Below are 230686 nucleotides of genomic sequence, written 5' to 3'. Positions count from 1 at the left end.
ATTTCCCCTTCTGGCGCACTCATGTCCCCGTGGAAGTCAGCCGCGCCTTCATGATGGCCGTCTCCTGCACCAAAGCGATGTTGGTGATCATGTTCTTCATGCATCTCAAATGGGAAGCCAACTGGAAATGGGTGCTTACTGTGCCTGCCAGCATTATGTCACTCTTGTTGATCTTGGCCTTAATACCTGACGTTGGCTTACGTTTTCGTCATGCTTCGCACCAGCGGATGATCCATGCAGCCGAAAGACCCGCCAAAGAAGCTTCCGAACATGCTGTTGACCATGCACCAGCAGAGCCTCACACCGAGCAACCCGACACGAAGAAACCGGCGGCGTAGCTTCAACCCAACCCCTTCCGACTGACCGAGCGGACTGCCGTCCGCACTGGTTTATGTAATGGCTGCCGACTCTGCGATTGAGATTTCCGCCTGTACCCATCGTTACGGTACGCGGGTCGCGGTCGATCAGCTCTCGCTTTCCATCGCGCAGGGCGAGGTATTTGTCTTTCTGGGTCCCAATGGCAGCGGAAAGACGACTCTCTTTCGTGTGCTTTCGACGCTGATTCCGTTGCAAGAGGGTGAAATTACTATCCTGGACAATGATCTGCGCCGATCGGCCAACGCAATTCGCAGCAAACTGGGGGTCGTATTCCAGGCACCGAGCCTCGATAAAAAACTTTCAGTCGCCGAGAATCTCCACCACCAGGGAAAACTCTATGGACTCGGCGGCAAAGAACTCAAATCACGCATCGATCAGATGCTCACCGCTGTAGGAATCGCCGATCGTGCAGGGGATCTCACCGAAACACTTTCAGGAGGAATGCGCCGCCGCGTTGAACTTGCCAAAGGCTTATTGCATCGCCCGCAACTGTTGCTCCTAGATGAACCCTCCACCGGTCTCGACCCGGGAGCCCGTAGCGACTTGTGGAAATATCTGCATCAGATTCGTGAGTCCGATGGCGTAACAATTGTCCTCACGACACATCTTCTGGAAGAAGCCGAACGAGCCGACCGAATTGCGATCATGCACACCGGCAAATTGGCCGCATTGGACACCCCCGCTGCTTTACAAGCCTCGGTTGGTGGCGATGCGATCACCATCCGCACGCCGAGGCCCACTGAACTCGCCGATGCCATTCGGGTAAAATTCAATTGTGACGCCACCGTACTCGATGGCAGCGTGCGACTCGAACAACCTGAAGGGCACCAATGGATAGCCCGCTTGGTCGAAGCGTTCCCCGAGGATATCGAAGCCATCACCCTTGGCAAACCGACACTCGAAGATGTGTTCATTGATCGCACGGGCCATAGGTTTTGGAACGAAAGTCAGGAGTAGATTGTTATCTCGTTTGCAGTAAGAAATAGAACGCAGATGAACACGGATTTGGCAGATGAACGCAGATCAAAGTGATTGGTTTATTTTTCATCTGCGTCAATCAGCTGAATCTGCGTTTGTCCGCGTCCCATTTTTTTTGCATGAACTGACGCTAAAGGGGCAATATGAATATCACTCAGGAAGCAACACCAGTACCCGCACTCCCCGTGGTCCTCACCTTGGCGCAGCGCGAACTCGTGCGCTTCTTCCGCCAGCGTAACCGTGTGATCGGTGCGCTCGTGCAGCCGATCATGTTCTGGGCATTGTTCAGTTTGGGCCTACGCGGCAATGACCTAGGTTTCGAGTTTTTCTTTCCCGGCACAATTGCGATGATCCTCTTGTTCACAGCCATCTTCGCGACGATTTCAATCATCGAAGATCGCCGGGAAGGATTCTTGCAATCGGTCCTCGTGGCGCCCGCTCCGCGCTGGGCGATGGTCTTTGGAAAAATAGTCGGTGGGGCAGCCATTGCACTCTTGCAAGCCCTGATGTTTCTGGCACTAGGCTGCGTGACACTTGGATTGCCCGGTTCACCGCTCGACATCGTGATGTCGGTCTTTCTCATGGCCGTTCTTGCTATCGCACTCACCGGCTTGGGATTCTTTCTTGCCTGGCGGATGGAATCAACTCAGGGATTCCATGCCATCATGAGCGTGTTCCTGTTTCCCATGTGGTTGCTCTCGGGGGCTTTATTTCCTGATGATCCAGAAAGCTGGATCACGCTTATCTCACGTTTTAATCCTCTCACCTACGGCGTGGCAGGTTTGCGCCACTATCTCCACTTCGGCGATGAGAGTATGGTTAATGTATTGCCCAGCTTGCCGGTTTGTTGGGCAGTCTCGCTAGCGTTTGCCACACTCATGGTAGTGCTTTCCTGGCGTATCGCCGCGACCCGCACGACAGGAGATTTGCTGTGAAAAGTAGTATGCTCCCCTATTGGTTATCGCTCATGGTGCTCTTCGTTGGCAGCTATGGCATTTGGACCTGGTACAAAGTGCATCAAATTGAAGCGGAGCGTTCCGTGGGGGGAATTCAATTCGATGGCCCACCTCTGGAGGAATTTGAACTCACCGAGCGCAGCGGCGAACCCTTTCGTTCAGAAGCCATGAAGGGCAAGGTTTGGGTTACTACGTTTTTCTTCGCCAGTTGCCCCGGCCAATGCCCCCGACTCAACGCCAATATCAAGTTTCTGCACGATAAGCCTGAACTGGAGGACGTCACTTGGGTAAGCATCACGGTCGATCCCGACAATGACACGCTCGAAGTACTCAGTGAATACGCCGACCGATATAAAGCAGATCCCGAACGCTGGCTCTTTTGCACGGGTGATTTCGATTACATCAAGCGCGTTGGCGAAGACATCATGAAGATGCCCGTCTCCTGGCGAGGACACAAGGACTACGCCGTGGTGATCGACCGCGCGGGCAAGGTCCGCGGCATGTACGACGCCACCAGCATCAGCCAATCGGAAAAACTGCGCAAGTTGCTCTTGGAATGTTTAGCGGAGGATCCACCTTCTGAGACTTTCTCCAACGAAATCGCTTCGGCAAAGAACCGTGGCCTCCCGGCCACGGCTAGTAAGTGAGTAGTAGTCGCTAGCTGTCATCCCGATGGGAGCTCCGCGACCAGAGGGATCTGGGTTGCAGTACGGAGAGACATCGATAGCGAGTAATTGTTCCAACTAGATTCCTCAGGTCGTACAACTCCCCTCGGAATGACAGTTCGCCTTTCAATTCTATGAATCCACTATTCTCACTTGCCGTCAATCCCCTGGTGCATCTCAACGCGGTTCTCAATTCGATTGCCACTGTCTTGTTGGTCTTGGGATTTGTTCTTATCAAGCGTGGCCACCGACAGGCGCATGGCTGGGTGATGCTTTCCGCGTTTCTGGTCTCCTGCCTGTTCCTGGTGAGCTACCTGACCTATCACTATTCCGCCGGCAGTGTGCGATTCACGCATCCCGGATTCGTCAAAGTCGTCTACTTGGTGATCCTTGTTACTCACGTCGTGCTGGCCATGACCGTTCCGTTTCTCGCCGCAGCGACGATTGCCTACGCCTTGCTGGGCACGGGTTTCAAGAAAGCGAGCGAACTGCCAGCAGAGGACCGCAGCCGCTATCTGGCCAAGCATCGCAAAATAGCCCGCTGGACGCTGCCGATTTGGCTCTATGTGTCGATAACCGGCGTGGTCGTCTACGTAATGCTCTACCACCTCTGGCCACCCGCCGATCTCTGATCTAAAATAGAGGCACAGGATAATGAATATGCCTTCCAATATGCCGCAATCAAGACACTGGTTTCATATAGCGATGTTCGCATTTGTCTGCATGGCTATCGCGCTCCTCACCTCCGACGCAATTGCCTGTCCCACCTGCAAGGACGTGTTGGCCGACGACGATCCTCTCTCCCAGGCACGAGCCGCCGGCTACTTCTACAGCATCCTGTTCATGATGGCGATGCCCTTCGTCTTGATCGGCACTTTCGGCGGTGCAGCCTACCTCTCGATCCGCCGCGCCCGCCAACGCGAACTCGAATCGAACGTATAGCCGCGACCCCGCAGGAGGGCGCGTCATGCCTGCTCCACAAAGTAAACATTGGTGCATCTTCTTCGTTGCCGTCGTCGGCTTACTTCTCATTGTGGTAGGGCTCTATTTCGCCGCGATGAGCAATCCTCAGCGGTATTCTTTGAACGTCGAAGAGGATAGGAAAATCAATCTCTTCGGCGGCTTAGGATTGGGTTGTACACTCACTGGTCTGGCCGTGCTGATGACAGCCGTAGGATACAACACGAGAACGATCCCCTCTCAGTATAGAACGAACACAAATAGAGGTCTGGGTGTAGGCGTCCTGCTTCAGTTAATTGGGTTGCTACTTTCATTGACTGGAGAAGTGAGTGTCCTGATTGCAGTTGCTTTTGTCATCGCTAGTTTGCCGGCAATGGTTTGGGGCTGTATGAATTACGCGCAAGGCAAGGGATTTTCAAGCAACGTGAGATGGCTCGGTATTCTTGGAATGGTCGGCTTGATCCTGCTCATGGTATTGCCGAACAAAAATTCGATACCAATTGACGAATAACCTTTTTCGTCAAATGGTGTTTGCACTCTTTACATGGGAAATCATGCCTGAAACAGCAAATGAAATCGATCCACCCCCCTCGACGCACCCCAGCCTCTTCACCGAACTACGCACCTCCGAAGATTGGTGGGCTGTCTGGTGTGGTGCAATTCTGCTCGCACTCTCGTTCGTCGCCGTCTGGTGGAGCAATGCGCAGCTTCTTTCCGAGTTGCCACTGAGTGGCGATCCGGTCGAACTCTCCAGCCCGTTGGAAGCCTGGCTCGCCAAGCCCAGTTCGTGGCGCAGCAATCCACTCAATGCATTCTCACAATCAGACAGTTCAAGAACTCTACCTATCAGCACCATCCCAGGAATTGTCGGCGCATTTGCAGTGATCGGGGTGCTGTTCGCGCTGGCGATTCGCTTACGTGGCAACTCAGCACGTGATTTTTGGAAGGCGTTTCCCTTAGTTTTCCTGCTGGCCACATTGGCCTACGTCATGGCCGGGCAGAGTGTCATCAAAGCCTACAATTTGGAGTACGCCCTCTGGGCGCTTGCCGTCGGCTTGATCATTTCCAACACGGTCGGAACGCCTGCCCTACTCATGCCGGCTATCCTAACCGAGTTCTACATCAAGACCGGCCTCGTCCTACTTGGCGCCGAAGTGCTCATGAGTCGTCTTCTGGCCCTTGGGCTACCCGGCATCTTCGTCGCCTGGGTCGTCACCCCGATCGTACTGATCAGCACATATATCTTTGGTCAAAAAGTGCTCAAGATCGAGTCGCGATCGCTCAATATAGTTATCTCCGCCGACATGTCCGTCTGCGGGGTCTCCGCCGCAATTGCCACCGCTGCCGCCTGCAAAGCCAAGAAGGAGGAACTCTCGCTGGCCATCGGCATGTCGCTCACATTCACCGTCATCATGATGGTGGTCATGCCCGCGATCATCAAAGCGGTTGGCATGGACGAGATTCTCGGCGGGGCCTGGCTGGGGGGAACGATCGACTCCACCGGTGCCGTCGCCGCCGCTGGTGCCGCGCTGGGGGATCGTGCGTTGGAAGTGGCCGCAACCGTAAAAATGATCCAGAACATCCTCATCGGCGTCGTCGCCTTCGCGGTTGCCATCTACTGGGTGACATGTGTTGAGAAAGACCCCGAGGGGCATCGCCTTGGTGCTATGGAAATCTGGTATCGCTTTCCCAAGTTTGTCATCGGTTTCGTCCTGGCGTCTGCGGTGTTCTCGCTCCTCTACGTAGGACTCAACCACGGCCCCGAACTAGTCGACGCCACGATCCAGGGTTCTACCAAGACTCTGCGCGGCTGGTTGTTCTGTCTTGCCTTCGTTAGCATCGGCTTGGAAACCAATTTCAGAGAACTGACGCCCTATCTTCGCGGCGGCAAACCGCTCGTGTTGTACTTATGTGGCCAGACGTTGAACTTGTGCCTGACCCTATTCATGGCCTGGCTGATGTTCCGCGTAATCTTCGCCGATCACATCAACCAGATGGTTCCCTAGCAGTATGTCAGAAATCTCTTCAAGTCATTCCCGCACAGGCGGGAACCCAGAGTTGAGACGTGACACCTGGATTCCCGCCTGCGCGGGAATGATGGGCTTGCTACGCTTACTAGCAGTCATCTGTTTGATCGCCCTCGGTTGGCTCGCCGTGTTGCCCTGGCTCGCAGAACAACCTCGCATGAAGTCCCACCTCGACTGGCTCGAAGCTGAGAAGATCGACCCCAGCGCGATGTACTATACCGAACTCGAAGCAATGGAAGTAATCCTCCACCGCGATCGCCAACCGTTTAGCCGCATCTCCGTAGGGGAGCGCTCCCCATGCACTGCGCCCTCCGTTAGCCGCGCCTGCCGAGTAAAATGAGGCGGAGCGAAACGCGTCATCAGAAAACCTTTTCAAAACCCGAGGACATGTCTTGACAGCCACCCCGTGGTGTCAATATATTAACACATGTCAATCGATTAACACCTGCGATAGGGACTCAATCGTGCCCAAAAAGAAACCGGCAACACACACTCTGGCAACCCGCGAACAGCAGATCATGGACGTGATCTACCAACTGGAGCGAGCCTCCGTCGCCGACGTGCGCCAGCGCCTGGCCAACCCCCCCAGCTACTCCGCGGTCCGCACCATGATCGGGCACCTCGAGCGCAAAGGCCTGATCCGTCGCGACCGGTCCGACGTGAAGCACTATTATTCACCCGTCCAGTCGCGGCGCTCCGCCAGCCGCTCGGCACTGCGGAGTCTCATACAAACGTTCTTTCCAAACTCGCCCGGAGATGCTTTGGCCGCCCTGATTGATGACTCGGCAAAGCATCTGAAGGAAGAAGACCTGGACCGATTGCAACTGGCCATTCAGAAGGCACGGAAACAAGAGAAGTAACCCAACGAGTTGCCGGATCGTAGCAAAAAGGTTTGAACATGAAGAAACAAAGAAGCAGTGGAAGAAGAAATAGGCCGCAGATAATCGCGGATTTAGCAAATTAACGCGGACGGGTTGTTGTTCGAATGGAATGATCTGCGCACATCCGCCCAATCCGCGAATATCCGCGGTCCTTTTCTTCTCAAGTACCTATAACAGCGATTCAATATCATGAGCCACGATTTGTTCTCCGAATACTTTATGCTCGATATCATTCTGAAGTCGCTTCTCTTGATGTCGATAACTGCGGCTGGAGCTTTCCTTCTTCGATATCGTTCGGCGGCGACCATTCATCGCTGGTGGGTTTTGGGATTTTGCGGGTGCCTCATCATTCCCGTCGTTGCTCTTATTTCTCCAACTTGGAATTTGCCGATCTTACCGACCTTGCCGCTCGCAGAAGAGCCTCGATTCTCTGTCCCCCCGCCGAGAATAGAAAAGCAGGCATTGCCAACTGCAGGCAGTCTGGTGGCACGCGTGCCAGTTCAACAAGTCACGCCTGTCAGCAAAGAAAAGTCACACACCCCGGCGAAGATTCGACAACCAACATCAGAGAATCTGTCTCCAACATCCGGGTCCCCTCGGTTCTCCTGGACACTTCTCCTGGGAGCTTTTTGGTTTGCCGGAACCCTAGCTTGCCTTCTTCGCACAACATGGCAACAAGTATCGCTGATGCGCTTGTTGCGTCGCTGCACCAAGGTTTACGAACAATCATGGAAAATCGCTCTGCAGGAAGCGGCAAGTTCGCTGGGACTGCGCCGCCAAGTAACGCTGCTCAAGCTACTGGAAGCCCAATCGCCTTTGACCGCCGGTCTCGTTCGCCACACCGTGATTCTACCGCGAGATGCTGATCAGTGGTGTCCACAGCGTCGCCGTTTCGTACTGCTCCATGAACTGGCCCATGTGAAACGGCACGACGTACTCGCTCAGTTGATAGCCGGACTTGTATGCGCACTTTACTGGTTCAATCCCCTTTGCTGGGTCGGCCTCTTTCAAATGCGCAAACTGCGAGAACTGGCCTGCGACGATCTGGTGATCGCCTGCGGCCAACCTCAGACCGACTACGCCGACGTGCTGTTAGACGTCGCCCGCTCTTATCGCCATCGCACCCTTTCCACCGTCGTCGGCATGGCCCATAGCTCCAATGTGGAGAATCGTATTATGGCGATTCTCGACAAGGCCCGGTCGCATGTTTCGCTAAGCCGCAAAGCGGCTCGAGTACTGTTGGTGGCGGCAACGGCGCTGGTGCTAGTAATTGGTTCAATGCGACTGGAGTCACAGGCGGAGCCTGTCTCGAACCTACTTGCACAGGAAGCCGGAAACGATAAGACGGCCGAATCGAAGGTGCAAAACGATTTGCTTCGAGAGATGCGCATCCGCATCCTCGACGACGGAGGGAAGCCGCTGGAAGGTGCGATGCTGACCGTTGGGATTTGGTATCCCGAAGGGTACGAAGGCCCACGCACGGAAAAGATACACACAGCCGACGCTGACGGGACAGTGGTGCTTCAAATACCGAAACGGCTCCACATTCTTCGGCTATGGCCAAAGCAATCGGGATACGTCGGTGAGTTCAAGAATTTTTCGGAGGGAAGCCACCGGGATGGCGAGTTGATTCCCGACGAGATCGAATTTCGGCTAGCAAAGGGGCACAATCTTGGCGGTCGCATTGTCGACTCGGAGGACAATCCCATCGAAGGAGTCCATGTTCGCGTGCAGGTCGAAGACAGCTCTGAATCGATCAGCACTTGGTTGACTGATTCGTTCGGACAGCCAACAGTAAAGACGAATGAAGAAGGGCGGTGGAAACTTAATTCAGCACCGGCGCATCCTGATGGGGGGACCGACTATTCATTTTATCTAAAACTCAGTCACGACGACTATATCAGCGACGTGAACTGGGGTGACGTCCAAAAAGCACAAGGTGTTGGTGCTGCCGAGCTTCGTAGCGGCGAAGCGACGATCATTCTCCAGCGGGGAAAGTCCGTATCTGGAATCGTCACCGACCACGAGGGAAACCCAGTTGAGAAAGGGTGGGTCGTTTGGAGCGATGAGCCGTACTTCTATGACGGTGTATACGAGAAGGAGGTCAATGCGGACGGCACCTTCCGCACACCGCCGCTCTCAGCTGGAAAACACCCGATCACGATAGTAGCCCCCGGTTTTGCAGCACAGCGGCGTATGGTTGAGGTAGGGAATGATTCGAAACAATTACGTTTCGAGCTTCGGCCAGGCAAGCGCATTGAGATCCGCTTCGTAGACACGTCTGGCAATCCAGTCTCCAAGGTTGGGGTGTATCTCGCCAATAGCAGCAATCCGGATACCTGGAACGGTTCGAATGCACTTCACAATCACAAACACCCAAACGTCCCCGACTATGGTGTTCCTCGAAGGGCGGATGAAAACGGTGTCTACGTGTGGGATTGGGCGCCTGAAGAACCCGTCAAGTACAGCGTTGGCGCAAAAGGCTTCGCTCCTCAAGAGATTTCCCTCGTTGCCAAAAGCGATCCCCACATTATCACGTTGGCGGACGCGCGGGTTGTCGTTGGTACGGTGAAAGATGCCACGACTGGTGAGGAAATCGAGAAGTTTCAGGCCATGCCCGTTATTGTCTTCCGCCCCAACTTTTTCAGCACACGCTACTTGGATACAAAGCAGGGGGCCAACGGCCGCTACGAGCTGCCTCTAACGGGTAGTGGCGACCTTGAGGATCGCTATCGCGTTCGTTTCGAAGCAGATGGCTATCGGTCTATTGTAAGTGATCAGTCGTATGGCCCGCTGGATGGACGGGCGATTCACAACGTCCAACTCGAACCGGCAGCTGCTCGTGAGGGTCGAGTTGTCGATGCTACCGGCGCGCCGATTGAGGATGCCATGGTGATCGAGGGGACTCCGACTTGGGTTCCCTCAACGAGCAATGGAGAGCCGGATGCCTATGGAGAGCGAATCGTGCGGACCGACAGTGGCGGTCGCTTCGTTTTGAACGCAACCGCCGAACTAGTACGAGTCCGTGTTCTGCACGACCTTGGCGTCTTTGAAAAACTCTTCGATCCTGAGGAGGACTCGATCGGTGACATGCAACTCCAGCCGTGGGCAAGCATCTCGGGGAGATTACTGCAAGATGGCAAGCCAGTTGCCGGTCAATCCATCTATTTTTCTCCCATGCCGAGCGGACAACTTGGAGAACCACGTTTTCAGGATTCTTATTATGCGCAATCAGACGATCAAGGGAGATTCCAGTTCGATCGCTTACCACCCATCCAAGGTAGCCTCCGCGCCTCCCTCGGCCCTTGGCAAGATTCGCCGCTGACTTCAAGTCCCTCGATGCCACTTGAACTCAAGCCTGGCGAGCAGCGAACCGTAAATCTAGGTGGCGAAGGAACGACGATCACCGGCCAAGTGGTCGAAACTGGTCGCGAAGATACGAAACTCAGCAAGCAATGGTCGCTGAATTACTTGATTTCACGGGATCGAGGAATCGACATACCAGCTCAGTTTGCAAGTTGGAGTTTCGACCCGAGCGATGGTGTTCAACCCTCGTGGTTGCGTAATCCAGGATTTCATGATTGGCTTGGGACTCGCGAAAACTATTTCGTCAAACTATCACCCGAAGGGGACATGCAAATCAACGGCGTCCCACCGGGAACCTATGATCTCGTCCTGCAACTCTACGAACAACCCGCCGGCTGCCTCGTCGAAACCATCGGCTCAAAAGTGGTAGCGGTCGAAGTCACTGAGTCCGACCAAGCCACCGGCACCAAAGACCTCGGCAAGATTGAGGTCCCCTGTCGAGCCGGACCCCGCGTCGGTGAGAGCATGCAGGTATACAAATTTCTCGATCCCAGCGGACAAGAACGCACCATCTTCGATATGAAGGGGCGCTACGTGTTGATGCACGTCTGGGCAAGTTGGTGTGCCTCTTGTCTCGAGCATATGCCCGAGATGAAGGCCACGCTCGATGACCTGTCTGAGCAGCCAGTCACTTTCGTGGGCCTGAACATCGACAAGGACCGCGATCAGGCCAAGCAACTCGCCGAGCGTAACGGCTGGAACTGGTCACAAAATTACCTCGGCGACGACTCCGACATGGCCCGCCAACTGGCCATCAGTTCCGTACCGACGTATTTCCTCATCGGGCCCGACGGCCTGTTGGTCGCTTCGTCGATTGAGTGGTCGGAGATCAAAGAAAAGCTCCGGTCTGCGCTCGAACAGGAATAGTCTCTCGCAGAGGCGTGGAGACTCAGAGAAGAAAAAAACTCTTCTCTGCGACTTTGCGCCTCTGCGAGAGATAATATGTCTTTGTCACTCCTCACATAGCCGTGAGTCGGGTATTCTGCATTCTTTTCCATGTCCATGTTCGAGTCGATCCGGCTCACCATTTTTCATTCCGCAATCCGCTTTCCCCATTCCGCATTCCCCTCCATGCCCTACCTCAGTTTCTTGTTCATCTGTCTGACCTGGGGCACCAGCTTCATCCTCATGGATCGCGCGGCGGTGGCGCTCGGTCCGCTGACCATCGGCATGTGCCGCCTGTTGGGTGGGGCCTTGGTGCTGAGCCTCGTGTGGTGGTGGAGAGGGCCCCGAGTACGAATCGCTCCGAGTGACTGGAAGCATGTACTCTTTGTGGGTGCGCTCGCCAATGCCTGGCCATTTACGGTATTGCCCTACGTGATGACCCAGGCCAACGAGCATGGTTATTTCGGTTTGATGGTCACACTCGTGCCCCTGGTGACAATCCTGGTTTCAATCCCGATGCTGGGAATCTGGCCCACGGCGCGGCAGATGATCGGCGTGATCGGAGGGCTGATTTGTTTGGCGGGAGTTGTACACGATGGCGCGCAGCGGGGCATCTCACCCTGGGTATTGGCGTTGGCACTGACGGTGCCCGTCACTTACGCTGCTGGGAACACGTACATCAAATGGAAACTCGACCACCTGCCGTCGTTACCGCTCACCGTGTTGTTCCTCGCCTGCGGAGGGGCGCTGTTGGTGCCACTGCAGTTCGCAACCCGGTTCCTCGCCGAGACGGGGTTGGGTGGACCGTCAAATCCTCACGGCTGGCCGATGGCAATCATATCGATTGCGCTGCTAGCCGCCTTCAGCACGGGACTGGCTATCTTGTTGTTCATCCAATTGGTAAAACACCAAGGTCCATTATTCGCCGGGATGGTCACGTATGTGATCCCACTGATCGCCATCCTGTGGGGCCAATACGATAGCGAACAACTCACGACACTACAAATCGCGGCGATGGCCGGCACTTTGGCAATGGTCGCCCTGGTGCAATGGGGCGCCGCAAAACCCACGCTACCGCAGCAGGAACCGTTGGCGTAAGATAATACGCTGAACCGGCGACTCGTCGAGTCGCGGCTACCACATTCCCAATTCCGCAATCCGCATTCCGAATTCAGATGTCCCATCCCTGGCTCGCACAACGTACGAACGACTTCGATAGCTCTGGCATCCGCAAGGTGTTCGACTTGGCGGCGAAGATGGCCGACCCGATCAATCTTTCGATTGGCCAGCCCGATTTCCCCGTGCCAGACGCTGTGAAGGACGCGGCAGTCGACGCGATTCGTGGCGACAAGAATGGCTACAGTCTCACGCAAGGGATTCCCCCCTTGCGCGAAGCACTCCAGGCGCGTGTCGATGCCGAGTATGGACATACCGATCAGCGCGTGTTGGTCACTTCCGGCACGAGTGGTTCGCTCGTGATGGCGATGCTGGCGCTGGTTGATCCGGGCGACGAAGTCATCTTCATGGACCCCTACTTCGTGATGTACCCGGCTCTGGTCCGTATGGTAGGCGGCAAGTGCGTGATGATCGACACCTATCCAGATTTCGCGATTGATCCAGACAGGATCGCCGCGGCCATTACGCCGCGAACGAAATTGATTCTAATCAACAGCCCCGCGAATCCTACCGGAGTCGTGGCGAACGAGGAAAGTATGCGGGCGGTCGCCGAGTTGGCCGCCAAGCACAATATTGCTCTGTTGAGTGACGAGATTTATCGCACATTCAGCTATGACGGTGTGCCTCCCAGTCCTGCCAAGTGGAACGATCAAACCTTGGTCGTAGACGGGTTCAGCAAAACCTACGGCGTGACGGGATGGCGGCTCGGCTGGATTCATGGACCGGCGGCGATCATCGATAAGCTCACCATGTTGCAGCAATATACGTTTGTCTGTGCACCGCACCCGCTCCAATGGGCCGGGCTGGCAGCACTGGAAACTGATATGGGCAAGCAAGTTGCCGAGTATCGCAAACGCCGAGATTTTGTCGTAGATGGCTTGAAGGATGCGGGCTACGAAGTAGCGCCCCCCGGAGGAGCTTTCTACGTTTTTCCCAAGGTGCCTACAGCAAAAAAACGCGGGCCCGCAGGGCAGGGGAGTGGCGCCGATTTTGTCATGCGGGCCATCGAGCGGGAACTACTCATTATCCCCGGCAACATCTTCAGCGAGCGCGACACCCATTTTCGCATCTCCTATGCGGCCTCGATGGAGACACTAGAGCGAGGGTTGAAGGTGCTGCGGGAATTAGCGGAGTAGTAACATGTCATTCCGCGGGAGTAACACGACCGAGGAATCTGGGTAGAACCATCACTCGCATTCAAGTACGTGTTGATTTTGCCACCCAGATCCCTCTGGTCGTAGAACTCCCGTCGGGATGACAGAAGAACCTATTCCACTCCGTAGTTCGCGAAGTTCACCGAGTAATTGTCCTCGAACCAAGCCTGGATGTCTGGTTCGACTTCACGATCGTAGTCCGCATCGACATGCAGGATGTTCCCCTGCGGAGTGCTGCGGATCTCTCCTTGCTCGACTACAATTTCGCCCGCTTTGATCACCATGCGTGGGAGTTCAAACATCGTCTCCTGGTTTTCGTTCGGCGTGTAGATCGTGATATCGGCAGCGGCACCTAGTCCTAGGTGGCCCTTGTCGATGAGCCCCAAGATCTTAGCCGGGCCAGCACGGGTGATGATGGCGATTTCGTTGAGCGTGTATTCTCGGTCCAGATCAGCGAGTGATGATCGTTTCACGACATTTGGGTGGCAACTCTTGAGCATGTCGCTGCGATACGTACGATCCATCAAGAGACGAATGATCTGTGGATAGGCAAGAAACGATCCACCGTTGGGGTGATCGGTACTCATCATCACCTGCCAGGGATCCTCGACCATCAGATACCATTCCAGGCCGATGGCCCACTGCAAAGCATGAATGAGGGACTTGTTCTTGTATTCGATCGGAGAGATGCCGCAGCCGGCTTCCATCTCCACGTCGCAGCTAATCCATTTGCGACCGTAGAGATTTGCCAGAAAATGCCCCAAAGGCCCGTCGCCAGTCATGCTCGTGGTTTCACCAAACAGCACCTGCCCCACATCGACGGTCAATTGTGGATGGGTGTTGACGTAGTCCGCCAGTCCGGCGACCTTGCTGGAGAAGGTTCCTTCGTCGGCATCCCCGCCGCCATAGCTGTGGAACTGGATGTGCGTCAGATGTCCTCGACGATCTTCAAGGGCCCGCATGGTTTCGAGGGTCGTCTGCCAATTGCCGGGCATGCCGAGTTGATTGCAGTGAATGTGTACCGGGTGCGGCAAACGTAAGTCCGCAGCCGCCTGAGCGACTTCGCTAATGATTTGCCGTGGCGTTACATCGAAGTGGGGCACAGTATCGTCGAGACCCGTGTTGCGCGAACCGTTGCGTCCTTTCCAGGCTTCGACGCCGCCAGGATTTACCAGCTTCGGCGCGTAGCCTTTGCCTCGCGACAACAGCCAACCAATGAACGCCCGTAGCTTAGCAGGCTCTTTGTCACGGATGCTTTTCATCACGTAGTGGTTGTTACCCATCAACAGGTAGCAACCTTTATCCAGGCATGGCGTGTCCGCAAACTCAGCATGGGCATGAGCCGCCAACAGCGGCGGTACTGCGGCATCGAAGGCGGTTGTGTAACCCAGGGCCGCGTACTTGTAGCCGGTGGCAAACGTGCTTGGTACACTTCCCATGGTACCGCTACGCGTCCTCGCAGTGCGACGGACTGGCTCCGCGTTTCGCCGGTCATCGGGCCGCAGTTTACGTGCTGCGTTCACTTTGGGGCCGGCGATATGACAGTGCATATCGATTCCGCCCGGCATTACGACCAAGCCGCTGGCATCGATTGTGCATGTGGGACGGATTTGCGGATCGCTCGGTGGAGCGACGATCTTGCCTGCTGAGATCCACAGATCACGCACTTCGCCATCGATCCCATTGGCTGGGTCGTAGAGTGTGCCACCGCTGATTTTCGTGAATTCTTTAGACATCGTGAGTCGCATTCTACTTCGATACTGGAATTCTAGCTACCTTCTTCAGGGACTGGTTTCGCTTCCAAACCACGCTCTTGCGAGCGTAGCTGCGAGATTCCGATTCTTGTGAAACGATTGTTGATATTGGATAATGTCGACCATGAACGATGCCGATTCCCAAACAAAACACTCCAACTCTGCCTGGATCCGCTTCGACCGGAACGAGTTGGCAGGAAGTTTTGGAGATATTGGAACCGATCTCCCGCTGATTGTCGCAATGATCCCAGCAGCCGGCCTCAATGGCTCGACCGTTTTTATCGTCTTCGGTCTGTTGCAAATCCTCACAGGGATTCTTTATGGCGTGCCGATGCCGATGCAACCGCTCAAAGCGATGGCGGTGTTAGTCATCACGCAGAAGATCGCCGGTGATGTGCTCTTCGGTGCTGGTTTGGCGATTGCTGTTATTATGCTCGGTCTGAGCCTTACGGGTGCCTTGACTTGGCTCGCGCGGGCGATTCCCCGTTGTGTGGTTCGGGGAATTCAGTTTGGACTTGGTCTAAAACTGGCTTCGATGGCACTCAAGGATTATGTCCCTTCGCTAGGAACGAGCGGCTATGTCTTGGCCATGGTTTGCTTTATTATCGTCGTGCTCCTTTGGGGAAACCGTCGTGTGCCCGCCGCCCTGTTGGTGATTTTGTTGGGACTTCTCTATGCCAGTTTGGCGACCATAGATTGGTCGTCTGTGCACTTGGCACATTCCATCAACTTGCCGACTCTCAATATCCCCACCTGGGACGCCATCTGGACGGGCTTGATCGTGTTGGCCTTGCCCCAGATTCCACTTTCCCTCTCAAACTCGGTGATTGCCACTGAGCAAACGCTCCACGACCTCTTTCCGCAGCGGGCTATCGGGGTACGAAAAATCGGCATCACCTACGCAGTAGCAAACTTCTTTGCGTCGTTGCTAGGAGGAATTCCTGTTTGCCACGGTTGCGGCGGATTGGCGGGACACTATGCATTTGGTGCCAGAACTGGTGGTTCGGTGGTCATTTACGGTACGATGTACCTGTTACTCGGCCTGCTGCTGGGAAGCACTGTCGATGTGCTGGTCGCAGCCTATCCACGACCAGTCTTGGGAGTCATTTTGCTCTTTGAAGCAGTGGTGCTAATGTTGTTGGTACGCGACATGGCTGATGAGAAAAAAAAGTTCACGATTGTCTTGTTGGTCGGTGCGATTGCCTTTGGCATTAAGCAGGGGTTCTTAATAGGACTTTTGATTGGCACCGCAATATGGTACTTCTGGCAGTGGCGAGAACGGAGAGAGAATACTTCCGAAATAACCAGTGAAGGAAACCTATGACATGAAAGCCATATGGTACGAAAAGTTGGGGTCCGCACCGGAGGTGCTGGAATTTGGAGAGATGCCAGATCCTCAACCTGGTCCTGGTGAGGTACGAGTGGCGATTCACGTTTCTGGAGTGAATCCCATCGACGTGAAACGCCGGCTGGGTGGTCGCGGGACCATGGCTGCCCCACGAGTTGTGCCCCACTTCGATGGTGCAGGAGTGATCGATGTTGTTGGCGAAGGAGTTGATCCTGGACGAGTTGGCGAGCGCGTGTGGCTCTACGCCGCCCAGTGGGAACGTGACTTTGGTACTGCAGCGGAATTCGTTTCACTCCCCGCAGATCAAGCCGTACCGCTACCCGAAAATTGCGATTTTGCAGAAGGCGCATGCCTAGGCATCCCCGCACTCACTGCCTACAGCAGCGTCTTCAGCGATGGAGAAGTCGCGGGCAAGACCGTACTCGTCACGGGAGGGGCGGGAGCCGTCGGTCGCTATGCTGTTCAATTCGCGCGCCTCGCGGGTGCCCGTGTCATTACAACCGTCAGCACCGAAGAAAAGGCGGAACTTGCGACCAGCGCTGGTGCCGACCATGTGATTAATTACCGCACGACAGATGTTGCCGATCGAGTGTTGGAAATCACCGACGGCGTGGGTGCCAATCGCGTGGTGGAAGTTGAATTCGGTGGCAATTTGCCGACGAATCTTCGCGCAGTTCGCCCAGGTGGCATCATTGCAACCTACGCCTCGCAAGCAAACCCAGAACCCACTTTGCCGTTCTATGATCTCATGTATCGCAGCATCATCATTCGACCTGTTTTGGTCTTTGGCTCCTCTGCTGAGTTGCTGCAGCAGGCTCTCATTGATATCACTCAATGGCTTGGCGAAGGAAGCCTTACCCACCACCTTGGCGAGCGATTCCCATTGGCCGAAACGATCGCTGCCCACCATGCCGTCGAGAATAGTGCGGTAGGCAAAGTATTGGTCGAATGTACGTAATTATGTAAAAAGTGTCCGGGAATTGCACTCGCTTCATTCAAGGACAAAGCAAACTGTCAACCCGAGGTACTCCGAGGGATCTAGCCAGATTTCTCGGAGTACCTCGTAATGAAAGTAAACGAATTACCGGACACCCTCAGTTATGTTCAAGCACTCCATCTGTGATAATTGTTTGAGTTGCTCTCATTGAAATCCCTAAAACGCCATGACACCGTGCCATGAATCTCCAACTCAGCAAGATTGGTCAGGCCCTTTCGGGGCCCAGCGGCATCGTCGAACTAATGGACGATCTCGGCGCAGCCCTTGCCGGCGGAAATTCGTCGCAGATGCTCATGCTCGGCGGGGGAAATCCCGCGCACATTCCTCAAATGCAAGCACTCTGGAGACAAAGACTCGCGGAGATTGTAGCCGATCAGCCTCTCTGCGATCGGATGCTTTCGAATTACGACGGTCCAGCAGGCAATCCGCGATTTCGCAAGTCCGTTGCCGAGTGTCTTCGCCAAGCCTACGGCTGGGATGTAGGGCCTGAAAATATTGCTGTGACCATGGGGGGGCAAACGGCGTTCTTTTTCTTGTTTGCCCTGCTCGCTGGTGAAATGCCCAGCGGAAACCACCGGCGGATCCTCCTCCCTATCGTGCCAGAGTACATCGGATACGCAGACCAAGGTTTAGGCCCCGGTTTGTTTGCGAGTCAACATCCCCTGATCGATCAGCTCGATGAGCATTCATTTAAGTACCGCATCGATTTCGATTCGCTCGAAGTAGGCGACGATATCGGTGCGATCTGCGTTAGTCGGCCCACGAATCCTACCGGCAACGTGCTTACCGACGACGAGGTTAGCCATCTTGCTCAACTTGCGGCCGAACGAGAAATCCCATTTCTGGTAGACAACGCCTACGGCGAACCATTTCCCGGCGCAGTCTACGAGCCGATCCAGCCCATGTGGAATCCAGGCATGGTAATGACCTTTAGTCTCTCCAAGCTTGGTCTTCCGGGTACTCGTACCGGCATAGTGTTGGCTAGCGAAGAGATCGTCCGCCGCATTCAATCGATGACCTGTATCGTTGGCTTGGCAAATACAAACATAGGGCAAACGATGGTCGAGCCATTGCTAGCCAGCGGCGAAATCCTGCAACTTTCTCGTGAAGTCATTCGCCCTTACTATCAAGCCAAATCGCAAACCGCTCAGGCACTCGTGACCGAGCATTTCGGCAACGGCTTTCCCTATCTCGTTCACCGTAGCGAAGGGGCGTTTTTTCTATGGCTATGGTTCCCAGAGCTGCCTATCACTACCAAAGAACTTTACGAGCGATTGAAGAAACGCGGGGTGTTGATCGTGCCGGGAGAATATTTTTTCTTCGGACTTAATACGAGCGAAAATTGGTCTCATCAGCGGCAATGTATTCGCATGACTTTCTCTCAAGCAGAGGAGACAGTAGCCGAAGGGATTAAGATAATGGCTGACGAATTGCAGCGGATTCACGATTCGGCTCGTTCAACTGGCTAATTATCTGGTTTTGCAACTTGCTTCATAAGGTTACAATCAAGCTAGTAGCAGGCTCCGCCGAAGGACAGGACCATCCTTTCAAATTTTGAACAATTCAAGGAATTCTTTAATGTCTGAGCAATCAAAGAGTGACGCTGAGCTTGTTGAGCAATTGGCCAAGTTCGAAAAACAACTGGAAACCCCGGTAGTCCCAGGGGAGATGTATGGTTGGGCAGAACGGGGGCAACAAGAATTAGAAGCTTTGTCAACGAATTACGCTGCTCACATATCTTCATCGCATGAAGCACAATATAAGGAGATTGTGAAACAAGACGATTCTCAAATTCCCCACATAGAAAAACTACGTAAAGAAGACGAAGCAATTCTGAAAGAGGTCGAAAAACTCAGCGAAGCGTTTGCAAAAACCAAGAAACTGGTAGATGCTGCCGAGAATGCTCCCCAGAGAGATGAAGCAGAGATTGATGGTATAATCCCCTCTCTAATCGGAGAAACAATTGCATTGATCATTCGCATTCGCATGCAGGAAAACGCCATCGACACCTGGTATGTCGAGGCATTTCAACGTGATCGAGGCGTGGCCGACTAGCGAAACAAAAAAATACGCCGCTCAAACTGGGATGGTTCAAGCGGCGCACTTCAGCTTCAAGGTTGCTACCTCCTAGTTGCTGCTGCTCTCTCGTTTACGCGAATTTGATTCACGACGATCAACGGCGATCATGCTCCCATTTGAGTCTTCGACCTCATAAGCAATCAGTACGATTTGATTGCCTGCCTTGACCAACGCTCCGCTTGCCACAAGCTGGTCTCCTTCTGCGAGGTCCCTATCTAATACAGTAGGCGGACCTAGATCAACGATCACGGTATTACCCTCGTCAGTTTCGATCTTCGCCATGTGGCGTTGCTTTCCTCGGACAGTTACTTTCCGTGTCGATTCGATTTCACCTCGAATGGTTTTCTGGGTAGCATCGCTGTGCATCGTACCGCGTCGCCCCAGCTCAATCTTCTCGCCATCTCTTTCGAGTGTGCGAGCAAGAATTACAGGCTTATTGTCCGACGTTTTCACCATGGGACCTCGAACAGTGATCGTGTCACCATTGCGGAGGTGCTCATCAAACTCGCCTGCAGGGCCGAGATCGACCATCAAACGATCGCCATTCCGCGACTTGATCGTTGCCAGCTTGCGGTCATTACCACGCACAGTGACTTCCCGTGTGCTTTGCACTTGGCCCGTTATGCTGCGGGCTGGTCGCTGACTCGAAGCTTGAGTTGTACGACTTTGCCAATCGCTTTGATGTCGGTCTTGCTGATTGCGACTCTTGTGCGATTTTCCAGCAGACTGATCAGTCTTGCATTTCTTACCTTTGCAGTTCACTTCTTGAGCCATGAGGACCACACGGTCATTAACCTTGACCGGTACGGCCGTCACACGGATCTGATCGTCTTGCTCAGGATCGATATCAAGTTGATCTGTCGCTCCCAAGTCAACCAGCATTTTTTTGTCCTTGTCTGCAGAAGCAAGGATAAAAAAGGTATGCTGCTTGCCTCGAATCTTCTTGGTTCGGGTGTCAGCAACCCTTCCTCGGAACTCTTGTCCATCGCGTTGGATCTGCTTGGCACCCTGAGACTGATCTGGCCCTTTGATCTCTTGGGCAATCAGAATCCGGCGATCGCCAGCTTTGGTCATGGGTCCCCGTACTGAGATCTGATCGCCTTCCTGAATGTCCATTTCCTGCAATCTGTTGGCAGGACCTAAGTCGACAAGGCACTTGTTCCCCCCCGATTTCTCTAGCTGAACAATGAGGTGTTTCGTGTCCCGAACCGAGGCCTTCTTGGTCTTAAGGACCTCACCTTGTACCATTTGCCGTTTTGAACTTTCGGGCTCTTGCTGACCACGGCTCTTCCTGTCCTTCTGGTTCTGTTTTGAAGAATTGGCCGAATTGCCTTGGTCATTGCCATTGTCATTGAAGGCATAGTATTCGACGTCATCATAGATTCCGTCGTCATCCCAGTCGTTGTAGGAAAAGTAGGCATCATAGAATCCATCCCCATCGTAGTCGTAGTAGGAATAGGAGGTATCATAGATGCCGTCGTTATCCCAATCATTGTAGTAGGCGTACCCATCATCCCAGTAGTCATAAAACCAATTATCGGGCTCATAGCGGTTATCATAACCATAGGTGTCATAGTAATCGCCATAATAGTTATAACCATAACCATCGTAGTAGCCCGTGTCATAGTCATAATCGTAGTCCGAGTCATATCCCCAGTCGTCGTCGGAATCTGTAGTCCCTGTATACGTGTAATCATTTCCGTCGAACCACTCGGTGACGTCATACCACGCTTCTTCTTCGTAGTATGGCGAGTCTTCCCACCATTCGTCCGCTGTCGCAAAGTAGCCTGGTATTCCGATGGCCATACCGCAGCATGTTAAGGTGGTGACAAGCAAATTTCTAATAGACATCGTACTCTCCTTTCAATATGTGGAGTTGCTACAAAAACTGCGTCTCCAAAGGCACACAGCTACAATAAAATGATTTATCGAACCAGAAGGACTATCTGCTAGCCAACAACAAATCTAGCATGAACGCGTGAAAACCACTGGCTGCAAGTCACTACGTGCGGCAAAACATAGGTCAACCGCATGTCGTTACTTTCGCTTTCGATTTTATCTGAGTGTGACGAATACAACTGTTTAGTCACGCTGATTGATGCCTATGTGTAGACATCGGTGTATCGATGCTTTTCGATTCAGCAGCAAGAGATGTCCCTTCTGAAACATCCCGCAGGACACACCCGCTGGTTGTGAGAAAGTAAATGCAAACTCCATGCCTAGCAAACAGGGCACGCCCTAAGGCGGTGAAGTAAGGTGATTCGAGGCTCGCTTGGTCAAAGTGACTTACTGCAGAGACAAACTGACCGGCAAAAGAATAACCAGTTGGACCTCTGTTTAACCAGCATGTGGGGCCCCACAGCCAGCAAAAGGACGTTATCCCTGGCCGAGGGAAGTCGCTTGCTTCCGTTCGCAACTTCGTCATGCGATTCCGTGTAGATCGCGCGTTCGAATGCGTCCACATTGAACTTCTGGCAGAGTGCCTGGCTTTGTGAGTCGAGCGATCGATGTTCGTCCAGTACCTCCGTGATGACATTTCGCACACTGTAAACAAAGGGGGCGTCTCACTGGGCATTGCAGCCAGCACCGCCCATAGATTGGTCGAGTGTGAGATAGTTATTGTCTCGAAGGTCTTCAGCAGTCGTTATGTGGCTGGGATGATGTTCGACAATTTGATTGATCAACCATCGAATGATATCCATCCCTCTGAAATCTTGGAAATCTCGTTACCATCAACAGTGCGCATGAGACGGTCATGTCGAGCCGAAGCCCATCGGCATGGTATTCATCAAGCCACATCTCATAGGCAAGAGGGCCTACATTGGAATGAGGTTTAGAAAGCGTATAGGTAGCCAGCGATCAATATTGCTTACGAAGGGCTTTGACCAATTGGGACTTGTTCATCTTACTGCGGCCCTCGATATCGCGCTCAGAAGCAAGATTCTTCAATTCTTTGAGGGTCCGATCTTCAAGTGGCGAGCTAGGATTGCCTGTTCCCTGTGTAGATTTGTTAGGGGTGCGTCCAGATTCGCGACGAGTTTTATTGACAGTGCGCGCAGCAATTTCTTCAGCCCTCTCCTCTGATTTACCCCGATCACGAGCGCTCTTCTTGATGTGCTCGTACTGACGTTCGTCTTTGTCACTCCAGGCTTGTGGCATAATACACCTCAAAAAGGAAGCGTTAAACTCTAAACACTGACTCTACGAAATCTATTTGGGCGGAGTCACTTCGTGCCGAATCTTGTTCGCGCAGTTGCAATTGGGGCATTCGCAGCCACGACCCTCCGCACATCCTTGGCAGCAGTAGTGAACGTTGTCCACAGTCACTCCTTGGTCATCTAGAAGGGCGCATTGGCAGGGTTCGTAACCGCACTGAATTTTGAGCATTATATCCTTCGCAAGTTTGGCTGCGGAAATTAGAGACTTCGTCGAATTGATTCAACAAGTGCTTCCCGATCTGTTATTTGGGCAAGATGCGGAACGCCGAAGTGATGGGCGATCTCGCGCAATTCATCGATACTGAATTCATGGGACACGATCTGATTCGAAGCAGTACAAGCATCAACCTCCGAAAAATCGACGGATGTGGACGACGCACTTGTGACGTCGTGTTCCAGGGACATCTCAGAAGAAGGTATTTTCAGTAGTTGGTCAGCACTCATCGAAGTTACTCGCTATTATCCATAGGGCTGATGGCGGAATTTCTGCAATGGATGGTATTGGAGAAGAAGGACGAAGCTTTGTGCATTACAAAGTGCGTCCTTCGCCACACGCTTGGGAGTACAGCCTGTCGTAGAGAGATGCGCTAGAATGAAAACTGCCAGCAAGAGCACGCGAAGGAACTTCATAGCGTCCTGCCAATCATTCAAGAGAACGTCGCAATTCCAAGTCTGCTTCGAGTCAGTTGCCGTCGTTGCTGTACTCTTTCAGCTTGCGTTGTAAAGTACGAACCGATATGCCTAGTATTTTTGCAGATTGTTTTCTGCTACCATCGTTGACTTTCAGTGTTTGTTGAATGGTTTCGCGTTCTAAATCAGCGAGTGAGTGACCCGCTAATGGGAGTTGTGATAAACCATTCTCAATATGGCCGTTGTCAAACATCGTTGAAACAAATGTTTCTGACTTCTCGTGTCCAACGCCCTGAGAAGTCTTTCCATTTGTTCGCAATGGCGAGAGTGGCACCCTTAGGGTCTTTGGGAGATCTTTTGGTGAAGGCTCTGACTCTTCAACCCTGGCAACATGTAGCCGAAAGTTAAGGTCCTCGCGATATTCACTTTGGACACTTCTCTCGCGTCCATCGATCCCATGGGCTAGGGTAGGTAGTTGAGCAGTTGCCATGTTATGTTCCTCAGTTGTCTCCGAGATCCGTGTCCGTACCTTTTGGGGTGCATATTGCGTGCCAGTGCATTCCCGGAACGCGAGAGTGCCTTGAACTATGGGATCCAGAGCCGACAGGGTCATGATCTACCGCGGAAATCCTTGCAAAAAGCGTAGCCAGCCATTCGCTAGCCAATAAGGCCCTATTTGTGGACCGTCAGATGATCTAATGGTGTTCGTTTGGGAACCATCCTGGCTTCTGATCGATCAAGCCCATTTCCAGCGTTCTCGATGATCGGGACTTCTCGATTTATTGCCTGTTGAGGGGGGAATCGTCTAGTTCTGGTATGCCGATTGCTCTTTGCCTACAGTTGAACGAGACGTATGAAATCGCCTAAACCAGGGAAGTCTGCATGTTCGACTTAGAGTTCTACAACATCCTAATGCGCATAGTGGGAGCGGCTGCCTGTGGCGGTATTCTAGGTTGGGAACGTGAGGTAAGTGACAAACCTGCTGGATTGCGCACCAATATGCTTGTAGCAATTGGTGCTGCCACAGCCACACTTGCGGCATTGGAGCTCTATAGCGGAATTGCAGAACTCTATCCGGGCGAAAAAATTACTTCTGACCCGATTCGAATTATTTCAGGAGTCATCGGTGGCCTGGGGTTTCTAGGTGCAGGTGCCATCATACAGTCTCGTGGGCAAGTGCAAGGAATGACGACCGCCGCTACGATTTGGGTCGTGGGGGGCATTGGGGTTGCTTGTGGGTTGGGGAATTACGCACTAGCAATCACTTCTGTTATCATTACCTTTGTGGTGTTGTTCATAATCGGAAAGTTCGAGGTTAGTACCCTAGCACCCAAGAGTGTCCAGGAAAACAATAGCGGATCTGCGGAGTCCAATCCATAAAACTTTGTTTGCAGGGTTCACTTTTCTATGGCATATCTTCAAGTTAAAGACATCCTGGTGCATGCAGAGAAACTTCGTGAATTTCTGCGCGACTTCACTCGGCGGCATGAACTGAAAGCCAACAACGATTTGCTTGCCGGTTTGTTTCAGGAAGTCTCTCAGCACGAGCAGCAGTTCAAAGAGTGTCTGGATGAATACCGAAAAGATACCTCAGCGGAACTTCTTCAGACTTGGATTCAATTTGATGGTGTCGAAGATTTAGAGGAGGCTATGGACGCGCTCTCAGCGGCTGACGAACAGGATACTCAAAGCTTACTAGGGCAGTTGCTTGCTGCAGAAGAAGCTTTGCAAAGGGTATATGAGCTTGTCCAAGAGCAGACCAGTGCCACGAAACTCGAGGAGCTTTTCGGAGAACTTCAGCAGATCCAAGATCACCATCTGCGAAATATTGCTGATTGTGTGTCTGAATATGGCCAGATGCATAGGGATTGAATCCATTCTGACGTTTTCTGGCTTGTAGAGGAGTAACCGTGTCGCGACAGCTTTCACTCTACCTGTTGTTGGCAACGGTCCTCTTGATCGGTGTCCTGTTCTATCAGGTTATTGAGCCTTTTGTCTTTTCGCTGCTATTCGCCACCGTACTGGCAGTCTTGTTTCGACCCATTTATGAGTGGGTTGTCTCACATTTAGGTGGGCATGAACGCCTGGCTGCGATTGTGACGAGCTTAGGTATTCTGTTGTTGATTCTCTTGCCCATTGGTGGCGCACTATTGATGGCAGGAGCCCAGTTAGCGAATGTGGCCGGCCAGATTTCCAGCTTGGAAAAAGAAGGCGAGGACTCCAAGCTAAAAGAAAATCTTGAGGAACTTGAGAAGTCACGTCTCGCCCAAACAGTTGAGAAGTTTTATCAAGATCTTCCCCTTAAGCAGCGGCGCAAAGTCGATGAACTCATCTCAAGGGCAGGGGAGGGTTTTGTCAAAAGGGTCTATGAAAAGACGGCAAGTTTTGCCGGTGATCTTATCGACTTTGCGATCGGGTTCATCGTAACAGGACTTGCCCTCTATTACTTTCTAGCAGACGGTCCTCAGCTTATGAAGCAGTTGCATAGGTTTCTCCCTCTTGAAGCGAAAGAGGAATTTGCCCTGGCCGATCAATTCGGGAAAGTGTGCCGGGGGGTTGTATTAGGAACAGTCGTTGCAGCACTTGCTCAGGCAGTTTTGGCCGGAATCGGCTTTCTTGTAGCGGGAGTTCCCAACATATTATTGTTGATGACAATTACCATGTTCTTTGCATTCATTCCGTTTGTTGGTGGCAGCAGCGTCGTATTTCTCGTCGCTGCCTGGTTAGCCTTAGAAGAACGGTACCTAGCAGCAGGTCTGTTGGCTGTTTATTGTGCACTACTTATCTCCACTTCCGATAATCTTATTCGTGCGTATGTTATCGGCAGCGAAACCAAAATGAATCCCCTCGTGGCCTTTATTACCGTGTTGGGGGCAATCCAATTGATCGGCTTGGTCGGCATCTTCGTCGGCCCTATGATTGCTGCCTTGTTTTACACTCTATTGAAGCTGTTGCGAGATCGTATCGTTAGCGATGAGAAAGAACCCGTAGCTGGATAACCACCATCTGTCGATGTCGTGCATTTCATATCTTCGTAGTTTCAACTATCGTTCAACTTGTAGGTTAAGATGGGTTTATGAGAACTTGGCTAGTAAATCTTTGGGACAATTTCCGTAGTGGGTTCTGGTTTATCCCCTCGTTATTGACGCTCCTTGCATTTGTGCTTGGCTTTACGATGCCCGAAGTGGATCGTTATGTGTCCTCCTCGATTCCTGCGTGGATGCATTCCAGTCCGGAAACAGCGCGCGCCACCTTGACGACGTTGGCAGGGGCTATGATCACGGCAGCAGGGTTGGTGTTTTCAGTGACCATCGTTGCTCTTTCGATCACTTCCTCGCAATTCGGCCCCCGACTATTGCGCAATTTCCTGAGTGACTCGATCACACAGCTTGCCTTGGGAGCATGTCTAGCGACGAGTCTCTACAGCCTCTTACTACTGACGGCTTTTTCCCATTCTGAAGACACCGTGTTTCTTCCCTTTGTATCGATTTATCTCGCACTGCTCTTCGCATTAGTTACACTCTATATATTGATTTACTGCCTCCATCGGGTGGCTAGTGCAACACAGGCGGACAACGTCGTCGCTGAAGTTGCTGAAGACTTAGAAGACTCAATTTCTCGAATCTTTCCGGAAAACATCGGCGAAAAAAGCGACGATCTGGTTGAGAGTGAAAAGAAAGCTGTTGAACTCTTCTCCGAACGATCACCCCAGCCAGCACCGGTTGAAGCAACCAAAGAAGGATATCTGCAGGCAGTCGACTTCGAAGGGATTATCGGTCTGGCGAAAAAGTCTGACCTAGTTATCAAGTTGATTTCCCGCCCTGGAGACTTCCTCATGCAAGGAATTCCTATCGCTGAGGTTCAACCCGGTACCAATCTTGATGAAGAAGTCCAGGAGAAGTTGAACAAAACTTTGATCGTAGGCAATCGGAGAACCACACAACAGGATATGGAGTGTGCCGTCAGCGAACTAGTAGAAGTCGCCGTACGAGCTTTGTCTCCAGGAATCAATGATCCTTTTACCGCTATCCGCTGTGTCGATCGTCTAGGAGCCATGTTGCGGCGGCTTGCCAAACGCGACATGCCGGTTCCCTATCGACTCGATGAAGAAGGGAATTTACGCGTGATCGCCCGAGGATATACATTCCCCAATGTTCTCGATTGTGCATTCGACCAGATCCGCCAGCATAGCTCTGGAACCGTTTCCGTTTCGTTGCGACTTCTTGAATCGCTAGAAAAAATCGCACTGTGCGTTGATGGCGATAAGCAGAAAGCAGCCGTCCTTCGACAAGCGGAGATGATTTATCGTGGTTGTGTAACTGCGATTTCGGAAGAAAATGATCGCGATGACCTTGCGGAACGCTACTGGTTTGTCCTTAAGGCATTGGGAGAGAATCCCGATGATCATGAGCCTTTCAGTCAAGATTGGAAGGGCTTGTCGAGCCAGCAGGAGTAGTGTGTTATTCGCCGCCGGAGTACGCCTACGGGTGTTCCCTTTATTACCTTGGGCTTCCGCCCTCGGCTGGAAAAGAGCTTAGTAGAATCATCGCCATGAGAAATCCATTTGTAAGATATTTGTGTATCGCGAGTGTGAGCTGTCTAGTTTCTGTCGAATGCAATGTTTCTAGTTACTTGCAAGCAGAAGAAAATGCATCGCAACGAAACTATTCTGACTGTCACATCCATCTGCTGAACTTTCTCCAGAGAGGAGAGTTCCTCAATACTGACGAGAAATTCCCCGGATCAAAACGAGGGGAGTTCGATCACCAGCGATATGCCGTCTTGCCCGTGGGAGAGCGCTGGCGTCGTGTAGCAGGCCTTTTGGAAAGCATGGATCGTGGTCACATCGACTCAGCAATGGTATGCGGTTTGCCCGTTTTCAAGAAATGGGCAGTGAACGAAACATACGAGCGTCCGGATGGCTACTTAGATAATGAATCGCATGTGCTGCTAGCTCGTGACTCAGACGCTACTATTGCTGAATCGATCATAGAATATCGATCGAGATTCGCCGACAATAAGAAAAAGATCGCCGAGCTGAATCGTATTGCACCGTTTCTCTGTGCCTTCGATCCGACAGACCTTGGTGCAGTCGATCAGGTCGTGCAGCGCATCCAGGAGTATCCTGGTGTCTGGCAAGGTGTTGGCGAGATTATGTCTCGTCACGATGACCTGACACATTTGCAGCTGGGAGAAAGACCTCGCAGCAATCATCCCGCTATATTGCGAATATGCAAGTTTGCCGGAGAGAACAGTCTTCCCGTGAGCATCCATCACAATATTGCCCCTGTTTCTCGTCCGGGGCTAGAGAGGTCTCCCGTTTATCTAGATGAGTTGATCGAGTTGTTCCGCTATTGCCACGAGGAACCTGGATCCGGTCGTCGTTCCACAGAATTCATCTGGTGCCACGCAGGTACAAGTCGACGAGTACAAGTGGAAAACTTGCCCTACTGGATCGAAGAAGTGCTGAAAGTATTCTCTGAACATGTCTCGATCGATCTTTCCTGGGTCGTATGGGAGAACTATATCAAGAATGATTTGGAGAATTGGGCACAACTTATCGAGAAGTATCCGACGCGTTTCATGTTGGGATCAGACGTAGTAGGAGGAGTAAGCAACGCCCCTAAGGAATTGTCCAAGTTTGAACCACTACTGGAACGGTTGAAACCAGAAACGGCCAAACTAGTAGCTTGCGATAATTTTCAGAACTTGATGAATGAGATGTCTGAGCGACGACGGATGACTAATTTGGCGAATGGAGAAGGAGCCGGCATAGCGCTGAAAGCCGACTATTCATTTCCTGAATATGCCCACATGCCCCGATTGCGAGACGAGGAGTCGTTCGTGAGATCTCGTATCATGCAGGAGTCAGATAACAGCTCGGAGGACTACGAGTAGGGTTCATTCGGTGCGATTCTCTTCACTGCTGCGAAGAAGTTCTTCAAGGAGATCAAGGTCTGTCGGCTTGGTCATATGATGGTGAAATCCGGCTTGCTGCCAGTGGCGAGGGTCATCGCTACGACCATCGCCGGTTAGTGCGTAGAACCTCGTCGTGCTGAGTTGGGGCATTTCTTTCAGGCGGCTCAATATTTCGAAGCCTGACATGTCGGGCAGCGAAATATCCAGGACAATTGCCTGGGGAACGAAACTTTCGGCAACGCTAAGTGCCGAAGCCCCGTCGAATGCCGTCTCAACATCAAATCCGCGCATCATGAGGAGTTCCTGCGTTGCTGTGCAAGCATCCTTTGAGTCGTCCACAATAAGTACGCGTGGTGAAACGACATCTTGCTCATTCTGTTGATTTGTAAAATGGGTGACTACATTGAGCAACTGCTGAGTATCGATTGGTTTGCTCAAATAAGCGTTGCATCCACTTTCGAGGCACTGCTGCATGTCTCCGTGCATTGCATCGGCTGTCAAAGCAATGATCGGCCCTTCAAATCCAATTTCTCGCATTCGAGCCGCGGCCTGATAGCCATCCATCCGTGGCATTTGCATGTCCAAGAGGATCAGGTCCCAAGGCTTTCCCTGGCTTGTCGATTGCTCAAGCATTTCGAGGGCATGAAGCCCATCTTCGGCTTGAGCGATTTCAGCACCCGCATCGGTCAAAATACGCCTAGTTAAGAACCGAACATCCCTTCGATCATCCACCACAAGAACTCGGCATGACAATCGCTGAGGGCTGGCGAGAGGTGATACCTCTTCTAGTTCCTTGTGTTCGGCTGGGGTATCGTGGAAACTCTCTGTTTGGATATTTCCCGTCTGGATCGTACAAGTAAAGGTACTTCCTTCGCCTAGCGTGCTAGTGACATTGATTTCACCACCCATCATATGGGCAAGACGCTGGCTGATCGCTAATCCCAGTCCGGTTCCACCAAAACGCCGTGTTACGGATGCATCACCCTGTGAGAAGGATTCAAATAGAGAGTCAAGCTGCTCTTTCGCGATACCCACTCCAGTGTCAGTAACGTCAAACCGCAAGTGAGGATCTGGCAAGTCGTCCAAATACCGAACGGCCAACCTCACGCTTCCTTTCTCAGTGAACTTGATCGCGTTCCCAACCAAATTAATGAGTATTTGCCTGAGCCGCTTGGGATCGCTTTCGATTTTTGCAGGCAATTTTCCGACGTACTCAACTTTGAATTCTAGTCGCTTTTCTCTAGCTCGGACGTCCATCGTAGAACGTACATCGGCAACCACTTGCTGGGGAGCAAACTTCTCACGAGATACTTCCAGTTTGCCTGCTTCAATCTTTGAGAGATCTAGAATGTCGTTGATAATATCCAATAGGAATATCCCGTTCCTTTTTATTACCTGAAGGAAGTTTGATTTTTCCCGATCGTCCTCCCGAGCAGCCAATAGATCGGCATAACCCAAAATCGCGGTCATTGGTGTGCGGATTTCATGGCTCATGTTGGCCAGAAACTCGCTCTTCGCGATATTTGCTTGGCGTCCTGCTTCATAGAGCTTCGAATTATCAATTGCGGTTGCCGCACGGCGTGCCAATTCCTTAGCAACCTTGAGATCTTTCTCGCCGTATCTACGTCCCGAGTGATCCGTCATTAGCAGAGTCAACGCTCCGGAGGGCTTCCCTCGGGTAACTAGCGGTACCACAAGAAAGGACCTGGGAGCAACCGTGCGAATTACGTTTTTATGCTCCTCATTGTGGGCAGCCTTTTCGAGCATTTCTTCAGTGAAATCAGGAATCACGAAAGCGTCTCCAGCAAATAAGCCTTTGGCGGGAGGATGCTCTAAGGCATCAGGCTTCGCAGGAAATTTGGCAACTCGCTCTGCCAGCTCGTCTAGAGTCGGATCAGCGTGGGAAACCTTGACGCGGCGGACTTCGCCGGTCTCATCAAGCAGGTCGAGGAATGCCCAGTCAGATAGCGCAGGAACACACAACTGCGTAACCTTGGCTAGCGTCTCATCGAGGTCCAAGGAAGAACTCAGGACCGTCGATGCTTCACTGAGAAAATGTTCAACTTCCGTCCTTTGCTTTTCGACTCGCTCAGCCTGTTTACGCTCCGTGATATCCTGGCCCGTTGGCACAATAAAGATCACTTCACCGTCTTCATTCAAAGCAGGTGTTAGCACAAAGTCGGCAATCCTTTGTGTACCATCGCTTAGCCAATAGGGAAGTTCCGAGCGAAAAAAGTTGCCTTTGATGGCTCTTTCGACCGCTCGCTTGATGGTTTCTTGCACATGACTAGATCCAGACCACCAGGGAGTTTGCCAAAACGGACGCCCTAAGACTTCTTCACGTTTGTAACCACACAGTGTGAGTGCCGTGTCATTGATTTCTGTAAGGTTACCTTCGAGATCAAGGATGGCTGCGAAGTAAAAACTCTGATCGAATAAGACCTGAAGTTTCGCATTGGAAGCTGCCGTTTCTTGAAGAATCGAAACTAATTTTTCCTGGTTCTCGAGTAGCCGCTGCTCATTCTCAGCTAATGAGAGCTGCAATTGCTTTTGTTCAGTGATGTCTGTATTCATCCCTACCCAACGCAGAACACTCCCATCGGGCCGCAGTTGGGGCACACCGCGTACCGCCGTCCAACGCCATTCACCACTAACATGCCGTACACGATATTCATAATTCCAAGGCTCCAAGGATTCGGCGCAGGCTTTCCAGGCGGCAAATACCTGTTCGCGTTCGTCGGGATGCAATATGTTAGTCCAACCGTCTTCACGAAACTCTTCAAAGGTCTGTCCAGTAAAAGCACGCCAGGTTGGGGAGTCTTCTACTACTTTGCCTTCAGCGTTAGTAGTCCAAACCATTTGCGATGAAGCAGCGACAAGCGCACTAGCGCGTCCTTCAGAATCTCGTAGAGCGTCTTCTGCTTGTTTGCGTTTGGTTATGTCTCTCAGGTACCCCGTAAAGAATGGCACACCATCCGGAGTGTGCGAAACACTTATCGACAATTCCACTGGAAATTGCGTGTCATCACTGCGCAGCGCTGTGAGCTCGATGCGTTTTCCAAGTACAGCAGTTTCGCCAGTTTCTAAATATCGTTTAAGTCCTTGATGGTAGGCCTCCCGCAGTTCGGGCGGGATAACTACGGTTGCTAGTGGCTGACCGATGACCTTCTCACGGGCGATGTCGAAGATGGTTTCTGCCGCAACGTTGAAATCGATAATCTTTCCTTGGAAATCCATCGTGATAATCGCGTCCAAAGAAGCTTCCAGAATCGCTGACTTGCGAGCTTCCTGGTCGCGGAACTGAGCCTCGATTCGGTTTCGCAGGATAAACTGACCAATCTCATGACCAATTTCCCGCAGCATGTCAAGCTTCGATTGCTCGTGACGTAGTACGCGGTTGGCAAAAATCTCGATGGCACCCTGAAAGCGCCTACCGGACAGTATTGGAATGGCCAATCCAGATAAGATGCCACTCTCGCGCGCTTCAAGACAACGGTGGAACCATTGGTCTTCACTATTAATGTCGAACCAAAGAGCTTCTTTGCTCTCCCAGACACGTCCAGCCAAACCCTCACCACGTTTCAAACGAAGATTGAGTGTGGACTGAATAAAGTTCTCGAGTCGCGGCGTATTGTCCCGACTTGCCAATTCGGTGCAGAACAATGACCCCGTATCTGTATCGATCAACCAAAGAGCACACAAGTCCGAGTCCAGATTGTTTCGGATCGCTTCGAGAATATCAGGTATCACATCCTCGATGGATTCTGCGACTGCCAACAACTGCGTGATGCCGTGCGCGAGAGCCAGCCGAATCTCCGCACGTTTCTGCTCAGAGATGTCAACAAAAGTAAGGATATGACCTGCAGGACGGTCCTCTTGCTTATAAGGCAAGACTCGCCGCAAGTACCAATGATCGTTCTTAGTTTGAAACTCATCTCGTTGTGACTGTTCACTCTCGTGAGGTGATTCACCCGAGGGTAGGGGGGGCATTTGAACGGCAGTGTGGGTGATATCACTCAAGGGGCGACCAATATCGCCTTCCTTGAGGTTGTAAATATCCTGGATTGATGGTGTAAAACTTCGAACGTGCCCCTGCGAATCCAAGAAAATGGTAGCTATCTTGGTGCCATGAAGTAGATTCTCCTGATCGTTTCGAGAGCGAGCCAAAGCCTCTATTCCGGCTTGCACTTCTTCTTTTGAGGTTTTTAGTTCCTCGTTCGCCGAGTGTAGCTCTTCATTGAATGAAATCAATTCCTCATTCGATGACTTAAGTTCCTCGTTGGAGTTGACCAGTTCCCGAATAGAAGTTTCCAAGTCGTGGCGGGTCTGGTCAAGTTCGCGTTCCAATTCGGTAATGGTGTGCTCAGAGTCCGCTTCTTTGGGCGAGGTATCGGATGACGTTGGGCTGCTGAATGTACCATTGTCGTGAAATACGACCATAAACAGCCCTGTTTGTTCTCCTATCTCAGGCATGGGCTGCACAACAATTTTCGCCCTCTGGATAGAGTCTCCCGCTTGAAGCGTCAAATTGCTACGAGAAATTGTGCGCAGCGATTCTTGAGCTTCTCGCAGAGTAGCCCTTAAGCCGCTGCGAAGTCCAGGTTTCGCTAAACGAATAATGTTGTTTTGATAAGATCCCTCAGGGAATTCGAGAAAGCGTTCTAAGCCGGGAGAAGAAGAAACTATTTGAGCCTCTTCATTGACTACTGCATATCTTGGAGCGAATTCGTCCAGAACAATCCGCTGTGCTATTTGATGGAGGTCGGTGTCATTGGATGTACTTGGACGAGTCGAAAATCTACGGACGTTGTCTCTGGATGAAAAGAAAAGTCCTGGTTTTGCAGGCCCCGGTCTGCGTTGCGAAATACGATGCTGTTGGTCAATCGGGTGAAAAATCTCCGTATGTTCGTTCAGGCTTTCAGAGGAGCCTAGCAGCAGATAGCCTCCCGGTCGCAAGGAATAGTGAAGGAGTGGAATCAGTTTCAATTGCAAAGGTTGCCCCAAGTAGATCAAAAGATTTCTGCAGGAGATAAGATCCATTTGAGAGAATGGAGGGTCACTGATCAGGTTGTGCACCGAGAATACACACATATCCCGGATTTCTTTGGTGAGTATAAAATGTTCGCCCTTTCGAGTGAAAAAGCGTTTGAGACGTCGTTCTGATAGTTGTTCAGCAATGGAAAGGGGATAGGTTCCCGAGCGGGCAACATTGAGTGCCCGGGGGTCGATATCCGTGGCGAATATCTGAACTTCCACTTCAGATTCATGGCTGTCGAGAGCTTCACGAAGCAAGATGGCCAGGGTGTACGCTTCCTCACCCGTAGCACAGGCTGGCACCCAGATGCGAATCGATTGATCGTTTTTCGAATGTTCGACCAAATTGGGAATAACTTGATTGGCCAATGTGGCGAATGTATCAGGGTCGCGGAAAAAAGCTGTCACGCTGATAAGCAGGTCAAAAAAAAGTGAGCGAACCTCTTCGCGATCTTCCCGCAACCGATTGAGGTAACCCGTAGCGTCTGTCAACCGAAGTACTCGCATTCTTCGTGCAACACGACGCACCAGAGTATTGGTTTTGTAGTGCCGGAAATCATGTTCTGTCACTTCAAGCAACGCGTCGCAAATACGAGGCAGTTCGGATTCTATTTCCTCGCGCTGAGTCTGCTCGCCGGCAGCACGTCGCATCTTCACAAGGTGACTTACATACTCTTCCAGCAATGCAGGCATTTGCCTTGGCTGTACAACATGATCCGCATGGGCGGTAAGTGCAGCACTGCGTGGCATCTCATCATGCGCTGCGGTATCCGGATCTTGCGCAATCGTCATGCCACCTGCATCGCTGATAGCTTTGAGTCCCAGCGTTCCGTCACTACCCTCGCCCGAAAGTACAATTCCAACGACCGGTGTTTTAGAGCCGTCGGCAAGAGATTGGAACATACTATCGACCACTGCGGCACGGCTGACGGCATCTTCGATTTCAGTCGCAGTAAGCCCATCCTTACCAAGTTCAACCTGGCATTGCTCACCGGCCACGTAGACGTGATCAGGCTCAGGCAACACCGGCTTTGCGTTGAGTTGGCGAACTGGAAGTGGAGAGATCCTGCCAACCAATTCAGCTAGATCGATGCTGCCATCAGTGGCCAGATGCTGAATGATGACTATTGCAAGACCCAAATCGCCAGGCATGGCAGCAAAGAATTGCTCAAGTGCTTCTAAACCTCCCGCCGCCGAACCCATGCCGACCAGAGCTAGTGGTGGAGGCGAATTCGGAGTTGTCTTGGAGGCAGAATATTTCGGCATGACGATTGCTCACAAAAAAGTAACTGTGAGTATATTGTGACGAATTCTAAGCTGGCAGACAAGCAATATCGAAGTGGTAGACCCACTCAACTCTAAGGAGAGACTGTTTTCAAGAAGTTTCTGCCATCTGGGTGTTACATGTCTCTCATTTCGTCGAGTTGTTCCAAGTTGACCATTGAGTAACCAATGCGGTTCGTACGAAACCAAAGAATCGGATCCTGGAGGACAAATCATGCCAAAAGCCTGGAGTGACAAAGACGAGAGGCAGTACAAACATGTCAAGGAAAGTGAGAAGGAACGGGGCCGTTCAGAAGACCGGGCCGAAGAAATTGCAGCACGCACCGTAAACAAGCAGCGGAGCAAAGAAGGTCGCACGAGAGACAAACAGTGACTTTGCGAAATCAATACTATGACGAAGACGACCGCACGAAGATCAGGTGCGTCAGGTTGTTGTGGATTGTCGTAACCTATTGATGGTCCTATTTTCGCATCTTCTAGGATCGGAAGGGACGCCCGAGCAATGCCTTGGGTCGATGACGCAACAAACGCGGTTGTCTTCGTCATTCTTACTTTCTGAGCGAAAGCGAAGGCTCAAGATGCTCAATCCCGACGCGAAGCAAGTCTTACGAGAGAAGTCTCGTGCCGCACGTAGCAAAATTGAGGGACATGCTCCAGATTCTAGATTCGTTGAACGGTATTCCTGGCTCTTTGTAGTGGTAGGACTGGTCGGGAATATGTTGTTTTTCGTAGGCAGTGTGGGGTTTCTCTTTCCCTCGTTCAAAATACTTGCTACGTGGATGTTTATTCTCGGTTCCTGTTTAATGTTGGTTAGTTCTTCGGCTGCGGCTCTTGATGAGTATACAAATCGTGAAGCAAAGTAGCTGGTAAGCGATGTAAACTCTTCCCTCGGACACAAGAAGAGAAATAAACTCGATTGTAAGATTCAGTTTAAGAGCAAGAGATATTAAAGTAGCACAAGCAACTCCGGCTTTTGAAGAGCCGGAGTTGCCTCATGCTCGCGAACCTACTCGAATACTATCAAGAATGCATAGATTATTGTTGGCGTGCCTGTTTGCCAGCAAATTTTTGATCGTCTTCAAATTTCTTGGATAGTCGCTTTGCCTCCGCGAGGTGTTGTTCAACCTTGGATCTTGCCTCGGCGACTATTTGTTGAAACTGTTCGTTACCAACGGAATCCAAGGCTTTCAACTCGGCCAGGCTCCAGGTGTGAGCCCCGATTTGCATCCCCAGGAATGCCATGTCAAAATCCTGTCCTTGATAATTGTTGAGCATCATGATGCTTGAGACTTGGTAGTTGTCGGCAGCCTTTTTTTGAATCGTCAGTAGTTGCTTAAGCGGAAAAGCTGCTGGCTGAGATTGGTTCACGTTGCCAGTATTGTGGGGGCCAGTGGCACTCCCTGTAGCTGGTAGCATCTGTGCCACTTGAGGGGCAAACTCTTTGATTTTCTCATTTAGCTGTCGATGAGCTTCGGCAAGGTTCTCGGCAAATTGAACTACTTCTTCTGTATCGGAGTCTTTCTCCGCTATCTCACTCATCTCGATGATCCCGTTGTTCATGAGAATCAGTGAGCCAGCGTAGAAGTCAGTAACTTCCAATTGGGAATGCTGACCATTCTGGGTGGAAGCACTGTTGTCAAGTTGCTGAGTGTGCACCTCCTGGCCCGTTGCTACAGAATAAAATAGTTGCCCGACGATTACGGCCAAGTGAGTGAAATGTGCATAATGAAAAAGTCTCATGAGAAGGTATCCTTTCTTTTTTGCGTGATGTTACGAGAGTTCCTAGTTCTAGTTGAAGGCTAATCCCAATAGGGATCGACACCATAAACCCCGTGTACTTCCGACTGCCACGTTTGATCGGCCATGTCGGGCCAATGGTTTGGATCGAAGCCATGAGCTTTCTCCAACCGTTCCTTCTCGACGGCTAGCCTGAAGCATTGATCGTCAGCGTCGAGGTCGAGCGCCTTGAATGGCACGGCAAAGAGCTTGTCGCCCATGCCTAGAAACCCCCCGAAGGAAAGGACTGCGTAGGCTACGCGTCCCGAGGCAGTATCAATCATCAGGTCCTTGATCGTTCCCAATTCTTCTCCCTTGGGATTCTTCACAATATCTCCTGAAATCGTGCTAGCAGAAAGAACATTTGTGGCGAAATTAGTAGTCATAGACTGTTTCCCTATTTAAGAATTACGTGAATTCTTGGAGCTATGCACGATCATCATCGATCGTGATGTTTACTAGAAGTCGTTTGTGCGATTCGCTAAGCCGCTCATGGCATTGCCCAATAACACTAGTGATTTGTTCAAAACTCCCTTCAATTGTTGTAGACATCCGTTTCATATCAAAATCAAAACCTTCATCTTCCAAGAGTTGACGTATGGTGGCCATTTCATTCCGCAAATGCGGATCATCAAGGGCCCAGATGCTGAATTGAGCAAGCATAGAGGTTCTCCCTTCTCCTGGTCGTCAAGCGGACTGTTCTGCATGGACCCCTTCGGCAAACTCTTCAATCGCTTTCTTGCAGAATGCGGGTAGGTCGTCAGGATTTCGGCTTGTCACGAGTCCTTGGTCGCATACGTATTCTTCGTCCACCCAGTCGGCACCAGCATTGGTGAGATCTGTTTTTAGGCTAGGCCAGGAAGTCACTTTCCGGCCTTTGACGACATCTGCTTCGATTAAGGTCCAGGGACCATGGCATATTGCGGCAACAGGTTTACCTTGTTTGAAAAAGTCGCGTACAAAATCGACGCACGTGTCGTTCATCCGCAGGGCATCCGGGTTGGCAACCCCGCCAGGAAGCACGAGGCCATCGTAGTTCTCAGCGCTCACAGCGTCGATCGACTTATCAACTGTGAATTTGTCTGCCTTTTCATCGTGATTCATGCCTTGGATGGTGCCTGATTTGGGCGAAACCAACACGACATCAGCTCCTGCCTCCTTAATGGCCTCCCACGGCTTGGTCAATTCAACTTGTTCAAATCCATCAGTGGCAAGAAAAGCAATTGTTTTTCCTGTAAGTTGCTTGTCAGGCATGATTAACTTCTCCTTGTTAAGTTAGATTATTTGCAGGCGACTCAGAGTGGCGGAGTCGGCTCAGGCGGTGGGACATCCGTTGGCTCGGGAACGGGATCGTCGAATGGCGAAGGTGCCGGTACATCGGTCGGCGACGGGGCCGGCACATCTTTTGGCTCTGGTGGCTCCGGGGGAAGTGGATCTGTCGGCAGATTCCCCGGTTTCTTCCGTGGTATGGAAGCGAGAGTCGAACGTGCTCGGTTGAACCAAGTTCGCCGAGAATCTCTAGTGCGGTATTTGGGTTGGCGAACACATGCCATCTTTTGACTCCTCAGTTTCTTTGAGCGAACAGGCTAAACCTTCTTCAAGGGTTCGCCACAACACGAGAGCTCAGGACAGCCTTCTTTGCAATTGCAGTCGGCGGTCACTTTCATCTCCATTCCACATTTCTCACACTTGTAGGTCTCGCCTTGCTTAGGTACGTTCTCTGTTTGAGTAGCCATTTTTGATGCCTCCTTCATTTGTGATATGAAAAGTCAACTTAAAGGAACTTAAAGCAATTCGCGTGCCGTATAACAGGACTACCTAAACACAAGTTCTTCATTTATGTTTGCAGAAGAAGTGGACAGAATGTCCGCCTAGCGAATGGTTTCGGTGCATTCTTTCTGATGGCTTAGCAACCACCATCCTTTTGAGGTCTTATTACATGAGTCAAACAGTCGATAAACAACTCAAGCGATTCATGGCCGGGCTCAAGAAGCGGAACCCCCACGAAAAGGAGTTTCATCAAGCAGTTGAGGAGGTTGCCACCTCTGTGATGCCATGGTATCTCGAGCACGATGCCTATCGGAAGGCCGAGATCCTGGAGCGGGTGACCGAACCGGATCGCATTATCATCTTTCGAGTCACTTGGGAAACAGACGATGGATTGGTGCGCGCGAATCGAGCCTGGCGAGTCCAGTTCAATCACGCCTTGGGACCGTACAAAGGCGGACTCCGCTTTGCGCCGACTGTAACACAAAGCGTTCTGAAGTTTCTAGGATTCGAGCAAATCTTCAAGAATAGTCTCACCGGTCTACCCATGGGCGGAGCCAAAGGAGGAGCAAATTTTAATCCCAAAGGGAAATCCGATCGCGAAGTAATGCGATTTTGTCAGAGTATGATGACCGAGTTGCATCGCCACATTGGCGAGAATACCGATGTCCCAGCAGGAGATATTGGCGTGGGATCACGTGAGATTAGTTATCTATTTGGGCAATACATGCGTTTGGAAAACCTGTGGTCTGGAGCAATGACGGGCAAGGGGAAAGACTATGGCGGGAGCGCGGTACGAACTGAAGCCACGGGGTGGGGATGCGTCTATTTCTTGGAGCAAATGCTTCATCAAAGAAGCGATGAGTTGGCCAATAAGCGTATTGCTATTTCCGGGGCGGGCAATGTTGCCATCTACGCGGCAGAAAAAGCGCTCGAGAAAGGCGCCAAAGTCATCACGCTAAGTGATTCCGATGGAACGGTGGAGATCACCGAAGGGCTCGATCAGGATCAATTGCAGTTTATCAAAGATTTGAAAGAGAAAAGGCGTGGCCGGATTTCTGAATTTGCAACCACTTACAAAGGCGTCAAGTTTCACAAGGACGCAGCTCCCTGGAACATTCCTTGCGACATCGCAATGCCTTGTGCAACACAGAATGAATTAGATGCAAAGGATGCCTCGACGTTAGTAGCCAACGGAGTGATGGCCGTGTGCGAAGGGGCCAACATGCCCACCACTCCTGAAGCGAGCGATGTGTTTCGCGAACATTCGATTCCCCATGCTCCCGGCAAGGCATCGAATGCAGGAGGCGTGGCAGTGAGCGGATTAGAGCAAAGCCAAAATGCGATGCGCATCAGTTGGTCGCGTGAAGAAGTCGATGAGCGACTGCAAAAGATTATGGGTGCAATTCACCGGAGGTGTGTCGAACATGGCACTTCTGGAGGCAAAGTAAATTATGCCGATGGAGCGAATATTGCCGGATTCAAGAAAGTAGCAGACGCGATGCTCTCTTATGGAATCGTGTAACGCAGAATGCGATATGCTTATGTTACGTGACTTTCTCCCAGCCTTCGCGGTGGGTCTAAATCGAGCAACATTAGACAGAGGGGCGTGACGTCGACGCTCCGTAGCTTTTCAGGCAACGTGATGGAAGCAGGTAAACCTGCTGCGATCACTGGCGAAGTAGAATCCAGAGAGTGCAGCGATCCATGGGAACCTTTCTCGTTGCAGGCTGTGTTTGGAAGACAGAACTCATGTCCTAACCGAGCCGTGACCCATAAACTCCCACTCTTGCGAAAGAATGCTGTGGCAATTCTTTCAAAAGCATTTGGATAGTCTCCAAAGCGGATTCGACCTTCGGAATCTACCATTGCATCAAGCGCTCTCAAGTCGCCAGTCCAAGTCCAGCCGGCACCGTAGTCGTCCCTGCCCATGGGATCATGTTGTCTCTCCAACGAGAACGTCAGGTGACCTCGATCAAATGTTGCAACATGGAACTGAACCTGTCTTGACTCACTCAGGCCATTCTCGGAGTCGCACCAAACAACTTGATCGACCTGTTTGCATTTTAGCAGGCAGTCGATGATGGCAGCGCGATTTCGCCAAGAATCCTCTTGCAAGTAGATTTGTGCAGCACGCATGTTTGGACAGACCATCACGTCCTCGCCGCTCTCCCAAGCTGATCCAGCCTTAACAACTTGAAATTGCTCCAATACCTCATTGAGATCGACTGCGGCTTCTTTGGCTGATGAAAGATCGCTCTGGCTATGGTCCCCCGTTATGACAATCGCATACTCTTCAAGCAAACTAGCAAGCTCACCGTGAATCTCGAAGAGACGGCCCAACTGAATATCGATTTGTTCCAGGCTCTTTGCGGCCTTCATTGGCCCTTCTTTGTGGCTATCAAAATCGTTGTTCGGAAAATAGGCCAGAGTAAACTCTGGTAGGGAATCGAGTTCTGCCAACTGGAGAAGATAGTCGGCCGTGGTTTCGTCATGAAATCCGTATCGACGTGTTATGCCGCCACGAACCTTGAGCCTTTCCCCTCGGGGAAGCGGGGTATTCACAAAATCCCCCATAAACATCAGGTGTGGGCCGGGCAACTTTTCTGCAGGGTCACCTGGAATGAGTTTGAACAGAGGCGGCCAGGAGATTTCGTGGTCAACCGTCCCTCGAAACCATAAGAGGTTGATGACCGCATCGCGCAGATGACCGTGTTTTTCGATCTGTTCAAAAATTGTGGGGACTCTCAGCCGACGACAGTTCAATTCGTGCTGAAAGTCAGTAAGATAGTGGTCGATACCTTCATTGAGAATTGCCCAAATATCTGTGCCAAAATAGGCCACGTCGTCCTGGTCTTCGTCATACCAATAAGCCCCTGCAATGCCATGTTCATGTGGGTAGCAGCCTGTGGCGAGTGCACACGTGGCTGCTGGGGTAATCGAGGGGAAGACGGCAATACACTCGCGGTGCAGTTGTCCTACCTCTATTAGGCGAGAGAAATTTGGCAGGCGGCCGGCTTGTAGTTGTGGTTCCAAGACTCGCGTCGCCAGTGCGTCAATGATAATCAGCAATACTTTTTTCATAAAACTCACCATGAGAGAGTTGATGACGCTTTGGAAAGCATTGTAACAAAATCCGAAAAAGAGACTGGACCCTCCACGCGAACTTAGCTGTTCTCAGAGGATTCAAGGAAATCCTTGATGTAGACCTCCTCAATCCCTACTTTTGCCACTGCCAATAAGGGAGATGCCACCGCGGTACCCAGAAATCCGAAAACGACTCCCATCAGTGCCTGAACAGAGAGTAACAATGCCGGTGGGAGGGCAGCTTGTTTCTGTTGTATTACGGGGGTGATGACATAGCTTTCGATCAGTTGCAATGCAATGTAGCCTACAACGACATACAAGACAGTCGTTCCTCCTTGAGGGAGCGCAAACAAGACTGCTAGAACTAAGGCCACGGCAGGTCCGATATTGGGAACGAACGATAGCAGAGCGGTTATGATTCCCAAGGTAAAGGCCATCGGAATGCCAAGAGCCCAAAGCAACAATCCTGCCCCTCCCCCAGTGATCGCCATCGTAGCGAATCGACCAAGAAGCCACTGCCAGAGGGTTTCTCCCATCTGATCCATGATTTCGCGAGCTCGTTCCCTGCGTTGCTTGGGGAATAGTTTGACACAGCCATCGCGATACATGGCAGGATCGATGGCTAGAAACACGCCTGTAAAGAAAATCAGTAAACCATTGACCAACAGCCCGAAGCTCGATCGAAAGATACCTGCGACCGCCTTTATGCCTCTCTGTGCAGTGTTTCGGATTGCATTCTGCTCCATCTCTTTTGCCTTCGACGAATTCTTTGCCGAATCAGACTCGCGTTGCTCGTCGGAAGTCGAATCTTCATCTTTCTCAGTTTCTTCACGAGATTGCTCTGCAGACTCGTCGTCTATCAATTGGCGCGCAAAAGGTGTCGAATGTAAAACAGATTTGATCGTGGGATATCGATCGGCCAAGTCACGGAGTTCCTTTATCCCTTCGTCAGCATAATCTATAGCTTCCATAATCTGTGAATTGACCTGAACACCGAACAGCGTGACGAGTCCAAAGGCTCCGAGGACTAACCCAATGGTCACCGCCGCCAAGCTCCAAGCATAAGCAAGTGGTGTGTATCGCGCCAACAGACGACTCAATCGCGTCAGGAAAACACCAAACAAAACGCCCAGGAAGAGAATAAGACAGATTTCAGAGGCCAAAACAAGTGCCGAAGCGAAGGCACCAAGTATGACAATAGTAACCGCCACGAGCGCAACTATAATCGCCGAGTTTCGCAATTCACTCTCGTTTTCATTTACCAAACCGAATTCCCCAGGGAACGACTTTAGCTGCTACAAGCAACGCATAAAAGCTGCTAACGCCTGCTGCTCATCTTGGTCAAGTTGCAACGAGAATATTATATTGAAAAAAGCCACTGTGTCATCGAGCGTCATCAATCTGCCATCATGGAGATACGGCGGGGAATCTTTGATTCCGCGAAGAGTAAAAGTCTTGATTGGCCCAGCTGCAACATCGTAGTGATCGCTTATCATCTCCGGTTCGTAGAATCGACCAACCTGCAGGTCATGCATCTTGTTGTCGAGATAAAAAGGTGCCGGATGACATTGGGAACAATTTGCTTTACCGAAGAAGAGTTCTTCACCTCTTAGCTCTTGCTGCGTTGCCTTTTCAGGAATTAACCGACCAAGTCGATCCATTTTTGGAGCGGGAGGGAAGTCAAGCATGTTCTGCATTTGAGCCATCATAGCGACCTGGTCCGAGCGATCTGGTAAATGTACGCCCTTCTTAGCAGCGGTCACATGATCACCATCAAAGTAGGCCGTACGCTGCTCGAACTCGGTAAAGTCCTCCACCGATCGGAGCGATCGCTTGGATCCATGAATCAATTGATTGAACATCCCACGGAGGCTGACCGTATCGATGCGAAATCGATTCTGTTGAGGACGGGTATCGGGGTTCAGGTGAAAAGTCGCATTGGTATGTCCATTTACATGACAATCGAGGCAGGTTACTCCAAGCTGGGCGGTAGCAACTTTGCGATCATCTGTTTGATTGAACTGTTGCTGCGGAAACGGGGTCAAGAGCAGTCTCATTCCTTCCATTTGTACAGGAGTGACCTTGCCCTTTAGCAAGCGGTAATAGTTCTTGATCGTGAGAACCTCCCCCTCCGACACATCTCCTAAGTCAGGACGGCTGCTGAGAAACATGGGGGGTGGATATTCAGGAGTTAAGTGATCCGGAAGATCGAAATCGACGTCAAATCGTTGCAAGTCGCGATGTTCGGCCTCTTGAATCTTGTCTATTTGATTCTTGGGGAAAACCATTCCGCCAGTTGAGTGCTTTGCGTGGGGCAGGGGACGAAATCCCATCGGAAAAAGCCCTCGCTCGCGAATTTGCTGGGGGGCCATTTTTCCAAGATCTGTCCAACTCGTTCCCTCTTTCAGCTTGACACGCACACCTTCTTGTACAGATTTTCGCCCGCCGGACATTTTCTCTTCGCTAGGTTTATCGCTCAAATCATAACGACTATCGAGCAGGTTCTGCTGACGTTCCATGACCGACGGTTTATTCTCTGAGTCTTTCTGACGGGTTGCGTCAAAATCTTGATCTATGACTGGCATGTAGGTTTGCGGAACAGATTGCTTTTGCTCACCGCTCTGTTCCGCCATCAGAGTAGGAGAATAGAGCATTCCACAAAGTCCTAAGAGTAGAATTGCCGAGCAGTGAACTTGTGACATGGAATAGGCTCCTGTTCTTGAATTAGTGCGAGTGCTTCGCTGAGCTACCAGCCAACCAAAGAGGTGTCCAGAATAGTAAATAACCGCCGCGAACTATGAAGGATTCATAATCCGCGACGGCTTGGTTTCCTTACACAAACTCCTCTTCACCATCCTATGGGTGGTTTACTGCGCCCGGTTTTGTCGATTGCCATCGACATCCACGTCCACACCATTCCGATCGACATTGACGTCCACATTGCGATCTCGGTCGGTATTCAGACCGTTGCGGTTGAGCCCATTGTTGCTTCCCCTATTTCGATCGGGATTGCGACTCACTCGATATCGCCTATCGAGATCGTTAGTAAAGTTGGGGTCAGCAAAATTAGGCCAGTTATCCTGATTGAACCCTTGCGCTCCTTCAAGTTGTTGCTTAGACACATCGAGTGTCAGGCGATGATCATCCGGATCATCAGGATCCACGGTGCATTCGAAGGCCTCCCAAGGAACGGCAAACATTTCGTCACCGATACCCAGGACACCACCGTAGGTTACTGCGGCATAGCGGACCTTGCCTGTGTTGGGATCGAGAACAACATCATTGATCTCGGCCAAATCTTCACCCTGCGGGTTGTAGACATTCATGCCAATGATCTCGCTCGCTCTCACAGTCTTACCTTGCATATCGTTTGCTCGGTTTGATTGGCGGGCATCGCGGGTTGTTGTCGTAGATTGTGCATCAACGACAGAGGTGCTTGCAACAAGTAGCGCCATTGCCGCTAGAGCGGCAGTAATAGATCGATATCTCATGTTTCCTATCTCCATAACCAAGTTTTGTGTGAATAGATTCCAACAACGATTATTCGTTGTTGTGCGTTCTAGCAACTACAGGAGTTCTGGAATTCCTCCACTTGTTTCTCAGCTTCTTCTTTGGCGATACCGTATCGCTGCTGAATCTTGCCGGCCAATTCCTCGCGATTTCCGTCGATGACATCAAGGTCATCGTCGGTAAGCTTGCCCCACTTCTGTTGGACTTGGCCTTTCGTTTCTTTCCATTGTCCTTTAATCTGATCCCAATTCATGTCTTGCTCCTTTCACGAGTATGTAGATGGCCTCAATGGCAACTACGGTCTTCAACGTATGTCCCCTCAACGCTGATGGGACGTTGATTCTGGTTTCGGGAAACTCACTTCGATGTCATTGATTACTTTGTGAACTCCCGGTACTTTTATAGCGATGGTTTGTACGACTTGTTTGAGATAGTAAGAAGCGAGATGTCCCTGCAGATGAATATCAGACTGATGTGCTCGACATCGAATGTTCTTCAATTCTGGATACCCAAGTTTGTCGATGGAATTCTTAACTTTCTCGGCTAACACTGTTGGTTCATAAGTCACACGGATATCGGTAGTCATCTCAGAATCCCTTCGCATCGTTCGGTGAGTGTAATGAACTCAACACGAGCACCAACAGCATCGCCGTAAGGCTGTTTACAGCTCACTTCGTCATTGCGAGGAAATTGAGACTCCGCTCAGCTAGCCGCGTCAGATGCTGGTTGGCATGACCTTCTTCGTTGAGCGTCTTCTGCAGCACATCCGCCGCCTTGTGTTCGCCAAGCTTCTCAGCATAAGCTCGTGCTGTTCCATAGCCGGCCATTTCATAGTGCTCCACCCGCTGAGCTGCACCAACCAGGGCGGCATCCCGAACTTTAGGAGGAATATCTCCGTTGAGAAGTTCTGCGCCTTCTTTGATTAAACCTTCCATAGCGGCGCACTTGTGACCACCCGGCTCAAAATCAAGTTCTTTGAAGATCTCTTCTAGTCGAGAGACGTGTTGTTTTGTCTCTTGCAAATGATTGCGAAAAGCTTCCTTCAAATTCGAATCTGTTGCCGCTGATTCCATCTTAGGTAGAGCCTCTACCAACTGCATTTCAGCACTATGGAGGTCTTTCAATTCTTGCACGTATAGTTTTTGAAGATTATCTAACTTCATGGTTTGTTCCCTCGATCCGGTGTCTTTTAAGCGAAGAAGTTCGCAAGATGAGTAACTGCATATCACATGCCAAATAATTCTTTATTAGTACTCGGCTATATGTGCCGCAGACAAACTGAACAAAGAAGTATGTCTGTCCCCATTGAAGTCAGTCTGGTCTTGAGACGGCCAATACAAAGAGGAAGGGGAAGTTCGAATGAATCTAGAATGCTTGCACAAGAAGTGACAGAGTGCCAATTCGTCGCTGTGATTTTGTGGTGTGACAAATACTAAAATAGGCACAACGAAGAAGGGCGAACCTTACCGGTTCGCCCTTCGACTGAAACTTAATGACTTCAAAGGTAGACAGATGCCCCTACGGAGTGATCTGATTCGGATCGTCATCCGTGTTGACCTCAACATCGGTGTCACCTGTTTCTGGGTCACGTTCTACCTCGATTTCGCCACCAGGGGTTTCGATATCCAGAACTTTCTCTTTGCGCTCGCATCCGCTGATCGCTACCATGGTGGCAGCAAACAAACATGCGGCAGAGATTCTCAGGGCAAAGCTACGAATGACTTTCATAGTATTCTCCAATAATTGGTGAAGTGATTAACAAATCGACTACAAGCAGCAAGCGGAAACGTCGGGGAGCGTTATATCCTTCCCATCAATACAAGCACGAGAAGTATGACCAATACTAATCCGAGGCCTCCAGATGGCCCGTATCCCCAATTGCGGCTGTGAGGCCACGCCGGCATGGCACCGAGTAAGAGCAGTACCAGAATTATCAAGAGAATAGTGCCGATCATGTCGTCTCCAGGTTGATAGTTTTGAAGTGCGGTCATACCGACCGCCTGTGATTTGGCGTTGACTCATCTCAATCTCGGGCCCCAGTCTCCATACAAACTCATTCTGCAAAAGCTGCGCCGTTCAAGAGGGGGGTGCCCACACTTTACCTGTGAGATGATTTAACTTGACAAAGACAGCGATCCCCATAGCGCAACTTTGTCGCTTTCACTATATCCACCTGTAGCCTGGCGGTCCGACTACCAATTTGGTCGTATTGGGGCCAAGAGTTCTAGGGACCCCCGCAGTAGGAATGGCTTGTGAGATACATGGCCAAATAGAGCAGATGACCTAATAAAGTAGTGTTTGTGTCAAAAAATGTCAGCCCGGCACGCGTAATGCTTACATAGGGATAGGGGTAAGCTTGAGAATGATATGTTTCTACTACTGTTAGGAAGGAAAAAAGATGCTTAGGAAATCGAACAACCCATCTGGAAAAGTGAAGTATGCATTGCTTGGTTGGTTAATTGGCCTGCCGTTGCCAATAATCCTCATTTTATTGTTTGTGCGTGGTTGCGATTTCTAGGGCGAACTATGATAGTCACCAGTATGGAAAGCAAACCTATGAAACTTGGCCTTTTCGTTAAAGAGGTCATGCAAGAACAGGCTGCGTTTACTAATACCTGACTCGCGATGTCTGCTGTGAACTTGGGCCATGACATCTTTCTATTAGGCGTCTAAGACTTTGTTTACACACTTGATGGGTCGATCCATGCCCATCCGTGACTTGGAAAGCAAGGTGAAGTACAAATCGTATCGTGGAGCAGGTTTACGAATTGTCGATCTTGCTACATTATAGAAGTTAAGCTATTGGCATTTGGCTTTTAGCAATGAGCAGACCTTCTAAACCAGGAGACTTACTATGAATAAAACATCTCAAGAGAAAGAACGTCCGGTTCGTGCCGGAGTATTCGAGACGCTCGCGAAAGCAGAGCAAGCCTTCAATTCGCTAACCGATGCTGGCTTCACTCAAGAAGAGCTAACCGTTATTTGCAGCAACGAACTGCAGCAGAAACACTTTCCATCGCCAGTTTCGAAAGAAGGAGATCCCACCTCAGCCAACGCGGCAGCAACTGGAAGCTTACTGGGAGGTATCTTGGGTGGGTTAACAGCAGCCGCTGGATTGGCAACCGTCGCCGGGATACCAGTTGTCATCGCCGGCTCACTGGCAAGTGCATTAACCGGAGGCACCGTCGGCGGTTTAACAGGAATGATGGTCGATCGCGGCTTCGACAAAGAAGCGGCTGATTATTACGATCAAGCGGTCACCGAAGGCAAGATCTTGATAGCAGTCGAACCCAGCGATGCCAAACCAAACCGACTAGAAACCGCTGCAAAGTTATTGCGCGACGCTGGTGCTGAACCTCTGTCGCTGCTGGAAGGCTGAGCTAGGACGACTTACCAGGGTTTCAGTTTCCATCCAAGGACGAAGCCGATGCCAAGGCACCAGAGTGCCGCCACTTCAGGCTTCTCTCGGGCGTAGGTCTTGGCGTATTCAACCAAGTCGACCGTGGGTTGCAATTCACTTGTGTGTTGCGTCCCAGACCGCTGGGAAGCAGCGGAACTCTTGGTCTGTGACTTTGTGCGAGATGTTGCCGTAGGCATGGTATCCTCTCTTATTCTTGCTTGTTGGATAGTTAGGTGTTAATCAAATAATGATGGAATGTAAAATAGGATCGAAGTAATTGGACTGCAGCTCAAATTCGAGACGTCGCAGCTTGAGTCTTTGACGTCGCTTGACTGTTGTTCGAAAGTGTTGACTTTAGCCAGGCGACATTTCTACTCAGCTCTTCATTCGAGCGTTGCCAGGAGGTGAGTCCTTTTTTGAGCTTCCACCAACTAATAGCCCCTAAAATGACACACAACACGAGACTGCCCGCAGCCACTATGCTTAAGGCTTCAAAATGTGACCACTGGGAGTATTCAACCAAGGCCTCCGCACCAGCAAGAAGAACTACAGGTAGGCAGGCGAGTAACAGCACAAGTCCTATGGCAGACAAAATCATGGTGGCACGCATGTCGCGCCCAGCGTCGCGGGAGTCAAGCTTAAACAACTTGACCTGAAGTTCAGCCAGTTCGATGGCATCGTGCGCCAATTTAGAAAAGCTCTTAGTCACATGAGGCTGTGACGCTTTTCCTGAAGCTCCATTGCTATTATTCATTTTCGTTTCCCTAGCCAACCTAGTACGACTCCTACTGCCACTGCTACTGCAACTGCGGATTGAGGATGATCCGCCAAAAAACTTTCAATACGTTGAGCCCAAGGGTGCATCGAGGATGATTCCGAACTCCTGTAGTCATTGGACTCGCCCTTTGCCTCGGGGAGTGCCACTGCCCAGGAACTCTCAGTTCGATCACCATGTAGTCGGTTGGTATTCATTGATCAGCCTAACGTCAGGAGTATTTCTAAAGCCCTATTTTGGTCGTGATCCTGCATAGACTCGATCGCCGGATTCGCTCGATAAATCGTTTTCCTTAGCTCGCTTCTCCATGGATTGGTTCACAAGATTGGATACATAGTTGACGGCAGTTCGCGAACCTGCCGCTAATGCGAGTGCTATTAACTGATTTCCCCAGGAGTTCTTGTCGGGCTTCACATGCGATTGTTGAGTTACGTAAAGTTTTTCTTGTTTCGCCAACTGGGCCAGGGCATCAGCATCAGCTACCACTCTCTTTTCCTTGCGAGGCACGAGCAAATACCCCACTGTTGTTGCCGCTGCAAGAGACAGCCAGGGATAACTGCGGATGTAATATCGCCAATCGGTCTTCTCGCGCACGCTCAAAGCCACCCGCTCAACATCGAGATCGAGCGAGGTACGCACAGCTTCCATGCGTTGCTGGATATCTTCCTGATGGGGATCAGACGACATATTCAAATCTCGAACTGGGTTCACAAAGACTATCGATGAATTCGCTCGCTAATCGCAGCAGGCACAATGCCTTCGAATTTCTCCAGGATTCTCTGTCCCAGTCCCTCGGCGGTCGACCGATCCCACCAGCGAGAGGAGTGTCTCGAACCACCGATCGCTGTTCCAATCAGAATACCAACACCCAAGCCTGAGGCTAAGGCGATCAGCATCGACTTGCCGGCGTTGTCTTGGACAATCTCCTGCATTCGGTCCGCACCTTGCGCAGCATAATGCTGCCATTCATCCTGATGGGAACTGAATTCCTGTCGAGTACTTGTTTTATTCTTTGTTGCTTGGGGAGGCATGATTACTCCTATCTCCATAAATGTTGGCGGGAAGTGATAGCGGCAATTTCAATTCTTTAGCGTGACCGAAGCACTAGGCCAACGATAACTCCCGCAATCAAACCGGTACCAAAGGCAACCGCCACCGATTCAGCAGGACGACGCTGTACTAACTGCTCAGCGCCGGAATAGCCTTCGCGAACTCGCTCGCGCATCTGTTCAGCGGCGTCGCTTACGGACTCATTCGCTTGTCCCATATATTCTCGCGCCACTTCTTTCGCATGACCAAACACACCGGTGCATTGCTCGCTTAGATCTTCAACAACGCTCTGTATCTTTGCTTTGGCTAGACCTGTCTTTTGTTGAATCAATCCTACGAGTTGATCAAGGTCGCCTTGGACTTCCTGTAATTCATCGTCGGTCAACTGTCCCCAATGCTCCTTGATGAGCCCTTTGAGTTGCTTCCAGTTGCCGGTTAGTTGTTCTTGAGTTGCCACTGCAGACTCCTTTTGGTTAATGTCGTTGGAAAGGTAATGCAATTTAGCATTTTCACCCCCTGCCGGGCCAAATAGCACGCCCCGGATTTCCTATCATAAACATAACAGGTGCAATTTGCGCGCCGCCTGATCGGCATCTTATTACATAGGCTTTCCAGCTCTTACATTCATTTCATGACGATTCATACTCATAATCGGAGTGGTTTCGCGACGCCCACGGTGGGCAAAATCAGACCACTTTTCGGTCGTAAAATGAATTGCTGGAAGGACTTATCTAGGTAGGACCCGCACTCTATGGAGAAAATCTTGTCGGTTTCCAATCCGCATTCACCGCTAAGCTAGGGACGAATTCCTAAACGGAGTGGAAAAACTGGCCAAACTCGTGTTGGGATGATCGATTCTGGCCCTATCTTTGCACCTACTTGATCAGTCGCTGACACCTCCCTAGCTCCCGGATCGTCCTCAGGTGCTTTAATGCCTGTTATTTCAACCACGAACCCGCCTCAAGAGCGTTGCGAAAATGGCGTGAATGGAACAGTAGAATTACACGCTTCTGCGGCACCGAATTCCGGCGATTCTTCCGATACCAAAGAAGAGTTAGCTAGCGCTGTTCGGAGCTGGGACATCAAAGATGCGTTGCTCGCCACTTTAGCCGTTCTGGCTGTTTTTTATACGATTTACTTTACTCGCTCGATTCTGTTCCCAATAACGCTGGCCGTGTTGCTCAATCTGGTATTCAAGCCCATTGTTTTACGCTTACAACACTTCCACATTCCGGCGGTCGCCAGTGCGACACTCATACTAGTAACCTTCGCGACGACGGTTGCCCTAGGTGTGTGGTTGCTGTGGGAACCGGCCAATGAGCGAATCGCTCAATTCAATTCGCCGAGCTACTATGCCCGATTAACGGAAAATCTCAAGCCGCTGCAAAAGCCGTTAGGCGACCTCAACAAAGCAAGTAAGAAGATCGACGAAATTACGAGTGGTTCAGGCGATAAACCGATTAAGGTCCAAGAAGTGCAACCCCAACTCGGCAATATGCTAAACCTAACGGGAGGGTTTGTCGCCAGTTCAGTGATTATGTTCGTCCTTCTCTTTTTCCTGCTGGCCGGAGGAGATCGATTCCTAGAAAAGCTTGTCGAATTGATGCCGACATTTAGGGATAAACGGCGGGTCGTGGAGCTTTCACGGGAAGTTCAGCAACGCATGGCAAACTACCTGTTCACTATTTCTGCGATCAATGTGGGCTTGGGTGTCGCTATTGGCATCGGCATGTGGGCGATCGATTTGCCAAATCCAGTTCTTTGGGGTGTGATGGGGGCTCTGTTGAACTTCATTCCGTTTGCTGGATCAGCCTTAGGAGCATTTATCGTGTTTCTAGAAGGAATCACCGCGTTCAACAATCTTGGACAAGCTGCGTTGGCTCCATTGGTCTACGTCAGTCTTAACGCCTTAGAAGCCAACTTCGTCACACCGGCGATGCTTGGTAGAACCATCAGCCTCAATCCCGTCATGGTTGTGTTGGCCATCTTTTTTTGGGGATGGCTCTGGGGAATCGGGGGGGTATTATTGGCCGTTCCACTTTTAGTTGCACTCAAGATATTTTTCGATCAATCGCAAGTATTAGCGCCCCTTGGCACTTTTTTGGAGAGGTAAAATGATAAACAGAGGCCGCACGCACAATACTAAATACGGCAATTAGGTATGAGATTCGCCCAGTAAGTCGTCTATTTACAGAGGAACTATCGACACATAAGTTACGGAGGACTCAGTATGCTCGTTCTTTCCAGAAAGTCAGAAGAATCGATTAATTTACCAGAGTTGGGAATTGAGATACGGATTTTGCATGTGCGAGGAAAAAATGTCTCCGTAGGGATTGAAGCTCCGCGAAAGATACGAGTTCTCCGTGGAGAATTGCTTGAAGCGGAGAATGTAGAATCTAGTTCATGGTACCGAAATCCTGCAATCCGTTATACCGTATGACTCGTAGCCATATGGGGTGAGCGGAGGAAAGGAAAAGTCGGACATGAAATCCACGTATGAGGCCAGCAGCGTGAAGCAACAACACCGAACCGATATGCCAGATTATGATTTGAATGCCGCTCTTGAACGCCTTGGAGGAAGCCGCGAATTATTGCGAGATATGATCGGCTTCTATTTGGAGGACTATACTATTCTCCTTGATCGCATTGAGGATGCTGCTGAGGCGGGGGATCCCATCTCGCTGGCTCGATCCGCCCACAGCCTGAAGGGATTGGCGTCAAACTTTGATGCAACGGAAGTGATCGAGGCTTCCGATGCGACCACCTTGGCTGCGCGCAAAAGTGTGGGCTTGATGCCCGAGAAGGAGATTGCTGCCCTTTCGCATGCAGCCTCTGAGCTTGCTGAGCACTTGCAGGCTGAATTGGACGACGGTGAAATCTCTGAGTAGGGTGGGCACCGCAGATAAGAATTTGGTCCGCACGACTCGATGGGCGCTGTCCCCTCTTTGGACCGATCAACACTGTCCAGCAGGCACTGTATCAGGTTTGTTATCGGGCACTTCCCGATCTTCTTCGGCGACGGTGACTACCTGGTCAATAGAAATCCCTAGCGAGCGTATTTTATTGCGTAAACTGCCGCGCGTTATTCCCAAAATACGTGCAGCTTCTGATTGATTGCCCTCGGTGTGGCGTAGGAGAATCGTCAGCAATTGAGTTTCCATCTCTGCCAATGTTTCGGCGTAGAGATCCGAGCTCTCCTCTTCAATGCGACTTTCAATAAACCTCGCCAAGCCGTCGTCGTTAGGGGTAGGGGCTTCCTTCGAGTCGGTCGCAGGCGAAGTACTGGCTTTTAGCAACTCCTTGTTGAGTGCTGATTCGAGCAATACCGTCCCCGAGCAATAGAGCAATGCCCGACGTAGCACGCTTTCAAGTTCACGTACATTTCCTGGCCAGTCGTATTCAAGCAGTGCGGCTTGGGCATCAGGAGCTATGCCACTGACTTCCTTGTCCAATTCCTTGGCAAGTCGCGCCAGGAAGTGCTCAATCAAGAGAATTCGATCTTCGCCCCTGTCTTTAAGTGGGGGCAATTCAATTGTGTAACCGTTGAGTCGATAATAAAGGTCTTCGCGGAACTCGCCGTGACGGCACATTTCTTCCAAGTCGCGGTTCGTGGCTGAGATCAGCCGCACGTCTGTTTCAATCGTTTCATTTCCGCCGACGCGTTCGAATTTCTGTTCCTGGAGCAGACGAAGTACCTTACCCTGTACCGCAGGAGTCATGTCGCCTACTTCATCGAGAAAGATGGTGCCACCACTGCATTGTTCAAATTTCCCGATGCGTCGGCTGTGGGCTCCTGTAAAAGCTCCCTTCTCGTGACCAAAGAGTTCACTTTCGAGCAAAGTCTCAGACAGTGCCGCACAATTCACGGCTAGAAACGGGCCATCTGAACGGGAGCCATGTTGATAGATGGCTCGAGCAACCAATTCTTTCCCCGTACCACTTTCGCCACGGATGAGGACCGTGACATTCTGGGCTGCCACGCGCCCAATGGCCTTGAATACATGCTGCATGGATTCACTGCGGCCGACGAAAGCATCGTGTTTCTCGGCAGGGGTGAGCAATTGGTCAATAGCAACCGGCACGGTCATCATCCGCCGCGATTCCAATGCTTGCTCGACCATGCAGAGTAGCCGCTCGACATCGATCGGTTTGGGAAGGTAGTCGAACGCCCCCAACTTCATCGCTTCGATGGCAATCTCACTGGTATCGACAGCCGTAACAATAATGACCGGCATGCGTGGATCGAGCTCTTTAAGCTTCGCAAAAAGGTCCATCCCCGACATGTCGGGAAGCACGACGTCCAACACTGCCACATCGGGAGGCGACTGCTCGGCGCTTGCAAGTGCTTCCTCCGCCGTGGATGCCGAGGAAATATCGAGATCAAGCTCTTCGAGAGCACGCCGGATTAAGTGATGGATTGAGCGATCATCGTCAATCGACAGGAGTTTAGGCATCGGTTATTTCGCAAACCAGAATGGAAGGGGAGAGGGGCACACCGCTTATGCATAGTCGTCAATGATACCCATTCGAAGTTCGACAAGAAAGACTTTGTCCCGTCGGATAGCAGAATTGCGGGACATTTAACCGCTTTTCCTAACACTTCTTGCTAAATGGACTTCCATGTGACTTGGTACTAGCTGCCTAGTTGTAGTTGGAAGGATTGGTCGTAAATCAACCGCCGTGGTTGCCTACAGTTCAACCGAACCCTAGTTTTTCACGGTTTGCTCATTAAGAGCGGTTCGATAGTACTGCCACAACTTTGGTATGCGACTTGCGTTCTATTATTCTCAATGCAGCGGAATTGGTCCGACTGCGAAACTATTCGACGGATCAAGTCGCATTTTAAACGAAAGGCTGGGTGAACCATGTTAAGTTGGGCCCTCACATTTTTTGTAATCGCTTTAATTGCCGCCGTATTAGGTTTTGGTGGAATCGCTGGAGCTTCGGCCGGTATTGCAAAGATTTGCTTCATAGTTTTCTTGGTGTTGTTTGTTGTGAGCCTTATCGTACCGCGCATGCGGGGCGGTGTCTGACGATAACCAAGCTTACCCTTCAGACCTGAGCGAGCTTACCCGCTGATTAGGAGGATCAAACAATGAGTATTCTACGTGAAAGCACGGCATCGAATCTTAAGCCTGAGACAGTCAGCAAATTGCAGATGTTGCATCAGGCAAATATAGATAGTGCCAAAGGATTTGAAGAGGCTGCTAAAGATGTGGAGAATGCAAAACTAGCTGCTGACTTTCGGTCCTGGTCTGAGGAGCGAAGCAAACAAGCACAAGAGCTAGCTAGCCTAATCGAGATCAACGAAGGTGAAGTGGATCGCGAGGGAAGCTGGCTTGGAGATTTGCATCGCTCATACATCTCGCTCAAAGCAGCGATTACATCAGATGATGAACATGCTGTTTTAGCAGAGGCCGAGCGGGGTGAAGACCATATCAAAGGGGCCTACGAGGAAGTGCTAGAGCAGTGCCCTGGCACGGCGGTCAACAACACCTTGCAGCATCAGTACGCCAATGTCAAGAAGATCCACGATCGGGTTCTTGAATTGCGAGATGCTTGTAAGAGTTGTTAATCCAATTTAAGCAGTTTAACAGAGTAGTGAGCCAGGACAGCGACGGTAACCCGTCGCTGTCTTTGTATTCCTATCAAGAGAAACTTAGTGGTATTAACCACTCAACCTATTTCAGAAGTATCTCAAGTGATCAAAGGCATGTGATTTGCATTTAATTTACTTTGAGAGGAACTAACCTCATAGCTGAATGGTTCAGCAGGGGAAACTATCAGAAGCAAGGAGAAAAAAATGAGAAATCGACTACTATCAATGGGATGTACCGTATTGGCCGCTCTGTTGGCAATGCCTACGGCAGAAGCTCAAGATGGGCCGGTACGTCAGGGTGTCCGCGGCGTCGCTGAGGGGACAGCTCGAGCAGTTCAACGTACTGGAGAAGCGACTCGCAACATCGTGCGAGGTGCAGCCGAAGGGACTGCGGAAGCAGCTCGTCGTACCGGAGAGGCTGCCAGGAATTTAGGCGAAAACACGCGCGATCGCATTCGGGGCGAATATCGTGGTGATGCAAACCAGAATTTCGACGCCAATCAAGATCTTAATCAGAACCCGAATCTGAATGCCCAGACAGATGGCCAATATCAGGGCGAGTATCAGTCTGGGTATCGAGGCACCGAGCAAGGTCAGGGTGATGCTTATGACAATGCCCAAAATCAAGGTCAGTGGAATTCGCAAGGAAATCAGAATTTTGCGAATTCAGGACAAGTCTATCAATTGCGTCATGATTCTTCAGGTCGCGAGTTTATTTGTATGAATGGTCGTCGGGTTTATTTCGACAATCAGGCCAGTTCTAGTTTACAACCGACTCCTCAGACGGCCATGTATGGTTCGGAAGAGAGCCGAAACATGAACAATCAAGAGGCCAATAACCAGAACCGTGAGCATAACAGTGATGTTCCTCCGAATCCACAGCCTGCGACAAGTAGTTCTGAGACGGCTGCCGCTTCTCAACAGCGCAGTCAGAACCAAGATCTGAATCAGCAGAATTCGGATCAGAATGCTTCCCGCAATGCTGCCGAGAATAATCTTGATTCCTCGAACAGCAATAGTGTGGATGCAAATGCGCAGACCCGCACCGAGCCGGACACATCGCTAGACACCAGCAGTAGTGTCGACGCCAAGGCCAACTCGGAGGCAGATGCGGCGCTCAACACTGATGCGAGAAACACTGATGCGAGCGATTTGAGTAATTCTGAGAAATAGGCTTGCTATTCCCCTAAGGATTAGGAGTCTCGCATAACTCGACAGCCATCAGTTGCTTGCAAGAGCGACTGGTGGCTTTTTTTATAGGATGTCATCCTGGCAGAAAACCCATTCTATGCGAATAGGGCTGACTCGGTGGCATCCAATGCGACCGTCATTGAGCCAGGCACGGCAAAATTCTCTATTCGCGCAGCCCAGATTGCGGCTGTTTTCTCAACCGAACCATTGGTATGGCATTAGCGTACTAAGAAACGAAAGAATCGTCCCTTGACGCTATCGGAGGAATAGACCATGCGAAAAACAAGCAAAAATACTGCGAACAAACTCAAGAACAGCATCCAAACTCGTTGCGATCAGGTACGCGATAGTTGGACCGACTCAGAACGAGCTGTTCGTAAATTGTGGGCTCAAATGGCTCAACGAAGACTCGTGGCAGCGGCGCTAGCACGTGAACCCGTCCGGTAAAGCGAAGTGCAAAACCGGCACGCATTTGAGAAAGAAGTTGAAAATTATTACTTCTCCCACTTGCGTGTCGGACTGCCAGAAGTTTGACTCCTTAAGGGAGAACAAGTTCTGGTCAGTTTTTAGTCGGCAAGGAGATTTTCCCCCGATTCGGGTAGACGAGAGTTCTTGGCTTGTTGCTCGATTTCCTCTGCTTCGCTAGTTAGCGAACCTTCTGACTGTGTAGTAGTTCTCTCTGGTTGATCTCGCTCGTCAGTTGAGGGAGAAACCTTGCGATCTCTATTTTCAGTCTCCCTTTCTTCAAGCATGCGAATTGGGATCCCCTTGGGGAATATCACTTCCCGAGCTTCGTCGGGAAGTGTGAAGCCTCCATCAACCAGTGCCTTCTTAACCAGCCGAATCAACGATGAGCGTACTTTCAGCCCATCGTGCTTCGAGATATCCAGCCAGAAATAGATTCGCAGGTTGACGGTAGATGCTGCCAACTCATCGACCAGTACTAGCGGTTCAGGCTTGGCAAGTACCGTTGGATGTTCTTTCAACACCGAGAGAATCGTGGCCTGGACGTCCTCTAGAGAATCCTCGTAGTCGACCCCAACAACAAAAGTTTGTCGCTGATTGGGGTTCGCTGTGATGTTTTCGATGACACTCTTGTAAATGGTGGAGTTGGGAATCTGAACATGATTTCCATCGAGAGTCATAATCGTAGTGCCTCGCGTGGTAACACTTTGGACAAACCCCTTGCGGCCCTCTACGATGATTAAATCACCGGTTCTAAACGGTCGCTGAATACTCAGCAGGATGCTGGCGAGAAAATTCTCGGCGATATCGCGAAATGCAATGCCCAGCACAATACCTAAGAGTCCCGTGCCCCCCAACACAGTAGCTGCCAGGCGAGTGAGTCCTGAAACGCGGAGCGCCAAGTAGATTCCTAAGAGCAGAACAGGAATCGAAACCGCCTTTGCTACAACTTCGCGCAACAAGGAGTTGGACGTGCGGCGCGCGGCGATGCGGCGACTCAGCGCGGCGACAAACTTCGTCGCAAACCAAAATAGGAGCAGCACCACAAGTGCAACAAGCAAAACTGGCAGGGTCTGAATCGAATTACGGCGTAGGTTATCGATTTCCTGCCAGGCGGGAGTGAAGTCCCAAGTCGAGGGCTTTGTGACCTTCATGCGATTGGCCACGGCAACCACGTCCTGAGTGTTGCCAGAGAGTTTGGTGGCCCATTCCTTGTGTTCAGGGCTTTTGGCTTCGCCGGTCAAAAAAACGACTCCTTCTTCAACTCGCACTTGCGGATCGACGAACCATTCCGTGGCGACGAGTATTTTCTTGAGACGCGAACCTATCTCTTCATCCTCAGCCAAGGGCTGAATATCAATTCTCTCGGGCGGTTTCTGCTCATCAGATTCTCCAGCAGATTCTTCTGAGGGAGGAGCTTCGGTCTGGGCACCGGCAAAATCGGTAGGCGAGATAGACAAAAGTATTGCAAGGGCAGTCGAGATTATTCGAAGTGCGTTTGTCTTTTGGGAACAATTACTTTGTTTGCAATTCACGATTTTTCTCATCACGGATCTAGAGTAGTGACTAAAATCACTCAAGAGACTGGAGCAACTAGCATACCAGGCCGTGGTAGATATTCAGTAGGGAATCCACGATTCAGCTGCCAGCTGTATTGTTATCATTCGCGGCTCGGCGCCAAAGTAGTGCCGTGAGCCAGAATGCGAAACAGGCGATGCGGAAGTCGGCGATCGTGCCCTCTATCGTGGCTCTCCGCGTGAATGAGTGGACCGGAGCAATTACTGCGTCGAAACCGGAGCCTTCCAGAACCATCGTGCGACCAAAGAGAGACGCTGCACGAAGGAAAATAGTATCTTCAGTGGCACTCAATTCGAAGGTTCGAGTGAAGGCACTCGATTTCTGGGCCGTTACAACAACCGTCGCATGTTCATCCAACGTCCAGCATCCACTTAAGAAGCCGTGTTTGTGAACCTCATGAACATTTCCATCAATCGTGAGGGCTCCTTGCTCACTGCACCAATTGAACTCAGACCGTGCTGAATGTCCGTCCGCACTAAGATCAAAATTCCAAGAACAGATTCCCAGTGGTGTACAGCGAATCATTTTAGGGGATCCTACGATAGATAATCTGATTGCGAGTCAGTGAAATATAACAAGACTCGCCTATGCTATGTGCTTCCCTGGTTCGGGAAACGGTTCTGTTTAGCTAAGTGGCACTATTGTGACATAGTTCGACAATACTATCCAATAACAAATGCAATAGTCACATGCACCAGGAGAACCACAAAGTCAAAATACACGGAATGCCCAATTACCAAGGACCAATGCCCAAGACATTTGAGATTCCTGCCGAAATTGGTCATTGAAAATTGTACATTGGTCATTTTCCTACCAATGCCGACGTACTTTGCAGTTCTCCTGTCACATGCACGGACTGATTTGATCGAGAAACCATCTGATGCTACAATTCCGCCTTCACTCAGGAGTCTTCTCCTATCCCCTACCAGATAGGCCCGGCAATCTAGGGAACACGATGAAGCGACTCCTTGTTGTCTATGCCATCGCCCTCTGTTGTTCAGGATCTCTGCAGGGTCAAACCCTCCCCTCTGGCGTGCTCGATGTACCTCCACTGGTGATCGGCAACAGCGAGTCGATCGGTTCGAACACGACGCTGAACGTCGCAAACGGGGGCATCGTTGGCAATCTTTTCGACGCAGGGAAAACAAATGGAACGAGTACAAACATCGAGGTTAACGTCATTGGAGGCGTGGTTGGCGATGGGTTTGATGCCTACGGAGGTTCCACAGTCAACATCTCCGGCGGTTCCGTCGGGGAAGACTTCGACGCGCACAGAAACAGTGTGGTCAACATTTCTGGTGGCAATGTAGGCCAAGACTTTCGAGCTTTGTATGAAAGTGAAGTGAACATCACTGGAGGTTCCGTCGGACGGCGACTGCTGGTCTACGGCGGCGGGACCGTCAACCTGATGGGAGGATCGATTGGTGATCGAAGTGAGGCGCCTGGCGGCACCTTGAACATTAGCGGTGGAACCGTTGGTTATCAGTTTCTCGGCGGGGAAGGCTCGGTCGTCAACATCAGCGGCGGCGAACTTGGCGAGAGCTCTTACGCCTTCTACCTTTCCACATTCAATATCTCCGGCGGACTGGTGAAAAGAAACTTCTCTGTTGTCAATTCCAGTACAGTAAATGTGTCAGGCGGAGTGATCGAATCGGGATTCTACGTCAGCAGTTTGAGCCCCGCTCATTTTTCTGGGGGCTCAATAGCAGATGGTTTTGAGAAAAGTGCCGGTTCGTTGCTCACAATCGAAGGCGCAGACTACTCTGTTGATGGGGTACCTATTCAGGATCTTGTTGAAGTTGGTTCTTCTTTGCAATATGACCTACCTGCTGGAGCCGTGCTCAGCGGGACCTTTGCAGATGGTACACCTTTCGCATTCTCGTCACTCGAAGGCGACGACATTGCAGACGGCACAATAGTACTCAACACGGTCGCAATCCCTACACCTGATCCGATCACGATCGAGATGCCTGGCGGTGTCCTGCCATTGGGCATCCGTATGGGCCAAACTCTCAATGTGTCGGCAGGTGGCATCGTGCCATCCAACTTCAACGCTGGACCGGGGAGCCACGTCAACATCTCAGGAGGTGAGGTGTGGGCAAACTTCGAATCTACAGGCGCCATCGTTGAGATGAGCGAGGGAGTACTCGGAAGCGGGTTTGATGCATTTCACGGGAGCAGTGTCGCAATTGCAGGTGGCGTAGTTGGTGGCGGTGCACACTTTCTTGGGGCGGACTTGGTCGTCACAGGGGGAAGGATGGGCGACAATCTATTCGTCGGCGATGGAAGTACGGCGAACTTCTCCGGCGGGACGTTCGAAAATCGGCTCAATTTGAATGACGGAAGCTCGACCACCTTTCAAGGTGCCGACTTCCGCATCGACGGAGTTCCTGTAGCAGGGCTCGACCAGATCGACGACACCGTAGCCATAAGCTTACCGACTTCTGCGGTCCTGAGCGGCACATTGGCTGACGGCACGCCGTTCGCGTTCTCTCGGTTGGATGGTGATCTCATTGCGGATGGTGTGTTGACACTCCAGGCGGCAGCTGTCACCCCAATTGGTCCGACAAGCATCGACGCCGAATCCGACCCACTTCCCCTCGGCATCCGAACTGGCCAGACCCTAACCGTCGGCGTTGGTGCCAATGTTCCTGCCGCATTCAATGCGGGACGTGGCTCACATATCGACGTGACCGGGGGTACGATCGGAACCAATCTGGAAGCCGTCTCCGCAGAGGTAAGCATTTCTTCGGGAGATGTCGGAGACTACTTCGACGCTTTCGACGGCTCCGTCGTTACAATGACCGGCGGTGAGCTTGGTTACGGTGGGCAAATCGATAACGGCAGTGTTCTCAATCTCAGTGGCGGAGTGATTCGCGGACTCACTGCTACCCACGGCACGACGATCAACGTATCGGGAGGAGAAATATTCGGAACCGCGGCTGTTCGTGACAACGCGACGATCACTTTGGTGGGAGGAACCGTGGTTGGTATTACGGCGGCGAATTCCGTGGTCGATGTTGCTGGGGGCGAAGTTGGGTCATTCACTGCTGGCGTGGGAAGTATGGTAACGCTCCGGGGTGGCCGCTTCGGCGATGGCATCTCCTCGTCCGCTTCGAGTTCCGTTCTAGTCCAAGGCGCCGAGTTCCATCTCGATGGTATCCCACTTGCAGGAGTAGCTGCGCCTGGTGATTTGTTGGCGGTCAACATACCCCTGGGGTCAGTCGTCAGTGGAACACTTTCTGACGGAACCACTTTTGCCTTCGGCAAGGGCTTCCGTACATCTGATTCTTTTGCTGATGGTTCGCTCACACTTGAGTTCGTAGAACCGCCACCAGCTGGTCCCACTATTATCACCTTGCCAACGGACCCGGTCCCCCTCGGTGTCCGCAACGGGCAGACCTTGATTGTTGAATCAGGTGGTGTGGTGGGAGAAAATTTCACTGCGGCTGTCGGAAGCCAGATCGTGGTCCACTCAGGCGGAGTCATTGGCGCAAACTTCGAGGCAATCGGTTCCGAAGTGTTGGTCTACGGCGGCACAATAGGCAGCAGGCTGGACATCCTAGCTGGGGCAACTCTCACAATGACCAGCGGAGTACTAGGTGCCGGATCGAATAGCGCAGAATCTGTCAACGTTTTTGGTGGCACGCTCAATCTGAGGGGTGGCGCTGTGGAGCCTGCGTTAATCGCTGCCGATGAGGCCGAAGTGAACCTCTTTGGGTATGGGTTTGCGATCAATGGGGTTCCAATCGTAGGTCTTGCGCAGGACGAAGCCTTTCCCATATTCGACCGGAATGGTGCCTCGCTGACAGGCTACCTTTCGGATGGTTCTCCCTTTGATTTTCGCCTTCTAGAATCGTCCGGTCGAATTTTCGACGCCTTCTCTGCCGACACGCTTCTGACGGTGACACTCACTGTGCCTGACGAACTCGGTGGCGACTTCGACATGGACGGCGACGTCGATGGCAGAGATTTTCTCGAGTGGCAGCGGAACGGTTCGCCTGATCCGTTGAGTTCAACTGATCTGGCGTTATGGCAAACACAATACGGTTTGACTGCGACGCCAGGTTCAGCAACACGATTGGTCCCGGAACCTAGTTCCTTGATTCAGGGATTGATGATTCTAGTCGGTGGTTTAAATCACTTGTGCCGACGTAAGTAGAACGCGATGCCAGGTTTGTTTATAAACCCGAGAGCTAAGATAACTATTTGGAAATATCCCAATGCCAGATGCTCTGTTTATGTTTGCCGAGGAGTGAAAAGTAGTTCAGGTCGCTGTCGCGAAACGCGTAATAACAGGTGACAGGAATATCAAATTTTAATTGACTTTACTCCCTATCATAGGTATTCTCTAGTTGGCAGCGGTAAAGAGGCAAGTAGCAGGACGATGTGAAGCGAAGATCTTCCAATAAGTTACTCAGGGTCTTCTGTAGTATCAATCTTTCACCGGGAGTTAAACGTCATGTTGTGTCATCTGAGAGTGTTTGTTTTAGCGGCTTCTGTTCTTTCTCCTGCCACTGTAGTCGGTCAGTTATTTACTGACGATCTTAGCACGGGAACTAATTGGACGATTTACCAAGACCCCGATGCATCTGCAGTGTTCGGTTTTGACTATTCAACCAAGGGCCTACCACCAGCGCCAAACGGTAGCGACACGATCGGTTTGAAGTTTGAAGTCAACAACAACGCTCCCGCTGATGCCAATGGAATCGTTGCCATCAATTCCAACGCGACGTACACGGGGCAGTATACTTTTCGCGTCGATGCCTGGTTGAACTGGGCGCCCAGCGGAGGCACAATCGGTACGGGCACAACGGAATTTCTAGGCGCTGGAGTCGGACATGATGGTCCTTTGGCATTGCCACTCGGTGGGTCTTTTGTTTACTCAAGCGAAGGCGATGCGGCTGCTACGGACTATCGACTCTATAAGGAGGGCGAACAGCTTCAATCCGAGAGTGGTCAATATGCCGCGGGCAACGTAGCTGGATCTCGTGACAGTAGCGATCCGTACTACACGAATGCCTTCCCCTCATTCGACATCGCTACGGCAGTGCCCACGCAAGGGACCACAGGGACCCAACCCGCCGGAGCAGGAGGTTTTCAATGGATGACGCTCAACTTCGAAGTTGACACCGTGGCAATCGGCCCCTCGGGCACTACTACGGACCCCGGATACGTTAGAGTTTCTATGCAAAGTGCCAATTCTGGAAATGCGATCATCATTGGTACGATCGACAACAGCAACGGCGACTTCACGGCGGCTCCCTTGGAGGGGGTGATCTCGCTAGTGATGTTTGACTTCTTCAGTTCCGTGACCCTCAACCCCGCTTTCGCCTTCGGAATCTTTGATAACGTTCAGGTGCTGGATGGGTTGGTTCCGCTTGTTCCGGAGGGTCTAGCAGGCGACTTTGACAACGATAGCGACGTTGATGGTAATGACTTTCTTGTTTGGCAGCGCAACACGAGTGTCGGGTCACTAAATGATTGGCAGACCAATTATGGATCAGGGGTGGGCACGTCAGTCGCCGCGACAGCGGTTCCAGAGCCTTCGCCCCTGTTAATGCTACTAACGCTGGCTTTCGCAACGCTGCTTTTCCGTGCTATGCCGGCACCAAATACGCCCAATCGTTGATGGGCTAGCATTTATCGTGCATAACGCCCATGAGAGCGAAGTACCTGAAGTAGGCAGCCAATAGTGGTCAAGTCGACATGGTCGCGACAGTTCTCACTTGCTTAGCGGCAGATGCAGCAGCGAATTGCCGTACTAGCCACGGTGCAAAGATAAGTACCGGAGGGGGGACTTGAACCCCCACGAGGTTGCCCTCACTGGATTTTGAATCCAGCGCGTCTGCCAATTCCGCCACTCCGGCTCGGTTGCTCAAGGTACAATTTACGATGATTTAGTAATTCGTCAACGCCCTCAGAGGGAGCCCTCGGGCCGGGAACGAATCCCTTTGAGATACATGTCCTTGGTGGTGCCGTAAATCATTCATAAAGCGCGGGCTTCTCAGGCAGGATCTTGCATGGTGATTGCCAGATAATGGGGCTCGGGCGAGGGATCGACGTAAGTTATCCCTAATAACGCAGTATTGCTGCCAGCGCCGAGGGATTGCCATCTTCCTTAGTCGGAACCTGCTTGACAGACATAACCTCCCCTCCATGGTTGAGAGTTTGATAAACAGAATTCTCAATCACATGACTTACTTCTGCCATGTCTGAAGAGGTTGCAGAAAGGCGATTGGGTTGTATTGGAACAAAGATCGTCTCGACCTGACCATTTTGAGACGCTTCCATTATTGCTTTCTCATCATCTAGAGTGCGTTCACTGCTCGACAGATCTCCAAATCTTTTCAATGCCAAGGATTCGAGTTTCTGAAATCGTGGTTCCAGGCACTCCCATGCTTCATGCAATAATTCTTTTTCCTCTCGTTCTTGGGGATTTCCTGAGACATGTTTATCGAGCAGGTGCGGATAGGTATTTGCCTCCTGATAGATAGGAGCCAGGTAGTCAACGCAGGCCAGCACGAGTGGGGTATTATTCCCATGTAAAAAATGAGAAACCTGGGGGTCAACCTGCCGTTTGAAGTAGTTCACAACGGTTGTCTTCTCCCGGTCATCAGGTGCTCCTTGACCATGGAATAGGGCTTCGCCAACACCTCCTTTTCCTTGTGTGGGTGCTAGATGTGAGTGCAACTGGAGGGCTTCTTCCGCACCATCGATTTCAATAGGACCGCCTATTTCCAGATCACTACATGTCCGGTGATAGCGAGTAGCTTCGAATAGCTCGGCAGAATCCTTCGTAAGTGCGAGTAAGTAGTATCGTCCGTTCGCATGCAAGAGCGGAAGCAACGGACTGAGATGAAAACACTTCCCTACGCTCACTTGTTCCGGCATCACTAGGGGACACACATAAACGCGGAAAAAATCGGGTGCCGCGAAGGCTGCCAGCCCCGCACTACGGTGGCCCCATATATTCTTGTCTTGAGGAATCGATTTCAGTTGCTTGATTAGTTTTTCATTGGAGCTCTCATCGATATCAGATTGAGCTTTCAATTGAGTTTCCGCTTCGCGTATGAGATTCTTGTGGCGAATATCGTCTTGCTGTTGCTCACGTCCTGCCGCATGAGTTGGCATGTAGAACGAGAGGAAAGGGGTTTGTCGCTCCTGGACGAGCTCTCTTAAATCACTTGTTTGAAACATATTTTCCTTTCTTATGTTCTAGTTAGCAAAGGTAATACTTGTGGTTCAACTTTCTAATCTGATGTTTGCCATCCTCGCGGGGGATGCGAGGCATGGTTCGGGATAATTGCAAACATAGTAAGAAGCAGTCCGAGAATGATTTGATTCTGCTGTGCTCCGGGTAGGGGTGGTGTCGAACCTAGCCGTCCAAAACCGATGAGCCATATCCCTACGAATATCAACATCCAGTGAGCCCAGGCTGTGGGGGACCAGTACGAAGCTAAAGCTAACACAATAACCAGACCGCCAATTAGCAGGTCGTTTGACCACAAAACAAAAGTATCGCTGGCATGGCCGAAAATAAACGGACTCATCAACAACCAACATCCCAACATGCACTCGACGACTCGGGCCCACATCAGTTCACCTCCCGCATCAATTCGTCACCCGCTTGTCGCGAGATTGTAGTAGGTATTCCGAAAAATGCGTTCCATACGACCGAAATGCGATGCGATTTTTTCCAGACGAGCAGAAGGTATTTCAAAGAGGAATAGACTTCGTCATAGGCCCAGTAGGCAAGAATCAAGGAGATCACTGCCGTCACGAGGCAGAGAAAACACCACGAGCCGACGACAGCGCCCTGCAGAATGACAAGAACGCTGCTGACAATACCGAGCGGAATGACGTCAATGCCGAAGAGGATTACCAACCAGGGTCGATATTGCCAGCGTCGCGTCGAGCCTGCCAACCCCAGGACAGCATCTCCTAAATAGGCGAATGCGCCCAAAGCAGCGTCTGGGATTCCGATCCAGCGGTCCATTGTCTGTGCTACTTTGGAATCTAACACATTCTGCGAACCTTCATCAAAGAAGGGATCCCATACCGCGTTGATTAAGCCCCACTGGTAGAGAGCCATGTAGGTAGCCATCAGCGTTGCCACTGCGGCTAGAATGCAGATGGGAATCCGCTGACTCCAAGCCGAGGGATTGTAGGCCCAGGGTGCAACTTCAATACGACTAGCGCGCGCCGTGTTGTTCGCTTGGTTAGACATGATTCACCCCCCCCCAACTAACAATTCTCAGTTTGCTTGCTCAGTGAAACGCTAGATATCTCATCGAGTACGTCTTGAGAGGGAAGTGGCAGATGATTCGTCTCATACCATTTGCGCGGATTCTGTTTCAAGCCAGCGATCATGGCAGGAAGCGTGGTTGAAAGAGACCGTGTTGGAGTCCATCCCAGGATGCTTCTTGCTCGGCTATTATCGACTGGATAATGGGCATCAGCCAAATCGACCATCCACGGCTTGATGAATGGTTCCTCTTCTTCGCGGCTAGCAAGTTGCTCTTTGGCCCAGGCACCTGCTTTGGCCACGATTTTTGGAATACGAATCGTCGGCCAATCTTCTTCTCCGTAGATCAGTTCTCCAATTCTGTCTTGGAGCTTCTCGTAACTCAGGCATTCATCTTCTGCAATGAGTAATAGGAGATAGTCGTCTAATTGCTTGCGTCGTTCTACGACTAGGTCCACGCAGCTTGCTATGTCGTCCAGGTGAATAAACGCTTGGCCGCGATCTGCGTCGCCAGGAAATAGGTAACTCTCCAGTTCTTTTTCGGCAATTCGACGAATGTTCTGCGTAATCGGAGGCGAATGGCCCAATTCATCATAGGCCCCAGCCAGTCGCAAGATCACTGTAGGTATCTCACCGTGTTCCTCTTGGATCACCTGCTCCGCATCCAATTTGGATTGGGGATAGGCCCATTCAGCTTGCGTTGGAGCATCTTCGTTGAGTTGTCGTCCGAGATCACAGGGCTTCATTACCAGCAAACTGCTGGAAAAAACAAATTGCCCAACATGCTTAAATCTATTTAGGCCTCGCAACAAGCGACGAGTCCCCTCGACGGTCAGATCGTCATACAAAGGACTCGACTCGCCAGAAAAATCGTAATACGCTGCTAGATGGATCACACTGGCGATCTTACTTCCGAATCGCTCAAGGACTTCCTGCAGTGTTGAGCTTACGCTCGAATCCTTAGTTAAATCACACTGAATCCATTCTTGTACGGTCTGCCGCTGTTCTGGCGGATTGAGATCTAACCCCACCAGCATATAGCGATCTAGTAATCGCTGACAAATGCGACTTCCGATTAGTCCGCTGTTACCCGTTACGAGGACGACTGGCTGATGTTGTGATTGAGTCATTTCGTATCACTCCTTCCATTCTCTACAGTACGCTCGTCATACTATCATGACGATTCGTTTCAGGTTAATGAGCAAACTGCGCGCCACTTTCTCCAGTCATTCAGTGCATGACGAGGTTGTGTAGTAAGCGGTGAGACTTAGGTCGCGACAAAATGTCGCGAAACCTGTTAATTCGTTGCAATCTCATCATTGAGACGACAGTTGGTCACGTAGAGGAGAGAGTCGATTGACCTAGATGAGAAGCAGGATCATTCAGACGATGGTGAAACTCTCGGTACACCCGTGATGGGACGCACGTCGCGGAGGTGGCCAGTGGGTTGGGGTCGATTGAGTTCCAGTGGCTCGGGGGTTTGGAAGGTGGCGACGTTGCCGGCGGTGTCGCGCACTTCCAGGCGGATATAGAACCGGATGGGGATGTGGCGTTCGACCCGCCAGGTATAGGAGCCCGTGTTTTCCAATCCGGCTGCGATCGCCGACCAGGGGCCGCTGGGCTGGGAACTGAAGTAAAGTCCAATCGGTCGCTGCTCAAGGTTGTCGTCTTCGGCATTCCAACGGATCTGGAGATGGTCATTTAGATTGCCGGTGCCCATCTTGGCAGAAAGTAATTCGGCCGAGGGTGGCTCCAAATCGACGGTGATAACCAATTCCGGCTCATCGCCTGACCGCGGAGGTGGTGAGGCCGCCCCATTGGCACCATCGACTACAATTCGGAAGCCATATACGCCAGCACCGGGAACCCGAGCCCGCACAGGGCTGCGGTTGTCTGGATCGTTACCGTAGCTTTGCCATGTCGAGCCCCCATCTTGGGTGCCCCACAATTCTACTTTGGCAACTCCCCAAGGACCCACCGATTGCAAGTCGTATTCCACATCGAAGGTGCGAGAGTTCATCAATATTGGCTCACCCGGTTGCCGACCTGAGGAAGTCCACTCCGGTTCTCCCTCCCGGGGCAATCCTCCGGTGGGAACTTGTCCCTCGCTATTGAGAGAGGGAGCAAGCCCACTGTCGATCGTACGATCGGCTGGTTGATCGGAGTCGGCAGCACCATCGACTGCGAATGTAGCAGGCGTACGCCTCTGGCCATGTTGCTGAGATGTGTTGGCGTAAGGATTGAGTTGCGGTGGCGCAAACAAGCTGTTGTCGGGTTTGCTGACCGAGTTGATGGCTGTTTGTGCTGGGGACTTGGTGGGCAGCTGATTCGACGTTGGCCAGTCTTGTGCAACTTGTCGCTGGCTGGTTTGCGGCAAGTTGATCTGTTGTTGTGCCACATTAGGTGGTAGATCGGGCGTGCGATCCGGCATCGAAAGAGATGGTCCCGAGAGTGACAGCATCGTGGTTGCCTGACGACGGTGGCCTGCGCGGTCGGCTATCGCGCCGCGTACTTCAATGTCGTTGTCGCTGGGTGCCGTCCATCGCACTCGCCCTACAAGACGATCAGGTTGCGCAAGATCCGGAGCCGCGAGAGGTACATTGGTCCACAGCCCGTCGGAAGTGCGAGCTTCAACAATGAGCGAACTTGAAACGAGATTGGTATCGACAGCTTCATAGCGAATTATGACTTCGCCATTAGTTCCCTGTGCGGCAGTGAGGTCTAAAGTTGGCTGGGTCGTATCGATGACGATCTGAAGTTGAGGTGCTGCCGTTGGTGCATCGAGCGAGTTCCCTTGGGCATCCAAATGGCGGAGTGCAAACCAATAGGTCCCTTCCTCGGGGGCATGGTAGCTAAATCCAAGTACATTCGATTTGGCGGATTGCAACGCTTGCCAATCGTTGTGGCCCGTTCGAGAAACCAGCAGTTGCACTTGGTCAATCTTGTCTGCGCCGGTAGCTTGTTTGTTGAGTTGATAGGGAATGAATAGGAGGGGTTGTTGCCAGAAGAGGGGTTGAACAGTCGGATGCGACGGCGTGGGCTGTGCCAGGAGGCTAGGTTGAGGTACTAGCATGGTGACGAATGCCATGCAGGCCCATATCCGGGAGCATATGCCCAGTGCTAAGTTTCCCCAGAGTATCTGAGAGCAATTCATAGTCCCAATCGGATCAGCTTCAAGCCATTCCCTGGCGGGCAGCAATGACGGTAACTTGCAGGCCAGCGCACGGCATGACCCACATCGAAAAAATGTGTCCCTCAGAGGAAGTATCGGAGGTGCTGCCAGCGAAGCTTGAAACGCTTGCAAAAGCTGTTCACCCTGCTGAAACAGGGCAAAGTGTGCCAATTTGGCCAAGTTTTTTGGCTAGGGGGCTTGTGTCGCCACAGATCATTCTGGACGGAAGCTAGCAGTCGGCACATAATAAGAAATAAGAGCGTGGCTAGAAAGGGAACCAGGGGATAGGCAAAGCGGCTCGAATGGTCGGTTGAAGGCGTATGGACGAGAGATGGCAGTCGCTGACGGAAGCCGCCCTACTACTCGCGGCAATCTTCGCGGTCGTTGCGATTGGCATTGCCATTGTGCGAAAGTTTCGCGGTGGTGAGGCTGACGACGTGCAAGAGAGCAGCGTGATGATGTCAAAGTTCCGAGACTTGCACGACCAGGGTGGCCTCAGCGACGAAGAATTCCGACATATTAAAACTAAGCTAGCAACCAAACTTAAAGCAGAGCTCAGCGAGACTTCTCGGTCGAGCGGTTCGCAAACTGCGAGAGCCCCGTCGACGGAGAGTTGAGAAACTCGACAGACCCATTCCTTAAATTGCCTACAAGCATTTGAGGGCTGTTTGTCGAGAACGGAGAGTTTGTCGAAAGTGCGGGTTGGCACCGATAGCACCGGTCGCCACAAATGTCGAGAAACACTCCGGCTGTCGCGGTTGTTCGGTGCTGGCGGGTGCTAGTAAACCCCCCAGTAGTGATAGACCGATGAACGACTCTCGTTGGAGCTACGTATGGTACCACAGAATTGGTGCTCGGACTGAGCGGACATGGAAGCCCCGCGAGGCATGAAAAGTTTGGCTTGCTGATCGGTTTTCGATAGATCGGAATTCGATTGGTAAGTTGACTCCCACGAGCGACACCTTGATGAACTAAGCGACCTCTCAGGACGGTGATGGCCTGAGTGGTTTAGCATCCCTCGGAAGGAGATTTTCATGCCTACGGGTAAAGACATCGGTGGACGACGCGGAAGCACTTCGAAAAAGAATGCTTTCTGTTCGTTCTGCCGAAAGAGCTACCGCGACGTAGGTCCCCTGGTCGAAGGACCGGGCGACGTTTACATCTGTGGCGAGTGTATTGAACTGTGCCAATCCATTCTCGATCAAGAGCGCAAGCGGCGCGGCTCCAGCAAGCAATCGTTTGCTAAGGTTCCCAGCCCTCGTGAAATCGCCCTCGAACTGGACGAATACGTCATTGGCCAGGAAGCGGCCAAGCGAGTTCTTGCTGTCGCCGTCCATAGCCACTACAAGCGGCTGATGGTGGCTGAAGAAGAGTCGGACATCGAAATCGACAAGTCCAATATCCTACTCGTTGGCCCCACAGGCTGTGGTAAGACGCTCTTGGCTCGCACCTTGGCCCGCAAACTGAACGTGCCATTTGCAATCGGCGATGCGACCACGTTGACCGAAGCCGGCTACGTCGGTGAGGACGTGGAAAACCTGTTGTTGAAACTTCTGCACGCTGCCGACTTTGATATCGAAGCCGCCCAACGTGGAGTTCTTTATATCGACGAGATCGACAAGATTGGCAAAACGAGCCAAAACGTGTCGATCACCCGCGACGTGTCTGGAGAGGGAGTCCAGCAGGCGCTGCTAAAGATGCTTGAAGGGACCACGGCCAACGTGCCGCCCCAGGGAGGACGCAAGCATCCCGAGCAGCAATACATCCAGATTGACACCACGAATATCCTGTTCGTCGTCGGCGGTACCTTTGACGGTATTGAAGAAGTCATCCGCAAGCGGATGGGTCGCCGCACGATGGGCTTTGGGCAGCAGGGGGACATCGCCTCGGAAATGGACCTCGGCGAAACCCTTGCCAACATCACGCCCGATGACTTGATTGAGTATGGCTTGATTCCGGAACTCGTAGGACGCCTGCCAGTGGTAACTGCGCTCGAACCTTTGAACGAGTCATCGCTGGTCCGCATTCTAACCGAACCAAAGAACGCCTTGACCAAACAGTATCAACACTTGTTTGCGATGGAAGAAGCCGACTTGCAGTTCACCGACAAGGCACTTCAAGCAATCGCCCGCCGCGCTGCCGAACGAAGGACAGGTGCCCGCGGTCTGCGATCGATCATCGAGAATGTCATGCTCGACATTATGTACGACCTTCCTGACCAACCGCGTGGCAATCGTTATATGTTGACCGACGACGTGGTCGATGGCCGCGAAAAGCTGTTCAGCGAACCCCAGACAAAGAGTGCGTAACGTTCAAGCCCGAGGTTTGGACTTCGGTCCGCCGCGGGGGTTAAGTTGCGTACCAACCATTAACGGGCCCGGGTGAAAACCCGGGCCCGTTTTTCGTGGGCAACCCACATGATGCCTTATTTGAGGGCAGACTAGGCAGGATTTGACACCGCAGCTAGTGCAACATATATTGCCATACTCCGAATCATGTATCATCGTGCCATCCCAAATACGCTGCTTTTGTCGCTTGCCTGCTTGCTAGCAGTCGCATCAGGTCAATTCCGCGGCCATGAGCGTCTTCATGCTTCCGATGCTTTCTCAGCCGAAGCTGCTGAGAATGTTGTCGTGAGTGATGGCGAGACTGATTTAGTTGCAGTTCTTGATGCCGCTCTTGCTGAGAAATTAGCCTCATTCGGCAGGCCATTGAGTCCGGTGATTCTACCGGAAGACTTCTGCACAGGTCCCACTCTTTTCCTGCGCGGCCCTCCACTGAGCTAACCTCTTTAGCCTGTGAGTTTTCTCTAGCTCTTGCCGATTTCACCATGCGCACTTCGGACTCTGTCTAAGTGGTGTCAGTCTGTGGCAGTACTACAAGGCAGTACACAATGGACGTTTCCACTTTGCATTCTACTAACAGAAATGCGACCTCCGGGTCGAGTCCTCGGGTTCCGGAAGAATCACTCAAGGCTGCTCAATTAGCCAGGCTAGGGCATTTGAGGAACATCATTGAGGAAGCAACGCATCTGCTGCCGGCACAGGGACCGATTACGGCCTTCGTGCATCACAACACGTTGCACGCATTTGAACACCTTCCATTTGACGAGGCCGTGGTCTTGGGTGGCAAATTATTTAATTGTCATCCCTATTTGCCCGAGCAGCGCTATCGCAAAAAGCTCGAGCAGGGCAGGATCCTTCCCGAGGACATCGAAGCCGTTCTCCGTGATGATCTTGGTGACCGAGGGGACGAGTTTCTCGGATTCTTGGGTACTCGCTTCAGCTTGAACCTGAACATGTTGGCATACCCGCTGCAAAGTGGACCTATTGCCGAATTGCGCTGGGTTGTGGCCGAAACGGATGCGTTGAGCAAGTTTAGAAAAGAAACGATGCCCGCTTTTAAAGATCATTTGATCGAATCCACTCGACGCTGGGTGATGCGTGACCTGCGAAATGGTCACCCTCCAACTCATGAAGAAGTGCGTGCTCGGGAACTTGTCGACAAAATATTCGAGTACTTTGACAAGCCTGACATCGAGCACTGGGACCTCTCGACCTGGGAAGCATTTACACTGCATTTGCTTTGGTTCGTGTGTAGGGATGGCGTTGCTTGTACCCCATCACCAGAGGCGACTCATCCGCTCGCGTCCCGGCACCGAGATGTGTTGCTAGAAGCGACTGGGGGCGACAGTGACCGATTAGTTCATGAGGTGTTGATTCGTTTTTGTGCTGCGTTTATGGATCAAGGATTTGGAAGTTGGCCACTTCCTCAAGCAAATGGTTTCTTTGCATCGTTTTCAGCTTTGTATCAATCGCCTTATGGTCCGCCGGATCATTGGATGCGACGACTTCGAGCGGAATTGAAACGTATCCAGCAAGAAGGGATCACTCCGTTGGAATCAATCGCCCAGTCGCTTGAAATGCTGGGAGTAGGGCAGCATGAGGAGGCAGACTTTCTTCAGCAATCAATTCTAGCTCTGAAGGGATTTGCTGGCATGTTATGGCAATTGGAATGCCGTGGCGACCGAGTAGCAAGACCCGTACCCCCCCAAACTTTGATCGAGTTTCTGGCAGTCAGGCTGATTCTGGATCGATTGGCTATAGCGTACTTAGCGGACGACAAGATTGGCTATCGAGGAGATCTTAGAGGAGTTCGCACAGCCTTAGCCAATCACATTCAGACCAACAACGTTCCGAATATCGATCAGCGGGCGTTCACCATCTTTCAGCTTGCTCAGCTATTGGGTTGGACGCCGGAAGTGCTCTACAAGCTTCACGAAGGCAACTGGTTAAAGGTGCTACGTGAGGTTGAAAACTTTTCCAGCATCCACCGTCGGCGGATCTATCAACGGGCGTTTGAGCGCCGCTATCGCTTGCAGGCCTTGGATGCGATGTTGGTTCACACCCGCCGATTAGCCGTGCGGGCAAAGAAACCATTCTTTATTGATTCAGCCACACCTGCATTTCAGTTTGTAACCTGTATCGACGATCGCGAGGAGTCGTTTCGCAGGCATTTGGAGGAAGTAGCCCCGGAATGTGAGACGCTTGGCGCTGCGGGTTTCTTTGCCGTGGCCATGTACTATCGAGGTGCTGCTGATGCCTACTTCACGCCGCTCTGTCCGGTGATAATCAAACCTTCCCACTATGTCGTAGAGCAGGTGGTGTACTCTCAACAGCAAAAAGAACATCTCCATAGAAATCGTCGGCGGACTATCGGAACTGTCACACAGCGGGTTCACCTAGGGAGCCGTACCTTTGCCGGCGGCTGGTTTGCTGCCTTGTTTGGCTCGTTTGCCTCGCTGCCTTTGGTGATGCGAATTCTCTTTCCCCGAGCGACGGCTCGGTTACGAAACGCAATCGGCGGATTTGTAAAAGCTCCTTCGGCTACAGAACTGCAGTTAGAACGGACCGAAGATTCACCTGGCCAAACCAATGGTCACATTGGTTACAGCATCGAGGAAATGACAGGCATCGTCACACGCATTTTGGAAGACATTGGTCTCACGAGCAACTTCTCTCGGTTAGTAATGTTTTGCGGCCATGGTTCCTCAAGTCTGAACAACCCCCACGAATCGGCATACAATTGCGGCGCTTGTGCAGGAGCTAGAGGAGGACCAAATGCACGGACAATCTCACGTATGGCAAATGATCCGCGCGTGCGGGTTCTCCTGGAAGATCGTGGTCTGAAAATTCCCGCCGAAACTGTCTTCGTCGGCTGTTACCATGATACGTGCGATGACAGTGTTGCGTTCTACGACCTGGATCGCCTTCCGCTTTCTCATCGCGAATTATTCGGCAAGACGCAGGAAATCCTGGTTGAGGCGCGCCGTCGCAATGCCCATGAGCGGTGTCGCAGATTTCGCGCTGTGAGCCTTAAAGAATCTCCTGAAGCGGCTCTCAAGCATGTCGAATCGCGTTCTGAAGACCTTTCTCAGGCGAGGCCCGAGTACAACCATGCAACGAACTCCCTATGCATCGTTGGGAGACGCGAGTGGAATCGTGGGCTGTTTCTCGATCGACGTGCCTTTCTTACATCTTATGACCCAAGCCAAGACGATGAGGACCGCTCGATTCTCACTCGCATCCTGCAAGCCGCGATGCCGGTATGTGCAGGCATCAGTCTCGAATACTTTTTTTCGACCGTCGATTCGGAAGGGTACGGGTGCGGAAACAAATTGCCACATAACATCACTTCGTTGTTGGGTGTCATGACGGGAGCCGCTAGCGATTTGAGGCCTGGTCTCTCGGCCCAAATGGTAGAAATCCACGAACCCCTTCGCATTTTGTTCGTCATCGAAACGACGCCAGAGGCGATGTTGAACATCATGGAGAAGAATGAAGAAATCGCTCGGCTGGTGCGCGGAGAATGGGTCCAGTTGGCCACTATTGATCCCAAGACATCGCAAGTTCATTGTTATGTCCAAGGCGAATTTGAATCCTATTCTCCAGAGACAGACGAGCTGCCAGAAGTCGCTTCCTCAGGCGATTGGTACCGCGGCTGGCGCGATCATCTGGGCTTTGCGAGTATTACACCATCCCAAAAATAGGCGCGCTAACGATGAGCACCAATAACATGTTTTTTGTATTAGGAATTGCTGTGTTGGTTTGCCCAGCAGCCTTAGTAGCAATCCTTGGAATTCCGCCACTCGTAGGCCGACCTCTCAGTGAGAAAACAATCAATCGATATGCCTACGCTGCGACGGTCATTGGCTTGTTAGTTTCTCTTTTGATGCTCGTGATGATGCTGACAGTTGGGACTAGGCATGTGCCCATTGAACTGGGCAACTGGGTCGTCATTCCTCAACAACACTTTCATTTTCATCTTAAGTTCGTCTTTGATCGACTTTCAATTCCCTTTGTTATTCTCTCGTTTCTCTTATGTGGAACAGTGAGTGCCTTTACGAGTCACTATTTGCATCGCGAATCAGGTTACGGAAGGTTCTATGTATGTTATTCCTTCTTCTTGTTGGGAATGATCATCAGTAGTCTCGCGGGAACTATCGAAGTTTTGTTCTTGGGATGGGAACTGGTTGGTCTGTCGTCGGCACTGTTGGTGGCTTATTTTCATGAACGCCCGACGCCAGTGATCAATGGCCTCCGCGTCTGGAGTGTCTATCGTATAGCGGATGCCGCTTTCTTGATGGCTGCTGTGGCGATGCACCATTTGACGGGCGCTGGAGACTTTGATCGGTTGGTCGGGACAGGTTCCTGGCCTGACGGGATAGCCGTTTTGACGAGTGATCAAGCGCTTACAGTTGGTTTATTGCTGTTAATTGCCGCAGCAGGCAAGTCGGCGTTGGTGCCGTTTTCGGGTTGGTTGCCGCGGGCGATGGAGGGCCCCACTCCGTCAAGTGCGATTTTTTATGGTGCCCTGTCGGTACACCTGGGCGCGTATCTTTTATTGCGAGTGAGCCCACTACTGGAAGTCTCCGTTCCATTGGCAGTTGCTGTGATTACGATCGGGATCGTTACTTCGCTGATGGCTACGCTGCTGGCTCGAGTACAAACCGACATTAAGAGCGCGCTGGCCTATGCATCGCTGATCCAGGTGGGAATCATCGTCGCTGAAATCGGCTTGGGATTGAGATATATCGCCTTGATCCACATGTTGGGGCATGCCTGCATGCGGACTCTACAACTCCTGCGAGCGCCAACATTGCTGCATGATTATCACACAATTGAGAATGCCCTTGGCGGGCGCTCGGCAGGAGATAAAAGTGTATGGGGCCGGTGGCTCCCCCTCAGCCTGCAATACTGGGTCTATCGCTTTGCTTCCCATCGAGGTTATCTCGATGGCATTCTCGATGAGTTTGTCGTCCACCCATTTCAGCGCTTGTTTAAGTGGTGTGATGCGGCAGAAAGAAGGTGGACTGATTTTCTTTCGAGGGGGCGTTCGCGAGCTTCTGACGATGTTCAAGTCCACAGCGAAATTGTTGAAGAGTTGCGGTTGTAACACTGAATAAGGACATCGGATCGTTGGTTCCTTTAATTTGGGAATTGAATTTAAGGCAGTCAAAGAATGGATTCCACAACGCGGGTATCACGAAAGAAGCCAATTAATGTTTGAACTTCACTTGCCCTGGTTGGAATTAGCCATTCTGACGCCATTCATTGGTGCAGTGTTCGTGTGTCGCGTTCGCGATCCTGAACTGGCCTGGCGCCGAGCGATCGTATTCACGTTCACGGCGTTGTGTTTCACCGTGGGAGAGTGGCAGGATTTTAATTCACTCCACACTTTTGAGGCTCATGATCATTGGGACTTCGTGACTCCGATTATGGGGCCCGATGCGATCGTCGTGGATGAACTAAGTGCGCCATTGATTCCGCTTGCGGCTCTTTTGTTTTTTCTAGTCACACTTACTACCATGAAGACCAAGAGTCGGCGGTTCCCTTTTGCTTGGAATCTGGTCTCCCTTTCACTCTTACTGGCTCTTTTGAGTTGTCGCGAGCCATGGGGTATCATCGCACTGCTGAGTGCTCAAGTAATACCACCTTGGTTCGAATTGCGTGCGCGTGGCCGATCGACTCGTGTCTTTACATCGCATATGCTGCTCTGCTCGGGGTTGCTGATCGCCGGGTGGCTCATTCTCCCCGCTGCTAGCCCTATGATGAAGAATTTGGCAATCGGCATGTTGTCCCTGGCGGTATTGATTCGTAGCGGGGTTGCTCCGCTACATTGCTGGATGACGGACTTGTTTGAGAACGCAAGCCTAGGCACGGCTCTCCTGTTCGTAGCACCGATGTCGGGTGCCTATGCCGCGGTGAGATTAGTGCTGCCCGTTTCTCCTGAGTGGGCTTTGCAATGCATTGCCTTGCTTTCCCTTACTACTGCTGTCTATGCCGCTGGCATGGCATTGGTGCAGTATGAGGCTCGGCGGTTTTTCTGTTACTTGTTTCTGAGCCACGCTTCGTTGGTGTTGGTCGGTTTGGAAGTCGCCACGCCAATTGGTTTGACCGGTGGGCTGTGTGTGTGGCTCTCGGTGGGGATGTCACTGGCGGGACTCGGACTCACCCTTAGGGCACTCGAAGCGAGGTCGGGACGTCTCTCTTTAGCAGACTACCACGGTCTCTACGAACACATGCCATCGCTTGCTGTATTCTTTTTGCTGACGGGGCTGGCAAGTATTGGCTTTCCTGGCACGGTCGGTTTCATTGGAGCAGAGTTGCTCTTGGAAAGTGCCGTCGCAGTCAGTCCTCTGGTGGGTGTTTTGGTAGTCTTGGCGGCCGCCTTGAACAGCATCGCCGTGCTACAGGCATACTTCAAATTGTTCACGGGAACTCAACATACGACATCAATTTCAATCAAAGCGCGCTGGAGAGAGCGTTTCGCGATGTTGATACTTTCAGCATTGATACTCGGAGGGGGTCTCATACCCCAGCCGGGGGTTGCATCGCGCTATCATGCTGCTACGGAAATCATAGCCCGTCTAAAGTTTCGAGAATCCATTCCAGAACAGACTCCCCCATCTGTAAATATCCATGAAGTTGCGGTTAGAGCGACTTCTCATTAACCACATTTGCATGGAAGAGTAATTACATGGCTACAAATGAAACCGCTTCGTCTCCGATCCCTCTTGAAAAGCCCGTCGGCAACGCTGACGGGTTTGCCAAGTACATTAAGTATGACATGCTCTCAGGCTTTCTGGTTTTTCTGATTGCGTTGCCACTGTGCCTGGGCATCTCTTTGGCTTGTGGGTATCCGGCGATTGCCGGCATTTTTACGGCGATCGTAGGATCTATCTTAACGACTTTCATCAGCAACTCAGAACTAACGATCAAGGGTCCGGCAGCAGGTTTGATCGTCATTGCCATTGGCTGCGTCGAAGGATTTGGCGGTGACGGTGCCATCGGTGGCTTTAGCCAAACCGACATGACAGCCTACAAAATGGCGTTGGCGGTAGGGGTCGTGGCTGCCATTCTGCAAATCATCTTTGGATTGCTCAAGGCTGGTGTACTGGGTGAGTTTTTCCCCCTCTCAGCGGTTCATGGCATGTTGGCCGCGATCGGCGTCATTATTATCGTCAAGCAATTACCCGTGGCTCTGGGTGTGCAGGCGCGCGGGGAACCGCTGGAAATGATTGAGAACATCCCACAATATTTTCAGGACATGAATCCAGAAATTGCTCTCGTGGGGGTATGTGGTGTGCTGATCATGTTTCTCTGGCCACTTGGACAGAAGGCGATTGCCTGGCTCAAGTCCGTACCGGCCGCGCTGGTGGTCATTCTCGCGACCGTTCCACTAGGTATGTATTTTGACCTAATGCATGCCCATACTTATTCCTTCCACGGGCATACCTACGAGCTCGGTGAGTCTTTCCTTGTCAATATGCCTGATCGCGTTTTTGGTATGTTTGACTATATCGCAACTCCCGACTTCTCTGCCTTCGATAGTGAACACCGTGGGGAAGCTATAAAGTGGGTACTTATGTTTTTTGTCATCGGTAGCCTAGAATCTATTTTGAGCGCAAAAGCCGTGGACATCATCGATCCATGGAAACGCAAGACTAATATGAATTGCGATATTCTCGCGGTCGGGGTGGGCAATCTCTGTTCCTCTCTTGTCGGAGGCTTACCGATGATTTCAGAAATCGTGCGCAGCAAAGCGAATATCGACAATGGTGCTCGCACTCGCTTTGCCGACATGTGGCACGGTGTGTTCCTGCTTCTGTGTGTAGCATTGATTCCCATGTGGTTGCACCGCATTCCCCTGGCCGCCTTGGCGGCGATGCTAATCTACACCGGATTCCGCCTTACTCATCCCCGGGAATTCTTTCACATCTACTCGATTGGCAAAGAACAACTCCTGATATTCGTTTCTACCCTGGTGGGCGTCCTTGCGACGGATCTACTGATTGGTATCCTCATTGGCATCGGTGTGAAGCTCGTTATTCACCTCTTCAATGGAGTGCCAATTCACTCTTTGATGAAACCGTATCTGGACATTGAACTTGAGTCGGACAACCAGGCTGTAGTTCGTGCGCGTTACTCAGCAGTTTTTAGCAACTGGATTATTTTTCGGCGACAACTAGTCAGACTTGGCATCACAGAAAAAAAGAATGTCACACTTGACCTTTCCGAGACCAAGTTTGTTGACCATACCGTCATGGAGAAACTACACGATTTGCAACATGATTTTGAAAATGCAGGAGTGAGGCTTGAATTGCAAGGTTTGGACAATCACAAACCCCTTTCAACGCATGAACTGGCTGCCCGTAAGCGAATAGTAAAGCCTGTTTTATAGCATCAGGGTGGTTTGGGGTCTGCGATCGATCATCGAGAATGTCATGCTCGACATTATGTACGACCTTCCTGACCAACCGCGTGGCAATCGTTATATGTTGACCGACGACGTGGTCGATGGCCGCGAAAAGCTGTTCAGCGAACCCCAGACAAAGAGTGCGTAACGTTCAAGCCCGAGGTTTGGACTTCGGTCCGCCGCGGGGGTTAAGTTGCGTACCAACCATTAACGGGCCCGGGAGCAATCCCGGGCCCGTTTTTCGTTTGGGTGAGTACCCGTAGGCCGTAACGAGCGGTAGCACTGTTCCGACATCGAATCTCAATCGGCGCTGCATCGAGGTGACGCTGAACGATTCCTCAAAACTGCTTCCACACTACCCAAACACCCGCTCCAGCATCTCGTCGCTAAGCCACAATTCTTGCTGCTGCTGATCAAGTTCATTAATCGAAGTACCCTCGCAGAATTCTCCCGAGCGCGTCGGCTTCGCTACGACATCAACGGCAATACTCTCGATGACTGAATCGATCGGCCCACTCTCCAGCAGTGCAAATTCTTCCCCCTCTTCCACACTGTAAACCGATTCCCAAGCCAATGCCAAATCCACCACCGCAGCCGTTGCACCTTCATTGGCCACTACCGGTGGCGGCAGCAATCCAGTGTCGCCGTAACTCACCTGCCAAGCCGCCAGATCACTAATGTCGACGTCGGTGTCATCATCACTGTTGCCGTCGGCGCGCACGGCATTCGCCTTGCCAAAACCGCGCTGCCAACTGAGGAAATCCCGACCATCCACATCACCATCGCTGTCGAAATCAGCCGAAGGCGGAATCTGCGCTTCGTAGGCACCGATGTCGATCCGCAGGGGGAGAGGACTTCCTGTCAAAACTCCCTGCGCCACCCGAGCAAACGGCATCCCCCGCTGATCGAACGCGTTCGCATCAAACACGATCCCCAGATTCCCCGCATCCAAGGCCGGACTCCCCGGCAGGAGCGCGAGGGTCAGCGTCGGTCCCCCATTGTCGGCCAGAGGCCCCAACATCGGGTCTCCGGTGACGGTGGCGACTGCGCCCCCGCTACCGTCTTCAATCAGATTGTCGGTACCAGAAAAAGTACCACCAGAGAGGGCCGCAAGATCACCCCCTGAGGTGCTATTGGCGACGATCGTGTTGTTTAGCGTCGTCTCCATACCGTAGGTTAGAATACCGCCCCCCTGAGAGCTTGCCGAGTTGACCGAGAGGGTGCTGTTGGTAACCGTCAACGTGTCAAGATTGCCGCCGTAGCTGTAAATGCCACCGCCACGAGATGCCGAATTGCCCGAGAGAGTGCTGTTGGCGACCGCCGTCGTGCCCCCGGAGCTGTAGATGCCACCCCCTAGAATACTTGTCGAATTGCCCGAGAGGGTGCTATTGGTGATGGTCAGTTGATTGCTGCTCCAGATGCCGCCGCCTTTACTGTTGGTCGAATTGCCCGAGAGCGTGCTATTGGTGATGGTCACTGAGCCGGTGTTGAAAATGCCGCCGCCAGAGAAAATGGCCGAATTGCCCGAGAGCCTGCTATTGGTGACGGTCACTGAGCCGCCGTTGAGAATGCCACCGCCACCAGAATTGGCCGAATTGCCCGAGATTGTGCTAGTGGTGATGGTCAGTTGATTGCTGTTCCAGATGCCGCCGCCAGTACCAAGGCCGTTGGGAGCCTTGTTATTGGAGAGGGTGCTATCGACCAGCGTCAGGTTGGCGTTGCTCCAGATGCCTCCCCCTGCGTCCGTGCTGGAGGTGGTAGCCATGTTGCCGGTAACGACCACACCCGTCAGCGTGGTGGTACCGAAGTTGCGCAGTCCGCCACCCCGGTCCGTCAGCCCACCGGTCAGCGTGAGCCCGCTGATGTTGGCGGTCGTCGTATCGGTCACCCGCATCACACGCGACGAACCACCCGCGTCGATCGTAAGTTGATCGGCACCCAGACCAGTCAGTGTCGCGTCATCGCTCAGGGTGAGCATTCCCAGCGAAAGGTTGATTGTCCCGTCGGAGAGGCTGGCATCGAAGCTGACTGTATCAGCCCCGGGGTTTGCATTGGTTAACTCGAGCGCTTCGCGCAGACTGAGATCACTGGCCGAGTAGTCGCCGTCGCTCTCGTCGGTCAGTGTGTCGACCACCAGGTTAAGCGATTGCTCCTCGTAGGCACCGATGTCGATCGTGCCATTCTGTCGTTCGAAGGGCGCGCCCCGCTGGTCGTTGGCCGGGGGGAAGGCAATCGCCGGATTCCCCGCATCGATGGCCGGGCTTCCCGGCAGCAGTGCGTGGGTGGGGGTCGGCCCCCCGTTGTAGGTGAGTGTCGTGTCGAGGATCGAGCCCAACGCCGTGGGTGTGGTGCCATCGCTGGTGGCCAGGATGTCCGTGGCACCGGCGGCAACTCCGTTCAAGGCCTGGGCGGTCGTCTGGCTGCTGTCGCCGATCAGATTGTAGTTATTGAGGTTGAGCGTGCCGCTCTGTAGGTGGATTTCATTGCCTAAACCACCGGCAGAATTGCCCGAGATGATCGAGTGGCCAACCGTAGTGACCGCGTTATTTGATGAATAGATACCACCGCCATTACCATTGACCGTGTTGCCCGTAATCGTGCTGTGGGAAATCGTGACCGCTGGATTATTCCACGCTCGGAGGCCACCACCATCATCGCCTGCCGAGTTGCCGGTGATAGTTGTGTTGGTGATGATCAGGTTTGAGTTGGGATTTCCAGTAAAAATTCCTCCCCCATCGCCCGATGCAGCGGAAGCGGTGTTACCAGAAATCGTACTGCCAGTAATGGTCAAGTGGCCGGTGTTCCAGATGCCACCTCCGGCGTCAACGGCTGTCGCAGTGGCAGTATTGCCAGTGATCACCACATCGGAAAGCGTGGTGGTGGCCGTGGCGGTATTTCGCAATCCACCACCCCGGTCCGACTGCCCACCGGTCAGGGTGAGCCCGCTGATGTTGGCGGTAGTCGTACCGGCAACCAGCATCACGCGCGACGAGCCCCCCGCGTCGATCGTGAGTTGATCGGCCCCCAGGCCAGTCAGTGTCACATCATCGCTCAGGGTGAGCATTCCCAGCGAAAGGTTGATTGTCCCGCCGGACAGGCTGGCGTCCAAGGTGATGTTGTCGGCGCCCGGATTGACGTTAGCCAATAAGGTGGCTTCGCGAAGGCTTAGATTGTTCGTTGTATAGATACCGTCGAAGGTGTCGTCGAGGGTGCTTACTACCAAACCACCGCCGGGGATGGTGACATCGTTGAATTCATAGGCACCGATGTCCACACGATCGAACATGATACGCGGAAAACCGCTCCCCCGCTGGTCGTTGGTCGGGGGGGAGGCAATCGCCGGGTTGCCGGCATTGATCGCTGGACTTGCTGGCACCAGCGCATGCGTCAGCGTCGGCCCCCCATTGTTGGCCAGTGTAGCGTCGAGAATCGAGCCAAGCGCCGTGGGATTCGTGCCATTGCTGGTAGCCAGAATGTCCGTGGCCCCGGCGCCAACGCCGAACAAGGCTTGGGCGGTCGTCTGGCTGCTGTCGCCGATCAGGTTGAAGTTGTTGAGGTTGACCGTGCCGCCTTGTAGGCGGATTTCATTGCCTAAAGTAGCAGAAGAATTGCCCGACACGATCGTGTGACTGAGGGTCGTGGTGCCGAAACTGTGGTAAATGCCGGCGCCCCAGGAATTGGCCGAATTGCGCGAGATGGTGCTACTGGTGATCGTGGTGGTACCGCCATTGTTCCAAATGCCGCCGCCATTGGAACCGGCCGAGTTGCCGGAGAGGGTACTATTAGTGATGGTCACTGTGCCGAGAACGCTGTTGAAAATGCCACCGCCACCAGAATTGGCCGAGTTGCCCGAGAGGGTGCTATTGGTGATGGTCAGTAGATTGCTGTTCCAGATGCCGCCGCCAGAACTAGTTCCGTTGGGAGCCATGTTATTGGAGACGGTGCTATCTGCGAGCGTCAGGTTGCCATTGCTCCAGATGCCCCCACCTGCGTCGGTGCCATTGGTAGTAGCCGTATTGCCTGTGACCACCACATCCGTAAGTGTGGTGGAAGCAGGACTGTAGTTCCGAAGTCCGCCACCCTGGTCCGCCTGCCCACCGGTTAGCGTGAGCCCACTGATATTGGTGGTCGTCGTACCGGTAACGCGCATCACGCGCGAAGAGCCACCGGCATTGATGGTAAGATTGTTTGCGCCGGGACCGGTGACCGTGAGATTCTGGCCAATAGTCAGTTGCCCCAGCGTGAGGTCAATCGTACCGGTAACTGAGAAGTCGATCGTTTCTCCAGCCGGGGCCAGTGCGATTGCATCGCGCAAGGAAATATCGCCGTCGACAATGCTGCCGTCCGCCTCGTCTACGAGTGTGTCGACCGTGATAGACAATAACCGTCGGTCTTCCAGCGATTCTACCCGCAAACGCCGGGCATAGGGAGATGCGATCCAAGAAGTCGCCTGCCGAGATCGCGAGAATTGGCGGCGGGAAAGACGAGACATGTGGACCCTCTTTAGTTCAGCTTCGATGGAACAGTAAGGCGACGAGGATGGCCCCTAGTATAATCTGTAGCCCCACTCAGGACAACTTATTTGCGGCTAATTTCGCCTTCCGAGCGTAACTCAATTCACTGTGACGAATGCATCTTCAAAAACCTTTGGTAAGAATATGTGTCGCCGCGACATCTAAGGTGAAAAGGGATGCAATTCCCACTCATTATTCATCCAACCATAAGCGAAGGACAAGAACCATGGCACGCATTCAACCTGTCAACAAAGACGCTGCCGACACCACACAACAGCACATCCTTGACACCGTAAAGAAGAAAATGGGGATGGTCCCCAACCTGATTGCCACAATGGCTAATTCGCCCGCCGTGGCCAACGCCTATCTGGGTTTCAGCCAGCAACTTTCAACTGGGGCATTATCCCCTCGTCTACGTGAGCAGATCGCGTTGGCGGTGGGTGAAGTGAATAGTTGCGACTATTGCCTCGCGGCCCATACGGCCCTAGGCAAAGGGGCCGGGCTCTCCGAGTCAGAGACATGCGACGCCCGCCGGGCAGAGGCTAAGGACGACGCGGAGCGGTTTGCCCTGGAATTTGCCCAGAAGGTCGTCCGCGATAGGGGAGTGGTTTCCGACGACGATCTTCAACAGGTCCGTGAAGCGGGGTACACTGATGGCGAAATCGCTGAGATCGTTGCGAATGTAGCGCTCAACATTTTCACGAACTACTTTAATCACGTCGCGGGAACGGAAGTTGATTTCCCAGCCGCCCCCGTGATGACAAACTGTTGATGCGATCATGGGCTGGAATGAGTAGCACGCTTTCTCGGCATCCTCGTGCCGACGGTCCCCGTCGGTACGCAGAAGCTGACGCTCCGCGTCAATGGCGCAATTCACCGCGGAGCGGCAAGGTTCGCGTCCCCACGCAGAGCGTGGGGACGAGGGGAGAGTTTGTTGCTCGTTCCGGTTTGCATCCCTAGGAATCGTCATGAATCGAGAAAACGACACTTGGGTTGCCGAACTGAGCCAAGGGGGTGTGGTCCGCGAGTTGGCACTCGCAGACCTCCGCGAGGTGTTGCTGCGAAACTTGCACAAAGCGCTCTCCAATCGGGCGCATTGTGATGAATCGTTTCTCGAGGATGCGGCGCAAGATGCGCTCGTGCGGATTCTCAGTCGCCTGGATCAGTTTCAAGGCCGCAGTCGATTCGTAACTTGGGCGACTTCGATTGCGATTAACGTGGCACTAGGCGAGCTGCGCCGCAGCCGCTGGAAGGATGTCTCGCTTGATGCTGTGCTCGTCGATGCCGACTTTGTGCCGACACGCGCCATTGACTCATCGCCAGACCCCGAGTCGCAAGCCCAGCAACAAGAACTATTTGACAAAATGCACGAGCTAATCGAAACCAATTTGACCGAAAGGCAGCGTACCGTGCTGCTCGCTGAGCTTCGCGGAATGCCTCAGGATGAGATCGCCCGGCACCTGGGAAGCAACCGCAACGCCGTTTACAAGCTGACCCACGACGCCCGCAAGAAGCTCAAGTCCGCATTGCAGAGTGCCGGTTATCGAGCAGATGATTTGGCATCTACCCACTGAGGAAGTAACTATGGCATTTTCCCGGCATGAATTAGAAAATCTCCTGCGTCTGGTGACACTCACCAAAGACGTTGAACTGAATTGCGAGGAATGCCTGGCATTGGTGGCAGAGTTTGCCGAGCAGCACCTGGCCGGCAAGTCGATAAGGGCGGGCTTGCAAGCGGTCGAAGAGCATCTGGCCGTTTGCGATGAGTGTCGCGAAGAGTACGAAGCATTGCAGCAGACGTTGGCAGAAATCGATGGCGACCTCTAAACATGAAACCCACGACATCGTGATCAAGCGAGTCTACGAGCCCGTGGATTCAGGGGATGGTTTCCGCGTGCTTGTGGATCGCCTTTGGCCACGTGGCATGAAGAAGGAAGCCGTTCACCTTGATCTCTGGGCCAAAGACGTGGCTCCCTCGACGGATCTACGCAATTGGTTCAACCATGAAGAGTCAATATTCAGGGAATTTCGCCAGAAATATCTGGCTGAACTAGCGGGCAAAAAAGATGCAGTTCGGGAACTGCTCACATCGACCGAGAGCCAGCGTATCACGCTGCTCTATGCGGCTAGCAATATCAACGTCAATCATGCCATTGTGTTGCGAGATTTCTTGTTGGGGCAGGGCAATCGCTGACTCAGGGAGACTCGCAAGAAGAGAGATTCCTCGCTAAAATCTTGGGAGCCCCCTACTTGGTATCGGGAGGAATCCAGAAAGGACTAGCCATGCGTCAGTTGTACTTTTCTTATTGCCTCTTGTTATCTCTTGCTACGGGAGTTTTTGCAGAAACTGCCAGCGACCTCCCGGAACAATCTTCGTCAACTCAAACGACTCCAGCAGGCACAAACCTCTATCAAGGCTTTACCGGTTATAACCGTAAGGTGACAACCAACTCTGCCGAGGCACAGCAGTGGTTCGATCAGGGAATCCAGCTTCTCTATGGTTTCAATCACGACGAGGCGATTCGCTCGTTTGAAAAAGCTGCCGAGATCGACCCGGCTTGCGCGATGGCTTGGTGGGGGTCGGCCTACGCACGAGGGCTGCACATCAATAATCCTGAAATGAAAGAAGAGCAAAGCAAGCTGGCCTACGAAGCAGCCCAAAAAGCAGTTGCTGCACTCGATGACGAAACTCCAGTTGAGCAAGCTTTGGTTCGAGCAGTCGAAAAACGGTACGCCTGGCCGGTGCCAGAAGACCGTATACCGCTCGACCAGGCATACGCTGATGCCATGGAGACAGTCTGGCATCAGTTTCCGGAGGATCCTGATGTCGGTGCCTTGTTTGCTGAGTCGCTTATGAATCTTCAACCTTGGGACTTATGGACCGCCGACGAGGTGCCCAAGGGGCGCACGCTGGAAATCCTGGCTGTACTCGAAGGCACATTGGCCAAGACACCCCAGCACCCAGGTGCCAATCATTTCTACATCCATGCGATCGAAGCCTCGCCCTGGCCGGAGAAAGGGCTGGACTCGGCGGAGCGACTCATTGCCATGGTCCCCGGCTCGGGACATCTGGTCCACATGCCCTCGCACATCTTTATTCGAACGGGTCGATACGCCGATGCAACAGCAGCAAACGAGCGGGCAATCAATGCCGACGAGAAGTATTTCTCTCTCTCCCCACCGCCAGATTTCTACAGCATCTATTTTCTGCACAACATTCATTTCCTGGCTTACGCTGCAATGATGGAAGGAAAGTATCAGGTAGCCATGGAGGCGGCGCGTAAGATCGAACAAGATGTTCCCCAAGACTTCCTCCGAGAGTATGTGACCCTAGCAGATGGGTTTATGACCACACCACAGCATGTGATGATTCGATTCGGGAAGTGGGAAGAGATTCTTGCTGAACCTGAACCACCTGAGTGGCGGCTCTTTAGTCGTGCCGAGCGACACTATGCGCGAAGCGTGGCCTACTCGGCTCTGGGGAAAACGGAACAAGCCCAGCAGGAACTCGAACTGCTTGACCAGGTTGCCTCCCAATTGACCGATGAATGGGAGATGGGCAACAACTCTGCTAAGGAAGTGATTGCCGTCGCTCGTAAGATGGCCGCTGGAGAATTGGCCTATCGCAAAGGCGATTCCGAACAGGCCTTCGCATTGCTTCGAGAAGCGGTCGAGATGGAAGAAAACCTTAGCTACGACGAACCCCCCGGGTGGATGCAACCAGTCCGCCATGCGTTGGGTGCATTGCTGTTGGCCGATGATCGCCATGCCGAGGCAGAGGAAGTCTATCGTGCTGACCTTGTGCGTCATCCGAATAATTCCTGGTCACTTTTGGGGCTTCAGCAATCCCTGCAAGAACAGGGCGACACCGTGGAAGCCAAGTTGCTCGCTTCCTTGGTCGCAGAGGCCTGGAAACACGCCGACGTCGCTCCCGTGGCCAGTTGCTACTGCCATCCCGACGCCCTAAAGCAAGCTGGCGAAGCATGTTGCACAGAAAACAGCGAAGACTAACGTGTCGTTTCTTCTTTCGTCCTAGCCGGACCTCCACGAGGTCCGGGAAGCGATTGCGTAGCTTTTACCAGTAATCCCGGGGGACGTGGTCCTCCGGCTAAGGCCGACTCTCGTGGATTTTCGGTAGAAGCAGTTTTCTTGATTCGACCATTCCGTAGATTCCGATTAGAATAGAGGCTCAGTTCGGAACATTTCCCTCGTTGCACTATGTCGCTTGCCACAGCACAACTTGCAGATTTACGCCCATGCCGCGCTCCCGCTGTGGCTTGGATAGGTTGCGTGGTTTGTTTGCTCGTGACACCCCTGAACGCCCTAACGGTTGATGTGCGGCTGATGTGTGAATTAACCGGCGGCTGTGAAGCGGGGGACTTTTTTTACGATCATCCTCAGGCGTTGGATACACTGCGATTTGCCACCAAAGCGTTTGAGCCATTTACTGACAATCTGCTCGCAATTTCTTCAAGCCCAACCTGGACGGCCAGCTTCACAAACCCAGACAGTGGGGCCTTAGGCTACCTGGTTGCAGATCAGTCGATTCCGGCTGACACGTTCGTCATTTATGCCGGCGGGTACGACATGGCTGGGAACCAGGTGGGGGCAGCGGGTCCTGGAACAGCGAACATTCCGCTTGACCGAGGTCAGGGTATGGTCACGGGAGTAACGGCCATAGATTTTGCCTCCTGGGGCGGCTCGATCGCGTTCGATACCCATGGAAACGGTGTGCCGCGAAACTGGCATTTTGGAATCTCGACTTTACCTGCTCCCGGAGAGTTAGATTTTCTCACGATCGCTTACCATGAATTGGCGCATGCATTCGGATTTGGCACGGCAGCATCTTTCGACAATCTGAACTCCGGCGGTCAGTTTCAAGGTGCTGCCTCGGTCAATTTGACGGGGTCAACAGTGGCTTTGGCTACCGATGGCCATCACTGGGCGACTGGGACAACGAGTCCCCCTTACGACGTTCCGCCTTTGTCGGCTTTGACACCCTCTCTGGTACTGGGGCGACGCAGACTTTTAACGCCGTTGGACTACGCGGCATTGGCTGACCTCGGTTGGGAAGTACCCACCAAACTGATTAACTTGCATGGCGACATTGATGCCGACGGCGATGTGGATGGCCGTGACTTTCTGAGTTGGCAACGTATGCAAGGAAACACAGGAATCGGATTACTGGGTGAAGCCGATGGCAGCCTGGAGGTTGATGACTACGACCTTTGGCTCTGGCAAACTAGTTTTGGCAGCCAAATTTCCCTCACAGAGCCATTTTCCGCCGTTCCCGAACCTGCCGCGTTCCTCTCTGGTTGGTTTGGAGCCTTGATGCTGCTGGGATCTCGATCAACCAGCTATCGGCCTCGTCGTTCTCTCTGATTGGGTTCATCGTACGCCACAATCGTCACGATCCTCTTAATCCCAACGGCTTGATAAGGTCGGTGTGAATACACCATATGCGCGTGCGGACTTCCTGCGTTTTTCAGCAGAATGTCTAATTGACATCTGCTTCCATCGACCTACTTTTACGCAGAAACACAAGAAATCGGACGAGAACATAAATTCCAGAAATGAACTTGCGCGATGCTTTTTGCAATGCGTGATTGCTGACTCAACAAGAATTATTTGCCAAGAAGGATCGGTTCCATGCTTTTATTCGGTGTATCGCTCAATTACGTGTTGCTAGATGCATCACTTGCGTTTACGGCGTTCCTCGTTGGTCTCCTGGGTGCCTACTACTTCATGGGGCATGGCAGTTCAAAGGGAACAAATCAACTGCCAGCTGCTGCTGGAATGAATCCGTACGATGCTGAACGCAATGCCATGGCGGTCCAGCAACTGAAAGACGTTGCCACAAATGTGGCTTCCGATGTCGGAGCTCACAGTCAGTTTGTCAGCGGAATATCTCAACAGCTAGGGTCGATGGACAAAACTGCCGATGATAAGGATGCTCTCATCGCAGATGCATTGCGTCAGATCATGACTGCAAATACCAAGCTGCAAGAACGACTTGAAGATGCCGAGAGCAAGATCCAGTCGCAAGCTGAAGAACTCAAATCTACGCAGTCGCAAGCTAAGCTGGATTCCTTGACTCAATTATCCAATCGTGGGGCATTCGACGAAGCCTTGGCAAAGGGAATCGAAGAGTTTCGCCAGCAAGGTCGTCCAACGAGCTTGTTGTTCTTCGATGTCGATCATTTCAAGAAGTTCAATGATTCGCATGGTCACCTTGCCGGGGACGAAGTGCTGAGGCAAGTCGCTGCCACGCTGAAGAAAAATGCCAAGGCTTCAGATCTCCCTTGCCGCTATGGCGGCGAAGAGTTTGCCTTGATCATGTCCAATACAACACTCAAAAACGCGTGCATCGCCGCTGAGCGAGTCCGAAAGGCTATAGAGGCCACAAAAATCAGCTTCGAAGGTAAGTCGCTCAGCGTGACAGCCAGCATTGGAGTAGCCGAGACGACTGAACTGGATGATTCTGCTAGCTTGATGCGCCGCTCAGACGAAGCTACCTACGGTGCCAAGAGTGCCGGTCGCAATTGCAGCTTCTGGCATGATGGGGCAGGGTGTTTACCTATTGCTGATTTCGACCAGATCGCATCGCAGCCAGCCAGTCGAAATGCTGCCATGGACCATAAGCATGCGGAATTGCCAGACCGGGAAGCCTTCTCGGCAGAACTCCAAAGGCGAGTTTCCGAGAGTCATCGTACAGGTGCTGATTTGTCCGTCTTGTATTTGAAAGTAATTGGCTACAGTGCGTTAGAACGTGACTATGGCGAAGCAGTCACTGAATTGGTGCTCGACAGCGTTGGCCAATTCATCGGCACAAGGCTCCGAGAAATGGACCTGCTCGGTCGACTGGAACGTGGCGAATTCATCGTCATGCTGCCTGGCAGCCCGAAACGCGAGGCAACCATCATTGGCAATCGGGTGCGGAGTGCCTTGGGGAACTGCCCTATTCCACTTGGAACGACGAAGCTAACGCTCCAGATGACGCAGGCTTCCGCAAGTGTCACTACTGACGACACCTCAGAAAGCATGGTTGATCGAGTGACCGAAGGTAGCGGTGCGAGCCAAGAAGCTGTTGCGATGGCTTAGGCAAGTGTAGCAGGCACACTCAGTGAGCCTGCTACGCATGAGTGGTGTTAAGCTGCGGTGCTGTTAAGATAGGAGTATTCACCACTCGCCTCCCTGATTCATCAGGAGCTCCCCAGTGAGCGAACAGCCTGTCTCAAACTCTCGTTTCCATTTCAGCCTGCAAACATTGCTCATTGCAATGACCGCGTTTGCAATACTATGTGGTTTTGCCGCGATCCTGCCCGTGGCTCTGACCCAGTTGGTGATCGGAGCAATCTGGATCGTGGCGGCCAGTCTGTTCGTTACGGGGCTATTTTTTGGTGACGGCGATGAACGAGCATTCTGTATTGGTGCTACCTTAGCTCTCTCTTCCATGTGGACGGGCCCCGGTGGCCGGTTCATGATGGGGATTCATGCGATATTTGATCTCCTTCTCGGTGGTCTCAATCTGCCCCAGTCGGTCGTTCTCTGGTTTGATCTAGGTGTCCACGTTCTACTAGTTCTCGTGAATGGTTGGCTATGTATGAGGGCACGAGCATTTTTCCAACGGAACGAGAAGGCTTCAAAAGAGGCAAATTCTGGCGATTAGACCGGGTTAGTACCTCTGGAATTTCACCCTGTTTGAGAATCTTTCCAGATGGGCTAGCCAGCCCCTTGCACAATTGCCGAACATCTCTAGAATTCGCGTTCCTCCTGAACTTCTGCGTTCGATGAGGAATCGCAATTTGTGGCGATTTACCCCTTTGACAGGTCGGCCGCAATTGTTATGATTTGAAGTTCCCCTGAAGTGGATGAGAGTCCCTGGAGGCAGTGCTCCTGGGACTCCTGTTCACTTAGCGGAGTTCACTCGGCATCTAATAAATGCAGGGCTGGGCGAAGTTGGGAAAGCAGGCTGGCCGTTAGGGCCACGGTTGATCGGACGGTTTCCTTGCAAGGAGCCCGAAGTCAGCCGCAGGATCTTTGACAATTTGGTGATATATATTGTAAGAGTGGCATCTGAAATTCGTTCAGATCTGTTCGGCAGCAACCATGCTTTTTGCAGAGGGTGTGTTGAGGTCGAACTTTTAAAAGATTTGTTCGGATCTCCTTTGCTCTTTAGATTACAAGAATCAATCGAGCGTTACTCAACCAGGCGCATTATGTCTGTGTATGGCTAGCGTGCTTTGGCACGCGAACTTCACACAAAGGTGATGTGAACTGGTTTAATAGCACCATTTATTTAAAGCGAGAGCGTTAGATAAATGTGGCCAAGCTATTAAGGGCGTATGGGGGATGTCTTGGCATCAGGAGGCGATGAAGGGCGTGGAAGTCTGCGAAAAGCTCGGGGGAGTTGACAAACAAATGTTGATCCCGGGATTCCCGAATTGGCGTGTAGTGAATTCATAGCTGCACGTGGCGAACGTGGGGAACTGAAACATCTAAGTACCCACAGGAGTAGAAAGAAAAATCGATTTCGTCAGTAGCGGCGAGCGAACGCGAAACAGCCCAAACCGCGAGGGTTTCCCTTGCGGGGTTGTAGGGCCTTTCAAATGAGAGTCACAAAATTGCTTACTAGTAGAATCTTTTGGAAAGAAGAACCACAGAGGGTGACAGTCCCGTACACGAAAGCGAGCGATCTCTCGAGAGGTACCTGAGTAGGTCGGATCACGTGAAACTCCGACTGAATCTACGGGGACCATCCCGTAAGGCTAAATACTCCCTGATGACCGATAGTGAACTCAGTATGGCGACTGAAAGATGAGAAGAACCCCTTTTAGGGGAGGAATGTGAACCTGAAACCATACGCTTACAAGCGGTCGGAGCACTATGGCGATTTATCGCAATGTGTGACGGCGTGCCTTTTGCATAATGATCCGGCGAGTTACCGTTTGCGGCTTGGTTAAGGCCTTCCGGGCCGAAGCCTCAGGGAAACCAAGTCTGAATAGGGCGAAATTTTGTCGCGGGCGGTAGACGCGAAGCCAGGTGAACTACCCATGAGCAGGTTGAAGGGCGGGTTAAACCGCTTGGAGGACCGAACCCACTTGGGTTGAAAACCGAGGGGATGACTTGTGGGGAGGAGTGAAAGTCTAATCAAACCTGGAGATAGCTCGTTCTCTCCGAAATAGCTTTAGGGCTAGCCTTGATCCACTACGCAGTGGGGGTAGAGATACTGATTTGGTTTGGGGCCCTTCCCGGGGTACCCTGCTGAACCAAACTCCGAATACCATTGCGACTATATCAGGAGTCAGTCCGCGAGGGATAAGCTTCGCGGTCGAGAGGGAAACAACCCAGACTATCTGCTAAGGTCCCGAAGTAATACTCAGTCACTAAGGAAGTTGAATTGCAGTGACAGCCAGGATGTTGGCTTAGAAGCAGCCACCATTTAAAAAGTGCGTAACAGCTTACTGGTCGAGCAATTCTGCGCCGATAATGAACGGGAGTAAGTATTACACCGAAGCAGTAGAATCATGGATTCTGCGGATGAAATGATTGGTAGGAGAGCGCTGTAGATCAGATACAAGCGGTACCGTAAGGAGCCGTGTCGGGGTCTACAGGTGCTTATGCCGGAATGAGTAACGATAAGGCAGGTGAGAATCCTGCCCGCCGAAAGCCTAAGGTTTCCTGGGGAAGGTAATTCCGCCCAGGGTTAGCCGGTTCCTAAGGCGAGGCCGAAAGGCGTAGCCGATGGACAGCAGGTCAATATTCCTGCGCTATCGAAGTGGACCGATGGAGGGACGGTATCCGAAAAGTGAGCGGTACGACTAGAAACGTCCGTGGATCCTCGCAAGGTGGTAGATAGGTAAATCCGTCTACGTAAACCAAGCGGGGGGACCGAGCGCATTTATGTTCGCGAAGTCATTGGCAGGATATCCAAGAAAAGCTTCTCAGGGTTGAAGCTTCGATAACCGTACTAAAACTGACACAGGTAGGCGAGATGAGTAGTCTAAGGCGCTCGGGAGAACACTAGTTAAGGAACTCTGCAAAATGACCCCGTACGTTCGCAATAAGGGGTGCCCTGGGTGGTGCAAGCTGCTCGGGGCCACAGTAAATCGATTCCTCCGACTGTTTATCAAAAACACAGGTCTCTGCTAACACGCAAGTGGATGTATAGAGACTGACGCCTGCCCGGTGTTGGTAGGTTAAGGTAGAGGGTTAGCAGTATTTATATTGTGAAGCTCACGACCGAAGCCCCAATAAACGGCGGCCGTAACTATGACGGTCCTAAGGTAGCGAAGTTCCTTGTCGGGTAAGTTCCGACGTGCATGAAAGGCGTAACGAGAGGAATACTGTCTCAACTAGTGACCCGGTGAAATTGTAGTCGTGGTGAAGATGCCACGTCCCCGCAGCTAGACGGAAAGACCCCGTGAACCTTTACTGTAGGCTGATATTGGGCTGTGGTATGTACTGTGTAGGATAGGTGGGAGACTTTGAACCCCGATCGCCAGATCGGGGGGAGTCATTGGTGAAATACCACCCTTTGCATGCTTTAGTTCTAACGTTGATTCCCGTGAAACCGGGCAACGGACAGTGTCAGTTGGGCAGTTTGACTGGGGCGGTCTCCTCCCAAAGAGTAACGGAGGAGCCCAATTGGTACACTCAGCCTGGTTGGCAATCAGGCATCGAGCGTAAAGGTAGAAGTGTGCTAAACTGCGAGACTTATCAGTCGAGCAGGTACGAAAGTAGGGCTTAGTGATCCGGTGGTCCCGTATGGAAGGGCCATCGCTCAACAGATAAAAGGTACTCCGGGGATAACAGGCTTATCGCTCCCGAGCGTCCATAGCGGCGGAGCGGTTTGGCACCTCGATGTCGGCTCATCACATCCTGGGGGTGGAGAAGCTCCCAAGGGTTTGGCTGTTCGCCAATGAAAGTGGTACGTGAGCTGGGTTCAGACCGTCGAGAGACAGGTCGGTCCCTATCTACTGTGGGCGTACGAAACTTGAGGAGGTTCTTCTTTAGTACGAGAGGATTTAGAAGGACGACCCTCTGGTGTTCCTGTTGTCGCGCTAGCGGCACGGCAGGGTAGCTAAGGTCGGAACGGATAAACGCTGAAAGCATATAAGCGTGAAGCCCGCTCCAAGATCAGGTTTCGTGGGCTAATAGCCGAGAGTCCCCTGAAAGACGATCAGGTTGATAGGCCGGATGTGTAAGTGCAGTAATGTATTCAGCTAACCGGTACTAATGGACGAACGCTTGGCCACATTTATCAAACGCTCTTGTGGTTCTCGTTCAAGCAACTCGCTTGAACAAATCAATCGAGCGAAGGAGTTGTGAGTTTCGAATCGCGAGTTTGTGTGTTGTCGCAAGACATTCCACAATCCGCATTCCAAACTCCGCATTCAGTCCGCTCTTGCAATATTCACCAAAAAGTCAATAAGTGCGTGGTGCTTACCAGTGCCACGTACTTTTTTGGCGACCATACCGTGGTGGTCACACCTGTTCCCATTCCGAACACAGTAGTTAAGCACCCCGGGCCGATGATAGTGGGTGTACCCGCGAAAGTAGGTATCGCCAATTTTTATTTCCTTAAGCCGCTTGTCGGCTTAGCGAAACAAGACCCCGCCGGGATTCGTTCCGCGCGGGGTTTTTTCTTTGCAGTTCTCTATAGGCGCCGGTACAATCACCAACTGGCAAGACTCCTCTGGAATAAGAGAATATGGACGCTAACCTAGCACTTCGCGCAATCACCCTCTGCGGAATCGGGTCGTATCTTCATGGTTCTCGTCTCGACATAAAGCCGTTGACGATTCTCTGTGGTACCAACGGCTCGGGAAAATCTACTTGGCTGAAGGCGATCAATATACTCAATAGATCGTTGGATCGTCCTGATTTCCCCTTTTCCTTGTCGTTTGAAGACAATAATTTTGATGATCTCGAATTTACAAATGCGGCCATTCACCTTTCGGACCCGAGTGTTCCCGAAGCGAGTTACAAAGACCAAGAACTTAAACGGAACTTTGGACTTCCGGGCACAATAGGACTAGAGTTTGAGGCCACTTCCGATTTTGAATTGTCTACTGCGGAACATGACGATGTGAATCGATACATCGAGATGCAAAAGTTTTTTTGGCTTGGCAAGTGTTCGAAGGGTACGCGTTTTCAGGTTCGCATCTCTCACCCGACCACTACTTGGGAAAGTTCAACCGTTTGCGGACTCCGGCACATGGTTGAGTTGCGGGTGAATGAAGAGTATGTCATCTGTTTTGAAGGGATCGATGACATCGATAGTGGGAATTCCGAGACTTATTCTGTCAAGTGTTCTGCAGAATTCGTACCTGGCATTACAGTAATCGATGAAGCTAAGCTGATTGAATTGGCCCATTATCAGCCGAGCAGGAATCACGTCTCAGAATTTAAAGGAGTGATGGATGAATGCAGTGTCCTTCAAGTTGTCGAAACTGCGATAACTCGATTTCGGGAATTACTCTCAATCCTTCTCTCAGGTTTCTTCGATATCAGTGCAATCAGGGTCAAACACGACTATTCAGATATAATGCACCAAGATCCAGACCGCTATCCTTTCGACGGCGATGAAGTCATCAACTCTAGACATGTTGGTTTGGAAGGAGAAGCAACTTGGTGGCTGCAGCGACAGTTTGCATACATGCATATGGATCCCATTTCAGAATGCCCTCCGCATGAAGACTACTTGTTTGAAGGATTCGTAGCGAAGTGGTTGGAGACTCTATTGGATAACGTAACAATAGTCATTGATGAAGGGCACAATGAAGACGGCTCCTTATTGTCGAGATCTAGAGGATGGGGAGATGCTCCTACTGGTTACTTGAGAAAGGACGGTTCAAACTTATTGGGTAGAGATCGCCTTATAGAAATTTATGAGCATCATTACGCTGGGTTTAGCAGTGCTTCCCGAATTGGACAAAAATGCTTTGGTTATGAACCGACAAGTCCCCGGCAAATGAGTTCTGGCTTTCATCAGCTTCTGCCGTTGATTGTGCAAGCCGGCTTGATGTGGCGCTTCGAAGTTATGGCTGTCGAAAACCCTGAAGTCCATTTGCATCCCAGCCTTCAACTCCGAGTTGCTGAGTTCTTGATGCACCAAGCCAAATCAGGAAAATATATGCTAATTGAAACCCATAGCGACCTGATAATTCGCAGAGTCCTGCGAGAAATATTGGAGGAAAAGATTGCCCTCGGCCAAGCAAATATCGGTATCTACTTCGCCAGCCTGGATAAATTAGACGAGACTTATGGTATTTATCAGTGTTCTTCGCTTGAGCGTATCGAAATTGACGACCATGGCCGAATCAAGAACTGGCCTGAAGGATTTATGGACGACGATGTCAAAGAATCTCGGCGACTAATGAGCATTATGTATGGTGGTAATACCGCTGGTGAGGATGACGAGCAATGATTCTCCCTCCCAGATTAACTCCTGGTGACATCGTGCAGTTTGTACATCTGCACTTGGAGTCTGCAAAGCCTGCGGATAAAAAGTCCCATAAAAAAGATCACCTTGTCTATGAAGTCGAAGGCAAGCAACGGCCCATGTTAATTTGCGAAGAACTTAGTAAAGAAAGAGGTGAGCGATGGTTTCGAGCGTTCTATTTTACAACTAAGCAGTACGCAAAGAAAACGATTCCGGTTGGAAGGCTAATCAACTCTGAACAAGACAACTTTATTCATACTGAGCCAGTTCGTTGTCCCGCCAATCTTGCTTCAATCGATAACAAAGGCACTTCGATCATCAAACAATTGGACCCAATAGAGTTTGGTAGCCTACTCAAAATCTTGAATTTTAGGAAAGCCTAACCAGAGTACTAGGGATTATCTGCTGTCCCAGCGAGGTGGTTGTAACCGAAGCACCGACTTACAACATCACATGGATTAGAGTGTCCCCATAGCTTTCCTTAAGCCGCACGTCGGCTAAGCAAAACAAGACCCCGCCGGGATTCGTCCCGCGCGGGGTTTTTTACTGGCCTCTGGCGTACAAACTTCTTATGAGCCGCAATAATTGAATCGATTTGACTAGGCGTACGTAATAGCGTACGCTTTAGGTATGAAAGACATCCCCGCCACAAAAGCACGAGCCGATCTCTACAACCTCATCGATTCGGTTACTAGCACAAGCAGCCCTGTATTAATCACTGGCAAGCGTAAAAACGCAGTGCTTATCTCTGAAGATGACTGGCGCGCAATTCAAGAGACGCTTCATCTTTTAGGAATTCCAGGCATGCGTGAATCCATTGTTGAGGGAATGCAAACACCAGCGGATGATTTGGAAACGGAATTAGACTGGTGACCGATACGCAATGGAAGCTTGTTTACACAAAACAGGCGAAAAAAGACGCGAAGAAGGCCGCATCTTCTGGCCTAAAACCAAAGATTCAGAAGCTCTTGGCCACTCTTAAAAAGAACCCCTATCAAGACCCACCTCCCTACGAAAGACTTGTGGGGGACCTGAGAGGAGCTATTTCAAGAAGAATAAACATCCAGCATCGCCTCGTGTATCAGGTCCTAGAGGAAGAAAAGATAGTAAAAATTCTACGGATGTGGGCTCACTACGAATAGAGTTCTGCTTGCTTCACTACTCGGCTGACTCCAATTTCGGCAGAGCAATCTGGAGGTGGGCGAGCCGCAACTTGGTTGCTATTCTAGCACACGAATCTGTCCTTTTCCCCTACTAGATCCCTAGCCGGACCAACACTTTGGTCCGGGGTGTCATTGGACAGCGGGCGGAGTCGAGTGGAAATAGATTGTCGTGAACGGTCCCATCAGTCATAATCGAAGTATGGCTACTTCAGCGAACCCACTTATCGAATCGATTCTGTCCCTGACGCAAACGCAACGAGCGGAGTTAGCGGTCCAGATCCTGCAAAGCCTCGAATTGCCTGGCGAGGAAATCTCATCGGAAGAATATGGCCAGGAGCTTCGTAGTCGTGTTGAGAAGTATCGCAACGGCGAGATGGAAAGTGTCAGTCTCGATGATGCCAGAGAAATCCTTGAGAAAAGAATCTCCGCAGGCCCAAGCAATTGAAGTCCCGAATCATTTCCCCGGCAATCGAAGAGATTGCCGATGCGGCTCTCTGGCTCGATTCGCAGTCCCCTGGCTTGGGTCATGAATTTTGGCGGATTGTGGATCACACTCTTTCCAAGATCGAAGCAAATCCTCACCGATTCGCCAAGAGCGGATTTGCCACTGCTGATCTCGACCTGCGCTACACTTACGTGGAGCGCTTCAGGCATGTCATCCACTTCTTGATCGAGCCTGATGAAGTTGTGATCATCGCCGTTTCACATGCTTCCCGGCAGCCTGGATATTGGCTTCGAAGAGTGAAACCTTAAATCGAAATCAGCAAGAAATGGCAACCGCTAGCATATCAATGTTAAAGCCCTCAGGCTGTTCAGGCCGATAGTGAAAACTTCACGCCGTGTCGTCGTATAACCGATCCGATGTGGCAGAACTCTTCGTTAAATTCTCTTCGACATGTTGGCGACCATGAATCCTTCACAGCGGATCTGTTTGGGCCTTACGCTTCTTAGTCTTGGTGTTGGAAGTGGATGCGCTTCGATTGTCAGCGGTCGCAACAACGATGTTGCCATCAAGAGCTACCCACCACAGGCCAATGTCGTGATTCAGAACGAGAACGGTGAAACGGTAGCCACAGCCATGACTCCCGCAAAAGTTAGCCTGAAACGGGGCAATGGCATCTTGAGAAAGCCTCCGCGATACGTAGCTACGATTGCCAAACCTGGTTTCCAACCAACCCGAGTGCCGATTAATCCCAAAATGAACCCTTGGGTTGCCGGTAATTTACTCATTGGCGGGCCCTTGGGACTCGCTGCCGACTCTGCTACCGGCGCAATCTGGCGACACTCTCCCGCGGACATCAAAACGAAGCTCACTCCCTACGACGGAGCGCAATATAGCATGTCCCAACCACAGAATGTGGTTCAGGCCGCTTATGTATCCGACTGACACCGGCCAGAGTAGCGACTTACAGCAATGCTTGAGGATAGGTGTCCCCATCGCAGCTCATCGTCGGATCGCACTTGTAGCCGAATTCGCAAGAATTCAGATTGCTCGAGGCAGGTTCTGCGTACGGCTGAATTCTCGCGAATTCAGCTACCAACGAAACTAACAAGAATAATCAAATTTACTTTGCTAGGCACACCAGTGTACGCACTGCAACCTCCTCTTTTTCCTCTGCGCCTCTGCGTCTCTGCGAGAGACTAAACAGCCGCTCTCCGGCTCTTGACCTTCCGCTCTCGCTTTCCTTAGCATTGCCGGAACTGCGCACGGCTTGTTCTCGGCCTACGATTCTGGCTCTCGATTCTCGACCCAGTCCGGTCACTAACGTTCGCGGCTCTCCAATGGTTGCTTCGTGGAAGCTTCCATAGATGGCACAAAAAAAATTGTAGAATTCGGCCACCCGATTTGAGAAAATGAGTCTCGCGGTACAAGCTCTCGTTGTTTCGGGTGGTTGTGCTGTGCCGTTCATTGACAACTGAACCTTGAAACACAGTCAGCCGAATCAGCCGTCCCGACGACCCCGGGACGGCTGGTGGATGGTCCGGGCTCGAGATCCGTCGGTTGGTTGCTGGCCTCCGGTTGCCGAAAGTAGTTGAGATTTTGTCAGCGGGGAGCCGGATTTTTGTTTACAAAACTACGGCCTCGATTTCAGGAAAACACTATAAAAAAAGTGGTAAAACACATTCGTCTCTCCGAGTTTTTTATTTTATTTTTCCGTTTTCAAAAATTGGCCACGACAAAACTCCCGCCGTGATGCGCAGAATCAAGCAAGATTTGTTGGATATGCGCATCTCGCGCGGCCGCATCCCTCCATATGCTTCGCATCTTGATAGCAACTTATTCTGATGCTATGATTGCAATATGAGAACCACCGTCACTGTCGATCCCGATGTCGAGCTTCTACTCAAGCAAGCCATGCAGCAGACAGGGCAGAGTTTCAAGGCGACGCTCAACCGTGCTATTCGGCGAGGTTTGGCCGATGTGGTAGTCGAAAAGGACGAAAAGCCATTTGTTGTGGAGGCGAAGAACATGGGCGTTCGATCAGGTATCGACATCGCCAACGTTCACGATCTGGAAACCGAATGGGAAGTGGAGGGTTATCTTGAGGTCACGCGAAAGCTGGAAGAGAGGCTGAAAGATTCAGAGTCCTCAGCAAGGGATTCGAACTCTTGATCATACCTGACTCTAGCCTAATACTTTATGCGTATGACACTGCGTCGCCTAAGCACATTGCTGCCAAAAAGTGGTGGGAAAACCTTCTGTCGGGCGATGAATCTGTAGGTCTGGTCCATCCTGTCGTTTTTTCTTTCTTGCGGGTAAGCACGAAACCAAGTGCCTTCAGCAGACCCCTGAGTCTCGTTCAGTCAGCCGAACTGATCCAAACGTGGCTTGATCGAAAGATCGTCCGCTTGCTTGGGGAAAGTCAAAACCATGTTTCTGACGTGATTGACATACTGACAGCCGCTGGCGCCACCGGCGGCAATCTGGTCGTAGACGCCCAGATCGCTGCTATCGCCAAGGCTCACGAAGCCACTGTCCACACCGCGGATCGAGATTTTCAACGCTTTCGCGGAATCGCTTGCTATTACCCGCTCGACGATGTAGTAAGCAAGTAGCATTTTGCCAGCACCCACTTGCCCTTCAACACGGGCGTCCATTTCGATACCATTCTCCGCTGCGCCAAATCCCTGATCTCTAGACTCCAGCCTCTAAACTCTACCCCATGGCTCTCAACCCTCTCGCCCCCGTCACGGACTACCAATCAATGCTCAATCGCATTTGTTGGTTTACGTCGGCCGCTGCACTGGGCGCGTTCTGGTTATTGCGAATAAACGTCCCGGCCGTGGATGAATTGCTTGCTCAGATGGACGTCGGCTTGGAAACAAGCGAAGGAAAATCTCTGCCGGTGCCAGGTGGATCGCTTCTCCCCGCACTTGCGGTGGGGATGGTTGCTCGAGTGTTTCGCGCTCACAGCCATCTGGGCCACTGGCTGGGGATCCGCGAGCGGTTTGACATTGAGGTGATTCTCACTGAACTTGGCCGCCGAGTCGGGATCGACACAGATACGGTCACCGATGAACAATGGTTGGAGCACCGCTACGATCTCATGCGGCAATCCTTCTATCAGTTCGCCAGTAGCCGCTCGCCGCAGATTGACGAGCATCTCATTCATCAAGCGCTCGACCTCTGGTCCTGGTTTTGGGTGGGACTCGAAGCGACGACGGTGTTCGTATTGACGGGATTCGCACTTGTCGCAGTTCAGGCTTACGAAGTCGGCCTGGCCACCTTCGGGGGAGCTCTGCTGCTGGCAGCAATCGGACTCCCCCTGATTCGCTTGCAATGTCGGGGCTATGCCATTGCTCAAGTGAAGGCGATTCTCGCCGATTCCTCCCGCGAGGCAGTCGTCCGCAACGCATTCAATTCTCTCGGCGAAAGCTACTCTCCCCTGAACCGGGCAGCCTAGCCGCTTGCGTCTTAGCAAGACGAGATAGCCATGCGAACGCGCCTCAATGGAATTTTCTAATTGTATTCCGGCATGGGTTCATGCGAAACTACTCTCTGCGGTTTCAAACCGAGACCTGATTGCAGGAGAAAACCCCATGAATGCATTTCCTATCTCAGCCGCCTTCGGGCTAATCATGCTGGCTGCCCAGACTAGCACATGCGCTGAAGAGCTATTATCCGCATCGGAGGATCTCGTTGACCTCACGCACTCCTTCGACGAAGACACCATTTATTGGCCAACCGAACCAGGTTTCAAGCTGGAGAAGGAATCGGCAGGCGTGACAGACAAGGGTTACTACTACGCGTCAAACCGATTCGCCACGGCCGAGCATGGGGGCACGCACATCGACGCCCCCATCCATTTCTATGCCGACCGAGAAACCGTTGACCAGATCCCATTGTGGCGGCTGATTGGCCCCGCCGTCTGCGTCGACGTCTCCGGGCGTTGCGCCGTGGATCGAGATTATCTGATTTCCGTTGAAGATCTCCAGGCGTGGGAAGCTAAGACTGGTAAGTCACTCAAAGACAAAATCGTGCTACTGCGAACCGGCTACAGCCAATACTGGCCGAATCGCGAAAAATATCTCGGCACGTCGGCCACGGGCCGCGAGGCAGTTGCCCAACTGCATTTCCCCGGTCTCGACCCCGTAGCAGCCGATTGGCTTGTCACCAAGCGAAACATCCGCGCCGTCGGCATCGACACTGCCAGCATCGACCGCGGCCAGTCAAGTGAATTCGGTTCGCATGTGCGACTTTGCGAGGCGAGCGTCCCTGCGATGGAAAACGTGGCTGACCTGGATCATCTGCCCACACATGGGTTCACAATCATCGCGCTGCCCATGAAGATCGCCGGTGGATCGGGAGGACCATGTCGCATTGTGGCGGTTGTCGAGCCCTCAGAATGAACAATTTACTTCAAGTGAGACCGATTCGAATCAACTCCAGTCTGTTCCTAAATCGCGTTCTCGAAGATACATAGATCGAATCTACTGCAAGCATTGCCTCTATTTCTCGACTCACGAACGTTCCCAAGTTATACTCAGGTCACCTCGTACTATCAGTCTTGTACCAGTAAACTTCGTCATGCGCACCTATATCACACTCATCATCGCGTTCCTCTATACATTCTGTGGTGGGGAAACTGTAAATCTGCTTGCCATCGACTCCGCATGGCTCTCCGCTCAAGACGGCAATTGGACGGATTCTAGTCAATGGTCCAGCACAAGCTATCCGGAAAACGACACACCATCTTTCGGTAATCGGTACGATGCCACGATCAATGTTGTCGGCAATCCGTATGATGTAACTCTCGATCAGAATGTTTGGATAGATAGACTTTCGATTGATTCATCTGATGCTGTACTGAATATCATCGACGGTGGAGCGTTAACCACCACGAACGGTATTCACGTAGAGAATGGCTCACTTGTAATAGATGGTGATGGTGTGCTTTATGACACTCGAATAAGTGCTGGATCGGAAGGTGTAATTAAAACGGGTTCAAACGCCCAAGCGTACTTGAATAATGTCGAGTTAGCTGCCAGTTTAAGGTCTTACAACCAAATAATCATCGTCAACGGCATGCGGCTTGACGAAGGAATATTGGAATTTGCTCGTGGGTTCATTTATGCTGGCAGCGACATTCTAGGATCCGGTGAATGGCAACTGAAATCAAGTCGCCCTGAGTCAAGTGACTTTCAATATCGCATTCTATTTCATGAGCAAGCAGGAAAGGAACTCTTGATTGGACCCGATGTGATAGTACGTTCGATGGGCGAGAGTGTTGTACTTTCTCTCCCAGCTTACTTCACAGAAAGTAACTCGGGTACCGTTGTCAATCAAGGGCAGATTCTCGCAGAGACCGATGGCGGCTACTTTCACATTAGCGACTTTCGCAACGAAGGACTTATTCGCATTACCAACGGCGACTACTTTTCTGCGGGATTCAAGGGGGCGGTGGGCCAGGTCGAGTTGCAACCAGGAGGGGAGATGACCGTTTATGGTTCGCCACATTTCGACTTGTCCTTCACGGTTGGGTTTGACGCAAGTTTGATACTTAATGCAGAGACGCAAGCGACAGCCAGTCAGCCCTTGAACCTCGAATCTGGTGGCACGATCTATCTGCGATCTCCAGAGAGCATTCTCCCGATTGCTTCCACCGGGGGAGAAGTTTATCTGAACTTCAATTCTACTGGCCCGGCTATCACTGCAACACAACTGAGTACCTTGCCTATTACCGGCACGGCACAAGTCTTGTTAACGTCAACCTATACCGGCTTCGATATGGAATCAGGTGTGTTCGATTACTCTTCCTTGCCCTCCAATTACGTGTTTCAGCCTGGGTATGTTTTCAATGGTACGCTCACGGGGCCGCAGACGCCCCAGGATATTTCTCAACGTCTCCAAGGCGCAACGCTTGATGTGCCGCTAGATCTGGCAAACGGCCGAGTAACTCTCGAAGGAGCGTCGACACTTGCGAAGCCTGTGCAATTATCTGGTGGGACACTTATCCTCACCGACGATTGGACGAACCTAGGAGGAATTAGCGTATCGGCGGGACTCTTGGAGCTTTACACCCAGGGAGTGTCCCCAGGATCGATCGACATGAGCGGCGGCACACTAAGGATAACCTACGACACCACTCTAACGGACCTCTTCGCATTGAGTTTTGGCACTCCTGAGCGACTTGAGATTGGAGATGATCCCAATGGGCACGTTGGGGGTACCCTCGATCTAGAGGGGGCAGTCTTAGATTTGAATTCCTTGCAAAGTATTGATTTGGCGGTAACTCGGCTTGGAGAAATCCAAAACGGCACTATCCAAAGCACTCACGTCGGTTCGCCATTATTCGTCCACTCACAAGGGAGGCTTTCCGACGTGACCCTTCTCGACGTGAAGATCACTGGTGGGCAGATCTCGAACTCTACAGCCCATAACCTGTGGGCTACCGGCTCGGTCAACGCATCTCAATCGACATTCATAAACAGTCGAGCCGAAGGCAATCTCAGCGGTAATTTTTCTGTCGAGGGACAACTCGAAGCCCATGGGCTCATCGCCGGCACTGTGCATTTCTTGGCTGGCTCGACTTTGACGGGGACTGGGACATTGGGTGGTGGGGGAGGGCGCTTTATTCGAGATCAATTCACCTTTGTTTATCCTAATGTTACTTTGCCGTCTGGCATCAATCTAGTTTCGTCAACTCGCTATGACAGCAACACGGTGCTTGACGCACCCAACACAGCTTTGGTCGTGAACGGGAATGTGCTAGTTGGTTTCGAGACTTTTCAAAACAGTTCCTGGACCGATAGTTGGACCTTTCAGGTCGCCAGTCTTCATACCAAGGGAGATACGACTGTCACTGAAGACGGTCGGCTGTACGTGACCGGGGGACCGTGGACTAATTCTGGCGAAATCCAACTGACGGGAGGCATCTTAGATTTCGAGATGCTACACGTGAATTCTTCCGGTTCGATAGCCGGTTGGGGTGAGATCGTAGGTGATCTCGACATCCAAGGCATAATAAATGGTACGGACCAATTTCAGGTCACCGGAGATTTCGTCCTCGGGCAGACTGCTATTGCAAGACTAACCATGGGCGAATCAGCAAATCTGCCACCAATCGACGCCACTGGCAACGTAACTCTCGATGGAAACCTGGAACTCTTGCTAACTGCGGACTTCTTGACGCAACCACTGGTCGAAGGTGCCCAGTTTCCACTCATTTCCGCGAGCAACGTTATCGGCCAATTCAATTCGATCTCGTGGGATCATCCTTTGATCGATCTTGGACTAATTTACACGCCGGACGCAGTGATACTAGAAGTTGTCGACCTCCCTGGCGCCCCCGGTGATTTTAATTTTGATGACCAAATTGATCAGTTCGATCTTGGAATCTGGCAAAATAGCTACGGTATCGACGCTGGCGGAGATGCTGACTTGGATGGGGACACTGATGGCCGTGATTTCTTGATTTGGCAGAGAAACGAAGTGACTTTAATCTCCCCTCAGAGTCCACTCCTTGGCGTGCCGGAGCCACATTCTTCGATACTCCTTGTTTTTGGTCTCGCGTTGCTAGCGCAAATATATCGTGGACATGAAATCACTTAGAATAACCGGCTTCGTCTACGAAAAAGGTACTGCGACTACGGGCAAAATAATCCATGCGCGCAATCATATACAAAAACTACGGCGATCCCAGTGTTCTACAAATGGCCGAGATGGCACCGCCAAAACCAGCCAAGGATGAGGTTCTGATCCGAGTGATGGCTGCAGGAGTCAACCCTGTCGAGGCCCGACTACGCAGCGGAGAAGCCCGATTCTTACTCCCTGGCGGGTTTCCTCGCATTCCGGGTTACGATGTATGTGGGATCGTGGAGGCTTGTGGAGAGAATTGCACGTTCTCGGTAGGGACACGCGTACTTGCCTATCTCAAGCATATCTATGGGGGAGCCTATGCAGAGTTCGTATCCTGTTCCACAAAATGTGTTGCAGCAATTCCTGATGCGATGACTTTCGAGGAAGGGGCCGCAATTCCGCTGGCTGCTTCGACGTCGCTGCAATCTCTGCGTGACCACGGTCAAATGAAGACGGGCGATGAGGTGCTGGTCAATGGGGCCAGTGGAGGAGTTGGTGCCTTTGCTGTGCAAATTGCCAAGGCTTACAGCGCCAGCGTCACAGGAGTCGCCAGTGGCAAACACGAGGATTTCGTGCGGACCCTGGGTGCCGATGACTTTATCAACTACGAACAGCAGAACTTTGTCGATATGGATCGTTGGTGGAACCTCGTCTTTGACGCCGCAGGGAAGAGTTCATTCGGTGAAGCGAAGCGAGTCTTGACCGAAAAAGGGTCTTTCGTCTCCACGGAGCCAAGTCTGTGGGGACTCATGGAAACGTTGTTCACCTGGCCTCGCAGTCAAAAAGGCCGGATCATGCTGGCGATTCCGCGTGACGAGGATTTACGCGAGCTAGTAAGGTTGTTTTCGGCGGGACAACTCAAGGTGACAATCGCCCATACTTTTCCCCTGGAAGAGGCAGCCCAAGCCCATACCACAATCGAAAAGGGCGGGTTTTGCGGCAAACTGGTGATAAGAGTGGCAAATTAGGCCATTCTGTAAGCTATATTTCTTGAGCTTTCTCAATCCCATTTCAGGATATCTGAACACATGAGCGACACTATCCAAACCACTGCACAGCAATGGCAAGCTTTCTTTCAAGAGTGGCCGGAGAGCATCCCCCGCCGAGGCATTGTCACGAATTCTCTCAATGAAGCGACGCCATTCAAGGCGTTCATGTTGAAGGGCACGATGGTCCTCTTGGAACGTACCAATCCCGACGCGATGGGGGGGCGGTTCATCCTGATGAGCTTCGCATCAATCGATTCGGTGAAGATTGTCGACCCGCTCAAGGAGTCTGACGCCACGGCTGCTGGATTCGTTGGCAAATTCGCCAAGATGTAGAAATCGGGCAGTATATCATCCTTTGGCGAATCCCAAGAAATCCTTAGTGGCTTTGTTAAGAGGCAATTCCTCCAAGCTAGCACTGCAATTCTACAGGCATTTCTTGCAAATCGGGATTGCGAGAAACTACGAAATTAGCTTGAATTCGGACGTTCACTCATACCCAATCTACATCCAGGGAAGGATTCCTGCCATGGACTCGGCACGAGTTGCAGTTTCAAATTCGAGATTTCTTAAACGCTTCGTAAATAATTGCTTACATACGAACCTCGTATTATTGGGAATCGTTGGTGGTACGGTTCACGCCGAAGAGAATCCGATTGCTCGGATAGCTGAAAAGCGTATTATCGGCCCCACAACGATCATCGCCGAGTCCAAGAGCGAGTTAAACTTTAAGGCGCGCGTGGATACAGGTGCGACGACCACTTCCCTGCACGTCGAGGAATGGGCTATCGAAGAAGAATCCCCTGAGATGGCGGAGAATGTCGGAAAGAAGATCCGCATCCGAATCAAAAACCATCGCGACGAGTCACAATGGATTGAAAGTCGGATCGAGGAAATCGGCACGGTAAAGACATCTGCAGTGGATGAACAGCGTTATAAGGTCAAACTGACGCTCCGCTGGAACGATGTGAAAAAGCGCGTGTTGGTCACTCTGAATGACCGTTCGCGGATGAAGTATCCGTTGCTACTGGGCCGCAATTTTCTTCAGGGTGACTTTGTCGTTGATGTTGATTTGAAGAAGCAAACCCAATCAGAAATCTTGCAGGTCCTGGAAAAACCTATCGAGCCATCGACTCCAGCCAAAGCTACCCCAGCTGACGACAGACTCGCCGAGAGCGACGAAGTCGAAGTTTCAGAGTCGCTCCAGTAACATAACAGGTCCTCACAACGAGCTGCCCAGCAATTGGCCTTAGCTAGATTCGCTTAGCCCAATTGTCGCAGGCGGTGATTATTCCGCTGGCCGATATGCGTGGAAGGGCGAGAGGGACGACGATTCTTGCGCGTAAACCCTCGTCGCTTTTTCCACTTAGCTTGAGAGTGGGACGCCCTTTTGGAATCTCGTTCTTCTTCCGGAAACTCGTCTTCATAGACGGTCGCGCTATCCATGACACAACCTCAGCAAATTCGGACCAATGAAACGTCCGATCTCAACTCTTCTATTCTGTTGCTGTTGACTTCTGAGGTGATACCGCCAAGAAAGATTGAAATCGGCCAATACCCCCGCTAGCTCGCAGTTGCAATCTAAGCGGACCTATATCGACTCTTTGAGAATTGTTAGGCAATCATCGATCTGCGGCAATGGCGATCCGGACATTTTGGCGTCCGTCGAGCGATATTTTCTTGAAACGAAGCAGCGGTTACGGGTCAGGCAATTTATAACGCGGAAATACCCAGACTGGACAAACCAGGAGAGATCGGCAATCAGTCAATCGAAATTGATACCGGTGGGGGAATCTGCATCCTAGTCAAACCGGATTCAATACCGCACTACCGGATTTAAGGGTGCGTTTTTGTCTATTACGCAGTGCTGCTAGTGCGGGTTTCTCCACCAACTGGTGCAACAAGACTGCCAGCACAAAGGTAAGAACTAGGGCCGCCCCGATTGCCCATCCAGGGGACATAGCTCTCGATTCAAGCCAGCGAATCAATACGTAGCCGATATTCTGATGTATCAGATAGAGAGGATAGGAGAGAGCACCCAGGGCCACGAGCATGCGAGACTGCAGCTGGGGAAGATAACCCTCGACCGCCAGAAAGAGGCCGAGCGACAGGAAACAGGCCGCCAGGGCATGGGAGATTCCGTCGAAGATTCCAATAGTAGCCCAGCATCCAACCAGAAGCGACAGATCATTCCGAGTCAACTTTCGCTGTAGGTGAACTTGGTAGAGGAGCATGCCTATGCCAAAGAGCGGAATGTACTTCAGGCTGGTGATCGTGGCCAGTTTGTTAGCGAGGCCAGCTATCATTGGCACGGTGGTCATTGCACTCACTATGTGAATCAGTGCTGCAATGCCAACCCAAATGGCGATCGCAATTCGTGGGCGACGAAACGCTCCCAAGCGATAGCAGGCGAGTATGTTGGCGTAAAAAATCAACTCCGCCTGCAAGGACCAATACGCACCATCCACATGCGGTGTGTCTAACAAGGATTGCACCATGGTCAAGTTGACTAGCGCTGCAACAAGTGAAACTTCTTGCCCCGGCAGCCCACAGAAACTGACCACTGCAAAGGTCACAATAACGGCCGTCCAGTAGGCAGGATAGAGACGCGAAAAGCGGCCCCAGGCAAATCGCCAAGGATCGGACTGCCGATCGAGCGTCATGAAGATCACAAATCCGCTGAGCATGAAGAACAGGTCGACTCCATAATGTCCCCAAGGAACACTGGCCGACAATGTCGTCACATGACTGAATAAATGATCGTAGCGAGTCGTAAAATGAAACAACACAACTGCAACTGCGGCCAATCCCCGGAGGGCATCCAGTTCCAGGATTCGCCCTTGGTTACGTGTCGAATCTGAAGGTGCAGTTCCCATAGTTGGTCGAGCTCACGAATTTCGAAAGAGTTGACAGGCAGGTCTATTGGCAAGTTCCGCGCCTGATCCTGGTCAATCTTCAAGCATACGATAGTGCAGGGATTTATGACGGTTGGCAGGGGAAAGGCGTGATAGAAGGGAACACTCACAACGATGAATGTTGCAAAAAAACATCAAACTACTCGTTTCTAGGATCTGCCCGGGTAAGAGGTGCGGGTAACAGTCAGATCCGAATTTGTTATGCTGAACTTTGAGTAATCCCCACCCCCAGCCGCCGAGCCATCTCATGCCTAATCGCCTGGCCAACGAATCCAGCCCCTATCTCTTGCAGCACAAGGACAATCCAGTCGATTGGTACCCCTGGGGGCCCGAAGCATTAGAACTCGCTCGTAAGGAAGAAAAACCGATCTTTCTTTCGATTGGTTACTCGGCCTGCCATTGGTGTCATGTGATGGAGCACGAAAGTTTCGAGAACGAGGCGATCGCCAAATCGCTCAACGAGAAGTTCGTCTGCATCAAGGTCGACCGCGAAGAACGGCCTGATCTGGATCAGGTTTACATGAATGCTGTGCAGATGCTCACGGGCCGCGGTGGCTGGCCAATGAGTGTGTTTCTTACGCCGGATCTGAAACCTTTCTACGGTGGAACCTATTGGCCTCCGGAACCAAAGCATGGTATGCCAGGGTTCGGCCAGGTGATCGACGCCGTCGCCGGCGCCTGGATCAATAATCGCGATGCTGCCCTGGAGACTGCCGAACGACTCACCGCAGAACTTAGCAAATCTGTACAAGGTTCGGGCGCCGAAGCCAAAGTATCGGCCTCCTGGATTGCCGGAGCGGCGGGGCATTTTAGACAATCCTACGATAGCTCCTACGGCGGCTTTGGCGGGGCACCCAAATTTCCAGCGCCGATGTCATTACGACTGTTGATGCGAGATTGGTATCGCCGCCAAGAGCAGTCGTCACTCGATATGGTACGTGGCACACTCGACCATATGGCGGCAGGGGGAATCTACGATCACCTCGGCGGCGGCTTTGCCCGCTACAGCGTCGACGCTCGCTGGTTGGTGCCACACTTCGAAAAGATGCTCTACGACAATGCCCAGTTGGCACTTGCCTACTTGGAGGCCTATCAGATCACTGGCGACGAGAACTACGCTCAGGTGGTCCGCGAAACCTTGGATTACGTCCTCCGCGATATGACGGACCCCGCCGGAGGATTCTACAGCAGTGAAGATGCAGATAGCGAAGGGGTCGAGGGGAAGTTTTACACTTGGACACCGGAGCAACTCAGAGAAGTGCTCGACGATTCAGCGGCGGCTACATTTGCCAAAATCTACGATGTCAGCGAAGAAGGAAATTTTGAGCACTCCAATATTCTTAATCTCCCTAAGATTATCGACCAACACGCAAAGATAATGGGTCGTGACTCAGCGGAACTTCACCGAGAACTCGCCGAAAGCCGATCCAAACTATTCACCGCTCGCGAGAAGCGGATTCATCCGCACAAGGATGACAAAGTGCTGGTCGCCTGGAATGGACTTACGATTGAGGCCTTGGCAGAAGCGGGAGCCGTCTTGGATGAGCCAAAATATCTGGCTGCCGCTGAAAAGGCCGCTGATTTCTTGCTCTCCGATTTACGTGAAGCTGATGGCCGCTTGCTACACACCTGGCGCCACGGCGAGGCTAAGGTCCAGGCCTATCTGGACGACTACACCTATCTCGCCAACGGCTTGATCACGCTCTACGAGGCTACGTTCGTTGCGCGATACTTAGAGGAAGCGATAAGTTTGATGGACGTGGTGCTCGCGCGATTCGCCGATGAAGAACAAGGGGGATTCTTTTTCACTGCCGACGATCAGGAAAAACTACTCGTGCGCAACAAAGATTTCACCGACAATGCAGTCCCCAGCGGCAATGCGATGGCGGCACTTATCTTGGTCAAGCTCGGCAAACTCACCTGCAACAAACAATATCTAGATTCCGCAACGCGAACGGTGCAGGGGGCGGCCGAACTGGCAACGCGGTATCCCTCGGCGACAGCACAGACTTTGCTAGCAGTCGACTTGCTAGTCGGCCCCACCTACGAAATGGTACTTGCTGCGGATCTAGCGAGCGAAGAATCGAAGCAAGTGATCTCCAAACTGCATGAGCAGTTTCTGCCCAACAAGGTGCTGGCCCTGGCAAGCGACCATGCTCCCGCAGCACTGGCAGAACTACTGCGAGGTAAAGAGATGCAGGCCAAAGCTCCCACGCTCTACATCTGCGAAGGTTTCACTTGCCAGGCACCTGCTCAAGGCAAAGAGGAGATATTGCATGCCGTCGAAGCACTCGGCGCAAATCTCCCCACCTTGTCGCAATGATCAGAGAAATCCTAGCCGTCGACGGCAGGCGATGGTCTTCCCTGATGCAACCATCGCCTTCAGGCGACGGCTAGGAAAGAGTCTTGTTACTCTAACTCCCGCACTCGCAAATTCCGAAACTTATACGTCTGTCCCTTCTCGCCATGGTGCTGGATCGCGATTGGCCCTTGGGAATCAACGTCATCGTGAATGTCGGTCGTCACCACGTCGTTCACTTCAATTTTGATAGAATCCCCCTTGCAGGTGATGCGGTAGCGGTTCCAACCATCGCGGTCAAATGCCTTGGCGACTTCGGGTCGTTTGAAATAGTCGTGCGATTCTTGTTCATATTCCAGCAACTTTTCATCCGTGGTTCGTCCTTTCAGGCTCGGCCACACCCATTGCCGTCGCCCTTCGTCATAGAGTCCGCCTGACCAATTGCGATCCGAACCATCGACTTCTGCCTGATAGCCGTACACTTTATTCGGTTCTACATGGCAGCGGAACATGAACCCTGAGTTGGCTTGTCCCTCGGGGAGTTTCACTTCTCCCTCAAACACAAAGTCGCCGAACTCGCGATCGGTGACCAGGAAAAATTTCTTATCGGCCGTGAGGTGAATCTCACCGTCGACCACCTCAGCCTGTCCCCACTCATAAGGATTCGTCCAACCACTAGTGTCCTTGCCATTAAAGAGCTCGATCCAGTTATCTTCTGCAGCTCCGTATTGAGATTCAAAGAATAAACAGAGAGCAATAGCCAAGCAAAAGTACGATTTGAGTTGCATTACGAATCCTAAATACTGAAACCGAACGTCATTCTGAAGGGAGTTCTACGACCTAAGGAATCTCCGCAAAACACCAGTTTAGCATCGCCGAACAGAATTGGAACAGAAGGAAATGGGGAATCTCATCTCCGTTAACTCTGTTCTCTCGTGTTCAATCCCTTGAAATACTTTCTTAGCTCGCAGTTCAAGTGTAATTGTTAGTTCTGTGTTTCTGTTTTCGAAATAACGCGAGGGACATTCCCCCCCTCATCGTCCAAAAGAAATGGGCCATCGCTCACCTACTCACCCTTCCTCAACCTCCAGCACAACACGCTCCCGACAAGCCTCCACCACACGGCGGGCAGAACCCATTCCACAGGTCCAGAACAGGGCAGGGCGGACCAGGAATTCCAACAACGTGCTGGTGACCAGCCCCCCGATGATGACGGTCGCTACGGGGTACAAGATCTCCTTGCCTGGCTCCCCGGCGGCGAGTGCCAGCGGCACCAAGCCGATGCCCGAGGTAAGGGCTGTCATTAGAACCGGGGCCAAGCGATCTTGCCCCGCGCGGACGATCATTTCGCGAGTCCAAGTTTCACCTTCGTATTTCACCAGATGCAGATAATGATTGATCAGCAAGATTCCATTGCGAGACGCAATGCCACAAAGTGAAATGAAACCCACCATACTGGCTACAGAGAGTGTTTGCCCCGTAAGGTAGAGAGATGCCACGCTACCGATGAATGCCATGGGGAGCGCGATCATTACTTGCAGGGCAAGGTTGGCCGAGTGGAACATTTTGAACAGCACGAGGAATATGCCGATAAGCGACGCAACAAACAGAATACCAATCAGCCGTGAGGCCGATTGCTGGCTCTCGAATTGGCCACTGTATTCAACGAAGTATCCGGGCGGCAATTCGGTCACCAGGGGAGCCAGTCGTTGTTTGATATCATCTACCACATCGACCAATCCACGGTCAGTCACATTGCATTGCACGACGATCCGGCGTCGGACCTGTTCTCGATTGACCATGTTCGGTCCGCCAGCTTTGTAGACCCGAGCGACGTCTTCGAGTTTTACGCTCCCACCACCGGGCAGATCAATTTGCAATCGCTTGAGGGCATCGAGGTCCTCGCGAGATTCCTCGCCGAGGCGCACCATGAGATCGAACGTGCGTTGGCCATCGAGTACCTGTGAGACCACTTCCCCCTGCATAGCCGTCTCAACAAACTCATTCACATCGCTCCGCCGCAGACCAAACGCCTTCAACTTTTCGCCGTCCGCTTCGATTCGCAGTTGAGGGATAATTACTTGCTGTTCGACTTGAAGATCGCGTATTCCGGGGATGTCCACGATGGCTGACTTAAAACCCTCTGCCTGCCGGCGGAGTTCGTCCAGATCGTCGCCAAAGAGCTTGATCGCTATCTGGGCCTTCACCCCTGAGAGCATGTGCGAAATCAAATGGGCCAGCGGCTGTTCCACGGAAGTCACGATGCCGGGTATATCGGCCAATGCTTCGCTGATCTCTTCAATCACTTGCTCGCGAGATCGCACGGAGTTGGGATTCACGGTTGCGACAATCTCAGTGACGTTGACTCCTTCTGCGTGCTCGTCGAGTTCGGCGCGACCCGTCTTGCGGACAAAGGCCACCAGATCATCGAGTTGACCAAGACGATCTTCAACGCGAGCCGCGACTTGACTCGAGGTGGCCAAAGATGTGCCGGGAGGTAGGAGTACGTTGATCTGTACGGCTCCTTCGTTGAACGGTGGGAGAAAATCACTCTCCAGTCGCAAAAGTGCTGTACCAGCGATCGCCACCGCCACCAACGCAACAGCGAGAATCGGCCAAGCAAACCGCAAGCCAAATCGAATGACCGCGCCAGCGATACCCTTCAACCAGCGGAGAAGGAAGCCGTCTCTTTCTTCGCAGGCAGTCGTCGAGCCCCGCAGCAGCCAGTAGCTGAGCACTGGAGTCACCGTGAGCGATACTAACAGCGACGAGGCAATCGAGACGATATATGAGATCCCCAGCGGAGTAAACAGGCGACCTTCCATGCCTGAGAGGGCAAACAGGGGCACAAAAACCAGCATGACGATGATCGTGCCGTAGACAATCGAGTTGCGGATCTCGACGCTCGCCTTGAATACCACCAAAAGAGGATTCTGCGGCATTGCCGAGTGACGATTCTCGCGCAGTCGGCGGAAGATGTTTTCGACGTCGACGATTGCGTCATCAACCAATTCACCGATAGCGACCGCCAAACCCCCTAGCGTCATTGTATTAACCGACAATCCGAACACCGCGAACACCATCGCTGTGATGGCGAGCGAGAGAGGAATCGCCGTGAGCGTGATTAGCGTGGTCCGTACATTCATGAGGAACAGGAACAAGATGATGACAACCAAGATGGCACCATCGCGCAGTGCTTCGACGACGTTCTCGATGGCCAGATCGATGAACTCTTTCTGCTGGTAGAGTTCGGGAAGAATCTTTACATCGGCAGGGAGAGAGACTTGCATCTCCTCCAAGGCAGCCGTGATGCGACCTGTTACTTCGCGGGTATCCGCGTCGGGTTGCTTGAGGATTGTGAGCACGACCCCCGTACCCCCAGTCATTTTCCCTTGATCATTGCGAGCGAAGACGGAACTGTCACCCCGCTTCACTTGGGCACCTTTGATGATGTGGGCAACCTGTGCGAGCGTAACCGATTGACGGTCACGCTGTTTAACAACAATATCGCCAATCTCGTCGAGGGTTTTCACTCGACCCAGAGACCGCACAAGGAATTCGTTGGGCCCTTGTTCATCGAGATAGCCTCCGGCCGTGTTTTGGTTACTTTGCTTGAGAGCCAACTTCACTTCGTGCAGCGAAACACCGAATTGCAACAATTTGTCAGGATCCACCAACACTTGAAATTGTTTTCGCTCTCCCCCCATCACAATCACTTGCGAGACGCCGGGGATCGTCAGGAGTCGTTGTCGCACGACCCAGTCGGCCATTGTGCGAAGCTGCATGGGGGTGGTGTCTGCCTCGGCGGTCATCCCGATCATCATGATCTGACCCATGATCGACGAGATAGGCATCAGTTGGGGTTTGGCTCCCATGGGTAAAGATTCGGAAGCCAAGGCCAATCGTTCTGCGACAATCTGCCGGTCGTTGTAGATGTCGGTTCCCCAGTCGAATTCCACATAGACGACCGAGAGACCAATGCCCGAGGAGGTGCGTACTGCCTGTACTCCGGTAGCGCCATTGAGCACCGTTTCAATGGGAAAGGTGATCAACGTTTCCACTTCTTCAGGTGCCATGCCGGGGGCTTCGGTCATGACGACCACGCGAGGCCGATTGAGGTTTGGGAAGACGTCGATAGGCAACTGCGAAGCTTGCCAGCCACCGTAACCGAGCAGAAACAGCGCAACCGCAACAACGAGCAGTCGGTTCTGCAAGGCAAAGCGTATGATTGCGTTGAGCATAGGAGGAGAGTTGAGGGTTTAGCGTTGAGAGTTTAGAAAAAATGCCTAGCGGTCTTTCATAAGCGACGCACGTAAGCCACTTAACATTCGCGCTGCTGTTTCGCACTTTGCGTACAACTGCTGAAAACTGTCTTGAGGTATCATGCCTCTTCGACGCGCCACTTCCAACAGGGAGACTGTTTCCATGAGACTGCCATATGCGATTGAAACAAAATAGGCAAAGTCTTTCTTCGTTGTCCTACCACTTCCCTCTGCGATGTTCGTGGGAATCGAAACGACTGCTCTTCGTAACTGGCTCGACAAGCCATATTTCTCATCTCGTGGAAACTCATCGGCGGCCTGATAAACCAAGTCCGTCAATTCGATAGAATGTGACCACACCTCCAGCTTTTCGAAACCAAACATAATCACTGTCCCCTCCACTTATCGTAGTTGTGTATTTCTCTAAACCCTAGACTCTCAACTCTAAACCCTTAATGGTTGTGGCCCGCGTGGGGATCAAGCCCACCGCCGGACTTATTCTTGAGTGCTAAATGCAACTGATAGGCGCCTCTACCTGCAATGACGTCTCCCTTTTGAAGTGTTCCGTCGTCAGCGATTACCACGGCGTCCCGATTGCGATTGAGTACTTGGACGGACACTTGATCAAAGTGGTCTCCTTCTTGCCGGTAGACATAGGCTTCGGCACCTTCACCCACAACGGCGGTTGTAGGCAGGACGAACTGGTCTTCCCAGGACTCGATCGGCACCTTGAGTTGCATTCGCTGCCCAGGTTTATAAGTCCATTCCACGAATCGATTGCCATCCGGAGTTGTTTTGTCGAGGGCGACCCGATTGGGCAAGCTTAGGTAGAACTTGAATGCGCGCGTCTCAGGATTGATTTGATCTGCGACATACAGAATTTCCAAGTCGTTCAATGTGGACTCAGGTGAATCGTCTACCAGCAAACTGGCTGATATCTTTCGACCCGCTTCGGCCGCCTGGCGGATTGCTGGTACGTCGTCCTCAAAGGCAAGCCCTTCGAGATGAAGTTCACAATGGTCGGCCAGCACGGCAAGTTCCTGTCCCACTTCGACGTGTTCTCCAGGGGCAACATTCAGTTTCTGGATTTGATATGGGTGATCGTCAACACAATTGTCCTCACTATGAATATGATCGGGGGCATGGACAGTAATATTCTTCAGCAAGCGACCGGTATCGCGTATCTGGGCAACCTGTTTTTCCGTAAGTCCATGCAGCAGCATCGCCTGAGACTCGGCACGGAGTGATGCCTCCAGTTTCTGTTTTTCATACTCTTGCTCTAGTACACGGCGACCTGCGATCACACCCGCATCGAGGGATTTTAGTCTTTCAATCTCGCGGTCCACTACGGCGAGGTTTTCAGAGGTGCGCAGGTATTCACGCTGGGCAGCGACTAGTTCCTCATGGGTCAGCCGCATTTCGAAAAGTGGTTGATCGGCGGTGACTGCTTCGCCATTTACGGAAAAGATCTCTGTGATGAGCCCTGTCAGAGGTGCCGTGACATGGATTTGAGATCGCCCAGGTCGCTCTACGACGATAGCCGGCAACGTGAGCCGCTTGTCATATCGAGTCGGCTCGATGGTGAAGGGCTCGAACCCAATGTTCTTGAGACCATTCTTACTCAGCTCAATCGATGCGGCTTCGTTATGGTCCGCGTGGTCATGTCCATGTTCATCTTCGTGTTCGCGATCATGTTCTTCATCATGTTCTTGATGTGGTTCACGGTCATGTTCGTCGTCATGGTCAGCAGCTGACGAGGCCTGCTTAACAGGATCTTCTTTGTTGCTAGAACTTGGCAACCATCCTTCAGGATCGATGAATACGGCAAACACAATAATGGCAAAACACACTCCCAACAAGAATCGCCAGGAGTTTTTGCTCGGTTGATTTTTAGGATTAGACATGTGCATCAATTTTTGCTTGCGGAGCATGCCTCAGCAGACACGCAGTTGAGGATGAACAACTTCATCGTGAGAACTCCCCGAACGGGCAGCACCAAACAAGAACATCCACCATAGAACATTGCCATAGCCATGCCCTATAGTGATTCAGCAATTTCTCTCGAATCAGATAAGAAGAATGCCGAGCGCGAGGTGAGAGCGCAGGGAGAGCCCGAGAAGTAGTTCTGACTGTGTGAGACGATGGAGTGAAACAGAAGCATCTGGCTGCAGAATGACTATGTCGCAAATGACACAGTCTGAGTTGAACGGAGATCCAACACTAACATCGACGCTACTAGACGAAGGGAGCCATTGGCACTTAATGTGTTGACATTCGTGTTGCTCACCGGGAGTCGATTCACAAGGCGATCCTGGATGCTTGTGATCCGAGTGGTGCTCATGCGAAGAATCGATATCAGTAAGCTCACAGTCGATGGTTGTCTGTGCATGACAGGGAGCGAAGTGAGCTGAATGGGCGCAGCATCCTACGGTGGCATGGGCCAATACGCTCAGAACGGCAAGTATGGCGACAAATCGGTGCATAAGTTTTTAGAGCTCAACTGTTAAATTACATCTCAATTATCGCTTCCATCGCTACCTGAGTCCATGGCAGTCACTTGGTTTTCACTTGCTGTGCTCAGGCATACCCGCTTTTGTGCCGATTTTTCCGGTTTCTTCCAAGGCGATTGTCGTTGTTAATCTAGCGAATCGACTACGGTATGTTATTTTGTCTACCGATATTACCAGATTCTGAACAACGAATTTCTCTCGAGTGAAGCCATTAGGTCATGCTGCAAATTACTAAAAACGATGACCCGCGCGGTGGGTATCGCTTGACCAGCGAGGTGCGACTGCCTGCACCACTGGATCGGGTGTTTACCTTGTTTGCCGATGCCTTCGAATTGGAAAGGCTAACGCCGCCTTGGCTGAAATTTTCAGTGACGACCCCCTCGCCGATCAATATGCATGAGGGGACTCTCATCGACTACCAGCTCAAAATGCACGGCATCCCGATGAAGTGGCAATCTAGGATTGATTGCTGGGAACCTCCAGTCAAGTTTTCGGATGTACAAGTACGCGGCCCCTATCGATTCTGGGAACACCTGCATACCTTCGAGCAGGACGGAGACGGCACGGTTTGTCGGGATGAGGTTCAGTATGGCTTCTGGGGCGGCTGGCTAGTTCATGAGCTACTTGTCAAACGCGACCTGCAAAAGATTTTCTCATATCGCACCAAGGTGCTTCGCGAAATCTTTGCAACTGATTCACCGGCACCAACGCTTTCTGTTGACGAATTGGTTGTCGAGGCGAGCCGATGAGGATCGCTGTCATAGGTGCGGGTGTGAGTGGATTGCTTGCGGCGCGATTGCTAGCCACGAGACACGATGTGACTTTGTACGAAGCGTCTGACTATCTAGGAGGGCATGCCAACACAGTAGATGTCACTTTCGATGGACATTCTTTTTCTGTGGACACGGGGTTTATGGTATTCAATAGTCGTACGTATCCGAATTTTCAAAGACTTCTTAGGCTATTGAATATCGAATCGCAGCCAAGCGATATGAGTTTTAGTGTCAAATGTGAGCGATCTGGATTGGAATATCAAGGAAGTTCGCTTTCAGGATTATTTGCCCAGCGGACCAATTTGTGGCGGCCTAAGTTTTGGGCAATGATTGCCGACATCGTTCGCTTCAATCGGCAGGCCAGAAAGTTTCTCGAGAGGAACGAACATTCCACCACTCTTGATGAATTCCTGAGTAAGAGAAGATATGGAAATGCGTTTTGTGAAAAATATCTGTTGCCTATGACTGCTGCTATTTGGTCCAGTCCGATGGAATCTGTGCGATCTTTTCCTGCCCATTTTCTATTGCAGTTCATGCAGAACCATGGGCTGCTTCAATTATGGGATCGACCCGACTGGCAGACAATACCAGGAGGGTCGCGACATTATGTCAAGGCGTTGGCTGCTGGGCTAGAAGAGAGGGTTCGGTTAAATACTCCTGTGCAGTCGGTGACTCGTGATGTTGACCAGATTCATGTTGAAACCCGAGATTATGGGGCAGAGAGTTTTGAAGCTGTGATCATGGCAGTCCACGCGGATACGGCACTTAAGTTGCTGTCGGATACAACCGAGCGCGAACTGAAAATACTATCTACATTTCAATATCAACTGAACAGAGCTGTCCTACACACGGATGAAAACTGGCTGCCCTCACGAAAGAGTGCTTGGGCAAGCTGGAATTATCTCATTCCAACTGCCGATTCAAGTCAGACTTGTGTAACCTATGACCTCACAAGGCTACAAAGTATCAACTCTCCTCAGCGGATCTTATTGACCCTCAATCCTCACCGAAGTATTTCGGAGTTACACATTCTTAAGGAGTTCACTTATAGCCACCCTATGTTCAATGCTGAAGCGATCGCGGCTCAAGAGGGATGGGCGAATATCAGTGGCATTCAACGAACCTTTTTTTGCGGTGCTTACTGGAGAAATGGTTTTCACGAAGATGGAGTAGTAAGTGCCCTGGCAGTTGCGGGCCAATTTGGAATAGAACTGGAAGCATGCACAGCTGTTTGTACCACGGAGTTGTCACACATCGAAGAACCAGTCCAATAAAGCATTCGTTTCGGTATCCCATAACGATGGCTTATTTGGATTTGGCCGAAGTCTCTGCGCTACGGCAAGGACTTAGATTGTTTGGCGCATCTCGTTGGGGGCCTGCATGTTTTCTTGAAAGTGATCACATGCAAACAGAAGCAGAAAGTCTTCAAAAGGAAATACGTGCGTGTTTAAAAGAAAGATCAGGCATGGCATTGAGCGGCCCAATTCGTCTGTTGACCTTACTTCGATGCTGGAGATATTACTTCAGTCCGCTAAATCTTTACTATGTGTTCAACGCAGATGACACCCAAGTTGAGGCAATAGTAGCTGAGGTTTCGAACACTCCATGGCGAGAGACGCATCGATATGTTCTAGTACCTGAGCATGGATCGAACGCAGAATTGCTTGCCTACCAGCATCCTAAAGAATTCCATGTTTCTCCTTTTATGGATATGGACGTGCTCTATCAGTGGATGTGCAGTATTCCGAGTGAGACCCTTCAAGTACAAATCAATTCGATTCAAACTAATAATCATTTTTTCACTGCTAATCTGGAGCTCCGAAAGCGTGATTTGACTGACCGAGAGATTGCACGAGCACTCTTGCAGAGTCCTTGGGCTTCGGCTCGCATCGTGACAAGTATTTATTGGCAAGCATTATTACTATGGTGGAAGCGATGTCCGTTCTTTCCTCACCCAAACAAACGCGAAACTCAAACAAACAGCACCGTCGAGTAGATAGTCAGCTTGCTAGTGCTAACCGGTTTGGCTTGCAGCAAAGGTTGACTGTTCTCGATCGCTGGTATCGTGCGGCCTTGGTACATCGTTTGAATCGAATCGAAACTGGCAAGCTAATTTTGGTAGATAGTACAGGGTCGATCTGCTTGAATCAAAACGAATCGAGTAGCTTTGTGGGAGAGATCCATGTTCTGGATCCCCGCTTCTATCGCCAAGCCGTTTTAGGTGGTGGCGTTGGGGCTGCTGAGGCTTTCATCCGAGGCTTTTGGGAATCTCCAGATCTACTTCAACTGATGCGCGTCATGGCCCGCAATCGACACGTGCTCACAGGATTGGAAGACGGATTCGTGAGATTAGTGAAACCACTGCAGAGGATTGGGCATTGGGCTCGACGGAACACCTTGCAGGGCAGTCGGCAGAACATTGCCGATCACTATGACCTGAGCAATGAATTCTTTGCTACGTTCCTTGATTCTACAATGTCGTATTCTGCAGGGATATTCGAGCATCCTAAAGCCACTCTAGAAGATGCATCCATCGCAAAATTCAAGCGATTGTGCCAGTTGCTAAAACTTACTGCTGATGATCATTTGCTAGAAATCGGCACAGGCTGGGGAGGACTTGCAATTTGTGCAGCCCGTGAGTATGGCTGCCGCGTAACGACAACAACCATCTCGCAAACTCAATACGAATATGTATTGAGGAAAGTTAACGAGTCAGGACTGGCAGATCGTATTCGAGTCCTCAGGCAAGATTATCGAGAACTCCAAGGACAATATGACAAACTTGTCTCTGTCGAAATGATCGAGGCAGTTGGACATGAATTCTTGAATGTCTTTTTTACCAAGTGTGCATCACTTCTCCGGCCTGGCGGGCGGTTTGCTTTGCAGGCAATTACCATCCCGGAAGAGCGGGAGAAGAATTATTTAAGATCCGTTGACTTCATTCAGAAATACGTATTTCCCGGTGGGTCTTTACCTTCAACTAACTCGATTAAGAGAGCCGTCGCTGTTAGTACGGATCTTCAATTGGAAGCAATTGATGAGTTTGGCGCGCATTATGGTGAGACCCTTGCCCGGTGGCATAGGCAGTTTGTAGCAAATCTCAATGCCTACAGAGTCATGGGAATGTCTGAACGATTTATCCGCACTTGGCGTTATTACTTCAGTTACTGTGAAGCTGGATTTAGGGAAGAAATGATCGAGCTAAAGCAGATCCTGTTCGTTAGGCCCAAGGATTGAGGATCAAAGAATGCTGGGCAAACTTACTTCCTATGCCATTCAATTCGCTGAGGATGGTTGGCTTCCGGACAATTGTGTGCGACTTGGAATCCAAGGATTGTTAAGGCAACGACTTCGGCAATCTGCTCGGGGAAACTCTTCCCAGAGCAACGCTACACATGATTTCGCAGACAGAATGCGAAACAGTCCACTACTGGAGTCAGCCGTCGAGGCCAATCAACAGCACTACGAGGTGCCCGCAGAGTTCTTTCGCCACATTCTTGGCAAACACATGAAGTATAGTTGTGGTTTCTGGGAATCTGCAGCGACGACACTTGATCAAGCCGAGGAGGCGATGCTCAAGTTGACTTGCCAGCGCGCCGCCATCGAGGATGGCATGCGTATCTTGGAATTGGGCTGTGGCTGGGGCTCGCTTTCCTTGTGGTTAGCCGATCATTTTCCACGATCGCAAGTCGTAGCCGTGTCGAACTCAAACAGCCAACGTAAGTTCATCGAAAGCCAAAGCAAGTCTCGAGGCCTTGCGAACTTGCAAGTTCTTACCCGCAATGTGGCTGAATTTGAATCGACTGATCTGTTTGATCGCATCTTGTCAGTCGAAATGTTTGAACACTTTCGCAATCATGCGATACTGTTGGAGCGGATTTCGGGTTGGCTTACTACGACAGGAAAGCTCTTTGTACATGTCTTTTGCCATCATCAAACTCCTTATTGCTTTGAGGTCAATTCCCCCGGTGACTGGATGGCTCGGCATTTTTTCACCGGTGGTATCATGCCGTCAGCAGGTTTGCTCAATGAATACGATGAACATCTTTATGTAGAGCGGCAATGGAATGTGAATGGCACGCACTATAGTCAAACCTGCGAGGCATGGCTGCAAAATCTTGATTCTGTGTACAACGAACTCTTGAAGCTGTTTACGAAAGAGACGGATCAAGCTACCGCTAGACTGCGGCTACAGCGATGGCGCATGTTTTTTCTGGCATGCTCCGAATTATTTCGTTTTGACAATGGAAACCAGTGGTACGTAGCCCACTATGTGATGGGCCACAATCATCAAGAGGGTTTGCAGCTTCTCACTGAGCGACATCCTGCGATAAGAACATCTTAATGAGGTGGCCCGGGAAAAAACGCGTTGGTTTTCTCGATGTACTCTTGGTACTCAGGCCGTCGCTCGACAATGGTGCTTTCCAAAAGTGCCACCCCACTGACTTTCATCAGAAAGAAACTCATCACGACAGGACTTGCAATTGTCCACCAAGCCCCACCCGCCACGGCGATTAGGTAGATACCCCACCAAACACAGAAGTCGCCAAAATAGTTGGGGTGCCTGGTATAACGCCATAGTCCCGTATCGAGCACTTTGCCCTTATTGGCAGGTAGGCGTTTGAAGCGGGCCAACTGCCAGTCACCAGTTGTTTCGAAGGCAATCCCTATCATGCAGAGCAGTGTCCCCATCACATCGAGTACCCCCAAGGGTTCACTCAACAGCATTCCTAACTGGACTGGCCAGGAGATAAACCACATCAGCACGGCTTGCAGTAGAAAGACGGTAAACAAGCTGACCCACCAAAAGCTTCTTCCGTGTTTCTCACGCATCGCACGATAACGACGATCCTCGCCAGTTGCCCAATTACGCCAAAACAAATAGAGGGACAATCGAAGTCCCCAAATCGTTATCAGCACGATCAACAGACTCGCGCGTTGGCTTGGCAGATCCAACTGTGCATAGGTTGCCCAGGCGATAATCACAAATCCGGCACCCCAACAAGGATCGACAATACTTGCATCGCGAAGCTTGAGACTCACCAGCCAGAGAAAGACAAATATGCAACCGATGAGAACTAGATTTGAACTCAGGATAGTAGGAGCAGTGATCATAGTCGGTGAGGCGCTGTGTTAGAGATTCAGAACAAGTCTTGCTGCCCATTAGGCCCATACTTTTTAATATACTCTTTCACTTTTACTTTGCGGGCCGTGTTCTCACTCGACATATATCGGATCTTGCCGAAGATGGGGCGTTCGGGGCCCCAGGCTCTGTCGTAGCGGCCTAGGACCCAGAAGATGCCGCTGTAGCTGTTGGGGTTGCGGCCGTCGACGGCGTATTTATTGTTCAGCTCGATCATCACCGCGAGGGCGTCTTGTGGGGTAGGGGACCATTCGAGGATTTTCTTGCCCCAAAGCATGCGGAGATAGTTGTGCATACGGCCCTCGCGCACTAGTTGCCGTTGGGCGGCGTTCCAGAGTTCGTCGTGGGTGTGGGCCGATTCGAATTCATCAAGTGAATAGACATGCTCGCGCGGGTCGTCGGCATGTTCGGCAAGGGTGGCTTGCGCCCAGTCGGGGAGCGAGGAATAGCGGGCGTAATCGTCTCGCTTCGAGCACATGTTGTACCCCAGCTCGCGCCAGGTGATCAGCTCATCGAGAAAGGACTCAGCTGTCTCGCTCACTCCCCACCAACCGGTGGAACTGCCAGTGGCCTTGGCGGCAAGTTTATCAGGAGTCCATTTTTCGTGATTCATCGTGGCGGCGAACACTTCATGGGCTGAGATGTGGCCAAAGTGTAAGTAGGGGGAGAGCCCACTGGCGACTTCCTGTTGCGGCTGATTGCGGGAGTCGGCATAGTGCACAAGTCGCTTGTTGAGAAACTCGTTCAGCTGGTGAGTTGCTGCTTGTTGACCTCCGTCAAAAAGTGCCGGCCCAACGGAGTGGTCGATCGGAAATTCGTCGAGATTGTTGACGAGCTCTCTTAGAATCTCCTCATCTTCGGTTGGCCAACGCTTGGTGATCTCGCTTGGCATTGTTTCGAGCTTCGGAAGTCTCACTTTCGTCAGAGGATCGGCAGCGGGGAGTTCAAACAGATGGGGCTTTAATTCTTTCTGCAAGTAGCGACGAAAATCGTAGGCGCGCAAGAATACCTTGTCGGTTGCCCGCATCGGGAGCAGGCCGTTGGAATCCACCAGCTCGAATCGACAAGGAATCTGTTTCGAGGCTACCGAGATCATCCTCGGCAAGAAGAAGCAGGGGAAATCATCTGCAACAACGACACAAGCCTCGCGCGCGAGCCGGGCAAGGAAACCGGAGCCGTCGCCAGGTTGTCGTTCTAAATAGGGGAGGTAGCTAACAGGATCCTTACGCAGAGCCGCAGCGTTGTCGATCATTCCTTGGATCACAAAGCGATGCAAACGGTCGCTAGCCCAGCGGTAGTCGCAGCGCAAGGCTTCGAGAATGACCAGTGGTTTGTCCAAATCCTGCGCCCATTCGACGGCTCGTTGCAGGCTAAAGTTCCATCGCGTGCGGCGATTGGCAATCATCCAATAGAGCACGAATTGGCCTTGCGGCTGGATTGCATTATCGTTTGCCGTACGTATTCGCAATGGAGATATTTTGCTGTGCATAGGTTGCGTTGGCTAGGTTGTTTGGTGTTAGGCAGAGTATGTGATTACGATTAATCTGTGAACAGGAGGCAACAGAGATAACAGAAATGGTTGAAGATGAATGCCACAAGAAACACAAAAAGGCACAAAAACCTAGGGACTTAATCGGGCTGTCCAATACTTTTCTTTTCGTGTGTTTTGTGTTTCTTGTGGCTGTCAGATCCTTGATCGCTCCAGTCGTGAACCACAAACTCGGTGGCCTCAGTTCTCTCGGAATCAAGTTGTATCATTTTACCGAATTCTGTGGCAACAATTAACGAACTTCGGTGGGGGTTGTTCCTTACTCTGCAGGGACTTCTAATGGGAACTTGTCACCATCGCTATTTCAGGAGAACCCATGCGAAATCTTTTAATTCTCGTTGTGAATCTATTCTGCTACTTCGTGATCACGTGTTGCCAGGCAGAGGAACTGCCGCTATTGGTCCAAGACTCCTTTGAGGAAGGGATGTCCTTGTGGGAAACGTCCGACCCAGAAAGTGGTCCGCAGACATGGGAAGTCATTCAGGTGGAAAACCCAGACGAAAACTCTGTGCTCCGTTCACGGGGGGGCAGTGAATACAAGCCGCCCCACCGGAGCCCTTGGAATATCGCATTATTGAAGGAAACAGCTGTTGGAGATTTTGTGCTCACCGTGCGAGGACAGAATACCAACTACGATGCAGGTGGCCATCGGGATTTGTGTATCTTCTGGGGATATCAAGACCCGGCACATTTTTACTATGTCCATTTGGGAGCGGTACCCGATCCTCACTCGTGCCAGATATTCATCGTCGACGGTGCCGACCGGAAGGCGATAACCGAGAAAGAATCAAAGGGCACGCCTTGGAGCCGTGATTGGCACGAGCTGAAAGTAGCTCGCAACACCGAAACGGGCGAAATGGCTGTCTATTTCGACGACATGAACGAGCCCGTGATGACCGCCAACAACAAGAAGTTTTCGTGGGGCCGTGTGGGGATCGGCACGTTTGACGACAACGGCAATTTTGATGATTTCAAATTGCGCGGCATGGAAGTAACGCCAATGCCCGCCGAAGCTCGCTTGCCCGCCAAGTGACGCTACTTGCTACGGGCTGTGTCGATCGTCGTGCGTGCTTGACTGGCGAGTTCTTCGATTGCTTTCCAGTCTTTGGCAGCAATCTTGTCCGCTGGAGTAAGCCAAGAACCGCCAACGCATGCGATCAGAGGATCGACAATGTACTGAGCCAGATTTCCTGCTCCAACGCCGCCGAGTGGAATATATTTGATGCCCAGATGGTTGTAGGGGGGAGACATGGCTCGTAGATAACTCAGTCCTCCCAGGGTCTCAGCTGGGAAGAATTTCAAGTGACGGCAGCCCAACTCAATCGCAGCTTCGATGTCCGAGGGTGTCGCTATGCCTGGGGCAAAGGGCAAGCCGCTTTCAAGAGCAGTTTCTACAACCCGAACATTCAAACCAGGCGAAACGCCGAACAAGGCCCCGCGGTCGAACACCTGGCTAACCTGTTCCGGTTTGAGAATTGTACCGGCACCAACCAACATGTCGGGAACTTCACGGCGGATGGCAGAGAGCGCGTCTAGTGCGGCGTCGGTCCGCAGTGTCAGCTCCATCGCATTCACGCCGCCTGCCAACAACGCCTTGGCGAGGGGGACAGCAGTGGCTGCATCGTCCAGTATTACGACCGCAAGTACGCCTGCGGACTCAAGCTTCTCGAAAATTGGGGGTACATTCATCAAGAGACATTCCTGTATGTGATAGTGGCGAGTTGTTATAATCTAGCGTAGGAGGGAATCCTTGTCACCAGAATTTCGTGGTGTAGGCTTTTTAGGCGTGTGACATAGCAGCCAAGTCGCCACGACGACGCACCTAGGAGCAATGGCTGCCCCACGATATTTGAATCAGCGGAGTTGAAATCAAATGATGAAGCGCATTTTGGTAGGATTAGGCAGCCTGGAATATGCACGCTCGGCGACGGCTAAGGCTATCGAATTGGCCAAGTCCCACGATGCAGAACTCACGGGATTGACCCTGTTGGACATCGATCGCCTGGACGATTTGGGGCCGATTCCGATGGGTGCTGGTGAGGCAGCACGCGAATTGAAAGATAGCCGTATCGATCGGGCGAAAGAAATCATTCGGCAGGAACAAGAATATTTCACAGCGGCATGCGAAAAAGCAGGTGTCGCGTTTCGTTTACAGAATGAAACGGGTGACCCGCTCTCCGCCCTGGTGTCGCTTACTCGCTACCATGATCTTGTGATCTGCGGTTTGCAAAGTTTTTTTGAACATGGTGTCGTGGACGAGCCTATCGATGAATTGGCCAAGCTTGTTCAAGAGGGTATTCGCCCGTTGCTGGCCGTAGCCGAAAAGGATCGCCCGATCAATAACGTGCTAATTGCTTATAGTGGTTCAATGGAATCGGCCAAGACAATCAAGCAGTTTGCTCATCTACGGCTTTGGCCAAAGGCGAAGATGAAGATCGTCACTTTTCATGATGATCGCGAGATTGGTGCGGAGCGACTTGCTGAGGTTGCCCAGTATTGCCGGGCTCACGGTTACGAGCCTGAAACGGATTGGGTTGCCAAACCCCCTATCGAAGCGTTGCTACCCTATGCGTATGATTGGGGTGCCGATTTGATTGTGCTCGGCAATAGTGCAAAAAGCCTGCTATTGCGTCGCATTCTGGGCGAGACGGCTTTGCATGTGATGCGGAATTCGTCATTGCCATTGTTTTTGGCGCAGTAAGCGGATCGGCGCTGGCTGACGGAGATTTGAGTTAATCGGCGGCTAGCGCCGATCCGCTCAAATGCGGAGAGATAGTGGACTAAAGACCCAACCCCAAGTAATCTTTTGCGTTGCCGTAGCAGATGTTGCGGATCATGGGGCCCAGGAGTGAATCGTCGTCGGGTATCGCACCGCGCTCGACATCGGTGCCTAGCAGATCGCACAGGCAACGGCGGAAATACTCGTGGCGCGGGTAGGAGAGAAACGATCGAGAGTCGGTCAGCATGCCAACGAAACGCGATAGAAGCCCTTGGTTCGAGAGGGCATTCATCTGCCACTGCATCGCCTCCCATTGGTCTAAGAACCACCAGCCCGAGCCCATCTGAATCTTGCCGACCACCGAGCCATCTTGGAAATTGCCGATCATCGTGGCGATCATGTAGTTGTCGGCTGGGTTGAGGTTATACACGATTGTTTTGGGAAGCGATTGCTCGCTATCGAGGCGTCCCAAGAATCGCGAAAGGGGTTCAGCCTGGTGCCAATCGCCGATCGAGTCGCCACCGACGTCTCTTCCAAGTTTTTCCATGAGTCCGGCGTTGGCGTTGCGCAGGGCACCGAGATGGAGTTGCATCGTCCAGCCACGTTCAAAATTCCAGCGGCCGACGTGCAGCATGAGATTCGTGGCGAACTGGTTCTGTTCGGCGGGGCTTACATTTTTGCCTGCGCGGGCTTTGTCGAAAATTGCGGCAGCGGTCTGTTCGTCGCAAAAGTCGGCATAGGCATGACTGAGTCCATGGTCGGAGAGCCGGCAGCCTACCTCATGGAAAAACGTGTGCCGTTGCTGAAGGGCGATTAGCAGGTCGGTAAACGAGGAGATATTCACCTCGCTCGCCTTGGCGAGTTTATCGACCCAAGCGTTGAACTGCTCGGTCTGATCGATCTCCAAAACGCGGTCGGGGCGAAAAGTGGGGAACACACCCGTCACGAGATCGCTGGCAGCGATCTTGCGGTGGTCGGCCAAGTCATCGGTAGGGTCGTCGGTGGTGCAAACGGTGCGGACCTTGAATTTCTGGAATACTCCGTGGATCGTTAGTTCGTCGCTTTGTTGAATTTGCTCGTTGGCCCGCTCCCAAATCTGGGGGGCCGTTTCTTCATTGAGTAGCTCGTCGATTCCGAAGTAGCGTTTGAGTTCCATGTGGGTCCAGTGATAAAGCGGGTTTCGCAAAGTATGCGGAACCGTCTTGGCCCAGGCGAGGAATTTGTCGTAGGGATCCGCGCTGCCCGTGCAGAAATCTTCCACGACGCCGTTGGCACGCATGGCTCGCCATTTGTAGTGATCTCCCGCAAGCCACATCTCCGCTAGATCGGCAAATCGGTAATTCGCCGCAATCTGATCGGGAGGCAAGTGGGTGTGGTAATCAAGAATCGGCTCCCCGGCAGCAAATCCATGGTAAAGACGGCGAGCGGTATCGGTTTGTAGTAAGAAATCGTCGTGGATGAACGCCATCGATCATGTTCCTTTGCGGAGATTTGAATCGCACTTTCCGCCAAATAACTTGGTTTGGCAATGAAAGGGAAAGTGCTCACCAATGAACAGCGAATGGCTATGCGGTTTGCGTCGCCAATTCTCACATCAGTTTATCCGAATAAGAGCTCTAATCAACGGTCAAATGTTGCAATTGGCGCTAGGCTGCTTCGTTCCTGTGAGAAGGAAAAAGTTCTCGATCTGAATCAAAGTCAACATTGTCAAAGTCCGGCTGAGTCTCTCGTTGAGCGAGCGGCGACTTGAAGTCGAGGAACCATCTGACAAGTGGACTATCTTCAATCTTCTCCAATGAGGGTACGTTTCGCACATGTGTCTCGGAGGCAATATTCAGGGCGATGAGGTCGAGCACCTCGCCGTGATCAAGATAGGAAGTGTGCACTAGTTCCTTGCCTGACAAATGGGTGGAAAAGCTCTCCAAACCGGAGGTGAACGAGGGGCAACCCAAGAGCTGACGAAATCTGGGTACGATCCGGCCTGCATGCCGGTCAGACTCCAGAAGGATCTTTCTGCGGAGATACTCCGGCAGAGCAGGGGCATGATGGCCTTTCAATACCGGAGTCGGGAGCACAGCAATTACCTGAGCTGAGGGGCGATCATTCCCTTGAGCGGAGCGTATTACCACTCCCTTTACCATCGAATCGAACACAGGACGAAATACCCTATTAAACAAGGGTGCCAGCAACCAATAGTAGGGTCGAGAAAGAATCGAGATGTTGTCGGTGAAGTAAACGCGTTCCCTGGGAGCGAGTTGCTTCACAAAGGTGCAGGAGAGGTCAAGCGTGGCACGGAGGCCATTGATTGCTTCGTCGTCCGGGGACCAAAGTCCCAGCCAACGGGAGCCATAATGCCGAAACGCATTTCGCTCTAATCGCGTGTCGGCGCGAACCCTGAGTGATTCGAGCACCGGGCGAAAGCACATCATTGCCAAGTGAAAACACAAATAGAAACAGAAGCTTGTGAGGACCACCAGAATAATCCCTTCTCTTGTCGAGTAGAGGTATTCAAAAAATGAAAGGTCGCCAGCCGGATTGAAGCTCCCCAAATGAATTCCTTGCGCATTTCGCTCAACGGATAAGCCAAGCCATTCACCGATTGCTAAAAATGGGGCTCGTATGACGGCGATATACCCTAATTGCTCGTCTGGCAAGAGTGTCAGGACAGCATCTTCGCCAGAGTAGGCGTCCCAAATTAGGGTTGCGAATCGGTGCCCTGCGTTGAAAACAGGTCGCAGAAGAAGTAGGCCAAGAACTGCGCACATCAGGTTGGCGAGATGCCAGAATCCACGACCTTTCTGGTGCAGGAAGGGAGTCCCAACCGTTGTCCAGCTGCGGAGATTGCGTAGGGGATGTCCCGTGAGAGTTGCCAACCGCAAGGTGTTCCAAATGACTGACCCGCCATGACTATGTCCGACCAGGTGATACGGTTTCTTTGCCTTTTCCAGTGGTTGGAGATGTTTCAAGAGTTGGGCAGCTGCCTTGCTGCGAGCCCTTTCGCCATTCTCTCCGGACCAATGAAAGACTTCAGAGTCTTTTGCAACGCGAACATGCCCAGGAAGTCTGCTCTGCAACTCGACTGCATGCGAGCTTCCCGACTGCCACCACTTGTTCCCCGTGTTGGATTTGTCGGCAGCGAAGGTGCCATGCACCAAGATAGTCAATTCTTCGGTTTCCGCCGAATTAGTCTCTTTAAGTTGCAACATCGTACGCTTGAGCCTTTCCTAAAGTCTGGCTAGTTGAACGGATAGGACGCGTGTTTATGCCGCTCTCATTGGGTAAGCGTCGTTTTGCCTTGGCATTGGATGTTTACTTACCCGGATGTCGAGGGGCTTCTGGAGATCGAGGTGGACATCGGTTTGTGGGAAGGCGATTACTATCCCTTCTTCATTGAATCGATCATCGATCTCGACACGAAGATCACTTTGAACCTTTGCCGCTTCCATCATCCGCTTCATCTGAATCCAAAAATGCACTTCGAATTCGAGAGCGCTATCGCCAAAGTTTTTAAAGAGGACAATCGGTTCAGGCTCCGTGATAACTTTGGGGTGATTTCTAATTGTCGAATCCAGTATCTCGATGACCTTCCTGACCGGCGATCCATAGGCCACGCCCACAGTTAGCGAAGTTCGCGATCGGCTATCGGAGAGCGTCCAGTTGGTGACATTGTTCTCCAGAAACTTGCTATTTGGTACTAAGATTTCCAAGTTGGCGCCCGTTCGAACCCTCGTACTGCGGGCACCTATGTGCTCTACATTGGCGTCGATGCCTTCGATGTTCACCAGATCTCCAATACGGATGGGCCGTTCGGCGAGAAGAATCAAGCCGCTGATGAAATTGTTGAGAATATTTTGACTTCCAAAACCTACACCGATCGCGATGGCTCCACCCAAGAAGGTAAATACGGTGAGTGGTACGTTTACGACTTCCAGAGATACAAAAGCAAAAACTATCAGCAGGGAGTAAAACAATACCGTCCGCAAGGGAGCGATAGCCGTCGGGCTAATGCCGCAGCGAGGCATGACGCGTCTGGCGGTAGCATTTGACACCAGCCGTGAGGACCAATAGCCCAAGAACAACAGGGCCAGTCCACAACAGATCTTGCTGATGGTGATCGGACGATCGTCAATCGATGCGATTTCGTAGTTCCAGGTCGCATCAAGGGAGGCGGTAATCCTCTGGACGAGTTCTTGCCAGGATTGGTTTTCAAAGTGCATCTGAAGTTCGTCAATGAACCGTTCAAAAAGCCGCTGGCCACCTGCGGCCAGCACCTGAGTCGAAGAGTAAAATTCGATGGCCTGCTGGATGTCGGAGAGTTTTGATTCGATTTCTGCCCGTTCTGTTGCTTTGATCTCGTCAGAGTTTGACTTTCTCTCGAGTGTCATGGCAGCATTCTGCCAATGCATCCGGTGAAAATTGAGTTTGTCGGCCAGCCGATCTATCCGCCGCTTCGAGGCGATTGCCTCGCTGAGCCACTGGCTCGGCTCGCCCGATTCAAAGTCTTTATTTGCAAACTGAAATCGGCGCTGCCAACAATCGCGGACTCCACTGATTTCAGTCAGAAGCTGCTGCAGAAGTTCTGTTTCTTCCCGAGCGGTTTCAAATTCGGTGTTATCTAGAGAGCTGGAATCCTCCTGTGAGCGACGACGGGAGGCCTTCCGAAGTCGGTGTTCGGCTTCCTTCAATTGGCTCTTGGCTTGCTTCTGAATCCGGCCAATCAAGCCTAGTCGTTCTTCAAGCTCCTCGGCAGAGAATCGTACTTCGCCTGCGATCGCATTGATATGAACTTCGAGAGCTTGCATCTTTGCATTTGCGAGTACCGCGGACTGTTTGAGTAATTCGCACCGTTCTCGATGGAGGTCTGTATTGCAACCGAGAACACGACAACGAAGTTCCAAGAGTACCAGCTTGCTTTGCAATGCATTTGCTTCACTCGGACTAGAAAATTCGAGGTCTTCTTGTGCTTGTCTGCGTTTGCTCTCCGCTTCATATAGTTGGTTCTTGGAGTCGAGAAGTAGGGACTGTTCGGCTTCGCGTTCCAATTCCAAGACTTCCACGTCGCGTTGCTGTTCGAGGAGTGCATCTTTCTGATCGTCGAGTCTCAGGAAGGAATGGGGCGACTCATCGGTCTCAAGCGTCAACTGTTGCTCGTGCTTCAATTGCAACTGATGGTATACTTCGATGCGATCCTCAATCGTCGACAGTCGCTGAGCCACGAGAAGATCAAGCTGCTCCCAGAGTTCAAGCTCTTCAGCCAGGATCTCTTTGGTTCCTGGGCGCCCCTTTTCATTGACGTTGTCGATCGCACTCTCGATGCGCGCACGCTCCTGAGAGCACTCTGCCTGCAACACAAGAAGGCTCTCCTTGCTCGCAGGAGGTTTTACTTGAGCTTCCGATTGGGCTGCGCCAACTGTTTGTTCAGCTGAAGCGAAGAGAAGAAGACAACCCCAAGCAATCACAGTGCCAAAGCAGTACCATCGGCATTTGTGTGCAGACCGCGCGACGCAGACCGAGGACGTCAGCGCAGAACGAATAAGAATTTGTGGATCATGCCACATCTCGCTAAATCCTTCCTTGGATTGAGTATGTCCGCATTCCTTGCAGACGTGAATTCAGCCGGCCTCGTATTGCAAGCCAACCTCAGTGAATTCTCGTTGGTTAAGATACACCTACAAATCAAGAATCAGCAACCCGGTTTGCTCGAAGTCGTGAGTTGAGAAGCGGGATGCCCTAGTTCGTGCTAGCATCTCTTCGAGGAGAGTGTTTTGAACCGGGGCTTCCACTGAGCAACTGTGGCAAGTTGTGCCAGCAGCAAGGAGAGTACCTAAGTGGCAGATTCTTGCACGGCCGTGGTGTTTGCTGTGAGCAGAGAGACGGATCCATGGTTTTGCTGCCACGCCGCCAGAGTTCCGAGGCTGGGGTTTCGCTGCCAGGCGAGGAAGTCGACTCCTTAAGCTGAAAGACTCTCCCACTTGATACCGTCGAGGATCAATGCCGCGAGCGGATTCGGCATCGTGTCGATCAGCGGTTTGGTAGGAATGTGTTACGGAACTTCAGCACTGCTGTACATGAATAATTCATTTTCGACAGCATTTCAGGCAAATAGTGCTATATCCTTATCTGAATCGAAATCTGGCATGATTCTCTTAAAATCCATTGATTTTGCATTTTCGACATACAATACTTAAGTTGCCCTGGCGAACAGCATTTGAGTAAGTCATCTGAGAAACAGAGGATAGTGGCATGTCGCAAGCAGAGATTGTGCAGACTGGCGAACAGCTAGAGGATCATGATGTTCAGGCCATCGATGATTTACGAGAGCTCTACTCCCGCCTGCGGAAAGAATTGGGACGGGTGATTGTCGGCCAGCACGGCGTGATTGAGCAGATGGCGATCTGTCTCTTCGCGCGGGGACACGCTCTCTTGATGGGCGTTCCCGGATTGGCCAAGACTCTGCTGGTGAGCAAGCTCTCCGAGACGATGTCCTTGGATTTCAGTCGCATCCAGTTCACGCCGGACCTGATGCCAATGGACATTACTGGCACGGACATCCTTCAAGACCAGCAAGGGGGGCGTCGCGAATTCGAATTCGTCAAGGGGCCCATCTTTGCCAACATCGTCTTGGCGGATGAAATCAATCGTGCCCCACCGAAAACTCAGGCAGCACTCTTGGAGGCGATGCAGGAAAGGCGGGTCACGGTGATCGGAAAGCAATTTACGTTGCCGCCTCCATTTCTTGTCCTGGCGACGCAGAATCCTGTCGAGCAGGAAGGGACTTACCCTTTGCCAGAAGCACAGCTCGACCGGTTCATGTTTCTGATTGAACTGGACTATCCATCAGAAGCGGAAGAGATCGAAATTGCTCGCACGACCACGGGTGAGGAGCTTTCCGAGTTGGACCATCTGCTGCACGCCGAGGATGTCATCGGCTATCAGCAACTCGTACGACGCATTCCCGCGCCAGACCACATTTATACCTATGCTGCCCAGTTGGTTCGCAAAACGCGCCCGACAGATCCTTCGGCACCCGATTGGCTCAAACCCTTAGTAGCCTGGGGTGCCGGTCCCCGCGCTGTGCAAAATTTGATTTTGGCAGGCCGGGCTCGCGCGGCACTCTTGGGTAGCTACATGGTAAGGCTGGAAGATGTGCAAGAAGTGGCCCTTCCCGTGCTCACCCATCGATTGATCACAACCTTTGCTGCTCAAGCTGAAGGAGTCGGTGCCAAAGACATCATCCGCAGATTGCTCACGGAGTCTGTCGAGTAGTCTAGGTGATTTGCAGAGATGCGCAGGGTATTCGGTATTTCTAATCGTCCTCCCAAGGCGATCTGCGAGACCCAAGGGATCTGGGTAGCGCTACTTACAGACATGGAAGTTGATTGAAAAGTCTACCCAGATTCCTCTGGTCGGACAGCTCCCATCGGAATGACATTCAGAACTTTCCAAAAAACCAATCCATGTCCTCCGAAAATAAAATCCGCAGCTTTCTAGAACCAGCCGTGCTGGCTCGGCTGGGCAGTGTTCCCTTCTTGGCTAGACGACCGATGCTTGGCAAGGTATCGGGACGCCACGCCAGTCCACATCGAGGTGCCAGTGTCGAGTTTGCGGAGTATCGCAAATATGTTCCCGGCGATGATCTCAGACGCCTCGACTGGCGGGCCTACGGTCGAAGTGATCGCCACTATGTGAAAGAATTTGAAGCGGATACGAATCTACGCTGCTGCTTGGTTGTCGATACGAGCGGTTCGATGGGATTCGGCTCCACAGGAGTCCATAAGCTTGCTTATGCGAAAAGGTTGGCAGGTGCGCTCGCTTATCTGGCAGTGCAGCAAGGAGATGCCGCGGGGTTGGCTTGTGTGTCCAAAGGAATCGTGCGGTCTTTGCCTCCGCGTCGTAACCCGGCCCATCTGGCTGACCTCTTTGACCAACTCGAAGGAGTCGAAGCGACGGGACCCACCCGACTAGTAAGCACATTGCATGAGCTGGCGGAGACCACTTCGCAACGTGCATTGTTTATCGTTATTTCGGATCTGTTCGTCGATCCTACCGAATTAAGAGAGTGCTTCGAGCATTTTCGCTTTCGCAAGCATGACCTGACGGTGTTTCATTTACTCGACCCGCAAGAACTCACATTCGCTTTTCAACGGCCGATGCGGTTTCTTGATATGGAAGGGGGTACAGCAGTTTTTGCCGAGCCTAATGAAATTGCCGATCGTTATCACACGGCCTTGGAGCGGTATTTGAGTCTTGTGAAGCAGGTCTCGATTGAGACGGCAGTCGACTACCATCGGGTGAGCCTCGCCGATGACTACGAACGAACGCTGACGCATTTCTTGGTTGGCCGGACTAGAAGCGGGGGAGTGCGATGAGTTTTCTCGAACCACTCATGCTGGCCGCGCTTCCCCTGGCGGCATTGCCGATCCTGATTCACTTGATCAATCAGCGCCGCTTTCAGACTCTCGACTGGGCTGCGATGCGGTTTCTGCTCGAAGCCAATCGCATGTCGCGAGGTTATGCTCGCATTCGACAATGGCTGATCCTGGCTTTGCGAACTCTGGCTATCGCTGGCTTAGTACTGGCAGTGAGCCGCCCACTGGCGAGTGGTCGGCTAGGTTTGGCTGCCGGTGGGAGGGCTGATACGACACTCATCCTGCTTGACCGTTCTCCCAGCATGCAGCAGCGCGGCACGCAGATCGCCAGCACAAAGCTACAGCGCGGCGTGGACCAGATTGCCAGTGCCCTCGAAGCGGTCGGCTCATCACGCTGGGTGTTAATCGACAGCGTGAGTCTCGTTCCCCAAGAATTGGAGTCCCCCGACCGGCTGCGCGCTGCTCCCCAAACGGGCCCAGCGAGTGCAGCCGCTGATCTACCGGCACTTTTGCGTGCTGCTCATGATTACATGCAAGCAAATCACGCCGGCCAGACCGAAATATGGATTTGCTCTGACCTTCGGGCGAATGATTGGGACGCAGAAGGGGGGGAGTGGCGAATCTTGCGGGACAGTTTTCAGGAGTTTCCCCAAGGAGTGCGCTTTCATCTGCTTGCCTATCCCGAGGCTGCCCCTGCGAATCTAGCCCTTCGTGTGACCCATGTCGAGCGTCACGAAACTCGTCAAAAGAACGAGGTCCTCGTCTCGCTCACCATAACACGTAATTCCGACGACGAAACAGTTCGTGTTCCCGTTCAGTTCGAGATCGACGGTGCTCGAAGCGAGTTGAGCGTCGAGCTTTCTGGAATGGAAACAACGATTGAAAATCATCCCTTACCGCTCAATTCGTCCAGCGAGCAAGGTTGGGGGCAGGTAATCCTACCTGCCGACGCCAACCCGGCGGACAACCAGTTTTACTTTGTCTACTCCGATGCCCCAGTGCGGCGCACGGCCATCGTCGCCGAGAATCCAGCTCTGGTGAGGCCCTTAGATTTGGCGGCGTCGATCGCGACGGACCCAGGTGTCAAAAGCGAAGCACTCGTTGTAGGACCGGAACAGACAGCGACTTTGCCTTGGGAGGAAAACGCCCTCGTGCTATGGCAAGCTCCTTTACCAACAGGTACTTCGGCAGAGGCCATGCAGGCTTTTGTCGACCAAGGTGGCGTGGCTATTTTTTTCCCTCCTGCCAATCCGAATGAGACAAGCCTATTCGGCGTCGAGTGGCTCAGTTGGACTGATCCCCAGGAATCGCTGGCCGTTGCCAATTGGCGAGGCGATCAGGATTTGCTCTCTCGAACGCTGGATGGTGCAGCCCTTCCCGTAGGGGAATTGGCAATTCACCGTTTCTGTGCACTCAAAGGGGAAGCCACCGCACTCGCTACACTGCCAGGTGGCGCTCCCTTGTTGGCCCGTGTCGATGTCGGCAAAGGTGCTGCCTATTTTTGTACTACGACCGTTTCGCCTGGCGATTCCACCTTGGCCATGGATGGCGTGGTTCTCTATGCCACAATACAACGCGCCCTGGCGACAGGAGCCGAGCGTCTCGTTGCCACTCAGCAACGTGATGCCGGTGTCGGTGCCTTCGATTTGAGCAAATGGCAAAAGCTTGCTGGAGATGCGGATGTACTCTCCACGGAAGCTGCTTTTCAAGCAGGAGTCTATTCGCACGATGACCGAATCATCGCGGTCAATCGCAGTGCCGCCGAAGACGCGACGGCTGTGCTCGCCGATGAACGAGTCGACGGTCTCTTCGAAGGGCTTGAGTATGATCGGGTTGCCGATCGCGTTGATTCGTTGGCAGGGCTCACCCGCGAAATCTGGCGACTCTTCCTTATCGGAATGATTGTGGCCTTGGTTGGAGAAGCAGGGCTTTGCCTTCCCAAGCGACGTCCCACGACTGGGGATTTGGCGAGCACGGGGGCAACGGTATGAACGGCGTAGGCCACTTTACCATACTGTGGACCCCCTTGAGTGCATTGTTTGCGCTCTTGGCATGTCTTGCAACCGCTGCGCTCGGAGTGATCGCCTGGCGCAGGAGCGGTATGCGGCCCGCCATTGCAGCTTTGGAATCGTTGCGATTGGCAATAGTCTTGTTCGCGGGCTTGCTGTTGAATCAGCCAGAATGGATTGAAGAGTTCTTGCCGACTGACAAACCCGCCATCGTTGTTCTGTGGGACAACTCAGCCAGCATGGAAACACGTGACTCGCTCGAGGCGGAAGACGATGGTACTCCGATTACGCGACGAGCTGCCGTTGCCCCGCTGGCGAGTCAGTCGGCGTGGACACCGCTCGACGAACGTTATGAAGTCGTGATTTTGCCGTTCGCGTCACCTCGATCAGGGCATGGCACAAATCTTTACCAACCAATTGTTGATGCACTCGATCAGTCCTCACGACTTGCTGGGGTCGTGCTCGCTTCCGATGGAGATTGGAACGAAGGACCGCCACCCGTAGATGCAGCGACACGCTTGCGGATGAAAGAGATCCCCCTCATTACGCTCACCGTGGGTTCGCAGGAGCGCCTTCCGGATGTGGAGTTGGTCAGTCTCGATGCACCCACATTCGGCGTGGCCGGCAAGATCGTGCGTATTCCATTCACCATCGACAGTTCACTTCCCCGCGAGCAACTGGCCACTGTCGTTCTGAGAACTGGCGATGGGCAGGAAGTCACCAAGGAGGTAAGAATTGCCGCCAATGGCCGCACCACCGACGCGGTAACTTGGCAGCCGAATGAAATCGGCGACACGACCGTTTCTTTGGAAATTCCTCGCCAGCCGAACGAAATACTTCCAGACAATAATAAGCTCACGGCGCCGATCTCGATTCGAGAAGAGAAATTGCAAGTGCTAATCGTCGAGTCTTATCCTCGGTGGGAATATCGATATCTTCGCAATGCCTTGTCACGTGATTCGGGCGTCGAGGTTTCTTGCCTGCTGTTTCATCCAGGTTTGAGCAAACCAGGGGGAGGGAACAAAGACTACATCAAGGAGTTCCCCGCGGGACTCGACGAGCTAGCCAAATATGACGTGGTGTTCTTGGGGGATGTCGGCTCCGAAGAAGGTCAACTCACAGAAGAACAATGTCGCTTGCTGCGAGGATTGGTCGAACAACAGGCCAGCGGACTGGTGTTCATGCCCGGATGGCAAGGACGACAGTTTTCTTTGTTGGATACTCCGCTAAAAGATCTCTACCCGGTTTTGCTGGACGACTCACAACCTGGAGGTTGGGGTTCGCGACTTCCCAATCAGTTTGAGCTTACCGAAACAGGTCGCCGCAGTTTACTGACACGACTGGCCGATGTGCAACAAGACAACGCAGAAGTATGGGACGCTCTGCCGGGGTTTCAATGGTATGCACCCGTGTTGCGTGCCAAAGCGGGTAGCGAAGTGCTTTGTGTCCATCGTGATGCCGCAAACCAATATGGACGCTTGCCTTTGCTTGTCACTCAAACCTACGGCACGGGTAAGGTGCTCTTTATGGGAACCGATGGTGCCTGGCGTTGGCGTAAGGGAGTGGAAGATAAATACCACTACCGATTCTGGGGCCAAGTCGTGCGGTGGATGGCTTACCAACGCAACATGGCCGAAGGGGAAACAATGCGGCTCTACTATGCCCCCGATCAGCCACCACTTCGGCATACAATTACCTTCAATGCGAATGTGATGGATCCATCTGGTGAACCGTTGTCGGAAGGGCATGTTTCGGCACGAATTACAGCTCCCTCGGGAAAATCAAAGACGATCCGTTTCACCTCGCGCAATGATGAGTGGGGAGCCTTCACGGCACAATTTACGAGCGCGGAACCGGGGACTCACCAGCTGGTGTTGTCTTGTGAGGAAACCGGCGCGGTATTTGAAACAACCTTTTTTGTGCAGGGTGCAGCAATCGAACCGATTGGCCGACCAGCATCGCCCGAAGTCATGGCCGAATTGGCCCGAGTAACGGGTGGTCAGGCCCTGACTAAGGTCGATCCACGTGAAATCATCGAGTATTTCGCCACTTTACCGGAACCCCCACCGGCTATTCGTCGTCTACAAATTTGGCGGCATCCTTTGACTTTGGGGACGATGGTTTGTTTGCTGGGAGCGTTTTGGATAGCCCGCAAAGCGGTGGGGCTGGTATAACTAGAAGAGCTTGCGTTCAGTTTGAACCACACAATTCAAACAGGAAACTTTTTGGATTCCTAGATTTGGAGCAAGAGCATGAGTCGCATCAAAAGCAACCTGGGGATTCCTCAATCTCTAGAAACGCAATTTCTCGCATTTCGACGCCATGTTTGGACCAGCAAGATGCTCGAGGCGGGTGGAATCGCTCTGAGCGCGTTGTTGGGTGCCTATCTATGCCTATTCCTGCTCGACCGCTTGTTCGATGTGCCATCGTCTGTGCGAACTCTGCTGGCATTGTGTGCTGCCGTCGGCTGTGGATTTATCCCGCTCTTTCTTCATCGGTGGGTATGGTTGCGCCGCAGGGATGACCAGCTAGCCCGCCTGCTCGCGCGCAAATTTCCTGCATTGGGAGACCAGTTGCTAGGAGTTATCGAACTGGCTAACAATCCTGCCGAGCAACACCGCTCTCCGACTCTCTGCCAGGCTGCAATCGATCAAGGTGCATTAGATGCAGGGAAGCGAGATCTATCGACTGGAGCACCTGCGGCACGACTTCGCTTTTGGGGTGCAATGGCAGCAAGTGGTGCAGGTGTTGCGATTCTGCTCGCGCTATTGTTTCCCGCTGCTGCCGGAAATGCGTGGCACCGATTTCTCGCACCGTGGAAAGATGTCCCTCGATTTACGTTCACGGATGTCTCGCCACAACCAGACACTTTGATCGTGCCACACGGCGAGCCGTTTACCGTCGCTTGGCGCTTGCGCGATGAAACCAAATGGCGGCCAGTAGAGGCAAGCTTTCAGTTTGGATCCCAGCCACCTGTTACCAGCTCTCTCGCTGATTCGTCTTATGCCTGGACTGGTCCTCCCTTGATCCAGCCTGGGTCACTCCGGGTGAAGATCGGCGATTGGTCGCAAACTGTGCGCGTCGAGCCCAAACTCCGCCCAGAGTTGACCGCGATCAATGCTCATGTGAATCTCCCGGATTATCTTAAACAGACCGCTCCACTTGAACGAGATGTCCGCGGAGGAACACTTTCAGTAGTCGAAGGGAGCCGCGCAGCACTTTCTGCCATCGTGAATCGTCCCCTGGCGGCGGCGGTCGTCGAAGGTGGGAAGGCAAGTTTTTCAGGTGCCGACATCACGATTGAACCATTTGATGTTTCGACAGCGCAGGAAATGCAAATCAGTTGGCAGGATGAACATGGGCTAGAGGAAAAGGAGCCGTTCACACTAAAGATTACCCCTGAAGAGGACCAACTCCCTAATGTGATGGGTGAGAACCTGCCACGTCGCAAGGTGGTTCTCGACAGCGAACAGTTGACGTTTCAGGCTATTGCGCGAGACGATTTCGGTGTACGCGAGATTGGTATGGAGTGGGAAGGGTTGTTTGACGATTACCCCGGCGGCCCTGCCCGCGGTGAACGGCTCATCGCCCCAGGCAACCCGAGTGAAAGATCGGTAGATGCTGCAGGCACGTTCACTGCGAAATCTCTGGGCATCACGCCGCAGCCAATTAGCTTGCGACTCTACACAACCGACTACTTCCCCAATCGCGCGCGTGTTTATTCGCCACCTTACATTCTCTACGTGCTCAATGCCGAGGATCACGCCATCTGGATTACCGAACAGCTTTCCCGCTGGCACCGCCAATCGCTGGAAGTTCGTGATCGTGAAATGCGGTTGTACGAAACCAATAAGCAGCTTCGAGAACTACCGCTCGCTGAGCTCGCGCTTCCCGAGAACCAGCGCCAACTCGAAAAACAAGCTTCTGCGGAACAAGCCAACGGTCGACGACTGACAGGGCTTACCAAGAGCGGCATGGAACTACTGACGCAGGCAGCTCGCAATCCTGAGATTGGTGTGGGCCATCTCGATCGTTGGGCCGAGATGCTCACCATCCTCGAAGACATCGCGGCCAACCGCATGCCGTCCGTGGCAGATTTACTCAAAGAAGCGGCTGAATCTCAGGTCGCTTCGAAGGCGGTACCGGGTCCTCGCAGTCCCCAAGCTGGAATTGCTCGCTCTGCAGGGGGTGGACCCTCCAGTGAGCAGAACCAAGAGGACAAGAAAACTGCCGCCGTACCTCGTGTGACCGACATGGAATCTTCCCAGCAGCCTGCAGATGAAAACGAGCAAACGGCGGGGGGCAAAAAGAAACCTTCGTCGCCGTCGTTGCGACTTCCCGTGACAACGCTTTTAGGCAAAGGGGGCGGAAAGAAACCGGCCGACTCCCCAGCCAACCAGCAAGTCGACGAGGCGGTGCGCGAGCAGCGAGATTTGCTTGCTGAATTCGAGAAGGTTGCCAATGAACTCAACACGGTGCTTGCCAATCTGGAGGGGAGCACTCTCGTGAAGCGGCTGAAGGCTGCTTCGCGCGAGCAATACAAAATCGCTGGTGGTATCAGCGACGAAATCGAAGAGGGTTTTGGAATTCCGCAAACTGCCCTGGCGGCACCGGTTAGAGAAACTCTCACTAACCTGGCTGCCAAGGAAGACCAGAGCAGCTTTAAGGTCTCCCTCATCATGGATGATCTCCAGTCGTATTTTGAGCGCCGCCGTATGGTGCGATTCAAGACAGTGCTCGACGACATGCGCGAAGAAGACGTTTTGGGAAATCTCCGACGACTCTCAGAAGAGATCCCAGCCGAGCGAGGGATGTCGATCGCCCAATGCGAATACTGGTCGGACGTGATGGATCGTTGGGCCGAAGATTTGGTCGATCCTGCTTGTTCGGGTGCTTGTCCTGGCTGTCGATCGAAAGGGAGTTTGCCACCTTCAATCGTGTTGGAAGTGCTCAAGATTCTCGAAGGTGAAGTGAATCTTCGCGAGGAAACTCGCGTCGCCGAACAAGCTCGACCGGGTTTGGAAACCGAGCCATACGAGACCGAAGCGAACCGATTGTCCGAAATGCAGGGCGGACTGGGGGAGCGGATTCTGCTAGTCAATGAGAGAATTCGAGAATTGCCCGATGGCGACACGGAATTCGCCAAGGAACTCGCCCTTCTTACTCGGGTCAACGAAGTCATGGTCGAAGCCTCTGACATTCTCGACAAACCAGACACCGGATCGGATGCGATAGCCGCCGAAACCGAGGCGATTGAGCTGTTGCTTCAATCCAAGCGAATCAATCCGTTCGGGGGTGGCGGGGGTGGTGCCAATCCAGGGGGTGGGGGTGGCGGCGACACCAAGGACACGGCACTAGCCTTGTTGGGCGCTGGGCTCAATGAAAAAGAAGTCCGAGAAGATCGCGCTCCCACTCAGGCGGTGGGCGACTCGGGGAAATCATTGCCCGAAGAATTTCGCGCGGGATTGGATCGCTATTTCAGCGAACTAGAGAATGGAGCGGGAGGATAATGAAGTACCTGCTCGCGATCCTATTGCTATTGAACTCAACGCTTCCTTGCCTTGCGCAAGTTGTGTTTCAAGCAGACATGCTCCAGGCGCAAGGGGTGGACATGTCAGACGAGGATGTCCGCTTTCGCATGTGGCGCCAAAAAATGGAGCCTTTCGTGCAGGTGGAGTTTTCCTTCGCCAATCGGATTTGCCGATTGGACGCAGACCAGCAGAAAAAGATGGCAGCTGCCTTAGGTAAGGTCCTGGATAAATCGGCGGAGGAAGCAGCTCAGTTTATCCCCCCAAATAATGCAAATCGAGCTGGCGCGTGGATGGCCCAGCCTCAACAAGCGAACATGAAACGCGAGGCATTGGTCGAGCAAATTGAGCAAGCCATTGAGCCCCTGCTCAATGACGAACAACAAGCAATTTACAGAACAGAGTTGCAGGCTCGAACGGAGTTCCGTAGAGAAACCATCGTTGACAATGTTCTATCAATGCTCGATAAGCGTCTTGCTTTTACGAACGATCAAAGTTCTGCAATACGTAGAGACTTGCTGGCTGATGATTGGGTGGATGACTCTCCTCCTCCTTTGCATGCATTTTTGCAAAACGCTCAGTATATACCTCAGCTTCCCGACAATTGCATTACGCCCCATCTGAATAAAGCCCAAAGTATGATTTACAAAGGCCTTCAAAAAGTGAATTGGGGCCAGAACGACTGGGAAGACAATTTTGGCTTTGGCAATTCGATCCAGCCCATCGACGATGTCAAGTTGCCTCCCGCCTCTAAGGAAGAGAGTGAGACTTCCACTACAGAAGATTCTGTTTCTCCTGACGCCAGCAACCAGGCCGATGAGGAAAAGCAATGATTCTTCGGGCCTCGTCTAGTTCGATTGCTCAATTAGGTCTGATTTTGATCTGTTGCATTTGCTTGGGCTCACTTTCGTCCAAGGGGCAAGAGTTCAATATGACCGAGGAACAGTTCAATTCCTGGCTGTCCAATGGTAGGGAAGCTCCCGAAGAGCGACTCGACTCACAACTGCAAGTTGAGATCTCCCTCATTAACCTTTCCTGCGAGCTTGAACCAGAGCAGAAGAAAAAGCTCAAGTTCGCTGCCGAACGCGACATTGCCCGTTTTACGGATCAGGTAGAGCAAATTCGTCAAGAGGTAGTCGGCCAGACCTTCGACCAGAATGAGATTGGCAATATCTACCAGAGGATTCAGCCCCTCAATCAGATAATGCAGAAAGGCTTCTTCGGCCCCACTTCACTCTTCGCAAAAGTCTTGCCACGCACTCTGACCGCTGAGCAATTTGAAAAAATAGAGCAACTTAGATCAGATCAGCGCAAACGCTGTTATAAAGCGGTTCTTCGGCTCTACATCGTTGGTCTGGAGAAGTCCCTCCCTATGACGGAGGCGCAGCGACAGAAGTTGTTGGATGTCTTGTTTGAATCGACCAGGCCCCCCTCATCGTTTGGTCAATACGACTGGTATTACGCTGCGAGCCAAGTTTCACAGATTCCACAAGAAAAGTTTGAGCCGCTCTTCGATGAGAAACAATTAAAGATCATCCAGCAAGCCAGGCAACAAGGTGTAGGGTATAAAGACTATGTTGAAAATCAAGGAATTGCCCCCTTCGAGGAGTAACTGTCTATGAAGTCGCAACCCTTACTTATATTGGTTCTGTTGGGTGCTACGCTCCCATCCGTGAGTACCGTTTTTGGACAGTTTCCCACCGAGCAATTTGGCGAAGTCGTTCCTCGAGATATTCGAGAGATGTATGACCGAGGTTTAGTCTTTTTGGCAGGCTCCCAGGCGGAAGGGGGGAATTGGACGGGAGGCCAGCAGGGACCGGGGATCGATGGAATGTGTGTGATGACGTTCTTGGCGAGTGGCGAAGATCCCAATTTCGGACAATACAGCGGCAATATCCGCAAGGCACTACGCGCGATGATCCGTGCCCAAAACTCTTCAACCGGATATTTTGGCAACAGCATGTACCACCATGGCTTTGCGATGCTCGCGATGGCTGAGGCGTACGGTGCAGTGGATGATCGCCAATTATGGCCGACCGGTCCGTCAGAGCAGCAGCTCTCTGTAGGAGGCTCTTTGGAACTCGCTGTGCGGGCGGCGATCACGTCGCAAAAAAAGAATTCCTACGGTGCGTGGCGTTACTCTCCTGATTCTGATGACGCGGATACGTCGGTCTCTGGCGCCGTGTTGGTGGGACTGCTGGCAGCGCGCAACGCGGGGATCGAAGTCCCCGACGAATCTATCGACCGGGCGATTTCCTATTACAAATCGATGACCAGCGATTCGGGGCAAGTCGCTTATTCAGGGGGGATGGGAGGTTTCGATGAATCGATCGCGCGCATATCGATCGGAAATCTGGTCTATGCCATAGCGAGGCGCAAAGAACTCCCCCAATACAAGGCCACGCTCTCTTATTTAACCGAACGCATTGAACAGACCGGTCAAGATCATTATCGAGAGTATTCTCGGTACTATCAGGCCCAAGCCCTGTTCCAAGGGGATGTCGAAGCCTGGGAAAAGTGGAACAAGCTTCTCGTCCGCCAACTCAAAGAGACTCAAAAAAGTGATGGTAGTTTCCCCGGCCAGTTTGGATCTGCCGCCGACACGGCCATGTCGTTGTTGGCCCTGGCACTCAACTACCGATTCCTCCCGATTTATGAGCGATGATCTTTCCAGGAGATATAGCGTGAAGCGTCATACGCTTAAGAATCGATGGTTCACCCTTCTGGCAGCAGCATGGCTGATGGGGCCTGCGCTTTGTGCTGCCGAGCAAGCACCGCAACTCCAACTTGTGAACGGCGATTTTCTCACGGGTACGCTTCTCGAATCAAACACGAGCGATGTACTCCGTTGGCAATCGCCAGCACTTGTCGATCCGTTGGAGTTCCCCGCTGCTGCCGTTGCCGCTGCTCATTTTCCGGAGGCAACGGAAATGGCCGAAGTTGCTGGGAATTTTGCTGTCGAACTTGTGGGAGGCGACCTGATCATTTGCAAACTCGTCACTCTCACTCCGGAAGAAGTGGTTATCGATTCGTCATCCATCGGAGAATGCCGAATCGCGAAGAACCGCATCCGCCGATTAGTTCGCTGGGGCGAGGGGGCGGGGATCGCCTACCTTGGTCCCCATGGGCTTGAGGGCTGGACTCAGCAGGAAGGTACTTGGAAAGAGGTTGCCGGACATGTGCTCACCGAACATCGTGGCACCGCTTTGCTAAGCGAATGTAAAATCCCTCCCCTCGCTTGTATCGAGTTTGAAATATCATGGCAGCACAAGCCCGATTTTCATTTGGCGATTGGCGTCGGGGAGAACCTTGTACTCGAGTCTTTTCACAATCTGGTAGATAATTTCAATAACTTTGCAGGTATCGGAGGCCGCAGACAAGCGACCAAGCCTGAACCTACCTCGTTTCCCCTTTTGGAATTTGAAACTTACAACTCCATGTTGCGGATTCTCGCCGAGCGTGGCAAGGAGGCAGACATCGCGCTAGTGGCCGATCTCAACAAAGGGGCGGGACGAATTCAGTTTCAAGTCTATGTCGACGCTGCCAAAGGTACTTTCGCTGCCTACGACATGCAGGGGAATCTGCTCACGGAGATCCGCGTCTCTCCAGTTTCAGACCCTGCTGTTCTTGAAGGCATTTCTCTCACCAACCGCACTGGTGACGTGCGACTCGAACGACTCGTCGTACGCAACTGGAATGGCCTGGAGCCTCCTCAAGTACAGGTGAATCAAGAGTTCGTCCAAAAATCAGATGGTTCACTGGTAATTGCCGACGCGATTCGCTTCGATGCAGAGGATTCAGAATTCCTCGTTGATGAAAAACAAGACAAGCCAGCTGAGACGGAAATTGCCGACGAGGAAAACAATTCCCTCTCCACAGAAGAGCCTGAGCATACACCACTTCGAGTGGCAGTGGAGGATGTCGTTAATGTCTCTTTTCGTTCGCAAGAGAATTCAGCAGGCGGACCACTCTCGCTCTTGCTCACCAGCGGTGAACGACTTACAGGGTCTCTGGACAAGCTAAACAAGGGAAAGGTTACTTTCGATTGCCTCGGATTCAAGGTCCCAGTCGTCGTGGACCTGGCCACGGTGCGTTCCATCGTGGGATCTTCTCGGCCTCCATCCAAGCAAGTTTCTGATGAACCGATCGGCCGCTTGCAATCCGGCGGCATCTCCTGCCACGGCACAGTAACGGGTGTGACAATGGCTGCAGAGACGAGTTCTCTTTCATTTCGCCCCCAACTGAGTGAAACCAGCAGTCCCATCAATCCCGATCTCTCAGGGTCGATAGTGTTTCGCGACCCTCCGCCAGAAAAACCGCAGCCAAGGGACCGCAGGGTACAACTGCGAAATCGAAAAAACCTGGCGGAGCAACTCGTCGATATCTTCACGGGAAAAACAACACCGCCGGTCGCTCCCTCTTCACCCAATCGAGACGAAGACCAGTTGCTCTGGCTTCAAGATGGGGATCGTATTCCGTGTCATCTGAGTCGGCTCGACGAACAGGGGATCTACTTTCATGCGTCACTGGTCGAGAAATCCTTCTTGCCACACAAGACCATCAAGGCATGGGAGAAACGCGTCGGACATCCCTTGCCACAAATCGATGCAGCAAAACAAGCGAGGCTACTGACCTTGCCTCGGATGCAGAGAGGCAATCCCCCGCTGCACCTGATTGAGTCGGTGCAGGGTGATCTGCTCCGGGCGCGATTGCTCTCCATGGACGACAAAGAAGCGATTGCAGAAATACGACTCGATACCAAGACGCTGGCCAGCAGCCGGATTCGGCGGCTGATATGGCTGCATCCTGAAAACCTCCTTTCTCAGGATGCCGACGTCGCTTCAGACGAACTCACCAGTGAAACTAACAACGAGTCAACTCAATCGGGTGCCGTTCAGGCGGTATGCCGTGATGGAGTCCGACTTACGTTTCATCCCCACGAACTAGCCGAAGCTGACCTGCTTGGGACGAGCAAGTTGCTAGGCAAATGTCGTGTCGATTTGCGGCAAGTGGATCAGTTGCTGCTGGGCACTGCGATTACCGATTCGGCAGCGGAACTTCCCTTCCAGTCATGGCAACTCACAGCAGCCACCGATCCACAGTTTGCGCAAGAAGAGGGAGCCCCAAGTGATGCTATGAATCCTGGTGCTCAATCACCCCTGATCGGACAGGATGCGCCCGACTTCCATCTCAAGAATCTCAGTGGCGATGAGTTTCGACTCAGCAACAAGCGAGGCAAGATTATCGTCCTTGATTTCTGGGCCAGTTGGTGCGGACCCTGTGTACAGACGATGCCGCTATTAGAAACTGCTATCAACAACATGGCATCCGCCCAGGTGGAATTGATCGCAGTAAATATGCAGGAAGATGCCCTGACCGTGCAAGCGGCCATTGAACGTATGCAAATCTCCCCACAAGTCTTGTTGGATATCGACGGAGCAGCGGCGGGCAAGTATGCCGTGACAGCCATCCCCCAAACTGTCGTCATCGACGCCGATGGCAAGATCGCTTCGGTACTCATCGGTGGAGGCCCCGCAGCCCCGGAACAACTGCTAGAAGTACTTGAGCAAGTGTTGAACGAAGAGGGGCAAGTAATCGGTGAGCCGGCACAATAATATCTAATTGCGTCGGTAACATGCCGCTTGTTCGGCCTCGGTTTATCCAGCGATTTTGGGGTGGCATCCATGCCATGAGGGGAGTTACAGTTTTCAGAAGTTGATAACTACTACAACGGACTCGTTGCTAGGATTCCCCAATGACCGCAGAAATAACTTCCCTTATTGAATCACTTCGTTCTGATTCCGCGTCGCAGCGCCAAGAAGCAGCAAGCGAGCTACTGTCGTTTGGTCCGGATGCCGCGCCTGCGGCAGTCGCTTTGGTGGAAGCAGCCGATAGCGATAGTGAGACATGCGACCTCGTTACTGCAGCGCTTGAAGACTTGGGACCCCCAGCAGCCGAAATGCTGACCCCACTGGCTGCTATCCTCCAGCGACCCTCTTTAGATTCACCCTACTGGGCAGCGACGCTCCTGGGGAGACTAGAGGCCGATGCTGCACCCGCGATCGGCGAGCTCATCACCGCTGCCGCTGAGCATCCCCAACTCCCCGTGCGTCAGCGGGCTGTCTGGGCGCTTGGAAAGATTGGACCACCGGCAATCGCAGCATTGGAGACGCTCGAAAAGATTTCAGCGGAAGACGATCCACGATTGTCGTCTCTGGCTGGCGATTCCATGGCAAAGATTCGTGCCTAGTTGCCTGTCAACTAAGTGATGACTCAGAAATAAATTCGACATTGCGAGTTCAAGACATCGTAGGTCGGGCACTCCTGCCCGTCTGCCTTTCTCAATCGCGGTGAGCGACGGCCAGGAGTGGCCGTCCTACAAAACCTCGAAATGACAGAAGTGATGAACTCCCAGTCACCCGCCATTCTTTCACTGAGAATACACCGGACGCGCTGCCATTTGGGAGTTCCCTCCTTCGTAGCTTGAAAAGACAGCCCACACGGGGAAATGGTCGGAGACTTGGAGCGCCTGTTCTTGAGTAAGTCCAAAACTCGTTATTAAGTTCCAGACACCACTTTGACCGGTATACTCGGTCGTTGTTCGTGAATCGAAGATCAGATTGTCGTAGGTCTTGTTTCCCCGAGTGTTGGTCGGGACGCCAGAAATGGCATAGCGGATCCCCGGCAATTGGCCGAGCGAGCGAAGTTGCGTTTCACTGGCATTCAGGTCTCCTAACAGAATCACGTCGTCTTCGCCATGCTGTTGAACGACTTGAAAAACTTCGGCTAAGACATCCAGTTCGGTCGAGACCTCGTCCGGATCGGTGTGAATGTTGACCAACCAGAAGCTATAGGCCGCCGAGGGAGGCACGCCCCTGACTCGGAAATGAGCAATGAGCGGTTCTCGGTGCAACAAGTCCTGGGTATCGACCATCGTTGCGACCGATCCGGGTCGAACTTCAATTCGCTCCGGGTTGAAGATGAAGGCATATTGCTCTGTGCTGGAGCTGCGTCCCAGTCGAGGCCCGATCACGTAGGTATAGTGGGCTCCCTGGGCATTGATCAATTGCATGAACTGATCCATGAAGTGATCGTCTTGAGTTCTGATTTCTTGAATTGCCAAGACGTCGAAAGAGCGAGCAACCGTCGCCAGGACTTCCATTACCTCCTTCTTCTTCATCTTGGAGGTCCCGAAGACTTGGATATTAAAACTGCCAATGATGATCGAATCCCGTGGTTGCGCAGCAGTCTGTCCGTAGCTCTGATACGCGGCAGCGTTTGCATCAACCTGAGAGGTGTGCCCGCTTGGCAGGACATCGTTGCCACCGCCCTGAAACTTGTGCAGGGCCTCTTTGACTGAGGGCCCCAGAACCGGCAGACCCGGCAATGCCCAGCCTCCAACGCCGGAGCCTGTCACGAGGGTTGCTAGTAAGTAGAAGAGTTTCCGCAGGGAGGACGTGCGCTTTTTCCGGCGTTTGACCAAGAGGGAGCCCTTCCATGAGCACCTGAAAAGTAGAGACAAAGGGCGGGTAGTCTAGCGGGTGTATTCATACGTGCAAAGAGCAGCGAATGCAATCGAATCTGCCGCGACTAGGCAACCAATGAAGATTGATCCCAACCTGAAAAGACAGCAACTAGAATTGCCGCTTTCGGCGCGCCAGCATGGCAAGGTGTGCTAGCAACAACATGAGCACCGCAGTGGCTGGCTCAGGCACGGCGCTGGAGTTCGCTATTAGCGGAGAACCCGCCCCATAATTGGCATGCCAATCAGCAAGGCTGCCCAGGCTCGGATCACGCTGCCAGGCAAGAAAATCTGCCCCGTCGACATCGCCATCGGCGTCGTAGTCGCCCTCCAGATCACCGACTTGTCCCACGGTCAGCAACGTATAGCCTGTGAGGTCACCTTCAGTGAGATACGTGAGAGTGTAATCAATCCCATTCGTGGCTGCAGTGAGGGGAGCCCAATCAAATAGGTTGGAATCCCAGTAGCGGATCGCATCCGTGCCATCGACCAGCTCTAGAAAGTCTGTCAATGAAGTATCTGCTTCTCCCATTAGAGCAAGCATGCCACCGGCGGCCATGTTGATGAAGCTGTCGCCGTCTAAATCGTTATCGACGGTAAGCACTTCTCTAACACTCATGAGCCCTCCATTAGTAATCTTCACAACGGCATCGCCCGATAACCCCGCATAAACTGCCCGGCACATGATATGTGATCCGGTTCCGGATACCGTCACTCTACCTATGCCACCTTCTATGTATCCTGTACGCAACGTAGAATCTGCGAAAAGTGCACCGTCTGAAACTAGTAGACTTCCTGTCCCTTCAATTCCAACCGATGTCCCAGCTTGGGTGGAATTCCACTGCGTCCCAATTCCTGACACGATCACCGAGCCAGTCGATCCAGGTTGGGAACCGACTGCCGCGCTTGTGCGCTTCTTAACAAGCGAGCCTCCTGCTTCTACGATTACTGTTCCATTTCCCTGTGTACCGACAACGAGAGCACCTTCGCTGGTCCAACTAGAACCAAAACCACTGATCGTGAAAATTCCCAGGGACCCTTCAAAATGACCGATTCTTGTAGTTGCTGTCGTGGTGGCCTCTGCACCATCTTGAATGGTGAAAGTGCCCGTTCCCCCTGCACCGATAGAGAAAAGGGTGCTTGTGTTAAGGCCCGTATCATCTCCGGTGATATTAAGCGTGCCAGATGATCCTTGATCATTTCCAAGTATCACAGTTCGGCCATCTAATTCAGCACCGGATTCAACGTTGACTATCCCCGTTCCGGCTACTCCAACTAGCAAACCAGAATTATTCCACTTGGTTCCTATTCCAGTTATTGTCGCGATGCCTGTAACTCCAGTGTCGTAACCTAAGTAGCCACCACTGGAACGTAGCGTGCTTCCTCCATCAACTAAAACACTTCCGTCACTAGTGCGACCGATATATCCAGAAACACTGCTTGTCCAAGTGGAAATATCCGGTTCCACATTCCCCATAGGAACAATGGCGGCGAAGAGAGGATTCACAGAGAGTGGCGGGGTGCAAAGCAGCGTACACACCCACAGAGAGAATTTGATTCGATTCACGGTGTCGGACTTGGCTGGAAAGCTAGCGGTGGGTGGGCAGAAAAACTCTCCTCACTAGGAACCGTAGAGCGAGCGCAACAAGCGAGAAGAGGCTTCTCAATTATAGCAAGCAGGTCATTCCTTGCACCTCTAGGGCACGCTTACTTGCGAAGAACAAAAGAAAAACCCCTCAAAACAAAGTGTTTCAAGGGAGCTAAAGGGAAACCCGCTCCCACGGGGCTTGCCCCCGTGGAGCGATAGATTCGTAGGCTAGTCCCAGCATCTAACGCCACGGGCGACCCCTGCGAGCTTGTCTCGTGGGTGAAGCAGATTTCTTAGCTTTCGTTTCCCACAATGGCCACCCATTTAATACGTTGTCCAATTCAACCGCTCTACGACGCGACGCTTCTATAACCTATCCCAATTTTCATGGGAGTAGCGCTGACGGTTGAATCTTCTTCACCCATGAGCCAAGCTCATAGGGGCCCGGAAGAGTGGTTGTTACCTGGTGCTAGCCTGCGAATCTTGTACTTCACGGGGGCAAGCCCCGTGGGGGCAGAACTCGCCGCTTGGACTGCCCCTTCGAGATGATCGCCCCACGTATCACTCACAAGCTGCGCTGATTCTTATTTCGAATCTAACGGAGCTAAGGTGACAGCCATCTCAATCAGCGACGCAACTCATACAAGCAGAACGACTTGGATCATAAGCGTCTAAATCTTGAATTTGGCTGCCCACGCCGTTCCGCAATGACGCGTCGAAATATCTCTTGACACACTGGCAAGATAATGTACATTTGTATCCTAATCGCGATTAGCCAGTCCCCACGGGGCTTGCCCCCGTGGAGCGATAGATTCCCGCGCTAGCCCAAGTATCTATCGTCACGCGTGACCCCCGCGAGCTTGTCTCGTGGGTGAAACAGATTTCCTAGCTTTCGTTTCCCAGCACAATGACTACTCAGCTAGAACGTCGCCCAATTCAACCGCTGTACGACGCCACAAACGTGGTCCCGGCCTACCAACTCAGGTATGCGTGGACTGGTTGGCCCTCCAAAGATAAATTCGCTCAGACGCCCATGGATCTACTCACAGATTTGGAGGCAGCTTGGCAAACGGACGGCTTAAGATTGCTGGAACAGCGTTGGTCGGAGAAGCAAGTTCAATTGCTGTTTAGCGCGACACCAACAGTTAGTCCAGAGTTTCTAGCCCAACGAGCCAAAGGACGCCTCGACCATGCAATCCGGAAGGCGGGACTCCAGATGCCGTTAAGTCGCAAGATGAGTGTTCGTAGCATCGGAGACAATGTTTCCAGCGACGTCAAAGCATACATCGAAAATCAGGTCGGCAAGGCGCAGTTTGCCAATGTTCATTTTGAATCGCTCATGAATGCGTATACCGTGGTGAATGATTTCGATCTCTCCCAACCTTCAGAAACTAAGCGTGGTCGGTACTGGTACAATTTGCACATTGTTCTTGGGACTGCTGAGCGATTTGCCATTGTGGACGAACGGCGGTTAGCGACGCTGCGAGATTGGACCCTAGGTATCGCGAGCAAGCATGGACATTCGATTTCACGACTTGCGATCATGCCTGACCATCTGCATGTGGCCCTGCGAGGGAATCACACACACTGCCCCTGTACAATCGTCAACGCGTTTCAAAACAACTTGGCGTATGCGGTCGGACAAAAGAGAATCTGGCAGAATAGCTACTACGTTGGCACCTTCAGTGAGTACAACATGCGAGCGATACGGCGGGGGATTGACGCAGCATCTCATGGGAATACGACTATGGCCGATGCTGACGGTTAAATCTTCTTCACCCACGAGACAAGCCCGCGGGGGTTGTGAAGGGTTGCTATGAGGCCATGCTAGCCTGCGAATCTCGCGCTCCGCGGGGGCAAGCCCCGTGGGGGCGGAGTGCGTCGGCCAACCTACCAAAAGAAAAACCCCTCAAAACAAAGTGTTTCAAGGGGTTCTAGTGAGAGGCGCCGCCCGGACTCGAACCGGGGATGTCGGATTTGCAATCCGATGCCTTAGCCACTTGGCCACGGCGCCATATCTTGCGCTCCGGCTGCTGCCGAATCGCTGTGCTAGGAATAATCGGTAGATCCTCACACGTTTCTTGAGACGGGTCTCAAATTTGTCCCTTCCCAACGCCTGTAAAACTAAGCAATCAGGGGATTTCGGTCAAGTGCAGCGAGTTTGACGGCTTGGTGTTTTGGGCTGTATCCCAAGGTCTGCCGGGCCTTGCGAATCCCCTTCGCGATAGCAATTCGGCTGAAGAAACTAGCTTACTAGACTCGATTCAATAGATAGCGGTTCACATGCCAACAGGCTGTTCGGCGCGAGCATCTGGTGGCGTATCTGATAGCGAGGAGACCTACGGTGATCGAGAATATCAAGAAATTGTTGGGCCTGCGCCCAAGTGCCAATCTGGATGCCGTGGTCCGTCAGGTTACCGAGGACTCATTGCCAGAGGTTTGTCAGCAGGTCGTCGGTCGCACGGGAGGCATGAACTTCGCAGAAGCTCGTGGCTATGTGCGGGCTCGCGCTTCGAGAATTGTTCTTCGCCATGCCCGCATCGTCATCGCTAGATCAGCGGAAGTTAAAGTTAGCGAGTTGCAGACAGTCGCCCGCTTCGCCACTGAACGACTCGTGCCTCAAGTGATTCGTCAAGCGCGAGTTGGTGTTCCCGCGATGCCGGTGCTGCGACGGGCGGCGTAACGATCCATTCCGGAAGCTTGCGCATCCGGCTCGCCACTCTATCCCTTGGGCATTCATGGACACGACTGATTACCCTTCGTTGCCGAATCTTGCACGAATGCACTCTCGGCTAGCGGTCGACAGTCGCCGCGTGAACGACATCGTTGATGCTCAGTTGGATGCGATTGAGCGCTTGTTTCACGCCACGACCGCAGAAGATTGGCAAGGCATCGCCCTGGCTTCCAAAATGCTTTCAGAGCTTACGCCAGAAGAGGTGGGGCCTGAGGTGGTCTTGGAGGCGAAACTGGTCTACGAAGAGATGACTCATTCCGCCAGTGAGATGCGCAGGCCAAAACACTTGGGACGATTATTAGACGCTTGTCGCGCTGTACGAAGTCGGGCGCGGGAATAGTCAATCGCCAATGCACAAGCCGCAATGACCAATAACACTATTGGACATTGTGTATTGGAAATTGGTCATTTCCTAAGTTACCAATAGCGGTAACCCAAGTTGTAGACGGGCTGGGGAGAGCCGGTGTACCAACTGAACGGGCGGCCACCTGGGCGGGACCAGGCTGGGCTGTACATCGTGGTGAATGGCATGCCCGATGCGGTGGGGCGCCCTGGTTGAAATCCATACCAGCGGAGCGAGGCCAAACGATCCATCCTTTGCTGTGCCCGCAACATAGACTTTTGCTGGGCGATACTATTGGCGGCTTCTGGTTCTTCGCTGCCGTAGTACCAGTCGTTTTGCTCGCTGGCAGGACTGTCGGAAGTGCCGCTGCGTTGCGCCATGGCCTCTGTAGCCGACCACCCTTGTGCAAGCGAAATCGCCATAAAAGCGGTAGAAAAAATGAGGGTTCGTTGTCTCATGGCATTCGTTCTTTCGCAAAGTGATGGGGCTGGCGGCCCTTCGCCGCGGGGTTGGTCCCTCACTTTTCATGTCGGCAGGAACACAAGAGGTCGATTAGCACGAGACGCCAGTTTCGGAGGCAACTGCACCCGTCGTTGCCAAAAAAACAAGTTGGGAAAACTTTGCGGGGAAAGAAGCCATAATTCCTCTCGCAGAGGCACAGAGACGCAGAGAATGCTCCCTATTCTCCTGACCAAGTGCCCAAGCGCCTCTTCCAGCCCCAACCACTCACCTACTCACCACCCCACGTGGCACAAAAATACTTGTAGAAACTGGCCGCAGGAATCGCGATAATGGTTACCGCAGCTCAACCTGCGCCGATCATTGACATCCTAACCCTTCTCGCTCCGATTGAGGCATTTGCTAGCTCAAATGCTAGCTGGTTCGAAAGCCGCATGGCTAGAGATCCGTCGATAGGTTCTTGGCTTCCTGATTGTTGGAAGCAAGCGGGATTCCGGCGAGTTTTGTTTTAAAAACTAGGAGCGAAATGCTCAAAAATATCGAGAATTATAGAGTGCGTGAATATAGTTTTGTATTTTGTTTTTTTCCTTCCCACGGAATGGACGCGACAAATACGTTTTAATGGCGCGAGGATGACGTCGTGTTGCGCGAAGTCCTCAAAGGAATCGCGTTCCAGACAAGCTTGTGAAACCGAACATGCCTAACATCAATAGTAATAACCCCGTCGGTTCTGGCACGGCAAACGCCCCCAGTGGTGGAGGCGAGCCGATGATCTGATAGCCGTATTGGAGCTTCCAGTTGTCCAGGTCGGCGGCGTCCACGGCTCCATCGCCGTTGGAATCGCCATTGGCCTTGGTGGCACCGACGGTGATACCAAAGCCGCGTTGCCAGATGAGGAAATCGCGTCCATCGACGTCCATGTCACTATCAAAATCAGCCAAGTGCTCGGCAACTCGCAAGAAGAGCGAGTCGTCGATTTGGCTCAGCAGCCAGCTATTGTCCACCAAAGTCGGTACCGTGAAATTCGAGAGCGAAGAAGTCATCTCACCGGTGGCACTTACGATTTCAAACAAATCGCCATCGTCGGGTACATAAAGTCCAGAACCAGCATCGATCAGAGAGACAGCCAGTCCTCCTGCAATATCTGCCGCGCCATTAACGACAAGTTGATCGAACTGCGGAGCGTTCGGATTAGAATTGTCTGTGCCGCCGATTTCGATTTCGAGAGTTCCTGCTGCTAGTTGATTGTAATTTGCGTCGAGTGTCATGATGCCTGCCGACAAACCAGGTGCGACAGTGCCTGCCTGGTTGTCGACGAGAGTGGCCGTGAGTCCTGTCCCTTCCAGGCGACCGTCGCCAGACATGATTACATTACCCGCCACCGTGACTTGGTTGTTTGGGATCACTCGCAAGGTGCCAGTACCTCCGCCGAGGACAACGTCGTTGTCGACCTGCAGGCTTCCTGAGGGACCTATCGTTAGTGTTCCCTGCGATCCAGCGGCGGCGGCAACTCGCACGTCTTTGGTTTGGACCGTGCCATTGCTGATAGTCAGATTGGCGTTATCGCTGGCATCTTGCCCAACGACCAATCCGGTCGTGGCGTTGAGCGCGGCGAGACTATATTGAAATCCACTCAGATCATAGGTGACCCGATCACTCTTTATGATTGCACTATCAGTGGCCACATTCGTGCCGAACTGGACCGTGTATCCACCAACGCTGCCGAGATTCCAGATCGCAGAATCGCTTCCCAAGGGGACCAGACCATCACTCCAATTGCCGCCGAGATTAAAATCACCTCCGGCGTTGTTTGCCCATTGGAAATCCAGCGGAGCCAACTGCAGGAAACCATCGTCGTAAGGAATCCGCAAATCACCAGGGCCAAACAGGCTATTGAGATGCACCTGGGCACCGGCCACTGGATCCCACGCATAGACGTTGATGCCGTTCAGCACCAAGGCGGAACTGTTGAGGATACGCAGCCCCGTCGGTCCACCGAGGCCAAATAAGTAGAGAGCTTCCGACTCTCCTCCTCCGCCGCGGTTGCCGTTGTCGATTACGTCTAATAGATCGACGGAGGTGCGCTGAGTGGTCGTGCCGATTCTCATTTGGCCCATGCCGAAGTTGCCACTAGTGAAGGCTCCGATGCCGGAATCTGTGCCGCCGACTTCGACCTGTTGACCACCGATGCCTTCGAAACGGACAATTGCGGCGTTGAGATCGACGTCTGCTTCGTCGGTTTGTTCGAAGAGGTACGCACCATCAACACGTACTTCCGCACCATTCTGCACCGAGAGTGTGGTGTTGGCACCCATGAGAACTCCTTGTTGGAATACCAACTCAGAGCCGATGTCGGTGGCGGACAGTTCGGTGTCGAAATTGTTCAACTGACCAAATAAAAGTTGGCCACCGCTGGTGGCTACAAAACGCGTGTTTTGCGAAGTGGTGCTGAGTGAAGAAAGATCAATCTTGCCACTGGTTTCGGCTCGAAATTCGAGGAAGTCATTTCCCGCGGCACCGACTACGGTCGCCAAACCCGACAAATCTACCGTGCCGTTGTCCCTGGCCCCAATCGTGTAAACCGGCGCTCCTCCGAAGTCTTGATCAAAATCAATACTCGCCAAGGAACTCAAAGTGAGAGTACTACCTGGTCCTTCGGCTACGAAGACGTCTCCTCCTCCGAAATAATTCGAGGAGTCGTACGAGGAGGCCGCTGCAGAGAAACTCTGCCCGCCTGTGACGCGGATTCGCGAGCCGTTGATGTCGGTCAGGGTACCCAGGTTCAAAGTTTGAGTTGGAGCCAAGTTAATTTGGCTGCGACGAATGGTCGTGAGCTTCGGTGCATGGATAGTTCCTCCATCGGGGGCCTCGAGTACAGCACTGGAGCTGCTCCCAGCGCCATCGAAAAATTGAAGTTCTGGAAGATTGAGCGTTTGATTCTCAGCAAGTTCAAACAGCACGCTGCCATTAACCGATTCAAGTTTAGGTAGAGAAATCACGGTGCCGTCGCTGGTGATTCGTACGTTGCGATTGCCACTGATGGTTTGTAGTTTGCCGAGACGGAGTTCACCTCCGCCGGACGCTTCCAACCGTAAACTATCGCCGCCACGGGCGCCAACGATGTCGGTCACTTCCGAGAGATCTACGACTCCAGAATTGCGAGCGGCGATCGTGTAGATCGGAGATCCGCCGAAGTCTTGATCAAAGTTGAGGCTTGTCAGGCTGGAGAGATCGAGCTCACTACCCACTCCATTGGCTAAAAAGAAGTCACTCCCTCCAAAATTGCTGGCGGAATTGTAGGAACTTGCCGTGACGTTGGAGAACGATTGGCCACTGGTGATATGAAATCGCGAGCCATCAATACTGGCCAGGCTGCCTGTGGTGACTATCTCTCCGGTGTCGATGGCCAAAGTGGCATTCTGAAAAATGGTGAGGTTCGGCGCATTGATTTCCCCCCCTGGAGAGGATTGCAGGAGAGTCGAGATGCTACTTCCAGCGCCATCGATCGAGGCAAGCTGAGGCAGAGAGAGTGACTGGCCTCCCGCCAACTCGAATAACACACCTCCCTCTATGCTTTGAAGCATCGGCAGGTTCATGGCAGTGCCGTCGCTAGTAATCCGCACGTTGCGATTGCCGCTGATAGACTGCAGTTTGTCGAGCCTCAGGTCGCCGCCACTCGTTGCTTCTAGTCTCAAACTGTCACCCCCCCGGGCGCCCACGATGTTCGTCACTTCTGAGAGATCGACGATGCCAGAATTGCGTGCGGCGATCGTGTAGATCGGCGAGCCGCCGAAGTCTTGATCGAAATTGAGACTCGTCAGGCTGGATAGATCAAGATTACTACCGACACCATCAGCTAGGAAGAAATCGCCGCTGCCAAACATGCTGGCTGAACTGTAAGAGCTCGCCGTGACACTGGAAAACGTCTGACCTCCAGAGAGATAAAGTCGCGAACCATTGATATTGGCTAGATTACCTGTCGAGACAGTCTCACCGCTGTTGATCGCCAGAGTCGCGTTTTGAAAGTCGGTGAGGTTGGGGGCATTGATCTGTCCGCCGGGAGAGGATTGCAAGAGAGTTGACATGCTGCTGCCAGTGCCGTCGATGGTGGCAAGCTGCGGTAGAGAAAGAATCTGACCACCTGCCAATTCGAATAGAACCCCTCCATGGATGTTTTGCAGTAGAGGAAGGTTGATTGCGGTTCCATCGCTAGTGATTCGCACGTTGCGATTGCCACTAATGGTTTGCAGTTGGTCGAGTCGCAAGTCACCGCCGTTGACAACCTCCAATCGCAGACTGTCGCCCCCGCGTCCACCGACGATGTTTGTCACGTTCGAAAGGTCGACCGTCCCACCATCAGCCGCAAGAATACGGCGAATTGGTGAACCACCAAAATCAGCATCAGAGTTGACCGACAATACCGTGGAGAGATCAGCCAACGACCCCGGACCTTGGGAAACGACAAGATCGCCGGAGTTGGATGTGTTGACCAATGAAGTTCCACCCACCCGCAGAGTTCCGCCTCCTTCCGCAAGAATGCGCGGCGAGGTTCCCGACAAGGTCGATGCAGAGGTATTGCCAAGGTAAGTTCCGTTGTCCGTGCTGAGAAGTCCAGCAATATCAGAAGCATCGACGACTTCTAGAGCGCGTCCTGGATTGATGTTTAGTGATGAACCGCTGGCCAGAGAGAGTTGAAACACCTCATGCCCTGTGCCTGGTACATTGAAGTTCACCGTATGGCTCGTGGGAATGACGACGACAAAATCGTCCGTCAGAGTATTGATCGGAACTTGACCTATGTCCCAATTGGTTGCCGTGTTGTAGTTGGAGTCACCTCCACCACCTGTCCAGGTGGCAGTGGTCTGAGCGTAAACAGCGGCACAGCCACAGATAGTGTGCGCCGCAAGTAGAACAAACAAATAGACCGGGCAGAGTCGCCCAGCACCAACAGAAGAATTCATCGTTACCTCCCAGGATGTGAAGCTATAGCTTGAGAGTGAGCGGGCGCAAGGCAATGTAATGCAATATGGCTATAAATACAACCAAAATTATCAAACAAACAAGTGAATACTTGAGTGAAGAGTGGGTAATGCAGATCACGGACCGTACGTTTCGTGCTGCTCTTTGGCCGCTACTATACGCCGCGTTTCGGCCGAGGCACTTTTCCGCTCGCTGCTTTCTTGCCGCGCTTCCCTCGGTGGCCTTTGCCTTCGGCTTTGTCCTTGATCGAGTCGACCGGTTCGCCGATAGCATCCTGCATCTTTTCGATGCGGTCACGAATCGCGGCGGCTCGCTCGAATTCCAACGCATCGGCCGCGGCCAGCATTTCGGTTTCCAACTCGGCAATGTATTCTTCGGTGATATACTTCGTTTCCTCAGTTCTCCCGACGGCTGCATTCGCCTGGGCGTGGGCGGCAGCGGTCGCTTCAATGCCACGGTGAATCGCTTTGCGAACGGTTTCTGGTGTGATGCCGTGCTTCATGTTGTAGGCTTCTTGCAATTTGCGGCGTCGCGCGGTCTCGTCGATTGCTTTTTGCATCGAGTTAGTCACTTTATCGCCATAGAGGATTACCTTGGCGTTCACATTGCGAGCTGCACGACCGATTGTTTGCATGAGCGAGGTTTCGCTTCGCAAGAAGCCCTCCTTGTCAGCATCCAATATCGCCACTAGCGAGACTTCAGGAAGATCTAAACCTTCGCGTAGAAGATTGATGCCCACCAGCGCCTCGAAACGACCTTGCCGTAAGTCGCGTAGGAGTTCAACTCGCTCAAAGGCATCCAGCTCGCTATGTAACCACTTGCAGAGGATACCTTCGTCAGAAAAATAGGTTGCCAGATCTTCGGCCATTCGCTTGGTGAGTGTGGTCACAAGCACACGTTCATTGGCCGCGGCACGAGCGCGGATTTGTTCGAGCAAATGCGGTACCTGTCCTCGGGCGGGAATCACCTCGATCTCTGGGTCCAAGAGTCCCGTCGGACGCACGACTTGCTCAACCACTTCGCCACCTGTGCGTTCAAGTTCATACTTGGCAGGCGTGGCGGAGACATAGACCACATCCTTGTACCGCTCTTGAAACTCATTGAACTTCAGCGGTCGATTGTCCATCGCACTTGGCAGCCGGAAACCGTGCTCGACAAGCGTAGTTTTGCGACTTTGGTCGCCAGCATACATCGCACCAATTTGTGATACGGTGGCGTGGGACTCGTCTATGAAAAGCAAGAAATCATCAGGGAAGAAATCGAAAAGAGTAAAGGGGGGTTCCCCAGCAGCACGACCACTCAAATGGCGGCTATAGTTCTCCACGCCGGGGCAGTAGCCCATCTCTAGCATCATCTCGACATCGAATCGTGTGCGGGCATTAAGTCGCTGGGCTTCAAGCAGTTTACCCTGGGAGCGAAACAGCTCCAAGCGATCACGGAGTTCTTGACGAATGTTATCCACGGCATTGTGGATCCGCTCCTCCGGCAACACGAAATGCTTGGCAGGGTAGATGAACACCTCTTGGAGGCTGTCGATAGTTTCTCCAGTGGTGGGGTCAATAATCGAAAGCCGCTCGATCTCATCGCCCCAGAATTCAATACGGTAGGAAAACTCCTCGTAAGAAGGCCAGATCTCCACACAGTCTCCGCGAACCCGGAACTTACCGCGGGATGGGTCCGTGTCATTGCGCTCGTATTGGATATCGATCAGCTTGGTAAGCACATCGTCTCGATCGAGCGTGCCACCCACTTGAAGGCCAACCATCATCTCCTTGTAGTCTTCCGGCGAACCCAATCCATAGATACACGACACGCTGGCAATAACGATCACGTCGCGGCGACTGACAAGGGAACTTGTCGTTGCCAAACGCATGCGATCGATCTCCTCATTGATCGATGCATCCTTTTCGATGTAGATGTCCCGTTGAGGGATGTAGGCTTCGGGTTGGTAGTAGTCGTAGTAGCTGACAAAGTAGCTGACCGCATTGCGGGGAAAGAATTCCTTGAACTCACTATAAAGCTGCGCTGCAAGGGTTTTGTTGTGTGAGAGAACCAGCGCTGGCCGCTGAACTTCTTGGATGACATTAGCCATCGTGAAGGTCTTGCCGCTTCCGGTGACTCCCATGAGCACTTGTTCGCGCTGTTCAGAAGTAAGTCCCGCCACAAGTTGGCGTATGGCAGCAGGCTGATCTCCTGCGGGCTTGAATGGTGATTCGAGTTCAAATTGCATAGGAAGGCATACCAACCGGGTCGTTCTAGCCAAGAAGCATCAGTAACGTTACTGGCGAGCTAAATTCCTAATGCTTAATCCTGCATTAAAGCACAATCGACCACTCGATACGATGGGGCCGGATGGATTTCATGGCTAATCGCTAATCACACTTCGTACACAATCCGACCATGTGATTGGCTGCGGCTGATCTGGTCGGTGGAATAGAGTCCCGCCAATACGAATTCAACGCAGGATGCACGCACAGCTTCGTTTTCACTGGCGTTCACCTCAAATGCCTTGTCCCACACGGGAGGGACTCGCTTGAGAAGATTTGCATAGTGCGACGACGGCAGCATGTCGCCGACTTCAATTTTCACGCCCTGAGAAAAAATCTGTGCGATCTCGGCCAAGCCATGCTTGTCGACGTACTCACTAAATACTGTGGCGATAGCCTCGGCTAGTACGGCGTCGAGTACTTGCTTCTCGCTCATTTGATGCGTCCCCATAAGGTCCAACTCAAGTTTGCCGAGCGACGAAGCATAGATGTGCCCCAGGTCGCTTATCCGCGGAACGGCAGGAGACTCACCCAGCATCGCGGCACGTTGTCGGGCGCTGGCTAGCATCGTGCGATAATTGGCAATTGAAAGTCGAGCACTCACCCCAGATTCTTGATCGACATATTTGGAATTGCGGGCAGCACGACTGATTTCCTCAACAAGTTCCTTCATGAAGTAGGGAACGATGACGGAAGGAGGAGGAGGGAGGGGGGAAGAGGGAGTGTATTCATCCGCCTTCTCACTTCTGCCTTCCCCCATATCCTCTGCCTCCTGCTCCAAAATCTGCACCCCGAGTTCGCGTTCCAGTGGATAGTGTGTCTGGATCATCGAACCGATGCGGTCCTTAAGTTGGGGGATCACTTTGCCGCTACGGTTGTAGGTAGCAGGATTCGCGCTGAAGAGAATAAGCACATCGATATCAAACTTCACCGGATAGCCGCGTATCTGCACATCGCGCTCTTCGAGAATGTTGAACAACCCAACTTGCACGAGCTCATCAAGTTCCGGCAATTCGTTCATGGCAAAAATGCCGCGATGCATGCGAGGGATTAATCCAAAGTGCAACGCGTCCTCGGCACTCATGCTGATTCCTGAGGCGAGTTTAGCTGGGTCAATTTCGCCGATAATGTCAGCGAACTTGGTGCCGGGGGATAACCGCTCAGCATAGCGATCTTCGCGCGACCACCAGCCGATGGGAACATCCTCTGGAGCACGGTTTGCGACGAGTTCGCGACCACGCCGCGTGATGGGGCGGTAGGGATCGTCGTGCAACGGGATTTCTGGATCAGCGATATAGGGGATCGCTTCATCAAGAAAGTTAGCCATCAATCGCATGAGTCGACTCTTCGCCTGTCCCTTTTCACCTAAGAAGAGAATGTCGTGCTGGGCTAGAATTGCAATGTTCAGCTCGGGGATTACCGAGTCGTCATATCCGATTATACCGGGATAGAGTTCCTCGCCGTTCTGGAGCTGATGGAGAAAGTTGTCGTGAATCTCTTGTTTAACGGTTTTGGATTGCCAACCCCTCTCACGGAGATCAGCTAACGTAGTAGGAAGGTCGAGTAAAGTCGCATTCATGGCCAAATCCGGTTTCTAGCAGTCAGGAGCATTCAGATGGTCATGTCCGATTATAGGCACGGGCCCAAGAAAGCCAAGCTGGCAGACCGCGTCATTCCCAACTGCGCGACAATGAAGGTGGGCGGCTGTTCATGAGCTTCGGAAGAAACCAGACAGGAAACCGATCATGCTTTCGTAAGCCTGTTGTTCCTCACTTACCACAAATTGAACTTTTGCCTTGTGAAAACTGGCGACACTCGATTGATACCGACAGCGCACTATGATTTGCGCTTGGTCGTTGAGGCGGCGTACTTGCTCCAGAATACGTAGGGCAATGAGATCGTCGGGGACACAAAGTACCACCAATCCAGCTTCATGGGTGTGTGCAGAGCGAAGTATCTCCGGCTTGGTCGCATCTCCTGCTGCGGTATGGAACCCCAATTGCTCAAAAGGATAGAGGTTGATCGGGCTGCGATCAATCAAAGAGACATCGATGCCCTGGGTTTCGAGGTAACTGGCGATTTGCTTGCCGATGGGGCCGATCCCGATGACAAGCGCCCCTGCCAATGAGGGTTGCAGCAATCCATTGCTCGGTGGTGGTGCTTCTTGCTCTTGGACCGCCTCAACCCATCTCAGGCCGGCTCGCAAGAGCAGAGGGGTAAGTATCAACGATCCGATGGCAACCGCATTCATCAACTGATATTCTTCGGCAGAAATCACGTCCTCTTGCCAAGCCAATCGCGTAAGGACGAATGCGAATTCTCCAATGTGTGCAAGGCCGATTCCGATTCCCAATGAGCTGCGCCAAGAAAGTCCAGTCAGCCGCAATGCCAGGCAGGCTGCAATTGCTTTCAGGAGGATAACAGCCGCGATCAACAAGAGCAATCGCAGTGGTGACTCTAAAACAATATGCGTGTCGAGTAAAAGGCCCAAGCTGACGAAGAACACGGCCGCAAAGGTTTCACGAAACGGAAGGGTGAGCGCCTCAATTTGTGCACTCCACCGGTTTCCTCCGAAGGCCAATCCTGCGGCAAAGGCTCCGACTGCTGCCGGGAGACCCAGTGCATGAGCCGTCAGTGTAATGCCTCCTAGGGCAACCACTGTAAAGAGGATAATAATGTCTGGGCTACGATAGTTGGCCAGGCTGGGTATGAGCCAACCCGCGAGTACATAGCGGCTAACCAAGATGAGACCTACGAACAATAAGGACGCCGCCGCCAGTCGAAAGACGTCTCCGATCGAGGGTGCTGCGTCGCCGGTCAGCATGGGCACCAAGAGCAGGAGTGGCACGAGCGCCATATCTTGAAACAGCAAGATTCCAATCGCCCGTTTTCCGTGAGGCGTGGAAGATTCTCCGTATTCCACCAAGGCATTGAAGACCAGCACTGTTGAGCTAAACGAGAGGGCTGCCGCCATCACAATGGATGACGTGAGACTGTAGCCGAGGGCTTGGAAAATCAGCCCGGCTGGGACTGCCACCAATGCCATCTGTACACTGCCACCAACGACGAGTTGCCTGCCAAGTCGCAGGAGATCATCGAGAGAGAACTCCAATCCGATCGAGAAGAGGAGTAAGAAGACGCCCGCTTCACTGATGGCTTCGATGTCGTGATTGTCTCGACCCGCCCAGTCTAAAACGCCTGCTCCGAGCAGGGCACCGATGATCAAATAGCCGACAATTGCCGAAATCTTTAACCGCCGACAGATGAGCGCAGCTACGAGCCCTGCGGCCAGAATTGAAAGCAAGTCCACAATCGTGTTGAATGACATAGCGTGAAGTGTAGTACTTCTCCGATTTCAGCTGCCAGGATTTAAAAACAAATAGTCGCCCCATTGTAGCTCCAGGGGTTTCAGGATATCTCGCTTTCTCGTGGAGACAAACAGAGATTATGCCGTCCTGAACGAGGGATAGCATCTCCCACCTAGAAACCCACACTCCTGCGGATTACGATGGAGAGAGAGCTCGATAGATTCGCAGCCTCCGTCCGATTAGGATTTCGCACGGTTGGCCACAACACAGAACCTTCCTCGGGGAGAGAAAAAATGGTCCAGCGTATTTGCAGCCAGGCGACTTTGTTGGTGCTTGGAATATCTGTCGGCATTCTTGTGTCAATTGGCTGGTTTGGAATCGGACAAGCAGTGCCGGTACAAGCTACCGCCACCCATGGCGAAAAAAACTTTGCGATTGCTACAGGCTATGTCGACGAAGATCAAGAAGCATTCTATTTCCTCGATTTTCTTACGGGGGACCTGCGAGCCGCGGTAGTAAGTCAACGTACGGGAGAGTTCGTCGCCTTTTTTGAGAAAAATATCCAGGAAGACTTTCCCGGCTTGAGTAAGAATCCAAAGTTTCTCATGGTTACTGGCTTGGCAAGCCTGCCTCGCGGCTCGTCCCCCTTCCAGATTGGCAGTAGTTTGATTTATATTGCCGAAGCAGTCAGCGGCGAGGTTAGTGCGTATGCGATTCCTTGGAATCCGAGCTTGAGTGCCAAAGGTGCGCTCCAGAGAGGTACTTTCGTCAAGTTGGCTGGGGGATCATTCCGCACTGCGTTTGTTCGAGATGAGTAATAAAGTTATGCAGTTGAGCGTCAACGGTAAGAAACGTGAATTGCCCGATGGTTCAACGGTTGCTGAGCTAATCGCAGAGTTGGCCCTAGATCCCCGTATGTTGGCCGTGGAACGAAATCTGGAACTTGTGCCCCGCGCCCAACATTCTCAAACTCCCTTGGAAGAGGGGGATCGCGTGGAAGTGGTTACCCTCGTTGGCGGTGGGTAAGTAGTATTTCGTCAAGCCGCGACGCAACGCGACACACGGCAATTACCAGGATAGAGCAAGATATGTCGACCGACTTACAAATCCAGTCCACACTTAAGATTGGTACTCATACCCTCAATAGTCGTCTGATCGTTGGCACGGGAAAGTATGCCAATTATGAATTGATGGGGGAGGCACTCGGACGGTCGGGCACCGATTGCATCACTGTGGCTGTCCGACGCGAACGACTAATCGACGCTGCGGGCAACAACCTGCTTGAATTCATCGACGCAGAGCGATACACCTTGCTCCCCAATACGGCAGGTTGCTTTTCGGCTGACGATGCAGTTCGTGTCGCTCGCCTGGGCCGTGAGATCTTAGTCGGGATAGAGAATCCCGGGGCCGATTGGGTCAAGCTCGAGGTTTTGAGCGATACCAAAACCCTTCTCCCTGATCCGATTGCCACGCTTGAGGCAACGGAGCGTTTGGTGGCCGAAGGCTTTCAGGTACTTTGTTATTCAACGGATGATCCCGTGATCGCGCGGCGATTAAAGCAAGCAGGTGCTACCAGCGTCATGCCAGCCGGGAGCCCGATTGGGTCAGGGCAGGGGGTGCTCAATCCTAATAACATTCGCATTTGTCTGGAGTATCTCAAGGACGGAGATCCTGATTACCCCGTAATCGTCGATGCCGGCGTCGGCACAGCGAGCGATGTGACGATTGCGATGGAGCTTGGAGTGGATGGTGTGCTCTTGAACACGGGAATCGCTCACGCTCAGGATCCGCTTCTCATGGCAGATGCAATGCGCCACGCTACGGAAGCGGGCAGGCTGGCTTATCTTGCCGGTCGTATTCCTCGAAAACTGTACGCTACGGCCAGCAGCCCCGATGAAGGTGTGATTACCAGCAAACCGCGATAGTTTCCTGCTACTTGAAACTTGCGGCTGATTGAAGGATCGATGCCCTCGACAACACCTCTCGCTACTGAAGACATCCTGGGACCCACCGGTGCAATCGCTCGGCGCTTGTCGATGTATGAACGGCGGCCACAGCAATTGGAGATGGCCGATGCTGTCGAGAGAGCGATCCGGAATAAATCGCATCTTGTGGTCGAAGCAGGAACGGGCGTTGGTAAGAGTTTCGCCTATTTGGTCCCGGCAATTCTGGCGGCAACTAATGACGAAGGAAGCGACGATAAGAATAAGAAGCCTTTGCGAATCGTCATCTCTACTCACACGATCAGCCTGCAAGAGCAACTCATTCAGAAAGATATTCCGCTCTTGAATAGTGTGATCCCGCGCGAGTTCTCAGCGGTTCTCGTCAAGGGACGCAGCAATTACATTTCGTTGCGTCGTATGCACAAGGCCTTGGCACGGGCACCCAGTTTGTTCGACACCCAGGGTGCCCTCGACGAGCTTCGCGAGATACGCCAATGGAGCGAGTCCACTGATGATGGCTCACGGAGCACGCTTTCCTTTCAGCCCTCCCCCCAAGTGTGGGAGGAAGTGGCAAGCGACCACGGCAACTGTATGGGTCGCAACTGTCCTACCTTCAAGCAGTGTTTTTACTACAAGGATCGCAAGCGAGCGCAACTTGCACAACTCTTGATTGTCAATCATGCCCTGTTCTTCAGTGACCTCGCACTTCGCCGCGCGGGGGTGAGCATGTTGCCCGATTACGATGTGGTTGTGCTTGATGAAGCACATACCGTCGAAGCGGTAGCCGCCGATCATTTGGGGATTCGACTCACTACGGGACAGTTTGATTACCAGCTGAGTCGGCTTTATAGCGACCGAACGCATAAGGGACTGCTTTCTCATCCTGATATGCGAGATCTGCAACAGAAGGTCGAGCGCTCGCGCGTGATGGCCGACGAGTTGTTTGCTGACCTCTTGGACTGGCAAGAAGGCAAAGCTCCGACGAACGGACGAGTGACGGCTCCACTCGATGTTTCTAACCATCTCAGCAGTGAGCTACAGAATCTGGCCCGCGAGGTAAAGCGAGTTGGTGATCTACAAGATGAGGAAACTGAACGCCAAGATTACATTGCCGCCCACGATCGCCTGATAGCCTTGGCAGGAGAGTTGAATTGCTGGCACCGTCAACAGCTCGCCGACGCAGTTTATTGGGTTGAGGCCTATAGGACTCGACGTGGCGCGCCACGCTTGTCGATGCTGGCCTCACCCATCGACGTGGGACCCGTGCTGCGGGATGAACTATTCAACCAGGTTCCTACGGCAATTCTCACCAGTGCCACCTTGGCTGTCGGCAAGAAGGGTGGGTTTGATTTCTTCCGCGAACGTATAGGACTTGTCAAGAGCGAGACTTTGCAGCTCGGCAGTCCTTTCGACTATCAGATGCAGGCAGAACTGGTGACCCTTCGTGGCATGCCTGATCCTGCCAAGCAAAGTGATGATTTCGATAAGGCGTCGTTTGAAATGATTCGCCATTTCGTCCGCGAGAGCGACGGCCATGCTTTTGTGTTGTTTACCAGTTACAACATGCTCCGCAAGGCCGCGGCAAACCTCGCTCCGTGGCTGCGAACCAACAATCTCAACCTACTGAGCCAGGCCGACGGAACACCACGGACCCAGATGATTGAACTGTTCAAACGCGATCCTCGCGCGGTGCTCTTGGGAACCGACAGTTTTTGGCAGGGTGTCGACGTGCCAGGAGACGCCCTGCAATTGGTAATCATTGCCAAACTGCCGTTCAGTGTGCCAGATCGGCCCTTGCTGGAAGCCCGCTTTGAAGAGATTCGCAAGGCTGGTGGCGAACCATTCCGACAATACCAACTTCCCGAAGCGGTGTTGAAACTCAAGCAAGGTTTTGGCCGACTGATTCGCACTTGCACCGATCACGGTCGCGTTGTGATTCTCGATCCGCGTATTCACTCGAAGTACTATGGTCGCACATTCTTGGAGTCCCTGCCGGACTGCCGGAGAACGCAATTAAATTATTCAGAGATCGTCTCTTCCTAGTAAAGAGAGGGATAGATGGCAGACCACCTATCAAAAGCATCGGTACCCGAAGCCACTTTGCCAACGACACGGCTGTTGGCACTTGACGTCTTTCGCGGCTTTACGATTCTGGCAATGATCCTGGTAAATAATCCGGGGGATTGGGGCCATCTTTACTGGCCTTTGGGCCATGCTGACTGGCATGGATGGACACCGACCGATCTGGTGTTCCCATTCTTCCTGTTCATCGTGGGAACTGCCATGGCCTATTCGCTTCGCAAGTATCGGACTGGGACAACAATCTCTCCTGCGGTCTATTGGCGGATCGCCCGACGGTCGGCTGTTTTGATTCTTCTGGGTTTGCTCTTGAATCGGTCGAGTGCCATTTTTAATTTCGTGACGGGCAATGCCGAATCGATTGATCTCAACAATTGGCGATTCCCTGGCGTCTTACAACGAATCGGGGTGGTTTACTTTGCTGCATCGCTAATTGTGCTACGTCTTGGGCTCCGGGGGCAGGCCATCGTTTCAGTTGTGCTTCTGTTGGGTTACTGGGCTTTGTTGGCATGGTTTCCCAGCGGTGATTACCAAGAGAATCTTTCACCCGAAGGAAACTTGGTACGCGTCGTCGATCGTAAAGTGATTGGCGAGAGCCACATGTACACCCAAGCGACTTCCGAAAAGACAGACCCAGAAGGTCTGCTGAGTACATTGCCTGCGATTGTCACCGCGCTGTTTGGCTACTGGGCAGGGTTGTTCATTCAGCGTAGCGGAGCAACGATTAAGACAGTCGGTTGGTTGACAACCGCTGGAGTGATCTGCATTGGGCTCGGACTTTTGTGGGGTACTGCGTTTCCGATCAACAAAAAAATCTGGACCAGTAGCTTTGTGGTGCTTACCGCCGGCTGGGCGTTGGTTGTGCTAGCTGGTTCGCTCTTGAAATTCGACATCTGGGGCTGGCGAAAAATCGGTCGCGCTTTTGAAGTGGTTGGCGTCAACGCTATTCTGGTCTTCGTTGCCTCTGGGCTTTCGGCAGTGCTGTTGAGTGTGACCCACGTTGGAACTCAGACCACCAAACAATGGCTTTACGAGACTCTATTCGCCTCATGGATCCACACACCTGAATTGTCATCGTTGGCCTACGCCATTACGACGGTCGCTTTCTGGTGGGGGGCAATGTCGCTTTTATCACTACGTGGGTGGACAGTGAGGGTATGAAACCCCAAAAAAGCCGTGACCGTGGGTCGCGCTCAGCTATTGGTCGCACTGGGCAACTCCATGATGAGGAAAAGTGAAAAAACTTCCTCCACCCGGCCCTATTTGAAGGGCAATACTCTCTCAGTTATACTCGTAAGCTAACCCTTACAAGGAGTCTCCTACTATGCAGCGACGTCTAATTTTAAGTTTCTCAGCATTCGCATTTTTCACATCTATTGTCTCAGCACCAGCTGCCCGAGCAGCGGTGGATTTTGAGAAGCAAGTCTTACCAGTTTTCGAAGCCAATTGCACCAAGTGCCATGGCGAGAAAAAGGCAATGGGCAAACTCCGCCTGCAATCGGCTGCGGCGATCCAGGAGAAGCTTGCAGACGACGAGCATTTAATCGTCGCCGGTAATCCTGACGAGAGTGAACTCTACGAGCGGTTAGTCTTACCAGCCGGTAGCAAGAAGCGGATGCCCAAGGGGGCCGATCCACTTGATCAAGCCGCCATCGATCTGGTAGCCCTTTGGATCAAAGAAGGGGCAAATTTCGGTTCTTCTGATCAAGAGAGCACTCCAGCAACTGAGGCTGAAAAGAGTTCTCCAGATGCAAAAGCAGAAACTGAAGCACCTGATGCCAAGCCAGAGCCTCCCAAGCTGAAACCCTTGCCGATGCCGGAAGTCGATCCAGCTTCTGAGGAGGCCATCGAACGGTTGCGCAGCGCCGGCGCCCAGGTAATGCCACACTTTGCCAAGAGCAATCTGTTGGATGTATCCTTTGCGCTTTCTTCGGAGCCGGCAAATGATGACGCGTTGGCTTTGCTCAACGACGTAGCGCACCACGTGATCTCATTGAATCTGCGTGGCGCCCAAGCGAGCGACAAGGGTTGGTCGGAACTAGCCAAACTCTCGAATCTTTCTAAGCTTTCGGTCGAAAACTCCAGTTTTTCGGACGATGCTGCTCAGTATCTTTCCGGGCTTGAGCGACTGGAATCACTTAATCTCTATGGCACGGATGTTAGTGACAAAGTGCTTGACCCAATTCGTGGTCTTAAACGCCTACAGAAAATCTATCTCTGGAAGACCAATGTTTCTTACGATGGAGCGATTGGTTTGGAAAAAGACCTGCCCTATATCGAATGGAACCTTGGCTGGGATCATCCCGTGATTGCCCGTAAGCGTCTTGAGAAACAACAGGTTGAGTTCGCAGCGGATGCAAAGACCAAGCAAGAGGAAACTGCCCGCCTTCAAACCGATCTCAAAGTAGCAGAAGAGGCTCAAGCTGCAGCGGAAAAACGGCTCAAGCAGGTCGAAGACGCTCTGAAGAAACTTAGTGGTGAGAAAGTAGAGTCGCCGACTGAGGAGCAAAGTGTTCAGCCTGACGCGTAGCGAACTCGATCGGATTGTTTTTAACGCATTAACTCTTGTATCTGGGTACTTCAGCCTACTGCGCCGGCCCCCTACGGAGACCACGGGCATGGGAGGCTGAAAGGTCCTCTCAGCAGAGATAGGGATCCATCCTGGTTGAGCGTTTGCCGACTGACTGCGACCGCGCAAGTCCGATCATCTTCTATCGATTCTGCGCTTGATGGCAGGACGTTTTGCGCGGCCACTTTCTTGAAAACTGAAAAAAGCAAAAAATAATTAATTGATGTGATCTCGTCTGATCCCTTATTTTCTAGTGTTTGCCTGAAATGGCGGCCATAGTGTTTAAAACAAAACTCCACCACGGCGATGCAAAATTCGAAGTGCTCTGAGGCAACAAAAGCGCAGCGTCACCCGATCCGGCCGAGGACAGACCACCGCCCGACCCGCGACGACTATTCTCAATTGTCAATGAACTAGGCCTAGTATACGGCAAGTCCCATTATCACGATTCGAATGGCCCATTTCTACGACTTTTTTTGTGCCATCTCTGGAAGCTTGTGTGTCAGTGAATTCGGGATTCAAGTTCATTGCAGTTCAAACCATTCTAGAAAGCGTACGGGTCATTTCGCAACTTGGACGTTCGTTGACGGTACATCAAATAACCATTAAACATCTGGTTATTGATGAAAGTACGTCTCTGAATCGAGCCCTGCGGCAATTTGCTATTGATGATAGTGCAATGTGAAAAGGCCATTTGCTCCTTCCGTAAGCCCTCATCGGTGATTTGTGTATTCTCAATTTCCAAGGCTCTCAACGAATTCTTCAGTCTAGCAATATACTTCAAACCATCATCCGTAATCGACGTTCCACTAAGCCGCAGGTATTGCAGATTGTCGAAATCTTGGAGTAACTTAAGACCGTCGTCGGTAATCTGCGTATCTTCAAGTGACAACATCACTAGTTTTGTCAGTGGTTGAATGTGTTTCAGGCCATCATCCGTAATTTCGTTGTTATCCAGAACAAGTCGACGAAGGTTCGTGAGCCGTCGCAAGTGCATCAAGCCTGCATCCGTGATTTGGCATCGGTTGAGTTCGATCTGCTCGATTTGAGTCAGTGTTGATAGGTACGCTAAGCCTTCATCCTTGACCGGCACATCGCTCGCATCGATCCAGTTGAGCTGTTTCATTGCTGGCAAATGGGCCAGGCAGGCATTACTCACATCCGGCCCGCTAGGCAAATCAATTGCCAAGAGATTGTTCATTCCCTTGATATGTCGTAGCCCCGCGTCGGTGATAAGCGAATTACCGATGAAGAGTTCGTAGAGGTGCGGCGAAGCCGAGATGCACTCCATGAGATTATCTTCGAGACGGCTCTGCTGGTGGCCTTGAACAGCGGTTACGACCTGACAATTCTCTGGGCCCGTCAGCCGCTGCAGCCATGCTGGAGCATGCGCTTGGGATTCGTATCGGACGCCGGTCGACTTGAGGATTGCTATGGCCTGACGTTGGGACATGTAAGGTCGCACATGGTGAACAGCTAAGAAGCAAAGAAGTGCTAAAACTGTAGTGGCTGTGAGAATCGTCTTCATTCCGAAGCGAATCGATCTACAGGAAATCAATTCTGCAATGATCCACGTAATGGTAGCGCCAACCCAGATCAAGAAGAGTGCCGAACCGAGAGATAGACCACTTGCGGTAGTAAAGTGACTAAGTGCCGCGATACCAGCTACGTAAAGTGGCACCGTGATAACAAACACTTTCAACAAGGATCTTGCAAAATTCAAAATCGTTCGCTTGTTATTACTCGCCTCAGCGTTGGAAGATTGTTCGACAGACATGCCTGACTCACAGATTAGGAGTGAAAGAGCTTCTGATTATACCCAAGTCGCGAAAACTGTTCTAACACTTTTTCTTTCGTATAGACGAGCAGTGCCAAACAAAGACCAGCGGATACAAGGCACATGCTGATGTTTCGGCTCAGTGCAATTAGCAGTGATGGCATCTAAGTAGCGTTCGAAAGGTGGGTGCGTCTTACTTAGCATTTGTTGAATGAATGCAGTATAGAAAGAGAGCGATGAAAAGACAAAACCGCCAGAGGAGTCGAAGCCTCGATGAACGCGTGTTAGCCGAGATACATAGGTAAAGACAGCTCGAAACGTTTCTGTCTTTCTCCTCTCGTTCCCAAGCTCCGCTTGGTAACGCCCTGTCGCACGAGGCTCCGGCTAATCTTCTCTTCCGATGCTCATGCGCATCTTGTTTGTCTTCCGCAACCCAAACAGTCCGAAGAGGCTAAATCCAATTAGCGTAAAAGTCGAAGGCTCGGGGATTATCGCGAGCCAGCCTTCACCGTCTCCCGCGGGATTGATTCCAAATCCAACGATGGCCCGACCATCCGCAGAAACGGCAGTTGCCTCAACTAGGCTCCATCCAGTGAGCGAAGAACCCAGTCCGAAGTCATTTGCGAGGACAGATTGAAGATTTCGCATTCCATACAAGCTATCCCAGACGAATGCCACCTCGCTTTTCCCGACAATGATCGAACCGTCCTCGGAAACGCCATTTGCGATGCTAGTAGTACTTCCGCTGAGTTTACCTAAACCGACCATGCCGTCGGCGCTCGTCCAGCGAAATGCTTCGTCCAAGTAGCGGGTTGATAGAGATGTTCCATGACCAACAACAACCTGGCCGTCGAGTGAAACTGCGGTGGCCCGACTACCAAATCTCCCACCAGGAAGGTCCCCTAAGGGGACCAAGCCATCTTCAGTGGTCCAGCGAAATGCCTGGCCGCCCGCGCCTGAATTGCTCTGTCCAACAACCACTGAGCCGTCACCTGAGACACCCGTGGCCGCGCTGTAATCAAGAGTGGGGTCTTCTGGCGGAACGCCGTCAAGAAATCCCATGTTGACCATACCGGTCTCGCTTGTCCAGCGAAACGCGTAGAAGGTGTAGTTAGCATCGGCCTCTCCAACTACGACCAAACCGTCCCCCGATATTGCATTGCCGAGAATAAAATTAATCCCATCTGGGATATCACCCAAACTTACCATGCCAGTCGCCTGGGTCCAACGAAATGCCTCTGAGCCAGTTGGCGAATGGGCAGTCCCAGTGACGACCGATCCATCCACGGAAACGCCAGCCGCAAAGCTGAAGCCGTTCCCGGGAAAAAGATCCCCGATACCGAGGTCCCCTAAGCCAACCATCCCCCCACTCCTTGTCCAGCGAAACGCCTCATGGCCGAAACTGGAATCGACACTTCCAACTACCACAGCGCCATTTGAGGACACGCCGTAAGCACTACTACTATTTCTTCCTCCGGGGAGGTCTCCAAGGCCGATGAAACTGTAGGCCTGCAGTATCGCATTGCAAGCGCAGAGTACTAGCGGCGTTAATAGGATTGAAAGGGGACGATGAATAGTCATTAGCGAAATCCTTGGGTGAGATAACAGTGGATCAGAAAGCAAAACTCTCCCATCTCCTTTTTAATGGCTGGGAATCAAGGAGGCAACCAAAATAAAGGCGATCCCCCTCTAAGGTCGACGAAAAAGGAAAGGCACTTTTCGCGCGGCATGAAACCCTGACAGGTCATTAAACCTATTAACTTGCAATTACTTACGATAGGGTTGAATATTGACGAAGTCCGAATCGTGCCTGTCCTTTTCTTCTTATGCCGCTTCCTGATGAAAACTAACGTGCACGAAAACGAAGAAGCGCGCAAGACCAAATCTCACTGCGCAAGTCTTGTGCCGAACAGGATTGCTCTCGACCCTTTTGGAATTCGCTTTGAATTTGCCATTGACCTTGTAGTTCTTCTTAAATTTAGTGAACAACCTCTTTCCGGAAGTGCACACGACTGGTTCTTATCAACGACGAGCTTCTCCAAATTCTCCTTTGCGAAAAATCGAAACTGTGGGATACTCAGCGGAGCGACTAGAGCCTACCTGACTTCAAGGATACTTCATGCAATACGACGTCGAGAGAGTAAGAGAGATGTTTCCTTCGCTGGCAATTGTCGATGGTGGAAAGCTGCGGATTTACTTCGACAATCCGGGTGGTACGCAGGTGCCTAAAACGGTTGTCGACCGGATCAGCGAATGCCTTTACGAGCGGAACGCCAATTTGGGCGGTTACTTTGCTACGTCTGTCAAAGCGGATGCTGTGATGGACGAAATGAGGTGCGCGGTGGCAGACTTGCTTAATGCACCTGCTGCGGAGGACATCGTCTATGGTCAGAACATGACCACGATCACGCTGCACATTTCCCGCTCCTTAGGCAAGCTGCTGTCGCCGGGCGAGGAAATCATTCTGACGCGGATGGATCATGATGCCAACGTTGCGCCCTGGTTGCATCTCGCGAGAGACATTGGTCTAGAGGTGAAGTGGTTGCCTTTCAATCTGGAAACGTTCGAGTTCGATCTGAACGAGTTGAGCCAAATGATCACATCGAAGACGCGGCTGCTCTGTATCGGGGGAGCCAGCAATCTGACTGGCACGATTCATCCCATCAAGTCCATCTGCGCAATCGCGAAAGCGGCGGGAGTGTGGACTTACATCGACGCGGTTCAATCAGTGCCGCATGTTTCGACCGATGTGCAAGATCTCGATTGCGATTTTCTGGTTTGCTCCCCCTATAAGTTTTTCGGTCCACATCAGGGTGTGCTTTATGGACGTCGTGAGCTGATGGAAAAGTTGGAACCTTACAAGGTTCGACCTGCACCCAATGAAATGCCCGAAGCGTTTGAAACTGGCACCCAGAATCACGAGTGCGCTGCGGGAGTCACGGCGGCGGTAGAATACTTTGCCTGGATCGGTAATTCGATGGCGGGGTCGTACCATGAACGCTACAAGCATTTCAATGAGCGCCGGCAAGCAGTACATGCCGCGATGGACTGCCTCTTCAACTACGAGACCGAACTTACCAGCCACTTGATCACCGGTTTACAGAGGTACTCGGGATTAAAGATTTTGGGCATTACGGATCCTCAGGCATTCGGCAGGCGTGTCCCGACGGTTTCCTTCATCGTTGAGGGCGACTCTCCAGACCGCATTGCGAAGGCCTTGGCGGAGGAGAATATCTTCGTTTGGCAGGGACACAACTTTGCCGTGGAGGCCGTCACGGCGTTGGGGATCATCGACAAAGGGAGTGCCGTACGTGTGGGATTGGTGCACTACAACACGCTCGACGAAGTCGATCAGTTGCTTGCTTCTCTAGACCGGATTCTTTCCTAGCTGGATGCGGAAATCACTGTTCGTATGTGCCGACATCGTTGGATGGATTGGAAGGCAATACGCAGTAATGCATCCTTTGGTAGCAATGCATTGGCACGGCAGAGTTACAGTACTCACGCCTGTCTGGAAACTTCAATCGTGATTCCCGGGAGATTCCCGCAACCTGCACTTTCTTAGAGGCTAAGTTGGACGCAAGTTGGTCACCTAGTGCAGACGCAGCTCGATGGCTTCGGGCCTAGGTATTTTTCCTTTTAAACTGCCGGGACTTGCGGGAATCGTTTCCGCTTTCTGTATGCCCTACTCGTTTCCGTGGCAATCGGTTATGATTGGCCACTCCTAGCCTTGCCAGTCTTCCCTGCCGTTCTACTCCTGCCTCTCCTTGTAAGGAATTCCGGATGCCTGAAACCAAACGACTCACATCAGTCCAGTGGCTGGTCTGTATCATTGCCGCGATTGGTTTTGCGTTTGATATTTATGAACTGCTGATGTTGCCTTTAGTGGCACGCAACGCGTTGATGGAGTTGGGGGGGATCTCGCCGGGGACTCCGGAGTTTGCTCGTTGGTTTGGTCTGCTGTTTTATGTGCCGGCAGTCTGCGGTGGGATTTTTGGGCTCTTGGGAGGCTATCTGACGGATCGTTTTGGTCGCCGACGCGTGCTCACCTGGAGTATTCTACTTTATGCAACGTCGGCTTTTATGTCGGGGTTTTCGACAAGCCTGTGGATGTTGCTCTTCTTTCGCACTACCACGTTCATTGGAGTGTGCGTTGAATTCGTGGCGGCAGTGGCATGGTTGGCGGAACTGTTTGATGATCCCGTCCAGCGCGAGAAGGTGCTCGGCTACACTCAGGCTTTTTCTTCTTTCGGTGGATTGTTGGTGGCTTTTGCCAACGGTGTCATAGCTCGGCATGCCACGGGTTTTCCTGCTCTTCAGATCCCCGAATTCCTGCAATCTGTGTGGGGTACGATTGAACCTATCGGCCAACATGCCGATTGGCGCTACACGATGATGAGCGGCATTCTCCCCGCAATCCCGTTGATAGTGATTCGCCCCTTTTTACCCGAATCTCCCAAGTGGTCTGCGAAGAAAGCCGCAGGAACGTTGCAACGACCCAGCATCGCTGAGTTGTTCTCTCCCAAGCTCAAACGTACGACAATTGTCACCACCCTGATGTTTGCGTGTAGCTATGGCGTTGCCTTCGGCGCCCTTCAGCAGTTGCCGCAGATATTGCCAGGGCTTGATACCGTGCAAGCGAGGATGCAGGCTGCTGGTGAAGGGAAACCTGAACTCCAGGCGAAAATTGCGGCAGGGAAATCTCGCCAGGTGATCACGGCCAACTACACCAAATCGCAAGAACTCGGCGGGCTATTCGGTCGCTTTGCCCTGGCCCTGCTGGTGGTGCATTTTGTCAGTCGCCGCCACTTGCTCCGCTTCTTTTTAATCCCCGGATTAATCATTTTACCGTTAGTGTTTTACGGCTATTATCTAGGTCACGAGTCCGTCTTTTGGACGGGAGATCTGAGTTGGATCCCCGGTTTTCATAATGTGAGCGTTTCGCTACTGGGCATAGGAATCTTCCTTGCGGGCTTCTGCACCGTGGCTGTGTTCAGTTTCTGGGGAAATTATTTGCCTCATGTGTTCCCGGTCCATCTGCGGGGCACTGGTGAGAGTTTTGCCGCGAATATTGGTGGCCGCATGTTGGGGACTCCGTTTGCGTATGTTACTCAGGTCATCGCAACGCTGGGATTCGTCCCTGGTGCCACTCCTGCAGCGAAGACCGCAATCGTGGCGGCCGGAGTCGCCTTCACCTTGATCGCTTGTAATCTCTTGCTAAGTTGCCTGTTGCCAGAACCTGGTGCCAATTCGATCGATGAAATGGAGTCGGTATGACAACTGAAGGACGTTACCGTTGGTATCGAGAGCTCAACGGTTATCAATGGTTCGTGTTGCTGGTCGCTGCGCTGGGCTGGCTGTTTGATTGCCTCGACCAACAACTATTCATTCTGGCGCGCCAACCGGCGATGGCGGAATTGCTACCCGGAACCCCAACCCAAGCACAAATCGACGAAGCCGGTGGTTATGCGACCGCAATTTTTTTGATGGGCTGGGCGATTGGCGGACTTGTCTTCGGCGTGATGGGAGATCGCATCGGCCGTGCCAAGACGATGATCATAACGATTCTGCTGTACTCTCTTTTTACGGGTCTGAGCGCATTGAGTGTCGGCTTCTGGGATTTTTCGTTGTACCGCTTTATGACTGGCCTCGGGGTGGGGGGAGAATTTGCCGTGGGGGTCGCATTGGTAGCTGAAGTGATGCCGGATCGAGCACGTCCCTATTGCCTGAGTATATTGCAAGCTCTCTCAGCAATCGGAAATGTGTCGGCGGCACTGATTGGGATAACAATGGGTTCGCTCCATGAGCATGGCCTCGTCGACAGTGTGTGGCGTCCCATGTTTGTCGTCGGGGCTATACCAGCCCTCTTAGCGCTTGTGATTCGAGCTCGACTGAAGGAGCCTGAGCGTTGGCAACAGGCCTCGCTTGAGGGAGATACTGCTCGCAAGCTTGGTTCCTATCGAGAACTGTTTGGGCATCCCACATGGCGCAAGCATGCGTTCATCGGTTTGGGACTTGCTTTTTCAGGCATTGTCGGACTTTGGGGCATCGCGTTTTTCACTTTCGATCTCGTCGGCAACGTGATGAAGGAGAAGTTCATCGCCGATGGTCAAACAGAGGTTCAAGTAGCTGGGTCCGTTGCCCACTGGAAGGGAATCGCCTCGATGATGATGAACATCGGTGCGGCGTTTGGTATGTATGGTTTTGCGATACTTGCCCAGCGGATGGGTCGTAAACCGACTTTTGCAATTGCGTTCATTGCTGCGATGTTGAGCACGGCATCGGTCTTTTATTTCTTGACAGAATTCCATCAGGTATTTTGGATGGTGCCGATCATGGGGTTCTGCATTCTGTCGCTGTTCGCTGGTTACGCGATTTATTTTCCTGAATTGTTCCCCACCCACTTAAGGAGTACCGGAACGAGCTTTTGCTATAACGTGGGCCGATTCGTGGCTGCTGTGGGGCCATTCTTGCTAGGCTGGCTCACGGGCCAAGTGTATGCCGACACGGCTGAACCGCTTCGCAATGCAGGGTTAACGATGTGCGGCATATTCGTGCTGGGTCTCCTGGTATTGCCATTTGCGCCGGAAACGAAAGGCAAACCCCTGCCGGACTGAATTGGCTGAACCATTACGAGGCTTGTTCCGTCTTGATTTGTGAAGGAAGAATTTCCCATGGCAAACAAGACGGACAATACGATACGGCGACATCAGGTAGTAATTATCGGAGGTGGATTCGCCGGTTTTACTGCTGCAAGTCGGTTGCGGGGCGCCCCTGTTGATGTCACGCTCATCGATCGTCGGAATTTTCATCTCTTTCAGCCGCTCCTATACCAAGTTGCCACCGGCGGTTTATCGCCAGCCAACATCGCGGCTCCCTTACGAGGACTCCTAGGCAAACAAGCGAATTGCCAGGTCCTCATGGAAGAAGTGACCGACATAGACGTGCAAAATCGCTCAGTTTGCGTTTTTGGAGGTGAACTGAAATATGACACGCTAGTGGTCGCTGCCGGTTCTCGGCACAGCTACTTTGGTCATCCTGAATGGGAAACTCTGGCGCCTGGACTGAAGACCATTGAAGACGCAACAGAGATTCGTCGTCGTGTGCTCTCCGCTTTCGAAGCGGCCGAACTATCTCAGGACGCGAGCGAGCGACGTCGCTTATTGAACTTTGTAATCGTCGGTGCAGGTCCGACGGGGGTGGAACTCGCGGGTGCCCTCGCGGAGATCGCCCGGCACAGTCTTAAGGAAGATTTCCGCCACATTGACCCCTCGGATGCTCGAATTCTGCTGATCGAGGCGGGCGACCGGGTGCTCTCTTCCTACCCGGCAGATCTCTCTGAGAAAGGGCAGCGTGCTCTGGAGAAGCTGGGCGTAACCGTTCGCACGAATGCCAGCGTCGAAGAGATTACCGATGCGATGGTTCGGCTCAGAACAGAAGCTGGAAAGGAAACCATTCCGACGAAAACGGTCCTCTGGGCAGCGGGGGTTGAGACTTCGCCACTAGCGAAAAAACTAGCTGTGGCCACGGGACTTGAACTGGACCGGGCGGGGAAGATTGCTGTTGATCCCGACCTATGTCTAGCGGGGTATCCTGAAATCCTCGTTCTAGGCGACATGGCGAATTGCCTCGACAAGGAGGGTAAGCCGCTGCCAGGAGTTGCACCGGTGGCGATTTCCCAAGGGAAATATGCAGCGAAGCTAATCAATAACCGCCTGCGGAATCGTCCAACACCTCATTTTCACTTCAACCATCGAGGAAGTCTGGCGACGATTGGCAAGAGTTCCGCTGTGGCCGAGTTGGGTCGCTTTCACTTTTCAGGTTTATTTGCCTGGTTGCTGTGGCTGTTGATCCATCTGATGAACATCGTCACCTTCCGCAATCGCCTGCTCGTATTGCTGCAATGGGGATGGAGTTATTTCACACATGATCGTTCGGCCCGCTTGATAACTGGCGAGAAATCGACAAGTGAAATCGCAGAATTGGCCAGTCCGAACACTCCTTAACAATCAGCTCAGTCGAACATTGAGTTGACCTCAGGCAAGTAATCGTATTTTGCGAAGTTTATCTCCCTTCTCTCGCTGAACAAATCTCTCCAGTTTCAGCGGCGACCAGCCCAGTTGGTTAGCCCGACTTCTTCTTCCCAAAAAGCTAACACGGAATTAACGAATTCCAAGCACGATCTTCGCAATCGATTTCTAGAATCCGACCACACGCAAGTGAGCCATCGAGTATCCCACGACGGGGCCCTCACTACGGCATTGCCGCCAAGAGTGGCAGCGCGTTTTTACACACCGATTCACCATTCGCTGAGATAAGGATTTTCTCAATGAAAAAAGCCTTCCGCTGCGGTTTTACCTTAGTCGAACTTTTGGTGGTAATCGCCATCATTGGGGTACTTGTTGCTCTGCTGCTACCAGCAATACAGGCTGCTCGGGAAGCAGCTCGCCGCAACACATGTGTTAACAACCAAAAGCAATTGGGACTAGCAATATTGAATTTCGAATCAGCGCAGGGGCGACTGCCACCGGGGGGACCTACTTGTACTGAGTGGTATGGAGGGCCACTGTCGTTTCATGTGAGTGGTACTCAAGTTGAGAACGCGGAGTGCTACGGGCCAAATTGGTACGTGCAGATATTGCCCTACATTGAACAGCAGGCACTTTCGGGCATCGCCAGCCAGGCTCTCAATGATCCGCAAAACTTCCAAGAAGCTAACCCAGCAGATAATTGGGACGCGAAGCGTGAGACTGAGAATGGTGGAAATGGCACTGGGCTGGGAGCACATATTGCGGACTTCATGCTTTGTCCTAGTACCGACACGGGAAAAACTGACACTTATTTTAATGACGACGATGATGGGACAACTGGTGTGGCTTTGGGGCACCTGAAGAAAGGCAATTACGCGGTCTGCTTTGGCGGTGGGTACATGATCCACGCGACGCCTCCAGGGTCTAAACCCTACAATCTTCAGTCAATGAACGACATTCGCAGAGAGCCGTCTCAAGACAATAAGATCGTCCAGGGGCCCCCTGATTTGCTGAATGGGGTCTTCGGTATGGTTCGAGTCGATAAAAATCCCTCTACAGCTCGCATGGGGCGGGGTGTCAGTATTGCGCAGGTGCCAGATGGAATGTCTAACACGATATTGTTGAGCGAGGTGCTTGCGTGGAACGAGGAAAACGCGCAAGGGTCGGGTGATCTTGGTATGACTGGCAATGATGATTGGCGAGGGACTTGGATGGTGCCAGGGATGGGGGCTAGTGTCTTTAGCGGCCTTACTCCACCAAATTCGGAAACGCCTGACGATATTCCCGCCTGCGGATCTGGAATACAGAATTCCTCTGTTGCTACGCAAATGCCCTGTTCTGATAAGGGGCAAAACGGTGGCTTTACTTTCGCCGCTACCCGCAGCTCGCATCCTGGCGGAGTCAACTCGGCAAGAGGAGATGCGTCTGTGCACTTTGTTGAATCGGAGATCAACGAAGATGTGTGGCAGGCTGTCTGTACTCGAAACGGTGCCGAGGCAGTTGACCACTAGCTTGACCGGATCGGAACTCAGAGTGTGGCATGGCGTACAAATCGAACTCTAGATTCTGCAAACCTGCCATGGAAAGGCTTCTTAAAGATCTATTCCTTCCATTGATGCGCAGGAATTCCAGGGCAATTTTGAAAGAAATAGAACACACACAAAATTAACACATGCGACTACTGAAACTTCACAAAACATCAATACACTCGCAGCAGATTCAACCACATTACTTCGTTCTTCCTAAGAGACTCTTACTTCTTCACCTTGATATCAGCAGGATAACTCTCTCATGGCCAAGAAAAACCGCTCTCCGTTCAGCAGAAGACGCTCCCAAAAGTCGAATAGCAACTACCGCAATTCTAAGCGGACAAACCATACCTTTGAGTTGCTGGAGTCTCGTCAAATGCTTTCCGCTACGTCGTTTCAAGACGGTGTAGGTGGGTATTCGAACACTGAGGATACGGTCCTCTACTCTATTAGCCCCGATAGCAACTTTGGTTCAGAAACTAGCATCAGCCCCGATCAACAGGATGCGAATGGTGTTCGACAGGGGCTTTTGCGATTCAACGATATCATAGGTAGTCTCGCGGGCCAGGTGCCATTGGGTTCAACCATAAACTCGGCAACGCTTCAAGTAAGTGTGGTCAACTCGTCTACTGCCCAAGTTCAGATGAGCCTCTATCGAATGCTTGAAGACTGGTCCGAAGGATTGTCAACTTGGAATAGCTTCGGAGAGATCGGGGGTGTCCAATCTTCTGAGGGAGAAGCTACGGGAGTTCCGCCTGACGCTATTCTTTTTGATCCCAATACGGGCGTGATGAGCTTCGATGTGACCCGTTCGTTGCAAAACTGGGCTGCAGGTCAGGAGAATCTAGGTTGGCTCCTTGAAAGTACTGCTACCGACGGATGGGACTTTGAGACCTCCGAAGCTGCCGTTGCCGACCGTCCAAAACTTACAGTGGACTACACGGCACCAAGTGGAGCTGGCAACATCGAATTTATCGAGACAAAACTGGTGCAGGCCGAAGGTAACTCGGGTCCTACAACTGCGCAAGTGACCATCAGCCGACTGGGTGGCGTTGCCGGTGAGGTGAGTGCGACCTATACCGTAGCCGCCGGTACTGCAGGGGGTGGCGACTTCGTTGCGAATACAGATACCGTAACATTCGCCGACGGTGAAACACGTAAGACTATTGACGTGGTGATCAACGGCGACACTGCGTTGGAAGGTAACGAGACAATCACTGTTACTCTCAGCAATGCCACTGGTGGGGCGACAATCGGAACGAAATCGGTTGCAACACTGACCATCGCAGACGACGATGCTTTGATCAATGAAGTGCTGGCGAATGTCTCTGCCAGCGATCCGCAAAATATCATTACCGACGAGACAAATCACGAGTATATCGAACTAATCGGAACTCCAGGTGCGTCACTTAATGGCTACTACTTTGTGGTCTTCGAAGGCCAAGAAGAGGAAACTGCAGGAACCACCGATCAGACTGGCAGTGGTGTGGCCGATTTGGTAGTCGATCTATCAGGGCAAACATTTGGTGCCAATGGCCTGCTCGTGCTCCGTCCCACAGACTGGGTTTACACGAGCCACCCTGACACCAACGAAATGATCGTAACGGCGCTCGACGCCGTTGCCGGTGGACTGGAAGACGATTCGCAGACATACGCTTTGGTTCGCAGTAGTGTGCCAATCGTTCAAGGAACTGACTACGACACCGTTGGTGAATACGTTAACGCCACGAGAGAGTCAGTGGACTCACCACTTGGTAGTGTGGGTGTCCTTGACGTTGGTCCATTTGCTGACGGTACTGCCCAAATGGTTGATAGTGTCTCGGTCTTCAACGGTGGTAGTGACCGTGACCGTGCCGCTGTGACACCTGAGATTGGTTTGCCAGGCGTACATATCCATCAGCCCACGGGGGCTTCCGACAGCGGTAATGTGGCGTCGGATGCCCTTTCTCGCCGGGAAGGGAATTTCATCCCCAACACGATTGGTGCCTGGTTCAATGGGGACATCCTTGACACGCGGGTGGACGATCCAGTGATCGAGTATCTCAATGGCACGACAAGAATCAGTGTGGTAGCACCTGGGGGATCTGTTCTTACTCCGGGTACTACCAATACTCTCCGCAATGTTACTGTTTCCTCCGCCGTCTCAAGTGTTGACGAAGCCGGTGGTCCCATGGTGACCTTTACGGTTACTCGCACGGGTGATGTGTCTCAGGCAATCGATGTTCAATATACGACCGTCAATGGCACCGCCCAGGCAGGCGCCGACTATGTTGCTCAGAGTGGTACTCTCAGTTTTGCCATCAACGAAGATACCAAAGAAGTCATGGTCCAGGTCATAGACGATGGTATTGCCGAAGGCTTTGAAACTTTCAGTCTTCAGTTGACAGCAGTCGATACCCCATTTTTGATTACTGAAAACATTGCCACGGTAACCATCAATGACGCCGATGTCTTAGTCGCGACGTTCCAAGATGGCGTGAATGGATACTTTGGTACGGATGATTCTTATGTTGATGGTGAAAATCAATTCGCTCAGTTAGGTCTCGATAGCAAAGTCATCGTGGACGACGCAGCGGGCGATCCTGATTTTGGCGGAGCCGAGGGTGCTGACATCCGCCCCCAGCAGGGACTGCTAAAATTTGAAGATGTATTTGGAGCAGGACTCGGACAAGTTCCAGTTGGTGCCCAAGTGTTCGGTGGTTTCTTGACGCTAAACGTTACGAACAATTCTTCTTCTAGTGCGGGGATCGAGCTGTACCGCATGTTGCAGAACTGGGATGAACTTGCGAGTTGGATCGATCCGCAAGGCACTCTTGGTAACTCCATTGTCAACGGCATTACACCAGATGGCATTGAGGCCACTTCAGTGGCTGATAGTATTGTCACCTTCCCTGGCCAAGCAGGTAAGGTACAGGTGCCACTGAATCAAGCAACACTCCAGGCTTGGTCCACGGGAAGTCTCGATAATTTCGGATGGTCAATCGTTTCAGATTCTGACTCGAGTTGGGAATTCTCGTCCAGCGATGTGAGTGTGGTCAATCTGCGTCCCGAGTTGACGATCCTGTATACGGCCCCATCGGGTGCTGGCGAGTTCGCGCTAGTCGAGGCTAAACAGGAAGTCAACGAAGGAGGAATTGCCACGGTAAAAGTTCAGCGTGTCGGTGGCTCCACGGGCGCTGCTTCGATCGATTATTCCATTACGACAGGTACTGCCCAGGCAGGTGACATTTCCGGAGCAACATCTGGCACTTTGAACTTTGCCAATGGCGAGTTGTTCAAGACTTTCCAGGTTCAAACGGTTGGAGATAATACTCTCGAAACGAACGAGACGGTCAATATTACGCTAAACAATGGTGCCGTGGCAGCAGGACTTGGGGCAGCAACACTCACAATTCGTGACAATGACGCTAGTCTTACGAGCCCACCTGTCTTGGTGAGTGAGATCGTCTACAACCAACCAGGCAATGACGGTGGTGCTGAACTCTTTGAATTGACCGGCACTCCAGGTGCTGCACTCGGTTCTTTCTATGCCGTGGTAATAGCTGGCGACATCGGGGCCGACCAAGGTGCAACGGACTTGGTCGTTGACCTCGGACAATACGAAGTGGGTGCAAATGGGACGGTCCTCATTGGTTCACAGAACAATTTCGCCTGGGATGTTCCTGCAGGTACGACCTTTATTGGGTTGCCGGAGCTCGATGTCGAATTCTTGGGTGGCAATGACAATGGCACTTCTACGTACGCCTTGGTATACAGTCCCTTTACTCCACTACATACTGGTCGTTTCGACTACGATTGGAATAACAACGGTGGCTTAGAACTACCAGTGGGAGCTGAGATCGTCGACTCGATAGCAATTCGCGACAATAGCTCGACTGATAGTACCTACGGTGGTGGCGCCAACACGTTGCAGACCAATCCGACTTCTTCCTACGATGCTGTGTCGAGGTTGCCCGGAACGACTGCCCGTAATAATGCGGCATCGTGGTACGGTGCGGACTTGTTTGGAAGCAACGACGCCTTGATCTACGACGATAATTTCTCGACAGGCTTGCCTTCCGTTGGGGCCGCGGTCACTCCTGGTGAATTGAACACAGGGACTGATCTCCAGAACCCGATTGCGACGATTGACTCAGTTGATACGAGTAGCGGTGTGGTTATCCACTTCAATGGCACGGTTTCACAAGTCCTTGTGGGAGATGGTACCAGCTACGAAGGTCCTGGAGTTGGCCCCGGCATTAGCGTTACTAAGACCGATGGCACCCAGATTCCCGGTGTTAACCCTCTGCCAGTGGTATCAGGCTTTGGAACCAGCTCGCTATCTCTCTCGTTCCTTGGCACAGGGACGATTGGAGGCCAATTGCCAGCTGGCACCTACAATTTGAATTTCATCGGGGATAGTGTGGTGGCCAACGGTCGTGCACTCGATGCAGCCGGCACGGGTTCTCCCAGTAACACTTCGATACAGATTTCAGTAGCTTCGACTGGAAGTTCTGCCGACTTCGATGGCGACGGCGATGTCGATGGGCGTGACTTCCTAGCCTGGCAACGTGGCTTTGGAAAGCCTGCTGCAGTTAAGGCGGATGGTGATGCCGACAACGACATGGACGTTGATGGAGAGGACCTCACCGTCTGGCAAGGTCAATACGACACCACTCCCCCCTTGGTTGCCTTCAGCACAGCGAGTGACGAAGCAGAGCCTGCCCCGGAAGTCGCTACAGCCTCATTCGCGTTCACCGGCAATGCTTGGGTAGCTCTACCGACAGCTCTAGCCACAGCAGGCGTTACCGACGCAGTGTTTGAAGCGGAGTTCTCTGCGGTTCCCTCTCGGTCTATCGAAACAGAAACGATTGACGCTGCGTTCACTAGCAATGTAGTTGACCCTCTCGACTCGTTGTCCTCTGAAGTAGAGGAAGAATCAGCCTTTGACGATGCTTTTGCAGATTGGGACGAGTTGACATTTGTAGCCGTTTAGAGCTTTCATTTCGCATTCCTTTTGGCAATCTGATAGATTCTTTACTGGATGAGGGAATTCAGGAATGGAACGACTTGAGGTATCGGCCACCTGGGGCAGGGGTGGCCGATACTCTCGCCTACAAACATTGCCGGCCAATTCACTGACATCTGCAACACTATTTCTATGGACTTCGCATTTGGAAAGAAGAAGTCACTTTAGCTATCGCCCTACTTCGTCGACTTCGTAGAGACTGTCCTCCGCCCGAACCTCTGCCCAACGCTCTGGGCAGGGGTTGTTCGATTGGCGAAATGCGGTCAATGTGCCAGCAGCTTGATCGCGAAGAAGCCACCGATCAACAGGGCGAACAACGCCAGCGTGATCCATTCGAAGTGGCGTTCGAGAATCATGCGCACCGACGGGCCGAACCACCAGAGGCAAGTTGCCACCAAGAAGAAACGCGCCGAGCGGCCTATCGCCGAGGCGAAGATCAGGGTTTCGAGTGAGACATACTGATGAAAGACACCCGCTGAGATCGTGAACACTTTGTAGGGTATCGGTGTGAATGCGGCGGCGAGGATTGCCCAGAAGGCGTTCGCCTCGTACAGCTTGCCGACGTACTCAATACGCTCCGGAGTGACCCCCGGAACGTAGTTGTAGAAAAAACTACTCAGCGCCGCCCAGGCGGCAAAGCCGATCAACCAGCCGACGATTCCCCCCAGCACGGAGCCAACAGCACTCACCGCGGCATAGAAAAAGGAACGTCGCGGCTTGGATACCGAGAGCGCGATCTGCAAGAGATCGGGGGGCAGCGGGAAAAAAGAACTCTCGGCAAACGAGATCAAAAACAGGGCAGGGGTGCCGTAAGGGGTCTCCGCCCAGGAGAGCATCCAGTTGTAGAGCCGACGAATAGGGCCTGTCGGCGCAGCCTGGGGCAACCCCGTGGGGAGGGTGCTTGCATTTTCGCTCGCTTTACGTTCCGCTTCCATGGCATCTTCTATCGGGGTTGTTGACATGAGCGGAATGGCGCTAGCCACCGGTTCTTCAATGCTACCGGCGGCTAGCGCCGATCCGCTCACTTTGTGGTAGGTAATCGGGCTACCATCCTAGATTTACTTTAACACATTTTCTCGACGCATTGCTCAAGGGCCTTGAGAGCAACTATATTGTGAGTCGCGCCAGTAGGCATTGTAGCTTCTAGAACTGGTGCCATGAAACAACCGCAAATTGATTGGCAACACTGTGATCTTTATTTGGCTCGGTTTTTTAGTACTGATCGCAGTGCTGCTGTTCCTGGACCTGGGCCTGTTTCATCGCAAGGACACGGTGCTTACCTTCAAGCAGGCCCTCGGCTGGACCGGCGTCTGGATCGCAGCGGCACTGGTGTTCAATGGGTTTGTCTATGGCCTGTACGAGCAAAATTGGCTGGGATGGACAGATTACAAGTCCCATCATTTAAGCGGTTCCGAGGCCGCACTGCAGTTCTTCACAGGATATGTCGTGGAGAAATCGCTGTCGATGGACAATCTGTTTGTCATCGCCATGGTCTTTGCCTATTTTCATGTCCCGCTCGCCTTGCAACACCGCGTCCTGTTCTGGGGCATCTTCGGGGCGGTCGTGTTGCGTGGCATCATGATCGCACTGGGGAGCGTGTTGATCACTCGCTTCGAGTGGATCATTTATGTCTTCGGCGCCTTTCTCGTGTTCTCTGCTGCCAAGATGCTCTTTGCCAAGGAAGAATCGTTCAGCCCCGAGCACAATCCGCTGATCAATCTCACCAAGAAGTTTTTCCCGGTGACTCACGAATTCCACGGACATCATTTCTTCGTCAACGTGGCTGGCAAGACCATGGCAACGCCGCTATTTCTGGCTCTGGTACTGGTGGAGAGTAGCGACGTAATGTTCGCGGTCGATTCGATCCCCGCTGTCTTTGCGGTGACTCGTGATCCGTTTATCGTATTCACCTCCAACATCTTCGCGATCCTGGGTCTACGGTCGTTGTATTTTGTCCTCGGCAGTATGATGGAAAAATTTCGCTATCTCAAACCGAGCATTATTGTTCTCTTGGCCTATGTAGGCTTTAAGATGTTGCTGTCGCACTACTACCCAATCCCCAACGGCGTCTCGCTGGGGATCATCGCCGCGATCCTTACCACGGGGGTCGTGGCGTCACTCGTTGCTGATAAGAAACAGTAGGCCTAAACAAGCCGTGCACGGTTCCGACAAACTTACTGCCGCGCTGAATCTCTGTTGGTCAACTTGGCCGCCAGTTTTTCTATGGTAGCTGAATTCGCAAGAATTCAGTCGGTCCTGAGCGAACTTGAATTCTGGCGAATCCAGCTACGGCTTCGAAGCCGGCCCGAGTCGTTTCCATGCTTCTGGCTCTCGACTATTCGCTCTTGGCCGACCAGATTGCGTAAAGCCACGAATTTCTGCACGCTCTTGCGCACCGTGGCGGGCAACTTGGCACGGCCAATTCTCATGAAACAAAAAAACAAAATACAAAACTAAATCATTTTTCGCGATTTATCCCTTGTTTTGTAGAGTGTGTCAAATAGTATTGTAAAGCAAAATTCGTCTGCTTATTGTCAGGGGGAGCCATCTTGCAAGTAAGCGAGTCCCCTGGAACCTACCGACGGACCTCTAGCCGCGTCCCTGCCGCGGTGCAGGTAGGGAACGGTCCTGTTCAAGCGAACTGCCAAGACCCAAAAAATATCCCAATCAATGAACCTCCGCTCTGTTGAGCGACACCCATTATCGCGAATCGAGTGGCCATTTTCTACAATGATTTTTGGGCCACGCGGGGGGGGCAGGGGAGGAGATTGCGGAATACGGATTTCGGAGTGCTGAATAGAAGAGGGAATGCGGAAGAGATTTATGAGTGATGATTGGCTAAATGCAAATGACTAGCGGCTAATGACGAAATGGGAACTAGGAGGTAGTAGGCCGGAACAAGCCGTGCGCAGTTCCGGCAGGAATCGGGTAAGTTGTTTAACATGAGAGAACGGAGGGAACGAAGGAAGAATGATCCAAGGCCAAACATCCACCAAGCAAAGCTTCGCCGTGGCGAACCACTAACCACTCGCCTCCCTATTCACCCTGCTGATCGCACTTTGAGATGGATGCCTTCGTGTTTTTGCAGGGATGCTAACAGTGCGGTGAAATTCTTGGCGGTGGGGTTTCCTTTGAGGCTGAGCATCCGCATGATGCTTTTGGGGTTCTTGCCAATCTCTTCGCCCAGTTCTTGAAACCCAACCGTGGCGTTGATGTAATCGCGGAGCATCATCTTAGCCGCATCGATCTCGCCACCCAGATAGAGCTCGGAGGCTTCGGCGATCAAAGCCGCCCCGTACCCTCGGCTCTTTTTGGCACGTTCTTTGATGCTTTCAGTAAAGGGTCTAGTTCGACTCATCGTTCTTTTTCCTGCTCTTATATTCTGCCCAGGCAGCTTTTGCGTTGTTGATGTCTTTCGTTTGACGACTTTTTGTGCCGCCACCGAGGAGGAGGATCAATTTGGATCCGTCTCTGGCAAAGTAAATTCTCAAACCGGGTCCCCAGTGAATTCGCCTTTCACTGACTCCTCCCCCGACCGGCTTCACATCGCCAAAGTTCCCCGCCTTCATGAGGTAAATTGCCGAAACGACTTTGGCATGTGCCTTATCAGTGAGTTTTGCCAACCAATCGGCGAAAGGGTTTTTCTCAGCTTCGTCGATGTACTCGATGACTTGGATCTCGGATTTTGCCATCTAGTAAAGGGTAACTTAAATGTTACCATGTGTCAAGCGGCTTTCGTTAGGATGGGATTGAAGAGCAGAGAGTGGGTAGTGATGATTGGCGAATTTTCTTCTGAGCGTAACGGCGCTAGACGCTGGTGTGTGAGTTATTTACCGCACAGTCGTAGCGACACAGAGGGGCTGAGGGGGGGCCGGTAATCTATGAGTGGTGGATGGAACCAATCACTCATCACTCGCCACTCAATTTCCCCCGCTGAGCTCACCCTGAGCTGAGTTCCCATAGGCGACTAATCGCCAGCCTCCATTGATGCCTACCTGGGATACTAACTTGTCGAAATTAGCGGGGGATTGAAGGGGGAATGAAAGGGTCGCGAGTTGCAAGACACTACTCCGAATTTGGCAAGCTGCGAACGTTAGTTACCGCACGGGAAGGGAGGAATCTATTACAGCGGAGTCGGTTTTTCGCTGGGAGAAGAATCTTGATTAATGAGAGATAAATGGACGCACGGACGCTATGCTGCCAACCACTGCTTGTGGCGACAGGTACCGTGAGATAGACTGCAAAGATGGGTAATCCTCCTTAGGGCGTTCTGCGTCGTGGCCTATCTACACACTTCGTGAATAATTAGATCTTATCTGCATTTTTGTGACGAATAACAAGTTTTGTTCCTCGAAATCCACCCTGAGAAAACTCCATGACAATCCGTATAGGAAAAAAGGGAATCTCTGACCAGCAGCAGCATCTTCTCGAGCGGTGCCGTCGTGACTCCACTCCCCACAACTTGCTCGATGCGTTCATGACGTTGATAAATGACCGAGAGATCCGTGATGGTGAAGAAGCGTTACATCCAAGTTGGTTCGATGTATGGGAAAAACGGCGGGCAAGGATTTCGCAATTTGGTCCGGATGAGTTAGTCGAGCAACTAACGACATTTTTCAATCAGGCTAGGGAACGCGATCCAGAAGTCACCGAGCTTGATCCCCAAAATCAACGCATTTGCTTTCTCTTGGGTGCGGGCGCGTCAAAACCCGAACCATCAGGCATCCCCACCGTGAAGGAGCTGCTGCCCGACCTCCTTGCACGTGCGCGCCGGCTCGACCGAGAAGAAGTAACTCGTTTGGCTGAATTCTGCGAAAGCACAGGTATTGATAATATTGAAGATCTACTTACGGCTGCCCAAATTTCAGAGTTTTGCGGTCGCAACCCCACGATTATGCGATTAATAGAGTTCCTACTATTTCGTGAGGACCACTCGGATGTTGGCTTCCGGCGCTCTCGCCGAGCTTCCGTGGATGTGTCGTCTGTCGCATTCTTGCAAGATACGCTCCAAGTATTGTTTGGTCTATTATCGAGCCGAATGCTACCCGCTGAGCCTAACGAAGGTCATATCGCCATCGCAAACTACGCGAGGGATCGCGGCGATACTCGTATTGTTACAACGAATTACGATTGTTGCATGGACCTCGCGCTAAGTAGTCTTTCCGTGCCTTATAGATATCCTCTTGACTTTGCGAATTCACAACATGTGCCGCCTTCCTCGGATAATCCTATTAATTTGGTAAAGCTTCACGGTAGTCTCAATTGGTTCTATTGCGAAACGTGTCAAGAAGTCCATTGGATCGACATTCAGAAAACAGTGGAAGACTACAATGACGATCGTGCCCTGTATCCGGTGATCGGCGTTTGTCGGACCTGTGGTGGTCAGCGTCGAGGACTACTTGTACCACCGCTCGCTATGAAGTTCGATGTAGCTCCTGCTTTGAATCCTCTTATTGAAGAAAGTGCATCCTCATTCGGCGATGTTGATCTCATTGTCGTCGTCGGTTTTTCATTTGCGGATGCAGACTTGTACATTTCAAGGATGGTTAGCAAGGCGATGCAGGCTAATCCGAATACGAAGATGCTAATCTTCGATCCAATGATTGGTGTGGTTCAGAAAGTTCGTGAGAAGTTCTCCGTTAGAATTCCCGACTTTGATTCATCTTCAAGAATCCTTTCCGTTTGTGGTGACTGCTCGAAGACGCTGCCGAGGTTCTTAAGCGGAGCCTATCGCCAATCCGAGATGACTGGCTCGAATGGAGATGCAGCGGCTGAATACGCATCAGTCGAGACAGGTGCATAACAATGGCATGAACGCGGAGCCGCCGAAAGTGCGTTTTCAAGTGGAGCTTCAACCGTGACGGCCCGGTTATGCCATATGTTAGCAATTCAAGTGGCTCGCAAAGTGCAATTATGGTAGACACGAACGATAACAGCGGACCAGCCACGGATGAACAGCCGAAGCTACTTTCGCAACTCAATTGGCACGCTGCCAACGCCGGCGGAGCATTACGAGGCATATCGGAGTACCCGCTGTATTCCGACACTCATATCGTAGGCGAACGTCCTGACGAATTTGGCCCCTATGCGTTCTTGAACGCGGTACCGTTGCCCGATGGGCCCGGCAATGTCAACGCTCCGATTGTTGTCCGCGTTTCGCTTCATCTCGACACGCACCACCTTCCGAATATGTCGCAAAGGGATGAGTCGCTCTATCACGGTGGTCTCCTTATTGACGAACTTGCAGCCCTGATATCATTATGCGTCGGCGCAAGAATGCGGGCTGGTGGTGAGTCCCGTAGATTTGAGCCAGGAAAAGACCCACTAGGACGACCGGCAGCATGGAATGATCGGCCAAAACCCAGCGTCGGTGTTCGATTAGCCCCTATTATCAAGCTTAAGACCGGTGTCGTCCTTCGATCAAACAATATCGTTCTGCCTGCCGCCGTTGGTACACATTCGCTTGACGAACTCGACTTGCTGTCCTGCATTCCGCGGCTGTCCTCCAAACAATACGTTAGCCTAATTCGCGCTGCCAACCATTATCAGGATGCACTGTGGGTCGCTGAATCGGAACCCAACCTTGCATGGCTTATGCTCGTTTCCGCTCTAGAAACTGCAGCCAACGAATTCACCTCTGAAAATGGCGCCCCAGTTGAACGGCTGAGATATTCGATACCTGAACTTGCTAGCGTCCTCGAAGAAGCAGGTGGTCCGAAACTTGTAGCGCGCGTTGCTGACCTCATTCAACACAGCCTCGGCGCCACAAAGAAGTTCATCGATTTTACGCTAAACTTTTTGCCCACCGCACCTGCTATGCGGCCGAAAGAAGAATACTTACGAATTAAGTGGGACAAAGATTCACTTAAGAAACACGTACTGCGGAAGGTGTATGCCTATCGTTCTCGCGCGCTCCACGGTGGAATCCCGTTTCCCGCACCAATGTTCGAGCCGCCATATGCTGGGGTCGATTTCCAACTATCGGAAAAACCTCTAACGGGTCTCGCGTCACATTCGCACGGCGGTACTTGGATGCCTGAAGATCTTCCCATTAACTTGCATTGTTTCCACTACATTGTTCGTGGCGCACTTATGAATTGGTGGCATTCAATGGGCGGAGATGGCTAAATTATTGATTTACGTGAAGCATCGCTTGCGCGCGGATTCAAATAGAAGATCAGCCCTCCGTGACCGGTGATCGGGGACTTTAGCTAGCATAATAATACGTGGCAGAATTACACAACTATGGGTCACCGATAGAGAAGTAATTGCGAGCGATCAACGGCGGCAGAAACCCTTGATCTGAACAAGACGGGATCATATCGGCACGGCGAATCTTCGATGAGAGGAGAAAAGGTGGTTAGCTCCGATCGGCACAAGAGAGAGTCGCTAGGCGCTGGTTGCTAGGCGCTAGTCAGAAAATTGGCGAGCCGTGAACGTAAGTGACCGGAGGGGAAGTTGAGAGTTATGATTGATGTTGTGGGGATATGTGGATAAGTCGATGGCGCAGCGGACGTTTTCTGAGATAGAGCATGGCTCGGTAGCTTATGAGCAATCGCTGGCGCTGCGTGATGAGGTGCTGCGCAAGCCGTTGGGGCTTCATTTTTCTGACGAGGAGTTGGAGGTGGAGCGAGGTCTTTATCATCTGGCCTGTCAGGAGGAGCGGCAGGTGCTCGGTTGCCTGGTGTTGGTGCCTCATGAGGACGGCACAATTCGAATGAGACAGGTCGCGGTGGCAGCGCACGTTCAGCGGCAGGGGATTGGACGCGCGCTGACGGAGTTGGCCGAGCGGTTGGCGAGGGAAAGAGGCTTCTCGGCAGTCACCCTCAACGCGCGAGACACTGCCGTTGGGTTTTACGAGAAACTTGGTTACCAACGGGTGGGGGAACCCTTTGTAATGGTATCGATTCAGCATTGGTTTATGGAGAAAGAGTTGTGAGTCGTGAAGAAGGCGCTAGGCGCTGGTTGTTGGGCGCTAGTCAGAAAGAGCTGGAACTGGGGATTGGGGATTGGGGACAGGATGGAGTTCTCGCAGTGACCGCAGAGCCGCGGAGAGGGGGGATGATAGTGGTGGGATTGAGGTCGAATCGAGTAGACAGATTGTAGCACCACTCTCCGAGTGGTATTTTCTCCGGCCGTTTTTCTCTCTGCTAAGTAGCCTTATCGAAAAGCGATTGCCACGAAAAGCACAAGAAGGCACGAAAACAATTAAGTGCCTATCCCAAAACGTAGAATGGGACCCCGTCCCGTTTGGACAAATGCTCTAGATCTCGGGTCGGGGACCCAAGCTACTTTGTGCTACTAACGATTCAAAACTTCGCAGCTTACAAAAATTATCTAAACGCAGAGGACGCCGAGCCGCGGAGATACGCAGAGAAATCTTATATTTCCTCCTCTGCGCCTCTGTGATCTCTGCGTTTATTTGATATTCGGTTGCGGCCACCGGCCGCGCTGGGCTTTTTGTGGCAATCTGAATGAGGCACTCACACACGAGGGAGATTTCGGAATGCGGAATGCGGAATGCGGAATGATGAATGCGGAATGATGAATGAGGAATGAGGAATGAGGAATGAGGAATGAGGAATGAGGAATGAGGAATGAGGAATGAGGAATGAGGAATGAGGAATGAGGAATGAGGAATGAGGAATGAGGAATGAGGAATGAGGAAGGCGCTGGTTACTGGGCGCTAGTCAGAAAGAGCTGGGGCTGGGAACTGGGGATTGGGGTGAGTGACCCTCTCTGAGTGGGATCTGTCGCTCAATGGGAACTGAAACGCTCGCGGTGATTTGTCAACTCGAAGAATTCCGGCTCGGAGAGTCGCATCTACTCTGCCGGTAATCCACTCGGCTTGTTTCGGCCTATGCGGTCTGGCTACAATCTCAAGCTATGCAAGACTACGAAAAACGCGGGTCCTTTTATTTAGGCAGAGACTATGATCTCGCCCAGCGCAAGGTTGCTGGAGAAAAGGTGCTCTATGACAGTAGCGACCTGACGACCCATGCGGTGTGTGTCGGCATGACCGGCAGTGGGAAAACGGGGTTGTGCCTGTCGCTGATCGAAGAAGCGGCGCTTGATGGGATTCCGGTGATTGCGGTCGATCCGAAAGGGGATCTGGGGAATTTGCTGCTGGCGTTTCCCGATCTGTTGCCTGCGGACTTTCAACCTTGGGTTGATCCTGCGGTTGCCGTGCAGAAGGGGATGACCGAGCCCGAACTCGCCGAGCAGACGGCCACTTTATGGCGCAAGGGTTTGGCCGAGTGGGATGAATCGGGGGAGCGAATCCAGCGGTTCAATGATGCGGTCGACAAGGTGATCTATACTCCCGGCAGCAGTGCGGGGATACCGTTGAGCATTCTCAAAGGCTTCCATGCCCCGCCCCAGGAAGTGATCGACGATACGGACATCTATCAGGATCTCGTGCAGTCAACTACGCAAGGGGTGTTCGCATTGTTGGGGTTGGAAGCCGACCCCGTGAAGAGTCGTGAGGCGATTCTGGTTTCCAACGTACTCGACCATGCCTGGCGTGCTGGTCGCAGTCCCGACTTGGCGGGGTTAATTCACGATATTCAGCAGCCGCCGTTTACCAAAGTGGGGATCGTTGACCTGGAGACTTTTCTCCCTGCACCGGCGCGACTGGAATTGGGTATGAAGCTCAACAATCTGTTGGCCTCTCCTTCGTTTGCCAGTTGGCTGGAAGGGAGTGCGCTCGACATCAATCAATTGCTCTACACGGACGAGAAAAAACCGCGATTGTCGATTCTCTCGATCGCCCATTTGAACGACTCTGAGCGGATGTTCTTTGTTACGATTCTGCTCAACGAAATCGTGGCGTGGATGCGCTCTCAGCCAGGCACCGGTAGTCTGCGGGCGATTCTCTACATGGACGAGGTTTTCGGCTACTTCCCGCCGACGGCCAATCCCCCCAGCAAGAAGCCGATGCTTACGCTCTTGAAGCAGGCGCGGGCGTATGGGCTGGGTGTGGTGTTGGCGACACAGAATCCGGTCGATCTCGACTACAAAGGGCTTTCGAATGCGGGGACTTGGTTTCTGGGACGACTGCAAACCGAACGCGACAAGATGCGCGTGCTGGAGGGGCTCGAAGGGGCCTCCACCCAGGCTGGGGCGACGTTCAATCGACAGCAGATGGAAGCGACGCTGGCGGCGTTGGGGTCGCGCGTGTTCCTGATGAACAATGTGCACGAGAACCAACCGCGCGTCTTTCACACCCGCTGGGCGATGTCGTATCTGCGCGGGCCACTGACCAGAGATCAGATCCGCACTCTCATGCAGCCGCGTCGGGCGGAGTTTGCACACGAAGCATCAGCAGAATCAGATGCCAAGGCAGAACTCACCAATGGCGGGTCGCAGATCAATACGCGACCGGTATTGTCTGGTAGTATTGTCCAGAAATACTGGCCTTTTGGAGAGGAGCTGGCCGAGGATTGCCGTCTGCAATATCGGCCGGGAATAGCTAGCGATGTCAAACTTCATTTTGTCAAGTCGTCGGCCGGCGTGGACTTCTGGCGGAAGGCAGTTGCATTGCAAACAGTGGATGACAAGCTGCCTGGGCCGATGTGGAATACGGCCATGCTGCTGGAGAACACACGCATGCTCGAGGATGCGCCGCCCCATGAATGTGAGTTTGCCGTATTGCCGTCTCCTTTGACACAGGAGAAAAACTACACTCGGTGGGACAACGATTTGGTCGATCATTTGTATCGGACCGAACGATTGACGACTTGGCGATGTGAACTTCTTGATTTGAGTTCTCATGCGGGAGAGTCTGAAGCAGAGTTTCGTGCGAGGCTCGGCGAGTTGGCACTCCGCAAGCGATCCGAACTGGTTGAGGATACCAAAAGTGACTACGCCAACAAGATTAATCGCGCCGAAGCAGCCGTTCGCAAGGCGGAAGACTATCTTAATTCGCAAAGGTCCCAGTTTTGGATGCGGCTTCTTGAGATGCTGCTGGTGGTTGGCGACGCATTGATGGGCATTTTGGGCAAGAAACGTTCCTCCCGCCGACAACCGACAACTGCAGTCGAGCGCACCATGCGGGAGCGAGGCCAACAATCGAGGGCCGAAGAGCAGCTCGATGAAAAAGTCGAAGCCTTGGATCGCTTGAAAGACGATTTGCAATCCCGTATAGAGCAAATCGAGCGAGAGTGCGACCCCGCAAATCTCAAGTTGGAAAATGAAGTAATCACTCCCCGCAAGAGCGACATCGATGTCGGTCCGGTGGTTCTGGTGTGGCTGCCGTGGAAGATTGACGATGCAGGACAGGCCGAACCGGCGTGGTAGTACTAGGCGTATCGACCTGATTGCTGGGAATCAGACTTCATCATTGGTCGTATTGGCATTCCCCGCTACAATAAGTTTTTCACTGATATAGCAAGCCTACTGCGGAACTTAAAAAATGCACTTAGCGCGGCATCTCCAACGACCTGGCACCCTGGCGCGTTTACTCGGATTGTTTTTCCTCTTGGCTACCACCGGCTGCCAGCAGCAGGTTGCGGGAAAACTGTTGGGGACTTGGGTTGGTCGTCCAGATACTGCGTCAGCCCGTGCCGAACGGGAAGCAGAAAAGTATGGCAATCGGACGGGAAGCGGCAACTCCCAAGAATCCGATGTTGCTAAGGCCGAGACTGATTGGGAAGCCTACGACGTTGAACTTCGATTTGAGTTTATCGATCACCAGCGATTGAAGATGTCACTGGCCAATGGGTCGGAACCAATATCTGCCACTTGGCAAGTTTTGGAAACCTCTCCCACGGGATGCATGATTGAAGTGACAACTCCTTCGCAGACAGAAGAAGACACCACGGTAGCACGCCAGTTTGAACTTGAAATGGATGAACGCGACGGGCAGGTGGTTGGATTTCTCCTGACGGAATCGGGGGCAGACCGCCAATTGGGGGCCATTTATTTTTCCCGCGCTGGTTAGTGGAAGCAGATTGACTGTAGCGAAGGGAATGAGTTTCGTTGTAGCCTATCGATTAAACTCTCAGGTAGGGTGGGCATCGCCCACCAACCTCCCTGCTAACCAAGCCGAAATTCGGGCGGGCAATGCCCACCCTACACGTATCGAAGAAAGAGATTCACGATGTCGGAACGAGAACGCTGGATCGTTTATCCCCTATTGCTGTTTGCCCTTGGCGCCGCGGTGCGCGACAAGCTCATGCAACAGGTTGTCTCGAAAGAGATTCGCTGCGAGAGCCTCCAGATTGTCGATCAGCAGGATCCAGACATCACGCTCGCGGAATTGAGTTTCAAAAAGGCAGTCGATAACGATCCCACTCAGCTTTCCGACCGTGTGGGTGCCCTTGTGCTGAAGGATAGCGATGGCAATATCGTGTGTGACATCGCAACCGATGTACTCGTAGGGCGTTTGATCGCGAGGCAATTGTTGGTGGTCGATCCTCAACTGCGTCCATTGGTTGTGGCTGCTACAGAAGCACAACCGACGCTCTCGTTGCGAGGTACGGATCCTGCTGTTTCCTATCGTGGGGTCATCTATCTGAACAATCAATCGCTGCAGGCTCGGCCCCTTCAGAAAGCCAATCCACCAGAAACGCCACAGCCTCCACTTCAGCCCAATGCGGAATGACGGCGCCACCTCGCGGACGACGCAAAACATGTGACATTTATTGTTATGACGATTCTTGCGGCTGAGCGCGCCTCGATTGCTGGAAATCTTGTTTTCTTGCTGTGAAATCGCGCCAAAGAGTTGCCAGAAAGTGCCCTCAGACGCTAATTTATGTTACCGGAGTTGCCTGTGTTTCCTCACCTTAGCGGAGACGTGATTTCGACTGTACTTTCATCTCCAGAGAGTATTGCGATACCGAATCTGTTTGAGCGATTGGTTGGTCGGATGGAGTTGGCAAATCAAGAACACGCGTGAGTACGATCACAAGCAACCACGCTTCTCCTATATTGACAGACATGCACGAAAATAAGAATGATCTCGGCTGCTGCTTCTCCAACTTGGCCGAGATGCTTCAGAGTCGCGCCTGTCAGTTTCCCGAGTTGACTGCTTTTGTGTTTGAAGACGACGAGGGCAACCAACAGTCGTGGACTTTCGCTCAACTTGAGTTAAGAAGCCGCAGCTTAGGTAGATGGTTGGCACGTCGCACAAGTGTCGGTGACCGAGTGCTGTTGGTTTATCCTCCCGGATTAGAATTCATCGCCGCATTCATGGGGTGTGTCTATGCAGGGGCTCTGCCGGTGCCGGCAACCTATCCCAAGCCACGGCGACCTTCCCCGCGGCTGGATTCTATCGTGGAGGACTGTCGGCCAAGCCTAGTTCTGACTCACAGTTCCTCCCTCGCGGGATTATGCCTCGATCAGCAGTCTCCCGCGATCAGTGAGTTGAGCTGGGAGCCGACGGATCTTGTGTCGGATGATCAGACTAATTCTTTCGAGCCGATTTCACGTAGCGCCGAAAATCTGGCTTTCTTGCAATACACCTCGGGATCGACTTCAGAACCACGCGGAGTGATGGTTAGCCATGGCAATATCCTGCACAATCTGGAGGCGATTCGCACCGGCTTTTCGATCGATGGTTCCGTCCACCAGAAGGGTGTGTTCTGGCTTCCCGCCTATCACGACATGGGTCTGATTGGCTCGATTCTGACTCCGATCTATGTGGGGGGGACGAGCACATTGATTGCTCCGACGACTTTTCTCCGCCGACCACAACGTTGGTTGGAGTTGATGTCGGAAACACAAGCCACGATCAGTGGATCTCCGGATTTTGGATATAAACTGGCAGTTACCAAGATGTCGGAAGCCGAGCGTGACTTACTCGACTTAAGCCATTGGCGGTTGGCATTTTGTGGAGCGGAGCCAATCAATCCCGCGACACTCGATGAGTTTGCAACGGCATTCGAAAGTGCCGGTTTCCGGCGTAGTGCGTTCTATCCTTGTTATGGATTGGCAGAGTCTACGGTCATCGTCACCGGAGGGCAGCATCCATCGGGTCCGCGCGTCTTGCATGTTGATCGCGCTGCGAAGCGGAACCACCGCGTCGTACCAGTTGCCGAGAGCAATGGCAGCAGCCAAGCGCTGGTCGGATGTGGCCAAGCTTGCAAGGGCATTACCTTCCGAATCGTAGATCCGGTTACTTTAGAAGCTCGCGAAGAGGATCAAATTGGCGAGATCTGGGTGCAAGGAGACTCGGTAGCACCAGGCTACTGGAATCAGGAAGCGACCAACAACGAGACCTTTCGTGCTAAACTAGTGAACCATGGTGATGGAGAGTTCTTGCGCACCGGCGATTTGGGATTCTCTCACGAAGGGGAACTCTATGTCACGGGGCGGCTGAAGGATGTGATCATCGTGCGGGGCCGCAATCACTATCCCCAGGACCTAGAGCGTACTGCTCAGGCAGCCCACGAAGCGGTAGATCTGGGCGCAGCCTTTCCCGTCGAGGTGGAAGGACATGAGCAACTGGTGCTGGTGTTCCAATGGCGACGTGAGTTTCGTGGTGCAGACCATGAAGCCATCATGCACGCGATCCGCACTGCAATCGTCGAGGAACATGAGATCGATCCCCATGCAATCGTATTAATTCGTCCAGCTAGCCTGCCCATTACTTCCAGCGGCAAGGTTCAGCGAAAGAAGTGTCGCGAGCAATTCCTGAAGGACGAGTTAGCCGTCACCGCGCAATGGACCAATCACTTGTGCAGTGGGGACGAGCTCCCTGCTGAATCAACAATGGAACTTTCCACGCAGCCAGATTTTCTTGCTCATGCTACTGAATTGAGTACAAAGGATCTCCAGGAAAATGTACAAGAGTGGTTGGTTGTCTGGCTATCCAAACGGACAAATATCCAGACCGGGCTCATGCATCCCGACACTCCGTTTGCCGAATTGGGAATCGATTCACTAACAGCCGTAGAGGTGAGCCAAGAAATCGACCAATTGTTAGGTTTGCAATCCCCTCCAATGGTGATCTGGAGTTGTCCTACTCCGAAAGAGTTAGCTCAATATCTTGCTGGCGAACTGCAAGCCCCCAAAGTGCGGTAGCGTATGTTTACGATTTCGCTTCTTCACGAACTTGTTACAAAGTTCTACCAGACAACGTCTTAGGGAAAGAATTCACTGCTTTCTGACTGAGGACAGTTGTGGCGTCAAGATTACTTGTGGCACGATTTAGTATGTTGCTAGCTAATACAAGACGCTCTACGTTTTGATTTATTGATTCCAAGCGAAAAAGTCTTGACATTCTCAGCGCTTGCCAACTAGACTTCCCGAATGGAACAGGGGATTAACAATCGCCTGATAGTTTTCACCCGCCTGACTACCACGACCATCCCTACCTGCCTTGGTTAGCTTCGCGACTCCGTCGTGAACGTTCTGTCCCAATAAATCAAACCCCTGTTTCGTGAGGTACCAACATGAGACCTGCGCAAAAATCTGGCTTTACCCTTGTTGAGCTACTCGTAGTGATTGCCATCATAGGTGTCCTCGTTGGACTACTGCTTCCTGCGATTCAAGCAGCACGCGAATCCGCACGCCGCTCGCAGTGCGTAAACAATCTCAAGCAAATCGTGCTTTCTGAACAGCTCTATCATGATGCTCACGAACGCTACACCATGGGCCGAGAAACTCACTGGCAGGAAGGCGTGTCGTGGGCATTTCACATGTTGCCCTTTATCGAGCAGGGAAATGTCTACGACTCCTTTGTGAAAGAAGCCCCAGTGTTTGACGATCGCAATGCCCAAGCAATGCGAACCCCAGTGGAGACTTTCTACTGTCCGACCCGTCGCGAGCCCGCAGCGGATCGGGATTTCGATAACAATGACAGTCCCTCAGAGGTTCAAGATGTAGCGGCAGGAGGAGACTATGCTGCCAATGCGGGACTCGATTACCATTGGGGAACTACTCAAAACGATTGGGATACAACGCCTGATATCGGTGCTGTGGTGGGTCCTATGTTCACGTTTTCGAAAATCAAGGCACGGCAGGTGATTGATGGCCTGTCGCAGACATTCGCTATTGGCGAGAGGCATATCCCAGCAGAAGTGGATTCCGAGCCTGGTCTCGAGGACCACGACAAGGGAGACACGGCATTCTTCGCGGCTGATAATCCTGCCGCAGTCCTCGCCGGCACTGAGAATGGCTTAGCAACGGGCCAGTATGACGTAGATAGGGCGAAGTTTGGAAGTGAGCACGGAGAGCTAGTTCATTTCGCCTTTCTCGATGGTCATGTCGCCGCGATTAGCACAGCAATTGATATGCTAATTCTGAAAAACCTATCGACGATTGCCGATGGTCAGGTGGTTGATATGAGTGAGCTGTGATTCAGTTTAATATCGGAGCTATTCCATGGATCGCTTCTTGCAGCCGTGGCCCTGGTGGGTTTCTGGGACGCTAATCGGTCTAACCGTGCCGCTCCTGTACATCCTGGCCGGCAAAGCGTTTGGGATTTCGACTAGTTTGCAGCAAGTGGGTGCAATGTGCGCTCCGCAGAGCAAACTGGAGTATCTGAGCAAACATGACCGTCAGGCGAACATGTGGACGCTCGTGTTCGCTGTAGGCATTGCCTTTGGCGCATTCGTAGCGACGCACTTTTTGTCTGCTGAGCCGGTGCAATTCCTACCTAAGTCGTTCGTCAGCGTAGGGGGTGCGGTCCGGCTATTGTTTGGCGGTTTCTTGATCGGGTTTGGTACGCGTTACGCTGGTGGTTGTACATCAGGCCATTCAATTACGGGCATCTCCAATCTCAATTGGCCCAGCTTGGTGGCAACCTTTTGTTTCTTCGCGGGTGGCCTCGCAGTCACGTGGGGGCTGGGACAATTCATTTTCTAGTGAGTGATATCTGATCATGACAAACGATACTTCCATGCCAGACAAGAACTTGAGCCGTAGCATGTCCTTATCTAAATTCGCCAGTGTGTTGCTGATCGGCGCCTACTTAGGGATTCTGTTCACAAAATCGGAAGTCGCCTGTTGGGAGCGAATCCACGACATGTTTCTGTTCAAAGAAGCGTACATGTACCTGATCATCAGTTTGGCTATTGTCGTAGCCATGGTGTCGATGTTCTTGATCAAGAAACTTGGCATCACCACGGTGGATGGCAAGCCGATAGTCTATGAGCCAAAACCTTACCACACAGGCGTCATCATTGGTGGAATGCTCTTCGGTGCGGGATGGGCTATTACGGGAGCCTGCCCCGGTCCCATCTATGCCCAGATCGGTGGTGGAGCATGGATGGCCCTCTTCACTCTGGCCGGAGCACTGTCAGGAATGTTTTGCTATGCAGCTCTCAAGCCGAGGCTTCCGCACTAGAGGGCTCAAGTCAGAAGAATGGTTTCCGCGAGAAATGAGTATTTCGGCTGGAAGCAGAACGCTACTCCGCCATTTCCAGAAGCGACTGCATGACCTCAGAGTAATTTACGGGCGTGATCACATTATCTGGGGTAGCGGGATTTGTGAGTTGGAGTTCTTGCTCTATTGAAGTTGGAATCGGTTCCGCCGCTACGGTTGGTTCCCAAAGTGGTTCTGCTGATTGCAAGTCTGCAGGGATTGGGATGGCGGATTCTTCCAGGCTGCCTTCTTCTTCAGGCGTCGCGGGAATGTGATACACCTGATCGGGGCGCTGGTCATAGGGGCCGTAGGCTACGCGTGGTGCACAGGAAGAGGCATAGTTGATTTCTCTTGGTTTTCCACGCAAGCTTTCGCGTACCGCGGCGTCGTGATAGGCCGCTGACGGCCAGCCTCCTTCGCTTAGGAAGACACCGTCGTAATCAAGTAGGGTTCCCTTGGCGTAGTGTACGTTTTTCACGGCCACCGCGTATTCGGCCAATGAGCGGAAGTAGCGAGACTCGGAGTTGGCCAGTTGCCTTTGGGCCTCCAAGAGCAAGTCGAGCGGTGCTTTGTCTGCGTCAAAAGCCGCTTGGACGGCTGCCAACTGTTGACGGGCGGCATCAAGTCGGTTGAATGTCGTTTGCGAGACCACATAGGACCTTTTCAATTCGGCAACAGCATTTGCCAAGTTGTGTAGAACCTGATGCTCTTGCTCTTTCAACAGGGCCCGTGCTCGGCAGAGTTGCAACTCGGCATTCCGCACAGCGGTGTATCCGCGTCGATAACCTAGCGGCACGTTCAACTCAACGCCTATCTGCCATTCCTGGAAATCGCCCATGGTGAGATTGTTGTAGGCATAGTCGAACTCTCCCACGCCATTGTTGCTGGGATCAAGCAGGTCATTTCCAAACCCACGCCAACGATAACGGCCAATAGTGTCCAGTTGAGGCAGCAAGTAATTTCGACTGGCAATCGATTCGAGTTCGAACCGGCGAGTCTCAAACCGCTGACGTCGCAATTCAGCACGACGGATGACTGCTTCGTGAGTGGATTCGGTCCAGTCGAAATCAACAGGAGCCGTCAAAGGTTCATCGATGGGACGCAATAGTCGCCCATCGGTCGGTGGTAGGCCAATGAGTCGCCGCAGTCGGCGTTCGGCGACTTGGACTCCTCCATTGCCGCGGAAAGTTCCCCCTCCACTGCCATTGTCTGTGCGCGTACCATCGATTAGCAGTCCACTAAGCGCATTCTGGACTTCTTCCTGGAAACGGAAGAATTGTTCGCGGGCTTGGGCTTCTTTTTCGGCCTCTCCGCCTCGTCGTCCTGATTCGTATAACGCATGAATTCGCCGCCAAGTGTCCAGGGCCGCGTCGCGTGCGGCGACTTTGGTTTCGAGATCACGATAGGCGTAGTAGAGGTCCCAATAGGCGTTTTCGATATTGCTCACGAGGTCGCGGACGCCGATTTCAAACTCGGCTAGCTCGACATCGGTATTTACTCGGGCAATCAACACGCCGTTGTAGAGGCCTGGGATATTTGTGGGTCCCGCTATGCGGTTGTATTCCATGCCGTTGCCCTGAAGCAGCGGATGACGGAATTCGGTTTCGAAGTTGACATTCCAGGCGCTGGGAAACAAATTGCCTGGAGCGTTGTTCGCGTCGTAATCGATGTTGTGCCGGAAGGCAAACTTGGTACCGGTGACAGCCTGCTTTGCGAGCTGAGATTGGAACACGATCGCATCTTGTCTGAGAATACGTGTGCCACCACCGAAGAATTCGTTGTTGAGTGCCCGATTGTTCTTTTCACCATAGATGCTGGTCGAGAACTGGGCATCAAACGCACTCAGTGCCGCATCGACGCCAAATCGCGGGTCGGTTTCGCGAATCGCGGGATCCCAATAGGTTTCGACCGAATCAGGTGCTCGCAAAAGGACTCCACCCAAATCGCGGAACACCTTAGATTGCGATAGTGCCAATTGAACGACGTTTTCTAATTTGACGTCCCAATACTCGGGCTCCTCGATACTCGTCAGAGACAAAGGCTCCAACACGGCCCAATCCTCGCTCGTGCTGCTGCACTGGGTCACGGGATATTCAATCTCCGTTGCAACAGCTCGATAGCAATCGTCCGACACGGTGGTCTTAAATGCGCCGTCCCGGCGCGAACGACATCCCGCCAGCACTGCCAGCAGGCAGAGCGGAATAATGGCCAGTTGCATGCGGGAAAGCATTGCCATTCGAAGGGTAGCCGATCAATTGGGTTGAATTGACTGCAAACGAGGGGAGCGCCATCTCCATTAGGTGGTCTCCATGTGTGTTTCGGCGTGTCAGAAGCAGTACAACCACGATTTCCCGTATCAACCGCAAAGCTTGCGCAGTTTGCCAAACTCGATTGGCCTCCCAGAATAACGGGAGGAAGTTTCCCTTTCAGAGAGTCCATGTGTGAATGAAAACGTCTTGGCTGCATATACTGAAGAAGTAATGAGCAGACTTGAACCCCACGAACTTGAAGCCCATAAAAGTGCGCCGGATAGCTGGCAGCAAGTGGAGGAGTTTCTAGCAAAACTCCATGAGCTCGCTCGCGCACCTGTTGAAGTGGATGAGTTCTACCGCCAACTGCTAGCAGGTTGTGTGGCGATCCTTGCTGCCCAGGGGGGGGCAATATGGGAACCAGCCCTAAAAGGAAAATGGAAACTCAGGCAACGAACGAACTCGTCAGACTTTTTAAAGAATGCAGACAACGATCATCAGCAACTCTTGCAACAAGGCGCTAGCGCAGATGGACCTCGCGTCGTATTGCCAGTGGGTGACGAGTTTCCGAGCGACACCGTCTTGCTGCTTGGAGCGGTGCATGAATCCACGAATGACGCTGAGGTTTCCCATCGTCCACAGGCAATTATTGAATTGTTTCTGCGCAGTGGTTGTAGTCCTGCAGTGCAGCAGGGCTGGGAGGAGTTTCTTGCGGCGGTATGCCAGATTGCTACCGATTTTCATCTTCATGAGCAACTCCGCACATTACGCACCGAACAGGCTAGCCACGGCGAAGTGCTGAGTCTTGTTCGGCGATTGCAAGCGGGATCAAACCTCAACGAGCTAACCTACTTTATTGCCAACGAGGGTTGCAGGTATCTGGGGGTTGATAGATTGAGCGTGCTCCTCAATCGCAGCGGAAAATGGAAGTTACAAGCTGCCAGTGGTGCGGAACGTTTCGATACCCGGGCTGATGCCGTTAAGCAGCTTCAAGAGCTTGCTGAAGTCACTGCAAAATGGCGTGATCCGATTGACTACTCGGACTCTTCGGATGTTGAAAGAGATGGCGAACTTCCGAGTGCGGTCGGAGAAGTGCTCCAGAAATACTTGGATAGCACCCACGCTCGCCGACTGGTGGCTGTCCCGATCCAGCTTCGAACTGCGGAATCTCTGGACGCCCACAAGAAATCACATTCAGAGTGTAGAGCGGTTTTGATTGCCGAAGACTTCGGTTCGACGAGCGATCAACTTCTGCGATCACGAGTCGTGGAACTGGCAGATCTATGTGAGCCGGCCCTTCAGCAGAGAATACGTTTGGATCGATTTCCCGTGCGGACCACGTTGGCTTGGACCAATCGTTGGCACAATCTTTGGGAAACATGGGGGATAAGCCGCTTGGCACTAGCCGCCACGGCAATCGCCCTTGCATTGGCGGCCCTGGTGTTCGTGAAGACCGATTTTGAAATCGAAGCCCCGGCAACGCTCACGCCGCTGGTTGAACAAGACGTGTTCGCCACTGCCAATGGCACGGTGAAGGAAATCCTAGTTTACCATGGCGATCAAGTTGCCAAAGGCGATGTACTTTGCGTTCTCGACGATCCCCAGTTGGCACTGGATAGTGAACGGGTAAGAGGCGAAATCGCCACGGTTCGCAAACGGCTTGAAGCAATTGCCGTGTCTCGCACGGATCGACAAGCTCGTGAAGAACCACGCACAGACCGATTACCTCTCTCAGCTGAAGCCAAGCAACTTGAATTGCGTTTGGCAAGTCTAATAGAACAAGCTGCGATTCTTGAGAGGCGAGAGCAGGCGCTCACTCTTCGTAGTCCGCTCACTGGAATGGTGCTCACGCTCGACGTACAGCACTTGCTCCGCACGCGGCCAGTTGAACGAGGGCAGGTGCTGTTCACCGTGGCAGATACTCACTCAGGCTGGCAACTCAAGGCCCGCGTGCCGCAGGATCAGATAGGGTATGTACTTGCCGCGGAAGGTCGGACCGATGTTCCTCTGCCTGTTCGTTTCAAACTCGCTGGCGACTCTGACGAGGTCTACCGGGGCCACGTTGCCGAGATATGTGAAATTGCGGTGTTTGATCCAGAGAAGCTCGCCGAAGAATTGCCCGACATTCAAGTGGATATTGCCGTGAATGAGGAGAAGCTCCCCGCGGCGCGACCCGGGATGGAAGCCAAGGTACGCCTGTTATGTGGCAAGGAATCACTGGGCTACGTATGGCTGCACGATGTCTGGGACAATCTCTACAGCTGGATGGCTTTCTAATTGAAAGGTGCGATGCTTTGACATATCAGAGACTACTATTCTGTCTGTTCAGTATTGCGGCATCAGTTCCTGTGACTGTGCAGGGCGAACCACTCATTGTCGAAGTGGTTTTGAGCCCCCTGGATGCGGCTGAGGTCCCCGCCCAACAAACAGGTGTGTTAAAAGAAATCGTAGTGAAAGAAGGGGCCGTGGTTTCCGAAGGGGAAACGCTTGCCCGACTGGACAGTCGTCAAGCAAAACTGGATGTAGCCAAGGCGGATCTGGAAAGTGCCCAAGCCGAGGCCAAGGCAACCAATCGCATCCGCGTGAAATTCGCCGAGAAATCGCTCGCGGTCGCCCAGGCTGAGTTAGAACGCTCCCAGGAATCGATCTCACAGTTTGCCAAAAGTATTTCTCAATCGCAACTTGATGTAGAAAGGCTCACCGTTGAGAAACTCTCGCTCGAAGCTGCCCAAGCCGAGCATGAGTTGGAACTCGACCAGTTTGCGTGGAAACTCAAGCAACAAGAAGTGGCCGAAGCCAAATTGAGGCTAGCCCAGCATGAAGTGCAGGCGCCCTTTGCGGGGACCGTGGCTTTGATCTGGGCTCGTCGAGGCGAGTGGGTTGAATTGGGCGCACCAGTGGTTCGGCTTGTCGCAATCGATAAATTGCGTGCTGAGGGCTTTTTAGATGTTGACTTATTGACTGAAAACCTCGTTGGCAAAGAAATCATTTTTCATTGTGGCGAGGGGGATCAAGCAACCACCGCACGAGGCACCTTGCGGTTCGTAAGCCCCGAGATGGACCCTGTGACCCGCCAGGTGCGAGTTTGGGCGGAAATTGACAATCCGTCTGGAGAAATTCGCGCCGGACAACAGGGGACCTTAGAAATAGAAAAATAATAGCCGTCGCCGGAAGGCAGCGGTAGTTCGATACCGTGAGAACCATCGGCTTGACTCCGAGGGCTATCAAAGAGATTCGCTACTAATGTCCAATCCCACTGACTATCTTTTGGCGACCGCAAACCGTCTTTTGGGGCTGCGCTCCCGGGGGGACATCGCTCCGGTCGCGGTGTCGTATGGAGGCCAAGAGAGTTTTGTTTTGAAGGATCCGCTTACGCTGGAGGTCTTTCAGCTTTCTGCTGCGGAGATGTTTCTTTTCGACGAACTCCGCAAGGAAAATTCCCTGGCAGACCTACAGAAATGCTTTGAAGCGAAGTTTGCCCCTCGCACAATTACGCATGCTGCCCTACAGCAGGCAGTAGCTCAATTGTTTGATCAGGGTCTCTTGGTGAGTACCGCCGCTGGACAAGGTCGGGAGCTGCTGGATCGTGCCACCAAGCGTCGCCGGAATGAACGTTGGCAAAGTCTGGTCCGAGTCTTGTCTTTTCGCGTTGCGAGCTGGGACGCTACGGCAACAATCGAATCGCTTTACTCGAACGTGCGCTGGTTATTCTCTCCAGTGGTCGGCGTGGCAGCCGTCACCATGGTGGTTTATGCAATCTGGCTGCTAGTTGGACATTGGACTCAATTCGCTGCGCGGATGCCTTCGATCAGTGAACTGACCACCCCGAACTATTTGCTATTGTGGCTCTTGACCATCGCTGGGGTGAAAGTGCTGCATGAATTGGGGCACGCGGTCACATGCCGCCATGTGGGTTCCCGCTGTCACGAAATGGGGATCATGCTGTTGGCGCTGCTGCCCTGTCTCTATTGCGATGTATCCGACGTGTGGAAGTTACCGAGCAAGTGGCAGAGGATGGCCGTCTCGGCGGCGGGGATGATCGTCGAATTGGTTATTGCGGCTGGGGCAGTCATCCTGTGGTGGCACACCGAACCTGGGCTGCTGCACACGTGGCTGTTGGGGTTGGCGATCATTTGTTCGATCAGCACTTTGGCTGTGAATGCCAATCCATTGCTGCGCTACGATGGTTATTATCTGCTCGCCGACTTATTGGAAATCCCCAATCTCTCGGGACGTGCCTCCGGTCTGTGGGGCGAACGTTTGCGAGACTGGTTGCTTGGCCAGCCGCACACGGCTGATCCCTTGATTAGCACAATCCAGCAGCGACGTCTGGCGATCTATGCGGTAGCGGCGCGGATCTATAGCGTGGTGATTCTGCTGGCGATCTTTGCGATGCTGCTCGCCGTAGCGAGGCCCTATCATCTAGAAAAAATAGTGTTTCTGCTCGCAGGAGTGACGGTTGTCGGCATGATCGTCGGTCCCTGCCTGGGGATCTGGAGGGTGATCCGCAATCCCATCAATCGCTATCGGCTCCGCAAGCTGCGGGTTTCTCTCCTTAGTGCCTTCTTGGCCGGAGTGGCCGGGCTCTTGTTTTTCTATCCAATTCGGCACACAGTCGAAGGTTCTGTGGTTTTCGTACCTGCCGAGGGACATGCCATCTATGCCACCGAACCGGGGCAATTAGAATTTGCACTCTCTGCTGGAACCCAGGTCCAGCCGGGGGATACGATCGCGCGCCTGGTCGATCCCCAGGTGGAACTTTCACTAGTCGAGTACCGGGGGGAACTGGCAGAAAAGAGGATGCATGTCGATCAACTGAAGACCTTGCGAGCCCTGGATCCGCGCATGTCACTTCAACTCCCCACCGCTGAATCGGAACTACGAGACGCTGAATCGCAACTCGCCCAGTACAACCAACGGGCGTCAACGCTAGATCTGCAAGCACCCATCGCAGGGACGGTGATCGCCCCGCCCGTTGTCGAACACAAACGCTCATCTAACCGACTCCCGACTTGGAGTGGTACACCGCTGGATTCGAAAAATCAGCAATGCTGGGTTGAGCCGGGAACCGTGCTTTGCACGATTGGCGATCCTGAACGAGTGTCCGCATTAGTCACGGTCGATGAACGCGACATCGCTGAAGTTGAAGTTGGCGACAACGTGCGAATTCTTCTCGGCTCTGCCCCTGTGCGAATTCTCACGGGCACGGTATCACAAGTTGCCAGTCGAGCAACTCGCACCGATTCAGAGTTATCAGAAATCGACGCCAATCGATTTCACGTGGTCGAAGTGCAACTCGACCAACAGGATGGCCAAGCCTTATTGGGATCGACTGGAAAGGCCAAGATCGATGCCAATCGAGCGACGATTGCCCAGCTCGCGACTGATTTCGTGAAGAGGAAGTTGCGTTTACCATGGTAGGCCGCAACGAGCGGTAGTGATGTCTCTGCCGGGCGTCCTAGATCGCTATGCAGCGCCGGAACTGCGCACGTCTTGTTCCGGCCTACATCGAATAAGCATGCGATGCTTTTATGGAATCAGCAGGATTAGGCCTGCGATGGTGCCAACTTCTACGATCGCGGCACAGGCCTGCAATGGTACGCGGTTCCAGCGACGGGGGACACAGTCTCCCGGGCGGTACTGTCCCAAGGTGTAAATACAATCGCAGGGGCGATCCACTGTCATTAGGTAGGGCAGGGCGGGGATGGTTAGGAAGAACTTGCCCCCAGATATGACAGGCTGCAAGACGCGGCTGACCGTGTAGCCGTAGCGCTCGGCGTTGATTTCTTCAAAATAGAGCGGCTTGTGGCAGAGGCAGGTGGCAGACCATTGGAAATTGAACTGGGCCCAACCAAAGTCCAATCGAGAATCCATCACATACGGAGTGTCTGCCGAGCAGAAGCGGGCTCTGTCGGAAGGGAGGTCTCCTGCGGGAAAAGCGATGTTGGCTTTGACCTGAGACAGAGGTGGTGCAACAAAACACGGAACTTCGACCATGCCTCCTGGCCCAATGCCATCTACTTCGATGGGCTGCTGAAACGGAGTGGGTATTACTTCAGCTTCCGATTGTGTGTAGTCCTGAGTGAGTAGGATCTTCCCGCCACTAGTCAGATTGGCAGCCGCCAAGAGATTGTGGGGTAGGTCGGGAGCGGGATCTTTTGTTTGAAGTGTCGCTTCAGCGGCAGGCTGCATAGGCACCGCTGGAGTCCCCGTCTCGTTGGTTAGCCGTTGCTGCAGCCGGCTGGGGGATCCAACGAAACGGATGGGGGACTCATCGGCAGCGGCTCTGCGACCGGCTGGGGCGAGCATCGACAGTACGAGGGCCAACAACAAAGTCAAAGGCATTGTTGCGGGTGAATTGGCCACGTAGTATGCTCGAGCCGGGCGAACGAGGCAGCGGTGGGTTTCGGAGAACATCGAACGGGTCCCGTCGCGCAAAGCCTGGTGGGGATCGCATGTCGATACGATATCGAAGCACGCTGATAGTTGATTTCGACGTCTCACAACCCGATTCTCAAGTAGATTCGCGACACGCCCTACGACCAGCAGAAGTGGCAAAACCGGCAAAGTTTACCAGGCTTATCAACGCTTCTTGTTAGCTGCGACTACCCGCTCAGGTCCGGCAGATCTCTGCCTCATTTCAGAGCGGAGCGCTTCGAGCGAACATTGTGTGAACCAAACAATTCGTTTTCGTGTCCCGCGAGAACCTGGACAGATCTCTCACCAAAAGGATTTACGATGTTCTCCACTCAATCGGTTGTCTATGCCTGGGACAATGGGCTGCGCTACGCTTTAGCATTGCTGGATGATTTGAGCGATGAGCAAATGGTATTGCGCCCCGGCGGGAACATGAACCACCCCGCTTGGATTCTGGGCCATATCGGGCTCTACTATCCGATCGTACCAGCACTACTCAGGAGCGAATCTTTCGCTGACCCAGCCGACGATGATCTATTTGGGTTTCGAGGCCGAGGCCCCTTGGCTGACCACACGATTTATGGCAGTAAAGAGTCGCAGCTTGATCGAATGAGTGAGGGACATGAATTGGTTGCCCAGTCGCTGCTCTCTGCGACGAAAGAACAGTTGAATCAGGCCCCAAGTTTGCCTCGCTGGGCGGAAATGTATCCCACGGTGGAATTCATGTTACCCGATCTGTTGATCCTTCATGAAAACATCCACATAGGCCAGTTGAGCATCTGGCGACGAGCTGCTGGCTTGCCAGCTGTAGAGTTTCCAGATCGCACTCCGCGCCCGGGGCTGATTGCATCGCAGTAGCTCGATTAATGTCTTACACATTGAGCGTGTTTCATTTATCGCTTCCAACTGGGGTGCGCTCATTGCAAGTTCGCTGGCATAATAGCTTTTCGGCGAAGTAGGCAAATCTCCACATACTCTGGGAGCGTATGATGTTTTCCGCGATTTTTGACAAACGCCACCCTCAGAGCGGTGCCCGACCGGGTACGCTTGTTATCCCCAAGGAAGCGCCCACCCCTAGGATTTATATGATCCGCTACCGAGCGGAGGACGTCACTGAATCCGACGTCAGCGAAGTCGACGAACTCAAAGCAGCGTTCGACGAGGAGGCAGTCACCTGGATCGATATTCAAGGGTATGGTGATAAGGCTCTTATTCAAAGCATTGGCGATCTGTTTAAGCTGCATCCGTTGCTACTGGAAGACGTGGTTAACATTCCGCAACGACCAAAAACTGAAGCTTATGGCGACCAGCTGTTGACGGTGGTGCGAATGGTTCGTGTTGACGGTCCGGGTGAAATCGACATGGAACAAGTAAGCATCGTGTTGAGTAAGAATTACGTGCTTACTTTTCAGGAACGCTATGGCGATGTGTTGGACCCCGTTCGCCGCCGTATTCGCTCCGGAAAAGGTGTTATCCGCCAGCACCGGGCTGATTTTCTCGCCTATGCAATCGCCGACACCATCATTGACGGCTACTATCCCGTCTTGGAATCAATCGGCGAGCATCTTGAAGAACTCGAAGATGTCGTCGTCACTGATCCAACACCGGACTTATTGATCGAACTTAATCAAATCAAAAACCGACTAATAAACTTGCGCCGCGGAATCTGGCCTCAGCGCGAGGCGGTCAACACCATGGTCCGGGGCGATCATCCCGCTATAAGCTCGGAAGTGCAGATCTACTTGCGCGATACCTACGACCATTGCGTGCAGACCTCGGAGGTTGCCGAGATGTATCGAGAAATGGTCACGGGACTCATGAACACCTATCTTTCGTCGATTGCCAATCGTACGAACGAAGTGATGAAAGTGCTCACGATCATGGCCAGCATTTTTATCCCGCTAACCTTTCTGGCGGGCATCTACGGTATGAATTTTGAACACATGCCCGAATTGCATGTCAAATGGGCTTACCCCGCGGTGTGGATCACTATGCTCGGCACCGCCGCAGGGATGCTCATCTATTTCTGGCGCAAAGGCTGGATCAGCTTTGGAGGAGCGAGCACTACAAGTCGGAAGCAAAGAGAAGAAGGTTAGCTGCATTGCGTTTACGAAGTCTGGCTCAATGGATTGGTGCTTGTCGGGCAATTCCATGCCACTTTCACTATTGTTGACGGATGCTGCATGGGGGCAGTCCTCTGGCAATCAGCTCTTAAGCTCCGACTCTCGTTCCTCTAGTGGCCGTGTGTTACGCTAAGCGTCCAGCCGCATTTGCGAATTTCGGCGGTCGAATTGTAACGGTTAGACGGTCGAGAGTCGGCTGTCGAATGTCCAGAATCGCCCAGAATCATCGTGGTAAGCTGCCAAATATTTGACAATCCTACCGCTTTCTCCGGATAATGGAGCCGGTGGCTGTTCGGCGACAGTCTGCAAATGTCTCGCTTCTTTGCCGGCGCATGTAAAGCGTCTGGACGGAGCCGGTCTGATAATTTCGGGATAGCAATTACGATGGGACTGTTCGCACTGATTACTCGCTGGTTGCCTGAATCGCGCCGGCGGAAGGAGCGGGTCAACTTCGCGGTAAATCCCCGTGGACCTCGCAAACTAGAACGCCGCCGAGTTCTTGATGCCGCTGGGGCGGGGGTTGCGCTGGACGCCATAGTCGAAGATCAACCCTATGTTCAGGTGGGCGAGAATCTTGCGTTCATGGTGGAGCCGACTGATTCGAATTCGACCGGCGACCCCACTGCAGGATTGTCTCCACCACTGCCCGACGCCTCATTGGTTGCGCAGTTTCCACAGGTTTCTCTTACTCTCAACAGTGTAGAGGTTTTTGAGGACGGCTTAGTTCAAGCCGAAATCCGATTCACCGATAGCGAACCACAACCTCATCTACTTCACATGGACTGGGGGGATGGCACGACTCAAACAATTCCACTTCCGGCAGCAAGTATCGAGCGGGTTGTTCTCGTGCACCGCTACTTGGACGACAACCCTACTGGCACCTCATCAGATGTGAATACCGTAACGGCAACGATGACAAACTCATTTGGCGAGTCTGGCAGTGCGTCGGCCGACATCTTGGTGAAGAACATCGCACCGCAATTTGACTCACTCTCGCTCAGCAGTCCGACTAACGAAAATGGTTTTGCCACTCTCGCCGGCACGTATTCCGAAGTAGGTAGTCTTGACACACACCTGCTAAGGATTGACTGGGACGGAAACGGCACATTCGACCAGACTGTGACTGTTTCAGGCGGAACATTTTCTGTATCGCACCAGTACCTCGACGATAGCCCTTCCGGCACCGCAAGCGATACTTTCAATGTAATAGTATCGCTGCAGGATGATGACCTGGGACAAGTTACAGCGACTCTCCAACAAACGGTGCAAAACGTTGCCCCCAGATTCGATTCGCTCTCGATTACTACGCCAACCAACGAGAACGGCACGGCGATATTGACGGGCACTTATTCCGATCCAGGCAGCCTCGACACTCACGTATTGGATATCGACTGGGACGGGAATGGGACCTACGACCAGACTATTTCCGTCAGCGGAGGGACATTTTCCGTCGCGCATCAGTATCTCGACGATGTTCCCACAGGTACTGCGAGCGATGTGTTCGATGTCAATGTTCGCTTGCGAGACGATGACACGGGTCAGGATACTGGAAGTGTAGAACTGACACTGAATAATGTTGCGCCGAGTATTGATTCGCTTTGGGTTACTACACCAATTAACGAGAATGGTACAGCGACTCTAGTCGGTACGTATTCGGATATCGGTACACTCGACACGCACCAGCTAGATATCGATTGGGATGGCGACGGCACTTATGACCAGACAATAGCCGTGGCAGGTGGTGCATTTTCCATCGCGCACCAGTATCTCGATGACAACCCTACTGGCACAGCGAGCGACACATTAAATGTGAATGTTCGACTGCGGGATGATGATTCGGGACAAGCCACAGCAAGTGTGGCGCTTACTGTGAGCAATGTCGCACCCCAAATCGATTCGCTCTTGGTATCTACTCCGATCAACGAGAACGACACAGCAACGCTTTCGGGAACTTACTCTGATGTTGGTTCACTCGACTCGCACCAGTTGGATATCGACTGGGACGGTGACGGTACGTATGACCAGACGGTAGTCGTCACGGGCGGAACGTTCTCGGTTGTTCACCAATATCTCGATGACAACCCTACTGGCACTCCGAGCGACACGTTTAATGTCAATGTCCGCTTGCGAGACGACGATACGGGACAGGCCACGGCAAGCGTCCCGCTTTCCGTCAACAATATCGCGCCGACAATTGATTCGCTTACGATCACTACTCCGATCAACGAAGATGGTACGGCGACACTATCGGGTACTTATTCCGATGTTGGTACGCTCGACACACACCAGTTAGACATCGACTGGGACGGTGACGGTACGTATGACCAGACGGTAGTCGTCACGGGCGGAACGTTCTCGGTTGTTCACCAATATCTCGATGACAACCCTACAGGCACTCCGAGCGACACGTTTAATGTGAATGTCCGTTTGCGAGACGACGATACGGGACAGGCCACGGCAAGCGTCCCATTGACTGTGAACAATATCGCGCCCCACATCGATTCTCTTTTGATTACCACACCGATCAATGAGAACGGTACGGCGACACTATCGGGTACTTATTCCGATATTGGCACGCTCGACACACACCAGTTGGATATCGACTGGGACGGTGACGGTACGTATGATCAGATGGTGGCCGTAGCAGGTGGGGTGTTTTCGGTCACACACCAGTATCTAGATGATAACCCAACTGGGACACCGAGTGATACGTTCAACGTGAATGTGCGGCTGCGGGATGACGACACGGGGGAGGCCACGGCAAGTGTCCCGCTTTCCGTCAACAATGTCGCGCCGACTATTGATTCTCTTACGATCACTACTCCGATCAACGAAGATGGTACGACGACACTATCGGGTACTTACTCTGATGTCGGCACACTCGATACACACCAGCTAGATATCGATTGGGACGGCGATGGCACTTATGACCAGACGGTGGTCGTCACAGGTGGAACGTTCTCAATTAATCACCAATATCTCGATGATGATCCTACCGGGACACCGAGCGATACGTTCAACGTGAATGTGCGGCTGCGGGATGACGACACGGGGGAGGCCACGGCAAGTGTCCCGCTTTCCGTCAACAATGTCGCGCCGACTATTGATTCTCTTACGATCACTACTCCGATCAACGAAGATGGTACGACGACACTATCGGGTACTTACTCTGATGTCGGCACACTCGATACACACCAGCTAGATATCGATTGGGACGGCGATGGCACTTATGACCAGACGGTGGTCGTCACAGGTGGAACGTTCTCAATTAATCACCAATATCTCGATGATGATCCTACCGGGACACCGAGCGATACGTTCAACGTGAATGTGCGGCTGCGGGATGACGACACGGGGGAGGCCACGGCAAGTGTCCCGCTTTCCGTCAACAATGTCGCGCCGACTATTGATTCTCTTACGATCACTACTCCGATCAACGAAGATGGTACGACGACACTATCGGGTACTTACTCTGATGTCGGCACACTCGATACACACCAGCTAGATATCGATTGGGACGGCGATGGCACTTATGACCAGACGGTGGTCGTCACAGGTGGAACGTTCTCAATTAATCACCAATATCTCGACGATAATCCTACCGGGACAGCAAGCGATACATTTAATGTGAATGTGCAACTGCGAGACGACGACGCAGGGCAGACCACGGCAAGTGTCCCACTGACTGTGAACAATGTCGCGCCGACGGTTGCACTAGATCCGGTAGCGATGATCAATGAGAACGAGATTGCCACGCTCAATGGTTCGATCTCAGACGTCGGGACACTTGATACTTTCACTTTGGAAGTCGACTGGGGTGATCCGTTAAGTCCCGAGAATACTCAGACCTTTAGCTTGGGAACGACAGCACTGACCATGTCTGCTGACGGAATTGAGTGGGATCCGACGACACGTACCTTTTCCATCGAGCACCAATACCTCGACGAGAATCCATCGGGAACGGCATTCGATATCTATACGATTTCGACCAAGGTCACCGACGATGATACAGGGGTCGGTAGTTCCACGGCTTCGGTCAGGGTCAATAATGTGCAGTTGCAGCTGACCGTTGCTGATGATCAGACGATCGATGAAGGTGCATTGTTGGATCTTACTGGCGATAGGTTGGGTTCCTTTACCGACGTTGGGTCTCTAGACAGCCACACAGCTACCGTGGACTGGGGAGATGGGAGTCCCGTGGCAGTGGTTGCCGTGACAGAGGCCAGTGGTAATGGAGTGTTAGGTGCTAGCCACATCTATGCAGATAACGGTGTTTATACCGTCACAGTGACTGTCACGGACGACGATACCGATAGCGACTCGAAATCCTTTCAAGTCTCCGTGCTCAACGTCGATCCAACCCTAACTGGCGTGAGTGACCCGCTGCAAGTTGACGAAGGCCAGATTTTTACTCTCAGTGGTCTCGGGGTTGGCCTCGAGGATCCTGGCTTTGATAATCCTGCCAATCCTCTACTGGCCGGAGGGACCGTCGAAACATTTACGGCGGTTTCGGTTGATTGGGGCGATGGCTCGACGCCTGACAGTCTCATGATCGACACTCGCACCAATGGAGGCGAGAACGTGACTACCAAAGCCACGTTTTCGCACATGGCCCATGCCTACGCCGACAACGGTACCTATACCGTCTCCGTAGTGGTGAGTGACGATGATGGTGGCCTTGTCACTCGTACCTTTACGATTGTTATTGCGAATGTGTCGCCGACACTGACGCTCACTGATGGCGTTTTCGAAATCGATGAAGGAGATACACTGGACCTCAATGATTTGGGTGTATTCACCGATCCCGGCTACAACAATCCGTTGAATCCCAATGGGGCGTCGGTTGAGAGCTTCCACTATTCGATTGATTGGGGCGACGGCACTCCGACTGAAATGGCCCAAGCTCCGGCAACAGCAATTGATGGCCAGCAAGGAGTGGCGACCAGCGGAACACTGTCCGACAGCCACCTGTATGAGGACAACGACGCTGACAACACTTACACTATTACGGTCACTTTGTTTGACGACGATGGCGGTTTCGATCAGCATTCGATTCAAGTCCGAGTGCTGAATGTGAATCCGACTCTCGATCCATTGATTGCAACCGATGTGACGCCGCAAGGCACTACCATTCTCACGCTCTCATTTGCTGATCCAGGGACGGACTCATTTGAGATACTGGTTGATTGGGGTGACCAACTCGCTTTGCCACCCGACCAACGGTTTGTCGTGGAAACAGCCCATGTCGGACCCACTCCGACAACTTATGTTCTTACGCACCAATACCTGGGTCCGCCTGATCCTTTGCACCCGGCTGCTGACATCGATATCCGCGTCAAAATTCTGGACGACGATTTTGGGACTCTTGGCGTAGTCGAAGACGGGGAAAGCAATCTTCAGACGGTGACCATTGCAAACCCAGGAATCGGGCAGCAATTCATCCGTATTGACACAACAGTTTATGTACCACAGCTGTCGTTTCCCGAACGGACCCAGATGGTCGACCTCGAGAATGCCTCGAACACAAACTTCCTGTTCCAGCAGGGACTCAATGTGCAGTCAGGCTCTGGAGAGCTGAATGCCACCACCGAGCGGTTTCTCGAGTTGCGTGTGATCAGTGCCGATGGGAGTTTCAGCGAGGGGTTTCGTTTGCGGCCAGAGGTACTCCAGGATCTACCGGCCTTGTTCCGGACCTTGCCGGATAATCATTACGCCCTGTACGTGGTCAATCTGGAAACGAATACTCGCCGCTTGGTGATCGAAGTCTATGTCCGCAATGGCAAATTGATAGATCCCGGGGATGACTCGGAAGGAACCCGCGACCGTCCGCCGACTGACAAGCAAACGCAAGAACCAGCGCCTGAGAAAGTTGAAAATGTGGATCTTGAAAGTGTCCCTGCAGCTGCTTCGTTACCCTCTCAGTCGAGTGCAACACTGCCATCGATCAAGACGTTCCCCGTGTCGACAGGTGTAAGTGGATTTAGTGCGGTCATGCCCAAAAGTTCCTGGAAGTCTGGCCCATCCCGCTGGACAGCAGTGGCGTTAGGGCTTGCGGCTAGCCCTGCGACACAGAATTGGGCGCGGCAAATTGACCAGGCACTGGCCCAAGCAACGGCAACCCAATGGCGGAAATTACAGGTGCATAACCCGAAGAAGCGGAAAAAGCAGTAATTTTCTGCATGACGCCTACTTCTCAAATACAATCAGAGATGGTGACCACCCATCCCAAGAGATACCGCCTCCACTCGTTCCCGTAGATTCTCCTAGCCCTAAGCAGTCAATACTTGATGCGAACTTGTCCCGCGTGCCAAACCGTTGCAGATGAGAAAGCCATTGCTGCGCAGCGCTGCAGCAAGTGTGGAGCGGCTTTGCATCGCGTGCCGAAACGCACGATTTCTGATATTGCTCATCAGGGAACCGTGAGTCCACAACCTCCGCTCGACTTGGACACGATCGGAGAATTGGGGTCCATCGATATACCTTTGGTCGGGGACACGAATGATACCCCAGACACGATTCGGACAGTCGATCTGAGTTCGCTTCCTAGCGATGAATCTTCCGGTGACTCTTCAGACGAACCGCCGGTGCGTGAGAAACCTAAAACGGTTCCCCTCTCACCTGAACAAACCATCGAGTTCTCTTCCTCAGTAGACCCCCCTTCGGGAAAGAAACCTAAGACGGTTCCTATTGGTCCTGAGCAAACCATCGAGTTTCTTCCCGGAGTTTCCGACCCTTCAGCGGCAGAAAGTCTGGCCACCGCCCAATGGCAAGGCAGCATGGCAAGCAGTGTTGACAACGAGCGATTCACGATCAAGCAGAAAGACACCACCAAAGACTCCGATGTAAAACGTTCCTCGGTGGTAGTGAAGTCACGCCAGTTTCGGGAAAAGAGTGATAGCGAGAGGCCCGTTTTTTCTGAGACTGACGCACCTGACTACGAATTGCTCGACCAGATCGGCGAAGGGGGCATGGGAGTTGTTTACTCTGCGAAGCAGTCTGCCATTGCACGGACCGTCGCGGTCAAGATGCTCAAGAAGAAGGATGCCGATGACGCCTCGCAACGCGAGAAATTCATCTCCGAGGCGGTCGTCACAGGGGAACTCGATCACCCTAATATCGTGCCGATCTATGATTTAGGTTCCAACGACAGCGGAGCGCTCTTCTATTCGATGAAGCGAGTAAAAGGGACGCCCTGGGATGACGTTCTCAAGAAGCGGTCGCTCGATGAAAACCTGAGCATCCTGCTCCGTGCAGCAGACGCGGTGGCCTTTGCGCACGCCAATGGCGTCATTCACCGCGATTTGAAGCCCGAAAATATCATGCTGGGTGACTACGGCGAAGTACTGGTAATGGACTGGGGACTGGCCCGGATTAGCCCCAATTTTCCCAACGCATCGTCAGTGAGTCAGTCGGATGTCATGGGTGGCACACCGGCCTATATGTCGCCTGAAATGGCCACGGGGCCGATTGAACTGGTCACTCCGGCAAGCGATGTGTATCTGCTGGGGGCCATGCTCTATGAGATTGTCACGGGCAAGACCCCCCACACAGGCAAGACCGTGATGGCATGCTTGATGGCGGCAGCTAAGAACCAGATTCCCGTTATCGATCATCCCAACGAACTGAGTGACATTGCTCTGAAGGCGATGGCAACCAAGCCGGCCGACCGATACCAATCAGTGCAAGAGTTCCAAGCCGCCATACGGCAGTATCAATCGCACTCTGAGAGTATTCTTCTCACCGATAGCGCTGAGAAGAATCTTCGTTCGGCCAAAGAGGCCGGGGACTATGAACTGTTTTCCCGCGCACTCTATGGTTTTGAAGAAGCCCTCTCGCTGTGGAACGAAAACAAGCGGGCCAAGGGTCTGCTCTCAAGTTCTCGCATGGAATATGCTTCGACGGCACTTGGACGAGGTGACTACGAGCTCGGTGTTACGCTCTTGGATCCAGAGAATGCCGAGCATCGCCCTCTCCTCGAACAGCTTCAGGCGGGACTCAAAGAACGTGCATCACGTGGTCGTCGGCTCGCACTGTTGAAAAAAATGGTGGCGGCACTGCTCTTGGCTGTCGTTGGAATCGTGTCGGTTGCCTATGTGTTCGTGCGAGCGGAGCGGGACGAAGC

Annotated in this window: 177 protein-coding genes, 2 tRNA genes and 2 rRNA genes (2 of these 181 cut by a window edge); 118 read left to right on the top strand and 63 right to left on the bottom strand. The window is 52.3% G+C overall.

The features are described from left to right. The 13 genes from Pr1d_RS20490 to Pr1d_RS20430 form a co-directional block, all read left to right on the top strand. Window positions 1-338: the 3' portion of a cytochrome C oxidase subunit IV family protein gene (locus Pr1d_RS20490; RefSeq protein WP_148075263.1), read on the top strand. The gene continues 139 nt to the left of window position 1, outside the view; only the last 338 of its 477 coding nucleotides appear in the window; its start codon lies beyond the left edge, outside the window; it ends in the stop codon at window positions 336-338. Window positions 339-396: 58 nt separating this feature from the next. Further along, window positions 397-1335 carry an ABC transporter ATP-binding protein gene (locus Pr1d_RS20485; RefSeq protein WP_148075262.1) on the top strand — a complete coding sequence of 313 codons (939 nt, stop codon included), beginning with the start codon at window positions 397-399 and terminating at the stop codon, window positions 1333-1335. A 164-nt stretch (window positions 1336-1499) separates the two neighbouring features. Continuing rightward, on the top strand, window positions 1500-2291 hold the full coding sequence (locus Pr1d_RS20480; RefSeq protein ID WP_148075261.1) for an ABC transporter permease: 792 nt from the start codon (window positions 1500-1502) through the stop codon (window positions 2289-2291). Then, complete coding sequence (locus tag Pr1d_RS20475) at window positions 2288-2959, top strand: SCO family protein (protein WP_148075260.1); 672 nt, start codon at window positions 2288-2290, stop codon at window positions 2957-2959. Before Pr1d_RS20480 ends, Pr1d_RS20475 begins: the two co-directional genes overlap by 4 nt. A gap of 152 nt (window positions 2960-3111) precedes the next feature. Then, the gene (locus Pr1d_RS20470; protein ID WP_148075259.1) at window positions 3112-3609 is read left to right on the top strand and encodes a DUF420 domain-containing protein; all 498 of its coding nucleotides are present in this window, start codon (window positions 3112-3114) and stop codon (window positions 3607-3609) included. A gap of 91 nt (window positions 3610-3700) precedes the next feature. After that, a complete protein-coding gene (locus Pr1d_RS20465) occupies window positions 3701-3919 on the top strand; it encodes a hypothetical protein (RefSeq protein ID WP_148075258.1) in 219 nt (72 codons plus the stop codon). Window positions 3920-3944: 25 nt separating this feature from the next. Further along, a complete protein-coding gene (locus tag Pr1d_RS20460) occupies window positions 3945-4448 on the top strand; it encodes a hypothetical protein (RefSeq protein WP_148075257.1) in 504 nt (167 codons plus the stop codon). Window positions 4449-4491: 43 nt separating this feature from the next. Further along, entirely contained in the window at window positions 4492-5943 is a 1452-nt protein-coding gene (locus tag Pr1d_RS20455; protein WP_148075256.1) for a YeiH family protein, read from the top strand. Window positions 5944-5995: 52 nt separating this feature from the next. Then, a complete protein-coding gene (locus tag Pr1d_RS26385) occupies window positions 5996-6304 on the top strand; it encodes a hypothetical protein (RefSeq protein ID WP_238476549.1) in 309 nt (102 codons plus the stop codon). 124 nt (window positions 6305-6428) lie between these two features. After that, entirely contained in the window at window positions 6429-6824 is a 396-nt protein-coding gene (locus tag Pr1d_RS20445; RefSeq protein WP_148075255.1) for a BlaI/MecI/CopY family transcriptional regulator, read from the top strand. A 210-nt stretch (window positions 6825-7034) separates the two neighbouring features. After that, window positions 7035-11078, top strand: coding sequence for a M56 family metallopeptidase (locus Pr1d_RS20440; protein WP_148075254.1), 4044 nt, complete (start codon window positions 7035-7037; stop codon window positions 11076-11078). Between the two features lie 204 nt (window positions 11079-11282). Further along, window positions 11283-12194, top strand: coding sequence for a DMT family transporter (locus tag Pr1d_RS20435; protein ID WP_168205381.1), 912 nt, complete (start codon window positions 11283-11285; stop codon window positions 12192-12194). A 77-nt stretch (window positions 12195-12271) separates the two neighbouring features. Further along, window positions 12272-13408 (top strand): pyridoxal phosphate-dependent aminotransferase, encoded by a 1137-nt coding sequence (locus Pr1d_RS20430; protein ID WP_148075252.1) that lies wholly within the window; start codon window positions 12272-12274, stop codon window positions 13406-13408. Window positions 13409-13539: 131 nt separating this feature from the next. Here the strand turns inward: Pr1d_RS20430 and Pr1d_RS20425 are convergent, their stop codons facing one another. Further along, window positions 13540-15162, bottom strand: coding sequence for a formylmethanofuran dehydrogenase subunit A (locus tag Pr1d_RS20425; protein ID WP_148075251.1), 1623 nt, complete (start codon window positions 15160-15162; stop codon window positions 13540-13542). 142 nt (window positions 15163-15304) lie between these two features. Here Pr1d_RS20425 and Pr1d_RS20420 point away from each other — a divergent pair, with 142 nt between their 5' ends. The 4 genes from Pr1d_RS20420 to Pr1d_RS20405 all read left to right on the top strand — a co-directional run bounded on the left by Pr1d_RS20420 (window position 15305) and on the right by Pr1d_RS20405 (window position 19580). Then, the gene (locus tag Pr1d_RS20420; protein WP_148075250.1) at window positions 15305-16504 is read left to right on the top strand and encodes a putative sulfate/molybdate transporter; all 1200 of its coding nucleotides are present in this window, start codon (window positions 15305-15307) and stop codon (window positions 16502-16504) included. Between the two features lies 1 nt (window position 16505). Then, window positions 16506-17486, top strand: coding sequence for an NADPH:quinone reductase (locus Pr1d_RS20415; protein ID WP_148075249.1), 981 nt, complete (start codon window positions 16506-16508; stop codon window positions 17484-17486). A gap of 218 nt (window positions 17487-17704) precedes the next feature. Next, window positions 17705-18994, top strand: a complete 1290-nt coding sequence (locus Pr1d_RS20410; RefSeq protein ID WP_148075248.1) for a valine--pyruvate transaminase — start codon at window positions 17705-17707, stop codon at window positions 18992-18994. Between the two features lie 109 nt (window positions 18995-19103). Then, complete coding sequence (locus Pr1d_RS20405; RefSeq protein ID WP_148075247.1) at window positions 19104-19580, top strand: hypothetical protein; 477 nt, start codon at window positions 19104-19106, stop codon at window positions 19578-19580. A gap of 72 nt (window positions 19581-19652) precedes the next feature. On the opposite strand, the gene Pr1d_RS20400 is transcribed toward Pr1d_RS20405, so the two are convergent. From Pr1d_RS20400 to Pr1d_RS20385, 5 genes are all read right to left on the bottom strand, one after another. Beyond that, the gene (locus tag Pr1d_RS20400) at window positions 19653-21455 is read right to left on the bottom strand and encodes a hypothetical protein (protein ID WP_148075246.1); all 1803 of its coding nucleotides are present in this window, start codon (window positions 21453-21455) and stop codon (window positions 19653-19655) included. Window positions 21456-22168: 713 nt separating this feature from the next. Continuing rightward, the gene (locus Pr1d_RS25870) at window positions 22169-22306 is read right to left on the bottom strand and encodes a hypothetical protein (RefSeq protein WP_168205380.1); all 138 of its coding nucleotides are present in this window, start codon (window positions 22304-22306) and stop codon (window positions 22169-22171) included. A 157-nt stretch (window positions 22307-22463) separates the two neighbouring features. Next, complete coding sequence (locus tag Pr1d_RS20395) at window positions 22464-22763, bottom strand: Rho termination factor N-terminal domain-containing protein (protein WP_148075245.1); 300 nt, start codon at window positions 22761-22763, stop codon at window positions 22464-22466. Between the two features lie 257 nt (window positions 22764-23020). After that, the gene (locus Pr1d_RS20390) at window positions 23021-23266 is read right to left on the bottom strand and encodes a hypothetical protein (protein WP_148075244.1); all 246 of its coding nucleotides are present in this window, start codon (window positions 23264-23266) and stop codon (window positions 23021-23023) included. A gap of 238 nt (window positions 23267-23504) precedes the next feature. Beyond that, a complete protein-coding gene (locus Pr1d_RS20385) occupies window positions 23505-23942 on the bottom strand; it encodes a helix-turn-helix domain-containing protein (protein WP_168205379.1) in 438 nt (145 codons plus the stop codon). Window positions 23943-24334: 392 nt separating this feature from the next. On the opposite strand from Pr1d_RS20385, the gene Pr1d_RS20380 reads away from it, so the two are divergent. The 5 genes from Pr1d_RS20380 (at window position 24335) to Pr1d_RS20360 (ending at window position 29350) form a co-directional block, all read left to right on the top strand. After that, on the top strand, window positions 24335-24832 hold the full coding sequence (locus Pr1d_RS20380; protein ID WP_148075242.1) for an MgtC/SapB family protein: 498 nt from the start codon (window positions 24335-24337) through the stop codon (window positions 24830-24832). A gap of 27 nt (window positions 24833-24859) precedes the next feature. Then, entirely contained in the window at window positions 24860-25324 is a 465-nt protein-coding gene (locus tag Pr1d_RS20375; protein WP_148075241.1) for a hypothetical protein, read from the top strand. A 38-nt stretch (window positions 25325-25362) separates the two neighbouring features. Then, window positions 25363-26451 carry an AI-2E family transporter gene (locus tag Pr1d_RS20370; protein WP_168205378.1) on the top strand — a complete coding sequence of 363 codons (1089 nt, stop codon included), beginning with the start codon at window positions 25363-25365 and terminating at the stop codon, window positions 26449-26451. A gap of 77 nt (window positions 26452-26528) precedes the next feature. After that, window positions 26529-27908, top strand: a complete 1380-nt coding sequence (locus tag Pr1d_RS20365; protein ID WP_148075239.1) for a DUF2254 domain-containing protein — start codon at window positions 26529-26531, stop codon at window positions 27906-27908. A gap of 95 nt (window positions 27909-28003) precedes the next feature. After that, window positions 28004-29350, top strand: a complete 1347-nt coding sequence (locus Pr1d_RS20360) for an amidohydrolase family protein (RefSeq protein WP_148075238.1) — start codon at window positions 28004-28006, stop codon at window positions 29348-29350. Between the two features lie 3 nt (window positions 29351-29353). Here Pr1d_RS20360 and Pr1d_RS20355 read toward each other — a convergent pair whose 3' ends face one another. After that, window positions 29354-35671 carry a PAS domain S-box protein gene (locus Pr1d_RS20355; protein WP_148075237.1) on the bottom strand — a complete coding sequence of 2106 codons (6318 nt, stop codon included), beginning with the start codon at window positions 35669-35671 and terminating at the stop codon, window positions 29354-29356. A 232-nt stretch (window positions 35672-35903) separates the two neighbouring features. Between Pr1d_RS20355 and Pr1d_RS20350 the strand changes: the two genes are divergently transcribed. Together Pr1d_RS20350 and Pr1d_RS26785 are read left to right on the top strand one after the other, a co-directional pair. Beyond that, window positions 35904-36062 carry a hypothetical protein gene (locus Pr1d_RS20350; protein WP_238476548.1) on the top strand — a complete coding sequence of 53 codons (159 nt, stop codon included), beginning with the start codon at window positions 35904-35906 and terminating at the stop codon, window positions 36060-36062. An 82-nt stretch (window positions 36063-36144) separates the two neighbouring features. Beyond that, a complete protein-coding gene (locus tag Pr1d_RS26785) occupies window positions 36145-36552 on the top strand; it encodes a YrhK family protein (RefSeq protein WP_390622039.1) in 408 nt (135 codons plus the stop codon). A 172-nt stretch (window positions 36553-36724) separates the two neighbouring features. Here the strand turns inward: Pr1d_RS26785 and Pr1d_RS20340 are convergent, their stop codons facing one another. Genes Pr1d_RS20340 through Pr1d_RS20315 form a run of 6 tightly spaced genes read right to left on the bottom strand, consistent with a single transcriptional unit; the run spans window position 36725 to window position 39201 of the window. Next, entirely contained in the window at window positions 36725-37429 is a 705-nt protein-coding gene (locus Pr1d_RS20340; RefSeq protein ID WP_148075236.1) for a DUF4142 domain-containing protein, read from the bottom strand. 59 nt (window positions 37430-37488) lie between these two features. Beyond that, window positions 37489-37851 (bottom strand): PRC-barrel domain-containing protein, encoded by a 363-nt coding sequence (locus Pr1d_RS20335; RefSeq protein ID WP_148075235.1) that lies wholly within the window; start codon window positions 37849-37851, stop codon window positions 37489-37491. Window positions 37852-37891: 40 nt separating this feature from the next. Next, window positions 37892-38128, bottom strand: coding sequence for a thiamine-binding protein (locus Pr1d_RS20330; RefSeq protein ID WP_148075234.1), 237 nt, complete (start codon window positions 38126-38128; stop codon window positions 37892-37894). 24 nt (window positions 38129-38152) lie between these two features. Continuing rightward, window positions 38153-38719: a type 1 glutamine amidotransferase domain-containing protein gene (locus tag Pr1d_RS20325; protein ID WP_148075233.1), complete on the bottom strand. Its 567-nt coding sequence runs from the start codon at window positions 38717-38719 to the stop codon at window positions 38153-38155. A gap of 41 nt (window positions 38720-38760) precedes the next feature. After that, entirely contained in the window at window positions 38761-39018 is a 258-nt protein-coding gene (locus tag Pr1d_RS20320; protein WP_148075232.1) for a hypothetical protein, read from the bottom strand. 33 nt (window positions 39019-39051) lie between these two features. After that, the gene (locus tag Pr1d_RS20315) at window positions 39052-39201 is read right to left on the bottom strand and encodes a hypothetical protein (protein ID WP_148075231.1); all 150 of its coding nucleotides are present in this window, start codon (window positions 39199-39201) and stop codon (window positions 39052-39054) included. A 203-nt stretch (window positions 39202-39404) separates the two neighbouring features. Between Pr1d_RS20315 and gdhA the strand changes: the two genes are divergently transcribed. Then, the gene (gdhA, locus tag Pr1d_RS20310; RefSeq protein ID WP_148075230.1) at window positions 39405-40757 is read left to right on the top strand and encodes an NADP-specific glutamate dehydrogenase; all 1353 of its coding nucleotides are present in this window, start codon (window positions 39405-39407) and stop codon (window positions 40755-40757) included. Window positions 40758-40774: 17 nt separating this feature from the next. Here the strand turns inward: gdhA and Pr1d_RS20305 are convergent, their stop codons facing one another. The 9 genes from Pr1d_RS20305 to Pr1d_RS20265 form a co-directional block, all read right to left on the bottom strand. Further along, complete coding sequence (locus Pr1d_RS20305) at window positions 40775-42316, bottom strand: alkaline phosphatase family protein (RefSeq protein WP_168205377.1); 1542 nt, start codon at window positions 42314-42316, stop codon at window positions 40775-40777. Window positions 42317-42399: 83 nt separating this feature from the next. Beyond that, the gene (locus Pr1d_RS20300; protein ID WP_148075228.1) at window positions 42400-43584 is read right to left on the bottom strand and encodes an AI-2E family transporter; all 1185 of its coding nucleotides are present in this window, start codon (window positions 43582-43584) and stop codon (window positions 42400-42402) included. Between the two features lie 30 nt (window positions 43585-43614). After that, window positions 43615-45021: a cytochrome B6 gene (locus tag Pr1d_RS20295; protein ID WP_148075227.1), complete on the bottom strand. Its 1407-nt coding sequence runs from the start codon at window positions 45019-45021 to the stop codon at window positions 43615-43617. Window positions 45022-45186: 165 nt separating this feature from the next. Then, complete coding sequence (locus Pr1d_RS20290; RefSeq protein ID WP_168205376.1) at window positions 45187-45810, bottom strand: PRC-barrel domain-containing protein; 624 nt, start codon at window positions 45808-45810, stop codon at window positions 45187-45189. A 68-nt stretch (window positions 45811-45878) separates the two neighbouring features. Then, window positions 45879-46082 (bottom strand): CsbD family protein, encoded by a 204-nt coding sequence (locus Pr1d_RS20285; protein ID WP_148075225.1) that lies wholly within the window; start codon window positions 46080-46082, stop codon window positions 45879-45881. 66 nt (window positions 46083-46148) lie between these two features. After that, window positions 46149-46415 carry a BON domain-containing protein gene (locus Pr1d_RS20280; protein WP_168205375.1) on the bottom strand — a complete coding sequence of 89 codons (267 nt, stop codon included), beginning with the start codon at window positions 46413-46415 and terminating at the stop codon, window positions 46149-46151. 82 nt (window positions 46416-46497) lie between these two features. After that, on the bottom strand, window positions 46498-46992 hold the full coding sequence (locus tag Pr1d_RS20275; protein ID WP_148075223.1) for a YciE/YciF ferroxidase family protein: 495 nt from the start codon (window positions 46990-46992) through the stop codon (window positions 46498-46500). Between the two features lie 355 nt (window positions 46993-47347). After that, on the bottom strand, window positions 47348-47557 hold the full coding sequence (locus Pr1d_RS20270) for a hypothetical protein (RefSeq protein ID WP_148075222.1): 210 nt from the start codon (window positions 47555-47557) through the stop codon (window positions 47348-47350). A gap of 71 nt (window positions 47558-47628) precedes the next feature. Further along, the gene (locus Pr1d_RS20265; protein WP_238476547.1) at window positions 47629-47820 is read right to left on the bottom strand and encodes a DUF3309 family protein; all 192 of its coding nucleotides are present in this window, start codon (window positions 47818-47820) and stop codon (window positions 47629-47631) included. 863 nt (window positions 47821-48683) lie between these two features. Here Pr1d_RS20265 and Pr1d_RS20260 point away from each other — a divergent pair. Further along, on the top strand, window positions 48684-49208 hold the full coding sequence (locus Pr1d_RS20260; RefSeq protein ID WP_148075221.1) for a general stress protein: 525 nt from the start codon (window positions 48684-48686) through the stop codon (window positions 49206-49208). A gap of 11 nt (window positions 49209-49219) precedes the next feature. Here the strand turns inward: Pr1d_RS20260 and Pr1d_RS20255 are convergent, their stop codons facing one another. The 5 genes from Pr1d_RS20255 to Pr1d_RS20235 all read right to left on the bottom strand — a co-directional run bounded on the left by Pr1d_RS20255 (window position 49220) and on the right by Pr1d_RS20235 (window position 51511). Next, a complete protein-coding gene (locus Pr1d_RS20255) occupies window positions 49220-49426 on the bottom strand; it encodes a hypothetical protein (protein ID WP_148075220.1) in 207 nt (68 codons plus the stop codon). Between the two features lie 92 nt (window positions 49427-49518). Continuing rightward, window positions 49519-49983, bottom strand: a complete 465-nt coding sequence (locus Pr1d_RS20250) for a phage holin family protein (protein ID WP_148075219.1) — start codon at window positions 49981-49983, stop codon at window positions 49519-49521. Between the two features lie 252 nt (window positions 49984-50235). Continuing rightward, the gene (locus Pr1d_RS20245) at window positions 50236-50691 is read right to left on the bottom strand and encodes a hypothetical protein (protein WP_148075218.1); all 456 of its coding nucleotides are present in this window, start codon (window positions 50689-50691) and stop codon (window positions 50236-50238) included. 29 nt (window positions 50692-50720) lie between these two features. Next, window positions 50721-51035 (bottom strand): hypothetical protein, encoded by a 315-nt coding sequence (locus Pr1d_RS20240; RefSeq protein ID WP_148075217.1) that lies wholly within the window; start codon window positions 51033-51035, stop codon window positions 50721-50723. A 56-nt stretch (window positions 51036-51091) separates the two neighbouring features. Continuing rightward, window positions 51092-51511: a CsbD family protein gene (locus Pr1d_RS20235; RefSeq protein WP_168205374.1), complete on the bottom strand. Its 420-nt coding sequence runs from the start codon at window positions 51509-51511 to the stop codon at window positions 51092-51094. 474 nt (window positions 51512-51985) lie between these two features. Between Pr1d_RS20235 and Pr1d_RS20230 the strand changes: the two genes are divergently transcribed. The 3 genes from Pr1d_RS20230 (at window position 51986) to Pr1d_RS20220 (ending at window position 53942) form a co-directional block, all read left to right on the top strand. Beyond that, a complete protein-coding gene (locus Pr1d_RS20230; protein ID WP_148075215.1) occupies window positions 51986-53167 on the top strand; it encodes an AI-2E family transporter in 1182 nt (393 codons plus the stop codon). A gap of 117 nt (window positions 53168-53284) precedes the next feature. Further along, window positions 53285-53494 (top strand): carbon storage regulator, encoded by a 210-nt coding sequence (locus Pr1d_RS26780; protein WP_148075214.1) that lies wholly within the window; start codon window positions 53285-53287, stop codon window positions 53492-53494. A 43-nt stretch (window positions 53495-53537) separates the two neighbouring features. Further along, entirely contained in the window at window positions 53538-53942 is a 405-nt protein-coding gene (locus Pr1d_RS20220; RefSeq protein ID WP_148075213.1) for an Hpt domain-containing protein, read from the top strand. Window positions 53943-54008: 66 nt separating this feature from the next. Here Pr1d_RS20220 and Pr1d_RS20215 read toward each other — a convergent pair whose 3' ends face one another. After that, entirely contained in the window at window positions 54009-55508 is a 1500-nt protein-coding gene (locus tag Pr1d_RS20215; RefSeq protein WP_148075212.1) for a sigma-54-dependent transcriptional regulator, read from the bottom strand. 411 nt (window positions 55509-55919) lie between these two features. Between Pr1d_RS20215 and Pr1d_RS20210 the strand changes: the two genes are divergently transcribed. The 3 genes from Pr1d_RS20210 (at window position 55920) to Pr1d_RS20200 (ending at window position 57826) form a co-directional block, all read left to right on the top strand. Next, window positions 55920-56087, top strand: coding sequence for a DUF1328 domain-containing protein (locus Pr1d_RS20210; protein WP_148075211.1), 168 nt, complete (start codon window positions 55920-55922; stop codon window positions 56085-56087). Between the two features lie 62 nt (window positions 56088-56149). After that, window positions 56150-56629: a PA2169 family four-helix-bundle protein gene (locus tag Pr1d_RS20205; protein WP_148075210.1), complete on the top strand. Its 480-nt coding sequence runs from the start codon at window positions 56150-56152 to the stop codon at window positions 56627-56629. A gap of 228 nt (window positions 56630-56857) precedes the next feature. Next, on the top strand, window positions 56858-57826 hold the full coding sequence (locus Pr1d_RS20200; RefSeq protein ID WP_148075209.1) for a hypothetical protein: 969 nt from the start codon (window positions 56858-56860) through the stop codon (window positions 57824-57826). 584 nt (window positions 57827-58410) lie between these two features. Here Pr1d_RS20200 and Pr1d_RS20195 read toward each other — a convergent pair. After that, window positions 58411-59769 (bottom strand): mechanosensitive ion channel family protein, encoded by a 1359-nt coding sequence (locus tag Pr1d_RS20195; RefSeq protein WP_210417792.1) that lies wholly within the window; start codon window positions 59767-59769, stop codon window positions 58411-58413. Between the two features lie 178 nt (window positions 59770-59947). Continuing rightward, window positions 59948-60412, bottom strand: coding sequence for a hypothetical protein (locus Pr1d_RS20190; protein WP_148075207.1), 465 nt, complete (start codon window positions 60410-60412; stop codon window positions 59948-59950). 430 nt (window positions 60413-60842) lie between these two features. On the opposite strand from Pr1d_RS20190, the gene Pr1d_RS20185 reads away from it, so the two are divergent. Together Pr1d_RS20185 and Pr1d_RS20180 are read left to right on the top strand one after the other, a co-directional pair. Continuing rightward, the gene (locus tag Pr1d_RS20185; RefSeq protein ID WP_148075206.1) at window positions 60843-64049 is read left to right on the top strand and encodes a beta strand repeat-containing protein; all 3207 of its coding nucleotides are present in this window, start codon (window positions 60843-60845) and stop codon (window positions 64047-64049) included. Window positions 64050-64349: 300 nt separating this feature from the next. After that, window positions 64350-65519 carry a hypothetical protein gene (locus Pr1d_RS20180; protein WP_148075205.1) on the top strand — a complete coding sequence of 390 codons (1170 nt, stop codon included), beginning with the start codon at window positions 64350-64352 and terminating at the stop codon, window positions 65517-65519. Window positions 65520-65673: 154 nt separating this feature from the next. On the opposite strand, the gene Pr1d_RS20175 is transcribed toward Pr1d_RS20180, so the two are convergent. The 6 genes from Pr1d_RS20175 to Pr1d_RS20150 form a co-directional block, all read right to left on the bottom strand. Further along, window positions 65674-65757, bottom strand: a tRNA-Leu gene (locus Pr1d_RS20175). A 205-nt stretch (window positions 65758-65962) separates the two neighbouring features. Further along, entirely contained in the window at window positions 65963-67087 is a 1125-nt protein-coding gene (locus tag Pr1d_RS20170; RefSeq protein ID WP_148075204.1) for a baeRF7 domain-containing protein, read from the bottom strand. A 53-nt stretch (window positions 67088-67140) separates the two neighbouring features. Then, a complete protein-coding gene (locus Pr1d_RS20165; RefSeq protein WP_148075203.1) occupies window positions 67141-67485 on the bottom strand; it encodes an SPW repeat protein in 345 nt (114 codons plus the stop codon). After that, window positions 67485-68117 carry a vitamin K epoxide reductase family protein gene (locus Pr1d_RS20160; RefSeq protein WP_148075202.1) on the bottom strand — a complete coding sequence of 211 codons (633 nt, stop codon included), beginning with the start codon at window positions 68115-68117 and terminating at the stop codon, window positions 67485-67487. The genes Pr1d_RS20165 and Pr1d_RS20160 overlap by 1 nt, the downstream gene beginning before the upstream one ends. Window positions 68118-68134: 17 nt before the next feature. After that, window positions 68135-69265, bottom strand: coding sequence for an NAD-dependent epimerase/dehydratase family protein (locus tag Pr1d_RS20155; protein WP_148075201.1), 1131 nt, complete (start codon window positions 69263-69265; stop codon window positions 68135-68137). 248 nt (window positions 69266-69513) lie between these two features. Next, window positions 69514-71223, bottom strand: a complete 1710-nt coding sequence (locus Pr1d_RS20150; protein WP_148075200.1) for a hypothetical protein — start codon at window positions 71221-71223, stop codon at window positions 69514-69516. A gap of 404 nt (window positions 71224-71627) precedes the next feature. Between Pr1d_RS20150 and Pr1d_RS20145 the strand changes: the two genes are divergently transcribed. From Pr1d_RS20145 to Pr1d_RS20115, 7 genes are all read left to right on the top strand, one after another. Beyond that, window positions 71628-71924 (top strand): hypothetical protein, encoded by a 297-nt coding sequence (locus Pr1d_RS20145; protein ID WP_148075199.1) that lies wholly within the window; start codon window positions 71628-71630, stop codon window positions 71922-71924. 417 nt (window positions 71925-72341) lie between these two features. Next, window positions 72342-73616 (top strand): ATP-dependent Clp protease ATP-binding subunit ClpX, encoded by a 1275-nt coding sequence (gene clpX, locus Pr1d_RS20140; protein ID WP_148075198.1) that lies wholly within the window; start codon window positions 72342-72344, stop codon window positions 73614-73616. Window positions 73617-73802: 186 nt separating this feature from the next. Beyond that, window positions 73803-74093 carry a hypothetical protein gene (locus tag Pr1d_RS20135; protein ID WP_148075197.1) on the top strand — a complete coding sequence of 97 codons (291 nt, stop codon included), beginning with the start codon at window positions 73803-73805 and terminating at the stop codon, window positions 74091-74093. A 107-nt stretch (window positions 74094-74200) separates the two neighbouring features. Then, entirely contained in the window at window positions 74201-77356 is a 3156-nt protein-coding gene (locus Pr1d_RS20130; protein ID WP_148075196.1) for a DUF2309 domain-containing protein, read from the top strand. 11 nt (window positions 77357-77367) lie between these two features. Next, a complete protein-coding gene (locus tag Pr1d_RS20125; protein WP_148075195.1) occupies window positions 77368-78762 on the top strand; it encodes a proton-conducting transporter transmembrane domain-containing protein in 1395 nt (464 codons plus the stop codon). A gap of 106 nt (window positions 78763-78868) precedes the next feature. Next, entirely contained in the window at window positions 78869-80320 is a 1452-nt protein-coding gene (locus Pr1d_RS20120; protein WP_148075194.1) for a proton-conducting transporter transmembrane domain-containing protein, read from the top strand. A 26-nt stretch (window positions 80321-80346) separates the two neighbouring features. Continuing rightward, complete coding sequence (locus tag Pr1d_RS20115; protein WP_148075193.1) at window positions 80347-82050, top strand: SulP family inorganic anion transporter; 1704 nt, start codon at window positions 80347-80349, stop codon at window positions 82048-82050. 370 nt (window positions 82051-82420) lie between these two features. Here Pr1d_RS20115 and Pr1d_RS20110 read toward each other — a convergent pair whose 3' ends face one another. After that, the gene (locus tag Pr1d_RS20110; protein WP_148075192.1) at window positions 82421-86557 is read right to left on the bottom strand and encodes a choice-of-anchor Q domain-containing protein; all 4137 of its coding nucleotides are present in this window, start codon (window positions 86555-86557) and stop codon (window positions 82421-82423) included. Between the two features lie 248 nt (window positions 86558-86805). On the opposite strand from Pr1d_RS20110, the gene Pr1d_RS20105 reads away from it, so the two are divergent. The 26 genes from Pr1d_RS20105 (at window position 86806) to Pr1d_RS19985 (ending at window position 111465) form a co-directional block, all read left to right on the top strand. After that, entirely contained in the window at window positions 86806-87351 is a 546-nt protein-coding gene (locus Pr1d_RS20105; RefSeq protein ID WP_148075191.1) for a carboxymuconolactone decarboxylase family protein, read from the top strand. After that, window positions 87351-87539: a hypothetical protein gene (locus Pr1d_RS25865; RefSeq protein ID WP_168205373.1), complete on the top strand. Its 189-nt coding sequence runs from the start codon at window positions 87351-87353 to the stop codon at window positions 87537-87539. The genes Pr1d_RS20105 and Pr1d_RS25865 overlap by 1 nt, the downstream gene beginning before the upstream one ends. An 8-nt stretch (window positions 87540-87547) precedes the next feature. Further along, on the top strand, window positions 87548-88153 hold the full coding sequence (locus Pr1d_RS20100) for an RNA polymerase sigma factor (protein ID WP_168205372.1): 606 nt from the start codon (window positions 87548-87550) through the stop codon (window positions 88151-88153). Between the two features lie 10 nt (window positions 88154-88163). Further along, window positions 88164-88406 (top strand): hypothetical protein, encoded by a 243-nt coding sequence (locus Pr1d_RS20095; RefSeq protein ID WP_148075189.1) that lies wholly within the window; start codon window positions 88164-88166, stop codon window positions 88404-88406. After that, window positions 88393-88773, top strand: a complete 381-nt coding sequence (locus Pr1d_RS20090; RefSeq protein ID WP_148075188.1) for a DUF488 domain-containing protein — start codon at window positions 88393-88395, stop codon at window positions 88771-88773. Before Pr1d_RS20095 ends, Pr1d_RS20090 begins: the two co-directional genes overlap by 14 nt. An 89-nt stretch (window positions 88774-88862) precedes the next feature. Continuing rightward, the gene (locus tag Pr1d_RS20085; RefSeq protein ID WP_148075187.1) at window positions 88863-90590 is read left to right on the top strand and encodes a tetratricopeptide repeat protein; all 1728 of its coding nucleotides are present in this window, start codon (window positions 88863-88865) and stop codon (window positions 90588-90590) included. A 279-nt stretch (window positions 90591-90869) separates the two neighbouring features. After that, a complete protein-coding gene (locus Pr1d_RS20080) occupies window positions 90870-91961 on the top strand; it encodes a hypothetical protein (RefSeq protein ID WP_148075186.1) in 1092 nt (363 codons plus the stop codon). Between the two features lie 267 nt (window positions 91962-92228). Next, window positions 92229-93680 (top strand): diguanylate cyclase domain-containing protein, encoded by a 1452-nt coding sequence (locus Pr1d_RS20075; RefSeq protein ID WP_148075185.1) that lies wholly within the window; start codon window positions 92229-92231, stop codon window positions 93678-93680. Window positions 93681-93795: 115 nt separating this feature from the next. Beyond that, window positions 93796-94248 carry a hypothetical protein gene (locus Pr1d_RS20070; protein WP_148075184.1) on the top strand — a complete coding sequence of 151 codons (453 nt, stop codon included), beginning with the start codon at window positions 93796-93798 and terminating at the stop codon, window positions 94246-94248. 656 nt (window positions 94249-94904) lie between these two features. Then, window positions 94905-97837, top strand: a 23S ribosomal RNA gene (locus Pr1d_RS20065). 207 nt (window positions 97838-98044) lie between these two features. After that, window positions 98045-98153: ribosomal RNA gene (gene rrf, locus Pr1d_RS20060) — 5S ribosomal RNA — on the top strand. A gap of 139 nt (window positions 98154-98292) precedes the next feature. Continuing rightward, window positions 98293-100011: a DUF3696 domain-containing protein gene (locus Pr1d_RS20055; RefSeq protein ID WP_148075183.1), complete on the top strand. Its 1719-nt coding sequence runs from the start codon at window positions 98293-98295 to the stop codon at window positions 100009-100011. Continuing rightward, window positions 100008-100409, top strand: coding sequence for a hypothetical protein (locus tag Pr1d_RS20050; RefSeq protein WP_148075182.1), 402 nt, complete (start codon window positions 100008-100010; stop codon window positions 100407-100409). The genes Pr1d_RS20055 and Pr1d_RS20050 overlap by 4 nt, the downstream gene beginning before the upstream one ends. 247 nt (window positions 100410-100656) lie before the next feature. After that, window positions 100657-100899 (top strand): type II toxin-antitoxin system Phd/YefM family antitoxin, encoded by a 243-nt coding sequence (locus tag Pr1d_RS20045; RefSeq protein WP_148075181.1) that lies wholly within the window; start codon window positions 100657-100659, stop codon window positions 100897-100899. Beyond that, the gene (locus Pr1d_RS20040; protein ID WP_210417791.1) at window positions 100896-101168 is read left to right on the top strand and encodes a Txe/YoeB family addiction module toxin; all 273 of its coding nucleotides are present in this window, start codon (window positions 100896-100898) and stop codon (window positions 101166-101168) included. Before Pr1d_RS20045 ends, Pr1d_RS20040 begins: the two co-directional genes overlap by 4 nt. Before the next feature lie 220 nt (window positions 101169-101388). After that, a complete protein-coding gene (locus tag Pr1d_RS20035; protein WP_210417790.1) occupies window positions 101389-101634 on the top strand; it encodes an addiction module protein in 246 nt (81 codons plus the stop codon). Continuing rightward, a complete protein-coding gene (locus Pr1d_RS20030; protein ID WP_148075178.1) occupies window positions 101631-101942 on the top strand; it encodes a type II toxin-antitoxin system RelE/ParE family toxin in 312 nt (103 codons plus the stop codon). Before Pr1d_RS20035 ends, Pr1d_RS20030 begins: the two co-directional genes overlap by 4 nt. 154 nt (window positions 101943-102096) lie before the next feature. Continuing rightward, window positions 102097-102576: a hypothetical protein gene (locus tag Pr1d_RS20025; protein ID WP_148075177.1), complete on the top strand. Its 480-nt coding sequence runs from the start codon at window positions 102097-102099 to the stop codon at window positions 102574-102576. A gap of 915 nt (window positions 102577-103491) precedes the next feature. Further along, complete coding sequence (locus tag Pr1d_RS20020; protein ID WP_148075176.1) at window positions 103492-103803, top strand: hypothetical protein; 312 nt, start codon at window positions 103492-103494, stop codon at window positions 103801-103803. Next, on the top strand, window positions 103800-104246 hold the full coding sequence (locus tag Pr1d_RS26775) for a TA system VapC family ribonuclease toxin (RefSeq protein ID WP_148075175.1): 447 nt from the start codon (window positions 103800-103802) through the stop codon (window positions 104244-104246). The genes Pr1d_RS20020 and Pr1d_RS26775 overlap by 4 nt, the downstream gene beginning before the upstream one ends. 107 nt (window positions 104247-104353) lie before the next feature. Beyond that, complete coding sequence (locus Pr1d_RS20010; protein WP_148075174.1) at window positions 104354-105094, top strand: hypothetical protein; 741 nt, start codon at window positions 104354-104356, stop codon at window positions 105092-105094. 136 nt (window positions 105095-105230) lie between these two features. Beyond that, window positions 105231-106040, top strand: a complete 810-nt coding sequence (locus tag Pr1d_RS20005) for a cyclase family protein (protein ID WP_148075173.1) — start codon at window positions 105231-105233, stop codon at window positions 106038-106040. 178 nt (window positions 106041-106218) lie between these two features. After that, entirely contained in the window at window positions 106219-109242 is a 3024-nt protein-coding gene (locus Pr1d_RS20000) for a hypothetical protein (RefSeq protein ID WP_148075172.1), read from the top strand. 53 nt (window positions 109243-109295) lie between these two features. Continuing rightward, the gene (locus Pr1d_RS19995) at window positions 109296-110237 is read left to right on the top strand and encodes an NAD(P)-dependent alcohol dehydrogenase (protein WP_148075171.1); all 942 of its coding nucleotides are present in this window, start codon (window positions 109296-109298) and stop codon (window positions 110235-110237) included. A 60-nt stretch (window positions 110238-110297) separates the two neighbouring features. Next, window positions 110298-110591: a hypothetical protein gene (locus Pr1d_RS19990; protein WP_148075170.1), complete on the top strand. Its 294-nt coding sequence runs from the start codon at window positions 110298-110300 to the stop codon at window positions 110589-110591. Window positions 110592-110784: 193 nt separating this feature from the next. After that, a complete protein-coding gene (locus Pr1d_RS19985) occupies window positions 110785-111465 on the top strand; it encodes a putative ATP-dependent zinc protease (protein ID WP_148075169.1) in 681 nt (226 codons plus the stop codon). 595 nt (window positions 111466-112060) lie between these two features. Here Pr1d_RS19985 and Pr1d_RS19980 read toward each other — a convergent pair. Beyond that, window positions 112061-113131, bottom strand: a complete 1071-nt coding sequence (locus Pr1d_RS19980) for an acyltransferase family protein (RefSeq protein WP_148075168.1) — start codon at window positions 113129-113131, stop codon at window positions 112061-112063. Between the two features lie 286 nt (window positions 113132-113417). On the opposite strand from Pr1d_RS19980, the gene Pr1d_RS19975 reads away from it, so the two are divergent. Further along, the gene (locus Pr1d_RS19975; protein WP_148075167.1) at window positions 113418-115493 is read left to right on the top strand and encodes a thioredoxin domain-containing protein; all 2076 of its coding nucleotides are present in this window, start codon (window positions 113418-113420) and stop codon (window positions 115491-115493) included. A gap of 86 nt (window positions 115494-115579) precedes the next feature. Here the strand turns inward: Pr1d_RS19975 and Pr1d_RS19970 are convergent, their stop codons facing one another. The 4 genes from Pr1d_RS19970 to Pr1d_RS19955 all read right to left on the bottom strand — a co-directional run bounded on the left by Pr1d_RS19970 (window position 115580) and on the right by Pr1d_RS19955 (window position 121635). Beyond that, entirely contained in the window at window positions 115580-116257 is a 678-nt protein-coding gene (locus Pr1d_RS19970) for a 3-keto-disaccharide hydrolase (protein WP_148075166.1), read from the bottom strand. A gap of 282 nt (window positions 116258-116539) precedes the next feature. Further along, on the bottom strand, window positions 116540-119710 hold the full coding sequence (locus Pr1d_RS19965; protein ID WP_148075165.1) for an efflux RND transporter permease subunit: 3171 nt from the start codon (window positions 119708-119710) through the stop codon (window positions 116540-116542). A 45-nt stretch (window positions 119711-119755) separates the two neighbouring features. After that, window positions 119756-120115 (bottom strand): four helix bundle protein, encoded by a 360-nt coding sequence (locus Pr1d_RS19960; protein ID WP_148075164.1) that lies wholly within the window; start codon window positions 120113-120115, stop codon window positions 119756-119758. Window positions 120116-120183: 68 nt separating this feature from the next. Then, the gene (locus Pr1d_RS19955; RefSeq protein ID WP_168205371.1) at window positions 120184-121635 is read right to left on the bottom strand and encodes an efflux RND transporter periplasmic adaptor subunit; all 1452 of its coding nucleotides are present in this window, start codon (window positions 121633-121635) and stop codon (window positions 120184-120186) included. A gap of 824 nt (window positions 121636-122459) precedes the next feature. Here Pr1d_RS19955 and Pr1d_RS19950 point away from each other — a divergent pair. Genes Pr1d_RS19950 through Pr1d_RS19930 form a run of 5 tightly spaced genes read left to right on the top strand, consistent with a single transcriptional unit; the run spans window position 122460 to window position 127359 of the window. Further along, the gene (locus tag Pr1d_RS19950) at window positions 122460-122990 is read left to right on the top strand and encodes an SRPBCC family protein (RefSeq protein WP_148075162.1); all 531 of its coding nucleotides are present in this window, start codon (window positions 122460-122462) and stop codon (window positions 122988-122990) included. Beyond that, window positions 122987-124288 carry an NAD(P)/FAD-dependent oxidoreductase gene (locus Pr1d_RS19945; RefSeq protein ID WP_148075161.1) on the top strand — a complete coding sequence of 434 codons (1302 nt, stop codon included), beginning with the start codon at window positions 122987-122989 and terminating at the stop codon, window positions 124286-124288. The genes Pr1d_RS19950 and Pr1d_RS19945 overlap by 4 nt, the downstream gene beginning before the upstream one ends. After that, the gene (locus Pr1d_RS19940; protein WP_168205370.1) at window positions 124234-125010 is read left to right on the top strand and encodes a DUF1365 domain-containing protein; all 777 of its coding nucleotides are present in this window, start codon (window positions 124234-124236) and stop codon (window positions 125008-125010) included. The genes Pr1d_RS19945 and Pr1d_RS19940 overlap by 55 nt, the downstream gene beginning before the upstream one ends. Further along, window positions 124950-126251, top strand: a complete 1302-nt coding sequence (locus Pr1d_RS19935; RefSeq protein ID WP_210417789.1) for an SAM-dependent methyltransferase — start codon at window positions 124950-124952, stop codon at window positions 126249-126251. Before Pr1d_RS19940 ends, Pr1d_RS19935 begins: the two co-directional genes overlap by 61 nt. A gap of 10 nt (window positions 126252-126261) precedes the next feature. Beyond that, window positions 126262-127359: an SAM-dependent methyltransferase gene (locus tag Pr1d_RS19930; protein WP_148075158.1), complete on the top strand. Its 1098-nt coding sequence runs from the start codon at window positions 126262-126264 to the stop codon at window positions 127357-127359. Here Pr1d_RS19930 and Pr1d_RS19925 read toward each other — a convergent pair. Continuing rightward, on the bottom strand, window positions 127356-128129 hold the full coding sequence (locus Pr1d_RS19925; RefSeq protein ID WP_148075157.1) for a DUF1295 domain-containing protein: 774 nt from the start codon (window positions 128127-128129) through the stop codon (window positions 127356-127358). The two genes, Pr1d_RS19930 and Pr1d_RS19925, sit on opposite strands and share 4 nt — an antisense overlap. Before the next feature lie 26 nt (window positions 128130-128155). Further along, window positions 128156-129646, bottom strand: coding sequence for a cryptochrome/DNA photolyase family protein (locus tag Pr1d_RS19920; protein ID WP_148075156.1), 1491 nt, complete (start codon window positions 129644-129646; stop codon window positions 128156-128158). A gap of 376 nt (window positions 129647-130022) precedes the next feature. On the opposite strand from Pr1d_RS19920, the gene Pr1d_RS19915 reads away from it, so the two are divergent. Beyond that, window positions 130023-130739, top strand: coding sequence for a hypothetical protein (locus Pr1d_RS19915; RefSeq protein WP_148075155.1), 717 nt, complete (start codon window positions 130023-130025; stop codon window positions 130737-130739). 2 nt (window positions 130740-130741) lie between these two features. Here Pr1d_RS19915 and Pr1d_RS19910 read toward each other — a convergent pair whose 3' ends face one another. Further along, the gene (locus Pr1d_RS19910; RefSeq protein WP_148075154.1) at window positions 130742-131395 is read right to left on the bottom strand and encodes a bifunctional 4-hydroxy-2-oxoglutarate aldolase/2-dehydro-3-deoxy-phosphogluconate aldolase; all 654 of its coding nucleotides are present in this window, start codon (window positions 131393-131395) and stop codon (window positions 130742-130744) included. Window positions 131396-131579: 184 nt separating this feature from the next. On the opposite strand from Pr1d_RS19910, the gene Pr1d_RS19905 reads away from it, so the two are divergent. Next, the gene (locus Pr1d_RS19905) at window positions 131580-132407 is read left to right on the top strand and encodes a universal stress protein (protein WP_148075153.1); all 828 of its coding nucleotides are present in this window, start codon (window positions 131580-131582) and stop codon (window positions 132405-132407) included. Window positions 132408-132486: 79 nt separating this feature from the next. Here Pr1d_RS19905 and uxaC read toward each other — a convergent pair whose 3' ends face one another. From uxaC to Pr1d_RS19890, 3 genes are all read right to left on the bottom strand, one after another. Then, a complete protein-coding gene (gene uxaC, locus Pr1d_RS19900; RefSeq protein WP_148075152.1) occupies window positions 132487-133893 on the bottom strand; it encodes a glucuronate isomerase in 1407 nt (468 codons plus the stop codon). Between the two features lie 178 nt (window positions 133894-134071). Then, on the bottom strand, window positions 134072-135631 hold the full coding sequence (locus Pr1d_RS19895; RefSeq protein WP_148075151.1) for a lipase family protein: 1560 nt from the start codon (window positions 135629-135631) through the stop codon (window positions 134072-134074). A gap of 54 nt (window positions 135632-135685) precedes the next feature. Next, complete coding sequence (locus Pr1d_RS19890; protein ID WP_168205368.1) at window positions 135686-137776, bottom strand: mechanosensitive ion channel domain-containing protein; 2091 nt, start codon at window positions 137774-137776, stop codon at window positions 135686-135688. Window positions 137777-138668: 892 nt separating this feature from the next. Here Pr1d_RS19890 and Pr1d_RS19885 point away from each other — a divergent pair. The 10 genes from Pr1d_RS19885 to Pr1d_RS19840 all read left to right on the top strand — a co-directional run bounded on the left by Pr1d_RS19885 (window position 138669) and on the right by Pr1d_RS19840 (window position 154581). Next, entirely contained in the window at window positions 138669-139691 is a 1023-nt protein-coding gene (locus Pr1d_RS19885; RefSeq protein WP_148075149.1) for an AAA family ATPase, read from the top strand. Window positions 139692-139882: 191 nt separating this feature from the next. Next, window positions 139883-140794, top strand: a complete 912-nt coding sequence (locus Pr1d_RS19880) for a DUF58 domain-containing protein (RefSeq protein WP_148075148.1) — start codon at window positions 139883-139885, stop codon at window positions 140792-140794. Beyond that, the gene (locus Pr1d_RS19875) at window positions 140791-142785 is read left to right on the top strand and encodes a BatA domain-containing protein (RefSeq protein ID WP_148075147.1); all 1995 of its coding nucleotides are present in this window, start codon (window positions 140791-140793) and stop codon (window positions 142783-142785) included. The genes Pr1d_RS19880 and Pr1d_RS19875 overlap by 4 nt, the downstream gene beginning before the upstream one ends. Beyond that, the gene (locus Pr1d_RS19870; RefSeq protein WP_238476544.1) at window positions 142725-144977 is read left to right on the top strand and encodes a hypothetical protein; all 2253 of its coding nucleotides are present in this window, start codon (window positions 142725-142727) and stop codon (window positions 144975-144977) included. Before Pr1d_RS19875 ends, Pr1d_RS19870 begins: the two co-directional genes overlap by 61 nt. A gap of 78 nt (window positions 144978-145055) precedes the next feature. Further along, window positions 145056-148313: a hypothetical protein gene (locus Pr1d_RS19865; RefSeq protein WP_148075146.1), complete on the top strand. Its 3258-nt coding sequence runs from the start codon at window positions 145056-145058 to the stop codon at window positions 148311-148313. Then, complete coding sequence (locus Pr1d_RS19860; protein WP_148075145.1) at window positions 148313-149164, top strand: hypothetical protein; 852 nt, start codon at window positions 148313-148315, stop codon at window positions 149162-149164. The genes Pr1d_RS19865 and Pr1d_RS19860 overlap by 1 nt, the downstream gene beginning before the upstream one ends. A gap of 98 nt (window positions 149165-149262) precedes the next feature. Further along, window positions 149263-149943: a hypothetical protein gene (locus Pr1d_RS19855; protein ID WP_148075144.1), complete on the top strand. Its 681-nt coding sequence runs from the start codon at window positions 149263-149265 to the stop codon at window positions 149941-149943. Window positions 149944-149949: 6 nt separating this feature from the next. After that, window positions 149950-150996, top strand: a complete 1047-nt coding sequence (locus Pr1d_RS19850; RefSeq protein ID WP_148075143.1) for a terpene cyclase/mutase family protein — start codon at window positions 149950-149952, stop codon at window positions 150994-150996. Window positions 150997-151015: 19 nt separating this feature from the next. Further along, window positions 151016-153946: a TlpA family protein disulfide reductase gene (locus tag Pr1d_RS19845; RefSeq protein WP_168205367.1), complete on the top strand. Its 2931-nt coding sequence runs from the start codon at window positions 151016-151018 to the stop codon at window positions 153944-153946. Window positions 153947-154086: 140 nt separating this feature from the next. Then, a complete protein-coding gene (locus Pr1d_RS19840) occupies window positions 154087-154581 on the top strand; it encodes a HEAT repeat domain-containing protein (protein WP_148075141.1) in 495 nt (164 codons plus the stop codon). Window positions 154582-154761: 180 nt separating this feature from the next. Here the strand turns inward: Pr1d_RS19840 and Pr1d_RS19835 are convergent, their stop codons facing one another. Continuing rightward, entirely contained in the window at window positions 154762-155748 is a 987-nt protein-coding gene (locus Pr1d_RS19835) for an endonuclease/exonuclease/phosphatase family protein (protein ID WP_148075140.1), read from the bottom strand. A 217-nt stretch (window positions 155749-155965) separates the two neighbouring features. Next, a complete protein-coding gene (locus tag Pr1d_RS19830; RefSeq protein ID WP_148075139.1) occupies window positions 155966-157420 on the bottom strand; it encodes a PEP-CTERM sorting domain-containing protein in 1455 nt (484 codons plus the stop codon). A 928-nt stretch (window positions 157421-158348) separates the two neighbouring features. On the opposite strand from Pr1d_RS19830, the gene Pr1d_RS19825 reads away from it, so the two are divergent. After that, window positions 158349-159209 carry a transposase gene (locus Pr1d_RS19825; RefSeq protein ID WP_148075138.1) on the top strand — a complete coding sequence of 287 codons (861 nt, stop codon included), beginning with the start codon at window positions 158349-158351 and terminating at the stop codon, window positions 159207-159209. A gap of 174 nt (window positions 159210-159383) precedes the next feature. On the opposite strand, the gene Pr1d_RS19820 is transcribed toward Pr1d_RS19825, so the two are convergent. Then, a tRNA-Cys gene (locus Pr1d_RS19820) sits at window positions 159384-159455 on the bottom strand. A 330-nt stretch (window positions 159456-159785) separates the two neighbouring features. Between Pr1d_RS19820 and Pr1d_RS19815 the strand changes: the two genes are divergently transcribed. Then, on the top strand, window positions 159786-160124 hold the full coding sequence (locus Pr1d_RS19815) for a hypothetical protein (protein ID WP_148075137.1): 339 nt from the start codon (window positions 159786-159788) through the stop codon (window positions 160122-160124). Between the two features lie 55 nt (window positions 160125-160179). Beyond that, window positions 160180-160515: a hypothetical protein gene (locus Pr1d_RS19810; protein ID WP_210417788.1), complete on the top strand. Its 336-nt coding sequence runs from the start codon at window positions 160180-160182 to the stop codon at window positions 160513-160515. 77 nt (window positions 160516-160592) lie between these two features. Here Pr1d_RS19810 and Pr1d_RS19805 read toward each other — a convergent pair whose 3' ends face one another. The 5 genes from Pr1d_RS19805 to Pr1d_RS19785 all read right to left on the bottom strand — a co-directional run bounded on the left by Pr1d_RS19805 (window position 160593) and on the right by Pr1d_RS19785 (window position 171552). Continuing rightward, window positions 160593-160976, bottom strand: a complete 384-nt coding sequence (locus Pr1d_RS19805; protein WP_148075135.1) for a hypothetical protein — start codon at window positions 160974-160976, stop codon at window positions 160593-160595. A gap of 657 nt (window positions 160977-161633) precedes the next feature. Beyond that, window positions 161634-165938, bottom strand: a complete 4305-nt coding sequence (locus Pr1d_RS19800) for a beta strand repeat-containing protein (protein ID WP_148075134.1) — start codon at window positions 165936-165938, stop codon at window positions 161634-161636. Window positions 165939-166111: 173 nt separating this feature from the next. After that, a complete protein-coding gene (uvrB, locus tag Pr1d_RS19795; RefSeq protein WP_148075133.1) occupies window positions 166112-168187 on the bottom strand; it encodes an excinuclease ABC subunit UvrB in 2076 nt (691 codons plus the stop codon). A gap of 146 nt (window positions 168188-168333) precedes the next feature. Further along, window positions 168334-169803 (bottom strand): magnesium chelatase, encoded by a 1470-nt coding sequence (locus Pr1d_RS19790; RefSeq protein WP_148075132.1) that lies wholly within the window; start codon window positions 169801-169803, stop codon window positions 168334-168336. A gap of 129 nt (window positions 169804-169932) precedes the next feature. Further along, window positions 169933-171552 (bottom strand): cation:proton antiporter, encoded by a 1620-nt coding sequence (locus Pr1d_RS19785; RefSeq protein ID WP_148075131.1) that lies wholly within the window; start codon window positions 171550-171552, stop codon window positions 169933-169935. 273 nt (window positions 171553-171825) lie between these two features. On the opposite strand from Pr1d_RS19785, the gene Pr1d_RS19780 reads away from it, so the two are divergent. The 6 genes from Pr1d_RS19780 (at window position 171826) to Pr1d_RS19755 (ending at window position 178084) form a co-directional block, all read left to right on the top strand. Next, the gene (locus Pr1d_RS19780) at window positions 171826-172350 is read left to right on the top strand and encodes a hypothetical protein (RefSeq protein ID WP_148075130.1); all 525 of its coding nucleotides are present in this window, start codon (window positions 171826-171828) and stop codon (window positions 172348-172350) included. Next, complete coding sequence (thiS, locus tag Pr1d_RS19775) at window positions 172343-172558, top strand: sulfur carrier protein ThiS (RefSeq protein ID WP_238476543.1); 216 nt, start codon at window positions 172343-172345, stop codon at window positions 172556-172558. Before Pr1d_RS19780 ends, thiS begins: the two co-directional genes overlap by 8 nt. A 62-nt stretch (window positions 172559-172620) precedes the next feature. Further along, window positions 172621-173457 carry a thiazole synthase gene (locus Pr1d_RS19770; RefSeq protein WP_148075129.1) on the top strand — a complete coding sequence of 279 codons (837 nt, stop codon included), beginning with the start codon at window positions 172621-172623 and terminating at the stop codon, window positions 173455-173457. Window positions 173458-173496: 39 nt separating this feature from the next. Beyond that, window positions 173497-175518, top strand: a complete 2022-nt coding sequence (locus tag Pr1d_RS19765) for an ATP-dependent DNA helicase (protein ID WP_148075128.1) — start codon at window positions 173497-173499, stop codon at window positions 175516-175518. Window positions 175519-175533: 15 nt separating this feature from the next. Next, a complete protein-coding gene (locus Pr1d_RS19760) occupies window positions 175534-176715 on the top strand; it encodes an acyltransferase family protein (protein WP_148075127.1) in 1182 nt (393 codons plus the stop codon). Window positions 176716-176878: 163 nt separating this feature from the next. Continuing rightward, a complete protein-coding gene (locus Pr1d_RS19755; RefSeq protein WP_148075126.1) occupies window positions 176879-178084 on the top strand; it encodes a c-type cytochrome domain-containing protein in 1206 nt (401 codons plus the stop codon). Window positions 178085-178667: 583 nt separating this feature from the next. Here Pr1d_RS19755 and Pr1d_RS19750 read toward each other — a convergent pair. Together Pr1d_RS19750 and Pr1d_RS19745 are read right to left on the bottom strand one after the other, a co-directional pair. Continuing rightward, complete coding sequence (locus tag Pr1d_RS19750; protein WP_148075125.1) at window positions 178668-179900, bottom strand: leucine-rich repeat domain-containing protein; 1233 nt, start codon at window positions 179898-179900, stop codon at window positions 178668-178670. Between the two features lie 384 nt (window positions 179901-180284). After that, window positions 180285-181481: a PEP-CTERM sorting domain-containing protein gene (locus Pr1d_RS19745; RefSeq protein WP_148075124.1), complete on the bottom strand. Its 1197-nt coding sequence runs from the start codon at window positions 181479-181481 to the stop codon at window positions 180285-180287. A gap of 538 nt (window positions 181482-182019) precedes the next feature. Between Pr1d_RS19745 and Pr1d_RS19740 the strand changes: the two genes are divergently transcribed. From Pr1d_RS19740 to Pr1d_RS19715, 6 genes are all read left to right on the top strand, one after another. Beyond that, the gene (locus tag Pr1d_RS19740) at window positions 182020-183288 is read left to right on the top strand and encodes a cysteine desulfurase-like protein (RefSeq protein WP_148075123.1); all 1269 of its coding nucleotides are present in this window, start codon (window positions 182020-182022) and stop codon (window positions 183286-183288) included. Window positions 183289-183683: 395 nt separating this feature from the next. Beyond that, window positions 183684-185177 carry an MFS transporter gene (locus tag Pr1d_RS19735; RefSeq protein WP_148075122.1) on the top strand — a complete coding sequence of 498 codons (1494 nt, stop codon included), beginning with the start codon at window positions 183684-183686 and terminating at the stop codon, window positions 185175-185177. Next, entirely contained in the window at window positions 185174-186517 is a 1344-nt protein-coding gene (locus tag Pr1d_RS19730) for an MFS transporter (protein ID WP_148075121.1), read from the top strand. Before Pr1d_RS19735 ends, Pr1d_RS19730 begins: the two co-directional genes overlap by 4 nt. 57 nt (window positions 186518-186574) lie before the next feature. Further along, on the top strand, window positions 186575-187906 hold the full coding sequence (locus tag Pr1d_RS19725) for an NAD(P)/FAD-dependent oxidoreductase (RefSeq protein ID WP_148075120.1): 1332 nt from the start codon (window positions 186575-186577) through the stop codon (window positions 187904-187906). 323 nt (window positions 187907-188229) lie between these two features. Continuing rightward, window positions 188230-189441 carry a DUF1559 family PulG-like putative transporter gene (locus Pr1d_RS19720; protein WP_148075119.1) on the top strand — a complete coding sequence of 404 codons (1212 nt, stop codon included), beginning with the start codon at window positions 188230-188232 and terminating at the stop codon, window positions 189439-189441. A gap of 394 nt (window positions 189442-189835) precedes the next feature. After that, window positions 189836-194434, top strand: a complete 4599-nt coding sequence (locus tag Pr1d_RS19715) for a Calx-beta domain-containing protein (RefSeq protein WP_168205366.1) — start codon at window positions 189836-189838, stop codon at window positions 194432-194434. 296 nt (window positions 194435-194730) lie between these two features. On the opposite strand, the gene Pr1d_RS19710 is transcribed toward Pr1d_RS19715, so the two are convergent. Continuing rightward, on the bottom strand, window positions 194731-195402 hold the full coding sequence (locus Pr1d_RS19710; RefSeq protein WP_210417787.1) for a YqaA family protein: 672 nt from the start codon (window positions 195400-195402) through the stop codon (window positions 194731-194733). Window positions 195403-195640: 238 nt separating this feature from the next. On the opposite strand from Pr1d_RS19710, the gene Pr1d_RS19705 reads away from it, so the two are divergent. Next, window positions 195641-196609 (top strand): TerC family protein, encoded by a 969-nt coding sequence (locus Pr1d_RS19705; protein WP_210417786.1) that lies wholly within the window; start codon window positions 195641-195643, stop codon window positions 196607-196609. A gap of 898 nt (window positions 196610-197507) precedes the next feature. Here Pr1d_RS19705 and Pr1d_RS19700 read toward each other — a convergent pair. Both Pr1d_RS19700 and Pr1d_RS19695 read right to left on the bottom strand, forming a co-directional pair. Then, window positions 197508-197825, bottom strand: coding sequence for a helix-turn-helix domain-containing transcriptional regulator (locus Pr1d_RS19700; RefSeq protein WP_148075117.1), 318 nt, complete (start codon window positions 197823-197825; stop codon window positions 197508-197510). Continuing rightward, the gene (locus Pr1d_RS19695) at window positions 197812-198159 is read right to left on the bottom strand and encodes a type II toxin-antitoxin system RelE/ParE family toxin (protein WP_210417785.1); all 348 of its coding nucleotides are present in this window, start codon (window positions 198157-198159) and stop codon (window positions 197812-197814) included. Before Pr1d_RS19695 ends, Pr1d_RS19700 begins: the two co-directional genes overlap by 14 nt. Window positions 198160-198842: 683 nt before the next feature. On the opposite strand from Pr1d_RS19695, the gene Pr1d_RS19690 reads away from it, so the two are divergent. The 10 genes from Pr1d_RS19690 (at window position 198843) to Pr1d_RS19645 (ending at window position 211757) form a co-directional block, all read left to right on the top strand. Beyond that, window positions 198843-200270 carry an SIR2 family NAD-dependent protein deacylase gene (locus Pr1d_RS19690; protein ID WP_148075116.1) on the top strand — a complete coding sequence of 476 codons (1428 nt, stop codon included), beginning with the start codon at window positions 198843-198845 and terminating at the stop codon, window positions 200268-200270. A gap of 110 nt (window positions 200271-200380) precedes the next feature. Then, entirely contained in the window at window positions 200381-201595 is a 1215-nt protein-coding gene (locus Pr1d_RS19685) for a hypothetical protein (protein ID WP_148075115.1), read from the top strand. A 346-nt stretch (window positions 201596-201941) separates the two neighbouring features. Beyond that, window positions 201942-202406 (top strand): GNAT family N-acetyltransferase, encoded by a 465-nt coding sequence (locus Pr1d_RS19680; protein ID WP_210417784.1) that lies wholly within the window; start codon window positions 201942-201944, stop codon window positions 202404-202406. A gap of 947 nt (window positions 202407-203353) precedes the next feature. Next, window positions 203354-205765, top strand: coding sequence for an ATP-binding protein (locus tag Pr1d_RS19675; RefSeq protein ID WP_148075114.1), 2412 nt, complete (start codon window positions 203354-203356; stop codon window positions 205763-205765). 115 nt (window positions 205766-205880) lie between these two features. After that, window positions 205881-206408 (top strand): hypothetical protein, encoded by a 528-nt coding sequence (locus Pr1d_RS19670; RefSeq protein WP_148075113.1) that lies wholly within the window; start codon window positions 205881-205883, stop codon window positions 206406-206408. Between the two features lie 159 nt (window positions 206409-206567). Further along, window positions 206568-207071, top strand: a complete 504-nt coding sequence (locus Pr1d_RS19665) for a hypothetical protein (RefSeq protein ID WP_148075112.1) — start codon at window positions 206568-206570, stop codon at window positions 207069-207071. 290 nt (window positions 207072-207361) lie between these two features. Continuing rightward, complete coding sequence (locus Pr1d_RS19660) at window positions 207362-209491, top strand: AMP-binding protein (RefSeq protein ID WP_148075111.1); 2130 nt, start codon at window positions 207362-207364, stop codon at window positions 209489-209491. A gap of 371 nt (window positions 209492-209862) precedes the next feature. After that, window positions 209863-210768 carry a DUF1559 domain-containing protein gene (locus Pr1d_RS19655; protein ID WP_148075110.1) on the top strand — a complete coding sequence of 302 codons (906 nt, stop codon included), beginning with the start codon at window positions 209863-209865 and terminating at the stop codon, window positions 210766-210768. Window positions 210769-210793: 25 nt separating this feature from the next. Then, window positions 210794-211276, top strand: coding sequence for a YeeE/YedE family protein (locus Pr1d_RS19650; protein WP_148075109.1), 483 nt, complete (start codon window positions 210794-210796; stop codon window positions 211274-211276). A gap of 61 nt (window positions 211277-211337) precedes the next feature. Beyond that, the gene (locus tag Pr1d_RS19645) at window positions 211338-211757 is read left to right on the top strand and encodes a DUF6691 family protein (RefSeq protein ID WP_168205365.1); all 420 of its coding nucleotides are present in this window, start codon (window positions 211338-211340) and stop codon (window positions 211755-211757) included. Window positions 211758-211818: 61 nt separating this feature from the next. Here Pr1d_RS19645 and Pr1d_RS19640 read toward each other — a convergent pair whose 3' ends face one another. After that, window positions 211819-214011, bottom strand: coding sequence for a TolC family protein (locus Pr1d_RS19640; protein WP_148075107.1), 2193 nt, complete (start codon window positions 214009-214011; stop codon window positions 211819-211821). A gap of 205 nt (window positions 214012-214216) precedes the next feature. On the opposite strand from Pr1d_RS19640, the gene Pr1d_RS19635 reads away from it, so the two are divergent. The 3 genes from Pr1d_RS19635 to Pr1d_RS19625 all read left to right on the top strand — a co-directional run bounded on the left by Pr1d_RS19635 (window position 214217) and on the right by Pr1d_RS19625 (window position 219445). Further along, on the top strand, window positions 214217-216301 hold the full coding sequence (locus Pr1d_RS19635; RefSeq protein WP_148075106.1) for an efflux RND transporter periplasmic adaptor subunit: 2085 nt from the start codon (window positions 214217-214219) through the stop codon (window positions 216299-216301). Window positions 216302-216318: 17 nt separating this feature from the next. Then, the gene (locus Pr1d_RS19630; protein WP_210417783.1) at window positions 216319-217182 is read left to right on the top strand and encodes an efflux RND transporter periplasmic adaptor subunit; all 864 of its coding nucleotides are present in this window, start codon (window positions 216319-216321) and stop codon (window positions 217180-217182) included. Window positions 217183-217267: 85 nt separating this feature from the next. Then, window positions 217268-219445 (top strand): HlyD family efflux transporter periplasmic adaptor subunit, encoded by a 2178-nt coding sequence (locus Pr1d_RS19625; protein WP_148075104.1) that lies wholly within the window; start codon window positions 217268-217270, stop codon window positions 219443-219445. A 108-nt stretch (window positions 219446-219553) separates the two neighbouring features. Here the strand turns inward: Pr1d_RS19625 and Pr1d_RS19620 are convergent, their stop codons facing one another. Continuing rightward, window positions 219554-220528, bottom strand: coding sequence for a hypothetical protein (locus Pr1d_RS19620; protein WP_210417782.1), 975 nt, complete (start codon window positions 220526-220528; stop codon window positions 219554-219556). Between the two features lie 234 nt (window positions 220529-220762). On the opposite strand from Pr1d_RS19620, the gene Pr1d_RS19615 reads away from it, so the two are divergent. From Pr1d_RS19615 to Pr1d_RS19600, 4 genes are all read left to right on the top strand, one after another. After that, a complete protein-coding gene (locus tag Pr1d_RS19615) occupies window positions 220763-221299 on the top strand; it encodes a DinB family protein (protein WP_148075102.1) in 537 nt (178 codons plus the stop codon). A gap of 128 nt (window positions 221300-221427) precedes the next feature. Continuing rightward, a complete protein-coding gene (gene corA, locus Pr1d_RS19610) occupies window positions 221428-222537 on the top strand; it encodes a magnesium/cobalt transporter CorA (protein WP_238476542.1) in 1110 nt (369 codons plus the stop codon). A gap of 336 nt (window positions 222538-222873) precedes the next feature. Further along, on the top strand, window positions 222874-228735 hold the full coding sequence (locus tag Pr1d_RS19605) for a beta strand repeat-containing protein (RefSeq protein ID WP_168205362.1): 5862 nt from the start codon (window positions 222874-222876) through the stop codon (window positions 228733-228735). Between the two features lie 116 nt (window positions 228736-228851). Next, window positions 228852-230686: the 5' end (the start) of a WD40 domain-containing protein gene (locus Pr1d_RS19600; RefSeq protein ID WP_148075100.1), read on the top strand. It continues 3109 nt past the right edge of the window; the window shows 1835 of its 4944 coding nt (coding positions 1-1835); it begins with the start codon at window positions 228852-228854; the stop codon falls past the right edge of the window.

The sequence above is a fragment of the Bythopirellula goksoeyrii genome (genome assembly GCF_008065115.1).
In the GTDB taxonomy this organism is placed as follows: Bacteria; Planctomycetota; Planctomycetia; order Pirellulales; family Lacipirellulaceae; genus Bythopirellula; species Bythopirellula goksoeyrii.
Note: the sequence above shows the minus strand (reverse complement) of the source record. Positions and strands in the feature narration are given on the sequence as shown.

What these genes read in the sequence shown, in the direction of transcription:
- Pr1d_RS20485 (WP_148075262.1), top strand. Translation starts at nt 397, where the DNA reads ATGGCTGCCGACTCTGCGATTGAGATTTCCGCCTGTACCCATCGTTAC.
- Pr1d_RS20480 (WP_148075261.1), top strand. Translation starts at nt 1,500, where the DNA reads ATGAATATCACTCAGGAAGCAACACCAGTACCCGCACTCCCCGTGGTC.
- Pr1d_RS20470 (WP_148075259.1), top strand. Translation starts at nt 3,112, where the DNA reads ATGAATCCACTATTCTCACTTGCCGTCAATCCCCTGGTGCATCTCAAC.
- Pr1d_RS20465 (WP_148075258.1), top strand. Translation starts at nt 3,701, where the DNA reads ATGGCTATCGCGCTCCTCACCTCCGACGCAATTGCCTGTCCCACCTGC.
- Pr1d_RS20460 (WP_148075257.1), top strand. Translation starts at nt 3,945, where the DNA reads ATGCCTGCTCCACAAAGTAAACATTGGTGCATCTTCTTCGTTGCCGTC.
- Pr1d_RS20455 (WP_148075256.1), top strand. Translation starts at nt 4,492, where the DNA reads ATGCCTGAAACAGCAAATGAAATCGATCCACCCCCCTCGACGCACCCC.
- Pr1d_RS20440 (WP_148075254.1), top strand. Translation starts at nt 7,035, where the DNA reads ATGAGCCACGATTTGTTCTCCGAATACTTTATGCTCGATATCATTCTG.
- Pr1d_RS20435 (WP_168205381.1), top strand. Translation starts at nt 11,283, where the DNA reads ATGCCCTACCTCAGTTTCTTGTTCATCTGTCTGACCTGGGGCACCAGC.
- Pr1d_RS20430 (WP_148075252.1), top strand. Translation starts at nt 12,272, where the DNA reads ATGTCCCATCCCTGGCTCGCACAACGTACGAACGACTTCGATAGCTCT.
- Pr1d_RS20425 (WP_148075251.1), bottom strand. Translation starts at nt 15,162, where the DNA reads ATGTCTAAAGAATTCACGAAAATCAGCGGTGGCACACTCTACGACCCA.
- Pr1d_RS20420 (WP_148075250.1), top strand. Translation starts at nt 15,305, where the DNA reads ATGAACGATGCCGATTCCCAAACAAAACACTCCAACTCTGCCTGGATC.
- Pr1d_RS20415 (WP_148075249.1), top strand. Translation starts at nt 16,506, where the DNA reads ATGAAAGCCATATGGTACGAAAAGTTGGGGTCCGCACCGGAGGTGCTG.
- Pr1d_RS20410 (WP_148075248.1), top strand. Translation starts at nt 17,705, where the DNA reads ATGAATCTCCAACTCAGCAAGATTGGTCAGGCCCTTTCGGGGCCCAGC.
- Pr1d_RS20405 (WP_148075247.1), top strand. Translation starts at nt 19,104, where the DNA reads ATGTCTGAGCAATCAAAGAGTGACGCTGAGCTTGTTGAGCAATTGGCC.
- Pr1d_RS20400 (WP_148075246.1), bottom strand. Translation starts at nt 21,455, where the DNA reads ATGTCTATTAGAAATTTGCTTGTCACCACCTTAACATGCTGCGGTATG.
- Pr1d_RS25870 (WP_168205380.1), bottom strand. Translation starts at nt 22,306, where the DNA reads ATGGATATCATTCGATGGTTGATCAATCAAATTGTCGAACATCATCCC.
- Pr1d_RS20395 (WP_148075245.1), bottom strand. Translation starts at nt 22,763, where the DNA reads ATGCCACAAGCCTGGAGTGACAAAGACGAACGTCAGTACGAGCACATC.
- Pr1d_RS20390 (WP_148075244.1), bottom strand. Translation starts at nt 23,266, where the DNA reads ATGAGTGCTGACCAACTACTGAAAATACCTTCTTCTGAGATGTCCCTG.
- Pr1d_RS20385 (WP_168205379.1), bottom strand. Translation starts at nt 23,942, where the DNA reads ATGGCAACTGCTCAACTACCTACCCTAGCCCATGGGATCGATGGACGC.
- Pr1d_RS20380 (WP_148075242.1), top strand. Translation starts at nt 24,335, where the DNA reads ATGTTCGACTTAGAGTTCTACAACATCCTAATGCGCATAGTGGGAGCG.
- Pr1d_RS20375 (WP_148075241.1), top strand. Translation starts at nt 24,860, where the DNA reads ATGGCATATCTTCAAGTTAAAGACATCCTGGTGCATGCAGAGAAACTT.
- Pr1d_RS20365 (WP_148075239.1), top strand. Translation starts at nt 26,529, where the DNA reads ATGAGAACTTGGCTAGTAAATCTTTGGGACAATTTCCGTAGTGGGTTC.
- Pr1d_RS20360 (WP_148075238.1), top strand. Translation starts at nt 28,004, where the DNA reads ATGAGAAATCCATTTGTAAGATATTTGTGTATCGCGAGTGTGAGCTGT.
- Pr1d_RS20355 (WP_148075237.1), bottom strand. Translation starts at nt 35,671, where the DNA reads ATGCCGAAATATTCTGCCTCCAAGACAACTCCGAATTCGCCTCCACCA.
- Pr1d_RS20350 (WP_238476548.1), top strand. Translation starts at nt 35,904, where the DNA reads ATGCCAAAAGCCTGGAGTGACAAAGACGAGAGGCAGTACAAACATGTC.
- Pr1d_RS26785 (WP_390622039.1), top strand. Translation starts at nt 36,145, where the DNA reads ATGGTCCTATTTTCGCATCTTCTAGGATCGGAAGGGACGCCCGAGCAA.
- Pr1d_RS20340 (WP_148075236.1), bottom strand. Translation starts at nt 37,429, where the DNA reads ATGAGACTTTTTCATTATGCACATTTCACTCACTTGGCCGTAATCGTC.
- Pr1d_RS20335 (WP_148075235.1), bottom strand. Translation starts at nt 37,851, where the DNA reads ATGACTACTAATTTCGCCACAAATGTTCTTTCTGCTAGCACGATTTCA.
- Pr1d_RS20330 (WP_148075234.1), bottom strand. Translation starts at nt 38,128, where the DNA reads ATGCTTGCTCAATTCAGCATCTGGGCCCTTGATGATCCGCATTTGCGG.
- Pr1d_RS20325 (WP_148075233.1), bottom strand. Translation starts at nt 38,719, where the DNA reads ATGCCTGACAAGCAACTTACAGGAAAAACAATTGCTTTTCTTGCCACT.
- Pr1d_RS20320 (WP_148075232.1), bottom strand. Translation starts at nt 39,018, where the DNA reads ATGGCATGTGTTCGCCAACCCAAATACCGCACTAGAGATTCTCGGCGA.
- Pr1d_RS20315 (WP_148075231.1), bottom strand. Translation starts at nt 39,201, where the DNA reads ATGGCTACTCAAACAGAGAACGTACCTAAGCAAGGCGAGACCTACAAG.
- gdhA (WP_148075230.1), top strand. Translation starts at nt 39,405, where the DNA reads ATGAGTCAAACAGTCGATAAACAACTCAAGCGATTCATGGCCGGGCTC.
- Pr1d_RS20305 (WP_168205377.1), bottom strand. Translation starts at nt 42,316, where the DNA reads ATGAAAAAAGTATTGCTGATTATCATTGACGCACTGGCGACGCGAGTC.
- Pr1d_RS20295 (WP_148075227.1), bottom strand. Translation starts at nt 45,021, where the DNA reads ATGTCACAAGTTCACTGCTCGGCAATTCTACTCTTAGGACTTTGTGGA.
- Pr1d_RS20290 (WP_168205376.1), bottom strand. Translation starts at nt 45,810, where the DNA reads ATGAGATATCGATCTATTACTGCCGCTCTAGCGGCAATGGCGCTACTT.
- Pr1d_RS20285 (WP_148075225.1), bottom strand. Translation starts at nt 46,082, where the DNA reads ATGAATTGGGATCAGATTAAAGGACAATGGAAAGAAACGAAAGGCCAA.
- Pr1d_RS20280 (WP_168205375.1), bottom strand. Translation starts at nt 46,415, where the DNA reads ATGACTACCGATATCCGTGTGACTTATGAACCAACAGTGTTAGCCGAG.
- Pr1d_RS20275 (WP_148075223.1), bottom strand. Translation starts at nt 46,992, where the DNA reads ATGAAGTTAGATAATCTTCAAAAACTATACGTGCAAGAATTGAAAGAC.
- Pr1d_RS20270 (WP_148075222.1), bottom strand. Translation starts at nt 47,557, where the DNA reads ATGAAAGTCATTCGTAGCTTTGCCCTGAGAATCTCTGCCGCATGTTTG.
- Pr1d_RS20265 (WP_238476547.1), bottom strand. Translation starts at nt 47,820, where the DNA reads ATGACCGCACTTCAAAACTATCAACCTGGAGACGACATGATCGGCACT.
- Pr1d_RS20260 (WP_148075221.1), top strand. Translation starts at nt 48,684, where the DNA reads ATGAATAAAACATCTCAAGAGAAAGAACGTCCGGTTCGTGCCGGAGTA.
- Pr1d_RS20255 (WP_148075220.1), bottom strand. Translation starts at nt 49,426, where the DNA reads ATGCCTACGGCAACATCTCGCACAAAGTCACAGACCAAGAGTTCCGCT.
- Pr1d_RS20250 (WP_148075219.1), bottom strand. Translation starts at nt 49,983, where the DNA reads ATGAATAATAGCAATGGAGCTTCAGGAAAAGCGTCACAGCCTCATGTG.
- Pr1d_RS20245 (WP_148075218.1), bottom strand. Translation starts at nt 50,691, where the DNA reads ATGTCGTCTGATCCCCATCAGGAAGATATCCAGCAACGCATGGAAGCT.
- Pr1d_RS20240 (WP_148075217.1), bottom strand. Translation starts at nt 51,035, where the DNA reads ATGCCTCCCCAAGCAACAAAGAATAAAACAAGTACTCGACAGGAATTC.
- Pr1d_RS20230 (WP_148075215.1), top strand. Translation starts at nt 51,986, where the DNA reads ATGCCTGTTATTTCAACCACGAACCCGCCTCAAGAGCGTTGCGAAAAT.
- Pr1d_RS26780 (WP_148075214.1), top strand. Translation starts at nt 53,285, where the DNA reads ATGCTCGTTCTTTCCAGAAAGTCAGAAGAATCGATTAATTTACCAGAG.
- Pr1d_RS20220 (WP_148075213.1), top strand. Translation starts at nt 53,538, where the DNA reads ATGAAATCCACGTATGAGGCCAGCAGCGTGAAGCAACAACACCGAACC.
- Pr1d_RS20215 (WP_148075212.1), bottom strand. Translation starts at nt 55,508, where the DNA reads ATGCCTAAACTCCTGTCGATTGACGATGATCGCTCAATCCATCACTTA.
- Pr1d_RS20210 (WP_148075211.1), top strand. Translation starts at nt 55,920, where the DNA reads ATGTTAAGTTGGGCCCTCACATTTTTTGTAATCGCTTTAATTGCCGCC.
- Pr1d_RS20205 (WP_148075210.1), top strand. Translation starts at nt 56,150, where the DNA reads ATGAGTATTCTACGTGAAAGCACGGCATCGAATCTTAAGCCTGAGACA.
- Pr1d_RS20200 (WP_148075209.1), top strand. Translation starts at nt 56,858, where the DNA reads ATGAGAAATCGACTACTATCAATGGGATGTACCGTATTGGCCGCTCTG.
- Pr1d_RS20190 (WP_148075207.1), bottom strand. Translation starts at nt 60,412, where the DNA reads ATGATTCGCTGTACACCACTGGGAATCTGTTCTTGGAATTTTGATCTT.
- Pr1d_RS20185 (WP_148075206.1), top strand. Translation starts at nt 60,843, where the DNA reads ATGAAGCGACTCCTTGTTGTCTATGCCATCGCCCTCTGTTGTTCAGGA.
- Pr1d_RS20180 (WP_148075205.1), top strand. Translation starts at nt 64,350, where the DNA reads ATGTTGTGTCATCTGAGAGTGTTTGTTTTAGCGGCTTCTGTTCTTTCT.
- Pr1d_RS20170 (WP_148075204.1), bottom strand. Translation starts at nt 67,087, where the DNA reads ATGTTTCAAACAAGTGATTTAAGAGAGCTCGTCCAGGAGCGACAAACC.
- Pr1d_RS20165 (WP_148075203.1), bottom strand. Translation starts at nt 67,485, where the DNA reads ATGTGGGCCCGAGTCGTCGAGTGCATGTTGGGATGTTGGTTGTTGATG.
- Pr1d_RS20160 (WP_148075202.1), bottom strand. Translation starts at nt 68,117, where the DNA reads ATGTCTAACCAAGCGAACAACACGGCGCGCGCTAGTCGTATTGAAGTT.
- Pr1d_RS20155 (WP_148075201.1), bottom strand. Translation starts at nt 69,265, where the DNA reads ATGACTCAATCACAACATCAGCCAGTCGTCCTCGTAACGGGTAACAGC.
- Pr1d_RS20150 (WP_148075200.1), bottom strand. Translation starts at nt 71,223, where the DNA reads ATGGCATTCGTCACCATGCTAGTACCTCAACCTAGCCTCCTGGCACAG.
- Pr1d_RS20145 (WP_148075199.1), top strand. Translation starts at nt 71,628, where the DNA reads ATGGACGAGAGATGGCAGTCGCTGACGGAAGCCGCCCTACTACTCGCG.
- clpX (WP_148075198.1), top strand. Translation starts at nt 72,342, where the DNA reads ATGCCTACGGGTAAAGACATCGGTGGACGACGCGGAAGCACTTCGAAA.
- Pr1d_RS20135 (WP_148075197.1), top strand. Translation starts at nt 73,803, where the DNA reads ATGTATCATCGTGCCATCCCAAATACGCTGCTTTTGTCGCTTGCCTGC.
- Pr1d_RS20130 (WP_148075196.1), top strand. Translation starts at nt 74,201, where the DNA reads ATGGACGTTTCCACTTTGCATTCTACTAACAGAAATGCGACCTCCGGG.
- Pr1d_RS20125 (WP_148075195.1), top strand. Translation starts at nt 77,368, where the DNA reads ATGAGCACCAATAACATGTTTTTTGTATTAGGAATTGCTGTGTTGGTT.
- Pr1d_RS20120 (WP_148075194.1), top strand. Translation starts at nt 78,869, where the DNA reads ATGTTTGAACTTCACTTGCCCTGGTTGGAATTAGCCATTCTGACGCCA.
- Pr1d_RS20115 (WP_148075193.1), top strand. Translation starts at nt 80,347, where the DNA reads ATGGCTACAAATGAAACCGCTTCGTCTCCGATCCCTCTTGAAAAGCCC.
- Pr1d_RS20110 (WP_148075192.1), bottom strand. Translation starts at nt 86,557, where the DNA reads ATGTCTCGTCTTTCCCGCCGCCAATTCTCGCGATCTCGGCAGGCGACT.
- Pr1d_RS20105 (WP_148075191.1), top strand. Translation starts at nt 86,806, where the DNA reads ATGGCACGCATTCAACCTGTCAACAAAGACGCTGCCGACACCACACAA.
- Pr1d_RS25865 (WP_168205373.1), top strand. Translation starts at nt 87,351, where the DNA reads ATGCGATCATGGGCTGGAATGAGTAGCACGCTTTCTCGGCATCCTCGT.
- Pr1d_RS20100 (WP_168205372.1), top strand. Translation starts at nt 87,548, where the DNA reads ATGAATCGAGAAAACGACACTTGGGTTGCCGAACTGAGCCAAGGGGGT.
- Pr1d_RS20095 (WP_148075189.1), top strand. Translation starts at nt 88,164, where the DNA reads ATGGCATTTTCCCGGCATGAATTAGAAAATCTCCTGCGTCTGGTGACA.
- Pr1d_RS20090 (WP_148075188.1), top strand. Translation starts at nt 88,393, where the DNA reads ATGGCGACCTCTAAACATGAAACCCACGACATCGTGATCAAGCGAGTC.
- Pr1d_RS20085 (WP_148075187.1), top strand. Translation starts at nt 88,863, where the DNA reads ATGCGTCAGTTGTACTTTTCTTATTGCCTCTTGTTATCTCTTGCTACG.
- Pr1d_RS20075 (WP_148075185.1), top strand. Translation starts at nt 92,229, where the DNA reads ATGCTTTTATTCGGTGTATCGCTCAATTACGTGTTGCTAGATGCATCA.
- Pr1d_RS20055 (WP_148075183.1), top strand. Translation starts at nt 98,293, where the DNA reads ATGGACGCTAACCTAGCACTTCGCGCAATCACCCTCTGCGGAATCGGG.
- Pr1d_RS20050 (WP_148075182.1), top strand. Translation starts at nt 100,008, where the DNA reads ATGATTCTCCCTCCCAGATTAACTCCTGGTGACATCGTGCAGTTTGTA.
- Pr1d_RS20045 (WP_148075181.1), top strand. Translation starts at nt 100,657, where the DNA reads ATGAAAGACATCCCCGCCACAAAAGCACGAGCCGATCTCTACAACCTC.
- Pr1d_RS20035 (WP_210417790.1), top strand. Translation starts at nt 101,389, where the DNA reads ATGGCTACTTCAGCGAACCCACTTATCGAATCGATTCTGTCCCTGACG.
- Pr1d_RS20025 (WP_148075177.1), top strand. Translation starts at nt 102,097, where the DNA reads ATGAATCCTTCACAGCGGATCTGTTTGGGCCTTACGCTTCTTAGTCTT.
- Pr1d_RS20020 (WP_148075176.1), top strand. Translation starts at nt 103,492, where the DNA reads ATGAGAACCACCGTCACTGTCGATCCCGATGTCGAGCTTCTACTCAAG.
- Pr1d_RS20010 (WP_148075174.1), top strand. Translation starts at nt 104,354, where the DNA reads ATGGCTCTCAACCCTCTCGCCCCCGTCACGGACTACCAATCAATGCTC.
- Pr1d_RS20005 (WP_148075173.1), top strand. Translation starts at nt 105,231, where the DNA reads ATGAATGCATTTCCTATCTCAGCCGCCTTCGGGCTAATCATGCTGGCT.
- Pr1d_RS20000 (WP_148075172.1), top strand. Translation starts at nt 106,219, where the DNA reads ATGCGCACCTATATCACACTCATCATCGCGTTCCTCTATACATTCTGT.
- Pr1d_RS19995 (WP_148075171.1), top strand. Translation starts at nt 109,296, where the DNA reads ATGCGCGCAATCATATACAAAAACTACGGCGATCCCAGTGTTCTACAA.
- Pr1d_RS19990 (WP_148075170.1), top strand. Translation starts at nt 110,298, where the DNA reads ATGAGCGACACTATCCAAACCACTGCACAGCAATGGCAAGCTTTCTTT.
- Pr1d_RS19985 (WP_148075169.1), top strand. Translation starts at nt 110,785, where the DNA reads ATGGACTCGGCACGAGTTGCAGTTTCAAATTCGAGATTTCTTAAACGC.
- Pr1d_RS19980 (WP_148075168.1), bottom strand. Translation starts at nt 113,131, where the DNA reads ATGGGAACTGCACCTTCAGATTCGACACGTAACCAAGGGCGAATCCTG.
- Pr1d_RS19975 (WP_148075167.1), top strand. Translation starts at nt 113,418, where the DNA reads ATGCCTAATCGCCTGGCCAACGAATCCAGCCCCTATCTCTTGCAGCAC.
- Pr1d_RS19970 (WP_148075166.1), bottom strand. Translation starts at nt 116,257, where the DNA reads ATGCAACTCAAATCGTACTTTTGCTTGGCTATTGCTCTCTGTTTATTC.
- Pr1d_RS19965 (WP_148075165.1), bottom strand. Translation starts at nt 119,710, where the DNA reads ATGCTCAACGCAATCATACGCTTTGCCTTGCAGAACCGACTGCTCGTT.
- Pr1d_RS19960 (WP_148075164.1), bottom strand. Translation starts at nt 120,115, where the DNA reads ATGTTTGGTTTCGAAAAGCTGGAGGTGTGGTCACATTCTATCGAATTG.
- Pr1d_RS19955 (WP_168205371.1), bottom strand. Translation starts at nt 121,635, where the DNA reads ATGTCTAATCCTAAAAATCAACCGAGCAAAAACTCCTGGCGATTCTTG.
- Pr1d_RS19950 (WP_148075162.1), top strand. Translation starts at nt 122,460, where the DNA reads ATGCTGCAAATTACTAAAAACGATGACCCGCGCGGTGGGTATCGCTTG.
- Pr1d_RS19945 (WP_148075161.1), top strand. Translation starts at nt 122,987, where the DNA reads ATGAGGATCGCTGTCATAGGTGCGGGTGTGAGTGGATTGCTTGCGGCG.
- Pr1d_RS19940 (WP_168205370.1), top strand. Translation starts at nt 124,234, where the DNA reads ATGCACAGCTGTTTGTACCACGGAGTTGTCACACATCGAAGAACCAGT.
- Pr1d_RS19935 (WP_210417789.1), top strand. Translation starts at nt 124,950, where the DNA reads ATGTCCGTTCTTTCCTCACCCAAACAAACGCGAAACTCAAACAAACAG.
- Pr1d_RS19930 (WP_148075158.1), top strand. Translation starts at nt 126,262, where the DNA reads ATGCTGGGCAAACTTACTTCCTATGCCATTCAATTCGCTGAGGATGGT.
- Pr1d_RS19925 (WP_148075157.1), bottom strand. Translation starts at nt 128,129, where the DNA reads ATGATCACTGCTCCTACTATCCTGAGTTCAAATCTAGTTCTCATCGGT.
- Pr1d_RS19920 (WP_148075156.1), bottom strand. Translation starts at nt 129,646, where the DNA reads ATGCACAGCAAAATATCTCCATTGCGAATACGTACGGCAAACGATAAT.
- Pr1d_RS19915 (WP_148075155.1), top strand. Translation starts at nt 130,023, where the DNA reads ATGCGAAATCTTTTAATTCTCGTTGTGAATCTATTCTGCTACTTCGTG.
- Pr1d_RS19910 (WP_148075154.1), bottom strand. Translation starts at nt 131,395, where the DNA reads ATGAATGTACCCCCAATTTTCGAGAAGCTTGAGTCCGCAGGCGTACTT.
- Pr1d_RS19905 (WP_148075153.1), top strand. Translation starts at nt 131,580, where the DNA reads ATGATGAAGCGCATTTTGGTAGGATTAGGCAGCCTGGAATATGCACGC.
- uxaC (WP_148075152.1), bottom strand. Translation starts at nt 133,893, where the DNA reads ATGGCGTTCATCCACGACGATTTCTTACTACAAACCGATACCGCTCGC.
- Pr1d_RS19895 (WP_148075151.1), bottom strand. Translation starts at nt 135,631, where the DNA reads ATGTTGCAACTTAAAGAGACTAATTCGGCGGAAACCGAAGAATTGACT.
- Pr1d_RS19885 (WP_148075149.1), top strand. Translation starts at nt 138,669, where the DNA reads ATGTCGCAAGCAGAGATTGTGCAGACTGGCGAACAGCTAGAGGATCAT.
- Pr1d_RS19880 (WP_148075148.1), top strand. Translation starts at nt 139,883, where the DNA reads ATGTCCTCCGAAAATAAAATCCGCAGCTTTCTAGAACCAGCCGTGCTG.
- Pr1d_RS19875 (WP_148075147.1), top strand. Translation starts at nt 140,791, where the DNA reads ATGAGTTTTCTCGAACCACTCATGCTGGCCGCGCTTCCCCTGGCGGCA.
- Pr1d_RS19865 (WP_148075146.1), top strand. Translation starts at nt 145,056, where the DNA reads ATGAGTCGCATCAAAAGCAACCTGGGGATTCCTCAATCTCTAGAAACG.
- Pr1d_RS19860 (WP_148075145.1), top strand. Translation starts at nt 148,313, where the DNA reads ATGAAGTACCTGCTCGCGATCCTATTGCTATTGAACTCAACGCTTCCT.
- Pr1d_RS19855 (WP_148075144.1), top strand. Translation starts at nt 149,263, where the DNA reads ATGACCGAGGAACAGTTCAATTCCTGGCTGTCCAATGGTAGGGAAGCT.
- Pr1d_RS19850 (WP_148075143.1), top strand. Translation starts at nt 149,950, where the DNA reads ATGAAGTCGCAACCCTTACTTATATTGGTTCTGTTGGGTGCTACGCTC.
- Pr1d_RS19840 (WP_148075141.1), top strand. Translation starts at nt 154,087, where the DNA reads ATGACCGCAGAAATAACTTCCCTTATTGAATCACTTCGTTCTGATTCC.
- Pr1d_RS19825 (WP_148075138.1), top strand. Translation starts at nt 158,349, where the DNA reads ATGACTACTCAGCTAGAACGTCGCCCAATTCAACCGCTGTACGACGCC.
- Pr1d_RS19810 (WP_210417788.1), top strand. Translation starts at nt 160,180, where the DNA reads ATGGACACGACTGATTACCCTTCGTTGCCGAATCTTGCACGAATGCAC.
- Pr1d_RS19805 (WP_148075135.1), bottom strand. Translation starts at nt 160,976, where the DNA reads ATGAGACAACGAACCCTCATTTTTTCTACCGCTTTTATGGCGATTTCG.
- Pr1d_RS19800 (WP_148075134.1), bottom strand. Translation starts at nt 165,938, where the DNA reads ATGAATTCTTCTGTTGGTGCTGGGCGACTCTGCCCGGTCTATTTGTTT.
- uvrB (WP_148075133.1), bottom strand. Translation starts at nt 168,187, where the DNA reads ATGCAATTTGAACTCGAATCACCATTCAAGCCCGCAGGAGATCAGCCT.
- Pr1d_RS19790 (WP_148075132.1), bottom strand. Translation starts at nt 169,803, where the DNA reads ATGAATGCGACTTTACTCGACCTTCCTACTACGTTAGCTGATCTCCGT.
- Pr1d_RS19785 (WP_148075131.1), bottom strand. Translation starts at nt 171,552, where the DNA reads ATGTCATTCAACACGATTGTGGACTTGCTTTCAATTCTGGCCGCAGGG.
- Pr1d_RS19780 (WP_148075130.1), top strand. Translation starts at nt 171,826, where the DNA reads ATGGTCCAGCGTATTTGCAGCCAGGCGACTTTGTTGGTGCTTGGAATA.
- thiS (WP_238476543.1), top strand. Translation starts at nt 172,343, where the DNA reads ATGAGTAATAAAGTTATGCAGTTGAGCGTCAACGGTAAGAAACGTGAA.
- Pr1d_RS19770 (WP_148075129.1), top strand. Translation starts at nt 172,621, where the DNA reads ATGTCGACCGACTTACAAATCCAGTCCACACTTAAGATTGGTACTCAT.
- Pr1d_RS19765 (WP_148075128.1), top strand. Translation starts at nt 173,497, where the DNA reads ATGCCCTCGACAACACCTCTCGCTACTGAAGACATCCTGGGACCCACC.
- Pr1d_RS19760 (WP_148075127.1), top strand. Translation starts at nt 175,534, where the DNA reads ATGGCAGACCACCTATCAAAAGCATCGGTACCCGAAGCCACTTTGCCA.
- Pr1d_RS19755 (WP_148075126.1), top strand. Translation starts at nt 176,879, where the DNA reads ATGCAGCGACGTCTAATTTTAAGTTTCTCAGCATTCGCATTTTTCACA.
- Pr1d_RS19750 (WP_148075125.1), bottom strand. Translation starts at nt 179,900, where the DNA reads ATGTCTGTCGAACAATCTTCCAACGCTGAGGCGAGTAATAACAAGCGA.
- Pr1d_RS19745 (WP_148075124.1), bottom strand. Translation starts at nt 181,481, where the DNA reads ATGACTATTCATCGTCCCCTTTCAATCCTATTAACGCCGCTAGTACTC.
- Pr1d_RS19740 (WP_148075123.1), top strand. Translation starts at nt 182,020, where the DNA reads ATGCAATACGACGTCGAGAGAGTAAGAGAGATGTTTCCTTCGCTGGCA.
- Pr1d_RS19735 (WP_148075122.1), top strand. Translation starts at nt 183,684, where the DNA reads ATGCCTGAAACCAAACGACTCACATCAGTCCAGTGGCTGGTCTGTATC.
- Pr1d_RS19730 (WP_148075121.1), top strand. Translation starts at nt 185,174, where the DNA reads ATGACAACTGAAGGACGTTACCGTTGGTATCGAGAGCTCAACGGTTAT.
- Pr1d_RS19725 (WP_148075120.1), top strand. Translation starts at nt 186,575, where the DNA reads ATGGCAAACAAGACGGACAATACGATACGGCGACATCAGGTAGTAATT.
- Pr1d_RS19720 (WP_148075119.1), top strand. Translation starts at nt 188,230, where the DNA reads ATGAAAAAAGCCTTCCGCTGCGGTTTTACCTTAGTCGAACTTTTGGTG.
- Pr1d_RS19715 (WP_168205366.1), top strand. Translation starts at nt 189,836, where the DNA reads ATGCTTTCCGCTACGTCGTTTCAAGACGGTGTAGGTGGGTATTCGAAC.
- Pr1d_RS19710 (WP_210417787.1), bottom strand. Translation starts at nt 195,402, where the DNA reads ATGGAAGCGGAACGTAAAGCGAGCGAAAATGCAAGCACCCTCCCCACG.
- Pr1d_RS19700 (WP_148075117.1), bottom strand. Translation starts at nt 197,825, where the DNA reads ATGAGTCGAACTAGACCCTTTACTGAAAGCATCAAAGAACGTGCCAAA.
- Pr1d_RS19695 (WP_210417785.1), bottom strand. Translation starts at nt 198,159, where the DNA reads ATGGCAAAATCCGAGATCCAAGTCATCGAGTACATCGACGAAGCTGAG.
- Pr1d_RS19690 (WP_148075116.1), top strand. Translation starts at nt 198,843, where the DNA reads ATGACAATCCGTATAGGAAAAAAGGGAATCTCTGACCAGCAGCAGCAT.
- Pr1d_RS19685 (WP_148075115.1), top strand. Translation starts at nt 200,381, where the DNA reads ATGGTAGACACGAACGATAACAGCGGACCAGCCACGGATGAACAGCCG.
- Pr1d_RS19680 (WP_210417784.1), top strand. Translation starts at nt 201,942, where the DNA reads ATGTTGTGGGGATATGTGGATAAGTCGATGGCGCAGCGGACGTTTTCT.
- Pr1d_RS19675 (WP_148075114.1), top strand. Translation starts at nt 203,354, where the DNA reads ATGCAAGACTACGAAAAACGCGGGTCCTTTTATTTAGGCAGAGACTAT.
- Pr1d_RS19670 (WP_148075113.1), top strand. Translation starts at nt 205,881, where the DNA reads ATGCACTTAGCGCGGCATCTCCAACGACCTGGCACCCTGGCGCGTTTA.
- Pr1d_RS19665 (WP_148075112.1), top strand. Translation starts at nt 206,568, where the DNA reads ATGTCGGAACGAGAACGCTGGATCGTTTATCCCCTATTGCTGTTTGCC.
- Pr1d_RS19655 (WP_148075110.1), top strand. Translation starts at nt 209,863, where the DNA reads ATGAGACCTGCGCAAAAATCTGGCTTTACCCTTGTTGAGCTACTCGTA.
- Pr1d_RS19650 (WP_148075109.1), top strand. Translation starts at nt 210,794, where the DNA reads ATGGATCGCTTCTTGCAGCCGTGGCCCTGGTGGGTTTCTGGGACGCTA.
- Pr1d_RS19645 (WP_168205365.1), top strand. Translation starts at nt 211,338, where the DNA reads ATGTCCTTATCTAAATTCGCCAGTGTGTTGCTGATCGGCGCCTACTTA.
- Pr1d_RS19640 (WP_148075107.1), bottom strand. Translation starts at nt 214,011, where the DNA reads ATGGCAATGCTTTCCCGCATGCAACTGGCCATTATTCCGCTCTGCCTG.
- Pr1d_RS19625 (WP_148075104.1), top strand. Translation starts at nt 217,268, where the DNA reads ATGTCCAATCCCACTGACTATCTTTTGGCGACCGCAAACCGTCTTTTG.
- Pr1d_RS19615 (WP_148075102.1), top strand. Translation starts at nt 220,763, where the DNA reads ATGTTCTCCACTCAATCGGTTGTCTATGCCTGGGACAATGGGCTGCGC.
- corA (WP_238476542.1), top strand. Translation starts at nt 221,428, where the DNA reads ATGATGTTTTCCGCGATTTTTGACAAACGCCACCCTCAGAGCGGTGCC.
- Pr1d_RS19605 (WP_168205362.1), top strand. Translation starts at nt 222,874, where the DNA reads ATGTCTCGCTTCTTTGCCGGCGCATGTAAAGCGTCTGGACGGAGCCGG.